The 201,110-nt window shown below is 28.3% G+C and carries 195 protein-coding genes, 1 tRNA gene, 1 pseudogene and 3 other annotated features; of the genes and pseudogenes, 158 read left to right on the forward strand and 39 right to left on the reverse strand.

What is annotated here, in order from left to right:
• Nucleotides 1-333: 333 nt before the first annotated feature.
• The 8 genes from GPX08_RS05195 (at nt 334) to GPX08_RS05230 (ending at nt 8,053) form a co-directional block, all read left to right on the forward strand.
• Nucleotides 334-582, forward strand: a complete 249-nt coding sequence (locus GPX08_RS05195; RefSeq protein WP_156625779.1) for an iron-only hydrogenase system regulator — start codon at nt 334-336, stop codon at nt 580-582.
• A 43-nt stretch (nt 583-625) separates the two neighbouring features.
• Entirely contained in the window at nt 626-1,735 is a 1,110-nt protein-coding gene (gene hydE, locus GPX08_RS05200) for a [FeFe] hydrogenase H-cluster radical SAM maturase HydE (protein ID WP_156625780.1), read from the forward strand.
• 23 nt (nt 1,736-1,758) lie between these two features.
• On the forward strand, nt 1,759-3,135 hold the full coding sequence (gene hydG / locus GPX08_RS05205; protein ID WP_156625781.1) for a [FeFe] hydrogenase H-cluster radical SAM maturase HydG: 1,377 nt from the start codon (nt 1,759-1,761) through the stop codon (nt 3,133-3,135).
• An 11-nt stretch (nt 3,136-3,146) separates the two neighbouring features.
• Entirely contained in the window at nt 3,147-4,355 is a 1,209-nt protein-coding gene (gene hydF / locus GPX08_RS05210; RefSeq protein ID WP_156625782.1) for a [FeFe] hydrogenase H-cluster maturation GTPase HydF, read from the forward strand.
• A gap of 32 nt (nt 4,356-4,387) precedes the next feature.
• Nucleotides 4,388-5,626, forward strand: coding sequence for an NAD(P)-binding protein (locus tag GPX08_RS05215; protein WP_156625783.1), 1,239 nt, complete (start codon nt 4,388-4,390; stop codon nt 5,624-5,626).
• A 304-nt stretch (nt 5,627-5,930) separates the two neighbouring features.
• Nucleotides 5,931-6,641 carry a hypothetical protein gene (locus GPX08_RS05220; RefSeq protein WP_156625784.1) on the forward strand — a complete coding sequence of 237 codons (711 nt, stop codon included), beginning with the start codon at nt 5,931-5,933 and terminating at the stop codon, nt 6,639-6,641.
• A 15-nt stretch (nt 6,642-6,656) separates the two neighbouring features.
• Nucleotides 6,657-7,457, forward strand: coding sequence for a hypothetical protein (locus tag GPX08_RS05225; RefSeq protein WP_156625785.1), 801 nt, complete (start codon nt 6,657-6,659; stop codon nt 7,455-7,457).
• The gene (locus GPX08_RS05230) at nt 7,442-8,053 is read left to right on the forward strand and encodes a DUF4004 family protein (protein WP_156625786.1); all 612 of its coding nucleotides are present in this window, start codon (nt 7,442-7,444) and stop codon (nt 8,051-8,053) included. Before GPX08_RS05225 ends, GPX08_RS05230 begins: the two co-directional genes overlap by 16 nt.
• Nucleotides 8,054-8,246: 193 nt before the next feature.
• Here the strand turns inward: GPX08_RS05230 and GPX08_RS05235 are convergent, their stop codons facing one another.
• Together GPX08_RS05235 and GPX08_RS05240 are read right to left on the reverse strand one after the other, a co-directional pair.
• The gene (locus tag GPX08_RS05235) at nt 8,247-8,807 is read right to left on the reverse strand and encodes a chromate transporter (protein WP_156625787.1); all 561 of its coding nucleotides are present in this window, start codon (nt 8,805-8,807) and stop codon (nt 8,247-8,249) included.
• 2 nt (nt 8,808-8,809) lie between these two features.
• Nucleotides 8,810-9,376, reverse strand: coding sequence for a chromate transporter (locus tag GPX08_RS05240; RefSeq protein WP_156625788.1), 567 nt, complete (start codon nt 9,374-9,376; stop codon nt 8,810-8,812).
• Nucleotides 9,377-9,505: 129 nt separating this feature from the next.
• Between GPX08_RS05240 and metA the strand changes: the two genes are divergently transcribed.
• The 15 genes from metA to GPX08_RS05315 all read left to right on the forward strand — a co-directional run bounded on the left by metA (nt 9,506) and on the right by GPX08_RS05315 (nt 24,097).
• Nucleotides 9,506-10,432 carry a homoserine O-succinyltransferase gene (gene metA, locus GPX08_RS05245; RefSeq protein ID WP_156625789.1) on the forward strand — a complete coding sequence of 309 codons (927 nt, stop codon included), beginning with the start codon at nt 9,506-9,508 and terminating at the stop codon, nt 10,430-10,432.
• A 272-nt stretch (nt 10,433-10,704) separates the two neighbouring features.
• Nucleotides 10,705-11,118, forward strand: coding sequence for a DUF2871 family protein (locus GPX08_RS05250; RefSeq protein WP_156625790.1), 414 nt, complete (start codon nt 10,705-10,707; stop codon nt 11,116-11,118).
• Nucleotides 11,119-11,229: 111 nt separating this feature from the next.
• The gene (locus tag GPX08_RS05255; RefSeq protein ID WP_156625791.1) at nt 11,230-11,922 is read left to right on the forward strand and encodes a helix-turn-helix domain-containing protein; all 693 of its coding nucleotides are present in this window, start codon (nt 11,230-11,232) and stop codon (nt 11,920-11,922) included.
• Nucleotides 11,923-12,040: 118 nt separating this feature from the next.
• Nucleotides 12,041-12,817 (forward strand): nitrite transporter NirC, encoded by a 777-nt coding sequence (locus GPX08_RS05260; RefSeq protein ID WP_156625792.1) that lies wholly within the window; start codon nt 12,041-12,043, stop codon nt 12,815-12,817.
• A 12-nt stretch (nt 12,818-12,829) separates the two neighbouring features.
• A complete protein-coding gene (asrA, locus tag GPX08_RS05265) occupies nt 12,830-13,837 on the forward strand; it encodes an anaerobic sulfite reductase subunit A (protein ID WP_156625793.1) in 1,008 nt (335 codons plus the stop codon).
• Nucleotide 13,838: 1 nt separating this feature from the next.
• Nucleotides 13,839-14,633: an anaerobic sulfite reductase subunit B gene (gene asrB / locus GPX08_RS05270; protein ID WP_156625794.1), complete on the forward strand. Its 795-nt coding sequence runs from the start codon at nt 13,839-13,841 to the stop codon at nt 14,631-14,633.
• Between the two features lie 12 nt (nt 14,634-14,645).
• Nucleotides 14,646-15,608 carry a sulfite reductase subunit C gene (asrC, locus tag GPX08_RS05275; RefSeq protein WP_156625795.1) on the forward strand — a complete coding sequence of 321 codons (963 nt, stop codon included), beginning with the start codon at nt 14,646-14,648 and terminating at the stop codon, nt 15,606-15,608.
• 342 nt (nt 15,609-15,950) lie between these two features.
• Nucleotides 15,951-17,156: a glutamyl-tRNA reductase gene (locus GPX08_RS05280; RefSeq protein ID WP_156625796.1), complete on the forward strand. Its 1,206-nt coding sequence runs from the start codon at nt 15,951-15,953 to the stop codon at nt 17,154-17,156.
• A complete protein-coding gene (locus GPX08_RS05285) occupies nt 17,114-17,782 on the forward strand; it encodes an NAD(P)-dependent oxidoreductase (RefSeq protein ID WP_156625797.1) in 669 nt (222 codons plus the stop codon). The genes GPX08_RS05280 and GPX08_RS05285 overlap by 43 nt, the downstream gene beginning before the upstream one ends.
• 10 nt (nt 17,783-17,792) lie before the next feature.
• A complete protein-coding gene (gene hemC, locus GPX08_RS05290; RefSeq protein ID WP_156625798.1) occupies nt 17,793-18,671 on the forward strand; it encodes a hydroxymethylbilane synthase in 879 nt (292 codons plus the stop codon).
• Nucleotides 18,672-18,673: 2 nt separating this feature from the next.
• Complete coding sequence (cobA, locus tag GPX08_RS05295; protein ID WP_156625799.1) at nt 18,674-20,170, forward strand: uroporphyrinogen-III C-methyltransferase; 1,497 nt, start codon at nt 18,674-18,676, stop codon at nt 20,168-20,170.
• Nucleotides 20,163-21,131 (forward strand): porphobilinogen synthase, encoded by a 969-nt coding sequence (hemB, locus tag GPX08_RS05300; RefSeq protein ID WP_156625965.1) that lies wholly within the window; start codon nt 20,163-20,165, stop codon nt 21,129-21,131. Before cobA ends, hemB begins: the two co-directional genes overlap by 8 nt.
• Nucleotides 21,132-21,133: 2 nt before the next feature.
• Nucleotides 21,134-22,414: a glutamate-1-semialdehyde 2,1-aminomutase gene (gene hemL / locus GPX08_RS05305; RefSeq protein ID WP_156625800.1), complete on the forward strand. Its 1,281-nt coding sequence runs from the start codon at nt 21,134-21,136 to the stop codon at nt 22,412-22,414.
• Between the two features lie 10 nt (nt 22,415-22,424).
• Nucleotides 22,425-23,210 carry a cobalt chelatase gene (locus tag GPX08_RS05310; protein WP_156625801.1) on the forward strand — a complete coding sequence of 262 codons (786 nt, stop codon included), beginning with the start codon at nt 22,425-22,427 and terminating at the stop codon, nt 23,208-23,210.
• A 107-nt stretch (nt 23,211-23,317) separates the two neighbouring features.
• A complete protein-coding gene (locus tag GPX08_RS05315; protein ID WP_156625802.1) occupies nt 23,318-24,097 on the forward strand; it encodes a nitrite transporter NirC in 780 nt (259 codons plus the stop codon).
• Between the two features lie 194 nt (nt 24,098-24,291).
• Here GPX08_RS05315 and GPX08_RS05320 read toward each other — a convergent pair whose 3' ends face one another.
• On the reverse strand, nt 24,292-25,314 hold the full coding sequence (locus tag GPX08_RS05320) for a branched-chain amino acid aminotransferase (RefSeq protein WP_156625803.1): 1,023 nt from the start codon (nt 25,312-25,314) through the stop codon (nt 24,292-24,294).
• A gap of 165 nt (nt 25,315-25,479) precedes the next feature.
• On the opposite strand from GPX08_RS05320, the gene GPX08_RS05325 reads away from it, so the two are divergent.
• On the forward strand, nt 25,480-25,857 hold the full coding sequence (locus GPX08_RS05325; RefSeq protein ID WP_156625804.1) for a reactive intermediate/imine deaminase: 378 nt from the start codon (nt 25,480-25,482) through the stop codon (nt 25,855-25,857).
• A gap of 209 nt (nt 25,858-26,066) precedes the next feature.
• Here GPX08_RS05325 and GPX08_RS05330 read toward each other — a convergent pair whose 3' ends face one another.
• From GPX08_RS05330 to GPX08_RS05340, 3 genes are all read right to left on the reverse strand, one after another.
• On the reverse strand, nt 26,067-26,855 hold the full coding sequence (locus GPX08_RS05330; RefSeq protein WP_156625805.1) for an ABC transporter permease subunit: 789 nt from the start codon (nt 26,853-26,855) through the stop codon (nt 26,067-26,069).
• Nucleotides 26,848-27,615, reverse strand: a complete 768-nt coding sequence (locus GPX08_RS05335) for an ATP-binding cassette domain-containing protein (protein WP_156625806.1) — start codon at nt 27,613-27,615, stop codon at nt 26,848-26,850. Before GPX08_RS05335 ends, GPX08_RS05330 begins: the two co-directional genes overlap by 8 nt.
• Before the next feature lie 218 nt (nt 27,616-27,833).
• Nucleotides 27,834-28,862: an ABC transporter substrate-binding protein gene (locus tag GPX08_RS05340; protein WP_156625807.1), complete on the reverse strand. Its 1,029-nt coding sequence runs from the start codon at nt 28,860-28,862 to the stop codon at nt 27,834-27,836.
• 210 nt (nt 28,863-29,072) lie between these two features.
• Here GPX08_RS05340 and GPX08_RS05345 point away from each other — a divergent pair, with 210 nt between their 5' ends.
• The 6 genes from GPX08_RS05345 (at nt 29,073) to GPX08_RS05370 (ending at nt 36,024) form a co-directional block, all read left to right on the forward strand.
• On the forward strand, nt 29,073-30,173 hold the full coding sequence (locus GPX08_RS05345) for a diguanylate cyclase (RefSeq protein ID WP_156625808.1): 1,101 nt from the start codon (nt 29,073-29,075) through the stop codon (nt 30,171-30,173).
• A gap of 376 nt (nt 30,174-30,549) precedes the next feature.
• The gene (locus GPX08_RS05350) at nt 30,550-30,903 is read left to right on the forward strand and encodes a CidA/LrgA family protein (RefSeq protein ID WP_156625809.1); all 354 of its coding nucleotides are present in this window, start codon (nt 30,550-30,552) and stop codon (nt 30,901-30,903) included.
• A 19-nt stretch (nt 30,904-30,922) separates the two neighbouring features.
• Nucleotides 30,923-31,624 carry an LrgB family protein gene (locus tag GPX08_RS05355; protein ID WP_156625810.1) on the forward strand — a complete coding sequence of 234 codons (702 nt, stop codon included), beginning with the start codon at nt 30,923-30,925 and terminating at the stop codon, nt 31,622-31,624.
• Between the two features lie 255 nt (nt 31,625-31,879).
• Nucleotides 31,880-33,724, forward strand: coding sequence for a tetratricopeptide repeat protein (locus GPX08_RS05360; protein ID WP_156625811.1), 1,845 nt, complete (start codon nt 31,880-31,882; stop codon nt 33,722-33,724).
• 218 nt (nt 33,725-33,942) lie between these two features.
• Nucleotides 33,943-35,037, forward strand: coding sequence for a hypothetical protein (locus GPX08_RS05365; RefSeq protein WP_156625812.1), 1,095 nt, complete (start codon nt 33,943-33,945; stop codon nt 35,035-35,037).
• A gap of 96 nt (nt 35,038-35,133) precedes the next feature.
• Nucleotides 35,134-36,024, forward strand: a complete 891-nt coding sequence (locus GPX08_RS05370; protein WP_156625813.1) for an undecaprenyl-diphosphate phosphatase — start codon at nt 35,134-35,136, stop codon at nt 36,022-36,024.
• A gap of 162 nt (nt 36,025-36,186) precedes the next feature.
• Here the strand turns inward: GPX08_RS05370 and GPX08_RS05375 are convergent, their stop codons facing one another.
• On the reverse strand, nt 36,187-37,122 hold the full coding sequence (locus tag GPX08_RS05375) for a hypothetical protein (RefSeq protein WP_156625814.1): 936 nt from the start codon (nt 37,120-37,122) through the stop codon (nt 36,187-36,189).
• A gap of 298 nt (nt 37,123-37,420) precedes the next feature.
• Between GPX08_RS05375 and GPX08_RS05380 the strand changes: the two genes are divergently transcribed.
• Nucleotides 37,421-38,521 (forward strand): ATP-dependent 6-phosphofructokinase, encoded by a 1,101-nt coding sequence (locus tag GPX08_RS05380; protein WP_156625815.1) that lies wholly within the window; start codon nt 37,421-37,423, stop codon nt 38,519-38,521.
• 154 nt (nt 38,522-38,675) lie between these two features.
• Nucleotides 38,676-39,455: a serine hydrolase gene (locus GPX08_RS05385; RefSeq protein WP_156625816.1), complete on the forward strand. Its 780-nt coding sequence runs from the start codon at nt 38,676-38,678 to the stop codon at nt 39,453-39,455.
• A gap of 447 nt (nt 39,456-39,902) precedes the next feature.
• Here the strand turns inward: GPX08_RS05385 and GPX08_RS05390 are convergent.
• Nucleotides 39,903-40,055, reverse strand: a pseudogene (locus GPX08_RS05390) (CoA transferase); the annotation flags it as partial.
• Nucleotides 40,056-40,626: 571 nt separating this feature from the next.
• Here GPX08_RS05390 and pyrB point away from each other — a divergent pair.
• The 7 genes from pyrB to GPX08_RS05425 all read left to right on the forward strand — a co-directional run bounded on the left by pyrB (nt 40,627) and on the right by GPX08_RS05425 (nt 46,824).
• Nucleotides 40,627-41,553 carry an aspartate carbamoyltransferase gene (gene pyrB / locus GPX08_RS05395; RefSeq protein ID WP_156625817.1) on the forward strand — a complete coding sequence of 309 codons (927 nt, stop codon included), beginning with the start codon at nt 40,627-40,629 and terminating at the stop codon, nt 41,551-41,553.
• Nucleotides 41,554-41,985, forward strand: a complete 432-nt coding sequence (locus tag GPX08_RS05400; protein ID WP_136005807.1) for an aspartate carbamoyltransferase regulatory subunit — start codon at nt 41,554-41,556, stop codon at nt 41,983-41,985. It abuts the gene before it with no gap.
• 18 nt (nt 41,986-42,003) lie between these two features.
• Nucleotides 42,004-43,200, forward strand: coding sequence for an amidohydrolase family protein (locus tag GPX08_RS05405; RefSeq protein ID WP_156625818.1), 1,197 nt, complete (start codon nt 42,004-42,006; stop codon nt 43,198-43,200).
• 9 nt (nt 43,201-43,209) lie between these two features.
• Nucleotides 43,210-44,085, forward strand: coding sequence for an orotidine-5'-phosphate decarboxylase (pyrF, locus tag GPX08_RS05410; RefSeq protein ID WP_156625819.1), 876 nt, complete (start codon nt 43,210-43,212; stop codon nt 44,083-44,085).
• Nucleotides 44,086-44,098: 13 nt separating this feature from the next.
• Nucleotides 44,099-44,836: a dihydroorotate dehydrogenase electron transfer subunit gene (locus GPX08_RS05415; RefSeq protein WP_156625820.1), complete on the forward strand. Its 738-nt coding sequence runs from the start codon at nt 44,099-44,101 to the stop codon at nt 44,834-44,836.
• A gap of 19 nt (nt 44,837-44,855) precedes the next feature.
• On the forward strand, nt 44,856-45,755 hold the full coding sequence (locus tag GPX08_RS05420) for a dihydroorotate dehydrogenase (RefSeq protein ID WP_156625821.1): 900 nt from the start codon (nt 44,856-44,858) through the stop codon (nt 45,753-45,755).
• A 229-nt stretch (nt 45,756-45,984) separates the two neighbouring features.
• Nucleotides 45,985-46,824: a hypothetical protein gene (locus GPX08_RS05425; RefSeq protein WP_156625822.1), complete on the forward strand. Its 840-nt coding sequence runs from the start codon at nt 45,985-45,987 to the stop codon at nt 46,822-46,824.
• Between the two features lie 95 nt (nt 46,825-46,919).
• Here GPX08_RS05425 and GPX08_RS05430 read toward each other — a convergent pair whose 3' ends face one another.
• Nucleotides 46,920-48,320, reverse strand: a complete 1,401-nt coding sequence (locus GPX08_RS05430) for an amino acid carrier protein (RefSeq protein ID WP_156625823.1) — start codon at nt 48,318-48,320, stop codon at nt 46,920-46,922.
• Nucleotides 48,321-48,562: 242 nt separating this feature from the next.
• Nucleotides 48,563-51,220 carry a peptidase gene (locus GPX08_RS05435; RefSeq protein ID WP_156625824.1) on the reverse strand — a complete coding sequence of 886 codons (2,658 nt, stop codon included), beginning with the start codon at nt 51,218-51,220 and terminating at the stop codon, nt 48,563-48,565.
• A 106-nt stretch (nt 51,221-51,326) separates the two neighbouring features.
• On the opposite strand from GPX08_RS05435, the gene yunB reads away from it, so the two are divergent.
• Nucleotides 51,327-51,983, forward strand: coding sequence for a sporulation protein YunB (gene yunB / locus GPX08_RS05440; RefSeq protein ID WP_156625825.1), 657 nt, complete (start codon nt 51,327-51,329; stop codon nt 51,981-51,983).
• 186 nt (nt 51,984-52,169) lie between these two features.
• Here the strand turns inward: yunB and hpt are convergent, their stop codons facing one another.
• On the reverse strand, nt 52,170-52,697 hold the full coding sequence (gene hpt / locus GPX08_RS05445; protein ID WP_156625826.1) for a hypoxanthine phosphoribosyltransferase: 528 nt from the start codon (nt 52,695-52,697) through the stop codon (nt 52,170-52,172).
• Nucleotides 52,698-52,943: 246 nt separating this feature from the next.
• Between hpt and GPX08_RS05450 the strand changes: the two genes are divergently transcribed.
• The 24 genes from GPX08_RS05450 (at nt 52,944) to htpG (ending at nt 79,597) form a co-directional block, all read left to right on the forward strand.
• Nucleotides 52,944-53,723 carry a hypothetical protein gene (locus GPX08_RS05450; RefSeq protein WP_156625827.1) on the forward strand — a complete coding sequence of 260 codons (780 nt, stop codon included), beginning with the start codon at nt 52,944-52,946 and terminating at the stop codon, nt 53,721-53,723.
• Between the two features lie 5 nt (nt 53,724-53,728).
• Nucleotides 53,729-54,205, forward strand: coding sequence for a DUF4358 domain-containing protein (locus GPX08_RS05455; RefSeq protein ID WP_156625828.1), 477 nt, complete (start codon nt 53,729-53,731; stop codon nt 54,203-54,205).
• A 23-nt stretch (nt 54,206-54,228) separates the two neighbouring features.
• Complete coding sequence (locus tag GPX08_RS05460; RefSeq protein WP_156625829.1) at nt 54,229-55,632, forward strand: MBOAT family protein; 1,404 nt, start codon at nt 54,229-54,231, stop codon at nt 55,630-55,632.
• A 17-nt stretch (nt 55,633-55,649) separates the two neighbouring features.
• Complete coding sequence (locus GPX08_RS05465; RefSeq protein WP_156625830.1) at nt 55,650-56,816, forward strand: hypothetical protein; 1,167 nt, start codon at nt 55,650-55,652, stop codon at nt 56,814-56,816.
• A gap of 209 nt (nt 56,817-57,025) precedes the next feature.
• Nucleotides 57,026-58,822, forward strand: a complete 1,797-nt coding sequence (hflX, locus tag GPX08_RS05470) for a GTPase HflX (protein WP_156625831.1) — start codon at nt 57,026-57,028, stop codon at nt 58,820-58,822.
• Nucleotides 58,823-59,034: 212 nt separating this feature from the next.
• Nucleotides 59,035-59,934 (forward strand): nucleotidyltransferase domain-containing protein, encoded by a 900-nt coding sequence (locus tag GPX08_RS05475; RefSeq protein ID WP_156625832.1) that lies wholly within the window; start codon nt 59,035-59,037, stop codon nt 59,932-59,934.
• A 17-nt stretch (nt 59,935-59,951) separates the two neighbouring features.
• Nucleotides 59,952-61,355 (forward strand): aminotransferase class I/II-fold pyridoxal phosphate-dependent enzyme, encoded by a 1,404-nt coding sequence (locus GPX08_RS05480; RefSeq protein ID WP_156625833.1) that lies wholly within the window; start codon nt 59,952-59,954, stop codon nt 61,353-61,355.
• A complete protein-coding gene (locus tag GPX08_RS05485; RefSeq protein ID WP_156625834.1) occupies nt 61,352-61,999 on the forward strand; it encodes a YigZ family protein in 648 nt (215 codons plus the stop codon). Before GPX08_RS05480 ends, GPX08_RS05485 begins: the two co-directional genes overlap by 4 nt.
• A gap of 15 nt (nt 62,000-62,014) precedes the next feature.
• Nucleotides 62,015-62,716, forward strand: a complete 702-nt coding sequence (locus tag GPX08_RS05490; protein WP_156625835.1) for a GntR family transcriptional regulator — start codon at nt 62,015-62,017, stop codon at nt 62,714-62,716.
• 164 nt (nt 62,717-62,880) lie between these two features.
• The gene (locus tag GPX08_RS05495) at nt 62,881-64,185 is read left to right on the forward strand and encodes a PTS sugar transporter subunit IIC (RefSeq protein WP_156625836.1); all 1,305 of its coding nucleotides are present in this window, start codon (nt 62,881-62,883) and stop codon (nt 64,183-64,185) included.
• Between the two features lie 184 nt (nt 64,186-64,369).
• A complete protein-coding gene (locus tag GPX08_RS05500; protein ID WP_156625837.1) occupies nt 64,370-64,633 on the forward strand; it encodes a hypothetical protein in 264 nt (87 codons plus the stop codon).
• Nucleotide 64,634: 1 nt separating this feature from the next.
• On the forward strand, nt 64,635-65,732 hold the full coding sequence (locus GPX08_RS05505) for a DUF871 family protein (RefSeq protein ID WP_156625838.1): 1,098 nt from the start codon (nt 64,635-64,637) through the stop codon (nt 65,730-65,732).
• Nucleotides 65,729-66,844: an amidohydrolase/deacetylase family metallohydrolase gene (locus GPX08_RS05510; RefSeq protein WP_156625839.1), complete on the forward strand. Its 1,116-nt coding sequence runs from the start codon at nt 65,729-65,731 to the stop codon at nt 66,842-66,844. Before GPX08_RS05505 ends, GPX08_RS05510 begins: the two co-directional genes overlap by 4 nt.
• Before the next feature lie 2 nt (nt 66,845-66,846).
• On the forward strand, nt 66,847-67,956 hold the full coding sequence (locus GPX08_RS05515) for a DgaE family pyridoxal phosphate-dependent ammonia lyase (protein WP_156625840.1): 1,110 nt from the start codon (nt 66,847-66,849) through the stop codon (nt 67,954-67,956).
• An 11-nt stretch (nt 67,957-67,967) separates the two neighbouring features.
• Complete coding sequence (locus GPX08_RS05520) at nt 67,968-68,705, forward strand: oxo-acid lyase (protein WP_156625841.1); 738 nt, start codon at nt 67,968-67,970, stop codon at nt 68,703-68,705.
• Between the two features lie 20 nt (nt 68,706-68,725).
• Complete coding sequence (locus tag GPX08_RS05525; protein WP_156625842.1) at nt 68,726-69,736, forward strand: sugar kinase; 1,011 nt, start codon at nt 68,726-68,728, stop codon at nt 69,734-69,736.
• A gap of 138 nt (nt 69,737-69,874) precedes the next feature.
• Nucleotides 69,875-70,612, forward strand: a complete 738-nt coding sequence (locus tag GPX08_RS05530; RefSeq protein WP_156625843.1) for a YebC/PmpR family DNA-binding transcriptional regulator — start codon at nt 69,875-69,877, stop codon at nt 70,610-70,612.
• Between the two features lie 557 nt (nt 70,613-71,169).
• A complete protein-coding gene (locus GPX08_RS05535; RefSeq protein WP_156625844.1) occupies nt 71,170-72,462 on the forward strand; it encodes a H(+)-transporting ATPase in 1,293 nt (430 codons plus the stop codon).
• 11 nt (nt 72,463-72,473) lie between these two features.
• Nucleotides 72,474-73,145 (forward strand): TrkA family potassium uptake protein, encoded by a 672-nt coding sequence (locus GPX08_RS05540; RefSeq protein ID WP_156625845.1) that lies wholly within the window; start codon nt 72,474-72,476, stop codon nt 73,143-73,145.
• 103 nt (nt 73,146-73,248) lie between these two features.
• Nucleotides 73,249-73,386 carry a six-cysteine peptide SCIFF gene (gene scfA, locus GPX08_RS05545; protein WP_016208429.1) on the forward strand — a complete coding sequence of 46 codons (138 nt, stop codon included), beginning with the start codon at nt 73,249-73,251 and terminating at the stop codon, nt 73,384-73,386.
• 198 nt (nt 73,387-73,584) lie between these two features.
• Nucleotides 73,585-74,940 carry a thioether cross-link-forming SCIFF peptide maturase gene (scfB, locus tag GPX08_RS05550; RefSeq protein ID WP_156625846.1) on the forward strand — a complete coding sequence of 452 codons (1,356 nt, stop codon included), beginning with the start codon at nt 73,585-73,587 and terminating at the stop codon, nt 74,938-74,940.
• An 84-nt stretch (nt 74,941-75,024) separates the two neighbouring features.
• Nucleotides 75,025-76,242, forward strand: a complete 1,218-nt coding sequence (locus GPX08_RS05555) for an insulinase family protein (protein WP_156625847.1) — start codon at nt 75,025-75,027, stop codon at nt 76,240-76,242.
• Between the two features lie 11 nt (nt 76,243-76,253).
• The gene (locus GPX08_RS05560; RefSeq protein WP_156625848.1) at nt 76,254-77,666 is read left to right on the forward strand and encodes an aminotransferase class I/II-fold pyridoxal phosphate-dependent enzyme; all 1,413 of its coding nucleotides are present in this window, start codon (nt 76,254-76,256) and stop codon (nt 77,664-77,666) included.
• Between the two features lie 74 nt (nt 77,667-77,740).
• Nucleotides 77,741-79,597, forward strand: coding sequence for a molecular chaperone HtpG (htpG, locus tag GPX08_RS05565; RefSeq protein WP_156625849.1), 1,857 nt, complete (start codon nt 77,741-77,743; stop codon nt 79,595-79,597).
• 113 nt (nt 79,598-79,710) lie between these two features.
• On the opposite strand, the gene GPX08_RS05570 is transcribed toward htpG, so the two are convergent.
• Nucleotides 79,711-80,733, reverse strand: a complete 1,023-nt coding sequence (locus GPX08_RS05570; protein ID WP_156625850.1) for a hypothetical protein — start codon at nt 80,731-80,733, stop codon at nt 79,711-79,713.
• A gap of 254 nt (nt 80,734-80,987) precedes the next feature.
• On the opposite strand from GPX08_RS05570, the gene GPX08_RS05575 reads away from it, so the two are divergent.
• From GPX08_RS05575 to GPX08_RS05725, 31 genes are all read left to right on the forward strand, one after another.
• Nucleotides 80,988-81,827, forward strand: coding sequence for a pyridoxamine kinase (locus tag GPX08_RS05575; protein ID WP_156625851.1), 840 nt, complete (start codon nt 80,988-80,990; stop codon nt 81,825-81,827).
• Nucleotides 81,814-82,332 (forward strand): TIGR04002 family protein, encoded by a 519-nt coding sequence (locus GPX08_RS05580; protein ID WP_156625852.1) that lies wholly within the window; start codon nt 81,814-81,816, stop codon nt 82,330-82,332. Before GPX08_RS05575 ends, GPX08_RS05580 begins: the two co-directional genes overlap by 14 nt.
• A gap of 22 nt (nt 82,333-82,354) precedes the next feature.
• Complete coding sequence (locus GPX08_RS05585) at nt 82,355-83,137, forward strand: endonuclease (protein ID WP_156625853.1); 783 nt, start codon at nt 82,355-82,357, stop codon at nt 83,135-83,137.
• A 367-nt stretch (nt 83,138-83,504) separates the two neighbouring features.
• On the forward strand, nt 83,505-84,923 hold the full coding sequence (gene lexA / locus GPX08_RS05590; protein WP_156625854.1) for a repressor LexA: 1,419 nt from the start codon (nt 83,505-83,507) through the stop codon (nt 84,921-84,923).
• 101 nt (nt 84,924-85,024) lie between these two features.
• Nucleotides 85,025-85,231, forward strand: coding sequence for a hypothetical protein (locus tag GPX08_RS05595; RefSeq protein WP_156625855.1), 207 nt, complete (start codon nt 85,025-85,027; stop codon nt 85,229-85,231).
• Nucleotides 85,232-85,323: 92 nt separating this feature from the next.
• On the forward strand, nt 85,324-86,028 hold the full coding sequence (locus GPX08_RS05600) for a DUF3784 domain-containing protein (protein ID WP_156625966.1): 705 nt from the start codon (nt 85,324-85,326) through the stop codon (nt 86,026-86,028).
• Between the two features lie 135 nt (nt 86,029-86,163).
• Entirely contained in the window at nt 86,164-86,775 is a 612-nt protein-coding gene (locus GPX08_RS05605; RefSeq protein WP_156625856.1) for a DNA-3-methyladenine glycosylase, read from the forward strand.
• Between the two features lie 69 nt (nt 86,776-86,844).
• Nucleotides 86,845-87,225 carry a hypothetical protein gene (locus tag GPX08_RS05610; RefSeq protein ID WP_156625857.1) on the forward strand — a complete coding sequence of 127 codons (381 nt, stop codon included), beginning with the start codon at nt 86,845-86,847 and terminating at the stop codon, nt 87,223-87,225.
• A gap of 140 nt (nt 87,226-87,365) precedes the next feature.
• Nucleotides 87,366-87,815 (forward strand): peptide-methionine (R)-S-oxide reductase MsrB, encoded by a 450-nt coding sequence (gene msrB / locus GPX08_RS05615; RefSeq protein ID WP_156625858.1) that lies wholly within the window; start codon nt 87,366-87,368, stop codon nt 87,813-87,815.
• Nucleotides 87,816-87,936: 121 nt separating this feature from the next.
• Nucleotides 87,937-90,138 (forward strand): stage V sporulation protein D, encoded by a 2,202-nt coding sequence (locus tag GPX08_RS05620; RefSeq protein ID WP_156625859.1) that lies wholly within the window; start codon nt 87,937-87,939, stop codon nt 90,136-90,138.
• Nucleotides 90,139-90,156: 18 nt separating this feature from the next.
• Entirely contained in the window at nt 90,157-91,311 is a 1,155-nt protein-coding gene (spoVE, locus tag GPX08_RS05625) for a stage V sporulation protein E (RefSeq protein WP_156625860.1), read from the forward strand.
• An 83-nt stretch (nt 91,312-91,394) separates the two neighbouring features.
• Nucleotides 91,395-92,261: a DegV family EDD domain-containing protein gene (locus GPX08_RS05630; protein ID WP_156625861.1), complete on the forward strand. Its 867-nt coding sequence runs from the start codon at nt 91,395-91,397 to the stop codon at nt 92,259-92,261.
• A gap of 208 nt (nt 92,262-92,469) precedes the next feature.
• Nucleotides 92,470-93,075, forward strand: coding sequence for a Holliday junction branch migration protein RuvA (gene ruvA / locus GPX08_RS05635; protein ID WP_156625862.1), 606 nt, complete (start codon nt 92,470-92,472; stop codon nt 93,073-93,075).
• A gap of 11 nt (nt 93,076-93,086) precedes the next feature.
• Nucleotides 93,087-94,109 (forward strand): Holliday junction branch migration DNA helicase RuvB, encoded by a 1,023-nt coding sequence (gene ruvB / locus GPX08_RS05640; protein WP_156625863.1) that lies wholly within the window; start codon nt 93,087-93,089, stop codon nt 94,107-94,109.
• 32 nt (nt 94,110-94,141) lie between these two features.
• The gene (queA, locus tag GPX08_RS05645) at nt 94,142-95,170 is read left to right on the forward strand and encodes a tRNA preQ1(34) S-adenosylmethionine ribosyltransferase-isomerase QueA (protein WP_156625864.1); all 1,029 of its coding nucleotides are present in this window, start codon (nt 94,142-94,144) and stop codon (nt 95,168-95,170) included.
• A 21-nt stretch (nt 95,171-95,191) separates the two neighbouring features.
• Nucleotides 95,192-96,334: a tRNA guanosine(34) transglycosylase Tgt gene (gene tgt / locus GPX08_RS05650; RefSeq protein ID WP_156625865.1), complete on the forward strand. Its 1,143-nt coding sequence runs from the start codon at nt 95,192-95,194 to the stop codon at nt 96,332-96,334.
• Between the two features lie 117 nt (nt 96,335-96,451).
• Nucleotides 96,452-96,727 (forward strand): preprotein translocase subunit YajC, encoded by a 276-nt coding sequence (gene yajC, locus GPX08_RS05655; RefSeq protein WP_156625866.1) that lies wholly within the window; start codon nt 96,452-96,454, stop codon nt 96,725-96,727.
• Nucleotides 96,728-96,778: 51 nt separating this feature from the next.
• Nucleotides 96,779-97,147 carry a TIGR04086 family membrane protein gene (locus tag GPX08_RS05660; protein ID WP_156625867.1) on the forward strand — a complete coding sequence of 123 codons (369 nt, stop codon included), beginning with the start codon at nt 96,779-96,781 and terminating at the stop codon, nt 97,145-97,147.
• A 163-nt stretch (nt 97,148-97,310) separates the two neighbouring features.
• Nucleotides 97,311-98,576, forward strand: coding sequence for a protein translocase subunit SecD (gene secD / locus GPX08_RS05665; protein WP_156625868.1), 1,266 nt, complete (start codon nt 97,311-97,313; stop codon nt 98,574-98,576).
• Nucleotides 98,569-99,450: a protein translocase subunit SecF gene (secF, locus tag GPX08_RS05670; protein WP_156625869.1), complete on the forward strand. Its 882-nt coding sequence runs from the start codon at nt 98,569-98,571 to the stop codon at nt 99,448-99,450. Before secD ends, secF begins: the two co-directional genes overlap by 8 nt.
• A gap of 132 nt (nt 99,451-99,582) precedes the next feature.
• Nucleotides 99,583-100,434 (forward strand): phosphoesterase, encoded by an 852-nt coding sequence (locus GPX08_RS05675; RefSeq protein WP_156625870.1) that lies wholly within the window; start codon nt 99,583-99,585, stop codon nt 100,432-100,434.
• 74 nt (nt 100,435-100,508) lie between these two features.
• Nucleotides 100,509-101,027, forward strand: coding sequence for an adenine phosphoribosyltransferase (locus tag GPX08_RS05680; protein WP_156625871.1), 519 nt, complete (start codon nt 100,509-100,511; stop codon nt 101,025-101,027).
• A gap of 102 nt (nt 101,028-101,129) precedes the next feature.
• Nucleotides 101,130-103,319: a RelA/SpoT family protein gene (locus tag GPX08_RS05685; RefSeq protein WP_156625872.1), complete on the forward strand. Its 2,190-nt coding sequence runs from the start codon at nt 101,130-101,132 to the stop codon at nt 103,317-103,319.
• Nucleotides 103,320-103,330: 11 nt separating this feature from the next.
• Nucleotides 103,331-103,780 (forward strand): D-tyrosyl-tRNA(Tyr) deacylase, encoded by a 450-nt coding sequence (locus GPX08_RS05690; RefSeq protein WP_156625873.1) that lies wholly within the window; start codon nt 103,331-103,333, stop codon nt 103,778-103,780.
• 14 nt (nt 103,781-103,794) lie between these two features.
• On the forward strand, nt 103,795-104,397 hold the full coding sequence (locus GPX08_RS05695; RefSeq protein WP_156625874.1) for an MBL fold metallo-hydrolase: 603 nt from the start codon (nt 103,795-103,797) through the stop codon (nt 104,395-104,397).
• A gap of 11 nt (nt 104,398-104,408) precedes the next feature.
• Nucleotides 104,409-105,833, forward strand: coding sequence for a coproporphyrinogen III oxidase (locus GPX08_RS05700; RefSeq protein ID WP_156625875.1), 1,425 nt, complete (start codon nt 104,409-104,411; stop codon nt 105,831-105,833).
• Nucleotides 105,834-105,844: 11 nt separating this feature from the next.
• Nucleotides 105,845-107,095: a histidine--tRNA ligase gene (locus GPX08_RS05705; RefSeq protein ID WP_156625876.1), complete on the forward strand. Its 1,251-nt coding sequence runs from the start codon at nt 105,845-105,847 to the stop codon at nt 107,093-107,095.
• 12 nt (nt 107,096-107,107) lie between these two features.
• Nucleotides 107,108-108,892 (forward strand): aspartate--tRNA ligase, encoded by a 1,785-nt coding sequence (gene aspS, locus GPX08_RS05710; protein WP_156625877.1) that lies wholly within the window; start codon nt 107,108-107,110, stop codon nt 108,890-108,892.
• Between the two features lie 295 nt (nt 108,893-109,187).
• A complete protein-coding gene (locus tag GPX08_RS05715) occupies nt 109,188-109,562 on the forward strand; it encodes a GntR family transcriptional regulator (protein WP_156625878.1) in 375 nt (124 codons plus the stop codon).
• Nucleotides 109,563-109,564: 2 nt separating this feature from the next.
• Complete coding sequence (locus GPX08_RS05720) at nt 109,565-110,416, forward strand: ATP-binding cassette domain-containing protein (protein WP_156625879.1); 852 nt, start codon at nt 109,565-109,567, stop codon at nt 110,414-110,416.
• Between the two features lies 1 nt (nt 110,417).
• Nucleotides 110,418-111,044, forward strand: a complete 627-nt coding sequence (locus tag GPX08_RS05725; RefSeq protein ID WP_156625880.1) for an ABC-2 transporter permease — start codon at nt 110,418-110,420, stop codon at nt 111,042-111,044.
• A gap of 71 nt (nt 111,045-111,115) precedes the next feature.
• On the opposite strand, the gene GPX08_RS05730 is transcribed toward GPX08_RS05725, so the two are convergent.
• Both GPX08_RS05730 and GPX08_RS05735 read right to left on the reverse strand, forming a co-directional pair.
• A complete protein-coding gene (locus tag GPX08_RS05730; RefSeq protein WP_156625881.1) occupies nt 111,116-111,775 on the reverse strand; it encodes an alpha/beta fold hydrolase in 660 nt (219 codons plus the stop codon).
• A gap of 11 nt (nt 111,776-111,786) precedes the next feature.
• Entirely contained in the window at nt 111,787-112,047 is a 261-nt protein-coding gene (locus GPX08_RS05735; RefSeq protein ID WP_156625882.1) for a DUF1294 domain-containing protein, read from the reverse strand.
• Between the two features lie 182 nt (nt 112,048-112,229).
• Here GPX08_RS05735 and GPX08_RS05740 point away from each other — a divergent pair, with 182 nt between their 5' ends.
• From GPX08_RS05740 to GPX08_RS05750, 3 genes are all read left to right on the forward strand, one after another.
• A complete protein-coding gene (locus GPX08_RS05740; protein WP_156625883.1) occupies nt 112,230-113,570 on the forward strand; it encodes an amino acid permease in 1,341 nt (446 codons plus the stop codon).
• Between the two features lie 66 nt (nt 113,571-113,636).
• A complete protein-coding gene (locus GPX08_RS05745; RefSeq protein ID WP_156625884.1) occupies nt 113,637-114,470 on the forward strand; it encodes a hypothetical protein in 834 nt (277 codons plus the stop codon).
• Nucleotides 114,471-114,530: 60 nt separating this feature from the next.
• A complete protein-coding gene (locus GPX08_RS05750) occupies nt 114,531-115,226 on the forward strand; it encodes a TIGR01906 family membrane protein (RefSeq protein ID WP_156625885.1) in 696 nt (231 codons plus the stop codon).
• A gap of 16 nt (nt 115,227-115,242) precedes the next feature.
• On the opposite strand, the gene GPX08_RS05755 is transcribed toward GPX08_RS05750, so the two are convergent.
• Both GPX08_RS05755 and GPX08_RS05760 read right to left on the reverse strand, forming a co-directional pair.
• Nucleotides 115,243-116,409 (reverse strand): iron-containing alcohol dehydrogenase, encoded by a 1,167-nt coding sequence (locus GPX08_RS05755; protein ID WP_156625886.1) that lies wholly within the window; start codon nt 116,407-116,409, stop codon nt 115,243-115,245.
• A gap of 76 nt (nt 116,410-116,485) precedes the next feature.
• On the reverse strand, nt 116,486-117,862 hold the full coding sequence (locus tag GPX08_RS05760) for an aldehyde dehydrogenase family protein (RefSeq protein WP_156625887.1): 1,377 nt from the start codon (nt 117,860-117,862) through the stop codon (nt 116,486-116,488).
• A gap of 201 nt (nt 117,863-118,063) precedes the next feature.
• Between GPX08_RS05760 and GPX08_RS05765 the strand changes: the two genes are divergently transcribed.
• The 3 genes from GPX08_RS05765 (at nt 118,064) to GPX08_RS05775 (ending at nt 120,143) form a co-directional block, all read left to right on the forward strand.
• Nucleotides 118,064-118,336 (forward strand): metal-sensing transcriptional repressor, encoded by a 273-nt coding sequence (locus GPX08_RS05765; protein ID WP_156625888.1) that lies wholly within the window; start codon nt 118,064-118,066, stop codon nt 118,334-118,336.
• Between the two features lie 57 nt (nt 118,337-118,393).
• Nucleotides 118,394-118,652 (forward strand) — a binding site (T-box leader).
• Between the two features lie 128 nt (nt 118,653-118,780).
• On the forward strand, nt 118,781-119,794 hold the full coding sequence (locus GPX08_RS05770; RefSeq protein ID WP_156625889.1) for an aspartate--ammonia ligase: 1,014 nt from the start codon (nt 118,781-118,783) through the stop codon (nt 119,792-119,794).
• 160 nt (nt 119,795-119,954) lie between these two features.
• A complete protein-coding gene (locus tag GPX08_RS05775; RefSeq protein ID WP_156625890.1) occupies nt 119,955-120,143 on the forward strand; it encodes a 4Fe-4S dicluster domain-containing protein in 189 nt (62 codons plus the stop codon).
• A gap of 97 nt (nt 120,144-120,240) precedes the next feature.
• Here the strand turns inward: GPX08_RS05775 and GPX08_RS05780 are convergent, their stop codons facing one another.
• Both GPX08_RS05780 and GPX08_RS05785 read right to left on the reverse strand, forming a co-directional pair.
• On the reverse strand, nt 120,241-120,744 hold the full coding sequence (locus GPX08_RS05780) for a hypothetical protein (protein WP_156625891.1): 504 nt from the start codon (nt 120,742-120,744) through the stop codon (nt 120,241-120,243).
• 15 nt (nt 120,745-120,759) lie between these two features.
• Nucleotides 120,760-121,524: a threonine/serine exporter gene (locus GPX08_RS05785; protein WP_156625892.1), complete on the reverse strand. Its 765-nt coding sequence runs from the start codon at nt 121,522-121,524 to the stop codon at nt 120,760-120,762.
• Between the two features lie 289 nt (nt 121,525-121,813).
• On the opposite strand from GPX08_RS05785, the gene GPX08_RS05790 reads away from it, so the two are divergent.
• The 3 genes from GPX08_RS05790 to GPX08_RS05800 all read left to right on the forward strand — a co-directional run bounded on the left by GPX08_RS05790 (nt 121,814) and on the right by GPX08_RS05800 (nt 124,985).
• Nucleotides 121,814-123,049, forward strand: coding sequence for an aminotransferase class I/II-fold pyridoxal phosphate-dependent enzyme (locus GPX08_RS05790; protein WP_156625893.1), 1,236 nt, complete (start codon nt 121,814-121,816; stop codon nt 123,047-123,049).
• 193 nt (nt 123,050-123,242) lie between these two features.
• Nucleotides 123,243-123,998, forward strand: coding sequence for an exodeoxyribonuclease III (gene xth / locus GPX08_RS05795; protein WP_156625894.1), 756 nt, complete (start codon nt 123,243-123,245; stop codon nt 123,996-123,998).
• A gap of 258 nt (nt 123,999-124,256) precedes the next feature.
• Nucleotides 124,257-124,985 carry an N-acetylmuramoyl-L-alanine amidase gene (locus tag GPX08_RS05800; RefSeq protein WP_156625895.1) on the forward strand — a complete coding sequence of 243 codons (729 nt, stop codon included), beginning with the start codon at nt 124,257-124,259 and terminating at the stop codon, nt 124,983-124,985.
• Nucleotides 124,986-125,335: 350 nt separating this feature from the next.
• Here GPX08_RS05800 and GPX08_RS05805 read toward each other — a convergent pair whose 3' ends face one another.
• The 3 genes from GPX08_RS05805 to GPX08_RS05815 all read right to left on the reverse strand — a co-directional run bounded on the left by GPX08_RS05805 (nt 125,336) and on the right by GPX08_RS05815 (nt 127,676).
• The gene (locus GPX08_RS05805) at nt 125,336-125,815 is read right to left on the reverse strand and encodes a hypothetical protein (protein WP_156625896.1); all 480 of its coding nucleotides are present in this window, start codon (nt 125,813-125,815) and stop codon (nt 125,336-125,338) included.
• A gap of 2 nt (nt 125,816-125,817) precedes the next feature.
• Entirely contained in the window at nt 125,818-126,012 is a 195-nt protein-coding gene (locus GPX08_RS05810; RefSeq protein ID WP_156625897.1) for a helix-turn-helix domain-containing protein, read from the reverse strand.
• Nucleotides 126,013-126,530: 518 nt separating this feature from the next.
• Complete coding sequence (locus GPX08_RS05815) at nt 126,531-127,676, reverse strand: amidase domain-containing protein (protein ID WP_156625898.1); 1,146 nt, start codon at nt 127,674-127,676, stop codon at nt 126,531-126,533.
• A gap of 152 nt (nt 127,677-127,828) precedes the next feature.
• Here GPX08_RS05815 and GPX08_RS05820 point away from each other — a divergent pair, with 152 nt between their 5' ends.
• The 3 genes from GPX08_RS05820 (at nt 127,829) to GPX08_RS05830 (ending at nt 130,757) form a co-directional block, all read left to right on the forward strand.
• Entirely contained in the window at nt 127,829-128,785 is a 957-nt protein-coding gene (locus tag GPX08_RS05820) for a serine/threonine protein phosphatase (RefSeq protein WP_156625899.1), read from the forward strand.
• Nucleotide 128,786: 1 nt separating this feature from the next.
• Nucleotides 128,787-129,719, forward strand: a complete 933-nt coding sequence (locus GPX08_RS05825) for a membrane dipeptidase (RefSeq protein ID WP_156625900.1) — start codon at nt 128,787-128,789, stop codon at nt 129,717-129,719.
• A 294-nt stretch (nt 129,720-130,013) separates the two neighbouring features.
• Nucleotides 130,014-130,757, forward strand: coding sequence for a glucose 1-dehydrogenase (locus tag GPX08_RS05830; protein WP_156625901.1), 744 nt, complete (start codon nt 130,014-130,016; stop codon nt 130,755-130,757).
• A gap of 506 nt (nt 130,758-131,263) precedes the next feature.
• Here GPX08_RS05830 and GPX08_RS05835 read toward each other — a convergent pair.
• From GPX08_RS05835 to GPX08_RS05845, 3 genes are all read right to left on the reverse strand, one after another.
• Nucleotides 131,264-131,731: a transcriptional regulator gene (locus tag GPX08_RS05835; protein ID WP_156625902.1), complete on the reverse strand. Its 468-nt coding sequence runs from the start codon at nt 131,729-131,731 to the stop codon at nt 131,264-131,266.
• On the reverse strand, nt 131,728-131,979 hold the full coding sequence (locus GPX08_RS05840) for a DUF3781 domain-containing protein (RefSeq protein WP_156625967.1): 252 nt from the start codon (nt 131,977-131,979) through the stop codon (nt 131,728-131,730). The genes GPX08_RS05835 and GPX08_RS05840 overlap by 4 nt, the downstream gene beginning before the upstream one ends.
• 364 nt (nt 131,980-132,343) lie before the next feature.
• Nucleotides 132,344-132,760 carry a hypothetical protein gene (locus GPX08_RS05845; RefSeq protein ID WP_156625903.1) on the reverse strand — a complete coding sequence of 139 codons (417 nt, stop codon included), beginning with the start codon at nt 132,758-132,760 and terminating at the stop codon, nt 132,344-132,346.
• A gap of 172 nt (nt 132,761-132,932) precedes the next feature.
• On the opposite strand from GPX08_RS05845, the gene topB reads away from it, so the two are divergent.
• From topB to GPX08_RS05860, 3 genes are all read left to right on the forward strand, one after another.
• Nucleotides 132,933-135,131, forward strand: coding sequence for a DNA topoisomerase III (topB, locus tag GPX08_RS05850; RefSeq protein WP_156625904.1), 2,199 nt, complete (start codon nt 132,933-132,935; stop codon nt 135,129-135,131).
• Between the two features lie 284 nt (nt 135,132-135,415).
• Nucleotides 135,416-136,030, forward strand: a complete 615-nt coding sequence (locus tag GPX08_RS05855; protein ID WP_156625905.1) for a hypothetical protein — start codon at nt 135,416-135,418, stop codon at nt 136,028-136,030.
• A complete protein-coding gene (locus GPX08_RS05860; protein WP_156625906.1) occupies nt 136,023-136,346 on the forward strand; it encodes a hypothetical protein in 324 nt (107 codons plus the stop codon). Before GPX08_RS05855 ends, GPX08_RS05860 begins: the two co-directional genes overlap by 8 nt.
• A 259-nt stretch (nt 136,347-136,605) precedes the next feature.
• Here GPX08_RS05860 and GPX08_RS05865 read toward each other — a convergent pair whose 3' ends face one another.
• Entirely contained in the window at nt 136,606-138,036 is a 1,431-nt protein-coding gene (locus GPX08_RS05865; RefSeq protein ID WP_156625968.1) for a HAMP domain-containing protein, read from the reverse strand.
• Nucleotides 138,037-138,103: 67 nt separating this feature from the next.
• Nucleotides 138,104-138,778, reverse strand: coding sequence for a response regulator (locus GPX08_RS05870; protein WP_156625907.1), 675 nt, complete (start codon nt 138,776-138,778; stop codon nt 138,104-138,106).
• Nucleotides 138,779-138,975: 197 nt separating this feature from the next.
• On the opposite strand from GPX08_RS05870, the gene GPX08_RS05875 reads away from it, so the two are divergent.
• The 3 genes from GPX08_RS05875 to GPX08_RS05885 are packed head-to-tail and all read left to right on the forward strand — an operon-like array spanning nt 138,976 to nt 141,951.
• Nucleotides 138,976-140,214 (forward strand): insulinase family protein, encoded by a 1,239-nt coding sequence (locus tag GPX08_RS05875; RefSeq protein WP_156625908.1) that lies wholly within the window; start codon nt 138,976-138,978, stop codon nt 140,212-140,214.
• Between the two features lie 16 nt (nt 140,215-140,230).
• A complete protein-coding gene (gene recX, locus GPX08_RS05880; RefSeq protein WP_156625909.1) occupies nt 140,231-140,866 on the forward strand; it encodes a recombination regulator RecX in 636 nt (211 codons plus the stop codon).
• Between the two features lie 17 nt (nt 140,867-140,883).
• On the forward strand, nt 140,884-141,951 hold the full coding sequence (locus GPX08_RS05885) for a transglutaminase domain-containing protein (protein ID WP_156625910.1): 1,068 nt from the start codon (nt 140,884-140,886) through the stop codon (nt 141,949-141,951).
• 365 nt (nt 141,952-142,316) lie between these two features.
• Here GPX08_RS05885 and GPX08_RS05890 read toward each other — a convergent pair whose 3' ends face one another.
• Nucleotides 142,317-142,682 carry a tetratricopeptide repeat protein gene (locus GPX08_RS05890; RefSeq protein ID WP_156625911.1) on the reverse strand — a complete coding sequence of 122 codons (366 nt, stop codon included), beginning with the start codon at nt 142,680-142,682 and terminating at the stop codon, nt 142,317-142,319.
• Between the two features lie 216 nt (nt 142,683-142,898).
• Here GPX08_RS05890 and GPX08_RS05895 point away from each other — a divergent pair, with 216 nt between their 5' ends.
• Nucleotides 142,899-143,843 (forward strand): kinase, encoded by a 945-nt coding sequence (locus tag GPX08_RS05895; protein ID WP_156625912.1) that lies wholly within the window; start codon nt 142,899-142,901, stop codon nt 143,841-143,843.
• Nucleotides 143,844-144,220: 377 nt separating this feature from the next.
• Nucleotides 144,221-144,440: a binding site (T-box leader), on the forward strand.
• A gap of 74 nt (nt 144,441-144,514) precedes the next feature.
• Nucleotides 144,515-147,157, forward strand: coding sequence for a valine--tRNA ligase (locus GPX08_RS05900; protein ID WP_156625913.1), 2,643 nt, complete (start codon nt 144,515-144,517; stop codon nt 147,155-147,157).
• A 252-nt stretch (nt 147,158-147,409) separates the two neighbouring features.
• Here GPX08_RS05900 and GPX08_RS05905 read toward each other — a convergent pair whose 3' ends face one another.
• Nucleotides 147,410-147,841, reverse strand: a complete 432-nt coding sequence (locus GPX08_RS05905) for a hypothetical protein (RefSeq protein ID WP_156625914.1) — start codon at nt 147,839-147,841, stop codon at nt 147,410-147,412.
• 112 nt (nt 147,842-147,953) lie between these two features.
• Here GPX08_RS05905 and GPX08_RS05910 point away from each other — a divergent pair, with 112 nt between their 5' ends.
• The 6 genes from GPX08_RS05910 (at nt 147,954) to GPX08_RS05935 (ending at nt 153,892) form a co-directional block, all read left to right on the forward strand.
• Nucleotides 147,954-148,847 carry a RimK family alpha-L-glutamate ligase gene (locus tag GPX08_RS05910; RefSeq protein ID WP_156625915.1) on the forward strand — a complete coding sequence of 298 codons (894 nt, stop codon included), beginning with the start codon at nt 147,954-147,956 and terminating at the stop codon, nt 148,845-148,847.
• Nucleotides 148,844-149,638 carry an ATP-grasp domain-containing protein gene (locus GPX08_RS05915; protein WP_156625916.1) on the forward strand — a complete coding sequence of 265 codons (795 nt, stop codon included), beginning with the start codon at nt 148,844-148,846 and terminating at the stop codon, nt 149,636-149,638. The genes GPX08_RS05910 and GPX08_RS05915 overlap by 4 nt, the downstream gene beginning before the upstream one ends.
• Nucleotides 149,635-150,933, forward strand: a complete 1,299-nt coding sequence (locus GPX08_RS05920) for a bifunctional folylpolyglutamate synthase/dihydrofolate synthase (protein ID WP_156625917.1) — start codon at nt 149,635-149,637, stop codon at nt 150,931-150,933. Before GPX08_RS05915 ends, GPX08_RS05920 begins: the two co-directional genes overlap by 4 nt.
• Before the next feature lie 46 nt (nt 150,934-150,979).
• Nucleotides 150,980-152,050 (forward strand): N-acetylmuramoyl-L-alanine amidase, encoded by a 1,071-nt coding sequence (locus GPX08_RS05925; RefSeq protein WP_156625918.1) that lies wholly within the window; start codon nt 150,980-150,982, stop codon nt 152,048-152,050.
• Nucleotides 152,051-152,186: 136 nt separating this feature from the next.
• Nucleotides 152,187-152,897: a purine-nucleoside phosphorylase gene (gene deoD, locus GPX08_RS05930; RefSeq protein ID WP_156625919.1), complete on the forward strand. Its 711-nt coding sequence runs from the start codon at nt 152,187-152,189 to the stop codon at nt 152,895-152,897.
• 53 nt (nt 152,898-152,950) lie between these two features.
• Nucleotides 152,951-153,892 carry a ribonuclease Z gene (locus tag GPX08_RS05935; protein WP_156625920.1) on the forward strand — a complete coding sequence of 314 codons (942 nt, stop codon included), beginning with the start codon at nt 152,951-152,953 and terminating at the stop codon, nt 153,890-153,892.
• 17 nt (nt 153,893-153,909) lie between these two features.
• On the opposite strand, the gene GPX08_RS05940 is transcribed toward GPX08_RS05935, so the two are convergent.
• Nucleotides 153,910-154,902, reverse strand: coding sequence for a DUF4003 family protein (locus tag GPX08_RS05940; protein ID WP_156625921.1), 993 nt, complete (start codon nt 154,900-154,902; stop codon nt 153,910-153,912).
• Nucleotides 154,903-155,070: 168 nt separating this feature from the next.
• Here GPX08_RS05940 and GPX08_RS05945 point away from each other — a divergent pair, with 168 nt between their 5' ends.
• The 5 genes from GPX08_RS05945 (at nt 155,071) to GPX08_RS05965 (ending at nt 159,026) form a co-directional block, all read left to right on the forward strand.
• Nucleotides 155,071-156,051, forward strand: a complete 981-nt coding sequence (locus GPX08_RS05945) for an ABC transporter substrate-binding protein (protein WP_156625922.1) — start codon at nt 155,071-155,073, stop codon at nt 156,049-156,051.
• Nucleotides 156,026-156,793, forward strand: coding sequence for an ABC transporter permease subunit (locus GPX08_RS05950; RefSeq protein WP_156625923.1), 768 nt, complete (start codon nt 156,026-156,028; stop codon nt 156,791-156,793). The genes GPX08_RS05945 and GPX08_RS05950 overlap by 26 nt, the downstream gene beginning before the upstream one ends.
• On the forward strand, nt 156,786-157,388 hold the full coding sequence (locus GPX08_RS05955) for an ATP-binding cassette domain-containing protein (protein WP_156625924.1): 603 nt from the start codon (nt 156,786-156,788) through the stop codon (nt 157,386-157,388). Before GPX08_RS05950 ends, GPX08_RS05955 begins: the two co-directional genes overlap by 8 nt.
• Before the next feature lie 203 nt (nt 157,389-157,591).
• Nucleotides 157,592-158,518 carry a cysteine synthase A gene (gene cysK / locus GPX08_RS05960; RefSeq protein ID WP_156625925.1) on the forward strand — a complete coding sequence of 309 codons (927 nt, stop codon included), beginning with the start codon at nt 157,592-157,594 and terminating at the stop codon, nt 158,516-158,518.
• A 76-nt stretch (nt 158,519-158,594) separates the two neighbouring features.
• Nucleotides 158,595-159,026 carry an Rrf2 family transcriptional regulator gene (locus GPX08_RS05965; protein WP_156625926.1) on the forward strand — a complete coding sequence of 144 codons (432 nt, stop codon included), beginning with the start codon at nt 158,595-158,597 and terminating at the stop codon, nt 159,024-159,026.
• A gap of 145 nt (nt 159,027-159,171) precedes the next feature.
• Here the strand turns inward: GPX08_RS05965 and GPX08_RS05970 are convergent, their stop codons facing one another.
• A complete protein-coding gene (locus GPX08_RS05970; RefSeq protein ID WP_156625927.1) occupies nt 159,172-159,795 on the reverse strand; it encodes a biliverdin-producing heme oxygenase in 624 nt (207 codons plus the stop codon).
• Nucleotides 159,796-160,168: 373 nt separating this feature from the next.
• On the opposite strand from GPX08_RS05970, the gene GPX08_RS05975 reads away from it, so the two are divergent.
• Nucleotides 160,169-160,543 carry a hypothetical protein gene (locus tag GPX08_RS05975; RefSeq protein ID WP_156625928.1) on the forward strand — a complete coding sequence of 125 codons (375 nt, stop codon included), beginning with the start codon at nt 160,169-160,171 and terminating at the stop codon, nt 160,541-160,543.
• A gap of 82 nt (nt 160,544-160,625) precedes the next feature.
• A complete protein-coding gene (locus GPX08_RS05980; RefSeq protein ID WP_156625929.1) occupies nt 160,626-161,264 on the forward strand; it encodes an N-acetylmuramoyl-L-alanine amidase in 639 nt (212 codons plus the stop codon).
• Nucleotides 161,265-161,357: 93 nt separating this feature from the next.
• Here GPX08_RS05980 and GPX08_RS05985 read toward each other — a convergent pair whose 3' ends face one another.
• Nucleotides 161,358-161,609, reverse strand: coding sequence for a TIGR03905 family TSCPD domain-containing protein (locus GPX08_RS05985; protein WP_156625930.1), 252 nt, complete (start codon nt 161,607-161,609; stop codon nt 161,358-161,360).
• 255 nt (nt 161,610-161,864) lie between these two features.
• Here GPX08_RS05985 and GPX08_RS05990 point away from each other — a divergent pair, with 255 nt between their 5' ends.
• The gene (locus GPX08_RS05990) at nt 161,865-162,680 is read left to right on the forward strand and encodes a YncE family protein (RefSeq protein WP_156625969.1); all 816 of its coding nucleotides are present in this window, start codon (nt 161,865-161,867) and stop codon (nt 162,678-162,680) included.
• Here the strand turns inward: GPX08_RS05990 and GPX08_RS05995 are convergent.
• Nucleotides 162,677-163,210 (reverse strand): DUF4364 family protein, encoded by a 534-nt coding sequence (locus GPX08_RS05995; protein WP_156625931.1) that lies wholly within the window; start codon nt 163,208-163,210, stop codon nt 162,677-162,679. The two genes, GPX08_RS05990 and GPX08_RS05995, sit on opposite strands and share 4 nt — an antisense overlap.
• A 129-nt stretch (nt 163,211-163,339) precedes the next feature.
• Here GPX08_RS05995 and GPX08_RS06000 point away from each other — a divergent pair, with 129 nt between their 5' ends.
• Complete coding sequence (locus GPX08_RS06000) at nt 163,340-164,098, forward strand: polysaccharide deacetylase family protein (protein ID WP_156625932.1); 759 nt, start codon at nt 163,340-163,342, stop codon at nt 164,096-164,098.
• Between the two features lie 107 nt (nt 164,099-164,205).
• The gene (locus GPX08_RS06005) at nt 164,206-164,904 is read left to right on the forward strand and encodes a single-stranded DNA-binding protein (protein WP_156625933.1); all 699 of its coding nucleotides are present in this window, start codon (nt 164,206-164,208) and stop codon (nt 164,902-164,904) included.
• A gap of 57 nt (nt 164,905-164,961) precedes the next feature.
• On the opposite strand, the gene dapD is transcribed toward GPX08_RS06005, so the two are convergent.
• Nucleotides 164,962-165,675 carry a 2,3,4,5-tetrahydropyridine-2,6-dicarboxylate N-acetyltransferase gene (dapD, locus tag GPX08_RS06010; RefSeq protein ID WP_156625934.1) on the reverse strand — a complete coding sequence of 238 codons (714 nt, stop codon included), beginning with the start codon at nt 165,673-165,675 and terminating at the stop codon, nt 164,962-164,964.
• 153 nt (nt 165,676-165,828) lie between these two features.
• Between dapD and GPX08_RS06015 the strand changes: the two genes are divergently transcribed.
• The 7 genes from GPX08_RS06015 (at nt 165,829) to GPX08_RS06045 (ending at nt 173,673) form a co-directional block, all read left to right on the forward strand.
• Nucleotides 165,829-166,365: a cob(I)yrinic acid a,c-diamide adenosyltransferase gene (locus tag GPX08_RS06015; RefSeq protein WP_156625935.1), complete on the forward strand. Its 537-nt coding sequence runs from the start codon at nt 165,829-165,831 to the stop codon at nt 166,363-166,365.
• An 18-nt stretch (nt 166,366-166,383) separates the two neighbouring features.
• Nucleotides 166,384-167,517, forward strand: coding sequence for an aminotransferase class I/II-fold pyridoxal phosphate-dependent enzyme (locus GPX08_RS06020; protein ID WP_156625936.1), 1,134 nt, complete (start codon nt 166,384-166,386; stop codon nt 167,515-167,517).
• A gap of 578 nt (nt 167,518-168,095) precedes the next feature.
• Complete coding sequence (locus GPX08_RS06025; protein ID WP_156625937.1) at nt 168,096-169,016, forward strand: ABC transporter permease subunit; 921 nt, start codon at nt 168,096-168,098, stop codon at nt 169,014-169,016.
• Nucleotides 169,017-169,030: 14 nt separating this feature from the next.
• A complete protein-coding gene (locus tag GPX08_RS06030; RefSeq protein WP_156625938.1) occupies nt 169,031-169,990 on the forward strand; it encodes an ABC transporter permease subunit in 960 nt (319 codons plus the stop codon).
• A 12-nt stretch (nt 169,991-170,002) separates the two neighbouring features.
• A complete protein-coding gene (locus GPX08_RS06035) occupies nt 170,003-171,010 on the forward strand; it encodes an ATP-binding cassette domain-containing protein (protein WP_156625939.1) in 1,008 nt (335 codons plus the stop codon).
• Nucleotides 171,010-171,990 (forward strand): dipeptide ABC transporter ATP-binding protein, encoded by a 981-nt coding sequence (locus GPX08_RS06040; protein ID WP_156625940.1) that lies wholly within the window; start codon nt 171,010-171,012, stop codon nt 171,988-171,990. The genes GPX08_RS06035 and GPX08_RS06040 overlap by 1 nt, the downstream gene beginning before the upstream one ends.
• A 54-nt stretch (nt 171,991-172,044) precedes the next feature.
• Nucleotides 172,045-173,673, forward strand: coding sequence for a peptide ABC transporter substrate-binding protein (locus GPX08_RS06045; protein ID WP_156625941.1), 1,629 nt, complete (start codon nt 172,045-172,047; stop codon nt 173,671-173,673).
• A 452-nt stretch (nt 173,674-174,125) separates the two neighbouring features.
• Here GPX08_RS06045 and GPX08_RS06050 read toward each other — a convergent pair whose 3' ends face one another.
• The 3 genes from GPX08_RS06050 to GPX08_RS06060 are packed head-to-tail and all read right to left on the reverse strand — an operon-like array spanning nt 174,126 to nt 176,761.
• Complete coding sequence (locus tag GPX08_RS06050; RefSeq protein WP_156625942.1) at nt 174,126-174,881, reverse strand: 4-hydroxy-tetrahydrodipicolinate reductase; 756 nt, start codon at nt 174,879-174,881, stop codon at nt 174,126-174,128.
• A gap of 3 nt (nt 174,882-174,884) precedes the next feature.
• Nucleotides 174,885-175,769 carry a 4-hydroxy-tetrahydrodipicolinate synthase gene (locus GPX08_RS06055; RefSeq protein WP_156625943.1) on the reverse strand — a complete coding sequence of 295 codons (885 nt, stop codon included), beginning with the start codon at nt 175,767-175,769 and terminating at the stop codon, nt 174,885-174,887.
• Entirely contained in the window at nt 175,769-176,761 is a 993-nt protein-coding gene (locus GPX08_RS06060) for an aspartate-semialdehyde dehydrogenase (RefSeq protein ID WP_156625944.1), read from the reverse strand. Before GPX08_RS06060 ends, GPX08_RS06055 begins: the two co-directional genes overlap by 1 nt.
• 190 nt (nt 176,762-176,951) lie before the next feature.
• Between GPX08_RS06060 and GPX08_RS06065 the strand changes: the two genes are divergently transcribed.
• The 4 genes from GPX08_RS06065 to GPX08_RS06080 all read left to right on the forward strand — a co-directional run bounded on the left by GPX08_RS06065 (nt 176,952) and on the right by GPX08_RS06080 (nt 179,678).
• A complete protein-coding gene (locus tag GPX08_RS06065) occupies nt 176,952-177,203 on the forward strand; it encodes an alpha/beta-type small acid-soluble spore protein (protein WP_136005568.1) in 252 nt (83 codons plus the stop codon).
• 95 nt (nt 177,204-177,298) lie between these two features.
• Entirely contained in the window at nt 177,299-178,048 is a 750-nt protein-coding gene (locus GPX08_RS06070; protein WP_156625945.1) for a methyltransferase domain-containing protein, read from the forward strand.
• Between the two features lies 1 nt (nt 178,049).
• A complete protein-coding gene (locus GPX08_RS06075; RefSeq protein ID WP_156625946.1) occupies nt 178,050-178,931 on the forward strand; it encodes an Hsp33 family molecular chaperone HslO in 882 nt (293 codons plus the stop codon).
• Between the two features lie 303 nt (nt 178,932-179,234).
• Complete coding sequence (locus GPX08_RS06080) at nt 179,235-179,678, forward strand: hypothetical protein (RefSeq protein ID WP_156625947.1); 444 nt, start codon at nt 179,235-179,237, stop codon at nt 179,676-179,678.
• A 148-nt stretch (nt 179,679-179,826) separates the two neighbouring features.
• Here the strand turns inward: GPX08_RS06080 and GPX08_RS06085 are convergent, their stop codons facing one another.
• Complete coding sequence (locus tag GPX08_RS06085) at nt 179,827-180,468, reverse strand: dihydroorotate dehydrogenase (RefSeq protein WP_156625948.1); 642 nt, start codon at nt 180,466-180,468, stop codon at nt 179,827-179,829.
• Nucleotides 180,469-180,686: 218 nt separating this feature from the next.
• Nucleotides 180,687-180,761, reverse strand: a tRNA-Cys gene (locus GPX08_RS06090).
• An 87-nt stretch (nt 180,762-180,848) separates the two neighbouring features.
• Here GPX08_RS06090 and GPX08_RS06095 point away from each other — a divergent pair.
• Complete coding sequence (locus GPX08_RS06095) at nt 180,849-181,529, forward strand: HD domain-containing protein (protein ID WP_156625949.1); 681 nt, start codon at nt 180,849-180,851, stop codon at nt 181,527-181,529.
• A gap of 69 nt (nt 181,530-181,598) precedes the next feature.
• On the opposite strand, the gene GPX08_RS06100 is transcribed toward GPX08_RS06095, so the two are convergent.
• Complete coding sequence (locus GPX08_RS06100) at nt 181,599-182,300, reverse strand: hypothetical protein (RefSeq protein WP_156625950.1); 702 nt, start codon at nt 182,298-182,300, stop codon at nt 181,599-181,601.
• Between the two features lie 126 nt (nt 182,301-182,426).
• Here GPX08_RS06100 and ytxC point away from each other — a divergent pair, with 126 nt between their 5' ends.
• The 15 genes from ytxC (at nt 182,427) to GPX08_RS06175 (ending at nt 200,763) form a co-directional block, all read left to right on the forward strand.
• Nucleotides 182,427-183,317, forward strand: a complete 891-nt coding sequence (ytxC, locus tag GPX08_RS06105; protein ID WP_156625951.1) for a putative sporulation protein YtxC — start codon at nt 182,427-182,429, stop codon at nt 183,315-183,317.
• A gap of 230 nt (nt 183,318-183,547) precedes the next feature.
• A complete protein-coding gene (rpmI, locus tag GPX08_RS06110) occupies nt 183,548-183,745 on the forward strand; it encodes a 50S ribosomal protein L35 (protein ID WP_016206790.1) in 198 nt (65 codons plus the stop codon).
• 12 nt (nt 183,746-183,757) lie between these two features.
• A complete protein-coding gene (rplT, locus tag GPX08_RS06115; protein ID WP_136005557.1) occupies nt 183,758-184,117 on the forward strand; it encodes a 50S ribosomal protein L20 in 360 nt (119 codons plus the stop codon).
• A gap of 114 nt (nt 184,118-184,231) precedes the next feature.
• On the forward strand, nt 184,232-185,572 hold the full coding sequence (locus GPX08_RS06120; protein WP_156625952.1) for a Trk family potassium uptake protein: 1,341 nt from the start codon (nt 184,232-184,234) through the stop codon (nt 185,570-185,572).
• A gap of 12 nt (nt 185,573-185,584) precedes the next feature.
• A complete protein-coding gene (locus GPX08_RS06125) occupies nt 185,585-186,253 on the forward strand; it encodes a TrkA family potassium uptake protein (protein WP_156625953.1) in 669 nt (222 codons plus the stop codon).
• Between the two features lie 13 nt (nt 186,254-186,266).
• Nucleotides 186,267-187,049 carry an RNA methyltransferase gene (locus tag GPX08_RS06130; protein WP_156625954.1) on the forward strand — a complete coding sequence of 261 codons (783 nt, stop codon included), beginning with the start codon at nt 186,267-186,269 and terminating at the stop codon, nt 187,047-187,049.
• A 283-nt stretch (nt 187,050-187,332) separates the two neighbouring features.
• Nucleotides 187,333-187,546, forward strand: a binding site (T-box leader).
• Between the two features lie 375 nt (nt 187,547-187,921).
• Nucleotides 187,922-188,941: a phenylalanine--tRNA ligase subunit alpha gene (gene pheS / locus GPX08_RS06135; protein WP_156625955.1), complete on the forward strand. Its 1,020-nt coding sequence runs from the start codon at nt 187,922-187,924 to the stop codon at nt 188,939-188,941.
• 19 nt (nt 188,942-188,960) lie between these two features.
• The gene (locus GPX08_RS06140) at nt 188,961-191,339 is read left to right on the forward strand and encodes a phenylalanine--tRNA ligase subunit beta (protein ID WP_156625956.1); all 2,379 of its coding nucleotides are present in this window, start codon (nt 188,961-188,963) and stop codon (nt 191,337-191,339) included.
• Nucleotides 191,340-191,469: 130 nt separating this feature from the next.
• Nucleotides 191,470-192,279, forward strand: a complete 810-nt coding sequence (locus GPX08_RS06145) for a DUF368 domain-containing protein (protein ID WP_156625957.1) — start codon at nt 191,470-191,472, stop codon at nt 192,277-192,279.
• Between the two features lie 182 nt (nt 192,280-192,461).
• Nucleotides 192,462-193,115: a cell division protein ZapA gene (gene zapA, locus GPX08_RS06150; RefSeq protein ID WP_156625958.1), complete on the forward strand. Its 654-nt coding sequence runs from the start codon at nt 192,462-192,464 to the stop codon at nt 193,113-193,115.
• A gap of 65 nt (nt 193,116-193,180) precedes the next feature.
• Complete coding sequence (locus tag GPX08_RS06155) at nt 193,181-195,535, forward strand: U32 family peptidase (RefSeq protein ID WP_156625959.1); 2,355 nt, start codon at nt 193,181-193,183, stop codon at nt 195,533-195,535.
• 10 nt (nt 195,536-195,545) lie between these two features.
• A complete protein-coding gene (locus GPX08_RS06160; protein ID WP_156625960.1) occupies nt 195,546-197,903 on the forward strand; it encodes an endonuclease MutS2 in 2,358 nt (785 codons plus the stop codon).
• Between the two features lie 160 nt (nt 197,904-198,063).
• Nucleotides 198,064-198,519 (forward strand): DUF523 domain-containing protein, encoded by a 456-nt coding sequence (locus tag GPX08_RS06165; protein WP_156625961.1) that lies wholly within the window; start codon nt 198,064-198,066, stop codon nt 198,517-198,519.
• A gap of 2 nt (nt 198,520-198,521) precedes the next feature.
• Entirely contained in the window at nt 198,522-199,616 is a 1,095-nt protein-coding gene (locus tag GPX08_RS06170) for a hypothetical protein (RefSeq protein WP_156625962.1), read from the forward strand.
• A 19-nt stretch (nt 199,617-199,635) separates the two neighbouring features.
• A complete protein-coding gene (locus GPX08_RS06175) occupies nt 199,636-200,763 on the forward strand; it encodes a D-alanyl-D-alanine carboxypeptidase family protein (RefSeq protein ID WP_156625970.1) in 1,128 nt (375 codons plus the stop codon).
• Nucleotides 200,764-201,110: the final 347 nt, after the last annotated feature.

The following is a 201,110-nucleotide window of genomic DNA, read 5'->3' on the forward strand; positions in this document are numbered from 1 at the left end:
ATAGAGTAATAAATACTCATTTTTTTGGAGAGTGTATGATATCTTCATATATTTGTTTATTTATTATATTTATAAATGTTAAAAAAATAATTATATATCTAACAAAAAAGAGAAATCTGATTTGAAAGAAAGTTGAAATATTGTATTAATAATAAAGGCTATGAATTAGTTAATTTATAGCTAGTTTATGCTATTCTTGGTTAAACTAATAGCTTTTATTATTAATATATAGCCTGTTTTCTTTTAGAGGAGACAGGCTTTTTCTTTTATTAAGTTCTTAAGAAATATATTAAATTTTTATAATTAAAAATAATTAGTTCGGGGGAATGTAGTATGAAAATAGGTGTAATTAGTGCAATTCTTGAAGAACCTAGCAAATGCAATTCTGAATTTAATGAAGTAGTTGCTAATTTTAGAGGAAGTATTAAGGGAAGAATGGGCATACCTCTAGAAAATGAAACTTCTATTGTTTCTATAGTAGTTGTTGGTAGCTTAAATGAAATTAATAGCTTAACGGGAAAGCTTGGGAATATTAGTGGAGTTACTGTAAAAACAGCGATCAGTAAAAAAGAAATAGATTAATGAAAAATATTTAATATAAAATAGCTTATTTTGGAGGATTTTAATGAAGGTAAAAGAGATAATAGATAAATTGTATTTAGAAAATAATGCGAGTTTTGAAGAATTATTATTTTTACTAGACAATCTAACATCGGAAGATAAGGTTTACTTAGTAGAAAAAGCTCATGAAACTAGGATGAAAACTTATGGCAATACTGTCTATATGAGAGGGCTTATAGAGTTTACGAATATATGCAAAAAGAATTGTATCTATTGCGGCATTAGAAGAGAAAATAAGTATGCAGATAGATATAGATTAACACTAGAGGATATTTTAGAATGTGTTGAAATAGGTGATAGACTTGGATATAAAACCTATGTACTTCAAGGTGGGGAAGATGCTTATTTTACTGATGAACGAATGATTGAAATTATTAGAGCTATTAAAGAAAAGTATCCTAATAATGCAATTACATTATCTCTAGGAGAAAGAAGTTATGAATCTTATAAGAAAATGTTTGAAGCAGGTGCTGATAGGTATCTATTAAGACATGAAACTGCTACAAAAGAACTTTATGACTCTCTTCATCCAGGAGCAAGCTTTGAAGAAAGAAGAGAATGTTTAAATAATCTTAAAGAAATAGGATATCAAGTTGGAGCTGGATTTATGGTAGGTCTTCCTAACCAAACAAATAGTGATTTAGTTAATGACCTACTATTTGTTAAGGACTTTGAACCTCATATGTGTGGTATAGGACCTTTTATTCCACATAAGGATACTCCATTAAAAGATGAAAAAGGTGGAACTCTAGAAATGACTACAACAATGTTAGCTATAATTAGATTATTATTGCCTAATGTTTTACTGCCATCTACCACGGCTCTTGGAAGTATAGATCCAGTAGGAAGAGAAAAGGGATTAAAGGCTGGAGGCAATGTAGTAATGCCAAATCTTTCTCCAACTAGTGTAAGAGAAAAATATTCATTATATGATGGAAAGATATGTACAGGGGATGAAGCTGCTGAATGCAGAAAGTGTATTGAAGGAAGAATTAATAAAGCTGGTTTTAGAGTTGAAATTACTAGAGGTGACAATGTAGCTTGGGCTAAGGAAAATGGATATCATAAGGTTACTAAAGGTAATATTCAGCTTGAAAATATAAAGTTAATATAAAAATTACAATACGGGGGTGTACTATGTTTATTGATTATGAGTATATTGAAAGAATTTTAGAAGAAGCTAAGGGCGCTAAGGGAGAAGATATTAAAGCTGTTTTAGAAAAAGCTAAAAAAAGAGATGGATTATCATATGAGGATATAGCTATTTTATTACAAGCAGAAGATAAGGAAGATTTAAATGAAATATTTAAGTTAGCAGGAGAAATAAAAGATTCTATATATGGTAAGAGAATAGTTATATTTGCTCCACTTTATGTTAGTGATTATTGCGTAAATAACTGTGTTTATTGTGGATATAAAAGAACAAATGACTTTAATAGAAGAAGATTAACTATGGAAGAAGTAGCTGAAGAAGTTAAAATCTTAGAAAAAATGGGACATAAAAGACTTGCATTAGAACTTGGTGAAGATCCAGTTAATGCGCCTATAGATTACGTTTTAGAGTGTTTAGAAACTATTTACTCAACTCAAAATGATAACGGAGAAATTAGAAGAGTTAATGTAAATATAGCAGCTACAACAGTAGAAAATTATAAATTACTTAAGGAAGCTAAAATCGGAACTTATATATTATTCCAAGAAACATATCACAAACCAACATATGAATTAATGCATCCTAAATCATTAAAGGGAGATTATAATTATCATACAACTGCCTTTGATAGAGCTATGGAAGCTGGAATAGATGATGTTGGTGGAGGGGTTCTTTTTGGACTTTCTGATCCTAAATTCGAAGTTTTGGGACTTATGATGCATAATAAACATTTAGAGGAAAAATACGGAGTAGGATTCCATACTATATCTATGCCTAGATTAAAACCAGCTTCAGGAGTTACATTGCAAGAATTCCCTCATTTAGTAGATGATGAAATGTTTAAGAAGTTAGTTGCAATTATTAGAATAGCTGTACCATTTACAGGAATTATAATGTCTACTAGAGAAACAGCAGAAATGAGAAGAGAGTTAATAAAATATGGTGTATCTCAACTTAGTGCAGGTTCTAGCACTGGAGTTGGAGGATATAAGGAAAGAGAAGAGGGAAGAGAAACTCTTCAATTTAAGACTTCAGATGATAGAACTCCTTTAGAGGTAATAAAATCAGTATTAGATGATGGATATATTCCAAGCTATTGTACAGCTTGCTATAGAAGAGGAAGAACTGGTGAAAGATTTATGAAGCTTGCAAAGTCAGGAGAAATACAAAATGTATGTGAGCCTAATGCTATGACTACTCTTTTAGAATTTGCTATAGACTATGGTGATAAGGAAATATTAGAAAAAGCTGAAGCTGTTGTTAAGACTGAAAGAGAAAGAATTAAGAGAAAAGATATTAGAGATATTTTAGATAAAAATATAGAAAGACTTAGAGCTGGAGAAAGAGATCTTTATCTATAGGAGGTGTATTTATGAATTCAACACCAAATGCAAATAGAAAGCATATTGCAATTTACGGTAAAACTAATGCTGGTAAATCTTCTTTAATTAATAAACTATTGGGACAAGAAGTATCCTTGGTTTCAGAAAAGGAAGGTACTACTACAGATCCAGTACAAAAGGCTATGGAGTTAATACCTGTAGGACCAGTATTGTTTATAGATACTGCTGGATTTAATGACGAAAGTGATTTAGGAGAAATAAGAACTAAGAGAACTTTAGATATTTTAAAAAGAACAGATATAGCAATATATGTTTTTGATATTTTAGATATAGATTTAGATGAATTCACTAAGGTTAAAAGAAGCTTTAAAAAATATAATATACCATTTATTACAGTTGTTAATCAAATTGATAAAATAAAAGAAGAAGAGTTAGAGCTTATAAAGGAGAAATATAAGGACTATATATTCCTATCAGCAGTAACAGGGGAAGGTATTGAAAAGTTAAAAGAAAATCTAATAAGGATTTTAAAGGAAGAGGATGAAGAGCTTCCTATAGTTGGAGACTTACTTCCTTATGATAGTAAAGTTATACTTGTAGTTCCAATAGACTCTGAAGCACCAAAAGGAAGATTGATTTTACCTCAAGTTCAATGTATAAGAGATTGCTTAGATCATGGAATTAAAAGTTATGTAGTTAGAGATACAGAATTGAAATCAGCATTAGAAGATATAAATAATGTTGATTTAGTAATAATAGATTCTCAAGCTTTTAGAGAAGTAGATAAAATAGTACCAAAGGAAATAAAATTAACTAGCTTTTCTATGCTATTTGCAAGACAAAAGGGAGACTTTGAGGAATTCATTAGAGGAGCTTTTAAAATTAAAGATTTAAATAAAGACTCTAAAATCTTAATAGCTGAAAGTTGTACCCATAATGTGTCCCATGAGGATATTGGAAGAGTTAAGATTCCTAAATTAATTAATAAGTTTGTAGGTGCAGAATTAACTTATGATTATAGCATTTTTCATGACTTTCCTGAGGATATAGATAGGTATGACTTGATAATTCACTGTGGCGCATGTATGATAAATAGAAAAACAGTAATAAATAGAGTTAATACATGCAAGGAGAAAAATGTTCCAATAACTAATTATGGAATAGTATTGGCTTATTTAAATGGAATACTGGAAAGAAGTTTATCTTTGTTCAATATCAAAATTGATGATATAATGTAAAAAAACCAGAATGAAATTAAAGGAGTTTGTTAATGAAAGAATTAGTTATTGAAGCAGATAGGTGTTATATTTGTAAAAATCCAAAATGTAAACTTAATTGTCCTATTGGAACTCCGATTCCTGAAATAATAACTTTATTTAAAGAAGGACAAATTGCTAAGGCTGGAGAAATGTTATTTAAAAATAATCCTTTATCTTTAGTATGTTCAATAGTTTGTCCTCATGAAGATCAGTGCAGAGGAAACTGTATAAGAGGAATTAAAGGAGAACCAGTAAGCTTTTGTAGCATTGAAAGACATATATCAAAATATTACTTAGAAAATGTAAAACTTGAAAAAGAAAAAGAACTAGATGATAGAATAGCAATTATAGGTGGAGGCCCTGCTGGAATAACGATTGCCTTTATATTAGCTCAAAAAGGTTATAAAATAACGCTATTTGATTCTCATGATAAAATAGGTGGAGTAATGCGTTATGGAATTCCAGAATTTAGACTTCCAAAGAGCATATTAGATCATTATGAAGAAAGATTAATTGAGCTTGGAGTTAAAATTAGACCTAATACTTTAATCGGACCAGTTCTAACATTAGACAAACTTTTCTATGATGGATATAAGGCTGTATTTATTGGTACAGGAGTTTGGAACCCTAAGACTTTAAATATTAAGGGAGAAAGCCTTGGTAATGTACATTATGCTATAGATTATTTAAAATCTCCTGAAGTGTATAACTTAGGAGAAAAGGTATGTGTAATTGGTGCTGGAGATGTAGCAATGGACTCAGCTAGAACTGCTATAAGAAATGGAGCTAAGGAAGTTTATATCCTATATAGAAAGGGTATAGAGAACGTACCAGCTACTAAAGCAGAACTTGAAGGTGCTGTTAAAGATGGAGTAAAGTTTGAATTCTTTAAATCTCCTACTGAACTTACTGAAGAAGGCGTAAAATATATAGCAACTAAAAATGAAGTATCTGAAGATGGAACAGTAATAACTGTTAATATTGACGGAGAAGAAGGATTATTTGAATGTGATTCTATTATAATTTCTGTTAGTCAGTCACCTAGAAATAACATTGTTTCAAATACAAAGGGATTAGAAACTAATAGATGGGGATTACTTTTAGCAGATGAATTTGGACATACTACTAGAGATGGTGTATTTGCATCAGGTGATGTTGTAACTGGAGCAAAAACTGTAGTAGAGGCAACAGCTCATGCTAAGATAGTTGCTGAAGAAATAGAAAAATACATTAATAGTAAAAGTGAATAATTTAGAATGAATAATTAAGTAAATAAATTGATCTGAATTATAAAGATAAGTTATATGATAAGCTGCTATTTGGCAGCTTATTTTTTTAGTTTTTTCTTTATAATAGCAAATATAAAATATCAATAAAATTAAATATGCTTTTATAGGGGAGTTTAGATTCACTTAGACTATAAGTCTAAAGTAATAAATTTTTTATAAAAAAATCTTTACAATGTAACAATGTTACGATAATATTATAATATAAAAGTGAAAGAGATAATTTTTTATAATATTGAATGAAACAATGTTATGTTGGAGGTTGTTTATGAATAATATTGATATTAATGGATTAGGAAATATAAATGGTGGAAATTACGATAGTGTAGGGATTAACGGTATGGGAACTATTAATAGTGATCTAATATGTGATGAACTCTCTGTAAATGGTAAGGGAAAGACTTTAGGACGAATTAATACAAAATCTATGGATGTAAATGGACTACTTACTTGTTATGACGATATTGAAGTAAAAGAACCTTTTGAAATAAATGGAGTTCTATCATCAAAAGGGGGGCTTAAGGGACAAAGTGTTATAGTAAATGGAAGAGCTTCATTTAATAAGGGAGTTAACGTTGATAAGGTTGAAGTAAATGGAGATTTCATTGCTGGAGAAGATTGTCAGTGTGGAAGCTTTTACTCAGAAGGAAGGGTGAGAGTTAAGGGGTTACTTTCAGGTGATAATATAGAACTAAATTTATCTTTGACTAACGAAATAAACGAAATAGGTGGAGAAACATTAAAAGTAAGGAAGGCTAGAAGATTAATTAGGGTTTTATTTTTTACAAAATCACGTAGAAGTAAACTTATATCTAATGTTATAGAAGCAGATGATATATATTTAGAGCATACAAAATGCAATGTAGTTAGAGGGAAAAACATTAAGATTGGAGATGGATGTGACATCGGCAAGATAGAATATTCAGGAGAACTAATTATTAATGGAAATTCTAAAATAAGAGAAAAGTTTAAAGTATAGAGGGAGATATATAATATGTATAATGATACAAAAATTTTTGGTGATGGTGTTATATCAGAAGGAAAGTATAACAAGATAAAGGTAATGGGTAATAGTACTACTAATGGCAATATAGAATGTGAAGAGATGGTAATTATGGGGGATGCAGAAATTAATGGTTCTATTACAGCTAAAAAAGTAAAAATTATGGGGGACTCAAGATTCCATGATAAGATAAATATAAATATTTTAACTACTTTAGGTGATTGTAATTTAGAAGAAGATTCAATACTTGGACTAACTAAGATTAAGGGTGATTTAAAAGCTAAAAAAGATTTAGAAGTTAGAGAAGATTTGAATATAACTGGTGAAGTAAGCGTACAAGGAAGATTAAAAGGAAATAATATAAAAGTTTTAGGAGAACTAAGTGTAGTTAAAGCTTTAACCTTTGATAATATTAATATTTTAGGTGAACTAGAAACTGATGGAAATTGTGAAGGTAACAATTTTTATAGTAAGGGAGGTTTAAAAGTTAAGGGTTTATTATCAGCTGATAAAATAGAAATAACTCCTAAAAGCAGATGTGTTATAGAAGAGATAGGTGGAAGTGAAATTATTATAAGAAAGTCTAGATGGATTGACTTTGGATATGGTAGTTTAACTAGTAAAGTTATAGAAGGTGATAATATAACACTTCAAGACACAGAATGTGAAGTTGTAAGAGGTCATAATATAACTATATTAGAAGGGTGCTCAATTGGAAAGGTTGAATATACAGGAAAGATAACTATAGATAAGAAAAGTAAGGTGGTTGAGGAAGTATGTCTGAAGAATTAATTTCAAAGAAAGAGCTTTTAGATTTAACAGGAATATCTTATGGACAATTATATAGATGGAAGAGGAAGGACTTGATTCCAGAAGAATGGTTTATAAAAAAGAGTGTATCTACTGGGCAGGAAACTTTTTTTCCAAGAGAAAAAATAATTGAAAGAATAGATAGGATAATAGAGCTTAAGGATGAAGCCTCCTTAGATGAATTAGCATATAGATTTTCTAATACTATTAAAGATATTAAGATAACTAGAAGTTATCTAGTAAATGTAATAAGAGAAGATATAATAATTAAATTTGAAGAAATTATAGATGTTCCAAATGTTTATGAGGAAAATAATATATTTGCATTATTTTTATATAACAAGTTAATTAATTTAGGAAGCTTAAGCCTTTTAGAAATTAAGGAAATAGTTCAAATAGCTAATAAGGATTATAAATTAATAGATAATAAAGAATATGAGCTAATTATAAAGAGAAAACTTGGAGTATGCTACTATTATGTTAATGTAGATAAGCTACAATTATTTAATGATGAAGATTCTATCCTTATTGCAAAAATAAATATAAATGATTTAATAGAAGAAATTAAAAAAATCTAAAATATTAAATAAAAAGAGGCTGTCGATTGAACAATGAATAATGAAGAATGAAAAAGTTCCATCTGGAGTTTTGAAAAAGGATTATTGATTATAAATTGGACTGTTTTTGCAACAGCCCTTTTTGTATTTTATTGATAAAACCCCTTGTTTAAAAACAGAGGGTTTTTAAATTGCATATGAATAATATTTTAGGTTATGTATATAAAAATAAACCTATTAGTCCCGAGATTAAAATGATATTTAAGGTATTTAACTTAAATTTTCTAAGTAAAAACATTGAGATGGAGAATATTCCAACCGCTAGTAAGTTAATACTTTCAAAATCAAAATTAATATTAGATTGTCCAGTAAAAGATATTAGAATTATAGTACCAGCAGCAGCAATAATTAAACCGATTGATGTAGATCTTAAACCTTTTAAGACATTTGAAATTTCATCTACATCATTATTTTTTCTAAAGAATCTAAAAAGAGTAATTGAAACAAGTACACCTGTAATAACACAAGCAAAAGAGGCTACTATAGCGCCAGGTGTTCCACCTAGTCTTATACCAACAAAGGTTGAAGCATTTATTGCAAGAGGTCCAGGAGTCATTTGAGAAATAGTTAATATATCAGTAAATTCTTGCAGAGTAAGCCACCCTTGAGTATCGACAATTTCTTTTTGGATTAAAGGTACGATAGCGTAACCTCCTCCAATACTAAAGGAACCAATCTTTAGAAATATTAAAAATAAATCAAATAGTATATTCATATCTACTTAGCCTCCTTTCTTTTTCTTATAAATGCCTGACTAAAGCTTAGTATAGCTCCTATAACTAAAATTAGTATTACATTAACATTAAAGAAAAAACTAGCTATAAAAGATACTGGTACTAAAAGAGTAAGTAATGTATTCTTTTCTTTAAACACAGTAAGACTCATGTCTATTACTAAATCAACAATGGCAGCAGCTACACCAGCCTCCATACCTTTTAGAATAGCAGAAATATACAGATTACTTCTAAATGCATCATAAAAAACAGAAATAATAGACAAAATTATAAGGGGTGGTAATACTGTACCTATACAAGTAATAATAGCCCCTGAAATTCCTAGGAATCTATATCCTATTAATGATGATAAGTTTACAGCAATAGCTCCAGGTGATGATTGAGCAATAGCAGCCATATCTAATAGTTCATCTTCAGTTAAGATTTTCATATCAGTTACTAGATATTTTCTGAAAAAAGGAATAATTACATAGCCACCACCAAAACTAAAACAGCTTACATAAAAAGTAATCTTAAAAAGCCTAAAGTAAAATTTGAAATTTTTTTCCAATTGTCAACCTCCTTTACATAAGACTCTATTAATAGTATATACTCAATTTAGACTTTAAGGAAGAATATAGCATAAATGCTTTTAAAATAAAATGAATTATGATTTAATATTTTATAAGGAGGGGGTTATATGCCGATTAAAATTCCAAAAGAATTACCAGCTTTTAAAGTTCTATCTAATGAGAATATATTTGTAATGAATATAGAAAGAGCACAAACGCAAGATATAAGACCTTTAAAAATAGCAATATTGAATTTAATGCCGATTAAAATTCAGGCTGAAAATCAATTGCTTAGATATTTATCAAATACTCCAATTCAAGTGGAAGTTACACTTCTGCAAACGAAAACCTACACTTCACAAAATACTCCTATAGAGCACTTAGAAAAGTTTTATAATTATTTTGATGAAGTTAAGGATCAAAAGTTTGATGGGTTAATAATAACTGGGGCACCTGTTGAGACTTTAAAGTTTGAAGAAGTAGCATATTGGAGTGAACTTGAAGAAATACTAGAGTGGAGCAAAGAAAATGTATTTTCTACCCTTCATATTTGTTGGGGTGCGCAAGCTGCATTATACTATCATTACAAGATAAATAAGCATCCATTAGATAAAAAAATATTTGGAGTATTTCCACATAAGGTGAATAAGATAAATGAGGATCTGACAAGGGGTCTTGATGATATTTTTTATGCACCCCATTCAAGACATACTACAACGTTAAAAGAAGATATAGAAAAAGTTAATGAACTTGATATTTTGGCAGAGTCAGAAGAAGCTGGAGCATTTATCATTGCAACAAAGGATAAAAGACAAGTCTTTATTACAGGACATTTAGAGTATGATAGATATACTTTAATGGATGAGTACTTAAGGGACTGTAGTAAGGGGATGGAAATAGCTATCCCTAAAAATTATTTTCCTGAAGATAATGAAAAAGAAACTCCAATAGTAAAATGGAGGGGAAGTGCCAATATAGTATTTGGAAATTGGTTAAATTACTGTATTTATCAAAATACTCCATTTGATTTAGAAAAAATTAATAAACTATATTAAGAATGTGTAGTAGAATCAAAAATAAATAATTAATAATTAATAATTAATAAAAAGACTCTATTTAGTAGTTTTTTAAATAGCATTACTTTTAGTAATTTAAAAGAGATTACATTAATAATTATTTATTTTTTACTTTTAATTTCTAAAGGGACTGTCTTGTGGCAGTTCCTTTTAAAATTAATAATAATATAATTTCCATTGAAATAATTATTAATTAATTATATAATGACTATTAAATAATAATATTTATTCAACAATATAGGAGGACGAAAATGAAAAAGTATTTTAATTTATCAACTGTTTATTTAGTATTAGGACTAGCTATGGGAGTATTTTATAGAGAGTTTACAAAGATTAATGAATTTCAAGGAGGAACAGTATTATCTGTAGTTCATACACATGCCTTAACTCTAGGATTTATTTTCTTTATAATAGTACTTCTTTTAGAAAAGAATTTTACTTTATCAAGTATTAAAGGATTTAAGTGGTGGACAATCCTTTATAATATTTCATTAATTTATACTTTAGCTGCTTTAACAGCAAGAGGTATAATGCAAGTAAATGGTACAGATTTTGCAGGACTTAGCCACATTGCAGGATTAGGACATGTACTATTAACTATAGCATTTGTATGGTTTGTAATCATAGTTAATAAAGCAATAAAAGTTTCTGAATCTAATAAATAATTTTAATCTGATATTAGTTTAGTTGTAAGTAATTAATAAATACTATAATATATAATTTATTAGAGAATTTATTAATAAAAATTAACTTATATAAGACTGGGGTTATTTATTATGAAAGAGGTTTGTTTAGAGCCGATAAGAAGTATGAAGATATTTAATAAAATATCTAAATCTTCTATTGAAGACTTAGCTGATATATGTGAAATGAAGTGCTATCAAAAAGGAAGACATATATTTAGAGATAAAGAAGAAATTAAGAAGGTTTTTATAGTTTATAAGGGGAAAGTTTCTCTATATAAGCTTAATGAATCAGCTCAAAAGAAAATTATATTTATATTAGGTGAAGAAGATATAATAAATGCTGTTGTTTTAGATGATTTACCTGCTTCAATTAATTGTGAAGCTTTTGAAAATGTTGAGATACTTGCTTTTGATAAAGAGAGATTTGAAGAAGTAATGTCAAGAGATTTTGAACTTACTAAGGTAGTAATGTCATCCTTAACTATAAAAGTTAGAAGATTATATAGGCAATTAAAAAATTCAACTCCTATAAAAGTAGAAAAGAGAGTGGCTGCAAAGCTTTGGAAGCTTTCTAAAGATTATGGAGTAGAAGTTGAAAATGGTGTTTTAATAGATTTAAAAATAAGTATAACATATCTAGCTGATATGTTTGGAGCTTCTCGTGAAACTATCTCTAGAGCATTAAAAGTTCTTCAGGATAATAATCTTATTGTAATAGATAAGAAGAAAATAATAATTAAAGATAGGGATAAGCTATCTAGTTATTTCAAGGGATATAAGTAATTAAATAAAATATATAAAATTTTAGAAACTGTGATAATTATCACAGTTTTTATTTTTGTTTAAGATTATAATTTTTATATGACATTGTGATTATAATAACAATCTTGGAGGGAAGTAAATGTTTAACGATGAATTAAATAAGGTTTCATTAGCAGCAAAAGCAAAGGCTCAATTATTAAAGGAAAACAAACTTGGTTATTTCATTAGTTCAATGCTAGCAGGGATCTATGTTGGATTAGGTATAATGCTTATTTTCACAATAGGAGGATTATTAAATTCAGTAAATTCACCGGCAACTAAAATTGTTATGGGATTATCATTTGCAGTTGCACTTAGTTTAGTTGTTTTTGCAGGATCAGAATTATTTACAGGTAATAATTTTGTAATGGCAGTAGGAACATTAAATAAGTCTGTAACTTTAGGTGAAACAAGTAAAGTATGGATAGTAAGCTTTATTGGGAATCTAGTGGGTTCAATCCTTGCGGCAACTTTATTTTATATGGCAGGATTAGCTACAGGTCCAGTCGGAGAATTTATTGCTAAAACTTCAGAGGTTAAGATGTCTCTTCCAGCTACAGAATTATTCTTTAGAGGAATACTATGTAATATGTTAGTTTGTTTAGCTATATGGTGTACTTTTAGATGTAAAGAAGAAGTCTCTAAATTAATAATGATATTCTGGTGTTTATTTGTATTTATAACTGCAGGTTTTGAACACAGTGTAGCAAATATGACGTTACTTACTATAGGGTTACTTTCACCTTTAGGACATGCGGTAAGTATATCTGGCTATGCCTATAATATTTTAATTGTTACTTTAGGGAATATGGTAGGAGGAATTTTATTTATAGCAATACCATACTTCATAATTTCAAGAAAGAAAAAAATAAGCTAAGAGGTGTTTATAATGGGATATAAACTTAAGGTAGAAGAATTTAATAAAGGACTAGAAGAGTTATCAAAGAAATACAAAATATATGCACCAAAGATCTTTGAAGGACAAGGGAAATTTTCAGATACAGATATAGTTAGATATGGTGAAGTATCAAAAATAGAAGAAATAGAATTTAACAAAAAATCTAATTTTTCTTATAAGGAGGTACTTCTTCCAATAACTCAGACATTATTTTTCTTTACAGAAGATGAGGTTAAAGAACCTAATGTTGATGAAAAATCTATATTAATATTTTTAAGAAGCTGCGATATGCATTCATTAAGAAGAATTGATGATATTTACTTAAGAAACAAGTTTGAAGATCCATATTATAAAAAGCTTAGAGAAAAGGCTAAGTTTGTTCTTATAGGCTGTGAAAAGAGTTTTGAAAATTGCTTCTGTGTAAGTATGGGAACAAATAATACGGATGAATATAATGTTTATGTAAAACAAGCAGGAAATGAAGTATGTTTAGATATAAAAGATAAAGAATTTGAAGAGGTATTCAATAACTTGAATATTGAATCATTAGAAGTTACTCCTGATTTTGTTAAAGATAATGAAATCAAGGTAAATATTCCGGAGAACTTAGATTTAGATATAGTACAGTCAAAGGTTTGGGATGAATATTCAGAAAGATGTATAGCTTGCGGAAGATGTAATTTTGTTTGCCCTACTTGTACTTGCTTTACTATGCAAGATTTATTTTATAAGGATAATGGAAAAGTAGGAGAAAGAAGAAGAGTCTGGGCATCTTGTCAAGTTGATGGTTATACAGATATGGCTGGAGGTCATAGCTTTAGAAAAGAAAAAGGACAAAGAATGAGATTTAAAGTTCTTCATAAGGTTTATGATTATAAAAAACGATGGGGATATCATATGTGTGTAGGATGCGGAAGATGTGATGATGCTTGTCCTGAATACATTTCATTCTCCAATTGTGTAAATAAATTAGAGAAAGCTATGGATGAGGTGAAGTAATATGAGTAAAAATGAATATATTCCATTTATTTCAGAAATACTTGAAGTTATTAAACATACAGAAATTGAATACACTTTCAGAATGGAATTTAAAGGTGATGTAAAACCTGGGCAATTCTTCGAAGTATCATTACCTAAGTATGGGGAAGCGCCTATATCAGTTAGTGGAATAGGTGAAAATTATGTGGATTTAACTATAAGAAGAGTTGGTAAAGTAACAGATGAAATATTTAATAACTATGTAGGAGATAAACTTTTCTTAAGAGGACCTTATGGAAATGGATTTGATATAAATAATTATAAAGATAAAGAAGTAATAGTAGTAGCTGGGGGAACAGGACTTTCACCAGTTAAAGGAATAGTAGATTACTTTTCAAAAAATACTGAGGATTGTAACAGATTTACTTTAATATCAGGATTTAAATCACCTAATGATATTCTTTTTAAAGAAGACATAAAGGAATGGAAAAAGAATATTAATCTTATATTAACAGTGGATGGAGCTGAAGAAGGTTATGAAGGTAGAGTAGGTCTTGTAACTAAATATGTACCAGAGCTTAAAATTGAAGATATTGAAAATGTGCAAGTAATAGTAGTAGGTCCACCAATGATGATGAAATTTACAGTTTTAGAATTTTTAAAGCTTGGAATTAAAGAAGAAAATATATGGATTTCACAAGAAAGAAAAATGTGCTGTGGAATAGGTAAATGTGGTCACTGCAAGATGGATGATACTTATATTTGCTTAGAAGGACCTGTATTTAACTATTCAAAGGGAAAAGAATTAATAGATTAGGAGGAGACATTTATGGACATAAATACTAAAAAGCTGAAGAAAAATGCCTTTAGAGTTACTAAAAGAAGAGGGATGACAGCTTCTAGAATAAGAGTTCCAGGTGGATTCTTAAAGGCTGAATACTTAGGATTAATTCAAGAAATTGCAGATAAATATGGAGATGGAACAGTTCATTTAACTACTAGACAAGGATTTGAAATTCCAGGGATAGATATGGATGATATTGCAGAGGTTAATATCTTACTTCAACCGATAATAGAAGGTTTAGAAATAAATCAAGAGGTAGAAGGTAAGGGATATACGGCAGCTGGAACAAGAAATGTATCTGCTTGTATAGGAAATAAAGTTTGCCCATTTGGTAATTATAATACTACTAATTTTGCTAAGAAAATTGAAAAAGCTATCTTCCCAAATGATTTACATTTTAAAATAGCTCTAACAGGATGTCCTAATGACTGTATTAAAGCTAGAATGCATGACTTTGGAATTATTGGTATGACAGAGCCTCAATTTGATAAAGAAAAATGTGTATCTTGTGGAGCTTGTGTTAAAGCTTGTAAGAAGAAATCAACAGGGGCTCTTCATCCGGAAAACTTTAGACCAGTTAGAGATCATAGTAAATGCATTGGTTGTGGAGAATGTGTAATTAATTGTCCAACAGGAGCATGGACTAGAAGTAAAGAAAAATATTATAGATTAGCTATTATGGGTAGAACAGGTAAGAAGAATCCAAGATTAGCTGAAGATTTTATAGTATGGGTTGATGAAGAAAGTATAATTAAGATAATTTTAAATACTTATAAATATGTTGAAGAGTATATAGATAGAAATGCTCCAGGTGGCAAAGAGCATATAGGTTATATAGTAGATAGAACGGGGTTTATGGAGTTTAAAAAATGGGCTCTAGAAGGTGTGAATTTATCAGATAAAGCAGTATTAAAAGATAATATTTACTGGAGTGGAATAAGATACTAATATAAGTAATTACCTATAAAATTAATAATAAATAAGTATTAGACAATTATAAGAATAAATATGTAATATATAATAGAAGATAGATATAAAGGTTAAAAAATATAAGCTAATGTATTAGAAAAATAGATTAAGGTAAATTAACTATAGTTATAATGAGGAGAATCTTATAAAGTAATTTATCTAAGAAGGGAGATGTATCAAAATTTATTATTTTAATAAATGTGATACATCTCCTTTTATAAAATAGCATTAGAAAAGTAAAATGAAATTAATTTTAAATAGGAGTATAATAAAATTTATATTATAAATTATAATAGTATAATTTTATTTTAGGAGAAAAGTATGATTACACTTTTAGGGATTAAAAAAAATACTGGCGTTGAAATAAGAGAAAAATTATCTTTAGCTCCTAAGAAGAAGATAGAATATCTTTTGGAGCTTAAAGAATATTTTAATGAAGTAGTTATTTTAAGTACTTGTAATAGAACTGAAGTTTATATTAATAGTAAATACAATATTTCAGAAATAAAAGAAATAATTTTTAAGACATTTAAATGGGATACTAATTTAATGGAGAGTTGTTTCTGCTTAGAAGAGGAAAAAACTATACGACATCTTATGGAGGTAGTATGTGGATTTCATTCTAAGATACTTGGAGAAGATCAAATCTTAGGACAAATAAAAGAAGCATATAGTATATCTATTGAATATGGGTGTGTTAGCCATGAACTTCAAAGGCTATTCCAAGAAGCAATTACTTGTGGTAAGAAATTTAGGACTGAGGGAAAGCTTTATGAAATTCCAGTTTCCTCAGCTTCAATAGCAGTGAATGAAGCAATTAAAAATAATGCAAAGGACATTATGATTATTGGTTATGGTGAAGTAGGAAGCTTAGCTTTAAAATATACTTTATCTAATAATATAGAATCAGTTGCTTTAGTAGTTAGAAAACCAGAAAATGTTAAAGATATAGATGATAATAGAGTAAAGATTATGACTTATGAAGAAGGAAGGGATATAATAAATAATATGGATTCAGTTATATCCTGTACTTCAGCCCCTCATTTAATTATTGAGAGAAAACATATTAAGGATAGCGGAAAGAATCTTATAATTTTTGATTTAGCATTACCAAGGGATGTAGAAAAATCTATAGGTAATATAAGTCGAGTAAGGCTATATGATATAGATGAAATAAGTTCTATGGATGATGAAAATAAGGAACTTAGAAAAGAGAGAATGATTGAAAATAAAAAGATTATAGATGAATATGTTGAAGAATATATTGCATGGAAGAGTCTAAGAGAAATATCAGGAATAATAAAAGGTTTTAAAGATGAAGGAAATAGAGTAATTAAAGAAAGAGAAGTTACTTTAAATAATAAATTTAATAATGAAAGACAAATTGAGCTTGCTAAAATGCTTATAAAAAGCACATCAGATTATTATGTAAATAGGGCGATAAAGGTTTTAAAAGAAGAAGAGTTAAAAGGATATGGAGAAGAATGTGCAAGGATATTAAAGAAGATATTTCTAGAGAGGATATAAATTATACATATCTAGCTACTAATTCTAAGAAATTAAGAATTGGAATAGTTGGTGGAGGAAGAGCTGGGTTTATAAAGGCTAAAAGTTTTTTTCAAAGAGGTAGTTACGTAGAAGTGCTGTCTTTAGAATTTATAGAAGATTTTAATTCTTTAGTAAATATTAATTTAATAAAAAGTAATTACTATAGAGAATTTATAAAGGATAAACATGTAATAGTTATTGCAACTAATGATAAAGAGTTAAACTTAACTATTAAAAATAATTGTGAAGAAGAGTTTAAATTATACATATTTGCTGAAGATTATAAGAAGAGTTTAGCAGTAACCCCGGTTCAGCGAAATTTAAACAATATTACTTTTGCAGTTAATACAAAAAACTCTAATCCTAAAGGAGCACTAATGCTATCTGATAGAATGCTTGAAATAGCGAGAGAATATGATGACTTTATTTCATATTCATCTATAATTAGAAAAAATGTAAAAGATATTGTAGAAGTTAAAAAAGAAATAATTAATTTTGTATGTAGTGAAGATTTTAAATATATTTATGAAAAGGAAAAGGATAAATTAGTTTTAGAAATGTTTTTTGGAAGAGATGTGTTAAATAAAATATTTAAAGATTTATAGGAGATATTTTATGGAAATAATTATAGCAACAAGAAAAAGTAAATTAGCTCAAATTCAAGCAGATAAGGTTATAGATCTTATTAAAGAAAAAAATAATATTGATTCAAAGAAGCTATTAGTAGTAACAGAGGGAGATAAGAGGTTGGATGTTACATTAGATAAGATAGGTGGTAAAGGGTTATTTGTTAAAGAGATAGAATATGCACTTTTAAATAAGGAAGCTCATGCAGCTGTGCATAGTATGAAAGACGTACCTTTTATGCTACCAGAAGGATTTGAAATAGTAGCAATACCTGAGAGGGAAGACATAAGAGATGCATTTATATCTAAAGATAATATTCCTTTTGAAGAGTTAAAACCTGGAGCTGTAATTGGGACTAGTAGCATTAGAAGAGCAGCTATGCTGAGAAATTTAAGAAATGATATAAATATAGTTCCTATAAGAGGAAATGTTCAAACTAGGCTTGAAAAGATGAAAAATGAAAATATGGATGGAATTATTTTAGCTGCAGCAGGACTAAAAAGACTAGGATTAGAAAGTATTATATGCAATTATTTTGATCCTAAAATTTTCTTGCCAGCAATAGGTCAAGGTGCATTAGGAATAGAAGCATTAAAAAATGGAGAATATAATGCCTATTTAAAAAAGTTAGATAATAGGGAAGTAAGAATAGCTGTAGAAGCAGAAAGAAGTTTTATGAAGGAACTTAATGGTGGATGCCATAGCGTAATTGGAATTTATTCAGAAATTAAAAATAATGATTTATATTTACTTGGAACTTTTGATGTGGGGAATGGAAATATAGTTAAGAAAGATATAGTTGGTGATATTAATAGCTATAAGGAGCTTGGTATTAGTCTAGCTGAAAAGATAATGAAAGGACTTTAAAGATGAGTAAGGTTTATATTATTGGTACAGGACCAGGAGATGAGGAATTATTAACTATTAAGGCTTGTGAGTCTTTAAAAAAGTGTACAGCTGTACTTTATGATAGATTAGTATCAAATAATATTTTAAATTATTTAAATGATGATTGTGAAATTTACTATTGTGGAAAAGAGCCAGGATCACATTATAAAACTCAAGAAGAAATAAATAATATGTTAGTGAAACTAGCTAAAGATGGTCATATAGTAGGTAGAGTAAAAGGTGGAGATCCTTATGTCTTTGGAAGAGGAGGGGAAGAGGTATTATCTTTAATAGAAGAAGATATTGATTTCGAAGTAATACCAGGAGTGACATCTCCAATTTCAGTATTGAATTATGGGGGAATACCTATAACTCAAAGGAATATGGCGCAAAGTTTTCATATAGTAACAGGTATGACTGCCTCTGAAGAAAAGATAAATTGGGAAGCTTTATCAAAGGAAAAAGGTACATTAGTATTTATGATGGGATTTAATAACTTACCTTTTATAGTTGAAAGATTAATTAAAAATGGAAAACCTGAAGATTCTAAGGCTGCAATTATAATGAGAGGAACTTCTTCTAAGCAAAAAAAAGTAGTTGGAACTTTAAAGAATATAGAAGAAAAAGCCTTAAAGGCTAATTTATCTTCACCATGCATTATAGTAGTAGGTGAGGTGGTTTCACTTAATGATAAGTTAAATTGGTATGAAAAAAAGCCTCTTTTTGGGGCTAATATATGCGTAACTCGTTCAAGAGAACAATCATCAAATTTAAAAAAGAAGTTAAGAAATCTTGGAGCTGAAGTTACAGAAATAAATTCTATTAAAATAAAAGATACTAAAGAAAATTTAAATAAAGTAAAAGAAAAGCTGAGTGATTATGATCATATAATATTAACTTCTGTAAATGGAGTTAATATGTTTTTTAATTATTTAGTAGAAAGTAGAATTGATATTAGAAGTATAAAAGGTAAATTTTCGGTGATTGGAAAGGCTAGCAAGAATGCACTTGAAAGTAGAGGAATTCAAGCTTTTATTATGGCTAGAGAGTTTGTTGGAGAAGGTTTATTTAAAGATTTGTCGCCTTACTTGAATAAAGGAGAAAAAGTCCTTATTCCATGCTCTTCTCAAAGTAGGAGTTATTTAAAAGATGAAATTGAAGGATTAGGTTTAGAAGTAGATAGAGTACATACTTATGATACTATTTGTGGTGAAGTAAAAAATAATAGAGCTTTTGAAGAAGTAGACTTTGTATTATATACAAGTCCAAGCACTGTAAATAATATGATAAGTATATTTGGGGTAGAAAAAATTAAAGAAAAATATAATATTGCGATAGGGCCACAAACCTTTAAAGCTTTAAAAGAAAATAATATAGATAGTTATATTTGCAAGAAGCATTCAGAAGAAGGCTTTTTAAATGAAATAATGGATATATACAAAACATTTAAGGAAGGCAAAGGTGAAAGTAATGATTAATAGGGGAAGAAGACTAAGAGCTAATTCAGCGATTAGAGATTTGGTTAGAGAAAATGCATTAACTTCGAAGGATTTTATTTTCCCGATATTTGTAGTAGAAGGTGAAAATATTAAAGAAGAAATATCTTCTATGAAGGGTAATTATCATTGGTCAATAGATAGGTTAGATGAAATTATAAAGGAAGTAGTAGATTTAGGTATTAGAGGGATAATACTATTTGGGATTCCTGAATCTAAAGATGATTGTGGAACTGAAAGTTATAATGAAGATGGGATAGTTCAAAAGGCAATAAGAAAAGTTAGAGAAATAGCTAGCGACCTTTATATTATTGCTGATGTTTGTATGTGTCAATATACAAGTCATGGACATTGTGGAATATTAAAAGGTAATGAAGTGGATAATGACAGTACTTTAGAAGTATTAGCTAAAATTTCTGTATCATATGCTAAGGCTGGAGCACATATGGTAGCCCCTTCAGATATGATGGATGGCAGAATAGGATATATTAGAGAAGCTTTAGATAAAAAGAATTATAAAGATGTAGCTATAATGAGTTATGCTGCTAAGTATTCATCAGCATTTTATGGGCCTTTTAGAGAAGCGGCTCATTCAGCTCCTCAGTTTGGAGATAGAAAAACTTATCAAATGGATGCTGGTAACTCAACAGAAGCATTAAAAGAAATTAAGTGGGATATAGAAGAGGGAGCAGATATAATTATGGTGAAGCCGGCTATGTCTTATTTAGATATTATAGCTAGGGCTAAAGAAATAGTAGATGTCCCTATTTGTGCATATAACGTAAGTGGAGAATTTGCTATGGTAAAATCAGCGGCTTCTTTAGGGTTAATTGATGAAAAGGCTGTAGCTTTAGAAATGTTACTTTCTATGAAAAGAGCTGGGGCAGATCTTATAATAACTTATTTTGCTTTAGATGCTGTTAGATGGCTAAGGGAGGAATAGAGATGAAAAATGAAGTAGTATTTCATGAGTCAATAAAATATATGCCAGGAGGAGTTAATTCACCAGTAAGAGCTTTTAAGAATACTTCTATAACACCACCAATTATAAAAAGAGGAAAAGGATCAATAATAGTAGATGAAGAAGGAAAAGAATATGTTGACTTTGTATTAGCTTGGGGACCGATGTTCCTTGGGCATTGTGATGAGGATGTAGTAAAAAGTATTTCTGAAACATCAAGAAATGCTATTGCATTTGGAGCACCTACAGAACTCGAATTAAAAATGGCTAAGTTCTTATGCAAAAACTTAGATAATATAGAAATGGTTAGGATGGTTAACTCAGGTACAGAGGCTACTATGAGTGCGATTAAGCTTGCAAGAGGATATACTAAAAAGAATAAAATTATCAAATTTGCAGGATGTTATCATGGACATTTTGATGGGTTCTTAGTAGAAGCAGGATCAGGGGTACTAACTAATGGGATACCAGGTTCTTTAGGAGTTCCAGAAGATAGTATAAAAAATACATTAATTGCTAAGTATAATGATAAGGAAAGCATTAAAGAATTATTTAAGAATTATGGTGAAGATATTGCAGGAGTAATAATTGAACCTGTGGCTGGAAACATGGGTGTAATTAAAGCAGAAGAGGACTTTATGATTCTTTTAAGAGAACTTTGTGATAAATATAATTCATTATTGATATTTGATGAAGTTATGACAGGATTTAGAGTAGCTTTTGAAGGAGCGCAAAAATTGTTCTCTATAAAACCTGATTTAGCTACATACGCTAAGATTATTGGAGGCGGCTTGCCTTGTGGAGCGTATGGTGGTAGAAAAGAAATAATGGAATGCCTATCTCCACTTGGTGAAGTATATCAAGCAGGTACTATGTCAGGTAATCCAGTAGTAATGGCTGCTGGTTTAGCAACCTTAAAGAAAATAAAAGAAAACAAAGAAGAATACTACTCAAAGATAGAAGAGCTTGGGAAATATTTAGAGGATGGTGTTAAAGAAGTAGCTAAAGAGAAAAACATTCCTGTAACTATAAATAGATATGGTGGGATGATGACTATTTTCTTTACTACATTAGAAAAAGTAAAAACATATGAAGATGTTAAGACTTGTGATGAAAATATTTTTAAGAAGTATTTAAATCATATGATTGAGAGTGGAATTAATATACCACCATCTCAATATGAAGCGTTATTTCTAAGTATTGCCCACACGAAAGATGACATTAATAAATTCTTAAAGGCCTTCAAAAATTTTGAAATTAAGTAGAGGGAGTTTTATGTCAAAGGCAATTATTATAGTTTCTTTTGGAACTGCAAATTTAGAGGGATTAAAGGTTTTAGAAGATTTTGAAGCAGAGGTAGCAACAAAGTTTTCAAAAAACTATTGTGTTTGTAAAGCCTTTACCTCTAGTGTTATTACGAATATATTATTTAATAAGTATGGGAAAGTAGTACCGAGATTAGAGGAAGTACTATTTAAATTAAGCAATGAAAAATATAAAGAAATATATATTCAGCCTCTTCATATTATAGGTGGAGATGAATATAATTCAATAGAAAAAACTATAAAGAAATATGATTATTCATTTAGTAAGATAAGTTTTGGTGAAGCCTTAATTAGTAATAAGCATGAAGAGGCAGAATATAGTTGCAACTTAATAACAGATGCAATTAAGAAAAATATTAAAAACGAAGAAAATATAGTATTGATAGGACATGGATCACAATCAGTGAATTTTGAAGTTTACAATTCTTTGAAAAGTGATTTTAAGGGAAAAGGATATAAAAATATTTATATCGGTACCTTAGAAGGCGAAGTGAGAAAAGAAGATATATTAAAGGAATTAATTAATGATAATATTAAAGAAGTAACTATTATTCCTATATTAATGTTACCTGGCAATCATATTGTAAAAGATATATTGGGAGAAAAAAACTCATGGAAGTCTTTATTTAAAAGTGAAGATATTAAAGTTAATTATGTAGAAAAGTCCTTATTACAATATACAGAGGTAAGAGAGCATTATATTCATAAGATAGAGAAATCTATATATGGTAAATAAATATTAAATGAAAACCAAAGTTTTATTTGCAAAACTTTGGTTTTCATTGTAAAATAGCAAAGGATAAAATAATTGTTAAAAAGTTGACAAAATGTGGGGGTATCATCATGTATAGTAAGGAAATTCATAATTTAGCCCATTCAGCAGAAGTGAAAAGTAATCTCTTTAAAAGAAGTATTAGCAGATACTTAGTAAGTGCAGCATTAGGTAGTTTATTTGTTAGCTTAGGAATTATGCTAATATATACTATTGGTGGAATAATGCATCATAATGGTGTAGATACTTACAAGATTTTAATGGGAGCATCTTTTGGAGTAGCATTAAGCCTAGTACTTATGGCTGGTGGAGATTTATTTACAAGTAATGCTATGATAATGACTATGGGAGCATTAGAAAAAACAGTAACTTGGATAGATGCTTTAAAAATATGGATTGCAAGTTGGATTGGAAATATCCTTGGGGGAATAATAGGAGCAGTTCTATTTGTCCAAGCTGGATTAACATCTGGAAAAAGTGATTATATAGGTGAGTTTATAGTAAGTAATGCTTATAGCAAAATAAATACTCCAGTTAATGAACTTTTAATTAAAGGTATTCTTTGTAATATTTTAGTATGTTTAGCTGTATGGATGTGCTATAAGTTAAAAGAAGAAACAGCAAAGATACTAATGATATTTTGGTGCTTATTTACCTTTATAACAGCTGGATTTGAACATAGTGTAGCTAATATGAGCTTTTTAGCTATGGGATACTTAGTAGATCCATCAACTATTACTTTAGGTGGATATGCATATAACATAATTTTTGTATCTCTTGGAAACTTTATAGGTGGAGTATTATTCTTAGCTTTACCATACTACTTTATAACAAGTGAAAAGAAGAATTAAGGTTAAGATTAAGAATGAAAAATGAATAATGTAGAATGCAGGAAAAAACTCCCTAGGAGTTTTGAAAAAAGAGTTTTTAGTAATTCTTGATGTATTACATATATAATTATAAATTATCAATTGTCAATTTTTATTTATTAATTGTTAGTTGTTAATTTAAAGTATAAAAAAAAGTTGCCGAAAGGCAACTTTTTTTATACTTCAAATATCCATCCTTCAGGAGCTTCAATATCTCCCCATTGGATTCCGCAAAGGATTCTATAAAGTTCTTTAATTACTGGACCAACTTCTTTTTCGCTATGGAAAACATGAAGTTCATTTTTATATTCGATTCCGCCGATTGGTGTGATTACAGCAGCTGTACCACAAGCACCAGCTTCTTTAAATTCATCTAAATTATCAACATAAACATCTCTTTCATATACAGGCATTTTTAAATAATCCCTTGCTATATCCATTAGAGAATACTTAGTTATACTTGGTAGAATTGATGGTGATTTTGGTGTTACAAATTCATTATTTTTAGTAATACCAAAGAAATTAGCAGCACCAACTTCTTCTATCTTAGTATGAGTTGCAGGATCTAAATAAATACAATCTGCAAATCCTCTTTCTGCAGCAATTAAGTGTGGTTGCAATGAAGCAGCATAGTTTCCGCCGACTTTATTTCCACCTGTTCCTTGAGGAGCAGCTCTATCATAATCAGCTATCATAAAGTTGCAAGGTGCAAGACCTTCTTTAAAATAAGGACCAACAGGTACTGCAAATACACTAAATATATATTCTGGTGCAGGTTTAACCCCTATGTTATCTCCAACACCTATCATAAAAGGTCTTAAGTATAATGTTGCTCCAGAGCCATATGGTGGAACAAAATGTTCATTTGCTCTAACAACTTGCTTACAAGCATCTATAAATTTTTCAACAGGTACTTCAGGCATAAGAAGTTTTTTGTTACTGTTATTCATTCTTTTAGCGTTTCTATCAACTCTAAATAATTGAATTTTCCCATCCTTTCTTCTATATGCTTTTAGTCCCTCAAAGCATTGTTGACCATAGTGAAGTGCAGTTGAGGCTTCGCTAATAGTTAACATATTATCTTCTGTAAGTTTTCCTTCGTCCCATTTACCATCTTTCCAAACTGATATATACCTATAATCAGTCTTAATATAATTAAAACCAAGGTTACTCCAATCAATATTAACATCTTTACTCATAAAAATTACCTCCCTCATGGTTTTTATATTATTATTATTTTAGCACTTCTTACAAAAATAATAAACTTTTTATTAAAAATTACTAAAAAAATTAATAAATATTGAAGTTTTAGTAAAAAAAATATATAGTTAACTTATAAATTATCAATTAAAGGAAGTGGAGAAATGAATAAAGTAATAGTTTCAACTAAAAATGCACCTTCTGCAATAGGACCTTATTCACAAGGAATAAAAATTGGAGATATGGTATTTACATCTGGACAAATTCCAGTAAATCCAGCAACTGGAGAAATAGTAACTGAAATTAAGGCTGCAACTAAACAATCATTAGAAAATGTTAAGGCTATACTAGAAGAAGCAGGAAGTAGCTTAGATAAGGTTGTAAAGGTAGTAGTATTTATTAAGGATATGAATGATTTTGCAGCAGTTAATGAAGTATATGCAGAATATTTCTCAGATAATAAACCAGCAAGAAGTTGTGTTGAGGTGGCAAGATTACCTAAAGATTGTCTAATAGAAATTGAAGCAATTGCTACTGTGTAGTAATAAAATGTAAAGTATTTTAAAATGAAAAAATGGAGATAATGAAAGAATTAAAAAATGAAGGAAGAGGTTTTGCTATGCAAAACCTCCTTTGTTTTAAAGATTACCTTAAAAAAATCTGTAAAGATTTTTTATATGCATTCTTTCATTTTTTAATTTTTTCACTCTTTCATTAATAAAATGCTTCGCATTTTATGACATTTGTGGAATTAATTTATCTTTTTCAATCCTTCTTCTAATTTTGCAACAGCTATATACATAATAAAAGCAATTACTGAAAGAATAACTATACTCATCATAACCATATCTAATTGTGAGATTTGTCCACCATAAACTATTAAGAATCCAAGTCCACTTCTTGCCACTAAGAATTCTCCCATAATTACACCTACCCAAGATAAACCTACATTTATTTTTAAGGCTGAAATTATCACTTGAATATTAGCAGGAATCACTAAGTATCTTAAGGTTTGGAATTTAGATGCTTTTAAGGTTTCCATAAGCTTGAGTTTACCCTTATCTACTTCATTAAATCCTGTTAATACAGTAATTATTGTTGTAACGATAGATATTAATAGCGCTATAGTTATAATTGCAGTTATTCCATTACCTACCCAGAAGATAATTATTGGTGCAAGAGCAACCTTTGGAAGAGCATTTAGAACTACTAAATAAGGCTCCAAAACTCTTGAAACAAAAGGGAAGGACCATAAAATAATAGCAATTAAAGCTCCTAGGAAGGTTCCTAAAGTAAAGCCTAGAATAGTTTCATAGCAGGTTATTAATATGTGTTTTAATAAAGTTCCTTCTTTAATAAAGTCCATTAATGAATTTACTATTCTACTAGGACTTGAAGTTAAAAATGCATCTAGGATTTTTAAGTCAGCGAGAATTTCCCATAAAGCAATGAATAGTATTAATAATCCAACTCTAAAGAGGGCAACTTTTATTGTATCTTTTTTTACTTTCTTTATATATTCTAAATGCTCTTTACTCATTTAATTCATCAAGCTCCTTCCATAGTAAATTAAAATATTCATTAAACTCAGGTTCTTTTCTTCTTTGGAAAGGAGTAGCTTCTTTATTCATAAATTTTATTTTTACATCTAGCTTTAATGTTGCGGGTCTCTTCGTTAATACTATTATTCTGTCAGAAGTAGCAATGGCTTCACCTAAATCATGGGTAACCATTATAGCTGTTTTACCTTCCTTTTTTATTATTCCCTTAACATCATCACAGACCTTTAATCTAGTTTGATAGTCTAGAGCGGAGAAGGGTTCATCTAATAACAAAACCTCTGGATTTAGGGCTAAAGTTCTTATTAATGCAACTCTTTGCCTCATACCACCTGATAATTCAGTAGGTTTATGGTTTACAAATCTATCTAGCTGATAATTTTTTAGTAGATTATCGGCATTAGAAATATTATCTTTAGTATCAATTTTTTTTATTTTTAAACCTAATAATACATTACTTCTTACAGATAACCATTCAAATAAATAATCCTTTTGAAACATGTAGCCCATTTTATCTAATCTATTTTTAACTGTATTATCATTATATATTATTTCGCCCTTTGAAGGCTTAAGAAGACCGCTTATTATATTTAAAAGTGTTGATTTTCCGCAGCCAGAAGGACCAATTATACTTATAAATTCTCCTTCTTTTATTGAAAAATTTAAGTTTTCGATTGCTTTTGTTTCTGCTTTTAGTGAATGGTAAGTCAAACTTACATTTGATATTTCAATTAAGCTCAAAATATTACCTCCTTTCGTTATGTAAACTCTTAATTATAATTAGGAGGATAATACAAGTAAAAATTTATATCTATGATTTTTTAGTAGGGCTTAATAAATGATTTTTATTAAAGTAAATCAATACATAAGTGGTAAATTTTTTTGTTTTTAAGTTTAGGCTGTCGCACAAACATATTCATTACTAATTTTTCATTGTGGACAGCCCCATAGAGAGAAACTTAGTTGGATTCCATTGCTTTTTCAGCGAATCCGTTATTAACTATTTTTTCAAAGGAAGGTCTACTTGGTAATAATGTTTTGTCATAATTTTCAATAACATCCATTAATCTATTTAAGTCTTCTTCTTCAATAGTTGGTTTTGTAGCAATTGCATCGATTGATCTATAGTTCTTAACTACAGAAATAATAATGTCTCTATCAGTTCCAGGGAAGAAAGATGATATAGAATCAGCCACTTCTTCATCACTATGTGACTCTACCCATTTTTGTCCTTTATAAATGGCATTAGTGAAGTGTTGAATTATTTCAGGGTTTTCATCCATATAAGATTTAGTTGAATAAAACCCTGTATAAGCTATATTACCAACAGATTCACCAATAGAAGCTACTATTTTTCCACTTCCTTCTTTTTCAAGCATGGAAGCTGTAGGTTCAAATAATGTTACGTACTCACCAGTTCCTGCTTTAAAGGCACCTGAAGTAGCAGTGTAGTCTATATTAGTTACCAGGTTAACATCTGTTTTTGGATCTAATCCATTTAGTTTTAATGCATATTCAAAAGCCATTTGTGGAACCCCACCAGGTCTTCCACCGATAATTTCTGCACCTTTTAAATCTGTCCATTTAAAATCATCTTTAGCTTCTCTTCCTACTAAGAAAGAACCATCAGTTTGAGTTAATTGAGCAAAAAGAATTGGATAATCCTCTCTACCTTGATTGTTAATGTATATTACTTGTTCAGGACCAGAAAAACCAATGTCAGCATTTTTACTTAAAACTTGTTGCATTGTCTTATCAGCACCTTGTCCAGTTGACAAATCAATTTCAAGGCCTTCTTCTTCAAAGAATCCTTCATTTATTGCAACATACATAGGAGCATAAAATACTGATCTTACTACTTCGTTTAATCTTATTTTTGTTAATTCTTTAGGTTCCTCTTCTGTTGGTTTACTGCAGGCAATAAAGCTTAAGGTTGTTACACCAATTAAAGCTATAATAGAAGCAATTTTTACTAATTTGCTTTTCATTTGAACCTCCATATCATTTAGTCCATGTTTTATAATATGACTTCCTATCAGATTTTGTTAAATAATACTAGATTATAACGGAAAAGATTTAATTTTACTGTTGGAATGTGGTTTGACATAAATGTATATATAATTTATAAATATATTGTAGAAAATATAAATAGTGAAAATAAATTTAAATAAATCAATCATTAAAAATAGGAGAAGATAATGGTATTAAGTTTTTTTCAAAATGCATGTATTCTCATTACATTTTTAAGTATAATCCAGCATTTTGCTAGGGATAAGAATATTTTTGAGAAGATGTCAATAAACAAAAGGATTATTGTGGGGATTTATAGTGGTATATTAGGCGTAATATTAATGATTAATACTGTACCATTTGTGAATGGAGTTATTATTGATTTTAGATATGTACCAATTTTGTTAAGTGCCCTTTATTGTGGATATTTACCTTCAATTATTTCTTCGATTATAATAGGAATTTTTCGTCTTTTATTTTTTGGAATTTCAACTTCTTCGATATTTGGATTAATAAGTGCATTACTACTAGGATTTGGATTTGGATTTATTTCCTCATTAAAGGTATCAAGAAGAATTAAATATTTTTACGGAATGCTTATAGTTAGTGCGGTATCAATAGTTTCTTTAGCTATAATATTAGAAGACTTAACATTGATTTTTAAATCATTGATAATGATTATAGGAGGATATTTAATTGTTACTTATTTTTCAATTAAATATACGGACTACATAATTGAAATAATTAATATTTATCAAAAGTTAAAGAAAGAAGCTACAAAAGATTATTTAACTGGATTAAATAATGTAAGACAATTTTATGAGAGTTTTAAGAAAATTTCTAGTCTGACTATACGCAAAGGTGATAAACTATCTATTTTGCTTATAGATGTTGATTACTTTAAAAATATAAATGACACATATGGTCATGATGCAGGTGATACCATTCTAAAAGAGTTAGCAAAGATTTTTATTGACACCTGTAGAGATTATGATGTTATATCTAGAATGGGAGGAGAAGAGTTCTCCATTTTATTATTAAATTGCCCAAAGCTCAAAGCCTTTAAAATTGCAGAGAAAATAAGAAAGAAGGCTGAAAATACTGATTTTTATATTTCAGATAATAAAGCTATTAAAATAACAATTTCCATTGGAATATCATCATACCCTGAGCTGACAAATAAAATAGATAATTTAATTAAAGATGCTGATACTGCTTTATATGAGGCGAAAAATAGTGGCAGAAATAGAGTTGTGATAATAAATGAAAAAAATCTTAAGGATTTTTAAATATAGTATTAATATAGATATAGGATAGGTAGTAATAAATTACTACTATATCCTATATTTTTTCTTGTATATTTATTGTAACTATATAAGCTATAATAAAATCTTTATATTTTATCAAGTAAGTCCATATAAAAAATATTTTAGGCAGGTAATTACCCAATGAAATTATATAGAAGTTAAAAAAATCGCGGCTTTTAATTGATGAAATTTAATTTGAGAATTATTTTTATTTATAATAGCAAAGTAATAAAATGTATATTAAGAATTTAACTAAATAATATTGAGAAATATAATTAATTTTGAAAAGGTTTAATGGATTTACATATCTTTTTATTAGTGATAAATTATAATTTAGATAGTTAAGGAGGATAATAAAATGAAGATTTTTAGAGAGGCAATATTAATCCTCGGTATATATTTAATTGGAGAGGTTATTTCCAAAGGATTTTCACTTCCTTTACCAGGAAATATATTAGGAATGATAATTTTATTATTATTATTAATGACTAAAGTTATTAAAGTAGAAAAAATAGAAAGTGTATCAAATTTCTTTCTAGATCACTTAGCTTTCTTCTTTATACCAGCAGGTGTTGGATTAATTTCATCATTTGACTTAATTAAAGCTAACCTTATACCAATTTTAGTACTATGTATCGTGACAACAGCAATAGTTATAGTGGTAACGGGGACTGTAGTACAGTTAGTTATTAAGGCTAAAAAGGGAAAGTAAGAAAGGAAGAAGGATAGAAATGAGTTTATTAACAGAAAATATTTTATTTGGAGTAGTTATTTCTTTACTAGCCTTTGAAATTGGATTATTTCTTTATAAGAAGACCAAACTTCCTATATTTAACCCACTTTTAATTGCAATTATTTTAATTATTGGATTTTTAGTAATTTTCAATGTAAGTGTGGAAGATTATAATCGTGGTGGAGAATTTATAAATATGTTTTTAGGACCGGCAACTGTAGTTTTAGCAGTACCTTTATATAAACAGCTTCAACTTTTGAAGAAGCATTTACTTCCTATATTAACTGGGATTTTAATAGGTAGTGCAGTGAGTGTTACATCGGTTGTATTGTTAGCTAGTATCTTCGGCATGGAAGAAGTTTTAACTATTTCATTAATTTCAAAATCAGTTACTACACCAATAGGCATAGAAATTACTAATCAATTAGGTGGATTACCCCCAGTTACTGTATTAGCTATAGTAGTTTCTGGAATAATAGGTGCAGTGATTGGACCTTTAATATGTAAGATATTTAAGATTAAAGATAAAGTTGCAATTGGAATAGCATTAGGAACAGCATCACATGCGGTTGGAACTACAAAAGCTATTGAACTTGGAGAAACTGAGGGGGCTATGAGTTCGTTATCAATAGGAATAGCTGGTATTATGACAGTGTTTTTAGCACCGGCAATATATTTCTTTTTAATTAGATTACTATAATTTTAAAATTTATATAAGATTAGCAGAAATGATTTTATGAAATTACATATCTAATTCATATTTTAAATAGTAGCTATTTTATAGTAGCTACTATTTATTTTTAAGTGTAATTTTACTTGACAATTTACAATTTATTGTAATTAAATTATTAAAATATATTGACAAATTCAAATATTTAATTGTAAATACTTAAAAACTTTGATAAAATTGATAATATCGTAAAACAAGAAGATAATCTTATTTGTGGAGGTAGAAATGAAGGAGCCTAAATCACTTTTTTCTGCTATAATAAATCCTGTGAAACCGTTTTTTGAAAAGATTTCACAAGGTGTTATGTCATTTTTTAGACTTATAAAAAATGTATGTAAAAAAATAGCTGCAAAATATAAAAAAGCAAATGAAAAAAATAAATACACAGAACCTATAGTAATGATAAGTACTTCATGTTTACTAATATTATTTATGGTACTTATTATTAAGAATGCTACTACTATAGAGCAGGTTGATATTACTAATAATACTGCAGAAGTATTATCTTATGAAAATAAATATGATGAAGCTGTAGATGAATATAAAAATCTACAGAGTAAAGAAGCATGGCCAATATGGAATGCTAAGGTTGCTGATATTTATTCGATAAAGGGAGAGACTAAGAAATCAAATTCTCTATTAAAAGAAATAGTTGTTGTTAGAGATAAGATAATTAAAGAAGAAGGTTATTCTAAAAATAAAGAGAGAGATATTGAATTAATTAACTCTATTCTATTTACTTTTGCGTCAAATGGTGAATATGAAGAGGTAATTAGTTTTGGTGAAAAGTATATTAATGATTATGGTAGTAATAGGGATACATTAAATATACTATTCCAAGCATATTTAGTTAAGGAATATACATATAAAGCAGAAGAGTTAACAGAAGAATATCCTTTAGACAATAATTCAGCTTATGATAAAGCGGTACTAGCTAATATGAATATAATGGTTGATAGATGGGATAAAGGGTTAGATCTTTTAAAGTCTGCATGGGAAACAGATAAAAACGAACTTAAGATTTATGATGTAATAAATAGTATTTATGCTTATGATAAGGATAAGTTAATTAAAACCTTAGAAGAAAAAGTAAAGAATACAGATGATGTTGGATATAAGGCGCTATTAGCTAAAGCATACTCTATAGCAAAAGATACGTCTGAAAAAGCTGTTGAATTAACCAAGGAATTAGAAGCAGATGGTGTAGTTAACATAGGTGTAGATTTAGTTAATTTTGAAGCTTACAATAACCTTGGAGAAAAAGCTGAAGCAGAAGACTATATAAATGAAGCTGCAAAGAAAGCAAAAGCATGGAATAAAGAGTCATACACAACATATTATTTATTATCGCTAAAGAGTGAATATAATAATAAGTTAGAAGAAGCACTAAGCTATGCCAAAAAGGCAGTACTTGCTGATTCTAAGTATTCAAATACTTACGGAAGCTTAATTCCTAGACTTCAAATTGCAATGGGCAAATTTGAACCAATAGAGATTTATTATAGAACAGCTATTCAAAAGGATCCATTTAATTATAAATTGATAATGAGTGTTGCAGATTATTATACTAATTATCAATCAAATAATGATAAAGGTATGAAATACTATGAATTATTGTTAGAAATAAAAAAAGAAGATATTAGTTTATATAAGAAAATTTTTGATTTTAAGATTAAAAATGAAAAGTATGATGAAGCAATTCCATATTTAGAAGAAGCAATAAAATTAGATGAAAATAATTCAGATTATTATAGAATATTAGGTACTATATATCTTAATAACTCGAATTTTGATGAGGGAATAGAACTAGTTAGAAAAGCTTACTCAATGAATGAGAAAGATTCGATAGCTTTAAATAATGCAGGATGGTATTACATGACTGTTGAAAATGATATTGCAAGAGGTTTTGATAATATTAAGTCTGCTTATGAAGATATGCCTGTTTCATTAGATGAATCTATTAAAGAAAAGTTAATAAGTAACTATAATAATGCTAAGAAGGTTTATGATGAATTCTTAAAAGATGAAACAAATGAATTTGATACAACTAGTATTGATTTAATCTTTTAAAATCGCATAAAGATGAATTTACCAATAATTAATATTGTTAATTAAGAGGCTGTCGTAAAAATAGCCCAAATTGAAAATGAAGAATTATTGAAGTAATTCTTATAAAATTACTAAAACTAATTTCTATTAAAAACTCCTTCGGGAGTTTTTTCATTAATTTTTCATTATTCATTTTGCGACAGAGCTATTTTAATACTATGTATATAGGGGGAGTTTATATGAAGATATTTAAGAGGATTCTTATTACTGGAATCGTAATTATGATTTGTGCATTAGCATTTATCTACACTTTTAATGGTAAGTTTATTAATGATTTATTAATAAAAAATTGGGACAATATATATAATGAAAATAATATAGAGTTTTTCTATAGTAAGTCTGATGACGAAAAGATAAAGATTTTAAAAGATAATTATGATTTAGAAGAAAAGGTTAAAGGTGTAGATGGACAGCTTAACAAGGCGATTAAGGTTGCTGAGGTTTTAGAAAATATTATTACATTTGATGATGTGCCAAGCACAAATAGGATAAATGGATTTGATATTCTTAAGGAAAAAACAGGTGAAAAGAAGGTGGCAGCAAAGGACCTTGGGATTATATATAGAGATTTCCTTCAAAGTCTAGGATACACAGCAAGAGTTGGTGAATTTAAAAGAACGAATGTAGGATCTAATAAAGAAAAATCATATTATGTTGTTGAATATTGGAGTAAAGAATATAACAAGTGGGTTATGATCGACTTCATAGATAAGGGATACTTTGATAATGAGGGGTTCCCTTGTAGTGCTATGGAAGTTCTAGAAAATGATATTAGAAATTATAATTATACAGGAAGTAGTAAGAGAAGTGATTATATTCCAATGCTAAAGAAAACACTATATACATATACAATTAACATTGATAATACTACTGATATGAAAAGAAGTAATAGTTATATAACTTATATTAAGGATACGGACTCTATAGCTTTAAAATTTAAGGGGAATTATGTAGGTCCTACTATATTTACAGAGAATAAAGATATAATTAATAAGAATCCTATAGATAAAACAGAAACTAAGGATGAAAAAGCTTATTTAATATTAATGAAAAAACAAGAAAAGACTGAAGATAAGGATGATAAGCAAGAAAGCTTTATTGTTGGGGCTTTTAAGGATGGAAAAATACTAGATGAGTACTATTTAAAAGAAAATGATAATGAATATAGAAAAGTGAATAAGTACACAGATATATTATTTAATGAAGGTGATAATGTTATTTCTCTTTCTTTAGATGGTGAAAATACAGTAAGTTCAATTGAAGTAAGTAATTAATAAGAAAATCTTAATATTTTAGGTAATAGACAGTAAATAATAATACAGTTATAATAAAAATTGTTGTAATATAGGAAGTTTTAAGGAGGGAAAATAATGGGTTTAGATTTTATCTATATATTTAAAGCTATAATAATAGCAATAGTAGAAGGTCTAACAGAGTTCGTACCTGTTTCATCTACTGGACATATGATATTAGTTGGTAGTTTAATTGGATTTAGATCAGGTGGAGTAGGTGCTGAAGAGTTTGCTAAAATGTTTGAAGTTGTAATTCAACTTGGTGCAATACTTGCAGTAGTGGTATTATATTGGAATAAATTATGGGGAGCCGTTGTAGACTTTTTTACTTATATTTTTTCAGGTGGAAAGAAGGGAAAGAAAGGCTTCCAATTTGGTATAAATGTTATTATTGCATCAATACCAGCATTAATAATGGGATTAACTTTATATGATAAAATTAAAGGTCTATTTAAACCTTCAGCAGTTATAGTTGGTTTTATAGTTGGTGGTATATTATTAATTATTATGGAAAACTTATTTAGAAATAAGACATCTAAAAGAGGTAAAACTCCAACTGTAGATGTTTTTGACTTAACTCCAATGCAATCATTAAAGGTTGGATTATTTCAAGTTTTATCTATGTGGCCAGGAATGTCAAGAAGTGCATCTACAATAATGGGAGGTTGGGTTGCTGGACTTTCAACTCCAGTAGCAGCAGAGTTTTCTTTCTTTTTAGCAGTTCCAGCTATGGTTGGTTCTTCAGCTATGGATTTATTTAACTTTGATTATTCTATAATGAATTCTACATATATAGTAGCTTTAATAGTTGGGTTTATAGTAGCATTTATTGTATCAATAATAGTTATGGACATGTTTGTAAGTTACTTAAAGAAGAAACCTATGAGAATCTTTGCTATATATAGAGTAGTGGCTGGTATAGTATTACTTGCTTTATCTTTAGCTGGAATAGTAACTCTTACAATATAAAAATTCAAGAAATAAAGAAGTAATTTGATCAGAATTACTCAATAAAATTTATAAGGGCTATGGCTAAGAATTTACATGCAATATATTATTTTTGTTAATTTAAAATTATCATGATATATTGAAGTATTTATTCTTAATACCATAGCCCCATATTAATTCTTTTTATTCATTTATTATAGCTTCTTCAAGATTTTTCTTTAAGCTATTTATTTTTATTTCAGTACATTGTAATTGGGCAGTTAAGTTATTTTGTATATCTGAAACTTTATATCTTAATACTTTGGTAGATCTTAAAGCAGATTTAATTTTGTCTTGTATTATATAGTCAGTGAAGAAGTTGTCAAAGATATAATCCATTGCTCCTGAAAATCCATCTAAATCTAAAGATATGTTTATATTATCACTTAAATCATTTAATTCAGAATTATATCTATTTAACAGTACTTTTATAGAGTTAATAGAATTAGAGGCATCATTCATTTTAGATCTTTTTGCCATTGTGGCAATAAAGTCTCCACCAATCATGTCATAAACTCCCCAGTTTAAAGCACTATTTAAATTAGATATAGCAACATCTATGCCAGGTATAAGGTTTGTACCCTCTCTTAAAGCTTCTTGAATTTCTTTCTTTTCTAAGGAAAGTTTATTAATTTCTTCAAGTATTTTAGAAATTTCTAAGCTTTTTTCATTATTAAGATTTATTATATACTCAGATGACTTTTCTAATAAATCATTGTACTTTAAATCAATATTGCCAATATCACATATTGCTTTGTTCAAAGATTCTTTGTTAGATAAAAGCCTATTTAAATAATCTTCTACTTCAATAAATTTTGCTTGTGCTTCTAAGTATTCAAATTTTTCTTTTGAGATTTTATCATCCATATTTCCTTTAATCTTATGAAAAATATATGATAGGCTAAGAGACTCTAGCTTATCTACATCCTTTTTTTCTTTATAAAGACTGATTTTTAAATCATTATATTTGTTTTTTGTAGTAGAAATCTCGTCATCTAAACTAGAAAGTTTAGATTTTAATTTTCTTAAAGTATTTTTTTCTTCTTCTAGTTTTAAAAACTCTTCGTTAAAGCTAATCATTTTACACCCTCCAAACAATAGATATAATTATATTATAAGGTATTAAATACTATATATCAAGGCTTAATTTTAAAAAATTTCCAATTATTTTTTGTAAATTATAATTTAAAAATTTTCTGAAAAATATAAAATAATATGCTTTTCAGTATAAAATCTTTATGATATCATTAAATAAGAAAAGAAAAACAACATTTTGAAAACAATTGCAAAATTAGACTTTTTTTTAACAGCAATTGACAGAAAATTTCAAAAGTATAATCAATTCTAAAAACTAACGTAGTGGGTAGGGGGATTTTTTATGTCACAACAAATTAAAAAAATAGCGTTACTAACAGGTGGTGGAGATTGTCCAGGATTAAATGCAGTTATTAGAGCCGTAACTAGAACAGCAATATTGAACTATGGAATGGAAGTAATAGGCTACAAATTTGGTTATAGAGGATTATATAATAATGATTTTGTACCTCTAACATTAGATAGCGTATCAGGTATCCTTCACAGAGGAGGAACTATATTATATAGTTCAAATAAGGACAACTTATTTGATTATTTAGTTGAAGAAGATGGCGTTATGGTAAAAAAAGACGTTTCAGATGTGGCAGTTGAGAATTTAAAAAAAGAAGGCGTAGATGTATTAATAGTTATAGGAGGAGATGGAACATTAACTTCTGCTAGAGATTTCGCAAGAAAAGGAGTTAATGTAATAGGCGTACCTAAAACTATAGATAATGACTTAGCATCTACAGATGTTACTTTTGGTTTTAATACAGCTATTGATGTTGCAACAGAAGCTTTAGATAGGCTTCATACTACAGCGGAATCACATCATAGGGTTATGCTATGTGAGGTTATGGGTAGAGGTGCTGGATGGATAGCATTAGAATCAGGAATCGCTGGTTCGGCTGATGTTATTCTTTTACCTGAAATGCCTTATGATATTAATAAAATTGTTGATAAGGTTAAAGAAAGAGAAGAAGCTGGAAGAAGATTTAGTATTGTGGTTGTAGCAGAAGGCGCTAAGCCAAAAGATGGTGATGTTGTTGTTGCTAAGATAGTTGCAGATAGTCCAGATCCAATAAGACTTGGAGGTATTGGCAATAAATTAGCGGACGATTTAGAAAAGCTATTACCAGATAAAGAAGTTAGATGTACAGTCCTTGGACATATACAAAGAGGTGGAACAACATCAACATATGATAGAATTCTTTCTACAAGATATGGCGTTGGAGCTGTTGAACTAATTAAAGAAGAAAAATTTGGACAAATGGTATGTTTAAAAGATGGTAAAATCTCAAGCGATAGCCTAGAAAATGTTATAGGTCAAAAATCAAAACTAGTTGATCCTAATGGTGAATTAGTAAAAATGGCTAAGAAAATAGGAATTTCTTTTGCTGATTAGGGAATTATAGGTGGTGGAGATATTGCTCCACCACTGTTTTTTAATAATTTTTAAATAAAATTATATAAAGTTTTGATGAATACTTCAAAATTTTCTGACAATATGATATAATTTTAATAGGCATATAATTACAGTAAGAAAGCTGGAGGGTATTATGAAAGAAATAAAGAAATATTTAGAATCAAGAATAGGAACATATGGATTTTTCTTTGAGGATTTAAAAAGTGGTTATATTTATGGGTATAATGAAAACGTTCAAATTACAGCTGCAGGTTGTATGAAATTGCCTATAGCAGTATCATTAATAAAAGCTGTAGAAGATAAGAAACTAGATTTCTTAGATAAGATTAAAATTGATGGTAAGGATAAGGTTTATGGTACAGGGATAATACATGAGTTTAATGAAAGAGAATATACTCTTTTTGAATTATTAGTTGCAATGTTAATTCAAAGCGATAACACAGCTGCTAATAAAATTATAGATATCCTGACTATGGACAAAATTAATGAAAATATAGATGAAATGGGTCTGAAAAATACAATTTTAAATAGAAAGACTACAGATGAGAGAAATTCAAAAGATGAAATAGAAAATATTACATCTGCATTAGATTTATCAAAGGTTTGGAAGCATTTATATAATGCAACCTATTTAAATAAAGAAAATAGTCAAATGCTTATTGATATATTAATGAGACAGCAGATTAAGAATAAATTAGCATTATATATTCCTGATGATTTAAAGTATGAGATTTCTAGTAAAACAGGTGATAAAGCTGGTGTTGAAAATGATACACAACTTATTAGACTATCTAAAGGAAACTTTAGTTTTACAGTTTTATCTATGGGAATACCTAATAGCGTCTATGGAACAGTTACGTTAGCAAAATGTGGGAAAATGATGTGGGATAATGTAATGAATAACTGGCATTAAGATTAAGAGTGGCATAACTCCTAGGTTTCTAGGAGTTATTTTTTTATATTACTGAATTTATATAATATAAAATTAAAAAGTCTCACTAGAATCGAAGATCTAGTGAGACAAAAATAAATATTAAATCTATATTGAAATAATAATAAAATAACAATTTTACAAGGAGACACTATTATAAACAATTAATTTCTAGTAAAGTTAAGAATATGACTATACAGTTATATCATCAACGTTTACTGGAACTGTAACATTATCATTACCAGCTGTAGCGGCTAAAGCAGATTGGTTTTCATTAGCAGCAGCAGCTCCAGCAGCGGAACCAGAAGCAGAACCTGCAGCAGTTGTTTCAGTTTCGCTTTCACTTTCAGTTGAAGTAAGTCCATTAGTTACTGTAATATTAATATTGATGGGCTGATTATTGCTAGTTGTATCTGTATCTGTAGTTTCCTGGCCTTGAGCTTGAAGTTGTAATTGAGATTGTAACTGAGCTTGTAATTGAGCTTGTAACTGAGCTTGAGCTTGAGCTTGTAATTGGGCCTGCAATTGGGCCTGCAATTGGGCTTGTAATTGAGCTTGAGCTTGAGCTTGTCTTTGCTCTTGTTCTAGATGTTGAAGCTGTCTTTGTATTTGATATAATAAATTTAAATAATTACTTGAATTATTCTTGGCGGTAAATTCTTCATAAACATAATCAAGATAAGAATCAAATTTAGAATTATCATAATCAGTACTGTTTGACATATAAATCCTCCTTTATCTTTAGTATTAAAACTTAAAATTAGTAATATTAATATAAGATATAATATGTAATCTACTATAATAATGGTACTACTTTATATTAAATACATAATATAAAGTTATGAAAGAAGTATAAGTTAATTAATTACTTAAGCTAATAATTATTAAAATTTTAATTAAATAATTATTATATAAATATATAGAAGTTAATTAAAAAAGATTTATTGACAACATTGTATAGAAGTGTTATTCTAATGAAAACGAAGACCTTTAACTTAATCCAGAGAGATTAATAAGGGAGATTTAGGTATTAATAAATACTACAGGCTTATTATGTCTTCCTTAAGTTTAAGGGAGGCTTTTTTTATGAGATTTATACTTAATTACAACGTATATACCTTTAAATTTAACACTGAGATGTTAATAAGGAGTGATGAATATGACAAAAAAACATTTAATTGACCCTATGGATTTTTCTAAGGAAGAATTAGAAGAAATATTCAATTTAGCACATCAAATAATTGCAAATCCAAAAGAGTATTCTAATGTATGTGATGGAAAGATATTAGCTACTCTATTTTATGAGCCAAGTACTAGAACAAGATTTAGTTTTGAAGCTGCAATGATGAGACTTGGAGGAAAAATACTAGGTTTTTCTGAACCTAACTCAAGCTCAACTGCAAAGGGAGAAACTTTAGCAGATACTATTACTATGGTATCAATTTATGCTGATATAATTGCAATGAGACATCCTAAAGAAGGTGCTGCAAGACTTGCAAGTATGTATTCAGAGGTTCCTGTAATTAATGCAGGAGATGGTGGTCATCAGCATCCAACTCAAACATTAACTGATCTTTTAACTATCAAATCACTAAAAGAAGGATTAAATAATCATGTAATTGGACTATGTGGAGATTTAAAAAACGGAAGAACTGTTCATTCCTTAATTAAAGCTATGTCAAGATATGAAGGAACAAAGTTTATTCTAATTTCTCCAAAAGAGCTTTCAATACCTACATATATTAGAGAAGAAGTTTTACTAAAGAATAATGTGGAATTTAGAGAAGTAGAAAAGTTAGAAGATGTAATAGAGGAGTTAGATATTCTTTATATGACTAGAATTCAAAAAGAGAGATTCTTTAATGAAGAAGAGTATTTAAGATTAAAGGATAGCTATATATTAGATGTAGAAAAGATGAAATTAGCTAAAGATGATATGATAGTTATGCATCCACTACCAAGAGTTAATGAAATAGATATAGAAGTAGATAAAGATAAGAGAGCATCTTATTTTAAACAAGCTGAGTATGGAATGTATGTGAGAATGGCATTAATTGCTAAGCTTTTGGAGGTGGTTTAGATGTTAGAAATAACTAGTATAAAAAATGGGTTAGTAATAGACCATATAATGGCTGGTATGGGAATAAAGATTTTTAACTATTTAAACTTAGATAAGGTAAATAGTCAAGTTGCTTTAATTATGAATGTAGAAAGTAAAAAAGCATGTAAAAAAGACATCATTAAAATAGAAAATATAATGGATATAGATTATACAATATTAAGTTTATTATCACCACACTTAACTATTAATGAAGTTAAGAATGGAGAGATAGTAAGAAAAATAAATCCTGAACTACCTGAAAGAGTAGTTGATGTTATTAAATGTAACAATGGGAATTGTATTACTACTGAAGAGAAATATGTTTCACATACCTTTAATTTAATTAATGAAGATAAAGGAACATACAAGTGTGATTTTTGCGACCATATAATGAAATTATCAGATTTATAAAAGGTATGAGGTGAAATTATGAATATATTAATAAAAAATGCTAGAGTAGTAGACAGTTTACAGGATTTTAATGGAGATATTTTAATAGAAAATGGAATCATTAAAGAAGTGGGATTAGATTTAAATAAGGAAGGTATTGAAGTAATAGATGCAAAAGAGCATACTGTAATGCCAACATTTATAGATACTCATGCTCACTTTAGAGAACCAGGATTAACATATAAGGAAGATATAGAAACTGGATCTAGAGCTGCTTTAAGGGGAGGATATACTGGAGTTTGCTTAATGGCAAATACTCAACCAATCTGCTCAAGCAAAGAAGTTCTAGAAAGAGTTAGAAATAGAGAAAAGGAATTAGCTTTAGTAGATTTACACCAATGTGTATCAGTTACTAAAGGTTTCAATGGTAAGGATCTTAGTCACCTAGATGATTTTGCTTCCGATGAAAGACTTAAGGCAATTTCAGATGATGGTGTTGGTGTTATGGATTCAGAAATAATGTATGAAGCTATGAATAAGGCTAAAGAACATAACTGGATTATAATGTCTCACGCTGAGGATAGAGGATTTTCTGATATAGATATGACTATGGCAGAAAATATAATGACTTTAAGAGATATATATTTAGCTAAAGAAACTGGTGCAAGACTTCATATGTGTCATGTAAGCACAAAAGAGGCTATAAGCTATTTAAGAGAAGCTAAAGAAGAATATGATAATATTACTTGTGAAGTTACACCACATCATATCTACTTAACTAAGGATGTTAACAATTATAGAGTTAATCCCCCTATAAGGGAAAGAGAAGATGTAGATGCAATTATAAAGGCAATTAAAGATGGTGTAGTAGATTGCATAGGAACAGATCATGCACCTCATACAAAGGATGATAAAGAAAAAGGATCACCAGGAATGGTTGGACTAGAAACATCATTCCCTATATGTTATACTACTTTAGTTAAGTCTGGCGCTATAACATTAAATAGGTTAAGTGAGATAATGTCTAAGAATACTGCTAAAATTCTTGGAATGAATAAGGGATTAATTAGCCCAGGGTATGATGGAGATCTAGTTATACTTAATTTAGATAAAAAGATAAAAGTAGATTCCAATGAATTCCATTCAAAGGCTAGAAATACTCCTTTTGAAGGTATGGAGTTTTATGGAGAAGTTGAAATGACAATAAAGGCTGGAAAAGTACTATATAAAAAATAGGAGGACATTATGAAGAGTATTATTGTAGACAAGTTATATAAAAGAGTTGAAGAAAGAGGAGTAGTATGTGTTGGATTAGATACTGCCCTAGATTATATACCAGAGTACTTATTTGAAGGAAGAAGTAATGTTGAAGCATTAGTAGAATTTAATAAGCAAATAATAGATGCAACAATTGATGTAGCAGCATGTTTTAAAGTGCAAATTGCTTATTATGAAGCTTTAGGTATCGATGGAATGATAGCTTATAAAGAAACATTATCATACTTAAGAGAAAAGGATGCAATAATAGTAGCTGACATAAAAAGAGGTGATATTGCAGCAACTGCTAAGCAATATGCAAAGGCTCACTTTGAAGGTGATTTTGAAGCTGACTTCATAACATTAAGCCCTTATATGGGAATGGATAGTATTGAACCATATGTGCCTTATATGGAAAAGGGAACTAAGGGAGTATTTACTTTAGTTAGAACTTCTAATAAAGGTGCAGAAGATATAGAAATGCTTAAAACTGAAGATGGTAGAGATGTTTATAAAGTAGTTGGAGATAAGCTTAAAGCTATTGGAGATTCAATAGTAGGTGATTGTGGATATTCAGCTATAGGTGGAGTAATAGGTTGTACTCATGTAGAAGAGGGAATTGAAATAAGAAAGAGATTTAACAATATGTTTTTCTTAATTCCTGGATATGGTGCTCAAGGCGGAAAAGCTACAGATGTTGCTATGTATTTAAATAATGGTAACGGAGGAGTTGTTAACTCATCTAGAGCTATACTTTTAGCATATAAGAAGCAAGAAGGAAGAGAAAAAGAATTTGCTTTATGTGCAAGAGAAGAAGCAATTAGAATGAGAGATGAAATAAGAGAAGCTGTAGAAAATATCTAGGGGGATGAGAACCATGGCTTATACTAAATCTAAGGTTTTATTAAATGAGAGAATAGTTGACAATATATATAAGATGGTAGTGGAGGATAATAATGAAGTAAAGCCTGGACAGTTTTATATGCTAAAACTTAATGGCCAAACTTTACTTCCAAGACCAATAAGTGTTTGTGAAAAAAACGAAGGAACTATTACTTTTCTATACGCTGTAGTTGGACAAGGAACTAAGGAATATGCAGTCTTAGAAAAAGGTGATTATATAAACTTAACAGGACCTCTTGGGAATGGATTTAAAATAGATGAGAACCTAGGTAGAGTAGCTCTAGTAGCTGGAGGAATAGGAACAGCTCCAATGCTAGAAGTTGCAAAGAAACTTAGAGAAAATAATAATGCAAGCAAGTTAGATTTATATGCAGGTTTTAGAGATGAAGTATATTTAATAGAAGAAATTAAAGAGTATGCTGATGAAGTATTTTTAACTACTAATACAGGTAAATATGGACATAAAGGTTTTGTAACAGATGTATTAAAACCTGAGGACTATGATGTTGTATTATGTTGTGGACCTGAAATAATGATGAAAAAAGTTATTGAAATGTGCAAGGAAAAGAATGTTAAAATACAAGTTTCTATGGAAAAACATATGGCTTGTGGAGTAGGGGCATGTTTAGTTTGTACATGCAAAACTAAGGATGGACATAAGAGAACTTGCAAAGATGGCCCAGTATTTGATGGCTATTATGTAGAACTTTAAAATCAAAGGAGGCATTTAAATGTTAAAGGTAAATATAAATGGAGTAGAATTTAAAAATCCAGTAATTGCAGCTTCAGGAACCTTTGGTTTTGGAGGAGAGTACAATGACTTTTATGATGTTGGAATACTTGGAGGAATATCATCTAAAGGATTAACTTTAAACCCTAAGGATGGTAACGAAGGAATTAGAGTATATGAAACACCATCAGGAATGATGAATTCAGTAGGACTTCAAAATCCAGGTATAGATAGATTTATAAGTGAAGAGCTTCCAAGAATGAAAAAGCTAGGAACTAATATTATAGCTAATGTTGGTGGCGGATGCATGGAAGATTATGAAGAAGCTATTGAAAGACTAGTAGGAACTGATATAGATATGATAGAACTTAATATATCATGTCCTAATGTAAAATCTGGTGGTATGGCATTTGGAATTAAGTCAAATGTTGCTTATGATGTAGTATCAAAGATTAAGAAAATTGTAGATAAGCCACTTATGGTTAAGCTTTCACCAAATGCGGAAGATATAGTGAGAATGGCAGTAAGTTGTGAAGAAGCAGGAGCGGATTCAATTTCTTTAATTAATACATTAAAAGGCTTTGCTATAGATCCGTATAAAAGAAAGCCCATATTTAATAATGTATATGCAGGACTTTCTGGTCCAGCTGTAAAGCCAATAGCTTTAAGAATGGTGCATGAAGTATCAAAGGCAGTTAATATACCTGTAATAGGTTTAGGTGGAATATCTACTGGACTAGATGCAATAGAATTTATGATGGCAGGGGCTACAGCTATTCAAATAGGTACAGTTAACTTTGCAAATCCAATGGCAGGAAAAGAAATAATAGAAGAAATGGAAGAATTCTTAAAGAATCAAGGAATTAAAGATATTAATGAAATAATAGGATGCATAAAGTAAACAAATATTCATGATGTATGAAAACAAAGCTTCCAATAATATAAGTATATGGACTAGTTAGTTTAAAGTTACCCATTAACTTATATTGTTTGGTAGCTTTTATATTTATAATAAATATATTTAAATTATAACTTTATATTCTGATATAAATAGGTTAAAATATAGAGAGAAACTATAAAGTCATTGTATTAAAAAACTAAAAGTTTTTTATATAGTCAAGGAGGATACAATGAGACCGAAAAAGATAAGCATAATTTCAAGTATTATAATTGTTATTTTAATAATATCTATAGTAGTATTAGTAAATAATATCTTAAATAAAGGTAGTAAAGAAGTGAAAATTGCTAAGCATTTCATTGAAGAGCTTTATGATGAAGATATTATTAATGGTGAAAATGGATTTGAAATTTCAGTGGAGGAAGATGCTTTAAGGAAGATTTCTAATAAAAGCTCTAAAATAAAAAACTCTGTAATGGTTGGTAGTTACGCAGTAGATATCGATAAAGAGTACAAGGTATTAGGATTTTCAAATAAGAATATTACAGAAGTAGTTAGTGAAGGTGCTGATATTATTTCAGAAGATAAGGCAATATCATTAGCAGAGATTTATTTAAATAAAATAACTAAGGATGATTATCTATTTAAAGAGGTAAAAGTACAAGAAGATTCACAAATGCCAATATATAATATTAATTTCTATAAGTTAAAAGATGGACATCCGTATTATAAACAAGAAATAAATGTAGCTATTAATAATATTACTGGTAAATTAGAAGGATATACTAATTATCCAGTAGATAAAATGAAATATATAAATGATGTAAATATAACTGAAGAAGAAGCTAAGGATATTTTACAACATAATTTGAAAAATCTAGATTTGAATTCTCAAATAATTAATGATCCTATATTATACTATATTAATATTTCGGATAATGAAATGGTACTAGCTTATAAGTTTGAGTGTAAAGTAAAAAATAAAGATAATAAGGAAGATGATTTAGTAACCTTTGTTAGAGCTGATAATAAAGAAGTTGTTAACCTTAATATAGAGGTAGCAGCTAGATAATAAAAGATATTTGAATGTATTTATAAAAAAAAGACTATCTTAAGATAGTCTTAATTAATAACTATTTAATAAAAAAACTCCAATAGGAGTTTTTTTTATTTCCATTCAGTTACTTCATCATCAAGCTCTGGAATTGAAGATGCTTTAAATACTGGTTCTTTAATTCCAGCTTTCTTTTGTTTGTTATAATCCTCCAATGCCTTAAAGGCAATCTTACCAAGTAGTACTATAGCAATTAGATTAATTATTGCCATTAGTCCCATAAATACATCAGCTAGATTCCATACTATATCCATACTTACTAATGAACCAAAGAATACCATTAATGCAACGGATATTCTGTAGATAGATAAGTATATTTTTTTATTAGTTATAAATTGAATATTTGTTTCGCCATAATAATAGTTACCAACTATAGAGCTAAAAGCAAATAATAATATACATATTGAAATGAATATTCCACCCCAGGAACCTACTTGTGAGCTTACTGCTAGTTGAGTAAGTTCAATACCTTTAATACTTCCATCTAGTGGAACACCAGATAATAGAACAATAAATGCTGTACAGCTACAAATTATAATTGTATCAGTAAATACACCTAGAGTTTGTATAAAGCCTTGCTTAATTGGATGGGATACTGTTGCAGTTGCAGCAGCATTAGGAGCAGATCCCATGCCTGCTTCATTTGAAAATAATCCTCTTTTAATACCTTGCATCAAAGCAGCACCTATAGAACCACCAACAAATTGATTAATACCAAAGGCATTTTCAAAAATTAATGAAATAATGCTTGGAATAGCAGTTATATTCTTAAATACAATGAATAAAGCAACTAAGATATAAGCTATTGCCATAATTGGAACTAGAACACTTGATACATTAGCAATTCTTTTAACTCCACCAAATATAATTATAACTGTTAAAATTGTTAGAACTATTCCTACAATTTTAGTATCAATCCCAAAGGAGCTATTTAGTGATAAAGCAATAGTATTAGATTGAACTGAGTTAAATACAAGACCGAAAGAGATAGTAATTAATATAGCAAATATTACACCCATCCATTTCTTCTTAAGACCTTTTTCCATATAGTATGCTGGTCCGCCTATAAAGTTAGAACCATCTTTCTCTTTATAAATTTGAGCTAAGGTAGATTCTATAAATGCTGAAGCAGAACCGATTAGTGCTATAAGCCACATCCAGAATATAGCTCCAGGTCCACCTATAGCTATAGCAGTAGCAATACCAGCTAAGTTACCAGTACCAACTCTTGATGCTGTACTTATACAAAAAGCTTGAAAGGATGAAATAGTATTTTTATTATCTTTAGATTTAGCTCCATCCCCAAGTAATCTAAACATTTCTTTTATATTTCTAAATTGAACAAATTTAGTCTTAAAGGTAAAATATAGTCCAATTATTATTAACATTGCAATTAATATATAAGTCCATAATATATCATTGAATGCTAAAATTATGTTATTAAATAATTCCATATAATAATCCCCCTTTTTCTTTAGTAAAAAATTATCTAATAGATATAATATAATAATTATGATGAAATTGCAAGAAATGAGTAAAATTTATTCATAAAATGTTTAAAATATAATATTTTTAGGCTTAAATTTGTGGAAAATGAATAAGATTAATTTATAAGATTCAATAATAAAATGATAAAAAACAAGGATGAATATATTATATTCATCCTTGTTTTATCTTTTAATATTATTTTATATTACTAAGTATTAGGTGCATTTTCATTATTGTTATTATTATTCTCATTGTTATTTTCATTGTTAGAGTTGCCTTCATCACCAGATTCAAGCTCTATAATTATAGTATCACCTTTCTTGGCTTTTTGAGCTGAAAGGGATTTTATTTTTCTATTCTTAGATTCATTATTCTTAATAGTTGCTGTAATGCCCTTAGATTTTAAAATACTTACCGCTGCATCAGCATCGCTACCTATGTTTATACCTAAATCAGATAATTTAAATTCTTCAACAGTTACTTGTGGTTTACTATCATCCTTTTCAGTAGGAACAACGTACTTAGAATCAGCTGTATTTTTAGATGCATTATCCTTTTTTATAAATACTCGTTCTTCAATGAGATTTTTAGGAGTATTTTCTGTAGCTAACTTATTGTTGTTTTTATTTACCTTAGCAGTTACGTGAATATCACATACGCCAGAAGGCTCTGTGCCAGAAATAAACATTTCTGTATAAACTCTAGAGCCTCTTTGGTCCCTTGAACAAAGGTCAGTTGCTCTCTTGCCAGAATCTTTACAAATTGAAACATTTGTAACTCCACCTGGATTTCCATCAAATTCTTTATATTCTAAGTTAGCGTGGATTGGTGCCATCATAGCTCCCCATAATGAAGCTGCAGATGAGCTATAACTTGCTCCTCCCATCTTGCTATGATCATCATATCCAATCCAAACAGCACCTGAATAATAAGGTGTAAGTCCAGCAAATAAGAAGTCAGTAACAGAGTTAGTAGTTCCTGTTTTACCTATTACAGGCATATTAGGGAGTTTTGCTAAAGCACCATCAAAAGTTAAAGGACCTTTAAGCAAATCTCTCATAATATAAGCTGTTTGAGGAGAAAAAATTTGCTCTTGGTTAGGTTTAGCTTCTAATATTATTTTCCCATTTGCATCTACAACTTTAGTATATAAAGTAGGTTCAATACGAACACCATTATTTCCAAAAGTACCAAAGGCAGATGCTAGTATAAATGTATTTCCACCATCGTAAGAACCATCTGAGTTTTCACCAGTAAATTCACCAAGTGATAATACAGATAATGTCCTTGAGTCTGGACCATAAATTAACCCTAGTTTTTCAGCGTAGGATAATCCAGTTTCAACACCTAATCTATCTTCAACCATAATTGTTGGCACGTTTTTAGATAAAGCAAGGGATTGTCTAGCAGTAATATATCCATCAGATTTAAAGTCCCAGTTTTGAGGATTCCATCCTGGATATTTAGCCTTAATTGAATCAGGTAATGATGCATCATCAAATACAGTACCAGCAGTAATAGCTTTAGCATCTATAGCAGGTCCATAAACTGATAATGGTTTAGTAGTTGAACCTATAGATCTTAAAGCATCATAAGCTCTATTAGTAGATCTTGCAGGCTGATCACCTCTACCACCAACTAAGGCCTTAACTTGACCAGTTCTATAATCAACAATAACTGCTGATGCTTGTAATTTTAGAGTTCCTGTGTCATCTGTAACTTCTGGGTTTGCGTATATATCAAGTTGTTTAATACTATTTCTATCATCTAATACTGCTTGTGTAGAATCTTGCATAGCTCTATCCATAGTAGTATAAATCTTAAGACCACCATTTGAGAATAATCTATCTACTTCTTCATCTGTATATTTATATGTTTCCTTTAAATCTCTTCTTACTTGGTCTATTGCAGGATATACAAACCATTCATAGTTTATCTTGTAAGTAATTACAGTTTGAGAAAATGCAAAGCTATTGGCATCAGTAAAAGCATAAGCTTCATCATATTCTTCTTGGCTTATTTTACCTAGTTCTAGCATTTTCATAAGAACAGTTTTAGTTCTATCTAAGTAAACTGTAGGATCTTTTATATTATCAGGATGATATGGACTATAAGCTGAAGGTGCTTGAGTTAACCCTGCAATAAATGCTGATTCAGCTAAAGTTAAATCTTTTGCACTTTTATCAAAGTAATACTTAGCAGCAGCTTCTACACCATAAACATTTCCTCCTAGGGGAATAGTATTTAAGTAGGCTTCTAATATTTGATCCTTACTTAATTTTTTTTCAAGACTTAAAGAAAGATAGATTTCCCTAACTTTTCTTTCTATCTTTACATCATTAGTAAGTAATGTGTTCTTAATTAATTGTTGAGTTAGAGTAGAACCACCTTGGATATTTCCCTTACCTGTTACATAATAGATTGCAGAGCTTATGGCAGAACCAATAGTTCTTTTAAAATCTACACCACTATGTTTATAAAAACGCTCATCTTCAATTGAGACATAAGCATCTTTTAAGTATGGTGACATTTCATCTAGTGTAATTTTATATCTTTCTTCTTCAGTAGGTAAATTGTCTATATAGTTTCCTTCGCTATCATATAGCATTGAAGGCTCGTTTAAATTCAATACTGCATTAACATCTAATGGGTCAGTGCTTTTAATAATTGCAAATATATAGCCAAGTCCCACAACAAAGCATAAAAGACCAGCGATTAGTATTCCAAGTAATGTTCCTTTCAATATTTTTTTATATTTCGGTTGATTTTTATCTTTTTTATTCTTTTTATTTCTTTTGCTATTGTTTGTTTTTTTCTTAACATTAGCTTGGCTTTTTTCTGATCTAGAAGTTTCTTTATTAGCCATTTGTTCCTCCCTTATAATCATAATTATTTAATAGTTTAAAATAAATAATATAGTATATTATAGCATATTTATATAAAGAGTAAAATAATAACTCTAGAAGGTGCCTATGAACTATTATACAAAAAAACCTAAAATACGATATAAAATCAAACACCCCAAGATTATATTGGTTATTATTGCCATATTCGCCTTGGTTAATTCCATATTGTACCTATTTGATAAAAATATTTTACCAGCAGTTTTATCTATTGGTGAAGAGAGGCTTAAAAGAGAAGCCACAGAAATTATTAATGAAACAGCTTTAGAGATTTATTCTAAAGAATTTAATTATTCAGATATGATAATTACTGAGAAAGATAATGAGGGTAATATTACTATGCTTAGAGCAGATACTGTAAAATTAAATTATTTATCATCTAAGCTAGTATTAGAAGCAAATGAAAAAATAGATAAGCTTGAAGAAATTGGACTTAAGGTACCTTTAGGGTATATGACAAAAAACTTAGTGTTTTATAATTTAGGACCAGATGTAAGTGTGAAAATGACTCAAATAGGTAATATTTCTAGTAGTTATGAATCGATATTTGAGAGTGCTGGAATAAATCAGACTAGACATAAAATATATTTAAATGTAAACATGAAAATGAAGGTTATAGTTCCTTTAAACAGTGTAGAAGTAGAAGTTGCTTCACAAATTCCAATTTCAGAAACTATAATTGTGGGTAAAACACCAACTACAGCAATAGATTTAAATAAAAACTAGATATAACAATGTATAATGTATAATTTAGAATGTAGAATGTAGAATGGCGGAAAAACTCCTTAGGGAGTTTTGGCAATTGGAGTATTAATTAAAAAGGGCTGTTTTTTATAACAGCCCTTTTTAATGATATTTTTAAAACTCCATAAGGAGCCTCTTCTTTAATTCTTCATTGCGCCACAGCACGTTCTAGTTGTTTTCCCAGTTAAATACGTATGGAACATTTCTGTAGTAGCTTTCATAATCAAGTCCATATCCTACTACAAATAAGTCTTCAATTTCAAAGCAACAATAGTCTGGCTTTAATTCTACTTTTCTTCTAGATGGTTTATCTAAAAGTGTGCAAGTCTTAACAGATTTAGCACCACGGCTTTTAACGTAGTTAATTACAAATTCCATAGTATATCCAGTATCTATTATATCGTCAACTATAAGTACATCAAAGCCTTCAATATTATCAGGGATATCATTAACAACCTTAACTTCACCAGTACTTTCTTCTCCGTGACCATAACTTGAAGTTGTCATAAATCCAACCTTAGCCTTTAAATCTATAGCTCTAAAGATATCAGCTCCGAATATAAAGCTTCCTCTTAATAAAGGAAGTACATAAAGATTTTTATCCTTATAATCTTCTGATATTACTTTTCCAAGTTCTTCAATTCTATTTTTTATTTCAGTTTCAGTGAAAAGAATGTTTCTTTTTTTGTCATCCATTAGATTAATCCTCCTAAAAATATGATGGAAAAAGCTTATACATTTGTGTTTAATTAAATTTATTATAAATTTAATATTACATATTTTTATTATATTTGCAACTTTATTTTGATTGTGAAATATTCATATCAATTAAATATTTAAAATAAATGTAACAATTATGTATTTGCTATGTAATAATTTTGTAACTCATAAAGGATAAATGAAACTATAATTTTATTTAGGAATGATTTGAGGTGTTTACATATGAAAAAATGGATATTAATTTTAGCAAGCGTAATATTAATTTTTATAAGTTTACGAGGAATATTTTTTAGTCCTATTATGATTAAGGATGATAAAAGAATTAATAAAGCCATAGAGGTTCTAAAGAAAAATGAAAACAAAGATATAGAAGTGATAAAAAATAATATTGCATTAGAAAAAGAAAAATATAAAAAGGAAGAAATAATACTGTCTTCTGAAGATGTTAGTTTTTTTCAATTTTATAAAGATACTTTGTTTTTAGGTGATTCTATAACAGAAGGATTAATAGATTATGAATTTGTTAATGTGTACAATGTTGTATCAGAAAAAGGAGATAATGTTAAGGATGCAATTAACAAAATAGAGAAGATTAAACAAATAAATCCTGATAATGTAGTTCTTTTTTATGGTATGAATGATGTAATAGAGTTTGATGATTCAAATGAAAATTTGACGAAAAATATCTTTAGAGAAAAATATATAAGTTTAATTAATAGTATTAAAAGTGAATTACCTAATATAAGTATATATGTAATTTCCCCTACTAATGTAACAGAGGATGCTATAAAGACTAACTATAGATTAACTAATGAAAATATTTCTGAATTTAGAAATATTATTAAGGATGTTTGTGATCAAACAAATGTAACATATGTAGATGTAAATTCTAAGATTTGTAATAGAGAAGATATATATGAAGGAGATGGAATTCATTTTAAATATGAGTTTTATAATATTTGGTTAGAGACGTTAAAGGAAAGCATTTTGAGAGGAGAATAAGATAAATGAAAAGAGTTAAATATTCAAGAATTTATATTATAGAAGTATTATTAGTAATATTAATTTTTATTTTAGCCTATCCATTTTTAAAAGAGAAAGATTTGAATATAACAACTCTAAGTGAGGATATTAATGAATTTATAAATGAAGATTATAAAGAAGGTACAATAGAAGATTTAAGAAAAATATATGGTATATCTAGAAATGATATAAATGATTTTATTTTTTTCAGATCGAATAGCAATATGAATCCGAAGGAAATTTTAGTTGTAGACTTTAAAAATGAAGATTTACTAAAAATTAATAAGGAAAATATAAATAAAGTTATAGAGAATAAAAAAAGTAGCTTTAAAGACTATAATGCTGATGCTTATTCACTTTTAGAAAATAGTGTTTTTGAGACTAAGGGCTCTAATTTAATATTTATAGTTAATGAAGATAATAAAAAAATAGAAAAAATTATAAATGAAAATTTTAGATAAAGTAAAAAACGAGGTAATAAGATATGGTTTTTAGTAGTTTAGCTTTCATTTTTGTATTCTTACCTATAGTATTATTATTTTATTATATTTCACCTTATAAATATAAGAATATAATATTATTAATTTTTAGTATCATATTTTATACATTAGGCGAACCAAGGTATATTTTTTTAATAATTGTTAGTATGATAATAAATTATATTTTATCAATACTAATTTATAAAAATAGACGTAATATTGAAAAGAAAAAGTTGATTCTTTTTACTATTATATTAATTAACATAACTGTACTAGTATTTTTCAAATATTATTCTTTTTTAATAGAAAATATAAATATAATTTTTAATATTAATTTAAAAATAAGAGAAATTTCTCTGCCATTAGGAATATCATTTTATACTTTTCAATTAATCTCCTATATAGTGGATGTTTATAGAGGAAAGGTAGTACCTCAAAGAAATATAATAAATTTTTCTTTATATGTACTGATGTTTCCACAACTAGTAGCAGGGCCTATTGTAAAGTATTCGGATATAGAAAGAGAAATAGAAGATAGAAAAATAACAATAAACATATTTGGACAAGGTGTTGAACGGTTTATTTTAGGTTTAGCAAAGAAGGTTATAATAGCTAATAATTTAGGGAGCATTTGGATGGAAGTAAAGGCTATAAATATTAATGAGTTATCTTTGTTAACGGCATGGATAGGTATTGTAGCATTCACGCTTCAGATATATTTTGATTTTAGTGGTTATTCTGATATGGCTATTGGCCTTGGAAAAATGTTTGGTTTCAATTTCTTAGAAAACTTTAACTATCCGTATATGTCAAAAAGCATAACTGAATTTTGGAGAAGATGGCATATATCCCTTGGTAGCTGGTTCAAGGAATATTTATATATACCATTAGGAGGAAATAGGAGAGGACCTCTAATTCAATTTAGAAATATTATTATTGTATGGCTAACAACTGGATTGTGGCATGGGGCAAGTTGGAATTTTATTATTTGGGGTTTTTATTTTGGATTTATATTATATTTTGAAAAAGTTTATTTAAAGCATATATTAAATAAGTTACCTAAATTTATATGTCATTTATATACTATGATAATTGTTATAATAGGGTGGGTATTCTTCGATGCTAATAATATAAGATCAGCAATTGATTATATAAAAGTGATGTTTGGATCTGGGAATATTGCTTTTGATAGATTAGGATTATATTTATTTAATACCAATATAATATTAATAATAATTTCTATAGTGGTATCTACAGATATTTTAAAAAAGACTATTGAAAAAATTAAGAAGGTTTTTAATAGAAATGATTTGATGCTAACAGTATTTATAGAATTTAGTATATTTATAGTAAGTATAGCTTATTTAGTATCAGAAACTTACAATCCATTTTTATACTTTAGATTTTAGAAGTAAGGTGAATACATATGAAAAATTTTAAAAGGAAAAATAATAAATTTGTTACTAGAAATATTATAAAGTTTAATGAAAGATATTTCTTATTATTATCTTGTATCTTTATAGTAACATTAGTATTTTTTGTGATAGCAAATTTTATTAAATCAGATAAAGAGTTTTCAGAGATCGAGAATAGGAATTTGCAAAGTAGACCTAAAATTCTATCAGAAGATTATACTGAAAACTTAAATAGTTATGTTGCAGACCAATTTTTCTTTAGGACAAACTTTATTTCATTTAAATCAAGAATTGAATTAATGCTAGGAAAAAATAAAATAAATAATGTATATATAGGTAAAGATAATCAATTATTAGAGGATTTTAAAATAGCTTCAAATGATGATTTACTTAATAAAGTAAATGTAATTAATGAATTTAAGGAATCTAATAGCAATCTAAAGATTAACTTCATGTTAGTACCTACTGCCACAAGTATTTTAGATGATAAGCTACCAAAGTATTCACCTGTTGATGATGAGATTGAATATATTAAGCAAGTAGAGAGTAATATATCAGAAGATATTAAATTTATTAAAGTATATGATAAGCTTAAAGAATATAAAGATGAATATATTTACTTCAAAACAGATCATCACTGGACAGTAGACGGAGCATATATAGGATATAAGGCTTTTTGTGAAGAAGCAGGAATAGAAGCCACTGATAAAGAAGATTTTCAGAGCATAGTAGCATCTAAGGATTTTTATGGTAGTCTATCCTCAAAGGTTGGACTATATGGGGTAAATAAAGATAAGTTAAAATTATATATTCCTAATAATGAAAATCTATTAGTTAATTATGTTACAGAACAGAAAAAGGAAACAAGCTTATTTAATAGTGAAAAACTTCATACTAAAGATAAATATCAGGTATTTCTTGATGGAAATCATCCGCTTATAGAAATAGAATCAGATAAAAATATAGACAAGAAAATATTGATAATTAAAGATTCATATGCAAATAACTTTGTTCCATTTTTAACTGAAAATTATGGAGATATTTTTCTTATGGATTTAAGATATTATAAAGATTCTGTTTCAGAGTTTTTAAAGAACAATGATATAGAAGAAGTACTTTTTTTATTTAATGTTAATACTTTTAATGAGGACGACTCGATATTTAATCTAGCAGGATAGATGTTATGGGATAAATACTTGACAATAACTTATAATATAAACATAATTAATACAAAGTATAGAGTGCTGTCGCACAATTAAGAATTAAAAATTAAGAATTAAAAATTAATGAAAAAACTCATAAATGAGTTTAAAGAATATATTTTTCAATTTCTAATTATTACTTTTTATGTGACAGACCTAATATGTTATAAAGTAGGGTGATATATATGATATTTGGTAATATTGATGGAGTAAAAAAAGCTTTCTTAGAAGAACTTGAAGGCTTATATAGAGCAAAGGTATTAAAAGATGAAGTTTGTAGCAACGATATAATTGAAACTATATCAAGACTTTCATCTTTTATTGAAAGGGAAATTAGCGTTGCTATAGATAGAAGAGGAAAGGTTGTTTCAGTTACAATAGGAGATTCAACTTCTGTTGAAATAGGAATGATAGATATTAGAGAAAGAAGATTATCTGGTGTTAGAGTAATACATACTCATCCAAATGGATATTCTAATTTATCTGCGTTAGATTTATCAGCATTATTAAAACTTAAACTAGATGCTATTGTAGCAATTGGAGTTTATGATGGTAAGATAACCGATTATTCTCTTGGTATGATAACAATTACTGATGATTTATTAGATTATGAAGAAAAATTAAACTTATCATTAGATGAATTATTATCTATAAATATTTTAGATAAGATTCAACATATTGAAGGATTAATAAAAGAAAAAGAAATAACTGAAGAGCAAGGAGAAAAGGCTATTTTAGTTGGCTCTGATACTAAAGAAAGCCTAGAGGAATTAAGAGAACTTACTAAAGCTTGTGATATTCCAGTATTAGATTTAGTTTATCAAAGTAGAAGTAAAGTTGATCCAGCTTTTTATATAGGTAAGGGTAAGGTTTTTGAAATAGCATCTTTAAGACAAAGCAAGCATGCTAATTTAATAATATTTGATGATGAACTTTCTGGTTCACAAGTTAGAAATTTAGAAGCAGCTTTAGGAGCAAAAGTTATAGATAGAACTACATTAATACTAGAGATATTTGCAAGAAGAGCAAGAAGTAAGGAATCTAAAATACAGGTAGAATTAGCTCAGCTAAAATATAGAATGAGTAGATTACAAGGCTTAGGTACTATGCTTTCAAGAACAGGTGGAGGAATAGGTACTAAAGGTCCTGGAGAAAAGAAGTTAGAAACTGATAGAAGACATATAAGAGAAACTATTTATGATTTGAATGATGAATTAAAGAAAATTAAGAAAACTAGAGAAGTACAAAGGGAGAAAAGAAATAAAGAAAGTATTCCTAAGGTTTCTTTAGTAGGTTATACTAATGCAGGTAAGTCAACTCTTAGAAATAAGTTATGTGATGTTGCAGCTCAAAAAGAAGTTCAAGGTAAAGAAAAAGTCTTTGAAGCTGATATGCTATTTGCTACATTAGATATTACTACTAGATCTATTATCTTAAAAAATAAGGGAGTTGTAACTATAACAGATACAGTAGGGTTTGTTAGGAAGCTACCACATGATTTAGTAGAAGCCTTTAAGTCTACTTTAGAAGAAGTAATATATTCAGATTTGCTTTGCCACGTTGTAGATGCATCTTCTGATAGTGCTTTAGAACAAATTGAGGCTGTAGAAGATGTACTTAATGAATTAGGTGCCAACGATAAAGATACTATTTTAGTTTTAAATAAAATAGATATGGCCTCTAAAGAGAATTTAAATGCAATAAAAGAAGCTACTAAGGAATATGAAACTATAGAAATTTCTGCTAAAGAAGGATTAAACATTGATGGGTTATTATCCTTAATTGAAGAAAAACTACCTTATAAAATGAAAAAATGTGAATATTTAATTCCTTATGATAGAAGTGATATAAATTCATATCTTCATAGAAATGGAAGAGTTTTAGAAGAGGAATATAGAGATAATGGTAGTTACATGTTAGTTGAAGTAGATGATGAAAGCTATAATAAATCAAAGGATTTTGTAATTAATATATTATTATAGATAAAAGGTGCAAGAAACGCTGCAATGAAGGTTAGACTTTGTTGCAGTTTTTTTATATAATAAATTGTAATAATACATATGTTTCAATAAACAATCTACATTATTAAGTAATTATGTAATTACATAATTGAAATATTTTAGATACGAATTAACTTAATAAAATGTAAAAATATTATTGAATTATATACAATTTATTATAAGGGGGATGAGTAATGGCAAAATCAGTAGCAGAATACCAAAATGCATATTTAGAAATAACAGAAATTTTAAAGAAAAACCCTAACGTTATTTCAATTTTTGTATTTGGTAGTATGGTATCAGGTGATTTATGGGAAGGATCAAATATAGATTTATTTGTAATATACAAAGATGATTTTGATAAGATACGAGATATTTATTCAGAAGTTTTAGATATACCAATACATATTAAGTTCCTTAGTAAGGATAGTTTTAAGAAGTATTTAAAGTCTGCTGGCAAGAGAGATTTAATTAAAAACTATTTAATGTCTTCTAAGCTAATATACTCAATAGATAGTGAGATAAATGAATTAAACCAACAAGTACTATATATGATAGATGAAGATAAAGGAAGATGGAATTTAGTTTACTTAGGAAGCTTTTATAAAGAAGTTGGAATATGTAAAAAGTACTTAAGTAAAGGAAATAGAAACACAGCTCATGAATTATTAATTAGAGCTTTAAATAACTTTTCAATGCTTTATTTAAGCATAAATGGATATACAGTTACTAAAGATTCTTTAAGTATGGCGTGTAATTTAAATGATGATTTAAATATTAGAGTCCAGAATCTTTTGTATAAAGAAGCTACTGAGAATAGTATGAAATCCTTATTGAATTATATGGAAGATTATATAGAGTATAATATTACAAAGGCTGCTAAAGAAATGATAGATTTTATTAAAAATGAGCATAAGGCGCTAAGTGCTTTTGAAATTGATAATAATAGTTACTTTGAAAATTTTAAGATAAAAACTGAAGAAATTTTAAAGGTATTAAATAAAAATAATATTTTAATTAAAGAAAAAAGAGAGTTTAGAGATGCTAAGGGCATTTTATTGTCAATGGAAAATGTATATAAATATAAAGAATAATTATTTTTGGGGGAATTATGAAAGATCTTTATAATATAATCTTTGAAGAGGAAATTCCTAAATATGTTCAAATCGCTAATTATATAAAAAAGTTGATAGATGGCAAGAAAATAAAAGATGGCGAGAAACTTCCAACTATAAGAGCGTTAACAGAGATTTTGGGAGTAAACAAGGTTACAATAGTAAATGCTTATAAAAAGCTTAAGTCTGATGGATATGCATATCAAAAAGTTGGTTCAGGAACATATGCAAAGAGAAAAGAAGTTATTTCTTTATTTAACAGAGAGTATTCAAAAATAATTAAAAATTTATCTCTAAAAAGATTGGAAGAGGTTATTGATTTTACAGGTGAGACTAACTCAGAAGTTTATTTCCCTGTTAAAGAATTTAAAGATGTTTTAAATGAAGTCTTAGATAGAGATGGTGCTAATGCATTAATAGCTAAGGAAGCTTTAGGTTATGATAATTTAAGAGAAACAATTAATAAATCTTTTTGGAAGGATGAACTAGATTTAAGCAATATTCTTATTGTATCTGGAGCTCAACAGGGTATAGATATTGCATCTAAAGCTATAGTAAATATAAATGATAATGTAATAGTAGAAAAGCCTACTTATGGAGGAGCTATTTCTGTATTTAAGTGGAGAAGAGCTAATATTTTTGAAGTGGATCTAGAGATTGATGGAGTAGATATAGTAGCCTTTGAAGAAATTCTTAAGAAGAATAAAATAAGTTGTTTCTTTACTATGAGCTATTTCCATAATCCGACTGGGGTTAGTTATAGCAGAGAAAAGAAGTTAAAGATATTAGAGCTAGCTAAAAAGTATGATTTTTATATTATTGAAGATGATTATTTATCTGAACTTATTTATGATAATAATATTGTACATGAACCTTTTAAAAAATTAGATAGATACGATAGAGTAATATATTTAAAAAGTTTCTCGAAAGTATTTCTACCAGGAATTAGACTTGGATATATGATTACACCAACATCATTTAATGAAAGTATTCAAAGATCTAAGATTAATACGGATATCACAACTTCAAGCTTAATGCAGAGAGCACTTGAATTATACATTAGTAAAGGTTATTGGAAGAAAAATATAGATTTTCAAAAGGCAGAATATATTAAGAAATATAATTTAATGAAAAGCTTAATTGAAAAAGAGTTAAAGGATAAGATTAACTATATTGATCCAAAAGGAGGATTATATTTTTATTTAGAAATAAAGAATAAAAATATTAATTCTAAGGAATTATTTTATAAGCTTAAAAAGAGAGGGGTTTATATAACTCCTGGTGCTATATTCTTTAAGGATTCAGTTAGTGGAGATTATAATTTTAGAATTAGCTTTTCACAAACTAGTGAGGAAAAAATAATTAGAGGATTTGAAATTATCAAGGAGGAACTATCTTGAGTTATACTACAGTAAGAAATTATGGTGAAGATAGATTTATTGAGAAAAAGTCTGAGTTTATAGGTTATGCTAAAAGATGTGAAAGTGAAGAGGAAGCAAAGGCTTTTATTAATGAAATAAAAACTATGCATAAACAAGCTACTCATAATTGTTATGCCTATGTAATAGGTGAAAATATGGGTATTCAAAGATATAGTGATGATGGAGAACCACAAGGTACTGCAGGTATTCCTATATTGGAAGTCATGAAGAAAAGTAATGTTACTGATTGTGCAATAGTAGTAACTAGATATTATGGAGGTATCTTATTAGGTGCTGGTGGTCTAACTAGAGCTTACACTAAAGGAGCATCAATTGCTATTAAAGCAGCTAAAGTAGTAGAAAAAGTCAGAGGAGTAAAGCTTATATTTACTATGGAATACGATATGCTAGGCAAGATACAATATATATTTAATGAAAGAAACTGGCATATTGAAGATATAGAATATACGGATAAAGTAGTTTTAAGTAGCATTGCTGAGAATTCTATATCAGAAGAAATAGAAAAGGAAATAATAGAAGCTTCAAGCGGTAAAATAGCGATTAAAAAAGAAGATGAGGATATTTACTTTAAAGAAGAAAATAGACTTTATAAAGCAATATAAAGTGGAGGAGGAGTAATGAGTAAGAATAGTACATTATATATAACAGTAATGGAAGTAATTAAGGAAAAGATCATAAATGGATACTATAAAATAGGAGACTTCATTCCAACTGAAATTGAATTAGAAAAGGAATTCGGAGTGAGTAAGATTACTGTTAGAAAGGCAATAGAATTGCTTGAAGGGGAAGGTTATGTAACTAAGAGAAGTGGAAAAGGAACCACTGTTATTAGTAATAGTATCTTTAATAAATTATCCAAGGGAGATTCCTTTTCAAATATATTAAATCAAGAAGGGTATACCCTAAGGAAGGAAAAAACCACCTTTACACAAATGAACTTACTTCCACAAGATGAACTTTACAATTATTTTGGTGAGAATTGTTTGAAAGTAACTAGAATATATTATCTAGATGGGAAGCCTTATATTTACTTTACTCATTTTCTACCAGAAAACTTAGCTTTAGATAAAATAGAAGATGAAAATAACTTTTCTATATATATGCAGTTATATAGAAGTGGATTTCATATAAATAATTTTCATGATGAGTTTTATATTGATTATCCAAGCATTGATATTTTAAATGAATTAGAATTAGAAGATGGACCAACTCTTGGAAGAAGAAGAGTAACTTATGATGCTGATAATAATGTTATAGAAGTATCGTTGGCTCACTATAATACAAGAATTCATAAATATGTTATTAATTATAAAGTGTAAAAGAAGAGCTTAAATAGAGCTCTTTTTTTTGTCCTTATTTATAGAGTTAAATTTAAAAAAATAATTAGAAAAAATAAACATTATAATGTTTACATCAAAACATTATAATGTTATAATGAATTCGTAAAAGGAATTATTCAATAAATGAATGGGGTGTAGAGAAAATGGAAAAATTTATGGGTTGGATTGAGGCCAAGCTAATGCCAGTTGCTTTTAAAATGAGCAATCAAAGACATATGAGAGCTATAAGGCAGGGAATAGTAGCTACTTTGCCTTTAACCATCGTAGGATCATTCTTTGTTATTTTATTAAATCTACCGATAACAGGTTATGCAGAGTTTATAGAACCGTATAAGGCCATAATAGATGTACCGTTTAGATTTACCGTTGGTATATTAGCTTTATATGCCACATATGGTATGGGTGCAGCCTTAGCTAAAAGTTATGACTTGGATGAGGTTGGAGGCGGTTTGCTTGCAACTGTAGGATTTTTAATTTCAACAGTAGTACCTGTACAAGTTACTCAAACTGTTGAGGGTGTTATAACAAGTGGAAGGTACTTAAATATCGCAAGCTTAAGTTCTAGTTCTTTATTTGGAGCAATAGTTGCTTCAATAATTTCAATTGAAATATATAGGATAATGAAGCAAAAAAATATAACTATTAAAATGCCAGAGGGAGTGCCACCAGAAGTGTCTAATTCCTTTGCAGCTTTATTACCTGCCTTAGTTATTATAGTTTTATTTTGGGTTTTAAGACATTTCTTAAATTTCGATATAAGTGCTCTTTTATCAAAGCTACTTATGCCTTTAAAAGATGTACTAGCTGGTAATAGTCTATTTGGTGGATTACTAACAGTATTTTTGATAACGTTTTTCTGGGTGCTTGGTATTCATGGACCAGCCATTATGGGACCTGTTATAAGGCCAATATGGGACGTATCTATTGCAGAAAATATGACAGAGTTTACAAATGGAGTTGTTGCATCTAGCCTACCTAATATATTCACTGAACAATTCTTACAATGGTTTGTATGGATTGGAGGAGCTGGAACTACCTTAGCTTTAGTTTTCTTATTCCTGACATCAAGATCTAAGTATTTAAAGAGCTTAGGAAGATTATCATTATTACCAGGCTTATTTAATATAAACGAACCAATAATATTTGGAGCACCAATAGTAATGAATCCTGTACTTGCAATTCCATTTATTGTAGCTCCATTAGTAGTAACTACTTTGTCCTACTTTTTAATTGTAACGGGAGTTATTCCACTTATGATGGCAAGATTACCATTTACCATGCCATCACCAATTGCAGCAGTTATGAGTACCAATTGGAGCATAATGGCAGGAGTATTGGTGGTAATTAACTTTATTATTGCATTACTAATATATTATCCATTCTTTAAGATGTTTGAAAAGCAACAATTATCTAAGGAATCATTGCATGAAGTAGAAGAAATTAAATAAAGGAGGGAGGTGCTGTCGCAGAATGAAAAATTAAGAATGTATAATGAAAAATTAATGAAAAAACTCCCGAGGGAGTTTTAAAAAGAAATTAATTTTAGTAATTCTGTAAGAATTACATCGATAATTTTTCATTTTTAACTTTTAATTCTTAATTTGGAATCTTCGTGAGGCAGCACTAATAAATATGGTTAGAACAATTACCTTTGTATTTATGATAATTACTTTTTTTGTAACAAATATATTATTAGAAAGAAAGTTCAAAAAGAGTCCACCTAAGTTTAAGTTAGGGAAAGTAATTGTCTATAGCTTTTTATATACATTTGCTTTACTGACTATAGCAGTGTTATTTGAATTTGGATTTTACTTATTAATTTATGGAAGTATTGTGGAAGGATGTTTTATTATAGTCTATTTTAGACATAGACCAAAGGCAGTATTGGAGGATTAAGATGGAAAGAAGATTAGGAATATCAATATATCCAGAACATTCTATTATAGAAGAGGATAAGAAATATATTGATTTAGCAAAAAAATATGGTTTTAAAAGAATATTTATGTGTTTACTTTCAGCAAATAAATCAATTGAAGAGGTGAAAAGAACATTTAAGGAAATTATTACTTATGCAAATGAGAGAGGATTTGAAGTCATTTTAGATATAGCACCGAATATTTTTGATAAATATTCTATATCTTATGATGATTTAAGCTTTTTTAATGATTTAGGTGCTTTTGGTATTAGATTAGATGTAGGTTTTGATGGTTCTAAGGAAGCAAAGATATCATTTAATCCTTATAACTTGAGAATAGAAATAAATATGAGTAATGATGTAGCTTATATAGATAATATTATTACCTATAAACCTAATAAGCCTTTTATATATGGATGTCATAATTTCTATCCTCAAAAGGGGACAGGGCTTCCTTATGATTTTTTCATTAAGTGTTCAGAAAGATTTAAAAAATATGGGTTAAGAACAGCTGCGTTTATAACTTCTAAGGAAGGTAAGATTGGACCTTGGGATATAAATGATGGATTATGTACATTAGAAGAACATAGAAACTTACCTATAGATGTACAAGCTAAGCATTTATTTGCAACAGAATTAATTGATGATGTGATTATTGGGAATGCATATGCATCTGAAGAGGAATTAGAAGCACTATCTAAGGTAAATAGATATCAAATAGAATTATCTGTTGAAATATTAGAAGAAACAACTGAGGTTGAAAGAAAAATTATCTTAAATGAACAACATTATAGAAGAGGGGACATTACACACGAAGTTGTAAGAAGTACTGAGGTTAGGAATAAGTATAGTAAAGATAATGTGGAAATTCATAATAATGATATAAGCTTTAAAAAAGGTGATATATTAATTGGAAATAATAACTTTGGAAAGTACAAAGGGGAGCTTCAAATAGCTCTATTGGATTCAGAAGATAAAAGGAAGAATAAAGTCGGAAGAATAAGAGAAGAGGAATTAGTGTTATTAGATTTTATTAATCCTTGGAGCAAGTTTAAAATAGTAGAATATAAGAGGAAATAGTCATGAAGGTATTAATAAAAAATGGAAGATTAATTGATGGAAATCTAATAGATATAGAAATAGAAGAGGACAAGATTCTAAGAGTAAGTGAAAATATAGAAGACTTAGAAGGCAAAAAAGTTATTGATTTAAAAGGAGAAAAATACATTTCATCTGGATGGATAGATATGCATACTCATTGTTTTAACAAATTTAAGCTATATTCTGATGATGCTGATGAAATTGGATATAAAAAAGGTGTTACTGTAGTTGTTGATGCAGGAACGGCAGGAGCTGATACAATAGAAGAATTTTATAAACAAAGTAAGTGTGTTAAAACTAGGGTTTTTGCCTTTATAAATATTGCAAGACAAGGGATTAAAAGTCAAGATGAGCTATCAAATTTAGATAATTTAAAAGTAGATTTATTAATGAATGCAGTAGAAAAGTATAAAGAATTTATAGTTGGAGTAAAAGCTAGGATTAGTAAAACTGTTGTTGGTAATAATGGACTTATTCCTTTAAAAATAGCTAAGAAGGCAAGTGAAGAAACTGGACTACCATTAATGGTTCATATAGGATCGGAGCCTCCAATTTTAAAGGAAATATTAGATGAACTTAAAGAAGGAAATATAGTGAGTCATATTTTTAATGGTAAAGCAAATGGAATACTAAAAGATGAAAATTTTATAAAAGAAGAAGCAATTAAGGCCTATGAAAAAGGTGTATATTTTGATATAGCTCATGGAAAAGATAGTTTTAATTTTAAGGTTGCTGAAGTGGCAAAGTATAATGGAATTAAGTGCCATAGCATAAGTACAGATATTTACCAAAGAAATAGGTTACATGGACCAGTATTCGATTTAGCAACCACTATGACAAAAGCCTTAACCATAGGTTATGAAAAAGAAGAAGTTATAAAAATGGTTACTAAAAATCCGGCTGAAATATTAGGTCTTAAAGGATTTGGAGAATTAAAAGAGGGATTTATTTCAGATATAACTATCTTTGATATAGTTAAAGGAGAAAAGGAACTTGTTGATTCAAATGGAAATAAGAAGGTTGCCTTAGAGCATTTTAAGCCTTTAGCTGTAATTTTAAAAGGAGAGTATATTGAAATAGACAAGGAGTAAGTATGAGCGATAATATTTATGAAAAATTTAATGTGAAGAAAGTTATTAATGCCTCAGGTAAGATGACTATATTAGGAGGTTCAAGGGTAAATTCTGATGTGCTATCTTATATGAAAGAAGGAGCAAGTAACTTTTATGAAGTAAAGGACCTTTTAGATAAGACTGGAGAATATATAAGTAGGATATTAAATGTTGAAGCTTCTTATATAGTATCAAGTGCATCAAGTGGTATAGCTCAATGTATAGCTGCTGCTATTTCTAAAGAGGATTACAGTTTAATTATGAATTTATATAATGAAGATAATAATAAAAGAGAAATTATTATCCCAAAAGGACACATTATTAATTACGGAACAGCTATAGATATACCAATAAGTATGGGTGGTGGAAGGATAAAAGAGGCTGGCTATAGTAATAAATGTGAAATTAAAGATGTAGAGGCATTAATAAATGACAATACTGCAGCTTTAATTTATATTAAGTCTCACCATTGTGTCCAAAAAGGAATTTTAGATATAGATGATTATATTGAAATAGGTAAAAAATATAACCTTCCAGTAATTGTAGATGCAGCAGCAGAAGAAGATTTAATAAAGTATTATAATCTAGGGGCTGATGCAGTTATTTATAGTGGAACTAAAGCTTTAGAAGGACCAACATCAGGAATAGTAATAGGAAAAAGAGAGTTTATAAATAATTTAAAACTTCAAGGTAATGGTATAGGAAGAGTAATGAAAATTGGAAAAGAAAATATACTTGGACTAACTAAAGCAATTGAAATATATATAAATAAAAATAAACTCTCTATTATGGAACAAGAAGAAAGATTAAATAACTTTAACCTAGAATTAAATAAAATAAATGGAGTACAAGCTGTAAATAAAAGAGATGAAGCTGGAAGAGCTATATTAAGAAGTGAAATTTTCTTTGATGAAAATATAACTAAAATTTCAGCAGTTGATATTATCAAAAGACTTAAAAGTGGAGAAATAAAAATATACACAAGAGATTATAAAGCAAGTTTAGGGAAAATAGAAATAGATATAAGAGACGTTAGTGATGATGAGTTAAATATTATACTAACAAAAATAAAAGAAATACTAAAGGTTTAGGGGATGTTGTTATGAGTTTAAAAGCAAATTTTTATAAGGACAAAATATGTTTAAATGTTTTAGTAAACTCTATAGAAAATGCTAGAGAAGTTTATAAAGCAGCTGAAGGTCATGTTTTAGCAGGACTTTTATCAAAAAATTATAATACTGTAGAAGAAGCAGTAGAAGATATGAAAATTTATAGTAAAGAAATAAATAATTCTATTTCAGTAGGACTAGGAGCTGGAGATCCTAATCAATGGAAGATGGTTGCTGAAATATCAAAAGAAGTTCAACCACAACATGTAAATCAAGTGTTCACTGGAATTGGATATACTAGAGGGCTACTTGGACAAAGTGAAACATTAGTTAATGGATTAATATCACCAAGTGGTAAAGTTGGATTTGTAAAAGTATCTACAGGTCCCTTAAGCTCTAAGGCTGAAGATGGAATAATACCAGTTAGAACTGCTATTCAAATGCTTAAAGATATGGGATGTAGCTCAGTTAAGTTTTTCCCGATGGGTGGATTAAAAACAAAAGATGAATATAAAGAGGTATGTAAAGCCTGTGCAGAATTAGATTTTATTATGGAGCCAACAGGAGGAATAGATTTATCTAATTTTGAGGAAATAGTAAAAATAGCGCTAGATGAGGGCGTGAAGAAAGTAGTACCTCACGTTTATACATCAATTGTCAATAAAGAAACAGGAGATACTAAAGTAGAAGATGTTAAGAAGCTTTTATCTATAATGAAAAAGTTAGTTTAATAATATGGTAGGGGGATAAAATGGATATTTTAGCTTTTGGTGAAGTGATGATGAGGCTTATGCCTCCAGACTATAAACTATTAACTCAAAGTGAATCATTAAATTTTCTATATACAGGAACAGGAGTTAACATACTATCAGGACTATATCAGATGGGTAATAATGTATATTTAGCAACAACTCTTCCAGATAATAATGTTGGATATGCAGCTGCAGCTAATTTAAGGAAATTAGGTATTAGAGATGATTGTATATTATTTAAAAATGATTACTTAGGAATCTATTTCTTAGAGATGGGTATAGGAGACAGAGCATCAAGAGTAACCTATATGAATAGAAAAGATAGTTCCTTTGCAAAGAGTACTATTGAAGATTATGAAATTGAAAATCTGCTAGAAGGAAAATCCTGTTTGCATTTATGTGGCATTGCATTGTCAATGAATGAAAATGTAAGAAATTTAGTATATACTTTTGCAAAAAAAGCAAAAGAAAAAAAATTAAAAGTAATATTTGATTGTAATTTTAGGGTATCTCTTTGGAAGGAAAAAGATAAGGAGATAGCAAGAGAAGAGTATGAAAAGATATTGAGATTAAGCGATATAGTTTTTGCAGGAGAAAAGGATGGTGAATTACTATTAGGAATAAAGGCACCAGAGGATTTAAAAGAAAATGATAAAACAAAATTTATATTAAACTCTATGAGGAAGAAATATAATATAGATATTATATTTGGAACAAAAAGAAGAAATAAAGATAAAAAACAGTTTCTTCAGGGATATTTATTAGATGACCATGACTTTATTATAAGTAATGAATATGAATTAACCATTTATGATAGAGTTGGTGCGGGAGATGGCTTTGCAGCAGGAGCAATACATGGAATATTGCATAATTTTGATAAAAAAGAAATAATAGAATTTGCTACTTGCAGTGGGGTATTAGCTCATACTACATATGGAGATAGTCCATTACTTGGAGTAGAAGATATTCAAAGATTTATGAATAATAAGCATATTGATTTAATTAGATAGATTAACTACCCTTCAAGTGGATTGTATATCCCCCCTAGCTTGAAGGGTAGTCTTATTTAGAATATTTGTCATAAAAAAATAATTATGATATAATTCCACTGTGTTAATAATTTTAGATTAATGTTGGGAGGAATCAAAATGTCAGGACATTCAAAGTGGCATAATATTCAAAATAAAAAAGGAAAAGCAGATGCAAAAAGAGGAAAAATCTTTACGAAGTTAGGTAAAGAAATAGTAATAGCAGTTAAAAATGGAGGCCCTGTTCCCGACACAAATCCGAAATTAAGAGATGTAATAGCTAAAGCAAAGGCTGCAAATATGCCTAATGATACAATAACAAGATCTATAAAGAAAGCGTCAGGAGAACTTTCAGCTGTAAATTATGAAAGTATAGTATATGAAGGTTACGGTCCATCAGGAGTTGCAGTTATAGTTGAAACTTTAACAGATAATAAAAATAGATCAGCTGGAAATGTAAGAAGTGCCTTCACTAAAGGTGGCGGAAACATGGGAGCAACAGGTTGCGTTAGCTTTATGTTCCAAGAAAAAGGCGAAATAGTAATAGAAAAAGAAGATAAAGATGAAGATGAATTAATGATGCTTGCTTTAGATGCTGGAGCTGAAGACTTTGCAGCTGAAGAAGAAGTATTTATAATAACTACTACACCAGAAGATTTTGGTACAGTAAGAGAAGCTTTAGAAGCAGAAGGATTAGAGTTCTTAGAAGCAGCAGTCAAGATGATACCAGATACTTATACTGAACTAAATGAAGATGATGCTAAGAAGTTCCAAAAGATGTTAGACTTACTTGAAGATGATGATGACGTTCAAGAAGTTTACCATAATGCTGAGTTCCCTGAAGGATGGGAAGAATAAGGTCAATTGATAATTAATAATTAACAATGAATAATTGAGGATGTGATTTGTCCAAAATCACTGAATTAAAGAGTTTTTAATTTCATTTTTGATTATAATATTAATTTGTAATATGTTTTTTTAGAGTATAGAGACTGTAGAGATTTATTTTAATTTAAATCTCTGCGGTCTTTTTTATTAGGGTTAAAGCTTTAAAATAACGCATAAAATTGAGAATAAGAAAGCTTTAATATAAAAATTTAACTTGTTTAAATTTTGTGGGAAGTAATGAGAATTATAGAAATGAATGATTTATTTCAAAAATTTAAATTGTCTAAATTTTCACCTTAACTATTGATTATTAATTACTAAATGTTAATTGAAAATCCTTGTATTTGTGATGTTTTATAATTAAATGAAAACTAATTTGATTTATTTACATTTCAGGGCTAAATTAAGAGAATTTCGGTAAAAATAAAGAAATTGACAGTAAAATTTTAGGAATATATAATTAAGCATAAATTGATAAAATGGATACGACATAGAATATTACTTATATTATGAAGGAGATCTTTATTATGGGAGCATTAAAGAAAATAAGCCCTGGTAGAATTATTGTTTTAGGGTTTTTTTCAGTTATTTTGATTGGAGCACTCTTATTGAAATTACCTATTTCAATAAGAGATGGACAAACTGTCACCTTTGTAGATGCTTTATTTACTTCAACTAGTGCAGTTTGTGTTACTGGATTAATAGCAGTTGATACAGCAGATACTTTTACTGTTTTTGGACGAACTGTAGTAGCTCTTTTAATTCAAATTGGAGGACTTGGAGTAACTTCAGTCGGCGTTGGGGTCATATTACTTATGGGTAAAAAAGTAGGTATTAAGGAAAGAATGCTTATAAAAGAATCCATGAACTTAGATACAATGCAAGGTTTAGTTAGGTTAGTTAAAGCAGTATTAATTATGACCTTAAGCTTTGAATTAGTAGGTACTATATTAAGCTATATAGTCTTTTCAAAAGACTACAGTCCACTGGATGCTTTAGGAATTAGTGTTTTCCATTCGGTAGCAGCCTTTAATAATTCAGGTTTTGATATATTAGGAGGCCTTCAGAATTTAATACCGTACCAAAGTAATATATTGTTAAACCTCACAACTTGTGGACTTATTATATTTGGTGGATTAGGATTTTTAGTAATTAGAGAAATAATAGTGTATAAAAAGTTTAGTAAATTTAGTTTACATACTAAAGTAGTTATTGTAATGACTGCCTTCTTACTTATAGTTGGAACTGTATTCTTAAAGGCAACTGAAGATATTTCATGGCTTGGAGCCTTTTTCTTTAGTACTTCAGCAAGAACAGCAGGATTTAGTACTTATCCATTAAGTAACTTTACAAATGCAGGATTATTTACTTTAACAATTTTAATGTTTATTGGTGCTTCACCTGGATCTACAGGTGGGGGTATAAAGACTACTACAATGTTTACTCTATTTAGAAGTATTTATAGCACAGCAACTAATAAGTACTGTACTGCTTTTAAGAGAAAAATACCTGCTAATACAATAATTAAGGCTTTTAATTTAATAATTTTGGCTTTATTAGTAGTTTGCATGGGTACATTTATGTTAAGTGTTTTAGAGCCAAATTACTCATTTATGCAATTATTATTTGAAACTACTAGTGCCTTTGGTACAGTTGGATTATCTACTGGAATAACACCAGATTTAACTGATCCTAGTAAGATAATTTTATCTGTAATAATGTTTATCGGTAGACTTGGACCTATGACTATGGCAACTATTTGGTCCTTTAAACAAACTCAAGGTGCTTCTTATTCAGAAGAAGCAGTAATTATAGGATAGGGGGAAATATTATGTTTAATCTTAAACCAGCAGTAGAATTTGGAATTATAGGAATAGGTAGATTTGGATTTGCCTTAGCTAAAACTTTAATTGAAGCAGGAAAAGATGTTGTAGTATTAGATAGTGATGAAAATAAAGTAAAGCAAATTAGATCATATACAGAAAATGCTTTTGTTGTGACTAATTTAAATAAAGAAACTCTATTAGAAACAGGGATACAAAATTGTGGGACAGTGTTTGTATGTATTGGAGAAAAGATTGATGTAAGTATATTAACTACTCTAAACGTAATTAATATGGGAGTTAAGAGGGTTATTTCTAAAGCTAATACTTACGAGCAAGGACTTGTATTAAAGAAGATAGGAGCAGAAATAGTTTATCCTGAAAATGATATGGCCATAAGAATTGCAAATAGATTACTTAATGAAGAAGCCTTAGAATTTATAGAATTAAATAATGATATTCATATAGAAGAATTAAGAGCAACCAATAGAATAGATGGTAAAAGTATATTAAAATCTAAAATTAGAAATGAGTTTAATTTAAATATAATAGCTGTAGAGAGAGATGAAGAAACTATGATTGAAGTTGATCCGGAGTATATTTTAAGGGAAAATGACTTAATTGTAGTTATAGGAAAGAAAGATAATATAAGAAGGTTTGAAGAATATTTAAACAATTAAAATAATAGTATAAAATATAAAGAATAAAGGAAATATTGTCTTTAAAAATTCGATATTTTGTGATATAATCGGAAAGAATTTGTAATATAGGGGAGATATTATTATGAAGCATATTAAGACAATCAACAAGACTAACATTAAAAACAGCTTAGTTAAGCCAGGCTGTAAAGAATGTGCTAACTCATGTCAATCAGCTTGCAAAACTTCATGTACAGTTGCAAACTTAGAGTGTGAAAATTAATTAAGAGAAGGAGCTGTTAGCCAATTAAAAATGAATAATTAAAAATTTAAAATTAATGAAAAAACTCCTTTAGGAGTTTTGAAAGATAATTTATTAATATAATTCTTAAGGGATTACATTAATAATTATTCATTATTAATTGGGCTGTCCTTATGGGACAGCTTCTTGACTTTTTAATAAACTTTTGGAGGTAATAAAATGTCATTAATACATAAATTTAAGCAAGGTGAGAATTACTTTGTACTAGACGTTAATACAGGAGCAGTTCACATTGTAGATGAACTTGTATATGATTTAGTTCATGATGAAGGTATGAAGAAAAAATCAGAAATAATAGAATTACTTAAAGGTAAATATGATGAAAAAACTATTGTAGAAGCCTATGATGAAATGGTGGAACTAGTTAAAGATGGTTTATTATATTCTGAAGATCAATATGAAGATATAGCACATGGATCAATGGATGATAGAGATTATATAAAGGCTGTATGCTTAAATATAATTCATGGCTGTAATTTAAGATGTAAATATTGTTTTGCAGATGAAGGAGAATATAATGGACATAAAGGGGTTATGTCTATTGAAACTGCAAAAAAAGCAATAGATTACGTTGTTAAGAGAAGTGGTCCTAGAAGAAATATAGAAATAGATTTATTTGGTGGAGAGCCAACTATGATAATGGACACTATAAAAGAGATAATAAAGTATGCAAGGGATAATGAAAAGGAATGGAAGAAAAATATTAGATTTACCATGACTACAAATGCTACTTTATTAAATGATGATATGATGGACTTTATGGATAAGGAAATGGGGAATATTATATTATCATTAGATGGAAGAAAATGCGTTAATGATAATGTTAGAATTAAGGTAGATGGTTCTGGATCTTATGATGATATCCTTCCAAATATAAAGAAAATGATAGAAAAGAGAACTCCAGGTAAGATGTACTATGTAAGAGGTACCTTTACTAGAGCTAATACAGATTTCTATGAAGATGTAATGGCTATGGTAAATGAAGGATTTAAAGAAGTTTCTATTGAACCTGTAGTATTAGAAGATGGACATCCTCTTTCTCTTAGAAATGAAGATTTACCTGAAATAATGAAGAACTATGATAAGCTTTATGAAGATATGGTAAGAAGAAAAAGAGAAGGCAAAGATGAATACAAATTCTATCATTTCAATGTAGATTTAAATGGTGGACCTTGTGTTTATAAGAGAATTTCAGGTTGTGGAGCTGGTTTTGAATATGTTGCTATAACTCCTCAAGGTGAAGTTTATCCATGTCATCAGTTTGTAGGAAAAGAAGAATACAAGTTAGGAAGTATTTATGATGATACTTATAATGCTGATCTTGGTAAAAAGTTTAAGAAGGCACATATATATAATAAGCCAAAATGTAGAGATTGCTGGGCAAGATTCTATTGTAGTGGAGGATGCCAAGCTAACAATGTAAACTTTAATGGTGATATGAATATACCTTATGAAATTGGTTGTGCTATGCAAAAGAAAAGAATTGAATGCGCAATAGCATTAAAAGCAGAATAATATTATTAAAAGCTGGAATTTGAATAGTCAAGTGCCAGCTTTTAATTTACAATTATATTGTAATAAAGGAGGAGTAGATTCTTTATGGAAGTGATACTAGATAATAATATTAAAGTTATTTATAAAAAAACAACATCAAAGCTTACATCTATCTCTATTTCTGTAGATGCAGGAGCATGTAAAGAAAAGGATTTGCTTGGGCTTGCACATATAACAGAGCATATGGTTTATAAAGGAACAAAGACTAAGTCAGAAGAAGAAATAAATAAGATATTAAGCAGTATATTTGCTTTTCAAAATGCCATGACAAATTATCCATATGTAATTTATTATGGAACTTTACTTAATGAAGACTTTGAAAGGGGAATAGAATTATTTTCTGATTTAATAATAAATCCTATTTTCGATAAAAAGGGTTTTTGCGAAGAAATGGAAGTAATTAAGGAAGAGCTTGAAGAGTGGGATGAAGAAATAGAGCAATATTGTGAAGATAAGCTATTCTTAAATAGTTTTACTAGTAGAAGAATTAAGTATCCTATAATAGGTAGAAAAGATGATTTGAATTCTGTAAAGCTAGAAGATATAAAGGGTTTTTATAGGGAAAACTATTCACCTAGTAAGACTTCAATATCAATAGTGAGCTCAATGCCATTTAATAGGATTTTAGAAGTAGTTAAGAAGTACTTTTCAATATGGGAAGAGAATAGTAATTCAGAAGTGGTTGATAATATAGATTATGAAATAAGTAATTTTAATATATATAGGGATAAAAAGGAAGGCGCTAAAATAGCTAGGGTTCAACGTATTTTTCCAATTAATGAGCTAACTTCTAAGGAACTTAAAGCCTTTAGGCTTTTTAATGAATACTTTGGAGAAGGGGTTAATTCTATACTATTTGATACTTTAAGAACTAAAAATTCATTAGTTTATGATGTGTTAACAAAGATTGCTTATGAAAAGTATATAAAATTATATAAAGTTAATTTTAGCACATCAGTAGAAAAATTAGATAAATCTATAGAGTTATTAGATAATTGTATAAGAGATATTATTAATATAGAAGATGAGAATTTTAAAGTAGATATTTCTTCTTTAGGTAAGTCCTTAAAGCTAAAAAGGTTATTTAGAGAAGAGCAAAATATTATTGCAGCTAAGGAACTTTCTACTTATAGTACTATGTTTGATGATTATAAAATATATAATGATGAAATAGAAGGATTAGAGGATATTACAATAAATGAAATATTAGAAGTTGCTAAGAAAGTACTAAGAAATAGTTCTACTGAAATTATTTATAATTAAGAGAGGTAAATATGAAAAAAGCACCTTTATTAGAAGCAGTTTTAGATTATAAAGAAGAAAATAATTTGATTTTATCAATGCCTGGAAATAAAAGTGGAAAGGCGTTTTTAAGGGATAGATTAGGAGAAAGGTTTAGAAATACCCTTGGGGAATTAGATATAACCGAAGTAGATCCTTTAGATAATTTACATTCTCCAGAGGGCGTAATTAAGGAAGCAGAAGACTTACTAGCTAAAGCTTATAAGGTGAAAAGAGGGTATTTTGTTGTAAATGGAAGTACTGCTAGTAATTTATCAGCAATATTTTCGGCATTTAATGAGGGGGATGAGGTTCTAGTTGAAAGGAACTGCCATAAGTCAGTATATAATGGCCTTATTTTAAGAAAACTTAAACCAATTTATATAGATGCAGTTATAGATAAGAAAATTGGAATCTTTATGCCTCCATCGAAAGATGAGATTATTAAAACATTAAGCATAGCTAAAAATCCAAGGGGAATAATACTAACTAATCCTAATTATTATGGTATTTATTATGAAGATATATCAATATTTAAAGAACTTAAAGAAAAGGGATTAAAAATTATTATAGATGCAGCTCATGGAGCACACTATGGATTTTCAGATGAATTACCAAAATCTATAGCAGCTTTAGGAGACTATGTAATACTAAGTCCTCATAAGACTCTTCCAGCCCTAACTCAAGGAGGTTATTTATTGTCAAATGTAGAAGATGATAATTTGAACTTTTACATAAGAGCTTTTATGACAACATCACCTTCCTACTTAATTATGTCTTCTTTAGATTATGCTAGATATTATTTAGATAATTATGCAGAAGAAGATTATAAAGAGTTAATAGAAAAAGCTGAAGAATATAGAATTAAAATTAATAAATTAAATAAGGTTAGTATAATATCACAGAATAATATTAAAGAAGGCTATGGCATAGATAAGAGTAGATTTTTAATGACTCTAAAGAATGGATATAGTGGCCATAAATTATTAGAATACTTAAAAAGCAGACAGATCCAAGCTGAAATGAGTTTTGCTAAAGGAGTTGTTTTAATATTATCTCCTTCAAATATAGAAGAGGATTTTATTAAGTTATATGAAGCAATTGATGATTTAGAAATGGCGAATATAAACTCAGAAGGAAAAGATTATATATTTAACAGCGTTACAAATGAAAAGATATTAGAACCTTATGAGGTGTTTAATTTAAAAGGAGAATTAGTCAGACTTGAAGATGCAGCCAATAAAATTTCAATGGAAGCAATAGTTCCTTATCCACCTGGAATTCCTTTAGTTCTTCCTGGTGAAAGGATATCAGAGGAATCAATTAATATAATAAATGAGTATATTAATAATAAATTAAGTGTAATTGGTGTTGAAAATAGATTTATTAAGGTAATTTTAGACTAAATAGTCTATAATGAATATTGACAAGATTTTCAATTTTAAATAAAATATTTTACATAAAAAGGAGGGTGTTTTTTATGGAGAAAAATAAAGGGAATATTTCCATTCATACAGAGAATATTTTTCCAATTATTAAGAAATGGTTGTATTCAGATAAGGATATTTTTATAAGAGAGCTTATTAGTAATGGGTGCGATGCCATAAGTAAATATAAAAGATTAGTTAGTCTTGGTGAAACTAAGGAAGATGCTGATAATAAGTACTCTGTAACAGTATCAGTTAATAAATCTGAAAAGACATTAAAATTCATTGATAATGGTATTGGAATGACAGAAGAGGAAGTGAAAAAATATATAAATCAAGTTGCCTTTTCTGGAGCTGAGGACTTTATCAATAAGTATAAGGACCAAATCAATGATGAAAAAGATATTATTGGTCACTTTGGATTAGGTTTTTATTCAGCATTTATGGTAGCAAAAAGGGTTCAAATAGATACTTTATCATATATTGATGATGCTGAAGCTGTAACTTGGGTATGTGAAGGTGGAACTGAATATGAAATCTCACCATCATTAGAAAGAAAAACAAGGGGTACTACTATTACTTTATTTGTTGATGATGATAGTACTGACTTTTTAGAAGTATATAAGGTTCAAGAAATAATAGAGAAATACTGTTCTTTCTTACCTATAGAAATTTATTTAGAGGATGAAAATTCTGAGAATAAGGAAGAGAATAAAAAGCCATTAAATGATACTAATCCACTATGGATGAAAGCTCCAAAGGATTGTACTGATGAAGAATATAAGGACTTCTATAAGAAGGTTTTTAGAGACTTTAACGATCCTCTATTCTGGATTCATTTAAATGTAGATTATCCATTTAATTTAAAAGGAATATTATATTTCCCTAAATTAAAGCATGAGTTAGAAGCAACAGAAGGTCAAGTAAAGTTATATAACAATCAAGTCTTTGTTGCAGATAATATAAAAGAAGTTATACCAGACTTTTTATTACTTTTAAAGGGAACAATAGATTGTCCAGATTTACCTTTAAATGTTTCTAGAAGCTTCCTTCAAAAAGATAAGGATGTAATGAAGATATCTAAGCATATTGTTAAGAAGGTGGCTGATAAACTAGTATCTTTATCTAAAAATGAAAAGGAAAGCTTTAATAATTTCTGGAAAGACATTCAAATCTTTATTAAGTATGGATGCTTAAGAGATGAAAGTTTTTATGATAAAATAAAAGATATAGTTATTTTCAAAAGACTAAATGGTGAATATATAACTTTAAAGGAATATATAGAAAATAACAAAGAAAAGCATGAAAATAAAGTCTTTTATGTAACTGATGAGAAACAACAATCTCAATATATAAAGATGTTTAAGGATGCGGAATTAGATGCATTAGTATTAGATTGCTCTTTAGATAATCATTTTATTAGCTTCTTAGAATCAAAAGAACCAGGTGTTACTTTTGCAAGAATTGACTCTGATATATCTGATATATTAAAAGAAGAAAATAATGAAGATACATCAGATTTTAATAAAAAGATAGAAGATACATTTAAGGAACTAAATATAAAGGATATAAAAGAAGTTAAGGTTCAAGGATTAAAGAATACTGAAACACCAGCTATTATTTTAATTTCTGAAAGCTCAAGAAGAATGTTAGAAATGAGTAAGATGTTTGGTGGAATGGATATGCCAAATATGTTTAATGAAGAAAAGACTTTAGTTTTAAATAGCAATAATCCTATTATTAAGAAGATTGCTTCAAGTAATAATGATGATAAAAAAGAAAAGCTTCAACTAATAAGCAATTACATTGTAGATATTGCACTTTTATCTAATAAGGAGCTTAATGCTGAAGAAATGAATAGTTTTATAGATAGAAGCAATAAGCTTTTAAGTATGGTTATTGAATTATAGAAAATTAAGAAGGCTGCCTTAAGGCAGTCTTTATTAATAGCTAATGGATACAATAAATTTTATCTAAGAAATGTCATTTTCATAGATGTTTTAAAATCCTATTGAGAAGAAATCTAATAATAAATTACTTTAATATCATTTAACTTTGACATTTTTTTTAATAGATTTTTCTTTCTTTCAATTTCTTTACTGGATTCCCCATCATATGTGAAAAGTTTTACTCTTTTTAAAGAAGTTGACTTTTCAAAAATTGAATTAATATAGTGTATATCAGACTCTAATCCATGTCCCATAATAACAATTTCCTCAACATCACCATAATTAGATTTATCTACTGCCGGGAAAAAACCAGTGCTTTCTGCATAGTCTAATATTGGTTTTGATGCTGAACTAGTATCATAAAACTCTCCTTCCTCATCTTTTTTTATAGGAAATTGATATCCTCCCTTGCCACTAAACATACACATCAAATGTGGATTAAACTCTTCCATCAATTCCTCTATATTTTCGTAGTTATTATTATTTAAAAATCTTAAAAAATTCAGTTTTTCTTTTAAAACTTCTTTCCAATACTTTATATAGTTGTTTGTGCTTAAATCAGAAACATCTCCTCTTGCAAATCCTAAAATAATTTTTTTATCATCCTGAATAGAGCCATGAATGAAATTATAATTGGATGTATACATTTTTATTGTATCAGTATAATTAAATGAAATTATATATGTGTCTTCTGTAATTTCTTTTTTAACCCTATCTAATACTTGTATTTTTTTACTTGAGAATTCGTTTTCTAAATAATAAAATAGCAAATCAGATAATTCTTCAAAAATTTTGTTATATTGAAACATATTTTTATCAATTTCATCGTAGTCTTTTTGTGTCAAATTATCATCGAAATTCTTATGAAACATCCAGCTTGATAATCTCTCGATATTTTCTTCGAAAGAATACCAAGTTATATCCTTTACTTTTCCTTCATCATCTAAAAAAGGAATTTCACTACCAAGTTCTTTAACAAGTTTATGAAATTCAATAATAACAGGATTCTTTATATTTTTTTCTGCAAAAGCTGAATATGAAGTTTGTAACCCATGAGCTAAATCGAATCCATTTCCGATTAATATAAGTTTATTCATAAACTAGCACCTCCACAAATTTTAATTTATATTATAATTAAATTTTACTATAATAAGTCAATAAAATCATTTGTTTATATTTTTCTATACACCAATATTACTATATTTATTTATTTATTTATTTATTTATTTATTTATTTATTTATTTTAAAGTTTTACAGCTTACTGAGATTACAACTTGTACCGGTACAATGGACAAAATGAAAATCTTGGATTATTATATATAAATAACTTAAAAAAGAGTAGGTGCACTTATGAGGGAAGTTAAAAAGGTAGCAACAATTAATGATTTATCAGGAGTAGGGAGATGTTCTTTAACAGCAGCAATACCAATATTATCTGCTTTAGGGGTACAATGTTGTCCATATCCAACAGCTGTTTTATCATGCCATACTGGATTTGATCAGTACACTTTTTTAGATATCACAGATGAGATGGTTAAATATAAGGATTCATGGAAGACACTAGGCATAAATTTTGATTGTATTTATAGTGGATTCTTAGGATCAGAGAAACAAATAGATATAGTTTTGAATTTTGTTAATGAAAGGGAGAATGCTTTAGTAGTAGTTGATCCTGTTATGGGAGATAACGGAGTTAAATATGACACCTTTACTAACAGCATGTGTAGTAAAATGAAACACTTAGTTTCAATTGCTAATATAGTAACTCCTAATTTAACAGAAGCTTGCATATTAACAGGAGAAGAATACGATAAGTATAATACTAGCGATGAAAAAGTTATTGAAATCTGCAAAAAGATTAGTAATCTTGGGCCAGAAAAAGTAATAATAACAGGAATAATAAAAGAAAATAATATATATAACTATGCTTATGATAAAGAAAAAAACGAAGTTTTTAAAGTAAAGTCAAAATTCAATCATGAGTCCTATAGTGGAACGGGAGATGTATTTACATCTATTATTATAGGATTGCTTATGAATAACCATGATTTAAACTATGCTATCAAACATGCAACTGACTTCATATATAAAGTAATAGAATTTACTTCTAAGTTTAAAACTGATACTAATGAAGGAATTATGTTTGAAGCCTTTTTAAAGGAGTTGATTTTAATTAATGAATACAAGTAATAAAACTAGAAATATAGTATTAACAGCTTTATTTTCAGCTTTAATATGTGTAAGTATAATATTTTTCCATATACCAACAGGCTTTAATGGTGGGTATATACATCTAGGAGATGCTATTATATATTTAACAGCTGTAATATTACCGACTCCCTATGCTATGATTGCAGCAGGAATTGGTGGAGCACTTTCAGATGGATTAACTGGTGGTATAGTATGGATATTACCGACAATGATTATAAAACCAATGATGGTATTTTGCTTTTCTTCAAAAAGTGATAATATAATTTCAAAGAGAAATGTTCTTGCAGTATTTTTAGCAGGGGCAATAGGAGTATTTGGATACTATTTAGCTGGTGCAATAATTTCAGGAAACTTTTTAGCACCAATTGCAACTTTATTTATGGAGATGATACAACCTATTGCAAGTGGAATAATATTTGTCGTTTCAGGATATGTTTTAGATAAATTAAAACTAAGAGACAGAATTTCTTTAGCTACAAAATAGTGACATAGTAAGGAGATCCAGTATGAAGGTTTTAACCTTTAACTTAAGAACTGATTTTTTATTAGATATTAACAATAGATGGAATACTAGAAAAGATATCGTATATGAAATAATAAATAATAATGACTATGATATTATCGGAGTTCAAGAATTAAATAATAAGATGTACATGGACTTAGCTTCTGAGATTTCTAACTATAATTTGGTTGGAAGTCCAAGAAGCTCTAAGTATTTTATAGAAAGAAATGACATATTAGTTGCAAAGAGGCATAGAATTATTAACCATAACACTTTTTGGTTATCTGATAAGCCGGATAAAATGGGAAGTGCTGTATGGTATTCTGTGTTTCCAAGGATTTGTACTACAGCATTGATAGAACTTGAAGATGGTAATCTTATACGAGTATATAATACTCATTTAGATTTTTTATTACCTAAGGCAAGGGAATATGGCCTTAAAAAGATTGGAGAATATATTGAAAATCAACATAAAAAAGATGATTATCCAGCAATTTTAATGGGAGATTTAAATGCAGGTCCTAAAAGTAAAGCTATTACAGAATTTAAAAATGGTAAATATAGTAGCAAAAGATTTGTTGCAGTACAAGATTATAATAAGGAAATATACAATAGTGCAACTTTAGGAAAATTTAAAGGAATAAAAAAAGGACTACATATTGATTATATATTTGTAAGTGATGAATTTGAAATAATTAATAATGAAATAATTTATTATAATAAAAATGGTAGATACCCATCAGATCATTACCCTATGATGGCAGAGTTGGAATTGAAAAATTTATAATGTAGTTGTTCCAAAGTAATAAGAATAAAGTAATATTTAAAACTCCTAGTGGAGTTTTTCTTTATTTTGAATTAAAATTTAATAAAGTAGGTGCTGTCGCACAATGAAAAAATAAGAATGAATAATGAAAAATTAATGAAAAAACTCCTTAAGGAGTTTTTAAAAGAAGTTAATTTTAGTAATTCTGTAAGAATTACATCAATAATTCTTCATTTTTAATTTTTAATTCTTAATTTGGGCTGTTTGTGCGACAGCACCTAGAAATTATAAAAATAAGTATAGATTTCCTCTGGAATTTGACATAAATCCTAATAAAATATATTATTAAAATACATTTAAAATAGACAGAAGATGGGGCGGTGAAGATATGGAACTTACAGAATATCAAAAAAAGTTTATTAAGAATAAGGCCTTAGGATATCAAATATTAAAAGGTAAAGAAGGTACAGGGAAAAGTACTGCTTCAATTTATAAATTATTAAACTTAGAAAACAATTATTGCTTATATGAAGAAGATAGGATTCTATTTGTAACATCAAACTATAGCAAAAATATAGAAGCAAAAGAGTTATATAATAATGAAGGTAAAGAAAATTACTTTTATTCATTATTTTCTTTAGAGAAAAATAGAGTTGATATTATAACATTAGAAGAACTTATAAATACATATTATAATGCTTACAAAAGAGAAAAAGGACAAGTGTTTAATATAATTCATAGAAGAGAAGCCTTAAAGATATTAGAAGGTTTAAAAGAAGATATAGAAATTTATTATAAAAAATCAAAATTTCTAAAAAAAGCTTCCTTTGAATTTTTATTAGATGAAATTCTTTGGATAAAGGCAAGCAACTTTTCTTTAGAAGAATATTTAAATATTGATAGAAAAGGTAGAAAATCTAGGATTAAGAAGTCTTCTTATACTCGTGAAGCTATTTATAATATTAAAGAGATATATAATGAAAAATTATATTCAAGTTCTAGAATAGATGAGTATGATCACGCATTATTTGCAATTCAATATGTTAAGAAGTTAAAAGGACTTTATAATCATATAATACTTGATGATATTGAAATATTAACAAAAGCTGAGATAGATTTTGTTAAAGCTATTTATAAAGAAAAAACTTATTCTACATTCATTTTAATATTAAATAGTGAACATAATATTAAGGAAAATTCATGGATGATTAAGGGAAGAAAATTTAACTCTTTAGGAATAGATATAAAAGGAAAAACTTTTAACTTTAAATTAAAGTTTGAAGGTAAGAAGAAGGAAGTTAATACTATAGAGAAATATCAATATATAAATCTCAGAAATAAAGATGTTGTTGAATTTAATATAGATACTGCATCTAATAATAAAGAGTTATTGGAAGATGAAAAAGTTATTTTTAATGAAGATGAATTATTAGACGTTCCAATGTTTAATAATATCGCAGCAGGTAATCCAATTGAAATAAATGATAATATTGAAGGAAGCTTCTATTTACCTAAATACTGGCTTGAGAAGGGCAAGGAATCATTTATTCTGAGAGTTAAAGGAGACTCTATGGTTGATAAAAATATCTGTGATGGAGATTTAGTAGTAATTAAAAAGCAAGCTACTGCAAATCATAATGATATAGTTGCAGCTAATTTAGAAGGAGAAGCAACCTTAAAAACATTAAATTTAAATAGTGATACTCCAAAACTTATGCCAGCAAACTCATTATATTCGCCAATAGAATTGGCTAATAGAGATGTTAGTATATTAGGAGTGGCTATTGGAGTAATTAAAAACAATTAATTGAGCTGTCTTTACGACAGCTCCTTTTATTTCCCTGTAAATAATTTACATATAAATATAACAAGGTGAATATTATTTAATGAAGGGAGATGGATAGGAAGATGGATTTAGATTTATTAAAGGATCATAAAAGAAAGATTTTAGATAATATTAATTATGCTAAAGGAGTTAATATAAATAAAGTTTCAGCTATTTTAGTATGTAATGATGAGGACTTACAAAGAGAATTATTATCTTGGTTAATTTTTGAAGGGTACAAAGTTTCTCTTACAAGAGAAGATGTTAATATTCTAACAATAGAATGGTAAAGTATAATCTTAAAAAGTATTGACTTAATCACCTAAAGTGATATAATTAACCTTATAAAAGGTGGTTTTTAACTTTAAAGGAGTTGATTTCTATAATGTCCATAATTATATATTCAGTAATAAGTTTACTATTTATAATAATAGGACTTGCTGTAAGTAAGTATAAATGTTATTGGTTAATATCAGGATATAATACTGCTTCTAAAGTTGAAAAAGAAAATATGGAAATTGAAGAAATAGCTAAACACATGAGTAGAATGTGTTATGTAATTTCTGCTATATTATTTTTAGGTGGAATAATCACAGAATATTTCAATTTTACTATAATACCTCTAGTGATAATACTAGTAATGATAGTTTTTGGATACCTATTTTATTTGCAAAGATTTGATCATAATAAGAAAAGCAAGGCTGAAACAGTAGTTTTAGTAGTTGTTAGTTTTATAACTTTTGCAATATTAATTATAACTTTTTCTTTAGGAAATGAGCCTAATGAAATAAAAATTACAGATAGTAGTATTATAATTGATGGAGGTTATGGAACATCTATAAAAAAGGAAAATATAATTTCAATTGAATCTATAGAAAGTTTACCTGAGATATCTAGTAGGACAAATGGATACAGTGATGGAGTAAATAAAAAAGGTGATTTCAAATTAGAAAATGGTGAGAAAATAAAGCTTTATGTACAAAGCGAAGATGGGCCTTTTATAAAAATAACTTCAAAGGATAAAGTTGTTTTTATTAATTATAAAGATAAGGTTGAAACCTTAAAATTATTAAATAATCTAAAATAGCAAGAAAATAGAGCCCTAAGGGCTCTATTTTCTTGCTATTTTAGATGTAAATACATTTTTAAGGTTTTAAAAACAAATAATATAGTATAATAAAGTTAGATTATAAAATAACTTATATAATTATAAGGAGGCTTTATGATTATAGAAAAGGATTTTTATCAAGGAGATGCACTAAGTATTGCAAAGAACATACTAGGAGATTATTTAGTAAGAGAAATAGATGGGAAAGTAGTAAGATCAATAATAGTAGAAACAGAGAGCTATATAGGTGCAATAGATAAAGCTTGTCATGCATATAATTATAAGAAAACTGAAAGAACAAAACCTCTTTTTGAAGAAGGAGGAATTGCCTATGTATATTTTATTTATGGGCTTTACCATTGTTTAAATATAGTTACTAATGTAAAAGATGAACCTGAAGCAGTACTAATTAGAGCTATAGAACCTTTAGATAATTTTGATTATTTATCTAATATTAGATTTAATAAAGACTATAATGACCTGACAAGAGTTCAGAAGAAAAATTTAACGAATGGACCTTCAAAACTTTGTAGTGCATTAAGCATTACGAAAAAAGAAAACTATAAAAAGCTTTATGAAAAAGGAAATCTTTATATAGAAGCTAATCCTAATAAAAATTTTGAAATAGTGGAGACTACAAGGATTGGAATAGATTATGCAGAAGAAGCAAAGGATTTTGTTTGGAGATTTTATATTAAAGATAATCCTTATGTTTCTAAGAAGTAAAGAACAGTAATGTATAAATATAATTATAAGGACAAAACTATTAGTGATTATTTTATAAGGAGGTATTTTATGAAATTAAAAAAATCACTAATAGTTATATTCTCATTTCTACTTTGTTCATTTATTATAATAGGTGCTAATCCTGAGAAGGGTATTAATACTAAGAGCCCTGTCTTTATTGGAGAAATAGTTGATATTCAAAAGGGTGAGGATGGAAAATCTACTAGGATAACTGTGGACGGTTTTATTAAAGGAGTAGAAGTTGGAAAAACTAAAATTGTGGGAATCATAAATGAAGAAACAAAAATAATGAATTCTTTAAATGATAAGAAGGAAAACATAGAACTTCAAAAGGGAGATTTAGTTTATATGAGATTATCTGAAGCTATGACTAAATCAATTCCACCACAAGTTGTAGTAAAAAGAATATTTGTAACTAAGAATAAGTAGACAAAATAAAAAATGTATTTATAATATATTTATATTTCAATTAATAATTTACAACATTATGATGCTATAAGATTAAAAGTTAATAGCTTATTTAAGCAAAATAACTAAATTGAAAGTATAGTATATAAATAAATGGAGGGATGGAATTGAAAACTTATAGTAAAGAAGAGTTGAAAAATAAATTAACAGATTTACAATATAAAGTTACTCAAGAAAGTGCAACAGAAGCACCATACAACAATGAATATTTTAATAATTTTGAAGAAGGAATATATGTTGATGTTGTGTCTTTAGAGCCTTTATTTGTATCTAGTGATAAATTTGATTCAGGTTGTGGCTGGCCAGCCTTTTCAAAACCTATTGATAGAAAATTGATTAAGGAAAAGATGGATGCAAGTTATGGTATGATTCGAACTGAAGTTAGAAGTAAGAATGCTGACTCACATTTAGGTCACGTGTTTTGTGATGGTCCTGAAGAATTAGGTGGGCTTAGATATTGTATAAACTCTGCTTCTTTAAAGTTTATCCCAAAAGATAAAATGAAAGAAGAAGGATATGAAGAATATTTACCATTATTGAACAAAAAGTAAAGATGATTCTTCATCTTTACTTTTATTTTAGGGTTTATACTGATTTACATAATTATTGGCTATTTGATATAATTAATAATACAACCTATGAAAATAAAAAAATGTGCCATGGGGGTTTAGGATGAAAAGAAGAACTAAAAAAAATACTAAAAAGAATAGCAGTCATTCAAGAGAAAGAGCTTTATATGTAGCTTTAGGTGTATGTTTGATTTTTCTAATACTGATAGGAAGACTTACTTACATTATGATTTATAAGAGCAAAGAGTACAAGCATATGGCTCAAGGTCAATGGAACTCTCAGGTTACAGTCGAAGCTGATAGAGGAGACATAACAGATAGAAATGGATCTATACTTGCAACATCAATTGATGTTTATAGAGTAGATCTGGATATAAAAGCTATAGAGTCTTATATAGAAGATGAGGAAAATAAAACTACTAAGGAAAAAGTAGCTAGAGATTTATCAGATGCTTCTGGGGTACCTTATGAAGAGGTAATGAAAAAGTTAAATCCAATTAATGAAGAAGGTGTACAAGTTAATACCAGTACTTTAATAAAAGGAATAGATAAGGAAGTTGCTGATAAAATTCAGGATTTGGATATATATGGTGTAATTATCTCTATTAATCCAAAGAGATATTATCCAAATAATAATTTCTTGGCTCACGTCCTTGGAAGTGTTAACTCAGATAATATAGGGTTAAATGGAGTAGAACTTCAATATGATTCAGAATTAACAGGTATTGCGGGATATAAAATAGCAGAAGTAGATGGAAGTCTTAAAGAGTTACCTTTTCAGACAGTTAAATATACAAGCCCTGTAGACGGAAAAAATGTAGTGTTAACAATAGATGAAAATATACAATTAATGGCGGAAAAGGCAGCTGAAAAGGGATATACAGATAATAAGGCCACAGAAGTAAGTATAATTGTAATGAATCCTAATAATGGAGAAATACTTGCTATGACAAATAAGCCTGATTTTGACCCGAATAAACCATATGAAGAATATGAAAAATTTGAAGGAGCTGATGATTCAGAAAAACTTCAAAATATGTTTAGAAACAGTGCAATAAGTGATGCCTTTGAACCAGGATCAACTTTTAAAAATTTCACAATGGCTGCAGTATTAGAAGAGGGACTAGCTAGTGAAAATGATACTTTCTATTGTGATGGAGGAGTTAAGTTTGGATCAACAACTATAAAATGTTGGAATTTATCAGGTCATGGAACTCAAACTTTACCTGAAATACTTCAGAATTCATGTAATGTTGGGTTTATGGAATTAGGAGCTAGACTTGGTCCTGCAAAATTAAAAGAATATATTGATAAGTTTGGATTTGGTCAACTTAGTAGAATAGATTTACCAGGAGAAGCTGAAGGAATTGTAAAATCAGTAAGTGATATAAGTGAAATGGATTTAGCTACTATAGCATTCGGACAAACTAACACAGTTAATAGTATACAATTAATGCAAGCATTTAATGCAATAGCAAATGGGGGAGATTTAATCCAACCTCACATTATGAAAGAAGTAAACTATGAAGCAGGAAATGGAACAAAAGTGATAGATGAAACTTTTAAACCAATAGTTCAAAATAACGTTATATCAGAACAAACCACAGCAACTTTAAGAGATTATTTAGAAAGAACTATTAATAATGGTCAACAAGTTGGGGCTTTTATGGGAGTTGAAAGAAGAGTGGGAGGTAAAACTGGTACAGCTCAAAAAGTAGATCCAATAAAGGGTGGTTACTCAGATGATAAGTATATAGCTTCAGTGCTAGCCTTATATCCTGTAGAAGACCCTCAAATAACTGTTTATATTAAGGTTGTAGATCCAAGTGCAGGCCAATATTATGGTGGCCCAGTTACAACTCCAATCTTAAAATCTTTACTAAGTGAATTATTTACTTATATGGACTCACAGGTTTATAAAGATAGATATACTGAAAAAGAAAAAATAGTTGTGCCAGAAGTAAGAGGAAAGACAATCGAAGAAGCTAAAAAAATCCTAGAAGAGAATGGATTAAAAATAGAAGTTGAAAGTACTTCAAATAAGGTTACTAATATAGAACCGTATCCAGGATCATTAGTTGAAAAAGGATCAACAATAAGTGTCAATGTAGTTAACGACAAGATAGATCCAAATAAACTTATTATGCCAGATTTAAAGGGGAAAACTTTAGAGGAAGCTATGAAAATACTAGATAGCATAAATATAACTTATAAAGCTAGCGGAGTTGGTGTAGTAGATGGTCAAGATGTTTTAGCTGGGAAACTAATAGAAAAGGGAACCAAGGTTAAATTAGATTTAAAATAATGAGTAGTAGGAGAGAGAATGAATACAGTTAGTAGAGGAAATAGAAAACCTAGAAATAAGAATAGAAGAATAAAGATGAAAGATATAGACTATGGACTACTATGTGGAATTTTAATACTACTTTTTATAGGTATTGTTATGGTGTATTCTTCTAGTTCATACTATGCTTTATACCAAAAGGATGTATATAATAGTAATTTTTATTTTATTAAAGAGATTACTTGGGCAATAGTTGGAATAATAGGTATGTTAATTACTATGTCTATAGACTATCATACTTATAGAAAGTGGACTCCAATGTTAGTTGTTTTTACAATAGTTACTTTGATTTTGGTGTTATTTATTGGAAGTAATATTAATGGAGCTACAAGGTGGATAAGACTTGGGCCACTATCATTCCAGCCTTCAGAACTTGCAAAGTATGTTTTAGTATTGTATCTTGCACATCTTATTGATCAAAGAAAAGATAAGATAAAAAAGTTTAAAGAAGGAACGTTATATTATTTAGCTGTTGCAGCTGTTTTTGCTGTTTTAATTCTTGCTGGTAAGAACTTAAGTATTACTGCTATTGTAATGATGGTAGCCTGCATTATGATATTAGTGGGTGGTGCTAAGATAAGTCACTTGTTTTCATTAGTTCCTGTAGGGATTGCAGCAGGTGTAGTGCTTATTTATACACAAAGTTATAGATTGCAAAGATTAACTGCTTTCTTAGACCCATGGGCTGATCCATCAGGAGATAGTTATCAGTTGATACAGTCTTTATATGCTCTAGGTTCAGGTGGAATATTTGGTTCAGGATTAGGAAATTCAAGACAAAAAGCTCTTTTTATGCCTGAACCACATAATGATTTTATATTTGCAATTATAGGTGAGGAACTTGGTCTTATTGGATGCATAGCAATAATATTAGTATTTATGTTTATTGTTATAAAAGGAGTTTCAATAGCAATTAAAGCTAGAGATAATTATGGATTCTTGGTATCTATTGGTATAATTTCAGTAATAGCAATACAAGCAATAATAAATATAGCAGTTGTAACTGGATCAATGCCAGTAACAGGTGTGCCGATGCCTTTTATAAGTTATGGAGGTACATCATTAGTATTTAATTTAGGGGCAATAGGTATACTATTAAATATATCGAGACAAAGCAAAGAAGAAATAAAATAAAAATTGATAATAAGTATGGAATTATTTTGTAGTAGTAATATAATTATAGTATAAGAAATAGCAATAAATAACAGGAGGAAATAATGAAAACAATAATATTTACAGATTCATGTTGCGACTTACCAATTAGTTTTGTAAAAGAAAATAATATTGAAGTTATGCATCTTAGAGTTAATATTAAAGGCCAAGATATACCGGATGATTTAGGCGAAAGTATAAGCTATAAAGATTTTTATAAACTTATACGAGACGGAGAAATGCCAACAACATCCCAAGCAAATGTTGGAGAGTTTCAAGAAAAATTTGAGAAATATGTTAGTGAAGGATATTCAATAATATATATAGGTTTTTCATCGGCTTTAAGTGGTTGTGTTAATAGTGCAAGAATAGCAATGGAAAATATTAAACAGGAAAAAGAAGAAGCTGATATAACAATTATAGATACTAAAAGTGCATCTATGGGGCTTGGTTTATTAGTTTATTATGCAGCAAATATGCTTAAGGATGGTAAGAGCAAAGTTGAAATAATAAATTGGATCGAAGAAAATAAGCTAAAGGTAAATCATTGGTTTACTGTAGATGATTTAAATCATTTAAAGAGAGGTGGAAGAGTTTCAAGCTCTGTAGCGATAGTTGGAACTATGTTAAATATAAAGCCTATAATGCATGTAGATGATGAAGGAAGGTTAATACCTGTATCTAAAGTTAAGGGAAGAAAAAAATCTATTAAATCATTACAAGAAAAGCTGATAGAAAAGATAGTTAATCCTGAAGAACAGACTATTTTTATTAGTCATGGAGACTGCATAGAAGAAGCTGAGCATTTAAAAGAATTAATACTTAATGAGATTAAAGTTAAGGATGTTATTATAAATAATGTTGGGCCTGTAATCGGAAGCCATTCTGGACCAGGTACAATGGCATTGTTCTTTATGGGAAGTTCTAGATAATAAGATAATATTTGATTTAAAAAATAGAGTTTAAAAAGGGTTGCCTCTAGTATGCAAAGAGGTAACTCTTTAGTTTTTTCAGAAATTAATATAATATTTACAGATATAAATTGAAGAAGTTGAATTATTTTATTTATAATGATAAAGTATAGTGTAGATTAAAATATGAATATAAGTATAGTTGATATGCATAAAGGAGTGTTAGTTTATGTATGAATACATAAAGGGAAGTTACAAGGGAATAAATAAAGATTATATTATAGTTGAAAATAATGGAATTGGATATAAGGTGTTTACTTCAGGTGCAACTATGTCAGCTATGCCAAAAATAGATGAAGAAGTTAAGTTATATCTTGAACAGATAGTTAGAGAAGACTTTTTAGGTCTTTATGGCTTTGATACTAAGGAAGAACTTGAAATGTTTAAACTATTAATATCTATAAATGGTGTAGGAGCTAAGGCGGCATTATCATTGTTATCTATAAGTAGAATTAATAATTTAAGATATGCAATTATGATGGGTGACGATAAGCATTTATGTAAGGCACCTGGTATAGGTAAAAAAACTGCAGGAAGAATTATATTAGAGCTTAAAGATAAGATTAAAAAGGAAGAAATTGCAGGAAATAATGAGAATTCTTCAGATTTTATGGATTTAGCTTCCAATAATGCTATGAATATTGCTGAAGCATTAAGTGCTCTTTTAGCATTAGGATACTCAGAGAAGGAAGCAGAAGCAGCTTTAAGTAAGGTTGATAAAACTGAAAGTATTGAAAATATTATTAAGAATTGCTTAAAAGTTCTTATGGGATAGAGAGGTGAATTATGGAAAGAATAATAACACCACAAGAAATATTTGAAGATGGAAGTGTATTAAGTTTAAGGCCACAAAGTTTAGAGGAATACATAGGGCAAGATAAGGTCAAGGAGAGATTAAGTATTTTTATTAAAGCTGCTCAAAATAGAAGTGAAGCCTTAGATCATGTGCTTCTTTATGGACCTCCAGGTCTTGGGAAGACAACTTTAGCTAATATTATAGCTAAAGAAATGGATGGAGAGCTTAAGATAACATCAGGACCTGCTATTGAAAGGGCTGGTGATTTAGCAGCAATACTTACTACTCTTAAGGATAATGATGTTTTATTTATAGATGAGATTCATAGGCTAAATAGAAATGTAGAAGAAATATTATATCCTGCCATGGAAGATTATGTTTTAGACATTGTAATAGGAAAAGGGGCGGCTGCAAAGTCTATTAGATTGGACTTACCAAAGTTCACCTTAATAGGGGCTACTACTAGAATTGGAATGCTTACATCTCCTCTTAGAGATAGATTTGGAGTTCTTTGTGATATGCAGTATTATTCAGTTGAGCAACTTAAGGAGATTGTAATAAGATCTGCCTTTGTTCTAAACTGCCATATTACAGAAGAAGGAGCTCTAGAGCTTGCAAGAAGGTCTAGAGGTACTCCTAGAATTGCTAATAGATTATTAAAAAGAGTTAGAGATTATGCAGAAGTTTATTCTAATTCATTAATAAGTGCAAAGGAAGCTAAGGCTGCTTTAGATTTGCTTGAAGTTGATAATAAGGGCTTTGATAGAGTAGATAATAAAATCCTAGAAGCAATTATAGATAATTTTAATGGGGGACCTGTAGGTATAGAAACTTTATCATACTTTATAGGTGAAGAGCTTGGAACTATTGAGGATGTATATGAACCATATTTACTTCAAACAGGTTTTATAGTAAGAACTTCAAGAGGTAGAATTGCAACTGATAAGGCTTATGACCATTTGGGGAGAAGCAAAAATAAAAAGACAAATGGAGAGCAACAGAGGCTATTTTAAGAATGAATGACCATAGATAAGGAGATAATACAATGAAAGTAAGTGATTTTGATTTTTATTTACCAGAAGAATTAATTGCACAACATCCCTTAGAAAAAAGAGATGCTTCAAGACTTATGGTTTTAGATAAAAAGACAGGAAATATAGAACATAAATCTTTCCATGATGTGATAGATTATTTAAATGAAGGGGATACTTTAGTATTAAATAATACAAGAGTAATGCCAGCTAGACTTATAGGTGAAAAAGAAAACACTGGTGGAAAAATAGAGTTCCTTCTTTTAAAGAGGATAGAGGGAGACAAATGGGAATGCTTAGCAAAGCCAGGTAAAAGAGCTAAAATAGGTCAAACTTTTACTTTTGGTGAAGGTAAACTAAAGTGTGAGGTAGTAGATATAGTTGAAGAGGGTAATAGAATAATTGAGTTCAGCTATGATGGTATATTTGAGCAAGTTTTAGATGAACTAGGAGAAATGCCATTGCCACCATATATAACTGAAAAACTAGAAGATAAGGAAAGATATCAAACAGTATATTCTAAGGAAAAAGGTTCAGCAGCAGCTCCAACAGCAGGACTTCACTTTACAGAAGAATTATTACAAGAAATAAAAGCAAAAGGTGTAAATATAGCATATTTGACTTTACATGTTGGACTTGGAACTTTTAGGCCTGTAAAAGTTGAAGATATTAATGAACATGTTATGCATTCTGAATATTATCATTTAGATAAGGAAAATGCAGATTTAATTAATAGCACTAAAAAAAGAGGAAATAAGGTTATTGCAGTAGGAACAACATCTACAAGAACTCTAGAAACTATTGGCGATGAAAATGGATTTGTTAAAGAACAGAGTGGATGGACAGATATTTTCCTTTATCCAGGATATAAATATAAAGTAATAGATGAATTAATAACTAATTTCCACTTACCAGAGTCAACATTAATTATGTTAGTTTCTGCCCTTGCAGGAAAAGAAAATGTTATGAATGCTTATAATGAAGCAGTAAAAGAAAGATATAGATTTTTCTCCTTTGGAGATTCAATGCTTATAAAAGAGTAAACTAGAAGAGGAAGTGAAATTTTGAGTAAAAAAAGATATACTTTATTAAAGAAGGATGGTAAGGCCAGAAGAGGTAGGTTTGAAACTCCTCATGGAACTATAGAAACACCAGTATTTATGAACGTAGGAACATTAGCTGTTATTAAGGGTGCTGTTTCTACAATGGATTTGAAGGAAATAGGATGCCAAGTAGAGCTTTCTAATACTTATCATTTACATTTAAGACCTTCAGATAAGGTAGTTGCTGAGCTTGGAGGATTACATAAGTTTATGAACTGGGATAGACCAATTCTTACAGATTCAGGTGGATTCCAAGTGTTTTCTTTAGCTGGAATGAGAAAGATAAAAGAAGAAGGTGTTTATTTTTCTTCTCATATAGATGGAAAGAAAATCTTTATGGGACCAGAAGAATCTATGCAAATTCAAAGCAATTTAGCTTCAACAATAGCAATGGCTTTTGATGAATGTATACCAAATCCTTCAACTAGAGAGTATGTTGAAAAATCTGTTGCAAGAACTACTAGATGGCTTGAAAGATGTAAGGTAGAAATGGATAGATTAAATACTCTACCTGAAACTATAAATAAAGAACAAATGCTTTTTGGTATTAATCAAGGTGGATGCTATGAAGACATTAGAATAGAGCATGCTAAAACTATTAGTAAGATGGATTTAGATGGATATGCTATTGGAGGTCTTGCGGTAGGTGAAACTCATGAAGAAATGTACAGAATTATAGATGCAGTGGTTCCGCATTTGCCTGAAGATAAACCTATTTACTTAATGGGAGTTGGAATTCCAAGTAATATATTAGAAGCAGTAGACAGAGGTGTTGACTTCTTTGATTGTGTACTTCCAGCAAGAAATGGTAGACATGGACATGTGTTTACAAAGGAAGGCAAAATTAATTTAATGAATGCCAAATTTGAGTTAGATACTAGACCTATAGATGAAGGATGTCAATGTCCAGCATGTAAGAGTTATACAAGAGCTTATATTAGACATTTATTTAAAGCTAAAGAAATGCTTGCAATGAGACTTTGTGTTCTTCATAACCTTTATTTCTACAATAAGCTTATGGAAGATATAAGAAATGCAATTGATGGTGGATACTTTAAAGAATTTAAAGAACAGAAATTAAAAGAATGGAATGGTAGAGCTTAAAGTATTAAATATCTGTTAATATAATTGACAGTACTACATTATTAAGTTATAGTTTTTATTATCAAAATATAAAACAAAGGATATAAAACAAAAGTTTTAATGAAGGGAATGAATTAAATGGAAGCAATATTATCATTAGTGTTACCTTTTGCATTAATGTTCGGTCTAATGTATTTCTTATTAATACTACCAGAAAAGAAGAGAACAAAAAAATATAATGAAATGATTTCTGCCATAGAAAAAAATGACGAAATAGTTACTAGAGGCGGAATTATGGGAAAAGTAGTTATAGTTGAAGATGACTATGTAGTTATTGAGTCAAGTGCTGAAAGAACTAAACTTAAGATTTCAAAAAGCGGTATAGCTACTAAAGTAAATAACGTAGAAGAATAAGAATAAAGCTCCCTAGACTATCATAGAATTAGTACTAGGGGGTGATTTTTTATGGAATGGTTAAATTATTTTAAAAGCGTTGTAAGAGGTCTTGTATGTGCTCTGGTAATTACGTTTATTGCTACTATTGTTTTTTCTTTAGTAATGAATAAGTTACCTATTGAAGAAAATGTGCTAAATATCATATATGTAGTTATATCAGCTTTAGCCCTTGTAATAGGATCTGTTTTTGCAGTTAAGTCCTATGGTAGCAAGGGGTGGGTTGTTGGATTAGCTGTAGGTTGCATTTTTTACATAGTATTATACTTGATAGGTATTATTTTTGGAGCCGAAGCTACATTAACTGGTTATGATTTTATTAAATTTGCATTATGTGTATTTATTGGACTTCTTTCAGGAATGCTAGGTATAAACCTATAATTAACTATTAAAGTAAGGGATTGTAATTCTCTTACTTTATTTACGTATTAAGGGATTTTTTGTGTATAAAGTATATTCAAATTACATAAACTACTAAAAGTAGTTGATATTGCTTAACATAAGATATATAATTTAAATGAAAATGTACTAGAGGGGGAAAACCATGAAAAGGAGAAGCGGAAGTAAAAGTAAAAACTCATTATTATTGATACTTTCAGTCGTAATAATAATTACTTTAGCCTTTGTTGGCTTTAAGGGATTTGAAGTTGCGGGATGGAAAGTAAAGTCTTTCGATGAGGCAATTACTAAGGGACTTGACCTTCAAGGCGGAGTTTCGGTGTTAATGGAAATTGTAGATGAGGATGTTTCATCTGATGTACTAGAAAGAACTAAACAATTACTTGGGCTTAGAGTAAATAAAATAGGAGTTGCAGAAACAGTAGTAACTGTTGAAGGCGACAAAAGAATAAGGATAGATATTCCTGGAGCTTTTAATTCAAATGAAATAGTTGATGGACTTACTAAGACTGGTAACTTAGAATTTAAAGATTCTGAAGGTAATGTAGTTCTAACAGGGAAAGATGTAAAAGAAGCTACAGCTATACTAGATGATACTTCAAGACCTGTAGTTTCATTAGAATTAAATGCAGATGGTCAATCAAAATTTGCTGAGGTTACAGCAAATAACATTGGTAAAAGTATAAGTATATATATGGATGATGAAGTTGTATCTTCTCCAGTAGTTCAAAGTGCCATTACTGATGGAAAAGCAGTAATAAATGGTATGTCCTCAATGGATGAAGCAAAAAAACTTGCTGGAGTAATAAGCTCTGGTGCATTACCTGTTAAAGTTGAAGTAGCTTCAGTTAAGAATGTTGGTGCTCAACTTGGAGCAGAAGCTTTACCAAATGCACTAAAGGCTGGAGCAATAGGTGTAGGATTAATATTTATTTTTATGATTTTATATTATAGAGTGCCAGGTTTATTTGCGAGTATAGCATTAACATTATATATCACTTTAGTATTATTAGTGTTTGCTGAGATGAAGGTAGCATTAACTCTACCTGGAATAGCAGCCCTATTATTAACTATTGGTATGGCTGTAGATGCAAATATACTGATCTTTGAAAGAATTCGTGAAGAACTTGCTAGAGGAATATCTATAAAGAGTGCAGTAAAAGCTGGTTTTGAAAATGCAATGTCTTCAATTGTAGATTCTAACTCAACAACATTTATTGCAGCATTAATACTTTATTTCATAGGTTCAGGTTCTGTTAAAGGATTTGCAGTAACGCTTATGATAGGTATAGTATTAAGTTTATTTACAGCATTAGTAGTAACTAAAACACTAATCAATTTAGCAGTGGAAATAGGACTTTTAAAAAGTTTAGGTCAATTTAGAGTTAAGAGAGGTGAAAATAATGCTTAAGATTATAGAAAAAACTAAGCTATGGTTCGCCTTATCATTAATAGTTATTATAATTGGTTTAGGATTCACATTTACTAAAGGATTAAACTTTGGTATAGATTTCTTAGGTGGAACTAAGATAGTAGTAGGTTATAATGAAGGATTTAATAAGCCGGAAGCTGATGAAATAGTTAAGTCAATAGTTCCTGATGCAGTAACTAATGAAGCAGAAGGAAATCAATATGAAATAAAAGCTAAGGATTTTGATAGTTCTAAAGTTTCAACTGTTTTCAAAGCACTACAAGAAAAATATAATTTAGATGATGATGCATTATTATCTCAAGATGAAATAGGTGCTTCAGTTGGTAAGGAATTAACTAGAAATTCTATATTAGCTTTATTAGTAGCATGTGCTGCTATGCTAGTTTATATAGCTATAAGATTTGAATTAAATTATGGTATTGCAGCTATAGCAGCTTTAATTCATGATTTATTAATTACCGTAAGTGTTTTTGCTATATTTAATATTCCAGTAAATACACCATTTATAGCAGCTGTTTTAACTATAGTAGGTTACTCTATAAATGATACTATAGTAATATTTGATAGAATTAGAGAAAATTCTAAGAATATGAGGAGAAGTTCTTCAACAGAAATTGCTAATAAGAGTTTAACTCAAACTATGTCAAGATCTATAAATACAACTTTAACAACACTAGTTACAATAATAGCAGTTAATATTTTTGTACCTACTGTTAGAGAGTTTACATTCCCGTTAATTATAGGAATTGCGGCAGGGGCATATTCATCAATATTTATAGCTTCACCAATATGGGTTATTTTAAAAGATAAAAAAAGCAAAAATAATAAGAATTCAAAGGCTGAATTAGCGTAATAATTTACAATAAACAATAAACCTCCAAAATAATTTGTAGGTTTATTGTTTTTTTACAAGAAAACATTTGTAATATTTATGATTATACATTATAATATATGTGTTTTCTTAAGTTTTGTGGAGGAGTTTATAATGCGTAAGTTTTGGGAGAGTATTTATAGTCCAAATTATATAACTGGATATAATCCCTTTATACTTAAAAATATGAACAAAGCTATTGAACATGTGGTAGAAGCCGTAAATAACAGAAATAAAATAGTTATTTATGGAGTACCAAATGTTGATGGATTGTGTGCTATAGCATCATTAAATTTAGTTTTAAAATATTTAAATGCAGATATTGAGTACGTTATTCATGAAGAGGATTCGGGTTCTGGAATTTCCTCTGAAAGCATAAAAAATGATGTTAGCTTTCTAGGAGGTCAACTTTTAATAACTTTAGGTATTGATTTGAGTTCAGAAGAAGAAGAAAAGCTTTGTAGGGATCTTGGGATAGATTTGATAGTATTGGAAAATAAAGAAGAGAATAATGAAAGAAATTATATTTACATAAATCCAAATCAAAAAGGATGTCAGTATAGATATAAAAATTTATCTATAAGTGGACTAACTTTTAAATTAATGCAAGCTATAGCAATATATTATAATATAAAAAGCATTAATAAGTATTTAGATTTAATATTAATAGGAGAGCAGTGGGCAGAAGTACCTTTGAAAGGGGAAAATGGTGTTATCCTAAAAGAGGGTAGGAAATTCCTAATAAATACTAACAATTATGGCTTAAGGGCTATAATGAATTATTATAATATAGTTGAAATGGATGATGCATGTATACTGAAAATTATAGAGCTTATTACGCCAACTATTAATGCTGTTAGGATGATGGATAATGCTCGAATAATTATCGAGCTTTTAACTACTAATAAAAAAGATAGAGCAGTACAAATAACTAAATATTTGAAGAAATCTAATATGACTATATAATTATTAAAATTATTATTGTAAAATAATAATATATAATTATATAGTTTATAATTTTTAATAATGGAGGAATTATTATGAATCTAAAAGAGAAAATTAGAGTAATTGAAGGTTTTCCAAAGGAAGGAATAAGCTTTAAGGATATTACAACGGTTATTGGTGACGGAGAAGCATTAAGATATTCTATAGATAAAATAGTTGAGCACTTAAAAGATAAGAAAATAGATTTAATAGTAGGACCAGAAGCTAGAGGGTTTATTTATGGTGTGCCTGTAGCTTATGCGATGGGAATTGGATTTGTTCCAGTTAGAAAGCCAGGAAAATTACCATCAGAAACTGTTTCTGTTACTTATGATCTAGAGTATGGTAGTGATACTTTACAAATACATAAGGATGCAATTAAGAAGGGGCAAAGAGTTGCTATCGTAGATGATTTATTAGCAACTGGAGGAACTATAGAAGCAGTAGCGAAACTTGTAGAATTAGCAGGTGGAGAAGTTGTTGCTTTAGACTTTGCAATAGAGCTTACTGGACTTAATGGAAGAAGTAAACTAGAAGGCTATGAAGTAATGTCTTTAGTTGATTATGAGTTTTAATATTGTTGAAAATTTAAATTAATTAGTATATAATATAAGAAAAAATGGCTGGTTGTTAAAACCAGCCAATTATTTTAGACTAAATCAAAGGAGATTATCCATATGTATAAAGACTTAATGCAGAAAATAAATGAAAATTGCCATAATATAGACAAAGATATGGTAAAGCGAGCATATGATTTAGCTTGTGATGCCCATAAAGAGCAGAAAAGAGAATCAGGTGAGCCTTATGTAACTCATCCTGTTGACGTTGCATCTATATTAGCTGAAATGGGTATGGATACTAGTACAATAGTTGCAGGTCTTTTACATGATGTTATTGAAGATACGGAATATACATATGAAGATATTAAAAATTCTTTTAATGAAGAAATAGCAAATCTAGTTCAAGGTGTAACGAAATTAGGTAAGATTGAATATAAGACTAAAGAAGAACAGCAAGCTGATAATGTAAGAAAAATGCTTTTAGCTATGGCTAAAGATATAAGGGTTATCATAATAAAGCTTGCAGATAGACTTCATAATTTAAGAACTTTAAAGTTTATGCCAAAAGCAAAGCAAAAGCAAAAGGCTAAAGAAACTTTAGATATTTATGCTCCTTTGGCTCATAGATTAGGTATTTCTAAAATAAAATGGGAACTTGAAGATTTAGCTTTTAGATATTTACATGAAGAAGAATACTACGATTTAGTTAAAGAAATAGCTGAAAAAAGAGTTGAAAGAGAAACTTATATTGCTGAAATTAAAGAAGATTTAAGTAAAAAACTTGAGGAATCTGAAATTGATTCAGATATAGATGGTAGGCCAAAGCATTTTTATAGCATTTATAAAAAAATGGTTAATAAAAATAAAAGTATAGAACAAATTTTTGATTTAACAGCTATAAGAATCTTAGTTAATACAGTTAAAGACTGTTATGGAGTTTTAGGAATAGTTCATACAATTTATAAACCTATACCAGGAAGATTTAAAGACTATATTGCAATGCCTAAACCTAATATGTATCAGTCCCTTCATACAACAGTAATAGGGCCACAAGGTAAAACTTTTGAGATTCAAATAAGAACTTTTGAAATGCATAAGACAGCTGAATATGGTATAGCTGCCCATTGGAAGTATAAAGAAGGAGATACACAAGAAGAAAAAGAAAATTCCTTTGAAAATAAACTAGCTTGGCTTAGAGATATGCTTGAATGGCAAAAAGAAACATCTGATGCCGAAGAATTTATAGAAGGATTTAAAATAGATTTATTTACAGATGAAATATTTGTATTCACTCCAAAGGGAGTTGTAATTAATTTACCAAGTGGTGCTACACCTATAGACTTTGCATATAGAATACACACTGATATAGGTAATAGATGCGTAGGTGCTAAGGTAAACGGAAAGATAGTATCTTTAGACTATAAGCTTAAAACTGGCGAGATTGTTGAAGTATTAACAGCAAAAAATGCAAAGGGACCTAATATAGATTGGCTTAATATTGCTAAGAGTAATCAAGCTAAAAGCAAGATAAGACAATGGTTTAAAAAGATTAAAAAAGAAGAGAATATAGATAAGGGTAAAGAAACTTTCGAAAAAGAGTTAAAGAAACAAGGAGTTGTCTTTGCTGATATTGCAAAAGGTGAAGTATATGAGAGGGCTATTAAGAGATATAATATCCATAATACAGAGGATCTATATGCAGCCATTGGAATAGGGCAACTTTCAGCATCTTCTTTTATCTCTAAATTGAAAGAAGAAAATGTTATTGATAAGCAAAGTCAAGAAAACTTAAATAAACCTATTGAAGAGCAATATAATAAATTTGATAAGGGAACTGAAAATAAAAGTAATAGAAATTCTTATGGAGTTACAGTTAAGGGTGTTAATAATATAATGATTAGATTTGCAAGATGTTGTAACCCAGTGCCAGGTGACGAAATACAAGGATATATTACAAAGGGTAGAGGCGTATCAGTTCACAGAAATGATTGTAGTAATTTAAAATCATTAATTAATTATGATCCAAGTAAAGTAGTAGATGTTTCTTGGGGACTATCTAAGGGAGCAGCTTATGTTGCTGAAATTCAAGTAAGAGCTGATGATAGAATAGGTATTCTTACTGATATAATGAATATTATCTCTGAATCTAAATTACCTTTAAATGCTCTAAATGCTAAATCATCTAAAGGAAATATTGCAATGATAAGTATCAGAGTTAAGATAGATTCTATTGAACAATTAAAGGAACTTATGAGGAAAATAAGAAGATTAAAGGGAATAATGGATGTATATAGAATGAATAACTAGCGAGGTATCAAATGAGAGCAGTAGTTCAAAGAGTAACTTCATCTAAAGTAGTAGTAGATGATAAAGTAGTTGGTGAAATTGGAAAAGGCCTTAATATATTAATTGGAATTTCTAAAGAAGATACGGAAGAAGATTTACTTTACTTAAGAGATAAGATTATTAATCTTAGAATTTTTGAAGATGAAAATGATAAGATGAATCTTTCACTTTTAGATATAAAGGGAGAAATATTAGCTATTTCTCAATTTACCTTATACGGTGATTGTAGGAAAGGCAGAAGGCCAAACTTTATGGAAGCTGAAGGCGGAGATAGAGCAAAAACCTTATATGATAGCTTTGTAGAGCTATTAAAAGAAAAGGATATAAAGGTTGAAACGGGAGAGTTTGGGGCTCATATGAAGGTTGATATACAAAATGATGGGCCTGTGACACTTATATTAGATAGTAAAAAGAATTTTTAGTTAGGAGGGGTTTTATGATAGTTAAAACTTATCCTCTTGGATCATTACAAACTAATTGTTACTTAGCTATAGATGAAAAGACTAATAAAGCAGCAATAATTGATCCGGGAGCACAAGCAAGTTACTTAATTAAGGAAATTGATAATTTAGGAATTGAAATAGATGTAATATTATTAACTCACTGTCACTTTGATCATAATGGTGCAGTTGCTGAGCTTAAAGAAAAATATAATGTAGATGTGTATCTAAATAAAGCTGAAGAAGAATATATGGAAATAGATACTACTGGCATCTTTGGAAAGCTTCCTATGATATATAAATATATAGAGGAAGGACAGGAGATAAAGGTTGGCGAATTAACTTTTAAAACTATATTTACACCAGGTCACACTAAAGGAGGCACATGTTATATAGTAGCTGATAGTGTATTTACTGGAGATACATTATTCCATGGATCTATAGGAAGAACAGACTTCTTAGGTGGAAGTTATAATGAGTTAATTGAGAGTATAGAAAATAAATTAATGATATTAGATAAGGATACTGTTGTATATCCAGGACATGGACCTAAATCTACTATTATTTATGAAAGAATGAGAAATCCGTTCTTAGCATAAAGGGAGAAGAAATGGACGTAACTATAAAATTAAACAATTTAAAATACAGATATGATGTTTATCAAATGTTTAATATCTACTATCCTTTAGAAGAAATTAAATTCGAAGATAAGGGAGAATTTATAGTAAATATTGAAGAAGATAAAATTGATTTTTCTTACGGAGAGTATTTTAATGAAGCTACTTTAGGTGAAAATTTAAAAGAAGATATAAAAAGGCTTATTTTCTCATCTCTTAGAGACATCACTAAGGATTATTATCCTTGGGGAATATTAGTAGGAATAAGGCCTTCTAAAATTGCTCTAAAATACTTAGAAGAAGGAAAAAGTGAAGAAGAAATAATAGAACTATTTCAAAATAGACATTTAGCTTCTGAAGAGAAAGCAAAGCTTTGTATTGAAGTTGCAAAGAAAGAAAAAGAATTTGTAAATAAGGATGAAAAAAACATTGCTATCTATATAGGAATGGCTTTTTGCCCTACTAGATGTTTCTATTGCTCCTTTACAGCTAATCCAATAGGAGCTAGTAAAAAACTAGTAAATCCTTATTTAGAAGCATTAACATATGAAATAAGAGAAATGAAAAAATATGTTGATGAAAGAGGTCTGAAAATAGAAAGTGTATACTTCGGTGGAGGAACTCCAACAGCAGTAAATAACGAAGAGTTTGAAGATATAATGGAAGAGATATATAATGCTTTCGTTGCAAATAGAGACTTATATGAGTTTACTGTAGAATGTGGAAGACCTGATAGTATTACAGTTGAAAAGCTTGAGACTATGAAAAAGTATAATACTACTAGGATAAGTATTAATCCACAAACGATGAATGATAAGACTCTAAAGATGATAGGAAGAGGTCATTCATCTAAAGATGTAATAGAAAAGTTTAATTTAGCTAGAGAATTAGGTTTTAATGATATAAATATGGATATGATAATAGGACTGCCAGGTGAAGGGATAAAAGAAGCAGAACATACAGCAGAGGAATTATCAAAGTTAAAACCCGATAGTCTTACAGTTCATGGTCTATCATTAAAAAGAGCCTCTATTTTATATGAGAACTTCATCTTAAAAAAAGGAATACAAATTAAGAAGCAAGAAGAGTTATCTTCAATGTATGAAATAAGCAGAAAACTAGCTGAAAGCTTAGATATAAAACCATATTATATGTATAGACAAAAAAATATGGTTGGAAATATGGAGAATTTGGGTTATTCTAAAGAAGGTAAAGAATGCTTGTATAATATTGAAATGATAGAAGATAAGCAAACTATTATAGCTTTAGGTGCTGATGCAGTATCTAAGGTGGTTTTCTTGGAAGATAATAGAATTGAGAGATTTGGGAATGTAAAAGACATTAAAGAATACACAAATAGAATTAAGGAAATGGTAGAGGAAAAGAAAAAACTTTTAGATACACTTTACCTTAAATAGGAGGAGATATTATGGAAATCCAAGCACCTAAGGGTACGAAGGATATGCTACCTCAAGATGCTTATAAGTGGCATTATGTTGAGGAAACTTTAAGAGAAGTTTCAAAGGCATTTGGAGTTAGAGAGATTAGAACACCAATATTTGAACATACTGAATTATTTTTAAGAGGAGTTGGAGAGACTACAGATATAGTCCAAAAGGAAATGTATACTTTTAATGATAAAGGTGATAGAAGTATAACATTAAAACCAGAAGGTACTGCACCTACTGTAAGAGCTTTTATAGAAAATAGATTATTTAATGAAGCTCAACCAACTAAATTATATTATATGATTCCATGTTTCAGATATGAAAATGTTCAAAAAGGAAGACTTAGACAATTCCATCAATATGGAGTAGAAGTATTTGGATCTAAAGAACCATCAATGGATGCAGAAGTTATATCATTAGCAATGGAAGCGTTAAAGAGACTTGGCTTAAAGAGCTTAAGCTTAAATATAAACAATTTAGGATGTCCTAAATGCAGACCAAAGTATAATGAAGCATTAAAGAAATACTTACAAGATAATTATGATAATCTTTGTAATGTATGTAAAACTAGATTTGAAAAGAATCCAATGAGAATTCTAGATTGTAAGGAAAGAACTTGCAAAGAAATAACAAAAAGTGCTCCTATTATCCTAGATTACATTTGTGAAGAATGTGATACACACTTTACAGAAGTTAAGAGATATCTTGATTCTTTAGATATTAAATATACAGTAGATCCAGGTATTGTAAGAGGATTAGATTACTATACTAAGACTATTTTTGAAATATTAAACGATGATTTTACAGTTTGTGGTGGCGGTAGATATGATAAGCTGATTGAAGAAATTGGTGGCCCTGAAATGCCAGCTGTAGGATTTGGATTAGGTTTAGAAAGACTTATAATGACACTAGAGAAAGAAGGAATTGAAATTCCTAAGGAAGATGTCATAGAGCTTTATATTGGAGCTAGAGGAGAAGCAGCTAAAACATCTGCATTCGTTCTTGCTAATAAGTTAAGAACAATAGGAGTCAAGGCTGAAGTTAACCATATGGGAAGAAGTATTAAGGCAGAAATGAAATATGCTAATAAAATAGGTGCTGTCTTTACTACTATTTTAGGTGATGATGAACTTCAAAATAATGTTTTAAAACTTAAGAGAATGAGTGATGGAGAACAATTTGAAGTTAATTTAAACAATATAGATGAAATAGCAAGTGTTTTAAATAGTTAGGAGGAAGAAAAAATGGGTGAAGCTTTAGGTGGATTAAAGAGAACCCTAATGTGTGGAGAAGTTAGAGAAAGTAATGTTTCTCAAAAAATCACATTAATGGGATGGGTACAAAGAAATAGAAAATTAGGAGGTCTACAATTTATAGACCTAAGAGATAGAACAGGTATAATGCAAATAGTATTTGGAGAAGAAATAAATGCTGAAGCTTTTGAAAAAGCTAAGGGTGTAAGACCTGAATATTGTATAGCTGTAACAGGAGAAGTTGTTTTAAGAGAGGCTCCTAATCATAATATGCCAACAGGATTAGTTGAGCTTAAGTGTGAAAGTTTAAAAATACTTTCTGAATCAGATACTCCTCCAATATATATAAAGGAAGACTTAGATGCTGCAGAAAATATAAGATTAAAATATAGATACTTAGATCTTAGAAGACCTGACATGCAAAGAATATTTATGATTAGAAGTAAGGTATCAAAATCAGTACGTGATTATTTAGATGCTAATAATTTCTTAGAAGTAGAAACTCCTGTATTAACTAAAAGTACTCCTGAAGGAGCAAGAGATTACCTTGTACCTTCAAGAAATTATCCAGGAATGTTTTATGCACTTCCACAATCACCTCAAATATTTAAGCAATTATTAATGGTTTCAGGATTTGATAGATATTATCAAATTGCTAAGTGCTTTAGAGATGAAGATTTAAGAGCAAATAGACAACCAGAGTTTACTCAAATAGACTTAGAGATGAGCTTTGTTGAAGAAGAAGATGTAATAAAGATGAATGAAGGCTTAATAGCTCATGTATTTAAAGAAGTAGCAGGAGTAGATGTTAAGCTTCCTATAAAGAGAATGACATTTAAAGATGCTATGGAAAAATACGGTTCAGATAAGCCAGATTTAAGATTTGGAATGGAAATCACTAATATTACAGAAGATGTAAAAGATATGGATTTTGTAGTATTTAAATCAGCAATAGAAAATGGTGGTTCTGTTAGAGCTTTATGCTTAAAAGGTGGAGCATCATTAGGTAGAAAGCCAATTGATAAACTAGGTGAATTCGTTAAAACATATAAGGCTAAAGGATTAGCGTGGATTCAAATAAAAGAAGATGGTATTAAATCATCTATTGCAAAGTTCTTAACTGATGATGTAACTAATTCAATAGTTAACACTATGAATGCTGAAGTTGGTGATGCTATATTTATAGTAGCTGATAAGAATTCAGTAGTATTCCAAAGCTTAGGAGCATTAAGATTAGAACTTGCAAAGCAATTTGATTTAATTAAAGATAAAAATGAGTTTAACTTTACATGGATTACAGAATTCCCTCTATTCGAATACAATGAAGAAGAAGGAAGATATCATGCTGCTCACCATCCGTTTACATCACCAATGGATGAAGATTTAGATATGATAGAAACAAATCCAGGGGAAGTTAGATCAAAGGCATATGATTTAGTATTAAATGGAGAAGAATTAGGTGGAGGTTCTATAAGAATTCATGATTCTAAGCTTCAACAAAGAATGTTTAAAGCTTTAGGATTTACTGAAGAGTCAGCTCAAGAAAGATTTGGCTTCTTAATAGATGCATTTAAGTTTGGACCACCACCACATGGCGGTTTAGCTTTTGGGTTAGATAGAATGATAATGTTCTTAGCAGGAACTGAAAATATTAAGGATGTTATTGCCTTCCCTAAAAATCAGAATGCTTATTGTTATTTAAGTGAAGCACCTAATATAGTAGATGAAAATCAGCTTGAAGATTTAGGAATAGCAATAAATAAAAAAGAACAATAATATTAGAGGCTGCCTTAGGGCAGCTTTTTTTCAATTAACAATTTTTAAATTAAAATAAATAATTCAGGAATTAATTTGTTGCAAATTACTGAAAATAAAATAAAAAAATAATGATATTATTTTTATTTGCTTTAGATAGAAGTGTGTAAGTTTATGATGACTCGGAGAAAAGTTAGAGAAAAGGTAAGCGTGCATACTTTTATTTTTTTATGAAAATATTGACAAGAGTGTGTATATATAATAATATATGTATATAGAGTATATATACACTAGATATACACTTGGAGGTGAAAATTTGAATATTATAATCAGTAATTCTTCACAAGTGCCATTATATGAACAGATAGAAAGTCAAATTAAAAATCAAATAGTGAATATGGATTTAAGACCAGGGGAGCCTTTGCCATCGATAAGAACCTTAGCTAAAGAGCTAAAGGTTAGTATAATTACAACTAAAAGAGCTTATGAAGAATTAGAAAAGGAAGGTTTTATAAAAACAGTAGTAGGGAAAGGAACCTTTGTAGCAGAGGCAAATAATGAAAGACTTAGAGAAGTTGCTATGTGTGAAATAGAGGGTAAATTAGAAGAAGCAATAATTTCTGCAAAAGCAATAGGATTAACTTTAGAGGAGACTTTTGATATCGTTAAAAGTTTATTTGAGGAGGTATAAATATGGAAGCTATTGAAATCAAAGGGTTAGAAAAAAACTACAATAATTTTAAATTAGATATTAAAGAGCTAGTAGTTAAAAAGGGTTTTATTACAGGATTTATAGGACCTAATGGATCAGGTAAAACAACTACTATTAAAGCTATTATGAATATGGTAAAAGCAGATAAAGGTGATATTTTAGTATTAGGAGAAGATATTAAAACTAATACTGATATTAAGGAAACATTAGCTTTTGTAGGTGATACCTGTGGCTTTTTAGAAGAAAGTAAACTTAAAAATATTAAAAAATTAGTATCTAAGTTCTATAAAAATTGGGATGAAACTTTATATAAAGAGCTATTAGATAAATTTAATTTAGATGAATCAATGATTTATGGTAAGCTTTCTAAAGGGAAGAAGAAACAATTTGAACTTGCTATGGCATTAGCTACAAAGCCTAAAGTTATCATAATGGATGAGCCTACAGCCAATTTAGATCCAGTAGTTAGGAATGAGTTTTTGGAAGTTCTTCAAGAACAAATGGAAGATGATGATAAAACAGTATTCTATTCAACTCATATTACTAGTGATTTAGAAAAGTGTGCTGATTATATTATTTTTATATATAAAGGACAAGTAATACTTCAGGGAGAAAAAGATTATATCCTAGAGACTCATTCAATTATAAAAGGAAAGAAAGAACTTTTAGATATAGATACAAAGAAAGCTCTTATATCAGTTAAGACAACTGGGTATAACTTTGAAGGGCTTGCAGATAATAAGGAAAATGCCTTTGATGTATTTGGAAATGAAGTCATTTATGAGAGACCAACTTTAGAAGATATTATGCTTTACTATACAGGGAGGAAGTAACATGAAAAAGATTATTAACTTAATATTATTACAGTTTGAAACTGTCTTTGCATTAAAAAAGTATATGGCTATAATACTGGCAATAGCTAGTTTTATGGTTATTACACAACCAAATATGCTTCCTTTTGCTGGGGCACTATTTATTATGTCAACTTGTTATAACTCTGCTTTTTATGAAGAAAAAAGTAAGATGAATTACTTAGTTTATTCTTTGCCTATTAAAATTAATGAATATATTGCATCTAAATATATTTTTGTAGCTATAAATACTTTAATATCTATGGGGATATCAGCGGTACTATACCTTATTATGACAAACTTTAATATAATCAGTAGTGAAGCAAATTTTCCATTATGGGCCCTTATGTTAATATTAGCTGGAATAGGAATATTTATGATGACTTTATTAATTCCTCTGGAACTATTACTTGGATTTGAAAAGGCTAGAATTGCATTAGTATTTTTAACAGTATTTCCAATGGTATTTTCAACTGAGCTAGTAAATTTATTACCACAAATTGATATCACTAGCAATATAGTAATTATATTAATTGCTCTTATAGTTTTTACAGTAGTATTAGCATCATATTTTATCACTTCAAATTTATTTGTTAAAAAGGAAGTATAATTAATTTAATATGATAATGAAATACCGTAAGAAAGGCTGTCCAAAGGACAGCCTTTCTTATATTAGGAATACTAATCAATTAATATTTCTAATAAGTATTTTGCAATTTTATCACTATTTATAATATAACTACCATGATCTTCATTAGTAAAAACTTTCAATTGGCTATTACGTATATTATTGTGTATAAGATCTGTATGGCTTTTCTTTATTCCATCCTTACTACCAACGGTGATATATGTAGGTATAGTAATTTTATGAAGCATATCTATAGTTATATTAGGTTCTTCTAGCATTAATTTATATTCTTTTGTTTTCTTAATTTTATAGATTATCTTAGACATTATAAGCAAATTGCTTTTTAGACCTTTAGGATTTAAATTAGCACCACTAATAATTAAATTAGATAAAAGATTAGGATATTTAATAGCAATAAGAAGACCTATAATCCCTCCATCACTAAATCCATAAAGAATTGGTCGATTTAATTTAAGCTTACAAATAAAGTTAAAAATATCTTCGGCCATATCACTATAATGAAGCTCTGTAACAGGAGAACTTTTTCCATGTCCTCTTGTATCAATAGTATAAACAGTAAAGTAATCTTTTAAGATTTTAACAGTATTGTCGAAAATATGATGATTTTCTCCATTTCCATGAAGTAAAATAATTGGATATCCACTTCCGGCTTTTTCATAAAATAAAGTTATATCATTTACTTCTAAAAACATAAAGCCTCCTATTATTTAATAAAGAAAAATAATAAAAATTGGATTAAAATAATTAATGGTATTCCTAAAGTGAATTTAATATGTTTAGTTTTATGTCTAAAAGTGTACATTCCAACAAGAGTACCAATACTACCCCCTATAAAAGAAAGCAAAAACAATGTACTTTCTTTTATTCTCCATTTTCTCTTAATTGCTTTTTTCTTATCTATATAGATAGTTATAAAAGATATAATATTAATAATAATTAAATAGTAAATTAAAGAATTTTTCATAATAGTCTCCAGATAAATAAAATTAATTTAATTATATTGCTACCTTGTAATTATTATATTAATAAAGGCTTTTAATATAATTTTAAATGTAATAAATTTTTATTCTTATTTTACTCCATATATGATATAGTGTACATAGAAATTTGACATTTTTATTAGACATTATCAATGAGGTGAAAATTATGAAAAAAAATGAGTATGGATTATTTACAGCCATAGGAATGATAGTTGGAATTGTAATAGGTTCTGGTATATTTTTCAAAAGTGATAATATACTTGTTGCAACTAACGGTAGTATAAGTTTAGGGGTTATAGTTTTTTGTATAGCAGCACTAGGTATAATTTTTGGTAGTTTAACTATTTCAGAATTAGCATCTAGAGACTCTAAAGCTGGAGGAATAATTACTTATGCTGAAAATTCGTATAATTCTTCAGTTGCATGTGCCTTTGGATGGTTTCATACATTTTTATATTACCCAACTTTAGTTGCAGTTGTAGCTTGGGTTGCAGGAATATATGTATGCATGCTTTTTGGTATAGATGGAGGACTAGCTCTTCATACAGGAATTGGATTTATTGCAATTATTATTTTTTACATATTAAACATTGTTTCAGCTAGATTAGGTGGATATTTTCAAAACTTATCTACAATAATAAAGATTATACCGCTAATTCTAATAGCTATTGCTGGAATATTTTTTGGAGATCCAAAATCAATATCAATGAACGAAATAATACATATGGAATCTACAACATGGATAGCAGCTATTGCGCCTATAGCATTTTCTTTTGATGGTTGGATTATTGCTACATCAATAGGCCATGAAATAAAGGATTCTAAGAGAAATCTACCTAAGGCTTTAGTTGTTGCGCCTTTATTTATTCTTGCAATTTATGTTTTATATTTTGTTGGTATAAGTGTATTAATTGGACCTGATAAAGTTATGTCTCTAGGAGATGCTCATGTTGATTTAGCAGCTAATACTTTATTTGGGGCTTGGGGTGCTAAGATTGTTTTAACTTTTGTTGTGGTATCAATATTAGGAACTGTAAATGGATTAGTTATGGGACATATTAGACTTCCATATTCTTTAGCATTAAGAGGAATGTTTCCTAAATCAGAGAAAATAAAAATAGTTAATGAAAAATATGGTATGCCAATAAACTCTGCAATAGTTTCATTACTTATATCAATAATTTGTTTATTAATACATTTCGTAACACAAAAATATGCTTTATTACCAAATAGCGATATATCAGAAATCTCAATTACTATAAATTATGTAATGTACATATTATTATATGTTAAAGTATTTAAGATGGGCATGGATAATGAGGTGAAAGGATTATGGAAGGGAAAATTAAATCCTATATTAGCTACCTTTGGATCATTAATAATTTTATTTGGAAGCATATCTAATCCTTTATTTATACAATATACAGTAATTTGTGGTACTGTGTTGATATCTGCTGTTGTTTTCTGGAGATATAAAGAAAAAGAGGGTATTAGGGCAGATATATAAGAAAGAAGAAGAAAAATGAAATACTAAAATAATTCCCAGGATATTACAAATGGTATATAATGTAAAATAAGATTTGTAAAAATCTTAAAAATTATATTTAACAATAGGGGGTACCTTATTTTGAAAGGAATTATTTTATATTTTAGTGGAAGTGGAAATACCAAGTATATAGTTAATAAAACATATGAGGAATTTGTAAAAAATGGATGTGAATTAGATGTACATTCTATAGAGGAGAAAATATCATTAGATTTTAGTGCCTATGATTTTCTAGTAATAGGATTTCCTAAATATTTTCATGATATGCCTAAGATTTTTTTTGATTATATTAGAGAGAATTTAAACTATTCAAGTAATGAAATTAATACTATGATATTTTCTACAGGTAGTGAAAATAGAGCAACTAATTATAATGAAATAGAGAAAGTCTTAAGTGAAAAAAATTATAAAGTTATGGTTACTAAAAACTTTCAAATGCCAAATAGTTTTACAATTAATAAAAATTATGAAAAGAATACTAGAAAAGATATTAGAGATATATATGAAAAAACTCTATTAGAAATAAGAGAGCTAGTAGTAAACTTTTTAACAGAGAATACAGTTAAAGAGAAGATTGGTAACTGGCAGTCTGTATTCTATAAAAATATAAATAAATATTTGACTAAAGATCTTTATAAAAATTCCTCTAAGTTTTCTGTAAATGACAATTGTGATAAATGCAATATCTGTGTTAAGTCTTGTCCGACTATGAACATTGAGAATATTGGAGAAATGATAAAGTTTAGAGATAATTGTATTATGTGCTGTAGATGCTTAAATTTATGTCCTAAAAATGCAATTTTATATAATGATAAAGAGCATCTTCAATATAAAGAGAATATAGATTTGATAATTAGTTAATAAAATATTCATATTTATGTTATAATTTCTATATTAGAAAAATAGATATGAGGTTATAAGATGAACAAGATTTTGCAATTTTTGAAGAAAGCTATTTTAGGAATAATTATTTCCATTTTTACTATAGGGTTAAGTGTTATAGCTGGATTAAATTTGACTTTTATATATAGTTATTCAATAGATAAGTACAAGCTAGATGCTATTGTAAATTTATCTAAAGATAGTTTACTTAATGATTATTATAATTTAATTTACTATCTTCAAAATCCTTTTATTAAAAAATTAGAATTTAATAATTTTCCTATGAGCACTAATGGTGAGTTTCATTTTTATGAAGTGAAAAAAATATTTTTAGGTATTTATTTAATATTATTAATATCTATAGGAATTTTTTTACTATATCATTTTATTACTAAAAGAAGAGGAAGAGAATTTAAAATATATAATTTATTAAATTATGGAGCGAATACTTTAATAGTTTTTTTAACTACATTATTATTAAGTATTTATATAGACTTTTCAAAAGCTTTTACATTATTTCATAAAATATTTTTCAATAATGATTATTGGCTTTTTGATGAGAGAACTGATCCTATTATTAAGGTTTTACCTGAAGAGGTCTTTAAGCTTTATGCTTTAATTATATTATTCTTTATATTTATTGCTATAATATCTTATAAAGCATTCTATTTAAGGAATAGAAATAGTTATGAAATCAGAAAAGATAGTGATAATAATATAAAAAGTGAAGGATAATCCTTCACTTTTTATATTATAAAGCAAGTTTGAAAATTTCTAAGGCTTCTTTTTCTCTAATTTCCACAAAGTTACCGACATGATCGTAATGAGCTACTAACTTAACAGACATTTCTTCTATATGTTTATCATCTATGTTTGCTTGACTTAATCTTATTGGAAGATCCATCTTAGTAAAGAAGTTTTCAAGGGCTTCTATACCTTTTAAAGCAGTTTCTTCAAGATTACTTAAGTTAATGTCTATATCGAAAACTCTATTAGCAAATTGAGCAAATCTATTTAAATCGTGTTTATAAACATACTTCATCCATGCAGGGAATATAATTGATAAACCTGCACCATGAGCTATGTCGTAAATTCCACTTAATTCATGCTCAATATCATGAGTAGCCCAATCACCAACTCTACCCATACTTAACCAGTCGTTATGAGCCACCATTCCTGACAACATAATTTCAGCTCTTGCATCATAGTCGTTAGGATTGATATTTAATCTTAATGCATTTTCCATTATTGTTTTTAAAGTAGCTTCGCATAATCTGTCTGTTAAGTCTACATGTTTTTCATTTGTAAAATATCTTTCTAAAATATGAGCTATCATATCAGCTATACCACAAGAAGTTTGATATTTTGGAAGAGTATAAGTTAGTTCTGGATTAAGGATTGAGAATATAGGTCTTAAAGTAGGATGTCCAGTACTTCTTTTATAAAGCCCATCTTCATTAGTAATAACACACCCTGAACTAGTTTCACTACCAGCAGCAGGTATAGTTAGTACAGTGGCAAGCTTTAAGCAAGTGTGATTAATATCAGTTCCAATAAATAAATCCCACACATCACCATTATAGTTTACACCAGCAGCGATAGCTTTTGCTGAATCTATTACACTACCACCGCCAACAGCCAAGATGAAAGATATATCATTCTTTCTGCAAAGCTCAATACCTTCTCTTACTAATGATACTCTTGGATTAGGTTTTACTCCACCAAGCTCAATAATTTCTATATTTTCTTTTTTTAGTGAGTCTATTACTTTATCATATAAGCCAGTAGATTTAATACTTCCACTACCGTAGTGAAGTAATACTTTATTAGCATATTTTTTTACTTCTTTACCAACTCTAACCTCAGTATCTTTACCAAAAATAATTTCAGTTCCATTTTTATAATTAAAATTCTTCATAAATCCTCCTAAATATTAATTATTATATTTATATAATACTAAAGCTTATACAAGCTTTCAAATAAATACCTTGCTTTTATTTAAATAGCTTTCTTGCTATGCTTATCTTGTTTTTATATGGTGCAAATCTAATAGGGAATTCAATAAAAGTACCTCTTTTTATAATTGATTTTCTATGAGAAAAAGTATCGAAACTAGCCTTACCATGATAAGATCCAAGCCCACTTGAATTAACACCTCCAAAAGGTAAATAAGAAGAAGCTACATGTATTATAGTATCATTTATACAGCCTCCACCAAAGGAAATAGAATTAAGAATTTCATTTATCTTATTATCATCTTCAGAGAAGTAGTATAGGGCAAGTGGCTTTTCCTTAGATCTAACAAAGTTAATAGCATCATCTATTGATGAGTATTCAATAACAGGAAGAATAGGTCCGAATATTTCATCTTCCATAATTTTGTTATTATCATTAATATCTGTTAATATAGTTGGCTCAAGATAAAGGTCTTCATCATTGTACCTTCCTCCAAAATATACTTTACCATCATTTAAATAACTTTTTAGCCTATTAAGAGAATCAATATTAACAACTCTAGGATAGTCAGAATTATTCTCAATATCATCAGAGAATTGGATTTTGATTTCTTCTTTTAGAGCTTCGAGTAATGAGTTTTTAATTGACTTTTGAACTAAAATATAATCAGGTGCTACACAAGTTTGACCAGTGTTTATTAATTTTCCCCATATAATTCTTTTAGCTGATAATTTTATATTTGCAGTCTCGTCTATTATACAAGGGCTTTTACCACCAAGTTCTAGAGTTAAGGGAGTTAAGTTTTTTGCTGCCTTTTCCATAATTATTTTTCCAACTCTAACGCTTCCAGTAAAGAATATATAATCAAATTTTAAATCTAATAAATAAGAAACAGTATCTTTTCCACCTAAAGGATCTACTACTTTTATATAATCTTCTTTGAAGTTATTATTAATTAGATTCTCTAATATTTTAGCAGTGTTTGGACTGTTTTCTGATGGCTTAATAATTGCACAATTACCCGCGGATATCGCACCAATAAGTGGAGAAATAACTAATTGAAAAGGGTAGTTAAATGGCCCTATAATTAATGCAACACCATAAGGCTCTTTATAAATATAGCTTTTTGCAGGAAAGTATGCTATTGAAGACTTTACTTTTTCTTTTTTAGACCACTTCTTTAATTTTTTTATATGCAAATTTATTTCTTCATAAACAAGACCAATTTCTGTTGTAAAACCTTCAAAATCGGACTTTCTTAAATCTTTATTTAAAGCATCTAAAATATCTTTTTCAGAAGATTTAATTATATTCTTTAATTTCTTTAATGAATTAATTCTAAAGTCTAAATCCTTAGTTTGATTAGAATTAAAGTAATGTTTTTGTTTATCAAAAATGTCAAGTATATTGTTCATAATTCCTCCATGGCAATTTTAAAATTTTTATATAAATATTTAAGATTTAATATTTTTAACCATATATTTATTATAACATTTTGTTTTATAATAAGATAAATTTGTTTAAATAATAAATATATTTTAATTAATTGAAAGATAATTTAATAAATGATAAAATAGAGATACCCTATAGAGGTATATTTATTAGGAGGTATTGAGATGGAAGAAGAAAATGAAAAGCTACGAAAAGATATAATAAATAGACTTAAGAGAATAGAAGGTCAAGTAAAAGGAATCCAAGGAATGTTGGAAAAAAACGTTTGCTGTTCAGATATATTAGTACAGATTTCTGCCATTAGATCAGCTATAAATAGGGCAGGTGGATTAACTATAGAATATTATGCTAACAATTGCTTAAATATTGAAGATGGATCAGCAGAACAAGAAACATTAAAACAATTAATAAAGACTATTAACACTTTTGTAAAATAATTTTAAAAAACTATTTACACCTTGATGGATAAGTGATAATATAAATAAAAAGAATTATTAAATGCGATGATGAGAAGAAGTAAAGTTAATGTATCTTCAAAGAGAGTTTTACCTTGGCTGAAAGTAAAATAAGTAAGTTAATTTGAATAACATCTCTGAGCTATACCCCCAAAGATAACAACTAGTAGGCGGTAATCGGGTGCACCCGTTATAGTGATAAAGTATCTAAGTTTTACTTACGTACTTGATAAGGCTATTATTGTGAAGTAATAGCGAATTAAGGTGGCAACATGGAATTGTAACTTTCATCCTTTTATTAGGGTGAAGGTTTTTTTGTTTTATTTAAAAAAGTTTATAATTCTTTAAAGAATTTAAATATACGTATATTAATAAATACACATCATGGCTTATTAGCCAGGTAAAATAAAAAGGGGGATTTTTTTTATGAAAATCGATGGAATAATTGTACCAAAAGACTATAAAAGTAAATCAACATTAATTGAAACTGAAGTTCATATCAAAAAAATTAAGGACTTTTTTGAAAGAAAATTATCTGAGGCGTTAAACTTGACTAGGGTTTCTGCACCTTTATTTGTTGACTCAAGTAGTGGAGTTAATGATAATTTAAATGGTATTGAAAGACCAGTCAAATTTGATATTTTATCAACTGGTAGAGATGTAGAAATTGTTCACTCTTTAGCTAAGTGGAAAAGATTAAGCTTATATAGATATGGATTCAGCGTAGGAGAGGGTCTTTATACCGATATGAATGCTATTAGAAGAGATGAAGAATTAGACAACCTCCACTCCGTATATGTTGACCAATGGGATTGGGAAAAAATTATTACTAAAGAAGATAGAACTGAAGAAAAGTTAAAAGAAATAGTTAAAACAATTTATGGAGTATTTAAAGAAACTGAAAAATTTGTAAATAGTGAACTTATGGGAGAAAAAGTAGATCTTCCTGAAGAAATATTCTTTATTACAACTCAAGAGCTTGAGGATTTATATCCAGGTCTTACTGCAAAGGAAAGAGAAGATGCGATATGTAAAGAGCATAAGGCAGTATTCTTAATGAAAATAGGAGATAAATTGAAATCAGGTGAAAAACATGATGGAAGAAGTCCGGACTATGATGATTGGAGCTTAAATGGAGATATTTTATTCTGGTATCCATTATTAGATAGAGCTTTTGAACTTTCATCTATGGGAATTAGAGTAGACAAGGATTCATTAGATTATCAATTAAGGGTTTCTGATAATGATTATAGAAGAGAGTTTGATTTTCATAAGATGTTATTAAATGATGAACTTCCATTTACTATTGGTGGTGGAATTGGACAATCAAGAATTTGTATGTATTTCTTAAACAAAGCTCATATAGGAGAAGTTCAATCTAGTGTATGGGATGAGAAGAATATAAAGGTATGTAGAGAACATGATATAAAATTATTATAATGGAACTAAACCCTGTTAATAAGCCATTGCCATAAATAATAAACTGTAGATAATATTGACATTTTTAAATGTTTATTTATAATAAGGGTATATTAAGTAATAATTATACATGTTAAATTTAAGGAAAATAAGTTTAATATAAATAAAAGGAGGCGAGTTTATGAAAGCATTTGTAGACGAAAATACTTGTATATCATGTGGATTATGTGAAGGAATATGTCCTGAAGTATTCTCATTAGAATCAGGAGTTTCACAAGCAAAAGAAGGTGCAGTTCCATCAGAGTATGAAGATGCAACTAGAGAAGCTTGTGATAGTTGTCCAGTTACTGCAATATCAGTAGAAGAATAATTTAATAGTTTAATATCAAAGTAGATATTATCCAATAAGAAAAGGTGGATTCATTAATTTGACTCCACCTTTTTGTAAATATGTATTACTGTCTAATTTATTTTTTTCTATAATTATCGAGTCTGTATTTAAATAGCCTTCTTTTAGATATTTTTTCAATTTCTCTTATCTCACGTTTATTTTTGGCTGACATAAGCAGTTTTGTTATAGTAGATACAAAAATCACACCTAAAGCTAAAGAACCTGCACTAGCTAAAGTATTTAACCCAAGCTCTATTGATTCCATTATATTGCCATTTACAGCTTCGTACATTGTATAATACATGCCACCTCCAGGTACTAGGGGAATAAGGGCGCAAATTATTAAGGAAGTAACTGGAGTTTTTAAGACTCTAGCCATTATTTCTGAATAAATACTAAATATTATTGCTGAAATAAAAAATGATGAAGTTGTATCCAAACCAAATTCAAAACAAATTAAGCTTACAAACCAACTTAATCCACCTCCAAGGGCAGCATAAAATAAGTTTTTACCTTTTATATTAAATAGTATCCCAAATCCTAGGGTAGCAAAAAAAGCAAATAGTGATTGACTTAACATAATAATCCTCCTAAATTACAGGGTTCCAAAGGTTGATATCCAAAAGCTAAGAACAGCACCAGTACCTATAGCTATTGAGATAGCTACTAGAAATGCCTCTACAGCTCTTGTAAGGCCTGCTAGTAAGTCGCCAGATATTGTATCCCTAATAGCATTAGTAATAGCAAGACCAGGCACTAAAAGCATTATAGATCCTATTATAGTTTTATCTAAATCTACAATTAAGTTTGATTTTAATAAAAAAATTGCAATGATTGCTGCTACACCAGCACAAATGCTATTTATAAAAAATTGGTTAATTCCTAAGCTAGCAAATTTAATAGATACAGATTTTATTACAAGACCAATTAAAAAGGCAGCTAGAGCTTCTCTTAGTTCTCCGCCAAATAAGAAAACAAAGCAAAAAGCACCTAATGCAGATATTAATATAGATGTTTTATCACTATATCTTTCGCCATTATCAATTAATTTTAATTGCTCTTTAAGCTCAGAAACTGTTAATCCTCTATTTACAATATTTCTAGATAGATCGTTAACCTTATGCACTTTATCTAAATCTATAGTGCGAGTCGATACTCTTCTTATTAAGGAATGAGTTTTACCATCATGGCATATTGAAACCATGACACCTGTAGTGGTAACAAAACTTTCAGCTTCTTCAACTCCGTAAATTTTACAAATTCTCCATACTATTTCTTCTGCCCTATAAGTTTCTCCACCAGATTCTAACATTATTTTTCCAGCAAAGGTTGCAACATGAAGTATTTCATTTAAATCCATAAAGATTACTCCTTAATCTAAAAAATTTCTTTATATATTTTCAAAAAATACTAGCATTACTTAGATGCTAGCAAAATATTTTTTCAATGAAATATTGTTAATATATTATAACTTATGTATTATAACATATGGAAATAGTTTATTATAGTAGTTTGTATATTTAATAATCTATTTATTAAATAATATCAATAAAAATTAAATAATTACAAATATCAATTGATTATTCTTGGAAATAAACTTATAATTTACTCAAAAGTAATTTTTTAAAATATTAATTTGGGGTGATAAAATGAATTTTGAAAATCTTTCAAAAGAAGATAAGGCTATTAGTGATTTAATTGAAAAGGAGCTAAAAAGACAGCAGGATGGAATTGAATTAATTGCATCTGAAAACTTTGCTTCTAAAGCAGTAATGGAGGCTATGGGCTCTTTCCTTACTAATAAGTATGCAGAAGGATATCCAAATAAAAGATATTATGGTGGATGCCACGTTGTAGATGAAGTTGAAGATATAGCCAGAAATAGAGCTAAGGAACTATTTGGAGCTGAACATGCTAATGTTCAACCTCATTCAGGTTCACAAGCAAATATGGCAGTATATCTTTCAGTTCTTGAGACAGGAGATACTGTTTTAGGGATGGATTTAAGCCATGGAGGACATTTAACTCATGGTTCACCAGTTAATTTTTCTGGTAAGTTATATAACTTTGTATCTTATGGAGTAGATAAGGAAACTGAAACTATAGATTATGATGTAGTAAGAGAATTAGCTTTAAAGCATAAACCAAAGCTTATTGTAGCTGGTGCAAGTGCTTATTCAAGAATAATTGATTTTAAAGCTTTTAGGGAGATTTGTGATGAAGTTGGAGCATACTTTATGGTAGATATGGCTCATATTGCAGGATTAATAGCTGCAGGAGTACATCCATCACCAGTTCCATATGCAGATTTTGTTACATCAACTACTCATAAAACTTTAAGAGGACCTAGAGGTGGATTAATACTTTGCAAAGAAAAGTATGCAAAGCAAATTGACAAGACTATCTTCCCTGGAATTCAAGGAGGACCATTAATACATACTATTGCAGCTAAAGCAGTATGTTTTAAAGAAGCTTTAGATCCAAGCTATAAAGAATACATTAAGAGTGTTGTTAACAATTGTAGTGTACTTGCTAAGGAATTAAATAACTATGGCTTTAAAATAGTATCAGGAGGAACTGATAATCATTTAATACTTGTAGATTTAAATAATAAGAATGTTACAGGTAAGGATGCTGAAATATTATTAGATTCAATAGGTATTACAGTTAATAAGAATACTGTTCCTAATGAAACTAAGAGTCCATTTGTAACTTCAGGAATAAGAATAGGAACAGCAGCTGTATCTACTAGAGGGTTTAATGAAGAAGACATGAAAGAAATAGCTTCTATAATTAACGATACTCTTTCAGTAGAAAATCCAAATATAGAAGATTTAAAAGGAAGAGTAAAGGCATTATGTGCTAATCACCCTTTATATAATTAAAAATGTAAATAAAATTAGTAGGAATATGTATTACAAATTAATGCATATTCTTACTTTTTCTTTATTTATAATAAAATACAAAGAAAAAATGGATATTACAAGAATACTAAAGAAGAAAATTAAGGGAGAAAATTATTTTCGATATATGTTATAATAAAATTATATTTATTACATAGCAAAGGAGAATTTTAGAATGAAGTTAATATCTTGGAATGTTAATGGAATAAGAGCTTGCGTAACAAAAGGCTTTTTAGATTTTTTTAAAGAAGTAGATGCAGATATTTTCTGTATTCAAGAAAGTAAGCTACAAGCAGGTCAAATTGATTTACAACTAGAAGGCTATCATCAATATTGGAATTATGCTGAGAAAAAAGGATATTCAGGAACAGCAATTTTCACTAAGAAAGAACCTTTATCAGTAGTATATGGTTTAGGAATAGAAGAGCATGATAAAGAAGGAAGAGTAATTACTTTAGAATTTGAAAATTTCTATATGGTAACTGTATATACTCCAAATTCAAAAAATGAACTTGCTAGATTAGACTATAGAATGGTGTGGGAAGATGCCTTTAGAGAACATTTAGTAAACTTAGACAAGAAAAAGCCTGTTATAGTATGTGGAGATTTAAATGTAGCTCATAAAGAAATAGATTTAAAGAATCCTAAAACTAACACTAGAAATGCTGGGTTTACAGAAGAAGAAAGAGGTAAATTTACTGAATTATTAAATGCAGGATTTACAGATACTTTTAGATTCTTTTATCCAGATTTAACAGGAGTTTATTCTTGGTGGTCATATAGATTTAGTGCAAGAGCAAAGAATGCAGGATGGAGAATTGATTATTTTGTAACTTCAAAATCAATAGATGAAAAATTAGTTGATGCAAAAATCCATACTGAAGTATTAGGATCTGACCATTGTCCTGTAGAATTAACAATTGAATTATAATTAATTTTTAAAGAGCTGTCATAAGACAGCTCTTTATTTTAATATACAGATATTTTTAGTGATTTCAATTATTAGATTAAGCTAAGCTGAATAATAAAAACAAGCTATGCACAATATATATTTAATTAACTAATATATATGTTTCAATAAATAATTTAAATATTGTAGTATCATAAAATTTTAAGTGAAAATATTTTTAGTCAAATTACATTAATTGAAAGCATAGGGCAATAAAATTTTTATAACTTAGGAGGAAAAATGAAAAAGAAAAACTTTATTAGTATATTAATAGTTTCCATTATTTCTTTTAATAGCTTAGCTTTAAATCCAAAAGCTTTTACAGAAGAGGAAAATAAAAAATTAGTTATATGTATTGATGCTGGACACCAGAAGAAAGGTGATAGTAAGCTTGAGAATGTTTCACCGAATTCTAGTAATAAAAAGCCCAGAGTTTCTCAAGGTACTGAAGGTATTTCAACAAAGAAACCTGAATATGTAGTTAATTTAGAAGCAGCAGCTATATTAAAAGACTTACTTGTAGAAAAAGGCTACAGTGTAATTATGACTAGGGAAGAGCATGATGTAAATATAAGTAATGCAGAGAGAGCTGAAATAGCTAATAAATCAAAAGCAGATATGACAATTAGAATTCATTGTGATAGTTTAAAAGACAATAGTAAAACAGGTGCAACTCTTTTAGTTCCATCTAGCAAAGGAAGCACAAAAGATATTTTTGATGAAAGTAATAAGTATGCTGAAATATTAAAGTCTAACCTAAAAGATAATGGAGTTAAGGTTAATGGAATATTTGAAAGAAATGATATTACAGGCTTTAACTGGTCAAGAGTGCCAGTAGTAATATTTGAAATGGGATTTATGAGTAATAGTTGTGAGGATGCTATGCTATGTGATAAGAATTATCAAAGAAAACTAATGAGTATAGTAGCTGATTCTATTGACCAATATAAAGAAGCAATTGATAGTTAAGAATTAATACTAGACCGTGTATATTTAAAACAACTTAGAAAATATTAGAAGTTGAAGAGTATGGAAGTGTATTATTTCATTATCAAGAGTAATTTTATAGAAACTTTTAAAAAATTATATTTATAATATATAATATGTGTGTAGTATGTTTAATTAAAAAGTCCAGCAATATTTGCTGGACTTTAGTTTTTAATATATTAATACTATTGCCTAAAAAGTTATTTCAAGTTATATATTTTTGCTTAATTATTTTGATTATATGTATAATAAATAATATTGTTTTTTTATAAAAAAATAGAATATCAAAGTTATGATATCTTGGGGAACAAAACCTTTAAATAATTGCAATTTTATTCGTCTTCTTCAAGTTCTTTTTCGATTTGTATTTGCTTTTTCTTATTTACTATATATAATAATTCAAGAACTATAAATGTAAAAGCCGAGCTACATACAAAAGTAATCAATGAAGCTAGTACCATATCTGACATATTATTTATAAATAAACCCCTAAAATTTATATAATTAAGAGTAACATTTATAGTAGTAACTATAATTCCACAAATAATACTATTTATAATGATAGACTTTTTATTTACTTTATCAGAACTAAAAAGATTATTTCCAACCATTATATTTCGCACTATTACATATAGAGAACCTACTATAAGTAGAATCATTTCAACTGCATATTGAGAAAATTTAGCATCAAAAATATATGACTGAATAATAATTGATAAAAATAAACCTAAAAAAAGTATTTGAAATGCATCACTTCCAATCTTTCTTTTTTGTGATAGAACTCTTTCATCTTGAAGTTTTTCTTTTTTCATTTCTATTCCTCCCAAAATAAATCATTTAATGTTTTTCCAAGCACTTTACATATTGCTATACAAAGATTAAGTGTAGGATTATAATCACCTGATTCAATTAATCCAATAGTTTGTCTTGTTACACCAACAGCTTTTGCTAAATCTGTTTGATTCATATCACACTCAATACGAGCGATTTTTAGTCTTTTATTTTTCATACAGAACCTCCTTATATTATATATACTATGTTATATATTACTAAATGTCAAATATATATTGCATTTTAATTTAAAAATAAAACTTATAATTAAACCTTATAAGATTTATACTTTGTTACTGTTATTAATTAAATTTTAATTATAGGCTATGTTTTAATGTAGTATTAATAATAGGGACAATTTTAATAACAGAAAAGTAGGGATATACCTATAGATTGATATACTCCTATTTTTTTGTTTGCATTATATGACAATTACTAAGTGATTTATTTGAAATACAAGTATATTATACCAGTTATACTATTTTAATAATTATATTTAATTTATATAGTATATAAAAAGGCTATAGGATTTATTAGTTATTACATTAGCTAATAAATCCTATATCTATATTACTTTTTTTTAATATTGCACTATCTATTCCGTATCCATAATACTTTATTTAATTAAATAAATTGCTTTCTTAATTAAATTTTAGAACTCTTAAACTGATATTAGTCTTAAGTTATCATTAGTTATTAATAGTGTACGTGTATTAAATGAAATTTTATATTATCATTACTCCAACCCAAATCGTATGGAACTAGTAATCTATTTGTATTGTGGCAGGTAACTAAAGGATAGCCTTTAGAATCAAAGCCTGTTACTGTTGATACGTGAGTTATTCTACCTTTCTTTTCATATGCTACAAAATCACCAGGTCTTAAGTTAAATGCTGCTTTATATGTTTGTTGATAACTACCTTTCGCAATATAAGAAGCTCTGCCACTTGAAACCATATAGCTTTTAAAGCCTTGAGCATTGAGCCAAGCTTTAGTACCTTCTTTACCAGCATAATTCCATGTTCCATTTTTTTTAAAACCTCCAGCTTCAAATAGAATTTGTGAGGCAAAATTAGCACAATCGCCACCATCAGGATTATGATCTTTGTAACTAGGATTATACTTAAATGTAAATTCTTCATCTTCAGAAACACCGCAATACTTATGAGCATAATCTACTGCCTTTTGAACTTTTTCTGAAGGAGTATATATAGGGGCATTTTGACTTAGTATATAGCTTTTAATTTCATCAGATTTTAAATTCTTTATATCTAAAGAATCTGCAAAAGGATCAGTGTACCATTCCTTAGTTATTATATATCTATCATCTTGTTTTTTTAAATTTAAATAATGATTAGTCCCAAGTCTAAAATGATTTATAGTTTCAGGACTATCTGAATAGGAATAATTAAAATCTGTGGCTACATCACAAATTATGCCATATAGACCAGGTTCTTTTTCCGCTACCTTTCTTATTCTAACTATAGATTTTAAATCCTTAAACTTTACTGCTTGCTTTTCAGACCAATTTATTAAATATTGAGTTTTCTTGGCTTCGCTTTCATAAGCCCATAAACTAACTTTTATTTTTAAATCGTAAAATTCCTTAAGTAGCTCTGAATCCCCAGAGACTACAGCTGCATTTCTCTTTGAAAATAAATCTTCTATTAAGAATTTAAATTCTCTCTTTACTTCTTCTGAAGAGGAGTCTATGAAGTTTGAGGATTGAATTTCTTCATTATATAAATCACAATAATCTTTGTCAGCTTTAACGTTAATATAAGGAATCAAATTGAAAACTAATAAGGATATAAGAATAAGTTTATTAAATTTTAGCTTCAAATTCTTTCTTCTCCTTTCAAAGTGGACTATATATGTAGTTTGTACTAAAAAATAAAATTTATATGTAACTTTTAAATTAAATACATAAGATATTTTTAGCAAATTTGTAATTTAAACATATAATATTTATAATTAATTTTAGAGGAATATTTATGAAGCGATTAAATTATCTTTATGAAAATTCAAAAGAAGTAAGATTTGATAACGGTGATAATATAGTATTTATGTCTGATATTCATAGAGGAGATGGAACCTTTTATGATTCATTTTTACCTAATAAAAATATATATAAGGCAGCTTTATCTTATTATTATAAAAAGAGCTTTATTTATGTGGAAGTTGGCGATGGAGATGAACTTTGGAAAAATATTAATTGTACAGACATAGCATATGTGTATAGTGATATTTTTAAAATACTTAATAAATATAAAGAGGAGAATAGGCTTTATATAATTTATGGAAATCATGATATAATAAAGAGTAGAGAAAATTTTTATATTTCACAATATAGAGCTTTAAAAAAGATAGGAAGTAATTATGGACATAATTTTTTGAAGTTTATAAAGGGCTTAAATTTTTATGAAGGTATTAATTTTAAATATACTCCAATAAATGAAAAATTCTTAGTAACTCATGGACATCAAGCTGACGAGTTTAACTATAGGTATTGGATGATTTCTAGATTTTTAGTTAGATATCCATGGAAGTTTTTAAATGGAATTGCTGGCTTTAGAGATCCATCAAGTCCAGCTAAAAATAATAAAAAAGGAAATAAGGTAGATAAGAAATTAGAAAAGTGGTCTAAAGATAATGGTAAGATGTTATTATGTGGACATACACATAATAGTAGAATGCCTGAATTTAAAGAGCCGCCATATTTTAATGATGGATGTTCAGTATTGCCTTATGCTATTACAGCAATTGAAGTTGAAAGTGGTAGAATTTCTTTAGTTAAATGGAATATTGAAGCTCAGGAATCTGGGGTATTATGGGTTAGAAGAAAAGTAATAACTGGTCCTAGGAATATAGAGGATTATTTATTATGGGCAAGACAAGAAAGAATCAGAATGATTGAAGAAGAAAAGACTAGTAGGAGAAGAGGAGATTAAAATGAATTCAATTGATTTACATTGTGATACAGCTAGTAGATTATTATATGAAGATTTAAAATTAAGGGACAGTAAATGTAAAGTAGATATAAAAAAACTAAAAGAAGGAAAAGCTTTAGCACAAGTATTTGCACATTTTATTGAGCTAGATTTAGTTAAAAATCCGTATGATGAGTTTATTAATATGTACAATAATTTAGTTAAGGAACTAAGTGAGAACAAAGATAGTATAGAAATAGTTAGAAGTTTAAAGGAATTAGAAGAAGTTAATAGTAATGGTAAAATAGGAGCATTCTTGTCTATAGAAGAAGGTGAAGTTCTTGAAGGAAAAGTAGAAAGAGTACAAGAGATTTATGATATGGGAATAAGATTTATTACTTTAACATGGAATTTTAAAAATAGTATAGGTTATCCAAATGCAGGATATAAATATAAAGATAATGGATTAACTGAAAAAGGTAAGGAAATAGTATTAGAAATGGAGAGAGTTGGAATAATCCCGGATTGCTCACATTTATCTGATGGTGGTTTTTATGACTTAGTAGATATTTGCAAAAAACCTTTTGTTGCAACACATTCTAATGCTAGAGTAATTACTGATCACTCAAGAAATTTAACTGATGATATGATAGTTAAGCTTGCTAATAAAGGCGGGGTTATGGGATTAAACTTCTGTGCACCTTTCCTAGGCAAGGAGAAAGTGCCAACTATCAATTCTATGATAGCTCATCTAAAACATATAAAGAATGTTGGAGGTGTTGATGTATTAGCGTTAGGAACTGATTTTGATGGAATTGAAAATGAAGTTGAAATAAATAATATTGCTGAAATAGGTAAACTTAGAGATGCTTTATTAAAAGAAGGATTTACAAATACTGAAATAGATAAAATTTATTATGGAAATGTAAAAAGAGTACTTAAAAAGTGGTTATAGAAATGAAATAATTCTTATATGGTGCTGTAGCACAATGAAAAATTAAGAATGAATAATGAAAAATTAATGAAAAAACTCCTAAGGAGTTTTGAAAATAAATTAATTTTAGTAATTCTGTAAGAATTACATCAATAATTCTTCATTTCTAATTTTTAATTCTTAATTTGGGATATTTGTAAGACACCCTAATATAAGCGTTCTATTATTGCAACAAAAGAAGGAAATTCACAGTGGGTTATTTAAAGAGGAAACTTTTTATAATTTACTAAAGAATAAAAAGTTAAGGAGAAGAAAATGGAAAGTTTACAAGGAAAAATTGCTTTAGTAACTGGTGGTACTAGAGGAATTGGAAAAGCAATAGCTTTAGAGTTAATTAAAGAAGGTGCTACGGTCATTATTAATTATTCAAAGGATGACTTATCAGCAGAGGAAACATATAAAGAGATAGAAGAAATAGGTGGATATACTAAGCTTTATAAAGGTGATATATCTAATTACGATTTTTGCAAGGAAATGATTGATTATATAATAAAGACCTTTGGGAAAATAGATATTTTAGTTAATAATGCTGCTGTTTCCTTTAGGGGATTATTTATGGACTTTTCAAGTAGAAATATTGAAAATATATTTGGAATTAATGTATTTGGAGCTATGTACTTAAGCAAAGAAGCTATACCTCATATGATAAGCAGAGGAAGTGGAAATATTATTAATATATCTTCTATATGGGGTGAAGCTGGGGCTTCTTGTGAAGTACTATATTCTAGCACAAAAGGAGCTATAAATTTATTTACAAAGTCCTTAGCTAAAGAAGTAGCTCCTATGGGAATAAGAGTTAATGGAATAGCTCCTGGAGTAATAGATACAGATATGAATTCTTTCTTATCTCCTGAAGAAAGAGAAGAGTTAGAAAATGAAATTCCAGTAGGAAGGTTTGGAGATCCTAAAGAAGTTGCTGAATTAGTAGTATTTTTATGTAGTGAAAAATGTAAATATATAAACGGACAGATCCTAAAAATCGACGGAGCTATGCTTTAGATATATTGGGAAATTAGGACTCTGTTAATATCTTACGCTATGTCTCCGTCGCAAGCTCCAAGTCGACCTACGCATAAGATATTAACAGAGTACATTATCAATATATCTACAGGATAAAATGCTTTGGACTAAAGGAAAAAACTATGCGAGCATAGTTTAGCAGAAGTATTATATTGAGTTATTGGACTATGCTGACGTTGCAAGCTCCAAGTCAGCTTTCACACAATATGTATAGAGTTCTATAACTAATATAAAATCTTAAGATAAAGGTCGGACACTGAAGGAAAAAACTATGCGAGCATAGTTTAACAGAAGTGTTATCCTGAGTTATATGATTAGTATGACCTTGCACGCTCCAAGATGGTTTACGCATAATTTTTGAATTGCGCACTAAAAAACACCGTATATTCCCTCTTGAATAATACGGTGTTTTCCTAATTTAATATTTAATTTAATCCATGCAATACTTTAATGTTGTTCATTAGATAAATATTAGATATTAGTATTTAAGCTTCAATTGGAATATAAATATCAATGATGGAATTTCCTTTATTCCAATTGAAACGATAATCATATTTTTCAAAATGTAAAAAATCACTTTGAATAGCTCTACAACTGATACTTGGTAATATTTCTTGATAGATTTTTGTATAAGTATCATAAATTTTATCCATAGAACCTATATGTTCAACAACTAAATATTTATGTGCCTTAACTTCCTTTAATACAAAACCCTCCGGTACAACTGTTTTCTTTGGTATAGCACAATAATAGAATAGTTTTCTCTCTCGTCTTTCTGTAAAAGCATATTTAACCCAATTTCCATGTTGTGATAAATATGCTTTTTTCAAGTTGGTATTAAATTTTGTCCAAAACTTCGTACTAATTTGAATATTTCTTTTTTGTAGATTTGTAAGTTCAATTTCTTGTCCTATAATTGAAAACTCGTCTAATTCTTGTATATAATACTTCATTTTTTCCCCTTATGTGCTGTAATAATTGTGTAGCTATATCCATTTACAGTTATAATAACATTATCTATATTAATATACCAATTTTTACCTCTTAGTATCATGATAGCATGAGGTAATTTTATTTTGTTTTTACACCATTCAACCACATCATCTACATCTAAAGAAATATTTTTTTTGATTCGCACAACCCCTAATTCTGTTGTATGTAATTTATCTAAATTTATAAGTAACTCATTGCTTACATTCATCCTCATAATCACCCCATACATTTGTCAAGTTTCTATTTATTTATATGCTATCAGATATATTTTTATTTCGCATTATAATACAATTACGAGTTAATTATAACATATTTTGAAAATACCGTAATATTCAATTTTTAAAGTTCAAATTTTGTTATTTAGTTCGCAATAATTTCAAGATGTTAATTTACTGGATAGAACTTTAGATTAATAAATAATAATAAACTGGTAAATAGAAATTATATTTTATTGTGAATATATTTAATAAAAAAGTCTTTTAGAAAATTTTTTCTAAAAGACTTTTTTTATTTCTTTGATAAAATGATATTTATAATTATTTTCTAACTTGAGAAGTTGAATACATAGACTATTATTTTGATATACTACTATTTTTAGAATATTTATTATAAGCCTTCTTTATAGCTAGCACTATTAATTTAATTAATAAATATATTAAGAAAACATAAATGAAGCCATATAGTCCATAAACTATATCAGCAAATTCCATATTTCCTCTGTTAGTTATTTTTTGTTGAATTTCTATTGCAAATACTATTACTAACATTACTGTAAAGGTGTAAATAAATGAAATTGCAGTTATGCTATATTTAGCAAGCTTTTTAAAGACTATTTGTGTAAATGCAAAAATTAATATTCCTATTACAGCCATAAATATAAAATGAAGTTGCTTATCATTAAGAGTGTATCCTGCAATTCCTACTATGTCCAATACTTTGTCATGTAAATCATTTATAAAACTAGCTATTAATTTTAATATTTCTACCATAATAAACCACCCCACAATTATTTATGAGTTATTATATCATTAAATCATTATTATTGCTAATTTATGATATAATATAGACTTATAGGATAATGTAATGGTGCTGTCTCACAATGAAAAATTAATTTGGGTTGTTTGTGTGACACATACATTAAAGAAAGAAAGGACATTTTATATGGGAAAAATATTAGTACTAGCAGAGAAACCCTCTGTTGGTAGAGACTTAGCAAAAGTTTTAAAAGCTAACAATAATAAGGGAGCTTATATTGAAGGAAATAAATATGTAGTAACTTGGGCTCTTGGTCATTTAGTAGGATTACAAGATCCAGAAGGCTACGATGAAAAATACAAAACTTGGAGTATGGAAACACTTCCAATGTTACCTAAAAATATGAAATTAACAGTCTTAAAAAAGACATCAAAGCAATTTTATGAAGTTAAGAAACTTTTAAATAGAAATGATATAGAGGAAATAGTTATTGCAACTGATGCAGGAAGAGAAGGAGAGCTAGTTGCAAGGTGGATAATAGAAAAGGCTGGGGTTAAAAAGCCTATAAAAAGACTTTGGATATCTTCACAAACAGATAAGGCAATCTTGGATGGATTTAAGAATTTAAAACCTGGAAGTCAGTATGAAAATTTATATAAAGCAGCTGTTTGTAGAGCAGAAGCAGACTGGATAGTTGGACTTAATGCTACTAGAGCTTTAACTTGTAAGCATAATGCCCAATTATCAGCAGGAAGAGTTCAATCACCTACTTTAGCTATGATAGTAAATAGAGAAGAGGAAATTAAAAACTTCGTTCCAAAGGATTACTATACAATATTAGCTAAGGCAAATAGCTTTTCTTTAACTTATGTTAATAAAGATAATAATGGAAGAATATTTAATGAAGATGCTGCGAATAGCATAGTAAACAAAACAAGGGGTAAGGATGGAGAAGTAGTTTCAATTACAGAAATACCTAAAAAGAAATTTGCTCCAGCTCTTTATGATTTAACTGAACTTCAAAGAGATGCTAATAGAATATGGGGATATTCAGCAAAACAAACTCTTTCAATAATGCAAAGGCTTTATGAAAATCATAAGGTATTAACATATCCTAGAACTGATTCAAGATATATTTCTAGAGATATTGTAGGAACTTTAGAAGAAAGATTAAAGGCTATTTCAGTAGGTCAATATAGAAGTATTGCAAGTGAAATACTAAAGGGAAAAATAAATGCTCATAAGGGATTTGTAGATGATAGTAAGGTAAGTGATCACCATGCTATAATTCCAACAGAGAAAAAACCAAATACAGTAAACTTTAGCAGTGAAGAAAGAAATATTTATGATTTAGTAGTTAAGAGATTCTTAAGTGTAATGCTACCTCCTTTTGAATATATACAAACAAATATTGTAGCAGATATAAATGGAGAAAGATTTATTGCTAAGGGTCAGGTAATAAAATCTAAGGGATGGAAAGTAGTTTACAGTAAGGAAGATATAGAAGATTCATCTAAGGATGATGATATTAAAGAGCAAGTCTTACCTAAGTTAAATAAAGGAGATAAGATAAAAATAAACTCTATTAACTTAAATAAGGGTCAAACTAAGCCACCAGCTAGATTTAATGAAGGAACTTTATTATCAGCTATGGAAAATCCTCAAAAGTATGTAAATGTTAATAAAGAAGCTGCGAAAACATTAAATGAAACTGGGGGACTAGGAACTGTTGCTACAAGAGCAGACATAATAGAAAAATTATTTAACTCCTTTGTTATAGAAAAAAGAGGAAAAGAAATAGTTCCAACTTCAAAAGGTAAACAATTAATAGAATTAGTTCCAAATGAACTTAAATCACCTTTATTAACAGCAAAATGGGAAAGTAGATTAGATGCTATTAGTAAAGGAAAAGAGAGTGATACTAGTTTTATTAAAGAAATGAAAAATTATTCTATTGCCTTAATAGAATCAATTAAGGGAGATAATAGTAAATTTATTCATGACAATAAAACAGGTAAAAAGTGCCCTAATTGTGGAAAGTATCTTTTAGAGGTAAAGGGTAAAAATGGAGTTATGAATGTATGCCAAGATAGAGAATGTGGATATAAGGAAAATGTTAGTAGAACTACTAATGCAAGATGTCCAGAATGTAAGAAAAAGTTAGAAGTTAGAGGACATGGTGATGGTAAGATATACGTATGTACTGGAGCTAACTGTAACTTTAGAGAAAAGGCATCACAATTTGAAAAGAGATTTGACAAAAAGGGCAAGGTAGATAAAAGAGAAGTAAATAATATAATGAAGAAGATGAAAAAAGAAGCAGAAGATTTTAATAATAATCCTTTTGCGGCTCTTCTTGGAAATATGAAAATAGAAGATAAATAAGATGAATAAGTCATAGCACAGGTTACAATCTGTGTTATGACTTATTATTTTAGGGGGATTTTCAATGAAATTTGAATTTTTTAATATCGGTATAATATGTTTTGGTAAAGCATATTATTATATAAATCATGACACATAAGTATAGAAGAGTATATATAATTTGTAATAAGTATTACACATGTATTAAGCTACATTTTATATTAATGATATTTAAGTAATATGATTAATTCCACAACTAAATAAAAATTAAAAGAAATATATTTATTAGAAAGAGGTAGGTGACATTGCTTAAGAATATTGAGAAAAATATTAGTATAGAGAGCAATAGATTTATAGAAAAGGCTGTTAAGGCCTATATTAAGACCTATTATAAAGAAAATAATATTGAAGGTTTTTCCCCTAATAGAATAATAGAAGACAAATCAAAAACACTTAAATATATACGCAAGAAAAGAAGAGAGCACAATGGAAATTTGATTTCTATAGAGGCGAATATTAAAGCATTAGAAAATACTTATAGTGAATTAAATATAGGGAGAGATGAGAGAATTACATTAATTAAAAACAGTAAAGAATTTGTTTTAGAAGAACATAAAAGTATTGAAGATATAGAAAGTGCAATGGAAGAAAGTAAAAGAATAATTGAAATGGAAAAAGAAAAATATAAAGAATTAAGAAATAAGTTAAATACGTTTAATGAATTATCTATGGAAGAGGAAAATTTAGTTTACTTATTATTTAATTATATAAAAAGAGAGTTTTTTAGAGAACGAAAATATATTTTAAGGATATTAAATGATGATAATTTAAATGAATTTGATTTAATATTAGCTTTTGAGTACATTTCAATAATTACTAAAAAAATGTTATTAGTTGAGGAGGGATTGTTAGGTGGATAGTTATTTAAAGGAGGATTTGTTAAATGAAAACATAAAAAATAAACTAAAGAAAATTTATAATGAGGTTGTAATAGATGATATAAAATTAGAATTATTAAAAAATAAAAATGAAATAGTCCAGAATTTAAATAAAGGCTATGACTACAAAAAAAGTAATAAAGAGATATTAAGTAAGTTAGATCAATTATTAATAGTTACAGATATGATTGAAAATAAAGATGAGCAAAAGATAAATTCAGTTTTAGTATATAATAAAGTTCTATTGTTTTCTAATATAGTTCTAATTATTTTATTATTAATTAGCTTTTTTGTATAAGATTATTAAGATAAAAGCTTTTTTAAATATTAAAGACTTAAGGATTTTTAATGAAATAGTTAGCTTTTAAGTATTCTAATATATTTATAATAATTATTTAATACTTATAAAAGAACTGTTAATTTTTAAAATAAAAAATTTAAAATAATAGATTTAAAATAGAAAGAAAAATGGAGCTGGTAAAAGCAGCTCCATTAAAAATATTTTAATATTAAAAACTCCCTTAGAGTTTTGTAATTCATTATAAATTATACATTAATTATTCTATTTCATCTTCGTTAGCTTTTTTTAAAGTAAATTCAAATTTAACACCATCTTCAGTATTATATAACTTATAATTACTTTCATGCAGAGTTAATATTCTTTTTACTATTGCTAGACCTAGACCATTACTACTTTGAGAAGAATTTCTAGCCTTATCAAGTTTATAGAATTTGTTATATAGTTTAGAAAGTTCTTCATTGGGTATATTAGCACCTTTATTTTCAACAGAAATATCAACAATTTCATTTTTGTCTAGAACTTCAATTATAACTTTTTCTCCTCTAGGAGTATATTTTAAAGCATTACTAATTAAATTAGTCATTACTTGTTCTAATTGAAGTGTATCGCCAATAACATAGCAGTATTCAAAATCTGATATTAAATCTAAAGTTATATTATTAGCTTCAAATTCTAAAGAGAAGCTTTTTATTAGCTTTTGAATAAGTCTTAAAATATTAAATCTTTCTATAAGTATATTAGAAATTCCAGCTTCTAATTTAGAAAGTTCAAGCATATTTGAAACGAGTTTATTCATTTTATTAGCTTCATCTATTATAGTATCTAGATAAAGAGATGCTGATTCACCAGTTGCTATTCCATCTTTTAAACCTTCAGCATAACCTTCAATAATACCTATAGGGGTCTTTAAGTCATGAGAAACGCTATCTACAAAGTCTTTTCTCATAGATTCTAATTTTCTTTCTTTTTCTATATCTTCCTCAAGTTTTTTATTTTTATATTTTAAGTCTTCTAAGGTGTTCTTAAGAGTGGAAGATAAGAAGTTTAGCGTTGTGGCTAAGTCTCCAATTTCATCATCAGATTCTACATCACATTTTGCGCTAAAATCCATTGCTGACATCCTTTTTGCAACTTTATTTATATTTACTAAAGGCTTTGAAATTAAATTAGCATATATTGAAGATAAGATTATCCCAATAATACTAAATCCTAAAAATAAATAGAAGTAAAACTCCTTAATTACAACTGTGGCCTCATTAATTGGCTGCATTGATGATACTGTTACAAAAATAGAATCGTTTTTACTATTTAATGACATTGGAGTTAAAACACCAATCTTAGTAGATTTAGTGTACTTATTATCATAAACTTTAGCTTGTGGTTTACCAGAAGATAATACATCATTCATTAACTTATCATCATTAATTAACTCTTCACAGAAGGCTGCAAAGGTTTGAAGCTCTTCAGCTGATGCATTAGGATCGCGTATAGCTTTAAGTCTACCATCTAATGTGAAAATAGCTACTTTAGAATTTGTGTCTTGTTCAAAGTTAGACATGGCAGTACCTAAAATTCTATTAGTGTTTTGATAAGAATATAGTTGAGTAAATTCAACTGAATCCTTAGCTAAATCATTAATTTTTTTTCTTAAATAAAAGTCTTCAAAAAATATATATTGAAATAACATGCTAAAGATTAAAACAATAAATATAAGACCGAAAGTTATAATAAATATTTTCTTTGAGATAGTAAATTTATTTTTTTGCTTCAAACCTATATCCACTTCCTCTTACTGTAATTATATAAGTAGATTTTTCACCAAGTTTTTCTCTTAGTCTTTTTATATTTGTATCCACGGTTCTTAAATCTCCATAATAGTCAAGCCCCCAAACATTATCAAGTATTGTATCTCTAGAGAGAGCTATACCTTCATTATCAGCAAGATAAGATAGCAACTCAAATTCTTTAGGTGATAAGTTAATAATTTCATCATTTACTTTTACTTCATGAGATAATTTATTTATAGTTAAACCGTTATAATCATTTACATTAGAAAAGGTCTCTTCAGAAGTTCTCTTAAGTAAAGCCTTTACTTTAGCAACAAGAACCTTAGGTGAAAATGGTTTAGTCATATAATCATCAGCACCCATTTCATAGCCAAATAGTTTATCTTCTTCTTGACCTTTTGCAGTTAAAAGTATTACTGGTACTTTAGAAACTTTTCTTATCATTTCAAGGACAGTAATTCCGTCAACCCTTGGCATCATTATATCTAATATAACTAAATCAACTTTACTATTCATAAAGTAGTTTAGTCCTTCATCACCATCACAGGCTTCAATAACATTAAAACCTTCTTTAAAAAAGTAGTCTCTAAGAAGAAATCTAATTCTAGTTTCATCCTCAATTAATAAGATATTCTTTTTCATAAAAGCCTCCTAAAACAATAATCTTATCTATAATTATAAATGCGATAAATTATATGGTAAAGTATAAAAGCTATTATTTAATATTAAGATATTATTAAGGTAGATAATTATGTGAAAGACAGATATAATAAAAGTATTATATTTTTGAATGATTCATATTATACTTAAACAAGGTAATGTGAAGGATAGGTGGATGGATGTTTAAATTGAATTTTGATGTTGAGAAACATTTTTTAGATAATGGGTTAGAAGTTATTACTATAAAAAAAGATACTAAAATTTCTGCAATAAATATAGGAATAAAAGTAGGATCATTATATGAAGATAATAATGAAAGAGGTATAAGTCACTTTATCGAGCATATGCTATTTAAGGGAACCAAAACTAGAAGTTACGAAGAACTTAATGATGAACTAGAATTTTTAGGGGGAGAGTATAATGCCTATACTGATTATACTTCAACTGTATACACTGTTAGCTGCTTAGAAGAGGAATTGAAAAAAGCAATAGAGATTTTAGGAGATATGATTAAAAATCCAGAATTTAACAGTGAAGAGCTAGAAAAGGAAAGAGGAGTTATCCTAGCTGAAATGAGAACTAGCAAGGATGATATTGAAGATTTGAGTTTTAAGAGAACTAATGAAGTAGCTTTTAATAAAAGTCCTTTAAAGTATGATGTAGCTGGATTAGAAGCGAATGTTAAGAGTTACTCGAGAAAAGAACTTTTAAGTTTTTATAATAAATATTATATTCCGAATAACTCAATAATTACTATTGTATCTTCTTATGAACATAATGATGCTTTAGAAGAAGTAAAGAAGGTTTTCTCTAATTGGGAAAAAGGTAAAATTAATCATAAAGATATTATAATAGAAGATAATAACCCTGTCTTAGTTACAACTAAAAAAAGTAATATAGAACAAAACACTATAGTTTATTTATATACTTTTCATAACTTAGATAAAGATTTAGAGTTACCTCTTAGAATTTTAAACCATAGACTAGGAGAAAGTTCTAATTCTTTATTATTTAGGGAGATTAGAGAAAATAGGGGACTAGCTTATGATATTTATACTAGTATAGATATGACTAATAACGTTAAGACTTTATATATCTATACTGCTGTAGCGGAAGAAGATTTAAGTTCTGCAATTGAAGCTATAGATGAAACTATTGAAGCAGTTAAAAGTGGAAAGCTTGCAATAGGAGAAAGACATTTAGAACTTATGAAGAAAGTTCATAAGACTGCTGTGATTTCAACTTTAGAAGATCCAGCTGAATTATGCAATTATATACTTCATCAAGGATTAGATGGAGAAAACTTTTATGAGTTTGTAGAAGATATGGAAAAACTTCATACATTAGATATAAATAAAATTAATGAAGTTTCAAAAAAGGTACTAGATAATCCTACAATTCATATACTAAGATCTTAATTAATTGGAGATAATTATGAATACTATAACAAAAATAGAAGTCCAAAAGAGAAATAAAAATAGAGTAAATATATATGTAGATCATGAATACGCCTTTTCATTAGATAGTGAATTAGTCTATAAAGAAGGACTTAAGACTAACGAATCTGTGAATGTTGAAAGAATAGAGGACATTGCTAAAAAAGATAATTATTTAAAATGTAAAAATGCGGCTCTTAGAATTGTTGAAAAAGCTTATAAAAGTGAGAAGGAGCTAAAAGATAAACTTATACTAAAAGGCTACGATAAGCATTCCATTGAAAAGTCTATAGAGTTTTTAAAAGAGTATGGTTTTATTAATGATAATAATTACGCTAAACTTTATATAAAAGATAAAAATAGAACTCAAGGAAAAAGTAAGATAAAGTATGATTTAATTAGGAAAGGTATAAGTGAAGATGTTATAGAAAGCAGTATCTCTAATATAGACGATGAAGATGAAAGAGATAATGCTTATAATCTTGCGATAAAAAAATATAATGTGATTTCTAAAAGAGAAGATGACAAATATAAGCTATCACAGAAATTATATAGATTTTTATTATCTAAGGGATACAATTACGATACAGTTTCTTATGTTGTAAAAAAGATCACTAACCAAGAAGATATTTAAATAAAGGAGAGAGTATTATGCTGGAATATTTACCATATATAATATGTGGTCTTTTATTGATTTTTTCAATAAAAGATAGTATTCAAGGTTCCTTAGAAGAGGAAAGTGCAGTATATTCTTTAAAAAGATTAATATATTATTTTTCTATTTTTATTACATTTTTAATTATGTTATTAAATTTAGAAGATATTTATTTAGCTATATTGAAATTTGCAAGTAATAATCCAGAGTTTTCAATACTTAATAATAATATAGTAAAAGCATTAGTTTTAGGAGTTATTTTTGTAATAATTCAAGCTATATTTTATTTTATATTATCCTTACTTAGTGATCCTCTTTGCAAGGCTTATAAATTATTATTAAGTAAAGGTAAAATAAGAATTGTTTTGTTCTCTAGCGTTTTTGGATTTTTAAAGGGATTAGTAGTAATACTAATTATGTTTATGGGGATTATAACTTATAATTATACTTTCGGAAGATCCTCAGGCATAGATATTTTTAATGATATTAGTGGCTATAGTAAGCTTAATGAAATAGTATCAGTTAATAAGCCTGTTTTATCCTACAATGATTTTAAAGACTACATACCTACTAATTCAAATATTATAATTTATTATAATGGAGTTACATTGGAAGATGGTATTAAATCCTCAGAAGAAATAGATAAAAAGGCAAAAGAAATAACTTCAGGTGCCAAATCAGATAGGGAAAAAGCAGAAAGACTTTATGCTTGGATAGGATCTAACGTAAAGTATGATTTTGATAAAGCGGAAAAAGCTTTAGGTAGAGATGGTGTAACTAATAGTGGAGCATTAGAGGCTTTTAATACAAGACGTGGTATTTGTTTTGATTATGCTTGTTTATATGTTGCAATGTCAAGGGCTGTAGGAATAGGAAGCAGAATAGTTACTGGAGATGCCTTTGATGGTCAAAATTATGGACCTCATGCATGGAATCAAGCTTACCTTGCGGATGAGGGAGTATGGATTAATGTAGATCCAACCTTTTATATATCAGGAGACTATTTCGATAATAAGGATTTTGATAAAGATCATATAAATGCAGAAATTGCAGGAGAATGGTAGTGTCTACAAGTAGCCAAATGAAAATGAATAATTAATAATGAACAATTAAGGATGTAATTCTTTCAGAATTACTAAAATTAACTTCTTTTCAAAACTCCTTCGGGAGTTTTTTCATTAATTTTTTATTATTTATGCTTAATTCTATATTGTGCGACAGTTTAAATTGTAGATAAAATTTTATGTTTAAAATACAATCAAAAATAGTATAGATTTAACAGTTTAGAAATATAATGAGATATGTTTTTACCTGTTTAAATTTAAATTAGAAAAAGGTTAATATATCAGATGATTAATATAAAAAGTTCCAATAATATCAGTTAGTCGACTTTGATTTAGGGTCGAAAAAACTTATATTATTGGAATTTTTAATTGGATACGTCCCACTTTTTATTCTTTGCCATAATTAAATTAATTGCTTTTTCACAATCAGTATCAGTAGAGTCTAAAGACCAAGCTATATTAAAGTAAATAAGTGCTTTTTTTACATTTTCTTTCATAGCATAACAGTAAGCAAGGTTAAAATAATACTTACTTTCTTGTTGAATAAGTATTGCTTTTTTTATAAAAAGTATAGCTTTATCAAAGTTTCTTATTTTAATATAACAAACTCCTGCGTTGTAATATGAGCAAGCAACATTTTCTTCATTTTGAATGGATAAATTATAATAATCTATTGCTTTTAAGTAATCTTTCATATTATAGTACATATTTCCTTCATTAAAATAATTCATAAAATCCTCCATCTTAAGAATATTTTAATTAAATTATTGCCATAAATTCTTTGTAATATTCAATATATGTCAGTGATTGTAAAATGGGAATTTTATACGTAAATATTAAATTTTTAAATTCGACAAAATTTTTAAAAATAACTTTATTTTTTTGGGCTTATTTAATATAATGGATTTATGTTTTTTTTAATGGATTTTAAGAGTGGGAGAGATGATATGTATAAAAATGATCCATATATATTAGTATTAGGGGCATCGATTGTTGATATTATAGGTTTTAGCAGAAAAAAATATAATAGTAGAGATTCAATACCTGGAAATATTAAAATTTCTTTAGGTGGTGTATGCAGAAATATAGCAGAAAATTTAGCGAGAGTTAATGTTAATACTAGCTTTATATCTGTTTTAGGGGGAGATGACCAAGGTAAGAACATCTTGAATAACTCTAAAGAAATAGGATATAACATGGAGCATTCTCTTATTTTAGAAAATGAGTATACACCTACATATATGGCTATTTTAAATGAAAATGGTGAAATGGAATCCGCTGTAGTAGACATGGAGTGTTTAAATAAAATTGATTCAAACTTTATTGATACTAAAGCAGAAATAATAAGAAATGCTGAATATATGGTGGTAGATTCAGATCATCCAGAATTATTGGAGCATATTTTGAAAAAATACTCAAAAGATACCAAATTTATTTTGGACCCTGTATCAGCTACAAAAGCAAGTAAGATAAAACATCTAGTAAAGTATTTTCATACAATAAAACCTAATAGATTAGAGGCAGAAGTTCTTTGTGGATTTAAGATAAATAATGATGAAGATTTAAAGAGAGCTTGTGACTACTTCTTAGATCAAGGAGTAACGAATGTATTTATAAGTTTAGATTCTGATGGAATATATTACAAAAATAATACTGAAGAAGGAAAGCTTAAAACCTCAGCAGTTTCAGTTAAAAATGTAACAGGAGCCGGAGACTCATTTGTAGCAGGTATTGGCTATGGATATTTAAATAATTTATCTTTAATTGATACAGTTAAATATGCAATAGCAATGTCAATAATTACAATAATACATGAAGATACTATTAATCCTAATATGAGTGAAGATTACGTTCATGATTTTATGAAAGATATTAATTGGATAGAAGGTTAATACATAATAATATTTCTTTTACATAATCTAAGTATATAGCTTGGAGGTGAAGGAAATGAGTAAAAAGCCTAAAAATAGTAATAAGAAGCATATAAATCATAATCCTCAAGTAGAAAGTGTAAAAGCTACTTTTGGAGAACCAAAGGTTAAGGATAATGAATTTACACCAAAAACTTTTAGTTAAAAAAGGGGCTAGTTTAGCTCCTTTTTTTAATATTATTTAACAATTACTAATTTGATTGAAATATCATAAGAGCTAGTTATAAAGATATAATTGATTGAAATTTTAATTTATAGAAAATTATATTTAGAGTAAGTGGTTTTATATTATTGACAAAAACAACAATATGGTATAATATAGCCTTAAAAATCATATTTTAAAAGCGTTGATAAAGAGGAGTAGGGAGTACTGTATATTAAGAGAATGAAGGTCATGGGCTGAAAGCCTTCTATATTAAAGTATCCTGAAGGTAGCTTTTGAGCATCTTTACTGAAACTAAGTAAGTAAAGGCGGCTGACTTAGCCGTTATTTTATAAAGAGCTTAATATATTTATATATTAAGAAAAAAGGTGGTACCGCGAGACTTCGTCCTTTTGTGATGAAGGCTCTTTTTTTATTGTTTAAAAAGTTAAATCTAACTATATTAGTATGTTTAATAGGAGGAAGAGATATGTCAGAAAAGAAAAACTTAGCGACAACTTATAGCCCAAAAGACTTTGAAGAAAGAATTTATAAAACTTGGGAAGAAAAAAAATATTTTACACCAGTAATTGATAAAAATAAAAAGCCTTTTTCAATTGTTATGCCACCACCAAATATAACTGGTAAGCTTCACTTAGGTCATGCTCTTGATAATACACTTCAAGATATGCTTATAAGATTTAAGAGAATGCAAGGATATTCTACTTTATGGCTTCCAGGACAAGATCACGCTTCAATTGCAACAGAAGTTAAGGTTGAAAATGAACTTTTAAAAGAAGGTTTAGTTAAAAAAGAAATGGGTAGAGAAGCATTCCTTGAAAAAGTTTGGGAATGGGCAGATGAATATAGAGGAACTATAAGAAATCAGCTTAAAAAGATGGGTGTTTCTTGCGATTTCTCAAGAGAAGCCTTTACTATGGATGAAAATTTAAATAAGGCTGTTAGAACAGTTTTTGTTAAATTATATAATGAAGGTTTAATATATCAAGGAAATAGAATAACTAACTGGTGTCCAAAGTGTTCTACAGCACTTTCAGATGCTGAAATTGAATATGAAGAGCAAGATGGATTCTTCTGGCATATTAATTATCCATTAACTGATGGTAGCGGATATTTAGAAATAGCAACTACAAGACCAGAAACTTTACTTGGAGATACTGCAGTAGCTGTTAATCCAAATGATGATAGATTTAAGCATTTAGTAGGTAAAACAATAAAATTACCTCTTACTGATAGAGAAATTCCAATAGTTGCAGATGATTATGTTGATATTGAATTTGGAACTGGTGCTGTTAAAATTACGCCAGCTCATGATCCTAATGACTTCCAAGTAGGACTTAGACATAATCTACCTCAAATTAGAGTTATGGATGACCATGGAGTTATTAATGAATTAGGTGGTAAGTATCAAGGTTTAGATAGATATGAAGCAAGAAAGCAAATGGTTAAAGATCTTGAAGATTTAGGACTATTAGTTAAGGTTAAGCCTCATACTCATAATGTAGGAACTCATGATAGATGTAATACAGTTATAGAGCCAATTATATCAAAACAATGGTATGTTAAGATGGAGTCTTTAGCAAAGCCAGCTATAGATATAGTTAAAAATAAGCAAACTAAGTTTGTTCCTGAAAGATTTGACAAGATATACTTTAACTGGATGGAAAACATTCAAGATTGGTGTATTTCAAGACAATTATGGTGGGGACATAGAATTCCAGTTTGGTACTGTGATGATTGTAGAGAAATGATAGTAGAAATTGATGCACCAGAGACTTGTCCTAAGTGTGGTTCAAAACACTTACATCAAGATGAAGATGTATTAGATACTTGGTTCTCATCAGCATTATGGCCTTTCTCAACTTTAGGTTGGCCAAATAAAACTGAGGATTTAGAATACTTCTATCCAACTAATGTTTTAGTTACAGGATATGATATTATCTTCTTCTGGGTTGCAAGAATGATATTCTCAGGATTACACAACATGGATGAAACTCCATTTGATACTGTATTAATTCATGGAATTATTAGAGATTCTCAAGGAAGAAAGATGAGTAAATCATTAGGTAACGGTGTAGATCCACTAGAAGTAATAGATGAATATGGTGCTGATGCATTAAGATTTATGTTAGTTACAGGTAACTCTCCAGGAAATGATATAAGATATATTCCTGAAAGAGTTGAAGCTGCTAGAAACTTTGCAAATAAGATGTGGAATGCTTCTAGATTTGTTATGATGAATCTTGATAAGGAAGTAATGGAAAAGTATTCTGATTGCACTGAATATAGTTTAGCTGATAAGTGGATTCTTTCAAGAATGAATACTTTAGTTAGTGAAGTTACTGAAAACATGGAAAAATATGAATTAGGAATTGCTCTTCAAAAAGTATATGACTTTATGTGGACTGAATTCTGTGACTGGTATATAGAATTAGTTAAGGGAGTATTATACGGAGAAGATGAAAAGGCCAAGGGAATAGTTTATAATGTTTTAAATACAGTATTACAAACTGGACTTAAGCTTCTACATCCAGTAATGCCATTTATAACTGAAGAAATCTATACTACTTTAACAGATGGAAAATCAATAGTTGTTTCTAACTGGCCAGAAGTTAATGAAGCTCTAAAAGATGAAAAAGCTGAGAAAGATATGGACTTTATAATTGAAGCAATTAAGGGATTAAGAAATGTTAGAGCAGAAATGAATGTTCCACCTTCAAGAAAGGCTAAAGTTATAGCTCATACTACAACTGAAGCTAAAGAAGCATTTACTGCAGGAGTTAACTATATAGAAAAATTAGCATCTGCATCAGAAGTAGCATTTATTGATGATAAAAATGAAGTTCCTGAAAATGCTGTATCACTAGTTGTTAAAGGTGGAGAGTTATTTATGCCTTTACTTGATTTAGTAGATAAAGAAAAGGAACTTGAAAGATTAAACAAAGAAAAGAAGAAATTAGAAGGTGAAGTAGAAAGAATAGATAAGAAACTTTCTAACCAAGGATTCGTAGCTAAAGCACCTCAAGCAGTAATTGATGGTGAAAAAGAAAAGAGAGAAAAGTATCAAGAAATGTTAGAGGCTGTTTTAGTAAGAATAGAAGCGCTTAATTAATGAAAAATTAAAAATGAATAATGAAGAATTAAGGATGTAATTTGTACCAAATTACTTTTAATTAAATTTACAAGAAAACTCCCTTTGTAGGGAGTTTTTTTATTTAGGAAATTATGTTTATATAAATCTGTAGATAACTTTAATAATTTATAGAAAAAGATAGTCTGAAAAATAGATTTTTTTGAGTAAGGTTTGATTAATTTTTTAGTATTTCTACGGGGAAAATATATTTTAATAGTCTACTTTTTCATATTAAAACATCTGTAAAATAGTATTGGCTAATGTACTTGTTGGATCTTCGTTAGCTACTTCTTCAGCTATTTTTATAGCATCATATTGTTTTAAATAACTAGTTGGCAGTGTAGAAAATATTAGAATCCATTCTTTATATTTTATATTGGTATCATATTTTAAAGCTTTCTTTATGTGATTAAATGCTAGTTCTTCATAGCATAAAGGTGTTAATACTATAAAAATATAATAAGACATTAAATAGTGAGCATAGGCAAGTTCTTTGCTACTATTTTCATCCTCAAATAAATTGATTTTATTAGCAAGCCAAAAGTAAAGATTATTTTTCAAATAATAATCACAATTCTTTAATTCAATAAGTTTTTCTTCATTTATTTCGTAAATAGATATACTATTTAAATTTAATTTTAGTACTTCATTTAAATCATTCATAATTGTCTCCTTTGTATATGTTAAGATAATAATAGTATAAAGGTTGACAAAGAATTTTTAAAGTGATAAAAATAGGTTAATAAATACTACATAATAAGAGAGTTGGTTTAGTATGACAGGATGGATAATTTATAATGGAACTTTAAATGTTCCTAAAATATTAAAGCTAGTGGATTCATTAGTTGAAGAGGGGAAGAAGCTAAATATTAAATTGGAAGCAGTTAAAAATACGGAAATAATTCCTGTGTATTCAAAAAGTGGCGAGGCAGAATTAATATATTTAAAAAGCTTAGAAGAGCCTAAATTTATAATTTTCTGGGATAAAGATGTTTTACTTGCTAAGCATCTTGAAAAAATGGGCTTTAAAGTCTTTAATTCAAGTGAGTCAATTAAGAATTGCGATCATAAAGGATTAATGCATTTAGTACTTTCAAATATTAATATAAGTATGCCTAGAACTATTTTATCACCTATGATATTCGATTACTCACTTAACGGTGAAGATTACCTAGTTAAATGTTATGAGTCTTTAGGTGAAAGTGTGATAATAAAAGAATCAATGGGTTCTTTTGGTATGCAAGTTTATCTTATAAATAATAGGGAAGAATTTATTAATAAGGTTACTGAATTAAACAAGAAAAATATAGATTTCATAATTCAAGAGAATGTCAAAAGTAGTTATGGTAGGGATATTAGAGTAAATATTATAGGTGATAAAGTAATAGGGGCTATGCTTAGGGAGTCTAAGACTGACTTTAGGGCAAATATTACCCAGGGGGGAAAAGGTAGATTAATAGATTTAACAGAAGAACAGGAAAAGTTAGCATTAAAAGCGCATAAGGCTCTAGGGTTAGATTTTTCAGGTGTTGATTTATTATTTGGTGAAAATAATAAGCCAATTCTTTGTGAAGTAAATTCTAATTTAAATTTCTTAAGCTTTGAAGAACTTTGGGGAAAGAGTTTTGGGAGAAAAATACTAGAGTATATATTAGGGGAAGTTGCATGATAGAAGGTATTGTTATTTATAGTAGAGAGGACTTAAATAAAAATTTATCCTACATAAATTGGTTAATAGAAGAAGCGGAGAAAAAAGGCTTAAATATAAGACTGTTTCTTGAAGATGAAATTAATGAGATTTCTACAGATTTTTTATTTGCAATAAATAGGTCTAGAAATTTTAATATTACATATAAGCTTGAGGAAGATGGCGTTAGGGTTTTTAATGATTATAAATTTTGTATTTTAGGTAATGATAAATTAATTGCCTATGATTATATAGAAACATTAGGACTTAAATACCCAAAAGTATATAGTAGTTTACGCGAGATAGATAGAAGTAAAAATATAATTGAGAAGCCTAAAAATGGTCATGGTGGGACTAATATTAGAATATTAGAAGATTTAAATAATTTGAACTTTAGTAGAAATGTTTATCAAGAATATATTGAAGATTATATTGGAGATATAAGATTTTATATAATTAATAATAAAATTGAACATGCAGTAATTAGAATTCCTAAGAAGGATAGTTTAGTTTCTAATTTTACAAAGGGTGGTAGTGTAGAAATTTATAACTATTCAACTAAGGAAGAAAGAATTATTAATAAAATTTTAAACAACTTAAATATTGATTATGGTGGCATTGATTTTCTACTATTAAAAAATGGAGAAATTCTATTTAATGAATTTGAAGATGCAGTTGGTAGTAGGATGTTAAGTCATTTAGGAATTAATGATACAATGGAAAAATTTTTAAATCATATAGTAAATGAAGTAAAAGGAATGAAGCAAAGATGAAGGATATAGAGACATTAAAATATTTAGAAAGGTTACGTGTATTAGGATCAAATTATGGTCTTGAAAGAACAGAGAGATTGTTAGAGTTAATTGGAAACCCTCATAAAAGATTAAAACTAATACATATTGCTGGTACTAATGGTAAAGGCTCTACATCTGCACTATTAGGAAGAATTCTAATGGAACATGGGTATAAAGTCGGATATTTTAATTCACCTCATTTAGAAGAGATTGAAGAAACTATTAGAATTAATGAGGAAAACATAAGGGAGAAAGATTTTGTAAGTTTAATAAATGAAATAAAACCTTATGTAGAGCAAGTTGTTGAAGAGGGATTTAATCATCCTACTGAATTTGAAGTATTAACATGTTTAATGTTTCTTTATTTATATAGAAGCAATGTTGATTTTGGAGTTATAGAAGTTGGGCTTGGCGGAAGGTTAGACTCTACTAACGTCTTAACACCAATTTTATCTATAATAACATCAATAAGTTTAGATCATACAAATATTTTAGGTAATACAATAGAAGAAATAACTAATGAAAAGGCAGGTATTATTAAAAGTAATATACCTATAGTAACTTGTAATCAAAAAGAAGAAGCAATGAAGGTAATTGTAAATAAGGCTATTAGTTCAAAGTCAGAGTTAATAATAGCTAATCCGAATAACTATAAGTTCTTAGGGATAAATAATGATGTTAATATATCGCAAAAAGTTTCAGTTAAGATAAAAGATAAAGATGAAGTGCTAAACTTATCATTATTAGGAAAGCATCAAATTATAAATCTATCTTTAGCAATTGAAGCGTTGAAACAGTTAGAGATGTTAGAATATATAAATTTAGATATAAATAAATTGAAAAGTGCAGCTGAAAAAGTAAGATGGAATGGAAGACTAGAAGTTCTAAGTAAGAGTCCGTATATAGTTGTTGATGGAGCACATAACATTTCAGGCGTAGAATTTTTAAAAAATAACTTAAATGAATACTTTATATATAACAAGCTTTATTTAATTCTAGGTATATTATCTGACAAAGAAGTTGAGAAGATGGTTAAAGTGCTAGCACCATTAGCCACTGAAGTTTATACATTAACTGCAAATTCAGTAAGAGCCGAAGGAGCAGAGGACTTAAGAAATATAGTTAAAAAATATAATGATAATTGTGTTGCATTTGATGATTATTTAGATGCAATTAATTATGCTAAGTCTAAAGCTAATGAAGATGACTTAATCTTAGCCTCAGGATCTTTATATATGATTGGTACACTTAGGGGGATTATAAACAATTTATAATAACAAATACTATGAAGCTTGCATATTATGTAGAGAGGTGATTAGTATGAAAATAGTACTAGATTACGGGCATTGCTTATCAGGGCCGGATACTGGAGCATCAGCAAATGGTTATAGGGAAGAACTATTAACTAGAGAAATTGGAAAAGCTGTAAGGGCTAAACTTGAAAAATTGGGACATACTATTATTGTAGTATCACCAGATTACGCTAGTAGTGTTTCTAATAGTTTAAGTAGAAGAATAAGTGCTGCGAATGCTGCAAGGCCTGATATTTCAGTTTCGATTCACTTAAATGCTGGTGGAGGTAGAGGAACTGAAATATATACTAAAAATGGAGTAAAATTAAGTGAAGCAGTAGCAATATTAATTGAAATGAGTAATATAGGATATGTAAATAGAGGAGTAAAAGATGGATCAGCCTTAGCTTTAGTTGGAAGCATAGTAGCAAAATCAATGCTTGTTGAAACATGTTTTATTGACTCTAGTGATATGTCTATTTATAATCCAGACAAAATATCTACAGCTATAGTAAAAGGACTTGTAGGTACTTCTTCAACAATTCCTAGTACACCACAAGTTCCAACTAATCCTAGTAACAATGCAAATAAGTATTTAAATCTATTAAGTCATGTTGCTAGATGGAGAGTATACCCAACAACAAAGGCACCAACAGTAGGAAATGAAGTTGGCTTTATTCTACCTTCTAATTTTGGAGGACTATCATATAAGATAATAGCAAATCCTCAAGCTGATGTATATACAATAAATACATCAAGTTATGGAACTGTAAATATCTATGCTCCAAGAGATAAAGATAGTACAATAACAGCTAGTCCATTATATGGTGGAAGTTCACCATCAAACAGTGTCAATAAAAAGTATTTAAATTTAAAAAATATTGTTCCTAGTTGGAGAGTTTATCCGTTGTCTAAAGCTCCTATAATAGGAAATGAAGTAGGTTCTTTAGCACCCTCTAGATATGGTGGATTATCTTATGAAATATTAGGAAATCCTCAAACAGATGTATATACTATTAATACTGAGTCTTTTGGTAAAGTAAATATTTATGCACCAAGAGATAATGATAGTAGTATAACTTCAAGTCCAATTTATTAGTATTTTTAAGTGCAATTAGTAAATAATATTACTAGTTGCACTTTTTAATTTTTCTATAAAAGTATATAATTAATGTAGATATTTACAATGTAAATATTACTATAGATTTAAAATTTATTGATAAGGAGAATTTTATATGGCAAAGCATTTACACATAATGGCTGATGAAGGAGCTATAGCTGAAACAGTATTATTACCTGGAGATCCGTTAAGAGCGAAATTTATAGCAGAAACTTATTTGGAAGATCCTGTTTGCTATAATACTGTAAGAGGAATGTATGGATATACAGGAACTTATAAAGGAAAGAGAATATCTGTGCAAGGAACAGGAATGGGATTACCATCACATTCAATTTATGTAAACGAGCTTATAAGATTTTATGGAGCAAAAAGACTTATAAGAATTGGATCTGCTGGTTCAATAAACGATAATGTCAATGTAAGAGATATAGTTTTAGCACAAAGTGCATCTACTAACTCAGGAATTAATAATAGAAGATTCCTAGGAATGGATTATGCACCAACTGCAAATTTTGATCTTTTATTAGAAGCATATAATAAGGGAAAAGCAAAAGGTTTAAATATAAAGGTAGGTAATATTTTATCTTCAGATTTGTTTTATGATGATACTAATGTAGGAGGACTTAACCTTTGGGCAGAATATGGATGCTTAGCAGTAGAAATGGAATCAGCTGAGTTATATACTCTTGCTGCTAAGTATGGAGTAGAAGCTTTATCTATACTTACAATTTCTGACCATGTATTTAAAGGTATTGAAACATCTCCAGAGGAAAGACAAGAAAGTTTTACTGATATGATGGAAATTGCTTTAGAACTTGCTAAATAATATTTTGGGTTGCCCTTAGGCAGCCCATTAAATTTAATAATGAGGTTGATAATATGATTGATTTGACTTTGCTTGGATGTGGTGGAGGAATGCCTATGCCAAATAGACATTTGTCATCTCTTTTTATTAATATAAATGGTAGAAAGTTATTAATAGATGTAGGTGAAGGAACTCAAGTTGCAATAAGGAAAAATAATTTAGGCTTTAAAGCAATAGATATAATTTTAATTACCCATGTTCATGGAGATCATATAGTTGGGCTGCCTGGACTCCTTTCCACCATTGGAAATAGCGGAAGAGAGGAAAATTTAATTATCATAGGGCCTAAAGGAATTAATGATGTAATAAAAGGATTAAGTGTATTATTTCCATACTTACCATATAAACTAGATATTGTTGAAAATCCAAGGGAATTATCCTTTATTATTAAGAAAAATTTTATAGAACTATCTGAAAAAGATAAGTCTGATCTTATAATTAATACAGAAGAACTTGATCACTCATCACCTTGTATTGGATATAGTTTATATCTTAAAAGAAAAAGAAAATTTAATCTAGAAAAGGCAACAGAAATGAATGTTCCTAAAGTTTTATGGAGTAAACTACAAAGAGAAGAAAATGTTGAATTTAATGGGGTTATGTATGATAGTTCAATGGTTCTTGGAGATGAAAGAAGAGGAATAAAATTGAGCTATATAACAGATACAAGACCAAATGATAAGATTATAGATTTAGTAAAACATAGCGATTTATTTATATGTGAAGGAACTTATGGAAATGATGAAGATTTAGATAAAGCTATTAAAAATAAGCATATGACATTTAGAGAATCAGCAACAATTGCTAAAGATAGTGATGTAAAAGAGTTATTGTTGACACATTTTAGTCCAGCAATGAATGAACCTAAAGATTTTAGAGAGAACGCGAAGTCAATTTTCAATAACACTATCATCGGAGAAGATGGTATGAACAAAGCCTTAAAGTTTATAGATTAAACTTTAAGGCTTTAATTTTAGTTACTAGAAGATGATGTAGCTACAGCAGCTGAAGTAGCTGCACTAGCAGCTGCTATTTGCATAATCATTACTATATTTAATGAAATACTCTTAGTAGTTTCTATAACCTTATAACTAAGAGCATCATCATTATTTTCAAGTGACTCTACTGAAAGAAGGGAAGCAGATATAATATTTCTTAACGACGAACCTAATGAAAAGTTTCCAAATCCGTGATGCCTTTTTAGTGATTTATTTACTGATTCAAGATCCTTTGCAAAGGTATTATAATCAGAATTTGTTAGTGCTACCACTCCTAGAATGGGTAAAGAATAACTATCAATATGAGTATAACTTCTTTTTAAAATATTATTTAATAAAATGACTTTATTACATTTCTCTTCAGGAGCACCTTCAAATAATGAGAGAATGTGAGTTAAGGCTTGAAGATTATTTCCTTTCCAGAATCCATTATTTCTTAAGATTTGATAGCATCTTTCCATGTTATAAAAAGCATTATCTAAGTCATCACAAGTAGTAGCAATTAAAGCTGCTGAACAAATATCCTCTTGCCCTGTTAAGAATAAATGATTTTCCTTCATTAAATCATATGCTCTTCGAGTGGTGACTATTATTTCATCTGTATTTTTATCATTTCTATAATTATATATAATTTGAGATGCTAATACTAAAAATTGATTGTTTAGGAAATGATATTTTAATTTTTCGTATATTTCTATGATTTCTTTGAAACTTTCTTCTGGATTATCTTGTATTGATAGGTTAACTGCTGTAGTCAATAGGTTATTTCCTCTGAAATTAGAAAATATGCTAGAATTGCTTTTGATTATATCTATGCAAATATTTATTTTTTCTACATCAGCTTCAAGATTTTTTAATGTTAAAGTCAAAGCACTACATCTTTTGAAAACTCCAGCTAAGTAACTAGATTTAACATTCTCTAAATTATTACTATTTCTTACTAAAAGATGTAATCTACTATCTATCATAATCTCAACCCTTTCAAATATTATAAATATATTATAAATACATTTTTTGCCAGTGTCAAATACAATACCTTGTTAAGAGTTTAATTATACCTTATAAATAAACTGTCTACCAATTTATTTTATTAATATTTTAAAAATGCTATAATGAATTTATAGGGGGGAATAAACATGAAGAAAAACAGTAAAATTATAATTAGTTTAGTAGTATTAACTATTATGGCATTATCCTTTGTAGGATGTAGTAAGAAGGAAAAAGAAGAAATAGTAAAGACTGATATATCTTTTGTAGCGCCAAATGGAGTACCTTCAACAGCTGTATCAAAAATGATAAAAGAAAATATTCAAGTGGATGAAAAATATAATATTAATTATTCCATTGAAAATACAGCAGATACTTTAGCTGCAGCAGTAATGAAGGGGGAACCAGATATAGCAATAGTTCCATCAAATTTAGCAGCACAGGCTTATAATAAGGGCTTAGGGTATAAACTTATTGGAACTACTGGATTTGGAGCTTTATATTTAATTTCAACTGAAGGTGAAACTGATATTGAAGATTTAAGTGGTAAGGAAGTTTATAATATAGGCAATGGTTTAACTCCGGATATAGTTTTTAAGGCATTATTAAAAGAACTTAATATTAATGATGTTACGTATAGTTATGTAGGTGGACCAACAGAACTTGCACCAGCTATATTAGGTGGAAAAGCAAAATATGCTGTTGTACCTGAACCAGCATTAACTACTATATTAAATAAAAACCAAGATATTAAAGTAATAGGAAGTTTAAATGATATTTGGAAAGAAAAATTTAATAGTGAAAATGGATTTCCACAAGCAAGTCTAATAATTAAAGAGGATTTAATTAATAATGATAAGAATTTTATAAAAGAATTACTAGCAGAAGTGGAAAGATCAATAAATTGGGTTAATGATAATCAAAAAGATGCAGCAACATATTCTGTAGATAATGGATCACAAGTAGATGTAAATATTCTTGAAAAATCTATAGAAAACAGTAATATTACTTTTGTAGAAATAAAAGATAATAAAGAGGATTATATTAACTATTTCAAGATTTTAGAAGCTGCAAATTCTAAATCAATAGGAGATAAGGTGCCAGATGAAGAATTCTTCTATGAAGGATAAAAAACTTATATTAATTTCTATTATTTTGCTAAGTGTTATTTGGGTAATTATTTCTAATATAATTGATAATTCAATTTACCTACCTAAAGTTAATGAAGTAGTTAATGAAATTCTAGGAATATTTAAAGAGAAGACCTTTTTATTAGATGTTGGATATTCATTGTTTAGAGCAATAATTAGTTTTTTAGTAGCAGCTATAATTGCAATATTACTAGGGGTATTATCTAGTTTTAGCAAATATATTTATAACTTTTTTTATCCTATTAATTCAATTATTAAATCAATTCCAACTATTGCGTTTATTTTAATTGCATTAATATGGCTAAATAAAAACTCTGCACCTTATTTAATAGGAATAGTAATATCATTTCCTATTTTATATGAAACAACTATTAATTCTATATTAAATAGTAATAATCAATTGATAGAAATGTTAAATGTTTATAAGGTATCATTTAAGGATAAGCTTAAAAATTTTTATATGCAATCTATTTTTATTAATATATCTCAAATTGCAACTTCTACATTTTCATTAGCTTTTAAGGTAGTTGTAGCTGGAGAAGTCTTTGGTCAACCGCCATATGGTATTGGAACAGCGATACAAGGGGCAAAGATTAATTTTAATACAGCAGGAATTTTTGCTTGGATAATAATAGTTGCTTTATTATCTTATATATTAGATAAGATAATAATTATAGTAATTAATAAAGCTTTAAAAGGTGGGAGATATTTAATTGATTAAGTATAATAATATTAATATTTCTTTTGGCAATAAAACTTTATATAAAGATTTTTCAATTGAGTTTAAAGAAAAAGATATAAATTTTATTATGGGAGAGTCTGGAGTTGGAAAGACAACACTAATTAAACATATAATGGATGAACTAATATTAAAGGGTATTAATATTAGTGTGGTATTTCAAGAAACGCGACTTTTACCTTGGAAAAATGTCTATGAAAATTTAGAATTAGTAATAAAAGATAAGCATAATAAAAGAGATAGAGAAATATTAATTAAAGAGATATTAGAGAAATTAAATTTAAAAAATTGTGAAAAGCTTTATCCCCATGAATTAAGTGGAGGCATGAGGCAAAGAGTAAGTATTGCCAGGGCTTTATTATTTGATGGAAGTATATTCATTATGGATGAACCATTTAAAGGACTAGATAAAGATAATAAAGATAATGTTATAAGTTTTTTATATTCATATTTAATAAGAAAAGAAAAAACAGCAATAATAATTAGTCATGACATTAATGAAATAAAAAGTATTAAAAATGAATATATATTTTTAAAGGGTGAACCTGTAATATCAAAAATAATTGATATTAAGTAAATATTTAAAATTTTAATGGAAAATTAAAGATTGCTTTTTTTACAGAAGAGAAAATTGAAATATAAAGGAAGTTTGTATCAAATAATGGTACAAACTTTTTTTATAAAATATTTAAAAAGGTATTCACAAATTAAATAAAATGGAGTAATATATAATCAAGAAGAAAAAACATATCGGAATAGTAGGAAAAAGGAGAGGTTAATATGACAATTGCAAAAAGCTTAGTGGAATTAATAGGGAAGACACCACTATTAGAATTATCAAACTATAATAAAGAAAAGGGACTAGCGGGTACAGTAATAGCAAAGCTTGAATACTTTAATCCAGGTGGTAGCGTTAAAGATAGAATTGGATTTGGTATGATAGATGATGCAGAAAAGAAAGGATTACTAAATAAAGATTCAGTAATAATAGAACCAACTAGTGGAAATACAGGTATTGCTTTAGCTTATATAGCTGCAGCGAAAGGATACAAGTTAATTTTAACTATGCCTGATACAATGAGTTTAGAAAGAAGAAATCTTTTAATAGCTCTTGGTGCAGAGTTAGTTTTAACTCCTGGATCAGAAGGAATGAAGGGTGCGATAGCAAAAGCTAATGAAATAAAGAATTCAACTGAAAATTCAATTATACTACAACAATTTGAAAACCCAGCTAATCCAGCAATTCACAGAGCAACAACTGGACAAGAAATTTGGAATGATACAGATGGAAAAGTTGATTTCTTTGTATCAGGAGTTGGGACAGGCGGTACACTTACAGGAGCAGGAGAAGTTCTTAAAGAAAAGAATCCAAATGTTAAGATAATAGCTGTAGAACCAACAAATTCACCAGTTATAGCTGGTGGAAAGCCAGGTCCTCATAAGATTCAAGGAATAGGAGCTGGATTTATCCCTAAAAATTTAAATGTTTCAATCATTGACGAAATTATAGCAGTAGACAACGAAGAAGCTTTTAAGGCATCAAAAGATTTAGCTAGAACAGAAGGTCTTTTAGTCGGAATATCTTCTGGAGCAGCAATAGTTGCAGCAAGAAAGTTAGCAGAGAGAGAAGAAAATAAAGGTAAAAATATCGTTGTTATCTTACCAGACACTGGAGAAAGATATTTATCTACTGATTTATATAAATAATTTTAACAAAGTCATTGCTATTTATAGTGGTGACTTTTATTATTAAGATATAGAATAAAAAGAAAAAGGTGATTAAGTGAAGATTTCAACTAAAGGAAGATATGGGTTAAGAGCTTTAATTGACTTAGCAATTAATATGGATTCAGAAAATGTAAGTATAAAATCAATTTCAGAAAGACAGAATATTTCAGAAAGATATTTAGAACAAATATTTTCTTTGCTTAGAAAAGCTGGAATTATAGTTGGTAGAAAAGGAGCTCAAGGTGGGTATGTTTTAGGAAAGACCCCTAGAGAATTAACTATAATTGATATATTAAAAGTTTTAGAAGGGGATAGTATATTTATTGATATTAATGAAAAAGAAGATAACGATTTAGAAATCTTTATAAATAAGAATTTATGGAAGGATATTAACTCAATTATAAAAGATTATTTTACTTCAATTACTCTAGAGGACTTAGTAGATAATTATAAAAAGTCTAAAGAAAACATTATTTATTATATATAATTAATATAGAACTGTGGCGTAAAGAGAACTATATATCCTAAAAGTAAAAAAACTCTTTTTAAACTTGAACCTGACAAGTTTATTTAAGAGTTTTTTTGCTTTTATTAATTTTTAAATGTCATAAAACAACTAATGTAGCTATATACTAGTTGTTTTTTGCATCTAGTTCATTAGATATAGCCATGTTATATACGTATGAATTTGAAATTTCAATTAAGAACTCATCTTTTTCTGAATCAGTCAATTCTAAAGTATTTAACATATTATGATAATTCATTACATAAGCCTTCATGTCTTTTAAATTTTTATAGACATAGTAGTTTAAAGCATTGTCTTCTAAATTATAATGATCTTTAAGTATTGAATAGAATATTCTACCGCCAAATAAATCTGCTAAAAATCTAGTGTAGGCATGTGCTATTATGAATTTTGGATTTTTTTCTACTATAGAATTAATTCTATCTACGTATGCTATAGTTGAAGCTAATTTTTCTATATTATTACCTTTATTAAGTGTTTCAATATCTTTTCTTATTTCTGATGATCTATATATTTCTTTAGTTACGAATGGTTTAACTGATTCATTATTTTCTAGTTTATCTAAGTTATGTTCAATTGCTTCGTATACAAAGCTAAGATTATAAATATATTCTATATAGCTTTCTTTTGAAGCTTCCTTATTTAATAATTTTTTTGTAAAGCCTGAGTTTTCTGCTGCTTTGTGTAATACGTTAGTTTTGTTTCTAATATCGACCATAAAATTGTTCATTTCTATCACTCCAATCGAGAACAATTATCATTTTCTTTAATATACTATTTTAGTATATAATTATCAAATCTGAAATTAGGTCAAAATAGCTAAATATATGATATTAGCTATATTTTTCTTATATTTTTCTTATTTTTTGAACTATGTTCATATATATTTTAAAAAGAAAAAAATGCTAATTGTTTAAAGATATTATTCAATTAATAAAATAAGTGATGAATAATATCTAGATAATAATAAAGTTGTAAAAATCATAGTATATAATTAGCATATTAATAATTGAAAAGGTTTAAATTACCTTTGGGAATATTGAGAATAATAGAATTTAGTGCTAATATTTAATTGAAATTAAAGAATATGGAGGTTGATTCTTATGATAAAAACTAAATCTAATAGCTTTTTAAAGTTCAGTTTTATTTTTATTATTAGTTCATTAACTTTATTTGTTGTTGCTAGTATTATTTCTAGTATTCATGGAGCATCGTTTAAAGATGTTATATTTATTGAAGGAATAATGTTATTGATGCTTTCTGCCTTTTCGTCAATAGAAGGAAGCACATCGTTACCATCAATGCAGGAGTTTGGGCAAATAAATCCTCAATGTTTTGCTAATGTATATTTAGAGTCAAATGAAATTGACCAAAGAAGAATTAGTAGAGGTTCCATATTAAATATAAATGTTGATTTAATTAGTAGTGCAATTATGTTTGGAGCTTTTATTTCTCTAATTTTTAGTTTTACGATATAGAGCAATTCTTTTATATTTTTGTTATAAATAAGCATTGATTTAAATAAGTATAGTATAGATTAATATAGTTAATAGGTGATTAATGTTTATTGCAATAAAAATTAAAAAAGGAATAGTGATAGTTTGTATTGCTATAGTAGTTGTAGTATTATTAACATTACTTTTTAAGGAGAATATTAGGAAATCTTTTAAAGTTAGTTATAGAAAGTTTTATTCAGCTAACGTTTCGGATGAAGAAATTATAAACTTAACAAAAGATTTAAATATAAAGAAATTAGATTATAAATGGACAGAAGATCTTACTTTTAATAATGAACCTAGAAAAATAATATTTCACCATGCTGCAAGAAGTACGTGGGATCCATATGGAATTAATGAATTTCATAAGAGTAAGGGGTGGAAGGGAATAGGTTACAATTATTATATAAGAAAAGATGGTACTATTTATCTAGGCAGAGATGAGGGGGCTGAAGGGGCACATACTAAAGGTGAAAATAATAGCTCTATCGGAATTTGTCTAGAAGGTAACTTTGAAGAAGAGAATTTAACTAGTGAGCAATTAATAAGCGCAGAGAAGTTATCATATTATCTTGTTTTGAAATATGATATATATCAAGTGATTGGTCACAAGGATGCATATGAGACGCTTTGTCCAGGTAAAAATTTTCCTTTAGAGGATATAAAAGATAAGATATTAATAAATATAAAAAATAGAAATTAGTTTTTAAACTAAGACAGTAGAATAATATAAAAGTTTTCTTAAGTAATTTGTTTTAAATTACTTACTTAATTATTAATATAAAAAAAAGGCTGCTTATGCAGCCTTTTTTAAGTATTCCTCTAATGCTTTAGATAATTGATCAGGGCATGAAGTGCTTTTATTACCACATTCAATTCCTTTTAATTTTTCTATAACATCATTGATATTCATATTTTTAACTAAAGCAGAAATTCCTAGTAGATTTCCTTGGCAACCTCTAATAAATTTTATGTCTTTAATTATATTGTCTTCAATATCTAAATGTATCTCTGTAGAGCAAACCCCTTTTGTTTTGTAAACGAACATTATGTCACCTCCAATAATCTGTATATTTATTATATATTCTAATTAGTAAAAAATAAAGTAAAAATGTAGAATTATAGAATTAAATATCAAAAGTTGTACCAATTTATCGGAATATACATATTATATTTATATATGTATAAGGATAATTAAGGTTATAGGATAAGGAGCTTTTATATGAATTCTTTAATTATATGTAATACAGGTAATGACTCTATAAGTAAGATATCTCTATTAAATAGTAAAGTGAACTTTTCTTTGGAAGAAAAAGAGTTAGTTCTAAATAAGGGAGAAAAACCTTTGGGACCAACAGGATTGTGTATTAAGGATAAAAGAGCTTATATTGCTAATAGTTATAGTAATTCAATGTCGATTATAGATATTGAAGCTATGGTAGAAGAAGATGTTATTTATGTTGGAGCAAATCCTAATGATCTAGTAAGATATGAAGACAAAATATATATTGTATGCTCAGAGTCTAATACAGTTGTTCTATACGATATAGAAGAAAAAAGAATAATCTTAGATATTAAGGTTAATAACTGGCCTTATAATATTGAAATAAGTGAAACATATAAGCTTTTATTCATCACTAACTTTCAAAGTCATAATATTTCTATAATAGATATAAATACAAATAAAGTAGTTGGAGAATTAGTAACATTAGAATATCCAACTAAAATAAAGGTTTCTAAAGATGGTAAACACTTATATGTTTGCGAGAGTTACATGGGAGATATAAGTAATGGTTATATTGAAATCTTTAACTTAATTACTTTAAAATCATTAGGTAAAATTGAGGTTGGAAAAGTCCCAATAGATATTTTTGAAGATAGGGATTCTCTATATATTAGTAACTTATTAGACGGAAGTATATATTGCTTAGATATAGAGACTTTTGATTTAATTAAAGAAATTAATATAGGTGGTATGCCAAGGGGAGTAATTAAAGTAGATAATTTAATGTATGTAATGGACTATTTAAAGGGAAGAATAATTTGTGTTGATTTAAAGACAAATGAAACTAAAGTCATAACAGTAGGAAAAGAACCTAATGCTATGACCTTATATTAATTATCATCACTAAATAGCGAATTCATAATTTTTGTATAAATATCAGACGGATTTTCCTTCCATCTATTGCATAAAGATAATGCTTGCTTTTTACTTGGAACAGAAACTTTTAAAGACATTAATAAATTATCATTTTCTAATGCTTGTAAATTAACAAGGAAGGAATCGTCTTTACCTATAGTATAATCGCTATGAATAGTTAATTCCTTTTTAATAGAATCAATAATAGAGTGAAGATAGTCATCGATTATCTTCTTTTTTATTGCAGAAATTCTATCAGCAAAAAATGATAAGGTGTTTCTGCCTTTTTCTGTAATGTTAATTAAGTTTTTATCATTCACTACTTCATATCTTAAAAAATCAGTAGATATTAATTCGCTAATATATTGCTGAAGAGTAAAGTAATTAATAAAATTATTTTCTAAAATAATTTCTGTTAATTGTGTATTAGTAATAGGTTGCTTTAATGAATCCATTACATATAAAACTAAAAGTTTATTTTCTGCAAGTTCTGCTGAGTTTTCGTACATACTAAACCTCCCTTTTTAGAAAGTATATCAATATTATATCATATTATTAGTGAAAGGATAACTGTAAGGAGTCATTATTATTAAAAAATAAGAATATAAATTAATTGTAATAATGGATAGGAGTTTTAAGTGAAAAGAAGATATAGTATTGGAATAAGATTGCTTCTATTGGCCTTTGTTATAATGATATCTTTTGTTTTAGATGGCAAAGCTATTTCAATTTTTAATGAGTCTCAAGATAAATTACCTATATATAGGGTGAATAAGGAAACTAAGGAAGTAGCATTAACTTTTGATATTAATTGGGCAGAAAATGATGAGCTTAATAGAATATTAGAGGTACTAGATAAATATAATGTAAAGGCAACCTTTTTTATTATGGGAGGTTGGGTAAATTATAGTGAAGATAATAAAAATAAGTTGATCATGATTAAGGAGGGAGGACATGAGATAGGCAACCACAGTTATATTCATCCTATGTTTAGTAATATAAGTGAAGCTAGGATGAAGGAGGAACTTGATAAGACAAATAAAACTATTGAAGAAGCGGTAGGAATAACACCTAAATTATTTCGCTTTCCAAGTGGCGATTATAATAAGAAATCACTAGACTATGTAAAAAGTCAAGGCTTTATACCAGTGCAGTGGGATGTGGATTCTGTTGATTGGAAACAGAAAGGGGCAGATGAAGAGTATAACAGGGTTATGAAAAAGGTGAAGGAAGGATCAATATTATTATTTCATAACAATGCAAAATATACTCCAGGAAATTTAGATAAGCTAATTAAAGTACTTAAAGATGATGGATATAATATTGTGCCAGTAGGTGAAATGATATATCAAGAAAATTATTATATAAATGATAATGGTGAACAAATAAAAAAATAATTAAAAAATATTGAAAAATGATGATATAATGTATTATAATGGAAATGTACCGGTGGGGTTGTTAATCAAAAGAAATAAAATATTACTAAGGGAGAGAGGGGTTAGTGATGGACAACATGATGTTAAATAATAAAATTTATTTAGAAGGAAAGGTAATTTCAGGTCTAGAATTCAGCCATGAAATGTATGGGGAAGGGTTTTATACGTTTTCCATGGAGGTAATGAGACTAAGTGATTCAGTTGATATTTTAAACATAACTGTATCAGAAAGATTAATCGCTAATATGGATTTATCAATTGGCAAAGAAATAATAGTTGATGGACAATTAAGATCTTATAATAAGTTCGTAGATGGTTCAAATAAACTAATATTAACTGTATTTGCTAGAAATATTGAACCTTGTATAGAAAAAAGTAAAAATCCTAATGAAATATTCTTAGATGGATTTATTTGTAAGGAACCGGTTTACAGAACAACACCATTTGGAAGAGAAATAGCTGATGTGTTACTTGCAGTTAATAGAGCATATAATAAATCAGATTATATTCCTACAATTGCTTGGGGAAGAAACTCAAGATTCTGTCAAAGCTTAGAAGTAGGAGATAATATTAGGGTATGGGGAAGATTACAAAGTAGAGAGTACCAAAAAAAGGTCAGCGATAGTGATGTAATTAAAAAAATAGCTTATGAAGTTTCAGTTTCCAAGATGGAAAGAGTTCAAGACGATTCAGAAACAGTTAATGAAGCGAATGAAATTAATGAAATAAATGAAGTAAGCGAAGTTAATGAACAAGAAGTTATGTAATGAAAAGGTGAAAAGCAAATTGCTTTTCACCTTTTATTAATAGTAAAACTATGTAGTTTATTTTCTTAAATCATCTAATATTTTTGTTTTATCTTTAGTTTGTTCATCAACTGATTTTATTATTTTAGCAGGGCTACCAGCTACTACAACTCCAGAAGGAACATCTTTTACTACTACAGAACCAGCAGCGACTACAGAACCATTACCAATTTTAATCCCTTCTAATATTACTGCATTAGCACCTATTAAAACGTCATCGCCTATTTCACATGGAGATTTACTTGGAGGTTCTAATACGCCAGCAACTACAGCGCCAGCACCTATATGAGATCTTTTACCTATTATAGCTCTAGCACCAATAACAGCATTCATATCTATCATAGTACCTTCACCTATTTCTGAGCCTATATTAATTACTGCTCCCATCATAATAACAGCACTTTTATCAATTTTAACTCTGTCTCTTATTATTGCCCCTGGCTCTATTCTTGCATCAACATTTACTAAGTTAAGCATAGGAATAGCTGAATTTCTTCTATCATTTTCAAATCTATAATGATTAATAGAATCTGAATTCTTTTCAATAAAATCTTTTACTAATGGTGCTTCACCAAAAACAACATAAAAATTATTAGTACCATACCATTCTAAATCTTTAAAATTAGAATTACTTAAATCCCCATTAATATATGCCTTAACAGGTGTAGTCTTTTTTGAATCCTTTATAAATTTTGCAATTTCATATGGATCAGTTAAATCGATGTAATTCATTTTCTTTCCTCCCCAATATAAAGATAAGTTGAAAAAATTATAACAATATATTAGAATGATATCAATACAATTGGAAGAAAAAGTATTAAGAATGAGAAGTATTTACATAAAGTATGCATTTATGTAAAGTTTATAAGAAAAGGAGATAAAGAAATGAAACTAGAAGAAGGATTAGTTCAAATATATACTGGGAATGGTAAGGGTAAAACTACAGCAGCTTTAGGTCAAGGGATAAGATCCTATGGGAATGGTCTAAAAGTTTATATGCTACAATTTTTAAAAGGTGGCGAAACTGGTGAACTTAAAACAATAGATGAGTTAGGTGATAACTTTAAAATATTTAGGTTCGAAAAACCAAAGGACTTTACTTGGAATCTAAATAAAGAGGAGTTAGAGGAATTAAGATTAGAAATTAGAGATGGATACAATTTTATTTTAGATGTAATTAAGCATAATAAGTGTGATGTTTTAATTATAGATGAAGTTATGGCAGTTCTATCTAATAACTTTTTAACTGTAGATGAGGTTCTATATATAATAAATAATAAACCTAGGAGTATGGAACTTATTATGACAGGAAGAAATGTTCCAAAGGAAATAATAGATAAGGCAAATTTAGTAACAGAAATGAAACCTATAAAGCATTATTTTGAAGAAGGTGTAGATGCAAGGAAGGGCATAGAATATTAAAAGTTAGGGGCAATTTATATGAATCATAATTTAAAAGAGGTTCAAATATCTGGTATAAGACAATTTTTTAATAAGGTAAAAGAAGTATCTGGGGCTATATCACTTACATTAGGACAACCAGATTTTGAAATGCCAAAGGAAATTAAAGAAGGAATGATAAAAGCTATCGAGGAAGATAAGACGGCTTACACGGATAACTTAGGTGTTTTAGAACTTAGAGATGAAATATCTAAATACTTAAAGATTAAAGATATAAATTATAAAAAAGAAGAGGTCTGCATAACTGTAGGAGGTAGTGAAGGGCTATTTTCTTCTATTGCTTCAGTTATAAATAAGGGTGATAAGGTACTAATACCTACGCCAGGTTATCCTGCTTATGAAAATATAGTTAAAATTCTAGGTGGTAAAGCAATATATTACAAGTTTAATGAAGACTTTACTATTAATATAGAAGAAATAGAAAATTTGATTAATAAAGAAGATATTAAACATATGATTTTATCATATCCATCTAATCCAACTGGTGCAGTTTTAAATTATAAGGATTATAATAAATTAGTTCAACTTATTAAAAAATACAATATGTTAGTAATAACAGATGAAGTATATGAAGCTTTTTCCTATGAAAAATATTATAGCGTTGCTATGAGCGAAGAAATTAAAGAGAATATTATATATGTAGGAAGTTTCTCTAAGATGTTTTCAGCAACAGGGATTAGATTAGGATTTATTGCTACTAATGAGAAGTTTATAAAAGAAATAGCAAAGGTTCATCAATATTGTGTATCTTGTGCGAACTCAATAGCTCAATATGGAGTCTTAGCAGGATTTAAAAATGGTCTATATAATATTGAAGTAATGAAAAATGAATTTTTATTAAGAAAAGAGTATGTTGAAGAAAGACTTAGGAGAATGGATTTAGAATTTGTGTCTCCTAAAGGAGCATTCTATATATTTCCATCTATTAAGAAGTTCAAACTATCATCTGAAGAATTTTGTATAAGGCTGTTAAATGAAGGTAAGGTAGCTTGCGTTCCAGGAAGTGCCTTTGGAGAAGGTGGAGAAGGATATATTAGGATATCTTATTGCTATTCAACTGAAGAGCTTAAAGAAGCTTTAGATTCAATTGAATTATTTATTAAAGAGCTTTAATAAGTTTTCGTTACATTATAAGTAATTGTTAAAGAGGCTGTAAATTGACGGCCTCTTTAGTTTTTATTATTAAAGCATTCTTGAATTGAGTAATATTTATAAAAAAGTAGAAAAATATAAAAACATTCATTTTATAAATTAATGTAGAGAGATTAAATGTATATATGTTTTATATTAATTAGACTTTTTTTATAATTATTCTATGGTAATTTAATAGTTTAAGCAAAATGTTAAAAAAATATGTACGCAATAAGTGGACAAATATTAGAAAATGTACGTATTTTCAATAATGTAACTAAACATAATGAATTAAAAAATTAACAGTTTGATAATAATTAGAAAAATGAAAGATTTATATTTATACTTGCATAAATTAAGTAAAAATGCGATTGTAAGCGTTTACCAAAATATTGGTACGCTATTTCTCAATTAAAAATAAAACCCTATTCATTTTATTATTTTATTAATATATTCAATATAATATTAAAATGTTAATTGACAAATTTATATTATATAATATAATTATTAATATCTACAAAGTTGAATGCTGTAGAATTATGAATGGGGGTTGAAAACAAATGGTAAAGTATATAGGAAAGAGACTTTTAACTAGTTTAATCACTATTTGGGCAGTAGTTACAATAGTTTTCTTTCTAGTTAGAATGATGCCAGGTGGTCCATTTGATGGAGAAAAAATCACACCTGAGATGAAAGCACAATTAAATGAAAAATATGGGCTGGACAAGCCTGTTGGTGAGCAATATACAATTTATATGAGCAATTTATTAAAAGGTGATTTCGGTAAATCAATGAAATATAAAGGAAGAGATGTATTAACAACAATTGAAAAAAGTTTCCCAAACTCAGCTAAAGTAGGAGTTGTATCAATAATTTTCTCAGTTGTAGTTGGTGTTGCTTTAGGTATTATAGCAGCATTAAAAGCCGATAAATGGCCGGATCGAGTATGTATGATACTTTCAACCATAGGAATAACCATTCCTAGTTTCGTTATGGGTACCTTCCTGATATTTATATTCACATATCAGATGAAAGGATTCCTACCAGCAACAGGGCTTAGTAAGCCATCTAATTATATAATGCCAGTTATTGCTCTTTCAGGAAGCTCAATGGCATTTATAACAAGACTTACAAGAAGTAAATTAATAGACGTATTAAAGTCAGATTATATTAGAACAGCAAAAGCTAAGGGATTAAGTGGAAGAACAGTAGTATTTAAACATGCTTTAAGAAATTCACTTATTCCAGTAGTAACATATTTAGGACCTTTAGTAGCAGGAGTATTAACAGGTTCCTTCGTAGTAGAAAAGATATTCGCAATTCCTGGACTTGGAAATGAATTTACTTTATCTATTACTAATAGAGATTACACATCATTATTAGGGGTTACTGCATTCTACTGTACATTAATAGTAGTATGTAACTTATTAGTTGATATAGTATATGTACTAATTGACCCAAGAATCAAGCTAGAAGGTTAATGGGGGGTAAAGAAATGGAAAACTTAAAAGTTGATTTAGATTTAGATAAAGAATTATTTACTCCTTTAAGTGATGAGGAAAAGAAATTTGAACAGATAGTTAGACCTAGTGTTGGTTATTGGGCCGATGCATGGAGAAGACTTAAAGGAAATAAAGTAGCACTAGTTTCTTTAATTATGATTGTTATTATAGTTATATTTGCGTTTTTAGGACCCGTTTTAATGGAAAAATTAATGGGATATACATATTATGATACAAATCTGCAAGGTACTGATATAAGACCTAATGCACAACATTGGTTTGGTACTGATAACTTAGGTAGAGATTTATTTGTAAGAACTATGTATGGTGCAAGATATTCTCTAATAATAGCGATATCTGCAGCTGCTATTAACTTAGTAATAGGAGTTTTATATGGAGGAATAGCAGGATTCTTCGGTGGAAAAGTAGATAACATTATGATGAGAATAGTAGATGTACTTTACTCTATTCCAACACAAATATATGTAATTATATTAATGGCTACATTTAAAAAGGAAGGATCAACAGGTCTTACAACTATTATTTTAGCAATGGCAATTTCTTATTGGGTTGGTATGGCTAGAATAGTAAGAGGAGATATACTTCAATTAAAGCAACAAGAATTCGTTCTTGCAGCTAAAGCTCTTGGAGCCTCTAAGACAAGAATTTTATTTAGACATTTAATACCAAACTCTATGGGTTCAATTTTAGTTACTTTAACTTTATTTGTACCACAAGCTATCTTTACAGAAGCTTTCTTAAGTTTCATTGGTTTAGGTATTAATGCACCACTTGCTTCATTAGGTACTTTAGCAAATGATGCTAGTGGATTATTAAGTACTGCAGCTTATCAATTATTATTCCCAGCAGGAGCAATTTGTTTAATTATATTAGCATTTAACCTATTTGGGGATGGTTTAACTGAAGCTTTAGATCCTAAGAATAAGAGATAGGAGGAAGGACAAATGAGTAAATTATTAGAAGTTAAGAATTTAAAAACCTCCTTTAGAACACATATAGGTGATGTACAAGCTGTAAGAGGTGTATCTTTTCATCTTGATAAAGGAGAAGCTTTAGGTATAGTTGGGGAATCAGGTTGTGGTAAGTCTGTAACTATGATGTCAATTATGAGATTATTAGCAGATAATGCAATTATAGATTCTGATGCAATTATATTTAATGGGCAAGATATTAGTAATCCAACAGAAAAGGAAATGCAAGAAATTAGAGGAAATGAAATGGCAATGATTTTCCAAGATCCTATGACTTCTCTAAATCCTTTATTTACAGTTGGAGATCAATTAACAGAACATTTAATTAAACATAAAAAAATATCTAAAAAAGAAGCTAATGAATTAGCAATAAAAATGCTTGATATGGTAGGTATTCCTAGTCCGGAAAGTAGACTTAAGCAATTTCCACATGAATTTTCAGGTGGTATGAGACAAAGAGTTATGATAGCAATGAGTTTAATATGTGAACCAAAGCTTATTATTGCAGATGAGCCTACAACAGCATTAGATGTTACAATTCAAGCGCAAATTTTAGACTTAATGAAAGATTTAAAAGATAAGATTAATACATCTATTATATTAATTACTCATGATTTAGGAGTAGTTGCTGACCTTTGTACAAGAATTAATGTTATGTATGGAGGTATAGTTGTAGAAGAAGGTTCAGATAAGGATATATTCTATAATGGAAAGCATCCATATACTTGGGGGCTATTAAATAGTGTTCCAAATCCAAAGAGTGAAGTAAAAGAAAAATTAACGCCAATTGAAGGACAACCACCAGATTTATTAAAACCACCAGTTGGATGTCCATTTGCAGCAAGATGTGAATATGCAATGAAGATTTGTTTACAAAAACAACCACCTTTATTTGAAATTTCAGAAGGTCATAGAGCTGCATGTTGGTTATGTCATGAAAATGCACCAAAGGTAGAGTCACCAATAAGGAGGGAAGATTAATGGAAAAAGAAAAAGATATAATATTAGAAGTAAAAAATCTTTGTAAGTACTTCCCTGTAAATAAAGGTATGTTTGCTAAAAAGAGCTTTGTAAAAGCAGTTGATGATGTATCTTTTACAATTAGAAGAGGGGAAACTTTAGGATTAGTTGGAGAATCAGGTTGTGGTAAAACTACTACTGGTAGAACTATTTTAAAGTTATATGAACCAACTTCAGGTGATATTATTTTTAATGGTGAAAATATAACTAAATTTAGTGAAAAGAAGATGGTTTCTTTAAGAAAGAATATGCAAATGATATTCCAAGATCCATATGCTTCTTTAAACCCTAGAATGACTGTTGGTGATATTATAGGAGAAGCTATTGATATCCATGGTTTATATAAGGGTGAAGAAAGAATTGAGAGAATTAGATATCTTTTAGATAGGGTTGGATTAAATGGAAGTCATATTAATAGATATGCACATGAGTTCTCAGGTGGACAAAGACAAAGAATAGGTATTGCAAGAGCTCTTGCAGTACAACCTGATTTTATAGTATGTGATGAACCTATATCAGCATTAGATGTATCTATTCAAGCTCAAGTTATTAATATGCTTGAAGAGTTACAAGAAGAGTTTGGGTTAACTTATCTTTTTATAGCCCACGATTTATCAATGGTTAAGCATATTTCTACTCATATTGGAGTTATGTATTTAGGAAAAATGGTAGAAAAAGGACCAGCAGATGATGTTTATTTAAAACCAAAGCATCCATATACTCAAGCTTTATTATCAGCTGTACCAATACCGGATCCTGAAATAGCTAAATCTAATAAGAGAATAGTATTAGAAGGAGATATTCCTTCACCTATAGATCCGCCAGCTGGATGTAGATTTAAAGGTAGATGTAAACATGCTATGCCTATTTGTGGTGAAGTAGATCCAGAACTTAAAGAAGTAGAACCTGGACACTTTGTATCATGTCATTTATTCAAATAATGGTAATTATTGCATAAGCGATTTTTATAAATAATAAATTAAGGGGGAAAAACAATGAAAAGCAATAAGCTTAGAAAAATTTGTGCAGTTGCACTAACACTTGCACTTGGAATGTCTGTTTTCGCTGGATGCGGAAGTAGTAATTCTGATGCTTTAATCTACAACTTAGGAGAAGACCCAGAAACAATAGATCCTACATTAAACACTTCTTCAGGAGCTGGTTCAATTATTGATAATGCTTTCGAAGGATTAATGAGATTAGATGAAAACGAAAAGGCAGTACCTGGTGTTGCTGAAAGCGTTGATGAATCTGCAGATGGATTAGTATATACTTTCCACTTAAGAGAAGATGCTAAGTGGTCAGATGGACAAGGTGTTACTGCAAAAGACTTTGAATACTCTTGGGTAAGAGCATTAGATAAAGAAACTGCAGCAGAATATGCTTATCAATTATTCTATATTAAAAATGGTCAAAAGTTCAATGAAGGTAAAGCTACAAGAGATGAACTTGGAATCAAAGTTATAGATGATTATACTTTAGAAGTTACTTTAGAAGCTCCTACAGCTTACTTTAAGGAACTTACTGCATTTACAACTTATATGCCATTAAGAGAAGATATAGTTTCTGCTGATCCAGAAGGATGGGCTCTTGATCCAGCAACTTATGTTTCTAATGGACCATTCAAGTTAGTTCAATGGGATATTAAAGATCAATTAGTATTCGAAAAGAACGAAGAATACTGGAATGCTAAGGAAATTAAATTACCAGGTGTTGTTTTCAAATTAGTTACTGATCAAAATACAGCTTATGCTTCATTAAAGGCTGGAGATTTTGATATGGTTGATACTGTACCACCAGCTGAAATAGCTGCTGGACAAGAAGAAGGTTTAGTTACTATTTATCCAAATCTTGCTACTTATATGCTAGTACTTAATGTAGGTAAGCAATCTACTTTACCTGAAGATGTTAAGAAAGCATTAAATGATCCTAAGGTTAGAAAAGCATTAGCTATTTCAATAGATAGAAAAGCTATAGTTGAAAATGTTACTAAATCTGGACAAGTACCAGCATATAGTTATGTACCAAAGGGAATTTTAAATGAAGAAGGTAAGGATTTTGCAGATAAGGAATACTATGATGCAAATAAAGCTAATGTAGAAGAAGCTAAGAAGTTATTAGCTGAAGCTGGTTATCCAAATGGAGAAGGACTTCCTACATTAGAATTCATGTATAATACTGAAGGAGATCATAAGTTAGTAGCTCAAGCTATACAACAAGACTGGGCTAAAATTGGTGTTAATGTAGAGTTAGTTAACCAAGAATGGAAGGTATTCTTAAATACTAGACAAGAAGGACAATATGAAATTGCTAGACATGGTTGGTCTGGAGACTATGTTGACCCAATGACATTCTTAGATTTATGGTTAACTGGCGGTGGTAATAATGATGCTGGATATTCAAATCCTGAATATGATGCATTAGTTAACCAAGCTAAAGCTGAAGGTGATCAAGCTAAGAGATGGGAATTAATGAGACAAGCAGAAGATATATTAATGGAAGATATGCCAATAATCCCATTATACTACTACACTAAAGTTAAAGCTGCTAAGCCAGAAGTTAAGGGTGTTAGAGTTTCTACTTTAGGACATGTATTCTTCGATAAAGCTTACATTGAAAAATAATATAAAAAATTAGAAGAGTCTTTCGACTCTTCTTTTTTTAATTTCCAGCTTTATTTATATGTTGACTTGAAAAGCCTTCTCTTTTAACTGATTTATGTTTTGCGTTAGGATTATGATTGTGACCTTCTTCTGTTAAAGGAGTTTGATAATTACATTTCTCCATTCTAGCTTTTTTATTATCTACTTGACTATCCTTTGCCATAAAATATTCCTCCTTATAAAATGCTCTCAATATAGTTTAAACAAAATAAGAAAAAATATAAGGCACATTTGTAATTAAAAATGAAAAATGAAGAATGAAGAATTAATGAAAAAAACTCCTTTCGGAGTTTTTAAATAAAAATGTTTTAATTAGTAATTCCGAAGGAATTACATCCTCAATTTTTCATTTTTAATTCTTAATTTTTCATTAATATAGAAGTTGCAATATTGTAACTTCTATATTACAGCTACTATATTCCAAGTACGTCAATCATGTCATAAATTCCTGCTTCAGTTACGTTTTTCATATATTCAGCAGCCTTTAAGGCTCCAACAGCAAAAACTTCTCTAGAAGTAGCAGAGTGGGATAATTCAATTACTTCAGATGCACCTGCGAAGATTACATCATGTTCACCTACAATAGTTCCACCTCTTATAGCATGGATACCAATTTCATTCTTTTCTCGTTTTGATTCTCCGCTTCTACCATAGATATATTTAGTTTCTTCATTAATATTATCTTTTATAGTATCCGCAAGTAGTAAAGCAGTACCACTTGGTGAATCAACTTTTTGGTTGTGATGTTTTTCTATAATCTCAATATCATAATTACCATATAATACTGGAACTATCTTTTTCAATAGAGAATTAATTAAATTAATTCCTAATGACATATTAGCTGATTTAAAAATTGGAATAATCTTACTTTGTTCATTTATAAAATCTAATTGTTCTTCTGAAAAACCAGTAGAGCATATAATTATTGGCTTCTTACTCTTTAATGATAAATCTAGCAAGTCATATATGGCTTCAGGTCTAGAAAAATCTATTAATACATCATAATCTATATTAACTAGAGAAGGGCTTTCAAAAATATCAAAGTTAAAATCATTACATTTGAATTTGTCTATACCACCGACTATAGTGATATAAGGAAAGTTATTTGCGGCTTCAACGACAAATCGTCCCATTTTTCCGCAACATCCATTTAATAATACTTTAACCATATCTTACTCCTCAATTAAATTATATTTATATAATGATTCCTTTAATGATTCAAGATTATTATCATCCATTTCATATAATGGTAATCTGAGTTCTCCAACTTCTTTACCCATAAGGTTTAAGGCTGTTTTAACAGGAATGGGATTAGTTTCAATAAATAATTTCTTTATTAAATCTAAATACTCTATTTGTAATTTTTGAGCTTCTTTTATATTACCGTGTAAGAAATTATCTGCCATATCATGAACAGCTTTAGGAGCTATATTTGAAAGAACAGAAATTACACCTTGTCCACCAAGAGACATTATTGGAATTACTTGATCATCATTTCCAGAATAAATATCTATTTTGTCACCACATAAAGCTTTCATTTCAGCTACCTGAGTAATATTTCCACTAGCTTCTTTAATTGCAACAACCTTGTCCAGTTTAGATAATTCATTTAATAAACAAGGAGTTATATTAACCCCAGTTCTTCCAGGAACATTGTATAGAATAATAGGTATATTAACTTCATTATTAATAGCTTCAAAATGCTTAATTAAGCCTTTATTATTAGTTTTATTATAATATGGTGTAATAACTAATAATGCATCAACGCCAACAGCTTCAGCATACTTACTCATTTCTATAGAAGACTTAGTATTGTTAGTACCAGTACCAGCGATTACAGGAATTCTCTTATTAACTTTATCAACTGTAAATTTAATAGTTTCTTCTATTTCTTCTTTAGACATAGTACTTGCTTCTCCAGTAGTTCCGCAGATAACTATGGCATCTGTTTTTTGCTCAATGTGCCATTCTATTAATTCTTCTAATTTTTCGTAATTTACTTTGTTATCTTTAAATGGTGTAATTATTGCGACTGCTGACCCTTTAAAAATTGACATTAATCATCACTCCCTGTTAATAGTTCAGCTATTTGGATTGCGTTTAAAGCAGCTCCCTTTCTAATATTATCTGCTACTACCCATAAGTTTAAGCCGTTATCAATACTAAAATCTCTTCTAATACGGCCTACAAAGATATCATCTTTGCCACTTGCCATTAAAGCAGTAGGGTATTTTAATTCTTTTAAATCATCATATACAGTGATTCCTTTAGTCTCATTAAATAATTTAAATATATCTTCTAATTCATATGAATTTTCAAGTTCTACATTAATACTTTCACTATGACCATTTAACACAGGAACTCTAACTGTAGTTGCTGTGATTTTTAAATCATCATTATGAAGAATCTTTTTAGTTTCCTCAATCATTTTAATTTCTTCCTTAGTATACCCATTATCTAAGAATACGTCGATGTGAGGTAAGCAGTTACCTGCAATAGGATAAGGGAATTTCTTAGGTTCAGCACCTTTATTGCCTTCAACTAAATCATCAATTCCTTGTTTCCCTGCACCAGATACCGCTTGATAAGTAGAGTATACGATTCTCTTAATTCCATACTTAGTTAATAATGCCTTTAAAGGTACCATGGCTTGAATTGTAGAGCAATTTGGATTTGCAATTATACCTTTATGCCACTTAATATCTTCAGGATTAACTTCTGGAACAACTAATGGAACATTTTTATCCATTCTAAAAGCACTGGAGTTATCGATTACTGTTGCTCCGTAAGATGCAAATATTGGTGAAAATTTTAAACTTACATCACCACCAGCTGAAAATAAAGCAAAATCAATTTTTTTATTTTTAATATTTTCTTCAACTGTCTCTTCAATAATTATTTCTTTACCTTTAAAATTTAATTTTGAACCTGCAGATCTTTTTGAAGCAAAAAGATATAAATTTCCTACAGGAAAATTCCTTTCTTCTAATATTTCTAAAAATTTTCTGCCTACGTTACCTGTAGCCCCAACTATAGCAACATTGTACATAATTTTGTCCCCCTTTTTAATTTAGTAATAAAAAATATACTTACTAATACTATAGTTAAATAATTCGAAAAATTCAATACTTTATTACAATATATAAAAATTTATCCTATAAAGTGATAGAAAAATACTTCTGAATATTAAGATGAGTTTTGGAGAAAATATAAATATTAAATTTTTAGGGGGTATTTATATGAGCAAGACACCATTAAAAAAAATAATAAAATCTAAGATAAAATCCAATAAAGAATTATCAGAAGCAGAAGTTTTAAGAGAAAAAATAAAATATGAAATTGCTGATGAATTAGGTTTAAAAGAAAAGGTAGATGAATATGGATGGGGAGGATTAACAGCAGAAGAGACTGGTAGGATTGGTGGCATAATGACTAAAAGAAAAAGAATGCTTAAAATACCTACTAATGATGAAATCTTAGGGAGAAAATAGATATTATTAATAGTTTTTCTTGTATTTAATTGACTAAAATAAAATTTACCATTAATATAGTTTTAGAAAACTCTAAAATGATGGGGGGAATACCTTTGGCTTATGGAGATTTTGCTAAAATATACGATGAGTTAATATATGAAGATATTGATTACGAAGAAATGTGTTCAAAAATACTAGACGTATGCAAAGAAGAAGGAATAAGTTTTGAAAATTATTTAGATATTGCATGTGGTACAGGTAACATTACAATAAGACTAGCCAAAAACTTTAAGGAAGTTTTTGCAGTGGATTTATCAGAAGATATGCTTCAAGAAGCTTTTGAGAAGTTTAAAAAAGAAAAGATAAGATGTAAAATAGTATGCCAAGATATGAGTGAACTATGTTTAAATAGAAAGTTTGATTTAATTACATCGGTTTTAGATTCTTCAAATTATATAATTGAGGATGATAAATTTATAAGCTATTTAAAAAATGTAAAAGAACATTTAAAGGATGATGGGATTTTTATTTTTGATGTTAATTCATATTATAAACTATCAAATATTCTAGGGAATAATATTTACACATATAACGAAGATGACGTATTTTATTCTTGGGAAAATGTTTTTGAAGATGATCTTTTATCTATGTACTTAACCTTTTTTGTGAAAAAAGGAGAGTTATATGAGAGGTTTGAAGAAGAGCATTTAGAAAGAGCTTATACAGAAGATTTTATTGAAAAAAATCTAAAGAATGTAGGGTTTGAAATAATAGGTAAGTATGATGGGTATTCATCAAATAAAGTTTGTGATGAAACTGAAAGAATAGTATACATAGTTAAAAGCAATAAAATGGAGGATTAGAATGGATAAGATTATAAAAGCAACTGCAAAAGATGGAATGATCAGAATAATAGCAGGAGAAACTACAAATTTAGTTAATACAGGAATTAGTGTACATGAATGTACTCCTTTAGCAGCAGCTACATTAGGAAGAATGCTTACTGCAGGTTCTTTAATAGGAAGTACTTTAAAATCTGAAAAAGAAGTAGTAACATTAAAAATTAATGGCGGCGGAGAAGCTAAAGGTGTTACTGTTACAGCTTATGAAGGCGGTATAGTAAAAGGATTTATAGGTAATCCACATGGGAACTTACCTTTAAATAGTAGAAATAAGTTAGATGTTGGTGGATATGTAGGTAAAAATGGAGAGTTTACAGTAATTAAAGATTTAGGTATGAAAGATCCATATGTTGGTCAAGTGCCAATATATTCAGGAGAAATAGCAGAAGATTTAGCATATTACTATACAGTTTCTGAACAAACTCCATCAGCTGTAGCATTGGGAGTATTAGTTGATACAGATTATAGTATAAAAGCTTCAGGTGGATTTATAATTCAAATGTTACCTGATGCAGATGAATTACTTTCTGATTTACTTACATACAGACTTGAAGAGATTCCTTCAATTACTGAGATGTTATTAGAGCATGGAAGTATAGATAAGGTTTTAGAATATATATTTGAAGGAATGGATTTAAATATATTAGAAGAAATAACTCCAGAATTTAGATGTAACTGCACAAGAGAAAAAGTAGAATCAGTTTTAATTTCAATTGGAGAAAAAGAACTTGAGGAAATCTACAAAGATGGAAAAGAAGAAGAAATAAAATGTAATTTCTGTAATGCAGCATATAATTTCACTAATGAAGAAATAGGTCAATTACTAGAAAATGCAAGAAAATAAAATAATAAATTTCTAAAACTCAAGCTTGGCTTGAGTTTTTTTTACAAAAAGCACTGAAGAAAACAGGAGATTTCCAAGAGAAAATTTTTGCATCTGATTTCTTCTCTATCATGAATAAGCAATATACTGTTACTTTTTAGAGGTGATAAAGAGGAAGTTTTAGAAAATACAAAAAGAGAGATGAAAAAAGCGTTAAGAATTATGAACTAATTTATTATAGAGGGAATAAAATAAAATATAGAATATTCTTTTACATCTATATTTAGATTATTTTAAACAAAAGATAGAAATGAGTGATAAATTATGTTCAATATGAGACAATGGAACTATAGATATATTGGCTCTGGTTCATCACGAAATGTATTTGATTTAGGAAATGGATATGTTATAAAAGTTGCAAAAAATAGAGCTGGAATTGCACAAAATAAGAGTGAATATAGAATCTCATCAATAGATTCTTCTAATTTATTTGCAGAAGTTATACAAGTTTCAGAAAGTTTCGATACCTTAATAATGAGGAAAGCATATAAGATAAGAGATTTAAGGGATATATTTGATTATTTTAAAGTTCGAAGCTATGAAGAACTATTTAGATTAAGAGAATTTCAGAAGATTCAATATAAATATAATTTATTATCCAGTGATTTAAGTAGAACGAGTAGTTGGGGGATAATTGATGGAAGACCAACGATAATTGATTATGGCTTTACGAGAGAAGTTGTAGAGAAATATTATAGGACTGTTTAAAAATAGAGTAATATTCTATTGAGTATGTAAAATAGATTATTACTCTTTTATTATAATAATTTATCACAGTATCTTTTGAAGCGTACACAGGCCATTTTACACTATGCAAAAGAGATTAAATAATTATATTTTCATAAAATTAGTTTATTTAGCCGCCAAGAGTCACATCTTGGTCATTATACCACTCTAAAGCAGTATAGAAATCTTTAGAAGTGAAATCAGGCCAATAAGAGTCTATTACATAGAAATCAGAGTAAACAGACTGAACTGGCAAAAAGCCACTAAGCCTTCTTCTACCTCCCCATCTTATAATAAGGTCAATTCTAGAAATATCCTCCGAATGTATATAAGGTAAAATTTGCTTTTTAGATGAATGAGATTTTTTTAATAAATTCAAATCCCACTCCCAACCATAATGAATTAAGAAGTTTACTTTAATACCACCAGCTCCAAACTTTTGTCTAGTAGTAAATAAAAGTAACTCTTTTGGGAAATTTTTTGATTCGGTATTCCCAATTACTAATATTTCACAATCCTCTTTTGTTAATAGCATGACAGAATCAATGCAAGCTTTGATAAATGCAAGCTTTTGCTCAGAAGGACGTTTTGTGTTATCTACAGTAAAACCATAGAAGGTTATTTCTTTTATATTCTCCTTCTGACAAAGTTTAAATAATTCTAGGCCGGGGTTTATCCCATATTCATATCCTTTATCTTTTGTTAAATTATTTGATAAAGCCCAACGTCTATTACCGTCAGGAATTATTCCAACATGTTCTGGTATTCTCATATTTCCTCCATAGAAGTTAAAATTTATAATAGTATTTTATCCAGAGTAATATAAAATAAACGTGAAATTATGTTTTTTTATTGTAGATAAAGCAAAAATATATTTGACTGAGCTGTTGTAATAGAGGACTTGACACTGAGAGTTGCCAAATTTATAAATTAAAGAAAAATAAAAAAACCTAGTAAATCTAAAAAATGATTGATATTACTAGGTTTATATGGAGGCACCACCCAGATTCGAACTGGGGCATAGAGGTTTTGCAGACCTTTGCCTTACCGCTTGGCTATAGTGCCATAATGTATTATATTATTAATACTAAAAAATGATACTGTATAATAAAATTTAATTTAAAGAAACTAATATTATTAGGAGGGCAAGTTATGTTTATATTTAAAGAATTAAGAAATATATTATTAAATAGTGATAAACCATCAATAGAAATTGAAGAGCTGTTTAAAAATGATAAATTTAAAGTAAGTGATTTTAATATTATAGAAAATCTTAAGAAAATACCACAAGATAAAAAATTTCATCCTGAAGGAAATGTATTTAATCATACAAAAATGGTAGTTGATTATGCTGGGCTTCTTAAGGGACTTTCTAATGATAAAGAAGATTTTATGTGGGCAGCGTTATTTCATGATATAGGTAAGATTACTACTACAAAATTTATAAAAGGTAGATATAGGTCTTATAATCATGATAGCGAAGGAGAAAAAATAACATATAATATTTTAAGTAAGTATGTGGATGATAATAATGCTAAGGATATATCTATAATTGTAAGATATCATATGCATCATATATATATATTGAAAGACCTACCATTTTCCAATATAGAAGGCTTAATAAATAATGAAAAGTTTCATGATATTTTCTTATTATTTATATGTGATAAGCTTGGAAGGGGATTTGAAGGGATTAAAAATAAAGAAGAAACTTTTAATGATGTTTATGTAATATTAGAGAAATTAGAAAAGTATAAAAAATGTGAATTTCCTAGTATAAGAAATATGATCGGTGATGCTAAGGATATTGTATTAAAAGCTGCTGAAAATTGACTTTTCAGCAGCTTAATTAATATAAATCAAATTGCAACTTTTTCTTAGGGATTACGTATTATATATAGATTAGAGAGTGAATAAGCTACCTCTATCATAAAGTTTACCATTACTCAAATTAATTGGATTTACATTGTGCTTCTTTAGAAAATTTTCAACTTCTTTTCCGTATTTATAATTTTCTAATGATCCAAAGAATGCCATGGTGGAAGAGTCAATTAATCCACCTGTACCACCTATGAATCCATATTCGAATCCTTCTAATACAATATCTCCTGGGGGGATCAACAATATGTCAAAATCATATTTAAGTAAAGAATTATAAATTCCAGTATCGTTAGTTATTATAGATTTTTCATTTACAACTAATGAAGAACATTTTGTATATCCTTGATTAACATTAATTGATATTTTATTACTTTGAGTCTTTAAAAGAATTTCATCACTATATTTTAAATTATGAATAAAATAATTTTCTAAGACTAAAGCGTTTAAAAAAATATTATTAGGATATTTTAGGCCTAAAGACTTTTCACTTTCTATGAAATTAATGTTGTTTTTTATTAGTTCATTTTTAAAGGTATTACTAATACCTTTATGTATTATTATTTCTTTTTTCTTTTTATTAATTATATTTAATTGAATATCTACATGTCCCTTGATTGCCTCATATAAATTATCACAAGGAGGAACTTTTATAATATTTGCACCTAAATATTTTAAAGATTTTTCTTCTGTGTTAGAAATTCTATAGTCTACAAAGCAAATCATATTACCTCCAAAGAGTTTTATTTTTTATTATAAATTAAAGAATTTGCTTTGTCGATTGATGAAATATAAATTTTGAATATAGTTTTTGTTTTTATACATACTATTATTATGAAGGGAGTGGAATCCATGCTTGTGTTAAAGCTTGTATACAGTAGTGACTTGGACTTCGTTGGTGAAATTCAGGAGTTAAAAACTATTCTTAAAAAGAAGAATATTAATATAGGGATAGTGGAAAGTGTGGAATTAGATAATCATATAATTAAGATATTATGTGATGATAATAGTTATAATCAAAGAGTTAAAGAAATTATTGATTTATATATTAGCAATGTTTTATATAAAGTGGTATTAGAACAATATAGGCTAAAAGAAATGTTAGTTTATCTAACAGAGAATTACTTTTTTTTAAAACAAGAAGAAATAATAGAAGTAGAAGAAGAAATTATGAAGGTATTATTAGGCGATGATATATTAAAAGTAGAATATGTTATATATTGTATGAACAGAATTAACAATATTACTGAAAAAATTAAGGAATGTTTAGAAGAAAATGATGAGATCAATGTTAATGGTTTTATAAGATTTAGAATGAAGGAATTAAGGACTGATATTGAAGAAATAATAGATAAGGTAATAGAAGGGTATATGGTTGAAAAAGAATATAAAGAGTTCATTAAGCTATTAAAGTATTTTGTTGATATACAGGAAAGTAAGATTGACTTAATTAATATAGTTATTGATAATGAAGGACAATATTTTATATTTGATAAAGATAAGAAAAATATATTTAAAGAATTTATGAAAGAATTAATTGAATGCAAAATAGACAATGATGCAAAAATTGAAGACATAATTATTAGCGGACTTATAACTAATGCTCCTAAAAAACTTATAATTCATGGGAAAAATAATTGTGCCAATAAAGAATTTATGGAAACCATTGAAAGTGTATTTGAAAATAAAGTTATTTTCTGTAATGGATGTACAATATGCGTAGAAAAACAAGTTAAATTTTAAAATTATATTGACAAGTATTTTGCTAAATAATATAATAACAATTGTTAAGAAGGAACACAGCCGTTTCTCACCTTACGGCATAGCTTAGTAAGGTAATATATTCTTGTTTTAATTTATTAATATTTAAATTAAAATGGATATTTGAGACGGCATAATGCTGTCTTTTTTGTTTTTATTAACTTTTTTTTCAAAGTTGATTGTAAAGGCTAATTTGAGAGGAGGATTTTATCATGCCAAAAATGAAAACCCACAGAGGTGCAGCAAAAAGATTTAAAAAGACTGGAACTGGAAAATTAAAAAGAGCTAAGGCTTTTAAGAGTCATATATTAACTAAGAAAAGTTCAAAGAGAAAGAGAAACTTAAGAAAAGCTGCTTATGTTTCAACTACTCAAGAAAAAGCAATGAAGAAATTATTACCATATTTATAGGAGGTTTGAAACATGGCAAGAGTTAAAAGAGCAGTAAATTCACGTAAAAATCATAAAAAAGTATTAAAGCTTGCAAAAGGTTACTATGGTGGAAAGAGCAGATTATTCAAAACTGCTAATGAATCAGTAATAAGAGCTTTAAGAAATGCATATGTTGGAAGAAGATTAAAGAAGAGAGATTTCAGAAGACTTTGGATAGCAAGAATAAATGCTGCTACAAGAATGAATGGATTATCTTATTCAAAATTCATAAATGGAATCAAATTAGCTGGAATAGATATGAACAGAAAGATGTTATCTGAAATAGCTATAAATGATCCTAAGGCATTTGCAGATTTAGTAGAAGTTGCAAAAACTCAATTAAACAAATAATCTACGGCGACCTTTTGGTCGCATTTTTTGTAGATTTATGTAAATAAATAAGTGTGTAGTGGTGTATAATAATTAGTAAGAGTAAAGAGTTTTTCTCTATGTAGAGGTGAAGAAATGCAATATGGGTTTAAAAATAAATTTAAGTTAAATGGAGTTCAAATATTAGCGTTAGGTTTTCTAATAGCAATAATTATTGGAGCTATATTATTATCTCTACCAATTTCCTCAAGTAGTGGTGAATCAACTAATTTATTGGATTCACTATTTACGTCTACATCAGCAGTATGTGTAACAGGATTAGTAACTTTAGATACGAGCACCCATTGGAGTACTTTTGGTCAAACTGTAATTATGACATTGATAGAAATTGGTGGTTTAGGATTCATGTCTTTTGCAGTATTAATTTCTCTTATTCTTGGGAAGAAAATTACTTTAAGAGAGAGATTAGTAATGCAAGAAGCTATGAATACATATTCTATTCAAGGTTTAGTTAAAATGGTTAAATATGTACTAATATTTACTGTTTCTGTTCAATTTTTTGGAGCTTTATTATTGTCTACTCAATTTGTTCCTGAGTATGGAATAAGTACTGGAATATTTTATAGTATTTTCCATTCAATTTCAGCCTTTTGTAATGCTGGCTTTGATTTATTTGGAACAAGTCTAATGGGATATTCAAGTAATACTGTTGTAATACTAGTTATTAGTGCGTTAATAATTATTGGTGGGCTTGGCTTTACTGTGCTTTTAGAAATATATGAATTTAAGGGAATAAAAAAATTATCTCTTCATTCAAAGATAGTAATACTTACTACCTTAATTTTAATAGTAGGTGGAACTTTATTGATGTTTTTATTTGAACTAAATAATGCATCTACAATTGGAAGTATGAATATTAAAGATAAGGTTTTAAATTCATTCTTTGCATCAGTATCTCCAAGAACTGCAGGGTTTAATAGTGTTGCAACAACTGATATGACCATGGCTAGTAAGTTCTTAACTATAATACTTATGATTATAGGTGGCTCTCCTGGTTCAACTGCTGGCGGTTTAAAAACTGTTACTTGTGGTATCCTATTTTTAACTGTTTTATCTGTTATAAGAGGAAGAGAAGATACAGAAGGTTTTGGTAGAAGATTTAGTAAAGAAATAGTGTATAAATCTTTCACAATAGTATTTATTGGTTTATCATTGGTTATTGGTGTAACAATGATTTTATCTTATACAGAGGCAGGAGCTAGTTTTATAGACTTACTATATGAATCATCATCAGCGCTAGGAACTGTTGGTTTAACATTAGGACTTACTCCTAATTTGAGTTCAATAGGTAAAGTATTAATAATGATAATGATGTACTTGGGAAGAGTAGGTCCTTTAACGGTAATGTTAGCTTTAACTAGAAAGAGAAAGAAATCTGGATATAAGTATCCAGAAGGAAAAATATTAATTGGGTAGGAGATGAATAATATGTCTAATAAACAATTTGTAATTATAGGACTTGGAAGGTTTGGTTCTTCAATAGCAAAAACATTATATTCATTAGGTAATGATGTATTGGCTATAGATAATGATGAAGATGTTGTTCAGGATATTGCTGATAGTGTTACACATGCAGTTCAATTAGATGCAACAGATGAAAATGCATTAAGATCATTAGGCATTAGAAACTTTGATGTAGCTGTTGTTACAATTGGTGATAATATTCAATCAAGTGTTATGGCAACATTATTAGTTAAAGAGCTTGGTGTAAAATATATAATTGCTAAAGGTCAAAGTGATTTACATGCTAAGGTTTTACAAAAAATTGGAGCGGATAGAGTTATACTTCCTGAAAAAGATATGGGAGTTAGAGTAGCTCATAATTTAGTGTCAGCTAATATCCTAGATTATATAGAATTATCAGAAGATTATAGCGTTATGGAAATACAATCATTAGATGAATGGGCTGGAAAGACATTGAGTGAGCTTAGACTTAGAAGTAAGTATGGAATAAACGTTATGGCTATAAAAAAAGGTGATGATGTTAATTTATCTCCAGCAGCTGATGATATAATTGAGAAAAATGATATTATAGTTGCTATTGGATCAGCTGAAGACTTAAGTAGATTAGAGGGAATGATAGCTAAATCAAATTAATGAGGTGGAAACATTGATTTATATTGAAAGTAAGGATAATAATTTATTTAAGTATGTTAAAAAGCTTAAAGAAAGAAAATTTAGAGATAAAGAAGGATTATTTATCTTAGAAGGATTAAGACTAGTTAATGAAGCCATAAAAGCAAATATGGAAATAAAAAATATTTTTATTTCCAAGAGTTATGAAGGCAAATTAGTTGGAGAATTTAATGGTAATCTTATAGATAGTATTATTATTTTAAATGACAACTTATTTTCGCAAATAGCGTCTACAGAAAATCCACAAGGCATTATTGCTGTTGTAAATAAGATAAATAATAATAAAGATGAAATTGGTGATTTCTATTTAATATGTGATAGAGTTCAAGACCCTGGAAACTTAGGGACTATTATTAGAACTGCTCACGCAGCAGGAGTTAATGGAATAATACTAACTAAGGGGACAGTTGATATATATAATGATAAAACTATAAGATCAACTATGGGTTCAATTTTCTATATTCCTATTATTTATGAAGATAATGATTTTACCTTTATTAAAAAGTTAAAAGAAGATGGCTTTTCTTTAATAACTACTTCTCTTAAAGAGTCAAAGAATTTCTTTGAAGAAGATCTTAAGGGAAAGGTTATTTTAGCTGTAGGCAATGAGGGAAATGGAATTAGTGATGAGTTATTTGATTTAGCAGATAAAAAGGTTAAAATACCAATGCCTGGTGATGCAGAATCTTTAAATGTCGCTATAGCAGCTTCAATTATCTTATTTGAGAAAGTAAGACAAGGAGTTACTAGCAAATGAAGAATGAATAATTAAGAATGAAGAATTGATGATAAAACTCCTTCGGAGTTTTTGAAAAAATAACTTTTTAAAACTCATAAATGAGTTTTTCCTTAATTTTTCATTTTTCATTCTTAATTTTAAATTTTTAATAGCTATTACTTGAGTAATGTGACTTTTAAATTGGATTATTACTTGAATATTAGTTAATAATATGTATAATTTAATTAAAAGTAAACTTTATTACAACTTATATATTGAAATTAATTAATTTTATTTGTATAATTAATTGTAAATTGAATAAATAAAGACTGTGAATGAGAAAGTAGATATAAAGGACTTTTCAGGGAGAAATAGCCATAGACTGGAAGCTGTTTTATAGAAATTTATATTGAAGTTCCCTCAGGAGTCCTAGAAGTGAAATTATAGTAGTTTCTAGCGGTATTACCGTTATTTAAATTAAGATTGGATTATGTATATAATCAATTAGGGTGGTAACGCGGTACTTCGTCCCTTTGTAGGGGGACGGAGTTTTTTTATTTTATAGGGAATTATATTATTAAATCATTTATAGATAACTTATATTTTTTATAAAGTTATAGATTTAACCTATGGAATAAAATATGTATCATAAAAAAATGGTGCTGTCGCACAAAACAGCCAATGAGTTTGTATATAAGTTGCAATAAAGTTTTTATATTTTATTAAGTTAGTTCATATAAAAACCTTCAGTTAAGTAAATATAGAATCAACTTATATAAAAATTAAAAGATATATAAGCTTTCAATTAATGTAATTTACACTTTTAATTATTTTTCACGTCAAATAATATAGACACTTAAAATGTAGATTAATTATTGAAACATATATATTATTAAAAAGGAGGAAGAAATATGCAAGAAAAGCTAAATTCTATTAAAGAAAATGCATTTAATGAATTAACAAATGCTAACAATAGTGCAAAGCTAGATGAAATCAGAGTAAAATATTTAGGAAAAAAAGGTGAATTAACTACTATTTTAAGAAGTATGGGAGGTCTATCTAAAGAAGAAAGACCTATAGTAGGAAAGCTTGTTAATGAAGTTAAAAGTCAAGTTGAAGAAAGAATTGAAGAAATTGCATTATCAATAAAAGAGAAGGAAAAAAATGAAAAGCTAGCTTCAGAAGTTATAGATATTTCTATGCCAGGTAATAAGAATATAGTAGGTAAGAGACATCCTCTTGATTTAACTTTAGAAAGCATGAAGGATATATTTATTTCTATGGGATTCACTGTAGAAGAAGGACCAGAAGTAGAATTAGATTATTATAACTTTGAAGCCTTAAATATACCTAAAAATCATCCAGCAAGAAGTGAACAAGATACTTTTTATATAAATGATAACTTAGTATTAAGAACTCAAACTTCTCCAGTGCAAATTAGAGTTATGGAAAATCAAGCTCCTCCTATTAAGATGATAGGACCTGGAAAGGTTTATAGATCAGATGCAGTAGATGCAACTCACTCACCTATATTCTATCAAATGGAAGGGTTAGTTATAGATAAAGGAGTAACTTTTGCAGATCTTAAGGGGACTTTAGAATTATTTGCGAAGAAAATGTTTGGAGATAAGGTTAAAACTAAGTTTAGACCACATCACTTCCCATTTACTGAACCTTCAGCTGAAATGGATGCTACTTGCTTTGTTTGTGAAGGTAAAGGATGTAAAGTATGTAAAGGAAGCGGTTGGATTGAACTTTTAGGCTGTGGTATGGTTCATCCTCAAGTTTTAAGAAATTGTGGTATTGATCCAGAAGTATATAGTGGATTTGCTTTTGGTTTCGGTGTAGACAGAATGGTTATGCTTAAATATGGAATAGATGATATCAGATTATTATACGAAAGTGATATGAGATTCCTAAATCAATTTTAATAAAGAGGAGGAAAAAGATATGAAAGTACCATTTAATTGGCTTAAAGATTATGTTGATATAAATATAGATGCAAAAGACCTTGGAGATAGATTAACTTTATCTGGTTCTGCATTAGAAGAAGTTATTACTCAAGGTGATGTAATTAAGAATGTAGTAACAGGAAAGATAGTTGAAATAACAGCTCACCCTGATGCTGATAAACTTAAGGTTTGTCAAGTGAATATTGGAGCAGAAGAAAATATTCAAATAGTAACTGCAGCAACTAATATGAAAGAGCAAGATGTAGTACCTGTAGCTCTTCATAAATCAATATTAGCTGATGGTAGTGAAATAAAGAAAGGTAAACTTAGAGGAGTAGTTTCTAACGGTATGTTCTGCTCTGAAGAAGAGCTTGGAATTGCTGGAGATGAACCAGTTCATGGGTTAATGATACTTCCAACAGATGCACCTTTAGGAATGGATATTAAAGAATATTTAAATTTAAATAAGTCTATTTTAGATTTTGATATTACTTCAAATAGACCAGATTGCTTAAGTATGGTAGGTATGGCTAGAGAAACAGCTGCTACACTTGGAACTACTTATAAAATGCCAAACTTTAATTATGAAGTAAAGTGTAATGAAAATATTAATGATGTATTAAAAGTTGAAATTAAGGACTCTTTATGTAGAAGATATATGGCAAGAGGAGTTAAAAACGTTAAAGTTATGCCTTCACCAAGCTGGATGCAAGAAAGACTTTTAGAAGCAGGCGTTAGACCTATTAATAATATAGTAGATATAACTAACTTCGTAATGCTTGAAATAGGGGAACCTATGCATGCATTTGATGCAAGAGAAATAAAGAGTGGTAAAATCGTAGTAGATAGAGCTAAAGATGGAGAAAAGTTTGTTACATTAGATGGAATAGAAAGAACTTTAGATTCAACATTCTTATGTATAAAAGATAATGAAACATCTATAGGATTAGCTGGAATTATGGGGGGATTAAATTCAGAAATTCAAGATGATACTACAGCAGTTATATTTGAAGCTGCAAATTTTGATGGAACTAATATTAGAGTAAATTCTAAGAAGCTTAACTTAAGAAGTGAAAGCTCAGCAAGATTTGAAAAAGATATAGATCCAAATCTAGCTGAATTAGCTATAAATAGAGCGTGTGCTTTAATATGCGAACTTGGCTGTGGTGAAGTTATGGAAGGAACTATAGATATATATAATTCTAAAAAAGAAGAAGGAAATATAACTGTAGATTCTAATTGGATTAATAAGTTCTTAGGAACTGATATAGCTAAAGAAGATATGAAAAAATACCTTGATGCTTTAGAATTAAAAACTGAAATTAATGGCGATAATTTAGATATTAAAATACCTACTTTCAGAGTAGATATCGCAATTAAGGAAGATATAGCTGAAGAAGTTGCAAGAATTTATGGATATGATAAAATACCAACAACAATATATAGTGCTTCTACAGGTAGAGAGCCTAAGTATAAAAATGAAATTTTAAGAGATTTAATGGTTAGAACTATGGTATCTAGCGGATTAAATCAATCAATAAGTTATTCATTTGTATCACCTAAGGTATTTGATAAAATTAATGTTCCTGAAGACAGTGAATTAAGAAATGTTATTAAAATAAAAAATCCTTTAGGTGAAGACTATTCAGTTATGAGAACTACTACCATTCATTCAATGATGGAATGTTTAGGAAGAAACTACTCAAGAAACAATGAATATGCTAGATTATTTGAAATAGGAAAGGTATATATTCCTAAAGAAGATGAAACAGCTGTTCCTACTGAGAATAATATCTTAACTATAGGTATGTATGGTAACTGCGATTACCTAGATTTAAAGGGAGTAGTAGAAAATGCTCTAGAAGCTTTAGGTTTAAGTAGAGTTATGTTTGCTCGTGAAAGCGATAATCCATCATACCATCCAGGAAAAACTGCAGCTATTATGATAGGTAATAAAAAGGCTGGAGTTTTAGGAGAAGTACACCCTGATGTTTCTGAAAACTATGGTGTAGAAACAGGATGTTATTTAGCAGAACTTAACTTAGATATTTTATTTGAATATTCTAAGACTAACAAGAAGTATAAAGCATTACCTAAGTTCCCAGCAGTAACTAGGGATATTGCATTACTTGTTGATGATGAAGTATTAGTTCAAGAAATAGAAGAAACTATTAAAAGAGCAGGTAGCGCTTTAGTAGAAAAAGTTCAATTATTTGATATTTATAAGGGAGCTCAAATACCAGAAGGTAAGAAGAGTATTGCATATGCAATAGCATATAGAGATGAAAAGAAAACTCTTACAGATAATGATGTAAATAAAGTTCATGATAAGATTTTAAGAAGTCTTGAACACAAGCTTGGAGCAACGCTTAGATAATGAAGAATTAAGGAATGAAAGAATGAAAAAATTAAGTAAGTAATTTTTCGTTCTTTCATTCTACATTTTTCATTAGTCTTATGTTGTGTATAGCAGTAATAGATTATTTTTAATTTTTAAGGAGATAGGGATGAATTATATAATTAATATACTTAAGGGAGTAGTGATTGGAGTCTCCAATGTTATTCCTGGGGTAAGTGGTGGAACTATGGCTGTAGTTATGGGGATATACGATAAGATTATTTCTTCAGTTAATGGATTTTTTAAAGACATAAAGAAGAATATAATGTTTCTTGGAACTTTAGGAATTGGTGCAGTAGTAGGTATTCTGTTATTTACTAATTTAATAGATTACTTATTAAAGAATTTTAATGAGCAAACTAATTTCTTTTTTATTGGACTTATTGTAGGGACAGCTCCTTTACTATATAAAAAGGCAACAGAGAAGAAAGTAAGTACTGGTAATTGGATTGGACTTGTAATTGGATTCATTATAGTTGCAGGACTTGGAATTTTAGAGAAGGTAAATCCAAATGCTGCTTTCTTAAGCACTATTTTTAAGCCTAATGCTTTAGGATTTTTTGTTGCAGGATTTATAGCAGCTGCAACTATGATACTTCCAGGTATTAGTGGTTCTTTTATGCTATTACTTATAGGTCTTTATGAACCTATCATAGAAATCGTAAAAAACTTTGATATTATCAATATGGGAATTGTAGGAGTTGGGGTAATCTTAGGATTTTTATCAATGACTAAGATTATTGAAAAACTATTTAACAAGTATCCTCAGACAGCTTATTGTATAATATTTGGATTAGTAGTTGGCTCAATATTTGTTATTTTCCCAGGAATTACATTTGGATTAATGGGATTAGTTTCAATTGTATCTTGTTTAGCAGGATTTGGAATAGCATATGCTATAGGTAAAAATGAAATGTAAATAACTAATATTTGTTTACAAACTAATAAAAATAGTTAAGATTATAAAACTCCTTCGGGAGTTTTTTTCATTGTGTAATAGTCCCATCTTTTTCTTTATGTATAGATAGTAATTTATATACATACTGAGGCATTTTTATGTTAAAATTAACTTAGGACAATATTATGTTAATGAGGTGTGTTATGAGTATAGTAACTATTAATATAAATGGTATGGATTATAATTTAAGAGGTAGAGAATCAGAGGAATATTTATTACAAGTTGCAAAGTATGTAGATGAAAAAGTAAAGGATATTATGTCTAATAATAGAAAGCTAAGTTCAACTGCTGGTGCAACATTAGTAGCTATTAATATAGCAGACGAGCTATATAAGGCTGATATTGAAATAGAAAATTTATTAAAGAAAAATGCCTCATTAGAGGAGAGAAACATTACTTTAAAGGAAAGAATAAAGGAAATTAGGGAAGAATATGAAAGTAATGATGAGTTATCTAAGATGGTTGAAGTATTGAAATCTGAAAATCTTACACTTAGAGAAGAACTTGAAAATTATTTTGATGAAGTAGAAACTTTAAAAGATTCTAATAAGATTCTAAAAAATAAAGAAGAAGATTACATTGAAAAGTTTACTAAGATTAATGAGGAATGCAAATTGCTTGAAGAATCATACAAGAAATGTAAAGATGAGAAAGATACTCTAAAGGCGAGGAATAAGGAAATTAAATTCCAACTTCAAAACTTAAAGTATAAGGTTCTAGATTTAGAGAAGAAATTAATCGATTCTCAAGTAAATTTAGCAACAGAGAGAAGAAAGGGCAATGCTCTACTAAAATAGATTTAAATTAGAAAAAATACGTTAATTAGATAAAGCAATAAACAAAAGTTTAGGAGAAGTATTTTATGAATAAAGTAGAAATTTTAGCTCCAGCTGGGAGCATGGAAAGTCTTATAGCTTCAATTAATAAAGGAGCTGATGCAGTTTACTTAGGAGGAAATAAATTTTCAGCAAGAGCATATGCATCAAACTTTGATAATGATAATATGATTAAGGCTATTGATTATGCCCATAGCTATGGTGTTAAGGTTTATGTAACATTAAATACTATATTAAAAGAAAATGAAATTGAAGAGGCTGTTAAGTATGTAGGATTCTTATATGAGATAGGAGCAGATGCAATAATCCTGCAAGATCTTGGTTTATTTAAGAGAGTAAAAGAAGAATATCCTGAATTTGAAATTCATGCTTCAACTCAAATGACTATTCATAATGGAGAAGGAGCCTTATTTTTTAAGGAAAGAGGTTTTCATAGAATAGTATTATCAAGAGAGCTTTCTCTTGAGGAAATAAAATATATATCTAAAGACTTAGGTATAGAAACTGAAATATTTGTTCATGGAGCATTATGTATTTCATATTCTGGGCAATGTCTTATGAGCTCAATGATAGGTGGTAGAAGTGGAAACAGAGGTAGATGTGCACAACCTTGTAGAATGGAGTACACATTAAAAGGAAATAGTTCTGGAGAGAGAAAGGCTTATCTTTTAAGTCCAAAGGATACTTGTACTATAGAAAATGTAAAAGACATATTAGATTCAGGAACTTATTCATTAAAAATTGAAGGAAGAATGAAAAGACCGGAGTATGTTGCTGGTGTAGTAGATAACTATAGAAAAGCAGTAGAGAAGGAAATATATAAGACAGACTATAATGTAAGCTCAGGAAAAAGAGAGTTATTACAATTATTTAATAGAGGTGGGTTTTCAACTGCCTATCTTAAAAAGAATTTAGGGAAAGATATGATGAGTTTTAATCATCCTAGAAATACTGGGGTACCTCTAGGAAGTATTTTAAAGGATGGTGAAATAATATTAAAGGAAGACATAGCATTAGGGGATGGATATAGAGTAAAGGATACTGGATTTACTATAAATAAGATTTTATATAAGGGTAAGGAAGTTAAAGAAGCAAAAAGAGGAGATAAGGTAAAAATATTCCCAACTAATTATAAAGTATCAGATGAGATATTTAAGTCCTTAGATAAAAAATTATTTTCATCACTTGAAGATTCTCTAAAACCTTATAATAGAAAGATATTATTAAAAGCTAAAGTTAACTTTAAGGTTGGAGAACCATTAGAGTTACAAGTAAATTTCAATAATAATGATTATATATTTAAAGGTGAAATAGTTGAAAGAGCAGAAAAGAAGCCACTTACCAAAGAAAGAGTAATAGAGGGATTTTTAAAATCTCAGGATTTAGCTTTAAAAATTAATGAAGTTGAGTTTATTGATTTTGAAGATGGATTTATTAGAATAAGCGATTTAAATAATTTAAGAAGAGATGCTTTAGAAAGCATTCAGAAGTCTATAACAAAGTCTTATAGAAGAAAAAGACCCGTTAAAAATGAAATAGAGGTTAAGGATATAGATTATAAAAATAATATTGATATGCTGTATCAATGTATAACAAAAGAGCAATTAAAAGCATTAATTGAAGAGGGAATAACTAATATTGCTATTGACATATTTAATAGAGATAGAGATGCTATTAAAATGCAAGATTTAATAGATGAAGCAAATAAGAATACTAATATAAACTTTTATTTAAAACTACCTAATATAATTAAAAGTGAATTTGATAAGGTTATTAATATTATTGAAAAATTAAAGGGTAGTATAGAGGGTTTAATTACTGTAAATGCAGGGATCATTAGAAGATATCAAAAGGAATTATTTATTATAGGGGATTATAAATTAAATATTATTAATTCAGAGGCTCTTAAGTTTTATCAAAATGAAATTGATATTCCAACCTTAAGTTTAGAGCTTAATAGAAAGGAAATTAAGTCTTTACTTAAAGGGAATAAGGGGAATGTTCAAGGTTTAATTTATGGTAAAACAGAATTAATGATAAGTGAATATTGTCCAATAGGTAGTACTTTTGGAGAAAAATCCTCTAATAAAGATTGTAACTTAGCTTGCACTAGAGATAGTTTTACTTTAGTAGATAGAATGAAAGAAAAGTTTAGAGTTATGACTGATATTTTCTGTAGAAGTTACATCATAAATCCATATCCGCTAAATCTTATAGATGAAATGGATGATTTAAAAAGTCTAGGAGTAAATTCATTTAGAGTAGAATTCAGAGATGAAAGTTATAATGATGTTAAAAAGGTTATAAAAATGATTAACAAAGAAATAGAAATTAATAATAATGAATATACTAAAGGGCATTTTAGAAGAGGAATAGAGTAAAGGAGACAAGATGGAAGAGAGAAGTCTTAGAGTATTAGAATTTAATAAGATAATTGAAAAAGTAAGTGACTATGCAATTACAAGTAGTGCTAAGGAGCTAGTATTTGCTTTAAGTCCATACGATACTATATATGAAGTAGAAAGAAAATTAAAAGAAACTGATGAAGCTTTAGATTTATTAATTACTAAAAGTAATCCACCTTTTGAAGGTTTTTTTGATGTTAAAGAAGGAATAGAAAGGGCGAAAAAGGGAGGAATACTTTCTATTGCTCAACTATTAAGAATTGGTGGAATGCTTAGATGTTCTAGAAGATTTAAGGATTATATTTCTAGAAGAGAAGATGAGAAACCTCATGTATTATTAGAAGATTTAATAGACATACTTACTCCTTTAAAGAAACTTGAAGATATAATTGAAATATCAATAGTATCTGAAGATGAAATAAGTGATAGAGCTAGTTCTACTTTAAGTTCAATTAGAAGAAATTTAAAAGAGAAAAATTCTTCAGTGAGAGATAAGATTAACTCAATAGTTAGAGCAAACTCAAAATATCTTCAGGACTCATTATATACTATGAGAGGTGATAGATATGTATTACCTGTTAAGTCAGAGTATAAAGGGCAAGTTCCAGGATTAGTCCATGATCAAAGCTCAACAGGTGCAACTTTATTTATTGAACCTATGAGTCTTGTTAATTTAAATAATGAAATAAAAGAATTAAAGCTCAAAGAAAAGGCTGAAATAGAAAGAATCTTAATGGATTTATCTAATAGGGTATATGAAGAAATTGATAATATAGAAAGTAATTATAAAATATTAACTGAACTTGACTTCATATTTGCAAAAGCAAAATATAGTTCAAGCATAAATGGAATATGCCCAACAGTAAGTGAGGATAGAAGTTTTGACATAATTCAAGGGAGACATCCACTTATTGATCCTAAGTTTGTAGTTCCTTCTGATATTTACTTAGGTAAAGAGTTTAATACTCTTATGATTACAGGACCTAACACAGGAGGTAAGACTGTAACTTTAAAGACAGTGGGATTATTACACTTAATGGCTTTAAGTGGATTATTGATTCCAGCAAAGGATGCTTCAAGTATAGGATTTTTTAAAGAGATATTTGCGGATATAGGAGATGAACAGAGTATTGAACAATCATTATCTACTTTCTCATCTCATATGACTAATATAGTTAGAATTATGGAAAATGCATCAGATTCTTCATTAGTACTATTTGATGAAATAGGATCTGGTACAGATCCGGTTGAAGGTGCTGCTCTTGCTATATCAATTTTAGATTCATTAAGAGAAAGAGGAGTAAGGTTGATTGCTACTACTCACTATAGTGAATTAAAGGGATATGCATTAAGAACAGAAGGTATAGAAAATGCATCGGTAGAATTTGATGTTGAAACATTAAGACCTACTTATAGATTATTAATAGGTGTTCCAGGAAAATCTAATGCCTTTGAAATATCAAAGAGATTAGGACTTAGGGAAGAAGTAATTAATAAAGCAAAGAATAACATATCTTCTGAAAATCTAAAGTTTGAAGACTTAATTAGAGATTTACAAGAAAAGAGTATTTTAGCTAATAGGGATGCAAGGGAAGCAAAGAGAATAAAGATTGAGGCTGAAGAGTCTAAAAAGAAATATGAAGAGAAGCTAAGAAAGTTAGATGAAGTAAGAGATAAAGCTTATAGTGAAGCGAGAAAAGAAGCTAAAGATATAATATCAAAGGCTAAGGATGAAGCAGATGAAATTCTAAAGGCTATGAGAGAACTTGAAAAGCTTGGTATAGTACAAGGTGGAAGAGCGAGACTTGAAGAGGAAAGAAAGAAGCTAAAAGACAGCTTAGAAAAGAAGGAATCAGCTTTATATAAGGAAAAAGAAAATCAAGGTGAATTAATAACTAAAGTAACTTTAGGGATGGATGCTTATTTACCTTCATTAAACCAAAATGTAATTATTATAACAATGCCTGATAATAAAGGTGAAGTGCAAGTTGAAGCTGGTATAATGAAAATAAATGTTAAGCTTAAGGATTTAAGATTACTTAAAAATGCAGGTAATAAAAAGGAAAAGAAGAAGAGAGAACTTAAACTTAAATTAAAATCTATTGATAGTAGGGTAGATTTAAGAGGAATGGATTCTGAAGAAGCTTGTTATAAAGCAGATAAATATTTGGATGAAGCTTACCTTGCTAATCTTGGAGAAGTTACCATAGTTCATGGTAAGGGTACAGGAGTTCTTAGAAAGGCAATTAATGAAATGCTTAAGAGACATCCTCACGTTAAGAGTTATAGGCTTGGTGAATATGGTGAAGGTGGAGATGGAGTAACTATTGCAATTTTAAAATAAAAAATAGGGCTGCCTAAAAGGTAGCCTTATTAAAATAATATAGTATAAAGTTATTGAAAAATATTTAAATAACATTTAATTTGAAAGAAATTCTTAATATATGTAAAGTCGCCTTGAATTTTTTTTTGTGATATAATTATTAGAGAAAAGAGGTGTATTTATGTATCTTATTAGTAGTTGCTTATGTGGAGTTAATTGTAAATACAATGGTGGTAATAATTTAAATAGTGAATGTTTAGAATTAGTTAAAGAAGGTAAAGCCATATTAGTATGTCCTGAGCAACTAGGTGGACTCAATACACCTAGGATACCAGCAGAGATAATAGGTAAAGCAGAGGATATATTACAAGGTAATAGTAATAGTAAAATAATAACTAAGGATAAAATAGATGTAACAAGTGAATTTCTAAAGGGAGCACAAGAAACTTTAAAAATTGCTAATTTATATAATATAAAAAAAGCAATATTGAAAGAGGGGAGTCCTTCCTGCGGAGTGAAATATGTTTATGACGGAACCTTTTCTTCTAATAAAATTTCAGGCATGGGTTTAACTGCAAAGGTTTTAAGGGAGAATGGAATAGAGGTAATAGGAGATACAGACTTTGGGAGGAAATAGTAATGGGGATTTTTAGTTTTTTTAAGAAGTTTAAAAATGGAATGTATGAAAATGAAGAGGATAATAATTTTTTTGAAGATGATAAAAGAGAAAATTATATTGAAGATATAAGGCATGACGATAAAAATTCTGATATAAATATAAAAGAAGAAACAGAAGAAGAGATAAATAATGAAATAGAAGAAAAAGAAATAGAGATAGAAATAGAAGGAAATGAATTAGAAGAAACTGAAGAAGTCAACAAGGAAGAAAATAAAGGACCTACTCAAGAAGAAATAGATAATTTAATAATAAATGAAATTTTAAAAGTAATAGATATCTATGATGACTTTGATGAAGTTAAATCTGTTGCAAGAGATGCAGCAATAAGAATAGGGAAAGATAATTTAAGAGAATTACCTAAATTCTTGAATAATAATATACATATGCCATCAGAGTATGACAGCAAGTACTTTGATGAAGAAGAGTGGAATGTAGCTGTAGAAAATAGTGTGTTAATGATAATATATAGTTTCAAAGGAAATGCAGTTTCCATATTAGAAAGAGTTTCTCAAAAGAATTCTAAACTTAATTTAAAGGCAACAAATCTTTTATGTAAGTTAGCAAGTGAGGGTGTTAAAACAGAGGAAATAGTAAATTGGATTACAAATAATTTAATTACATTTAATGATGATAATAAAATGATAATTTTAGGATTTATGTCACAAATTAAAAAGAATAATCAAGTTATAGGAATAATACAGCATTTCTATAGAAGCTTTGTTAAATCAGGAGAAATAGAATATGCGTATAGAACTTTAAAACATTTAATTAATGCTGCTGAAAGATTTACTCAAGGTCACTTAAAGTTCTTAAAAATAATTGCAATGGGTAAGACTTCAATTAATCTTAGTGAGATAATGACAATAGATGATAATGAAGAAAAAATAGTGGAAATAGAAAAAGTTAGTGAAGAGCTATCTATAAATGCAGCAATGACTTATTACACTCTTGATCAAAAAGATGATGATATTAACAGTAAGTTGTATTACTTAAGTGAATATTCTTTAAATAAAGAGTTAAGAGAAGATTTAAAAATATTATTAGAAGAAAGTTAAAATATTTAAAAAGGTGAGTATTTTGAATAAGAAACAAATAAGTAAGAAGCAAGCACTAAAGAATAGAACAAAGAAGTTAGTATTATTTTTGGTAATACTTGGAATAGTTATTTATGGACCTATTAAGTTTAAACATATTAAACTTAATAAGAATGAAGCAATTGCCAGTGAAAGATTTAATTCTGAATTAGAAACAATTCAAGATTTTAAGATTATTAAGAAGAGTATAGATAATATATATGGTGATGATTCAAGAATTAATAAAATTAAAGAATCTATAGATAGTATTCAAAGTAAGCTTAATGATGATATAAATGAAGAATTGAAGAATGAAATATCTAGTTTATATACTGAAATAAACCAAATAAGTGCTGAAAATGAAAGAGATTTAGAAGCATACTCCAATAAAATTAATTCAGATGATTTAAAAGGATTTAATGAGGAAGAAATAAATAAGGTAAATGATATAACTAATAGTTATAATGCTTTATTTAAAGAAAAGAAATACATAGATGCAAAGGAAAAGCTACAAGAGCTAGAAACTTATATAGAGAGTATTAAAAAAGAAGCTAATGCTAGAAGAGTAAATGAAAAATATAATGAAGCCTCTAATGAGGATCCGAGCACAAGAGAACCAAAGTATGTTAATGGAGTGTTAATTGTAAATAAAGAGTACGGTCTTCCTGATACTTTTGCTCCAGGTGAAAGTGAAGAAGCTAGACAAGCTTTTGAAAATATGAAAGCAGATGCATCTAAGGAAGGAATTTATTTAAATGCATTTTCTACTTATAGAAATTTCTGGACTCAAAATAGATTATATAATAATTATGTAGCTAATTATGGGCAAGATCCAACGGATACTTTTTCAGCTAGAGCAGGTTTTAGTGAACATCAAACAGGGCTTGCCTTTGATATTGGTGGAGCAGATAGATCTTTATGGGCTGAAGAAAATTTTAAATACACTGATGAAGCTAAGTGGTTGAAAGAAAACTGTCATAAATATGGATTTATACTAAGATATCCAGAAGGCAAGGAATGGAAAACAGGATATATGCATGAATCATGGCATTTTAGATATGTTGGAGTAGAACATAGTAAAAATTTTAAAAATAGTGATTTAACATTAGAAGAATACTTAGGATTATAAAAAGCTGCCTTTAAGGCAGCTTTTTTATGAATAATGAATTATGAATAATGAATAATGAATAATGAGTAATGAATAATGAATAATGGAAAATGAAGAATGATGGATAAAACTCTTATAGAGTTTTTGAAAATAAGATATAAAAAAACACCTCTGTATCACAGAGGTGTTTTTTTCAGACTGCTGACAAAGTGTCAGCAGTCTTTAATTTTATACATATATGTAATATAATAATAAATATTTTAATTTATTACATAGGAGTTTACTAATGATAAACGAAAGAAAAGAATCACAAAATCAAATGGAAGTAGTAATGTTAGAGCAATTAGTTCCGCAAGAACATTTGCTTA

Source organism: Clostridium tertium (assembly GCF_902652255.1).
GTDB lineage: Bacteria > Bacillota > Clostridia > Clostridiales > Clostridiaceae > Clostridium > Clostridium tertium_A.

What these genes read in the sequence shown, in the direction of transcription:
- metA (WP_156625789.1), top strand. Translation starts at nt 9,506, where the DNA reads ATGCCGATTAAAATTCCAAAAGAATTACCAGCTTTTAAAGTTCTATCT.
- GPX08_RS05975 (WP_156625928.1), top strand. Translation starts at nt 160,169, where the DNA reads ATGATAAAAACTAAATCTAATAGCTTTTTAAAGTTCAGTTTTATTTTT.
- cobA (WP_156625799.1), top strand. Translation starts at nt 18,674, where the DNA reads ATGAGTAAGGTTTATATTATTGGTACAGGACCAGGAGATGAGGAATTA.
- GPX08_RS05480 (WP_156625833.1), top strand. Translation starts at nt 59,952, where the DNA reads ATGAAAGATCTTTATAATATAATCTTTGAAGAGGAAATTCCTAAATAT.
- GPX08_RS05705 (WP_156625876.1), top strand. Translation starts at nt 105,845, where the DNA reads ATGGAAATCCAAGCACCTAAGGGTACGAAGGATATGCTACCTCAAGAT.
- GPX08_RS05415 (WP_156625820.1), top strand. Translation starts at nt 44,099, where the DNA reads ATGGCTTATACTAAATCTAAGGTTTTATTAAATGAGAGAATAGTTGAC.
- GPX08_RS05660 (WP_156625867.1), top strand. Translation starts at nt 96,779, where the DNA reads ATGGAATGGTTAAATTATTTTAAAAGCGTTGTAAGAGGTCTTGTATGT.
- GPX08_RS05250 (WP_156625790.1), top strand. Translation starts at nt 10,705, where the DNA reads ATGAAAAAGTATTTTAATTTATCAACTGTTTATTTAGTATTAGGACTA.
- GPX08_RS05915 (WP_156625916.1), top strand. Translation starts at nt 148,844, where the DNA reads ATGATAGAAGGTATTGTTATTTATAGTAGAGAGGACTTAAATAAAAAT.
- GPX08_RS06040 (WP_156625940.1), top strand. Translation starts at nt 171,010, where the DNA reads ATGGAAAAAGAAAAAGATATAATATTAGAAGTAAAAAATCTTTGTAAG.
- GPX08_RS05500 (WP_156625837.1), top strand. Translation starts at nt 64,370, where the DNA reads ATGGTTAGAACAATTACCTTTGTATTTATGATAATTACTTTTTTTGTA.
- GPX08_RS05195 (WP_156625779.1), top strand. Translation starts at nt 334, where the DNA reads ATGAAAATAGGTGTAATTAGTGCAATTCTTGAAGAACCTAGCAAATGC.
- GPX08_RS05555 (WP_156625847.1), top strand. Translation starts at nt 75,025, where the DNA reads ATGGAAGTGATACTAGATAATAATATTAAAGTTATTTATAAAAAAACA.
- GPX08_RS06080 (WP_156625947.1), top strand. Translation starts at nt 179,235, where the DNA reads ATGTTCAATATGAGACAATGGAACTATAGATATATTGGCTCTGGTTCA.
- GPX08_RS05835 (WP_156625902.1), bottom strand. Translation starts at nt 131,731, where the DNA reads ATGAAGTATTATATACAAGAATTAGACGAGTTTTCAATTATAGGACAA.
- GPX08_RS06095 (WP_156625949.1), top strand. Translation starts at nt 180,849, where the DNA reads ATGTTTATATTTAAAGAATTAAGAAATATATTATTAAATAGTGATAAA.
- GPX08_RS06145 (WP_156625957.1), top strand. Translation starts at nt 191,470, where the DNA reads ATGAATTATATAATTAATATACTTAAGGGAGTAGTGATTGGAGTCTCC.
- rplT (WP_136005557.1), top strand. Translation starts at nt 183,758, where the DNA reads ATGGCAAGAGTTAAAAGAGCAGTAAATTCACGTAAAAATCATAAAAAA.
- GPX08_RS05285 (WP_156625797.1), top strand. Translation starts at nt 17,114, where the DNA reads ATGTGCAAGGATATTAAAGAAGATATTTCTAGAGAGGATATAAATTAT.
- GPX08_RS05225 (WP_156625785.1), top strand. Translation starts at nt 6,657, where the DNA reads ATGTATAATGATACAAAAATTTTTGGTGATGGTGTTATATCAGAAGGA.
- secF (WP_156625869.1), top strand. Translation starts at nt 98,569, where the DNA reads ATGCTTAAGATTATAGAAAAAACTAAGCTATGGTTCGCCTTATCATTA.
- hydF (WP_156625782.1), top strand. Translation starts at nt 3,147, where the DNA reads ATGAATTCAACACCAAATGCAAATAGAAAGCATATTGCAATTTACGGT.
- GPX08_RS06045 (WP_156625941.1), top strand. Translation starts at nt 172,045, where the DNA reads ATGAAAAGCAATAAGCTTAGAAAAATTTGTGCAGTTGCACTAACACTT.
- GPX08_RS05325 (WP_156625804.1), top strand. Translation starts at nt 25,480, where the DNA reads ATGAATAAAGTAATAGTTTCAACTAAAAATGCACCTTCTGCAATAGGA.
- GPX08_RS06065 (WP_136005568.1), top strand. Translation starts at nt 176,952, where the DNA reads ATGAGCAAGACACCATTAAAAAAAATAATAAAATCTAAGATAAAATCC.
- GPX08_RS05740 (WP_156625883.1), top strand. Translation starts at nt 112,230, where the DNA reads ATGAAAAAAAATGAGTATGGATTATTTACAGCCATAGGAATGATAGTT.
- pyrF (WP_156625819.1), top strand. Translation starts at nt 43,210, where the DNA reads ATGAAGAGTATTATTGTAGACAAGTTATATAAAAGAGTTGAAGAAAGA.
- GPX08_RS05725 (WP_156625880.1), top strand. Translation starts at nt 110,418, where the DNA reads ATGAAAAAGATTATTAACTTAATATTATTACAGTTTGAAACTGTCTTT.
- GPX08_RS05340 (WP_156625807.1), bottom strand. Translation starts at nt 28,862, where the DNA reads ATGAAAAGCAAATTAGTAAAAATTGCTTCTATTATAGCTTTAATTGGT.
- GPX08_RS05770 (WP_156625889.1), top strand. Translation starts at nt 118,781, where the DNA reads ATGAAAATCGATGGAATAATTGTACCAAAAGACTATAAAAGTAAATCA.
- yunB (WP_156625825.1), top strand. Translation starts at nt 51,327, where the DNA reads ATGAACTATTATACAAAAAAACCTAAAATACGATATAAAATCAAACAC.
- GPX08_RS06030 (WP_156625938.1), top strand. Translation starts at nt 169,031, where the DNA reads ATGGAAAACTTAAAAGTTGATTTAGATTTAGATAAAGAATTATTTACT.
- GPX08_RS06075 (WP_156625946.1), top strand. Translation starts at nt 178,050, where the DNA reads ATGGATAAGATTATAAAAGCAACTGCAAAAGATGGAATGATCAGAATA.
- GPX08_RS05420 (WP_156625821.1), top strand. Translation starts at nt 44,856, where the DNA reads ATGTTAAAGGTAAATATAAATGGAGTAGAATTTAAAAATCCAGTAATT.
- cysK (WP_156625925.1), top strand. Translation starts at nt 157,592, where the DNA reads ATGACAATTGCAAAAAGCTTAGTGGAATTAATAGGGAAGACACCACTA.
- htpG (WP_156625849.1), top strand. Translation starts at nt 77,741, where the DNA reads ATGGAGAAAAATAAAGGGAATATTTCCATTCATACAGAGAATATTTTT.
- yajC (WP_156625866.1), top strand. Translation starts at nt 96,452, where the DNA reads ATGGAAGCAATATTATCATTAGTGTTACCTTTTGCATTAATGTTCGGT.
- GPX08_RS05610 (WP_156625857.1), top strand. Translation starts at nt 86,845, where the DNA reads ATGAAATTAAAAAAATCACTAATAGTTATATTCTCATTTCTACTTTGT.
- GPX08_RS05840 (WP_156625967.1), bottom strand. Translation starts at nt 131,979, where the DNA reads ATGAATGTAAGCAATGAGTTACTTATAAATTTAGATAAATTACATACA.
- GPX08_RS05455 (WP_156625828.1), top strand. Translation starts at nt 53,729, where the DNA reads ATGAAAAGAGTTAAATATTCAAGAATTTATATTATAGAAGTATTATTA.
- GPX08_RS05315 (WP_156625802.1), top strand. Translation starts at nt 23,318, where the DNA reads ATGTATAGTAAGGAAATTCATAATTTAGCCCATTCAGCAGAAGTGAAA.
- GPX08_RS06055 (WP_156625943.1), bottom strand. Translation starts at nt 175,769, where the DNA reads ATGTCAATTTTTAAAGGGTCAGCAGTCGCAATAATTACACCATTTAAA.
- GPX08_RS05435 (WP_156625824.1), bottom strand. Translation starts at nt 51,220, where the DNA reads ATGGCTAATAAAGAAACTTCTAGATCAGAAAAAAGCCAAGCTAATGTT.
- GPX08_RS05355 (WP_156625810.1), top strand. Translation starts at nt 30,923, where the DNA reads ATGAGTTTATTAACAGAAAATATTTTATTTGGAGTAGTTATTTCTTTA.
- xth (WP_156625894.1), top strand. Translation starts at nt 123,243, where the DNA reads ATGAAGTTAATATCTTGGAATGTTAATGGAATAAGAGCTTGCGTAACA.
- GPX08_RS05450 (WP_156625827.1), top strand. Translation starts at nt 52,944, where the DNA reads ATGAAAAAATGGATATTAATTTTAGCAAGCGTAATATTAATTTTTATA.
- GPX08_RS05375 (WP_156625814.1), bottom strand. Translation starts at nt 37,122, where the DNA reads ATGATTAGCTTTAACGAAGAGTTTTTAAAACTAGAAGAAGAAAAAAAT.
- GPX08_RS05865 (WP_156625968.1), bottom strand. Translation starts at nt 138,036, where the DNA reads ATGTTATTTCAATATATATTTTTTGAAGACTTTTATTTAAGAAAAAAA.
- GPX08_RS05785 (WP_156625892.1), bottom strand. Translation starts at nt 121,524, where the DNA reads ATGGATTTAAATGAAATACTTCATGTTGCAACCTTTGCTGGAAAAATA.
- asrB (WP_156625794.1), top strand. Translation starts at nt 13,839, where the DNA reads ATGAGTAAAAATGAATATATTCCATTTATTTCAGAAATACTTGAAGTT.
- GPX08_RS05575 (WP_156625851.1), top strand. Translation starts at nt 80,988, where the DNA reads ATGAGGGAAGTTAAAAAGGTAGCAACAATTAATGATTTATCAGGAGTA.
- hflX (WP_156625831.1), top strand. Translation starts at nt 57,026, where the DNA reads ATGATATTTGGTAATATTGATGGAGTAAAAAAAGCTTTCTTAGAAGAA.
- aspS (WP_156625877.1), top strand. Translation starts at nt 107,108, where the DNA reads ATGGGTGAAGCTTTAGGTGGATTAAAGAGAACCCTAATGTGTGGAGAA.
- asrA (WP_156625793.1), top strand. Translation starts at nt 12,830, where the DNA reads ATGGGATATAAACTTAAGGTAGAAGAATTTAATAAAGGACTAGAAGAG.
- GPX08_RS05370 (WP_156625813.1), top strand. Translation starts at nt 35,134, where the DNA reads ATGGGTTTAGATTTTATCTATATATTTAAAGCTATAATAATAGCAATA.
- GPX08_RS06005 (WP_156625933.1), top strand. Translation starts at nt 164,206, where the DNA reads ATGGACAACATGATGTTAAATAATAAAATTTATTTAGAAGGAAAGGTA.
- GPX08_RS05750 (WP_156625885.1), top strand. Translation starts at nt 114,531, where the DNA reads ATGAACAAGATTTTGCAATTTTTGAAGAAAGCTATTTTAGGAATAATT.
- hemC (WP_156625798.1), top strand. Translation starts at nt 17,793, where the DNA reads ATGGAAATAATTATAGCAACAAGAAAAAGTAAATTAGCTCAAATTCAA.
- GPX08_RS05755 (WP_156625886.1), bottom strand. Translation starts at nt 116,409, where the DNA reads ATGAAGAATTTTAATTATAAAAATGGAACTGAAATTATTTTTGGTAAA.
- GPX08_RS05765 (WP_156625888.1), top strand. Translation starts at nt 118,064, where the DNA reads ATGGAAGAAGAAAATGAAAAGCTACGAAAAGATATAATAAATAGACTT.
- GPX08_RS05515 (WP_156625840.1), top strand. Translation starts at nt 66,847, where the DNA reads ATGAGCGATAATATTTATGAAAAATTTAATGTGAAGAAAGTTATTAAT.
- GPX08_RS05475 (WP_156625832.1), top strand. Translation starts at nt 59,035, where the DNA reads ATGGCAAAATCAGTAGCAGAATACCAAAATGCATATTTAGAAATAACA.
- GPX08_RS05330 (WP_156625805.1), bottom strand. Translation starts at nt 26,855, where the DNA reads ATGAGTAAAGAGCATTTAGAATATATAAAGAAAGTAAAAAAAGATACA.
- GPX08_RS05425 (WP_156625822.1), top strand. Translation starts at nt 45,985, where the DNA reads ATGAGACCGAAAAAGATAAGCATAATTTCAAGTATTATAATTGTTATT.
- GPX08_RS05350 (WP_156625809.1), top strand. Translation starts at nt 30,550, where the DNA reads ATGAAGATTTTTAGAGAGGCAATATTAATCCTCGGTATATATTTAATT.
- GPX08_RS05365 (WP_156625812.1), top strand. Translation starts at nt 33,943, where the DNA reads ATGAAGATATTTAAGAGGATTCTTATTACTGGAATCGTAATTATGATT.
- hemL (WP_156625800.1), top strand. Translation starts at nt 21,134, where the DNA reads ATGAAAAATGAAGTAGTATTTCATGAGTCAATAAAATATATGCCAGGA.
- hemB (WP_156625965.1), top strand. Translation starts at nt 20,163, where the DNA reads ATGATTAATAGGGGAAGAAGACTAAGAGCTAATTCAGCGATTAGAGAT.
- GPX08_RS05825 (WP_156625900.1), top strand. Translation starts at nt 128,787, where the DNA reads ATGAATTCAATTGATTTACATTGTGATACAGCTAGTAGATTATTATAT.
- GPX08_RS05945 (WP_156625922.1), top strand. Translation starts at nt 155,071, where the DNA reads ATGAAGAAAAACAGTAAAATTATAATTAGTTTAGTAGTATTAACTATT.
- scfA (WP_016208429.1), top strand. Translation starts at nt 73,249, where the DNA reads ATGAAGCATATTAAGACAATCAACAAGACTAACATTAAAAACAGCTTA.
- ruvA (WP_156625862.1), top strand. Translation starts at nt 92,470, where the DNA reads ATGTATGAATACATAAAGGGAAGTTACAAGGGAATAAATAAAGATTAT.
- GPX08_RS05875 (WP_156625908.1), top strand. Translation starts at nt 138,976, where the DNA reads ATGTTTAAATTGAATTTTGATGTTGAGAAACATTTTTTAGATAATGGG.
- hydG (WP_156625781.1), top strand. Translation starts at nt 1,759, where the DNA reads ATGTTTATTGATTATGAGTATATTGAAAGAATTTTAGAAGAAGCTAAG.
- GPX08_RS05235 (WP_156625787.1), bottom strand. Translation starts at nt 8,807, where the DNA reads ATGAATATACTATTTGATTTATTTTTAATATTTCTAAAGATTGGTTCC.
- deoD (WP_156625919.1), top strand. Translation starts at nt 152,187, where the DNA reads ATGGCAAAGCATTTACACATAATGGCTGATGAAGGAGCTATAGCTGAA.
- GPX08_RS05535 (WP_156625844.1), top strand. Translation starts at nt 71,170, where the DNA reads ATGGGAGCATTAAAGAAAATAAGCCCTGGTAGAATTATTGTTTTAGGG.
- GPX08_RS05280 (WP_156625796.1), top strand. Translation starts at nt 15,951, where the DNA reads ATGATTACACTTTTAGGGATTAAAAAAAATACTGGCGTTGAAATAAGA.
- GPX08_RS05320 (WP_156625803.1), bottom strand. Translation starts at nt 25,314, where the DNA reads ATGAGTAAAGATGTTAATATTGATTGGAGTAACCTTGGTTTTAATTAT.
- GPX08_RS05530 (WP_156625843.1), top strand. Translation starts at nt 69,875, where the DNA reads ATGTCAGGACATTCAAAGTGGCATAATATTCAAAATAAAAAAGGAAAA.
- GPX08_RS05890 (WP_156625911.1), bottom strand. Translation starts at nt 142,682, where the DNA reads ATGAATTATTTTAATGAAGGAAATATGTACTATAATATGAAAGATTAC.
- GPX08_RS05870 (WP_156625907.1), bottom strand. Translation starts at nt 138,778, where the DNA reads ATGAAAAAGAATATCTTATTAATTGAGGATGAAACTAGAATTAGATTT.
- GPX08_RS05685 (WP_156625872.1), top strand. Translation starts at nt 101,130, where the DNA reads ATGTATAAAGACTTAATGCAGAAAATAAATGAAAATTGCCATAATATA.
- GPX08_RS05380 (WP_156625815.1), top strand. Translation starts at nt 37,421, where the DNA reads ATGTCACAACAAATTAAAAAAATAGCGTTACTAACAGGTGGTGGAGAT.
- GPX08_RS05735 (WP_156625882.1), bottom strand. Translation starts at nt 112,047, where the DNA reads ATGAAAAATTCTTTAATTTACTATTTAATTATTATTAATATTATATCT.
- GPX08_RS05220 (WP_156625784.1), top strand. Translation starts at nt 5,931, where the DNA reads ATGAATAATATTGATATTAATGGATTAGGAAATATAAATGGTGGAAAT.
- GPX08_RS05570 (WP_156625850.1), bottom strand. Translation starts at nt 80,733, where the DNA reads ATGAATAAACTTATATTAATCGGAAATGGATTCGATTTAGCTCATGGG.
- GPX08_RS05490 (WP_156625835.1), top strand. Translation starts at nt 62,015, where the DNA reads ATGAGTAAGAATAGTACATTATATATAACAGTAATGGAAGTAATTAAG.
- spoVE (WP_156625860.1), top strand. Translation starts at nt 90,157, where the DNA reads ATGAATACAGTTAGTAGAGGAAATAGAAAACCTAGAAATAAGAATAGA.
- GPX08_RS05810 (WP_156625897.1), bottom strand. Translation starts at nt 126,012, where the DNA reads ATGAAAAATAAAAGACTAAAAATCGCTCGTATTGAGTGTGATATGAAT.
- GPX08_RS05940 (WP_156625921.1), bottom strand. Translation starts at nt 154,902, where the DNA reads ATGATAGATAGTAGATTACATCTTTTAGTAAGAAATAGTAATAATTTA.
- GPX08_RS05980 (WP_156625929.1), top strand. Translation starts at nt 160,626, where the DNA reads ATGTTTATTGCAATAAAAATTAAAAAAGGAATAGTGATAGTTTGTATT.
- GPX08_RS05385 (WP_156625816.1), top strand. Translation starts at nt 38,676, where the DNA reads ATGAAAGAAATAAAGAAATATTTAGAATCAAGAATAGGAACATATGGA.
- GPX08_RS05720 (WP_156625879.1), top strand. Translation starts at nt 109,565, where the DNA reads ATGGAAGCTATTGAAATCAAAGGGTTAGAAAAAAACTACAATAATTTT.
- GPX08_RS05895 (WP_156625912.1), top strand. Translation starts at nt 142,899, where the DNA reads ATGTATAAAAATGATCCATATATATTAGTATTAGGGGCATCGATTGTT.
- GPX08_RS06025 (WP_156625937.1), top strand. Translation starts at nt 168,096, where the DNA reads ATGGTAAAGTATATAGGAAAGAGACTTTTAACTAGTTTAATCACTATT.
- GPX08_RS05925 (WP_156625918.1), top strand. Translation starts at nt 150,980, where the DNA reads ATGAAAATAGTACTAGATTACGGGCATTGCTTATCAGGGCCGGATACT.
- GPX08_RS05360 (WP_156625811.1), top strand. Translation starts at nt 31,880, where the DNA reads ATGAAGGAGCCTAAATCACTTTTTTCTGCTATAATAAATCCTGTGAAA.
- GPX08_RS05675 (WP_156625870.1), top strand. Translation starts at nt 99,583, where the DNA reads ATGCGTAAGTTTTGGGAGAGTATTTATAGTCCAAATTATATAACTGGA.
- GPX08_RS05310 (WP_156625801.1), top strand. Translation starts at nt 22,425, where the DNA reads ATGTCAAAGGCAATTATTATAGTTTCTTTTGGAACTGCAAATTTAGAG.
- GPX08_RS05920 (WP_156625917.1), top strand. Translation starts at nt 149,635, where the DNA reads ATGAAGGATATAGAGACATTAAAATATTTAGAAAGGTTACGTGTATTA.
- GPX08_RS05935 (WP_156625920.1), top strand. Translation starts at nt 152,951, where the DNA reads ATGATTGATTTGACTTTGCTTGGATGTGGTGGAGGAATGCCTATGCCA.
- GPX08_RS05900 (WP_156625913.1), top strand. Translation starts at nt 144,515, where the DNA reads ATGTCAGAAAAGAAAAACTTAGCGACAACTTATAGCCCAAAAGACTTT.
- GPX08_RS05400 (WP_136005807.1), top strand. Translation starts at nt 41,554, where the DNA reads ATGTTAGAAATAACTAGTATAAAAAATGGGTTAGTAATAGACCATATA.
- GPX08_RS05700 (WP_156625875.1), top strand. Translation starts at nt 104,409, where the DNA reads ATGGACGTAACTATAAAATTAAACAATTTAAAATACAGATATGATGTT.
- GPX08_RS06160 (WP_156625960.1), top strand. Translation starts at nt 195,546, where the DNA reads ATGGAAGAGAGAAGTCTTAGAGTATTAGAATTTAATAAGATAATTGAA.
- asrC (WP_156625795.1), top strand. Translation starts at nt 14,646, where the DNA reads ATGGACATAAATACTAAAAAGCTGAAGAAAAATGCCTTTAGAGTTACT.
- GPX08_RS05760 (WP_156625887.1), bottom strand. Translation starts at nt 117,862, where the DNA reads ATGAACAATATACTTGACATTTTTGATAAACAAAAACATTACTTTAAT.
- lexA (WP_156625854.1), top strand. Translation starts at nt 83,505, where the DNA reads ATGGAACTTACAGAATATCAAAAAAAGTTTATTAAGAATAAGGCCTTA.
- GPX08_RS05215 (WP_156625783.1), top strand. Translation starts at nt 4,388, where the DNA reads ATGAAAGAATTAGTTATTGAAGCAGATAGGTGTTATATTTGTAAAAAT.
- GPX08_RS05800 (WP_156625895.1), top strand. Translation starts at nt 124,257, where the DNA reads ATGAAAAAGAAAAACTTTATTAGTATATTAATAGTTTCCATTATTTCT.
- GPX08_RS05790 (WP_156625893.1), top strand. Translation starts at nt 121,814, where the DNA reads ATGAATTTTGAAAATCTTTCAAAAGAAGATAAGGCTATTAGTGATTTA.
- GPX08_RS05780 (WP_156625891.1), bottom strand. Translation starts at nt 120,744, where the DNA reads ATGTTAAGTCAATCACTATTTGCTTTTTTTGCTACCCTAGGATTTGGG.
- GPX08_RS05595 (WP_156625855.1), top strand. Translation starts at nt 85,025, where the DNA reads ATGGATTTAGATTTATTAAAGGATCATAAAAGAAAGATTTTAGATAAT.
- GPX08_RS06085 (WP_156625948.1), bottom strand. Translation starts at nt 180,468, where the DNA reads ATGAGAATACCAGAACATGTTGGAATAATTCCTGACGGTAATAGACGT.
- GPX08_RS05495 (WP_156625836.1), top strand. Translation starts at nt 62,881, where the DNA reads ATGGAAAAATTTATGGGTTGGATTGAGGCCAAGCTAATGCCAGTTGCT.
- GPX08_RS06165 (WP_156625961.1), top strand. Translation starts at nt 198,064, where the DNA reads ATGTATCTTATTAGTAGTTGCTTATGTGGAGTTAATTGTAAATACAAT.
- queA (WP_156625864.1), top strand. Translation starts at nt 94,142, where the DNA reads ATGAAAGTAAGTGATTTTGATTTTTATTTACCAGAAGAATTAATTGCA.
- pheS (WP_156625955.1), top strand. Translation starts at nt 187,922, where the DNA reads ATGCAAGAAAAGCTAAATTCTATTAAAGAAAATGCATTTAATGAATTA.
- dapD (WP_156625934.1), bottom strand. Translation starts at nt 165,675, where the DNA reads ATGAATTACATCGATTTAACTGATCCATATGAAATTGCAAAATTTATA.
- topB (WP_156625904.1), top strand. Translation starts at nt 132,933, where the DNA reads ATGGGAAAAATATTAGTACTAGCAGAGAAACCCTCTGTTGGTAGAGAC.
- GPX08_RS06020 (WP_156625936.1), top strand. Translation starts at nt 166,384, where the DNA reads ATGAATCATAATTTAAAAGAGGTTCAAATATCTGGTATAAGACAATTT.
- pyrB (WP_156625817.1), top strand. Translation starts at nt 40,627, where the DNA reads ATGAATATGACAAAAAAACATTTAATTGACCCTATGGATTTTTCTAAG.
- GPX08_RS05230 (WP_156625786.1), top strand. Translation starts at nt 7,442, where the DNA reads ATGTCTGAAGAATTAATTTCAAAGAAAGAGCTTTTAGATTTAACAGGA.
- ytxC (WP_156625951.1), top strand. Translation starts at nt 182,427, where the DNA reads ATGCTTGTGTTAAAGCTTGTATACAGTAGTGACTTGGACTTCGTTGGT.
- GPX08_RS05525 (WP_156625842.1), top strand. Translation starts at nt 68,726, where the DNA reads ATGGATATTTTAGCTTTTGGTGAAGTGATGATGAGGCTTATGCCTCCA.
- recX (WP_156625909.1), top strand. Translation starts at nt 140,231, where the DNA reads ATGAATACTATAACAAAAATAGAAGTCCAAAAGAGAAATAAAAATAGA.
- ruvB (WP_156625863.1), top strand. Translation starts at nt 93,087, where the DNA reads ATGGAAAGAATAATAACACCACAAGAAATATTTGAAGATGGAAGTGTA.
- GPX08_RS06170 (WP_156625962.1), top strand. Translation starts at nt 198,522, where the DNA reads ATGGGGATTTTTAGTTTTTTTAAGAAGTTTAAAAATGGAATGTATGAA.
- hpt (WP_156625826.1), bottom strand. Translation starts at nt 52,697, where the DNA reads ATGGATGACAAAAAAAGAAACATTCTTTTCACTGAAACTGAAATAAAA.
- GPX08_RS05580 (WP_156625852.1), top strand. Translation starts at nt 81,814, where the DNA reads ATGAATACAAGTAATAAAACTAGAAATATAGTATTAACAGCTTTATTT.
- GPX08_RS05540 (WP_156625845.1), top strand. Translation starts at nt 72,474, where the DNA reads ATGTTTAATCTTAAACCAGCAGTAGAATTTGGAATTATAGGAATAGGT.
- GPX08_RS05560 (WP_156625848.1), top strand. Translation starts at nt 76,254, where the DNA reads ATGAAAAAAGCACCTTTATTAGAAGCAGTTTTAGATTATAAAGAAGAA.
- GPX08_RS05680 (WP_156625871.1), top strand. Translation starts at nt 100,509, where the DNA reads ATGAATCTAAAAGAGAAAATTAGAGTAATTGAAGGTTTTCCAAAGGAA.
- GPX08_RS05505 (WP_156625838.1), top strand. Translation starts at nt 64,635, where the DNA reads ATGGAAAGAAGATTAGGAATATCAATATATCCAGAACATTCTATTATA.
- GPX08_RS06100 (WP_156625950.1), bottom strand. Translation starts at nt 182,300, where the DNA reads ATGATTTGCTTTGTAGACTATAGAATTTCTAACACAGAAGAAAAATCT.
- GPX08_RS05995 (WP_156625931.1), bottom strand. Translation starts at nt 163,210, where the DNA reads ATGTACGAAAACTCAGCAGAACTTGCAGAAAATAAACTTTTAGTTTTA.
- GPX08_RS05830 (WP_156625901.1), top strand. Translation starts at nt 130,014, where the DNA reads ATGGAAAGTTTACAAGGAAAAATTGCTTTAGTAACTGGTGGTACTAGA.
- GPX08_RS05730 (WP_156625881.1), bottom strand. Translation starts at nt 111,775, where the DNA reads ATGTTTTTAGAAGTAAATGATATAACTTTATTTTATGAAAAAGCCGGA.
- GPX08_RS05970 (WP_156625927.1), bottom strand. Translation starts at nt 159,795, where the DNA reads ATGAACAATTTTATGGTCGATATTAGAAACAAAACTAACGTATTACAC.
- zapA (WP_156625958.1), top strand. Translation starts at nt 192,462, where the DNA reads ATGAGTATAGTAACTATTAATATAAATGGTATGGATTATAATTTAAGA.
- GPX08_RS05910 (WP_156625915.1), top strand. Translation starts at nt 147,954, where the DNA reads ATGACAGGATGGATAATTTATAATGGAACTTTAAATGTTCCTAAAATA.
- GPX08_RS05465 (WP_156625830.1), top strand. Translation starts at nt 55,650, where the DNA reads ATGAAAAATTTTAAAAGGAAAAATAATAAATTTGTTACTAGAAATATT.
- GPX08_RS05690 (WP_156625873.1), top strand. Translation starts at nt 103,331, where the DNA reads ATGAGAGCAGTAGTTCAAAGAGTAACTTCATCTAAAGTAGTAGTAGAT.
- GPX08_RS06140 (WP_156625956.1), top strand. Translation starts at nt 188,961, where the DNA reads ATGAAAGTACCATTTAATTGGCTTAAAGATTATGTTGATATAAATATA.
- GPX08_RS06050 (WP_156625942.1), bottom strand. Translation starts at nt 174,881, where the DNA reads ATGGTTAAAGTATTATTAAATGGATGTTGCGGAAAAATGGGACGATTT.
- GPX08_RS05820 (WP_156625899.1), top strand. Translation starts at nt 127,829, where the DNA reads ATGAAGCGATTAAATTATCTTTATGAAAATTCAAAAGAAGTAAGATTT.
- GPX08_RS06060 (WP_156625944.1), bottom strand. Translation starts at nt 176,761, where the DNA reads ATGTACAATGTTGCTATAGTTGGGGCTACAGGTAACGTAGGCAGAAAA.
- GPX08_RS05845 (WP_156625903.1), bottom strand. Translation starts at nt 132,760, where the DNA reads ATGGTAGAAATATTAAAATTAATAGCTAGTTTTATAAATGATTTACAT.
- GPX08_RS05630 (WP_156625861.1), top strand. Translation starts at nt 91,395, where the DNA reads ATGAAAACAATAATATTTACAGATTCATGTTGCGACTTACCAATTAGT.
- GPX08_RS05605 (WP_156625856.1), top strand. Translation starts at nt 86,164, where the DNA reads ATGATTATAGAAAAGGATTTTTATCAAGGAGATGCACTAAGTATTGCA.
- GPX08_RS05775 (WP_156625890.1), top strand. Translation starts at nt 119,955, where the DNA reads ATGAAAGCATTTGTAGACGAAAATACTTGTATATCATGTGGATTATGT.
- GPX08_RS05620 (WP_156625859.1), top strand. Translation starts at nt 87,937, where the DNA reads ATGAAAAGAAGAACTAAAAAAAATACTAAAAAGAATAGCAGTCATTCA.
- GPX08_RS05430 (WP_156625823.1), bottom strand. Translation starts at nt 48,320, where the DNA reads ATGGAATTATTTAATAACATAATTTTAGCATTCAATGATATATTATGG.
- GPX08_RS06120 (WP_156625952.1), top strand. Translation starts at nt 184,232, where the DNA reads ATGCAATATGGGTTTAAAAATAAATTTAAGTTAAATGGAGTTCAAATA.
- GPX08_RS06155 (WP_156625959.1), top strand. Translation starts at nt 193,181, where the DNA reads ATGAATAAAGTAGAAATTTTAGCTCCAGCTGGGAGCATGGAAAGTCTT.
- secD (WP_156625868.1), top strand. Translation starts at nt 97,311, where the DNA reads ATGAAAAGGAGAAGCGGAAGTAAAAGTAAAAACTCATTATTATTGATA.
- GPX08_RS05885 (WP_156625910.1), top strand. Translation starts at nt 140,884, where the DNA reads ATGCTGGAATATTTACCATATATAATATGTGGTCTTTTATTGATTTTT.
- GPX08_RS06125 (WP_156625953.1), top strand. Translation starts at nt 185,585, where the DNA reads ATGTCTAATAAACAATTTGTAATTATAGGACTTGGAAGGTTTGGTTCT.
- hydE (WP_156625780.1), top strand. Translation starts at nt 626, where the DNA reads ATGAAGGTAAAAGAGATAATAGATAAATTGTATTTAGAAAATAATGCG.
- GPX08_RS06015 (WP_156625935.1), top strand. Translation starts at nt 165,829, where the DNA reads ATGAAACTAGAAGAAGGATTAGTTCAAATATATACTGGGAATGGTAAG.
- msrB (WP_156625858.1), top strand. Translation starts at nt 87,366, where the DNA reads ATGGAATTGAAAACTTATAGTAAAGAAGAGTTGAAAAATAAATTAACA.
- GPX08_RS05460 (WP_156625829.1), top strand. Translation starts at nt 54,229, where the DNA reads ATGGTTTTTAGTAGTTTAGCTTTCATTTTTGTATTCTTACCTATAGTA.
- GPX08_RS05985 (WP_156625930.1), bottom strand. Translation starts at nt 161,609, where the DNA reads ATGTTCGTTTACAAAACAAAAGGGGTTTGCTCTACAGAGATACATTTA.
- GPX08_RS05345 (WP_156625808.1), top strand. Translation starts at nt 29,073, where the DNA reads ATGGTATTAAGTTTTTTTCAAAATGCATGTATTCTCATTACATTTTTA.
- GPX08_RS05805 (WP_156625896.1), bottom strand. Translation starts at nt 125,815, where the DNA reads ATGAAAAAAGAAAAACTTCAAGATGAAAGAGTTCTATCACAAAAAAGA.
- GPX08_RS05405 (WP_156625818.1), top strand. Translation starts at nt 42,004, where the DNA reads ATGAATATATTAATAAAAAATGCTAGAGTAGTAGACAGTTTACAGGAT.
- GPX08_RS05520 (WP_156625841.1), top strand. Translation starts at nt 67,968, where the DNA reads ATGAGTTTAAAAGCAAATTTTTATAAGGACAAAATATGTTTAAATGTT.
- rpmI (WP_016206790.1), top strand. Translation starts at nt 183,548, where the DNA reads ATGCCAAAAATGAAAACCCACAGAGGTGCAGCAAAAAGATTTAAAAAG.
- GPX08_RS05905 (WP_156625914.1), bottom strand. Translation starts at nt 147,841, where the DNA reads ATGAATGATTTAAATGAAGTACTAAAATTAAATTTAAATAGTATATCT.
- GPX08_RS05260 (WP_156625792.1), top strand. Translation starts at nt 12,041, where the DNA reads ATGTTTAACGATGAATTAAATAAGGTTTCATTAGCAGCAAAAGCAAAG.
- GPX08_RS05950 (WP_156625923.1), top strand. Translation starts at nt 156,026, where the DNA reads ATGAAGAATTCTTCTATGAAGGATAAAAAACTTATATTAATTTCTATT.
- scfB (WP_156625846.1), top strand. Translation starts at nt 73,585, where the DNA reads ATGTCATTAATACATAAATTTAAGCAAGGTGAGAATTACTTTGTACTA.
- GPX08_RS05255 (WP_156625791.1), top strand. Translation starts at nt 11,230, where the DNA reads ATGAAAGAGGTTTGTTTAGAGCCGATAAGAAGTATGAAGATATTTAAT.
- GPX08_RS05695 (WP_156625874.1), top strand. Translation starts at nt 103,795, where the DNA reads ATGATAGTTAAAACTTATCCTCTTGGATCATTACAAACTAATTGTTAC.
- GPX08_RS05585 (WP_156625853.1), top strand. Translation starts at nt 82,355, where the DNA reads ATGAAGGTTTTAACCTTTAACTTAAGAACTGATTTTTTATTAGATATT.
- GPX08_RS06035 (WP_156625939.1), top strand. Translation starts at nt 170,003, where the DNA reads ATGAGTAAATTATTAGAAGTTAAGAATTTAAAAACCTCCTTTAGAACA.